The sequence below is a fragment of the Priestia sp. TRN 1309 genome, assembly GCF_050846875.1.
In the GTDB taxonomy this organism is placed as follows: Bacteria; Bacillota; Bacilli; order Bacillales; family Bacillaceae_H; genus Priestia; species Priestia zanthoxyli.
In genome coordinates, this window is sequence record NZ_JBOZGM010000004.1 from 230,686 (window position 1) to 461,371 (window position 230,686).

A 230,686-nucleotide genomic window follows, 5' to 3' on the forward strand; every position below is an offset into this window, starting at 1 on the left:
GAACGGGGATAGTTAGTGCATCAACTGTTTGAGGGACTAAAACTATATTTCCCACATCTTCCATTCCAGGGTGACCTCCCGCTTCAAATCCCACTACAGTTACAGCGTCACATCCTACTCGTTCAGCCGTTTTTGCATATTTCACTCCGGCAACTTTATGAATAACGACTACGTTATTGTCTTTTAATACTTTCATATATGGCTCAGGGCTTCTGCCAGAGGTCTCTACAATACGTATACCTTCTTCTAGTAATACATCTATATAGGCTTCGTTTGGCATCCGCTTCACACTTGGAAATAAGTTAATATTAATGCCAATTGGCTTATCCGTTAATTCTCTTACTTTTCGGATTTCGTGCCGCAGCTCTTTTGCTGTTTCAAAAGTGGCCGATGTAATAATACCGAGCCCGCCAGCTTCTGAAACAGCAGCAGCTAAAGGAGCTCGTCCAATTCTAAATAAACCTCCGCAAATAACCGGATATTGAATATTTAGCAACTCTGTAATACGGGTTTTCATCTTTTACCCTCCTTTTTATAGCCATTTATATTAGGTATATTCAACGTCTTTATGAGAAAATAATTAGTTGATTAAAATGGCGTCGCCTCATAAGACTATGCCATCCTTAGTCGCGAAGGTTTGTCTTGTGCAATAATCGATTGTTTTAGGTTATGAATATTTTATATTTGAATTTTCAGATAAATCATCGTGATCTAAAGCTTTCTTTTTTGCTCCAGATGGTTTGACAAAAAACGCAAATAGTATCCCAAAAACCAAAACGAGAATTGCCATTGAGATAATTGATAAGTTGTAACCTGCAATTTTGTTTGCTCCAGCTAGCCCAACGATATAACCAGTTAAAATGGGAGCGATAATTCCTGCGATATTACCTGAAGAAGTTAAAATACTTGTCATTAATGCACCGCGTTCAGGCCACTCATTAATCATAATAGTTGGTCCAATTGGCAAAATAGCGTAGGTTAAACCTTTGGCTAGACACATAGCGATAACCACCCATAGCGGATTTTGAAAGACTGTAATAGACGCTAATAGTAAAGCTCCTGCTATCATAGCTCCCGCTACTACAAATATCCTTGATATCTGCCAGCTTTCGTTTTTCTTAAACAAATAATCAGACAGCATCGAAACTCCTGTATAAATGAGCACAGAAACAATTCCAATAATCGCGACGCTATACCCCATTTCGCCAGGAGACATTTTTATTGCTTCTACTAGATAAATAGGTAACCAAACTGAAAACCAAACAACTAAAATATATGTTGAAAAATAGGCTAGCGTTGTAAATAAAGCTGAAGGAGACCCAAGGAGTTTTAAAAAATCTTTTACATTTATTTTTTCTAGCTGTGCTTTCTTTTTCTTTTGCACTTTTTGATACCTTTTCACTGGACTCTCTTTGGTAAAGAATTGAAACAAGAAAAACCACACAATACTCGCTAGTCCAAGACAAGCAAAAGCAGCCTTCCATCCTAATAGAGTAATTAGAGAAACAAGAAGCGGTGCGGCAATCATAGCTCCTACAGTTCCGCCAGCAACTACGATAGAATTAGCAAATCCTCTTTGCTTTGGTGGAAACCATTTATCTGCATGGTTATAGGCAACTGGACTAAATGGGCCTTCAAATGCCCCTAATAAAATTCGGTAAATAACTAGTAGTGGTAAAGCAGCAATAGCTAAGACACCAAATTGTAAAAAAGCCCATGTTAACATTAAAAAGCCAAGGACTTTTTTAGCTCCAATCCGATCGGCCCATGCTGCTCCGAAAATACCTGTTATGGGGTAAAGCCAGTAATAACTACTCCCTACAAGCCCCCACTCGGCATAAGATAAGTTCATTTCTTTCATGATAGGAACAGCTGCAAGCCCTATAATTGATTTATCTGCAAAGTTAATAACTGCGCCGAAAAATAGCATTAGAAGAACAAACCATCGCATATGAATCCCTCTTTTCTTCATTTTTATTTTTGAACTTTCAGCTAAAACGTTTATCAAATGGTTCAGTGGTACATTTTTTTCTTTTTTTGAAAAAGGATTTGCAGTATTCCTTCAGCTTGCCATAAATAAATGCAAGTTTTATGCCATTCCAAAAGCCTTAATCTCCCCACTCTTATAAGAGAAATATTTATAAAAAATTCAGTAATGCATTAAGTATGTGACCCGTTCCTTTATCTATTGAAACAAGCCGGTGATTCAAAGAAAAATCATAATTCATATTTAAATCAAACGTTCTTTTATAAATCTTATAAAAAAACGATTGGTATTAACAACTCACCAATCATTTGCTCTTACACTACTATTATTAAAATTTTGGCCCTCCGGCTACGTATAAGATTTGACCGTTGACAAAGGAGGATTCTTTTAATGAAAAAAAGAGTGCCGTATTTGCAATATCTTCGGGTTTTCCAGTACGTTGCATGGGAATTTCCTTTTTCTTTTCTTCGATTAACTCTTCAAATTTAAGGCCTAGTCGTTCTGCGGTAGCTTTAGTCATATCAGTTTCAATGAATCCAGGGGCAATTGCATTGACAGTAATACCAAATTTGCCAAGCTCTATTGCCAAAGTTTTAGTAAACCCCTGTATGCCAGCTTTGGCAGTTGCATAATTAGCTTGTCCCTTGTTTCCTAACGCAGACACTGAAGAAATATTTATAATCCTCCCAAATTGCTGCTGGACCATATATTTTTGAGCAGTTTGGCTACAAAAATAGGTTCCTTTTAAATGAACATTCATAATAAGATCCCAATCATCTTCAGTCATTTTATGAAAAGAATTATCTCTCGTTAATCCTGCATTATTAACAAGGATGTCAATGCTCCCTAATGTACGGACTATTTCTTCCATACTGCTCTCTACTTGCTCTCGTTTCGTTACATCACAGACCAAACCTGTTACGTCCAGTCCTTCCATTTGAAATTCCTCTATCGTTTGATAGAGTTCCTGTTCATTAAGATCTACAATACAAACTTTTGCTCCTTCACGAGAAAACGTCTTGGCGATTGCCTTGCCAATTCCTTTACTTCCCCCAGTGATATACGCTACGTTCTCTTTTAATTGACCCACTGTTATTCTCCTCTTTTCATTTATCTCGAATCAGCTTGAAAGTACCAATCCCTTTTGCAAGAATATTTCCTTGACCATCCTTAATTTCTCCTTCAGTAAAAGCAAGTTTATATCCTTCCTGCAGCACTTTAGCTTCCGCAAAGATTTCTCCTTGAGATATGCTCGAAAGGTAATGAACAGTTAAATTTGTTGTCACTACCTTTGCTTTTGTTACAGATCGAGTAACCATGCCAAGGATATAATCGAGCATTGTCGCATGAACACCGCCATGAAGGGTTCCATTTATATTAAGTAAATGTTCTTTAATATCTAACTTTATATTCACATTTCCTTCTTCAAATCTAACAATCTCAAACCCTATATGCATAAAGAACGGGTTCTCTTCAAATTTTTCGCGGATATCCTCTACTGTAATTGGCAACTCACGCTTCCTCCTTTCTTATTTTCCTTGATACTCAGGTTTCCGTTTTTCTAGAAACGCTGTTGTTCCTTCTCTTTTATCTTCTGATGAAAAGAGAATAGCTTGAGCAAGCTTTTCAATCATTAACCCCGTTTTCATGTCCACGTCGGACCCTAAATTTACAGCAATCTTAGCTAACTTCACAGCTAACGGGCCTTTTGACAGAATTTGATTGGCGACTTCTTCTACTTTTGCTTCAAGTTCTTCCGGCTTAGCAACTTCTGATACAAGGCCGATTCGAAGGGCCTCATCGGCATCAACCATTTTCCCCATTAAAATTAGCTCCAGTGCTTTTCCTTTCCCTACAATTCTGACTAGGCGCTGGGTTCCTCCAGCACTTGGAATAATTGATAAATTTAGTTCTGGTAAACCAAGCTTGGCACTTGTAGAAGCGACTCGTATATCACAGGACATGGCTAATTCACAGCCTCCTCCCAAAGCATAACCATTAATCATAGCAATAGTTGGCTTCTCAAAACCTTCTATAAGATTGTACACATGCTGCATACCGCTTTGGCTTAACGCATCAAGCACTGTTTTTTCACGCAGCTGACCAATATCAGCTCCCGCTGCAAACGATTTATCTCCTTGCCCCGTAAAAACTAAACAAGCTACCGTTTCATCTTTCTTTATTTCTTCTAAGGCTTCTGTTATTTCTTCTAACGTTTCTTTTGTCAATGCATTTCTCTGCTCAGGACGATTAATTACGATATAAGCAAGCTGTCCTTTTTTCAGCACGTCTATATTTGCAAATGTAATCATATTTACGATACCTCCACTATTGATGATTTTATCGTTCAAGTATTAAAGCAATGCCTTGCCCTCCACCGATGCAGGCTGCTACGAGTGCGCGTTTTGCATCCCGTCTTTTCATTTCATACACCAGTTTTGTAATTAACATAGCCCCAGTTGCTGCAATAGGGTGACCATGAGCAATTGCTCCTCCATTTACATTTACTTTTTTCATATTCATAGATAGCTCTCGATTACAAGCAAGTACCTGAGCAGCAAACGCCTCATTAAATTCAATTAAATCTAAATCTTCAAGAGACAAGCCTGCTTTTTGAAGCACTTTTTGAACAGCTGGCACTGGCCCAATCCCCATCATATTTGGATCTACTCCTACAACGGCCCACTCTTTTACTTTCGCTAATACTTCTATGCCCTCTTCGTTTGCACGATTTTCGGACATAAGTACAACTGCTGACGCTCCATCATTAACACCAGAGGAGTTTCCTGCCGTTACACTTCCTTCTTTTTTAAAGGCGGGAGAAAGTTTTGATAAATCTTCTATGGTCGTACTCGGACGAACGTGTTCGTCATGATTAAATAAATAAGATTCTCCTTTTCTATTCGTAATATTAATAGGTACAATTTGTTCTTTAAAGTATCCGCTGTTTATCGCGTTGGTCATTTTTTGCTGACTTTCTAAAGCAAATAAATCTTGTTCTTCTCTCGTTACTTCGTACTTTTCAGCCAAGTTTTCCGCAGTAATCCCCATAGAAGGATCTCCAATATGATTCGGAGAAAGTTTTCGCTTTATAAATTGAGGTGGCATTCGATCGTAAGGTCTGCTTTGTGGTGCAAGTAAGTATGGTGAACGTGACATACTTTCTGTTCCACCCGCAAGAAAGATCTCTCCATTTCCTGCTCGAATTTGATCAGCGGCAAGACCTATACTGTTAATTCCTGAACCGCATTGACGATCAATGGTCATACCAGGAATTGCTAGAGGCAAACCGGCTTCGAGTAACGTTAACCTTGCCATATTTCCTCCTCCAGCCAGACAATTTCCAAAGATGACATCATCAATATCTGTTGATTGAATACAAGCACGTTCGATTGCTTCTTTCATGACAGCAGCGCCGTAAACGGAGGGATCTATATTAGCAAGAGTTCCTCCTTGTTTTGCAATGGCGGTTCGAACCGCTGATACGATAACAGGCTGTTTCATAAAATCCTCTCCTTATTAACATTTAAAGAATGGTTTCAATCATGATTGCCATACCTTGTCCTCCACCTACACAAAGAGTAGCAATTCCATATCTCTCCTGTCTCCGGATCATCTCATGAAGTAAAGTGGTTACTATACGAGCGCCTGTTGCTCCAACAGGATGACCAAGAGCAATTGCCCCTCCGTTGACGTTCACTTTATTTACGTCTAAATTAAGCTCTCGAATAACAGCTAAAGCTTGAGAAGCAAATGCTTCATTCAGCTCAAAAAGCCCAATGTCTTCTACTTTTTTTCCAGTCCTTTGTAATAATTTTTTTACAGCTGGAACAGGACCAATTCCCATAACTTCTGGAGAAACTCCAGCTGCCGCCCAATCGACAATTCTTACTAGAGGTTTAAGCTCTAAGCGCTCAGCTTCTCTTCTTTTCATTAAAACTAATGCAGAAGCTCCGTCATTTCGTCCACAAGTATTACCAGCTGTAACAGTTCCATTTTCTTTAAAAGCAGGCTTTAAATTCGATAGCTGTTCAATTGTCGTTTGAGGGCGAGGGTGTTCGTCTCGATCAACTGTAACAGTGGCTTTTCTTTGTTGGATCTTAACTGGAATGATTTCATCTTTAAATGCCCCATTTTTTATAGCTTTGGCAGCTTTTTGTTGACTTTCTACTGCAAAACCATCCTGATCTTCTTTTGAAATATGGTACCTTTCAGCTACATTTTCCGCTGTAACTCCCATACCTAGATGCTGACCATATATCTCCTGAGGCTGCTGACCATTTTCTGTATTTGAATCTACTAAAGTAGATCTGTCTCCTCCAAAACGTGTATTTCTTAAATAAAGAGGTGCACGACTCATACTTTCTGTTCCGCCTGCCACCACAACTGTTGCTTGATTTGAGTGTAGCTGCTGAACAGCTGAGGCGATTGCCTGCATACCTGATGCACATAATCGATTGATGGTAAAAGCTGGTGCAGTATCGGGTATCCCTGCTCTTAGAGCCGCTACTCTGGCAACATTCGATGCTTCTGTTGATTGTCTTACTTCTCCGAAAATAACTTCACTCACTTGTTCCGCCGCGATATTAGCCCTTTTTACAGACTCTTCGATAACAAGACTTGCTAGATGACCGGAGCTGACTTCTTTCAAAGCACCTCCATAACGCCCAATAGGTGTTCTGGTAGCGCTTACAATAACGATTTCTTCTTGCATTTTTTCTCCTCCTTTACTAACCGTTAACTATATTCTTTTTTTAATTGTCCAGCTATAATATTTTTCTGAATCTCAGATGTTCCTTCATATATTCTGGTGATTCTAGCATCTCGGAAAAAGCGTTCAATTGGATAGTCAGCAATATAGCCAATGCCTCCATGAACTTGTACAGCTTTATCTGCAACGCGATTGTATGCTTCTGAACCAAATAGTTTTAGCATAGCCGCTTCTTTGATTACTTTCATTCCTTCATCAACCATCCATGCTACGCGGTATGTAAATGATCGTAACGACTCAACGTCTACAGCCATTTCAGCAAGCATATGTGATACGGCTTGATGTTCAATAATTGGAACATCAAATTGAATTCGTTCTTGTGCATACGCTGCACTTAGATCAAGCAGCTTCTGGCAGGAACCAAGATTGCGTGCTGCTAATCCAGCACGTCCATTTGCTAAAATTTTTAGAGCGTTAACGTATCCTTGACCTTCTGCTCCCAATACATTTTCAACGGGTACTTCACAATCTTCTAAAATAATTTCAGCTGAATGTGAGCCTCTAAGCCCCATCTTCCTCTCTACAGCTCCAACATGAAAACCGGGAAAATCTTTTTCTATAATAAAAGATGTAATGCCTTTTGCCCCTTTATCTGGATCTGTTATGGCCATTACTGTAAACACATCAGCTTCTGTAGCATTTGTAATGTAGTGCTTTGTCCCATTTAAAATATATTTGTCTCCTTTTTTCACAGCAGTTGTTTTTAAATTCGTAGCGTTTGAACCAGCACTAGGCTCTGTTAACGCAAACGCCCCAATTTTTTCACCTCGAGCCATAGCGGGCAAATATCTTTGTTTTTGTTCGTCGTTGCCCATTTCTACAATACCTACTGTACCAATTCCTGTATGTGCTCCAATTAACGTTGTATATCCATTGTGCGTAGCTCCGATCTCCTCGTATAGTGCACACTTTCCAACCATTCCAATTCCAAGCCCTTCGTACTGCTCTGGAATACTTAGTCCAAATAAGCCTAAATCTTTCGACATGTCGATAATTCGCTGCGGAATTTTATCCTCTTGTTCTATCTGCATCGCTACTGCTTCTACTTCTGTTTGTACAAAGTCCCGCACATTTTTTTTCAAAAACTGAATGTCTTCACTTAGACGAAAGTCCATTCTCAACCCTTCTTTCTATTTTCTAATTCGCTACTTTTCATGATCATATTCATAAAATCCTCTTCCAGTTTTCTTACCTAACCTTCCAGCTTTTACATACTTAGTAAGAATAGGACAAGGACGATATGTCTCACCTAGTGTTTTATAGAGATATTCCATATTACGCAGCCTCGTATCTAACCCGACTAAGTCTGCTAGCTCTAAAGGACCCATTGGATGATTTAAACCTAGCTTCATAGCTTTATCAATATCATTAATACTTCCAACACCTTCCATTACCATTTTCATTGCTTCATTTCCTATTAAACAATTCATTCTACTGACTGCGAAGCCTGGGAACTCGTTAATCCTGACACATTCTTTTTTAATTTTCTCTCCAAATTGAAAGCTTTTAGCTACCGTGTCCTCCGATGTTTCTAATCCGCAGATAACTTCAATTAATTTCATTTTGGGAACGGGGTTAAAAAAGTGAAGAGCAATACATTGAGATGGTCTGCTTGTTTGTGCTCCAATTTCTGTTGGACTCATTGTAGAAGTATTTGTCGCCAGAATAGCATGCTTAGGAGCAAATTTATCAAGTTGTTTAAAGATCTTAATCTTTAATTCCATAATTTCAAGAACAGCTTCAATTACTAAATCTGCTTGCTCAGTTGCTTCTTCGAGACTTGTAGTATATAAAATATTTTCAGAATAAGCGTTTGCCTGTTCAACAGTTAGGAGCTCTTTTTCTGAAGCTTTTTGAAATTGTCCAGCTATATATTCTTTACAGGTCTTTAGCATATGAGGATCAATATCATGTACAGCAATTGAAAGTCCGGCTGCCGCACACGTGTAAGCAATCCCTCGTCCCATCGTTCCAGCGCCAATGACACTTACGTGTTGAACCATTGATATCCTCCTTTCTTTGTCTTAAGACAGTTCTTTTTCGTGAGCTTTCTTATGCTTGAACCTTTGCTTGATTGTAAGTGTAAAATCCTTTTCCAGTTTTCCGGCCCAGTTCTCCTTTATGCACTTTGTCTTGCACAATTTGTGCGGGCTTATCAGCTTCATTACCACTTTCTTGATATCGCTGCATCCGAACAAAATAATTTACATCAATTCCTGTTAAATCCATAAGTGAGAAAGGACCAATAGGGTGATTTAGAGCTTTTGTACAAACCAGATCAATTTCTTCGTGATCAGCATATCCATTTTCTAGTAAGTAAACAGCTTCATCCATTAACTTGCCTAAGATACGATTGGCAATAAAACCTGAAATTTCTTTTTTCAAAAGAACCGGTGTTTTTCCAATATTTCTTACAAATTCTACTGCCAATTGAGCTGTTTCTTTTGACGTATGAGGTCCACGCACTACCTCTACAAGTTCCATCACCAGTGCTGGATTAAAAAAGTGAACGTTACACACTTTTTCTGGCCTGCTTGTTACATCAGCAATTTTTGAACTAACAATAGTTGAACTATTTGTTGCTAAGATTGCGTGCTCCGGGACTATTTTATCTAACTTTGCAAAGAGCTCACGCTTAGCATCTAACCGTTCTACGATAGCTTCAATAACCAAGTTTGTGTGATTCAGCTCCTCCAATGAAGAAGAAAATATCAATCTGCCGAATGCATTATTTACTTCTTCTTCTGTTAATCTACCTTTGCTTATTTTTCTATTCATATGGCCACGCAAAGACTCTTTTGCCTTTGTAAGACTTTCTTCACTAACGTCGTGCAAAATAACAGAGTATCCACCTAAGGCACATACCATAGCAATCTGTGATCCCATTGCGCCAGATCCAACGACCCCTATTTGTTTAATATCTTTAATTTGCATTTTTATGTTCCTCCTTCTCTTGTTCCTCTTGCACCAATAGTCTTTTTAATAACTTGCCAACCGCATTTCGAGGAAGAGACTCCCTTATTTCAAACTCCTTTGGAACTTTATAACGAGTTAGTTTCATATAACAATGTCCTTTTAATTCTTCTAAATCTACTTGACACTCATCCTTTGGAACAATATATGCCTTTATAACCTCTCCGTTCGATTGATCAGGAATACCAACTACAGCTGCTTCTTTTACAGCCGGATGTTCGTACAAAATACTCTCTACTTCCTGAGGGTAAATATTAAATCCCCCTACAATAACCATTTCTTTTTTTCTTCCAACTATGTAAAAGTAACCTTCTTCATCCATAGTGGCTAAATCTCCCGTTAAAAGCCATCCATCCTGCAAAGAGCGAAGCGTTTCCTTTTCATTATTCCAATAACCTTTCATGACTTGGGGTCCTTTTATGAGTAATTCTCCAACACATCTAGGCGGTAATTCTTGCGCATTATCGTCAATAATCATACAATCTGTTCCAGGCATTGGAATTCCAATACTTCCAATCTTTCTTACGCCATTGGTAGGATTTCGATGCGTAGATGGAGATGCTTCAGAAAGTCCGAAACCTTCTCCAATTATCGCTCCTGTTAAATACTCAAAACGTTTAATAATTTCAATTGGAAGAGGTGCTGATCCACAGGAACACAGTTTTAAGCACTCCAGTCCGTAACTTTCTACTTCGGGATGATTCACAAAAGCATTATACATTTTAGGAACACCTGGGAAAAAAGTTGGACGATATGTTTTTATACACTCCAAAACGTTATCTACTTCAAATTTTTTAAATAGTAGCAGCGTTCCTCCAATATATATCCCTAAATTCATCGCACTTGTCATGGCATATACATGATATAGAGGAGTTGCAGTTAAAATAACTTCTTGTCCTAAGAGCATTTTTTCTCCGTACATACAATAACTTTGGACTACGTTTGCAACCAAATTGTAGTGTGTTAGCATCGCTCCTTTCATTTGTCCTGTTGTTCCTCCTGTGTACTGAATAACAGCTACATCTTGATGTACAGACACAACAGCAGGTTTATCTAAGGGATGACTAGAGCGTTTTAAATCTTCTAGGCTATGGAACAAATGACCCTGAGTCTTCTTCTGGTCTTGGGATACAAAAATATGCTTGAATTTATAGCTTTCGTATACTTCGCAAACTGCGTTTAATGCACCTGAATCTGTCACAAGATAAGACATTTTGGAATCGCTTACAATTTGGAAGAGTTCTCTTGGCGTATACATTGGATTTACCTGTACAACAATAAGCCCAAGCGCTTGGGCGGCATAATAAGAAATAATGTAATCCGGATGATTGGACAGCATTAAGCCTATTCGCTGCCCTTTGTAAGCGCCCATATCTCTCCAAGAAGCGGCTAAACAATCTACTTGGTGCTTTAATTCACTATACGTAATTCTCTTATGTTCAAAAATAATTGCCGTTTGCTTCCCGTATTGGTTGGCTGTTTTCTCTAAAATAGCGTACAACGAAATTTCTGGAACTCTTAGTTCTTTTTCCTTTACATAAAATGTAGACCAGGGCCGCGTTATTAGATTGCGCAAAAAGCTTTCACCTTCCTCTATGTTTCAGCTTAATACATGTAGATGTATTCTTTTTTAACACTCTTGTAAAACATTTCTAGCAATAATTAAACGTTGAACTTCATTTGTCCCTTCATAAATTTTTGTAATGCGGGCATCTCTATAAAAGCGCTCGACCGGATAGTCTGACACATATCCCATTCCACCATGAATTTGAACAGCTTTATCTGCTACTCTATTAAACACATCAGATGCAAATAATTTCGCCATTGAAGCTTCCTTAACCACTTTTTTTCCTTCATCAATTTTTTGTGCTGCCATCATAGTCAATGTTCTTGCTGCTTCTGTTTCTGTTGCCATATCGGCTAGCATCCATTGAATTGCTTGATTATCAGCAATAGGCTTACCAAACTGAATACGTTCTTTTGCGTAACTCGCCGATAATTCAATTAATTTATCACATGATCCAACTGCTCTAGCTGCTAAGCCTACACGCCCTTCTCCTAATATTTTAAGAGCAGACATATATCCCATTCCTACTTCGCCAATTACATTTTCCTCTGGAATAATACATTCTTCAAAAATAATTTGAGATGTGTAAGAGCCTCTTAGACCCATCTTTTTATCTTTCTTGCCAATAATTAACCCAGGAAAATCTTTTTCTACTAAAAAAGCTGTAATTCCACCTTTTGCTCCTTTTTCTCTATCGGTTAATGCAAATACTGTAAACACATCGGCAATTGGACCATTTGTAATAAAATGTTTTGTGCCATTCATGACCCAATAGTTACCTTTTTTCTCCGCTCTTGTTGCTAAATTAGTTGCATCAGATCCAGCACCGGGTTCTGATAAGGCAAAAGCTCCAATTTTATTGCCAGCTGCCATGTCAGGTAAATACTTATTTTTTAAATACTCTGATGCCAATTTTACAAGACCCGTGCTTCCAATCCCTGTATGAGCACTGATTAATGAAACAAACCCGTTATGTGTTCTTCCTAATTGTTCTAATACAGTGGCTTTTTCTACTGTGTTTAATCCAATTCCACCATATTGTTCTGGTATACTAATCCCAAACAGCCCTAAATCTTTAGCTTTCTCTACTAAGTGTTCCGGGATTGCGTCTTCTTCTTCAATTTGCTGTGCAAATGGTTCCACCTCTTTTTCCACAAAGTTTCGAATCATGCTTTTCATTTGCTGCATTTCTTCTGTTAATGCTACGGTCATTGATCATCTTCCTCTCTAAAAAAGTTTCACTTATATTATCTGCAAGAAGTATGCCAACTACCACAAGCTCTAGTTAATAAGACTTTTTAACAAATAAAAAAATAGGAACATTCAAATTTGAATCAGAACTACGTGTTGAGGAGGTAAATAGCTGTTTTTTCAATTCAACTATGTATCAATTGATTTATTTTTGAATCAGCTGATTTTTTGTATTAAAAAAGAATCCAAAGAACTAATAAGTATCTTTGAATTCTTCGAATTTAGTACATTTTGTCATTTATATGCTATTCTATTACCTCGAAATGAACGCGCTTTCATTTTTGAGTGGATTATATACGCTACTGCCCTTATTACCTTTATTTTTTGTTTTTACTCTTTTATTTTTAAATGATATTTTTTAAGCTTCCTTACGATAGTAGGCTGACTAGTGTTTAATGCGTCGGCTATTTCATATGTTGTTTTACATGCTTGGACCGCAAGCGACAGAACTTTTTCCTCAGCTAGCTCTACTGCTTCTTTTAACGTCATTAATTCAGCAAACGCTAAGCTCGAATTTTTGGATTCTCTATATTCTAACGGAAGATCTTGTATTTTTATTTCTTGTTCTTGAGTAGTAAGCACGAGTCTTTCAATAAGGTTAGAGAGTTCCCTAACGTTTCCGGGCCAATTGTAGCGATAAAAAAAATCGTTTAGTTTGACATCAATTCTTTTATCTTTTTTATATCTGTGATTTATCTGAGTTAAAAATAACTGAATGAGAGGCCAGATGTCATCTCTTCTTTCTTTTAAAGAGGGAATAGATATAGGGATGACATTTAATCGATAATACAAATCTTCACGAAACTCACCGTTGAGCACCATTTCTTTTAAGTTTCTGTTCGTCGCCGCTATAATACGTACGTTCACTTTTTTCGTTTTAGTTGCCCCGACTCGGCGTATTTCTTTTTCTTGCAGTGTTCTTAAGAGCTTAACCTGCAATTCAAATGATAATTCTCCTACTTCATCGAGAAAAAGTATGCCGTTATCTGCCAGCTCAAACATCCCTGGTTTCCCTTTAGCATTCGCTCCTGTAAACGCTCCGCTTTCATACCCAAATAATTCTGATTCTAACAGGTTAGACGGAATAGCTCCGCAGTTAAGCTTAATAAAATTCCCTTGCTTCGCTCTCGTACTTTTGCTATAAATAAATTTAGCCAATACATCTTTTCCTACACCTGTCTCACCTAGAATCAATACTGTGGCATCTACATCTGCAATACGCTCAGCCATTTCATAAATGAGCTTCATTTGATGATTTGTAATAATAACATCTTCTTCTTTCTTTGTTGAACTCTTTAATTTTTCAATCTCTTGTTTATAACTATTATTTAGCTCATTTGCTTTTTTTAAAGCTGTTTGGAGCTCATTTAATTCAGACAGGTCTCTAATATTTGTGACTACTTTTTCTATTTCCCCCTCATCATTCATGACTGGATTACCAGTAATAAGAGTTTCTTTTCCTGAATAATTGTATTGAATGGTAGAAACAGAACGCTTTTGTTTCAACACTTTATGTGTAACCGAACTTTTTAAAATGCCTCTCTTCATAAGAGCATCTACGTTTTTACCTACATAATATTCTTTTGGAATACCTGTAATCCTTTCAATTGCAGAGTTTGTCTTTAAGGTAACTCCATTTTTATCAGTGATATAGATAACGTCGTACGAGCTCTCAATAATTGCTTCTAATTCACGGTTTAGTGTTTTTAACTTTTTCAGTTCTTGCGTGACTTGTTCTAATTTTGATAACTCGGTGCTCATGCAAATCCCACCCTTTTTATTAGCAACAAAGTTTCGACAAACTTATTAGTATTTCTCCTTATTTCTCCAAAAGTTTTCAAATTCCTGCAGTAAAGAGCTCCTCTTCTTCTACAAACTTGCCTAACACCTTTGGTTCGAAGTGAACTTATTATTTTTTAAAATACGCTTTCCTCATTATGTAATACAGTTTAGAGGTGTCTCTACTAAACATAAATAACGCAAAGCCCATTGTTAAAACCTGAGCTCTACGTTATTGAGACAAATACTATGAAGGAATAAAAATTTGTGGATTGATTTCAATTTCTGGTACTTTATTAGCAATGGCTTTTCCAATTGGAAGGCACGCTGTAGCTGCTGGAGATGGCGCATTGCATACATGAATACTGCGTTTACTTGAGACAATATAAAAATCATCCACTAACGTTCCATCGGACTTAAGTGCCTGCGCTCTTACACCTGAAGAAGCAGGCACAAGATCTTCTCCTTGAATAGACGGAATAAGATCTTGCAGACTTTTGACAAAAGCTTTTTTACTATAAGAGCGCCACATTTCCTTGGCGCCTTCTTGCCAATACTTAGAGGCAAGTTTCCAAAACCCTTTATATTTCATAACTTCGGAAAAGTCCTTCATATTAATATCCGTCTTTTTGTACCCTTCTCTTTTGAAGCTTAGCACAGCGTTCGGGCCAGCTTCTACTCCGCCTCCAATCATTCTTGTAAAATGGACACCTAGAAATGGGAAATCAGGATTAGGAACGGGATATATAAGATTTTTGACAAGATGGTGTTTTTCAGGTTTTAGTTCGTAATATTCTCCTCGGAACGGAATAATCTGCAAATCTATTTCGACCCCAGCTCTTTTTGTTACTCGATCACTATGCAGTCCTGTACAATTCACTACATAGTTTGCAGTAAATGTTTTATTTTCTGTTATAATCTCGACGTTATCATCATGCTCCAGAACTTTTTTGACTTCCGTTTCTAAATTCAGCTCTGCTCCGCGTGTTCTTAAATAATCTACCATCTTTTCACAAACCTGTTTATAATTAATAATCCCGGCTTGTGGTACTTTTATTGCTTTTATTCCTTTAACATACGGTTCTTCTTCCTGTAGTTGTTCTCTGCCTATAGTTGAAATGTCAAGTCCATTTGCTAAGCCGCGTTGAAACAAATTCTCTAGTAGTGGCAACTCCGATTGTTTAGTCGCCACAATTACTTTTCCACATTGATCATAACTCACTCCATGCTCTTGACAAAACTGAATGATTTGACGGCTACCTTCTCTTGCAAATTTCGCCTTTAGGCTCCCGGGTTTATAATAAATTCCTGAATGGATAACGCCGCTGTTATTTCCAGTTTGATGTTTAGCCCAACTACTTTCCTTTTCCAGCACTGCAAGGCGAGCGTGAGGGAAACGTTTACTTAGCGAGAAAGCCGTTGATAACCCCACGATGCCCCCTCCAATAATAACAATGTCTTTCATCCTTTCCCTCCTCATATACGAATCTATTTTAGACTTTTGCAAAGTAGCCTCTTTGTCTTAACAGCTCACGATGTAGATTTGAATTTTTTTCAAATGGTGCTCTTCCATGGAGCCAAAAACGATTGTTAATCATCACTACATCCCCTACTGGAAGGGGCAAGGCAATGGTAGCCGAGCTGTTTTCCATTGAATCAGAAAGATCTTTTAAATACGCTGCTTGTTCTAACGTAGCCGGATAAGCAAATTGGTCAATGAAACAAATACAAGGTTCCCCATTCTGTTCATAGAATGTTTGGTTATAAACATTTTGGCTGACATTTTTACTTGAAGGCGCTCTGTATTCTATACGACAAGTGGCTAATGGGTGGTTTGCAAATTTCCCTAGGTCTTCCCAATCGTCTAAGTGAAGTAATCTTGATTCTCCACCCACTGCATTTTCTTCGGCAAATTTCATCATTAATAACCAGTCCGTTGGCTCATCGACAAATGTACCATCTGTATGCAATGTAAATAAACGATAAGCCTGCCTTAAATATGAATCACTGCTATCCGTATCTTTTACAGTAAATCTTGCGTAGTAGGTGTTAGACATGGCATCAAAATTAACTCCTCCTACTAAATGAGTAAGCGCTGTAGAAAATTTGACGTAATCTTGATCACTCGTAGTTTGATTCTGCATACCAATTGTAAAACCTCCTGATGTTCGATCATGTAAAATAGCGCGTACCTTCTCAACAAACGTTTTGCCCGCTACGTTTTGCAAGCGCTCAGCTAGTACTAATCTCATATAGGGTACATACTCTAACTGCTGTGTATTTACATCTTGATTCTCTTCTAAAAATGCACCTATTACTTCGTTATTCATTTCAATTGAATACAGGCGCTGGTGATGGCAGTGTTCTTTTACCTCAAATGTATCGTATTTTCCTATGAAAGACTTTGTTCCCTCTTGAGTCACATTCATGTTTTCTCCTCCTTTTTAATCAAAGCAATAAAAATAGCCAGTAATATCATCTCTGCGCATACATATGCATAGAGAAATAATATTACTGGCTACGGTCTACTGATGGCTTCTGGTATGAAGTCCGATAGACTTAACAGTTAATTTAAGATGCTAGTAGAATAATAAATTACTGACCACGAAAGGGTAACCTTTCTAGGAGTAATTTGATAGTTCTAGTTTACAAAGTTAATGCTTATTTGTCAATTTAATTTTTGAAAATTCTAATTTTTCATTTAAATTAATTTGATTGTACTGTTTGTAAGCATCTTTTACTGCAGCAACTAATGCAGATTGAGCCTTGCCATAATAATGTTCTTCAATTTCTTTTATAATAGCTTCTAGACCATCTAACAAACTGTGTCCTTTTAGTAATTGGTCCAAAAACTTTTGTGCATGCTCAGTGGCAAGCGTACAGGACGCATTTAAAATGACCCAATACTTTAAATCTGTTTCTAATGTAACTGTTAAAGTCTGATGGATATCACTGGCTGCCATCCCTTGCGGAAGCTTGGCGTGACCAGCTAGCATTACTGTTTTTTTCAAAATGAAACCTCCTTGTTATCCTGTTTAAGCCTGAAATATGTAAGCTGGAACAATTTAATTAATCTATATAAGGATTCTCCATTAGCTTGAAAAGCCCTTTGTCCCTAAGTCTTTTTATTTTTACCATTCGTTTATCGAAGACCTTGGCATCGGCTTTGGATATTCATCATTTTTATAACTTCTTAACGTCAATAAAAAAGTGCTCTTCTCAATGAGAGCACTTTTTTATTTAGATAGTGTTATTAGTAAATAAATATTTAGTAGATGCTTCATATTTCTCACCGGGCTTTAATACACAAGAAGGAAAATGCTTATGATGAATAGCGTCTGGTAAACCTTGTGTTTCCAAGCAAACACCGAGGTATTTCTCTGAGTGAACCCCTCTAATTTCAAATTCTTCGTCTAGATGATTTCCCGTATAGAGAACAACTGAAGGCTGATCCGTTTTGACTTCTATTTTGCGACCGCTTGCTGGATCAAATAATGACATCTGGTTTTCAGTTTCTGCTTCTAAAAGAAATGGATGATCGTATCCTTTACCAACTAATACATTTTGCGGATGTGTAGATTCCACTCCTTCCTTGAGGCTATGTCCTTCTCTAAAATCAAATGGGGTATCTGTGACACTTATCGTTTCTCCAGTAGGTAAAAGATCATCATTCAGCTCTAAGAATTCGTTACTTTTCAGCTTTAAAACATGATCTAAGACCGTTTCCTTTAGATTTCCGCTTAAATTGAAATACGTATGGTTTGTTAAATTAATAAGAGTGTCTTGATCTGTTGTTCCTTCGTAAGAGATATGAAACTCATTTTTATTAGTCAACGTATACGTAACTTTCACTTCAAGATTGCCAGGGTACCCTTCTTCTCCGTCTTTACTTACATATGTAAATTCAACACCTACGTGATCACTTGCCTCGATTGTTTTTGCATGCCATATTTTGTGGCTAAACCCTTCTGAACCGCCATGCAAATGGTTATTTCCTTCATTTTTCTCTAGACGATAGGTTTCATCATTAAGCTGAAACTCCGCTCCCCCTATACGTCCTGCTACGCGTCCGACCACAGCTCCGAAATAAGGAGAATACTTTTGGTATTCTTCTATTGAATCAAATCCCAAGACAACACTTTCAATCTTCCCTTCAGAATCTGGCATTTCAATATTTGATATCACACATCCATAGTCAAGGCAGGTAATTTTAAGCCCTTCATCATTTAATAAGGTATAAGCATGTACAGCTTGATTGTTTAGTTCGCCAAATTTCTCAAAATTCACTTTCATTTTTAATCAGTCCAATCCTCTTTTTATTCGTAAATTGCTTAACGGACCCTACATGTTATACACATGGGATATGTTCTTATAGTTCCCTCTGCAATCCTTCCTGAATCTTCATTATTCTCATTTTATTGTAATCGTGTACATTTCCTAATTCAAGCTTGAATGATAAAGGCTGGCTACTGTTTGTCATTGCTATTTCTTTAGTATTCCTAAGTATTCTTCCCAAGGTCCTACATCTTCTCTGTATCGTTCTGCCATTACTCGAACAATTTGGGCAATATGCGTTAAATCGTGAGCAACCCAAGTCGAGAGCAACTCTCTGACTTTTACTTCCCCAAACTCCGGGTGTTCTCCTCTCACTTCAAGATGCTTTTCAGGCTTAATTAACAGCTTTAGTTGTTGTAAATTCTGCATTCTTATCATGTTGAATTCAAGAAGCTTTTCTTCAATAGAACTAGTAGATTCCTTGTGTAAATGAGCATAGCGATCAAATGGAGGGAAAGCTCCTCCTTTTCCTTCTTGAAGGATGAATTTTAGCCTTGGTATCCAATTGTTTTTTTCTGCTTCTATTAAATGTTCTATTACTTCCGAGGTACTCCAAGTTCCTTCTCCTTCATTACATTGCAGCCACCCTGCAGATAGACCCGACAAAAGTTTTTCAAGCGTCTTAGGCGTACGCTCAAGTATTTCGGTCGCTTCTTTTAAATTAAAATTCATACTCATTCCCCTTTCTCAACGCAATGATGCTGAGCTGTCAGTTATGTAAAAATTCTTGCGATTCTAGTCAATTTTACCACAATTGACTTTTATTAAAGGAAGGAGCTAATCTTCTCCTTCCTTTAATGCTTACTAAATTAAAAACAGAACACGCGTTTGGTTTTTCTGTAGAAATATGATAAAATATATACAGGCTAGAACGCAGTGAGTATCAGTCTGAATGGGTACTGCTCATTCGTAAAATAGATTGCTAGCAACTTTTTCATCTTGAGCTTTTCGTTTGAATTGGAGTGAGACAACAGTGAGTAAAAATCAAAAGCGATGGACAAAAGAAGAAGATAAATTTCTTATCCAACACTATGGCGTTATGACGCTTCAAAAGATGGGTGAGCATTTACATAGAAGCAAGGAATCGGTTAATAAACGGCTTACTCGATTAAATCTTCGAGCTTCAGATACAGCTTTACGTAAAAAGTGGACGCCGAAACAAGATGCTTTTTTACAGCAGAACATTGATATCATGAACAACCGTGAAATGGCAGACTCCTTAGACAGAAGTCCTTCTTCTATTGCTACGCGCATAAAAGTTTTGGGTGTAACTCGAAAAACTGCGATGCGAAGATGGACCGTACAAGAAGACGAATATTTGCTAAGGTATTACGGAATAAAACCCCTTTCGCGCATATCAGCGAAATTGCAGCGAAGTGTGCAGGCACTAGAATCGAGGTTAAGTCGTTTAGAGGTGTATGGAGCTAAATCGCACGTAGGACATATCACAGCGTGTGAGCTAGCAGCCTGCCTCGAAGTAGATGTTCATACAATTTACAAGTGGATTCATAAAGAGAATCTACCGTATAAAATGATCATCGCCAAGACAAGAACATTCATGGGAATTGACATTCAATCTTTTTGGAAGTGGGCTGAACAAAATAAATCGTGCCTTAACTTTTTTAAAATACCTAAAAATACACTTATTCCAGAACCAGCGTGGGTGAATGAACAAAGAAGGCTAGACTATGTAAAGCGCCCTAAATACGAGCATAAAAAGTGGACAGCAGAAGAAGATGCTAGATTGTGGCGTATGTTTTATCAGGAAAAGCGCAATCAGCGAGAAATTGGACAGCTGCTCGGGCGTTCAAGAAATAGCGTGCAGCGACGCTTAGAGCGTTTACGTAAAAAGAAACTAGCTAGTTAAACGATAAAAAGCTTGGAATAAGCTATGCTTATCCCAAGCTTTTTTTATTGATATGACTTTTGGTTAAGCTTTAACTGCTTTTTCCCAATCTGCTGCAAATCTTTCCATTCCTTGGTCAGTTAACGGGTGTTTTGCTAATTGCTCAATAACAGCGTATGGAATTGTGGCAATATGAGCCCCTGCAAGTGCTACGCGCGTTACATGATCCGGGTGTCTTACAGATGCGGCGATAATTTGAGAGTCGATGTTTTGAACGCGGAATAACTCAGCAATTTTAGATACCAGCTGTACTCCGTCTTCTGAAATATCATCAAGACGTCCTAAAAATGGAGAAACATACGTCGCTCCAGCACGAGCTGCTAAAAGCGCTTGGTTTACTGTAAAGATTAGGGTTACATTTGTTTTTACGCCTTTTTTTGCAAGGTAGCGCGTCGCTTCCAAGCCAGCTAATGTCATAGGCAGCTTAATCGTAATGTTTTTATCTCCATCGTTAATTTTAATCAGTTCTTCAGCTTGAGCGATCATGTCTTCAGCAGAAAGTGCGTCAGGCGTTACCTCAGCGGAAACGGATTCAACCTCCGGTACCATTTGAAGAATTTCTTCGATGCGGTCTTCAAATCTTACGCCTTCTTTTGCTACTAAAGATGGATTGGTTGTTACACCTGCTAGAACACCAACTTTATATGCTTTCTTAATATCCTCAAGGTTTGCTGTATCAATAAAAAATTTCATCTCACTATTCCTCCTTATTGTTGTACATCAATCTGCATCTCAACTTGCGTGAACTATCGCCTAGCCAATTTGCTGCAGGGCATATAGATTTTCTATAGAAGCGTTTTCAATCTCTTTTGCAGTTAATACCTTTAATTTTTCTAAAAATTGTATGGCGTCCACTCGGTCTTCAATGTCTTCTTCTGTACGAATATTCTCCGTTTTAATCTGATGGATACATTCGTTGATGACTTCTTTATACGCATTCGTTTGGATAAACCATTCTGCTAATAGCGTTTTTGTTGCTTCTCTTTCTTCTTCACTTTTAACTGCAAACAAACTCTCTGTTTCCGTTTCACTCAGCATAAGGCTGCTAAAATCGTGATTCATACAAAGCCAAAAATAACCTTTTTGGCTATCGTAATACTTTCCTTCTCTTAAAAGAAAATACTTAATTCCAAATTTAATTTTATGAGATTGATTCTCTGAACTTGGCATATGAATTTCTTTTATTTCTACGCTTTCTGATACATCCAGATATGTTTCTAAACCGTACTTTGTATTCACTACTTTCGCATCCAATATGTCCATTCTCATTCTCCTTTTCTCAAGTTCTATTTATTTTTATAAAAAAACAGAGGTCTGATTTTATGTAATAACGAATCCAGTTTTTGTGGATGTTTTTCTTAACCAACCGACACGTTTTACTGTTTACGCTTTCATTATATATCAGATTATTCGAAAAATCATCAAAAACAATCAAATTCATTCAAAAAAAGTCATAAAATCGTAAAAAGTAGTCATAAAAGGTCATCATCTATTAAAAATAGATGAACTTTTATGTTGATTGTGTGCTTCAATGTGTCTTAAGGCAACTATCTCTTCAAAAAAACCGACCTTTATTACATACCCTCTATGCAAAAATATAGCCACTCATTTCACCGTTTTTTCACTTTAACATGATATCCTGTAGTATACTTTTGTTTCACGTGCTAATTCCCATATTTTTTTACTTTTTAAGGTTATTCGTTTTTATTAGTGGGAAAGTTACATAAATACAACACGTTATAGGGGGACTTTAACATGGATAAAAGAATTGAAACATTAAAAGAAAAGCTGCCTGATAATCATAAAGAGGTTGCTGTTCTTACCTCTCATATTTTTGATGCGCTTGATAAATTAACAACTGAACATCGCAGATATGTTGATATTTCGGCAGCAGCCAAAATAAAGCCGAATCCGGATGAAGAGAAAGCTTTTTTTGATACCATCTATGAAGTAAAAACACTCATTATGTCAGAGCTCGAAAAAACCGTTGAAGATATCGAGCACAAAGGTGATAAAAACTGGCATAAGAACTATAAAGACGGAATCGAGTGATAGGTAAATAAGACGTTTAAACGCCTGTGCTTTTTGGAGCACAGGCTTTTTTCCATGAGATTCTCTACATTCTACTGGGGCGATTGGATAGCTCATGGAATTCAATCATTGAAGGTTTAATACCGTTACTTTTTCACGAGTCATGGATTCAATGCTTTTACGAATACCTTGAGCGCCCATACCGGATCCTTTTACGCCGATAAAAGGAAAATGATCAGGGCCGCGTTCTGTGCGGCCGTTGATTTGAACGGAACCGACTTCCATTTTATTTGCAATTGAGAAGGCTTTATTAATATCTTTTGTAAAAACGCTTGCTTGTAAGCCAAATTCTGATTCGTTTGCGATGTCAATGGCTTCTTGGTCAGAAGCGACGCGGATAATTGGTAACACAGGACCAAATGGTTCTTCCCATGCTACGCGCATAGTATCATTCACGTTATCTAAAAGAGTAGGATAGATAAGGTTGCCTTCACGCTTGTTCCCAGTCACAACTTCTGCACCTTTTCCGAGCGCGTCTGCAATTAAAATTTGAATAAAGTCCGCTGCCTTACTATCAATTAATGGAACGATTGTACATCCATCTTCAGGAGAACCAACTGATAGTTTATGTACTTCTTCTTTTAGGATGTCGACCAGCTCGTTTGCCACTTTTTCATGTACAAGTACACGTTTAATAGCTGTACAGCGCTGACCCGAATAAGAAAATGCTCCGCTTATAATATGTTTTGCTGCCTCCTGTAAATCTGCATCTTCACATACAATACCCGGGTCTTTTCCTCCAAGTTCTAGTACAAGAGGAATCATGCCTGCCTTTTTAGCTAACTGAGTACCCGTATTTGTTCCTCCGGTAAACGAAATCATGTTAATGCCTTTATGTTCAACCAAGTAATCACCAATTACAGATCCCCGGCCCGTTACGACGTTTACAAGTCCTTGTGGAATCCCTGCTTGATCAAGAGCTTCAATCATCTTAATACCGCTGATCGCTCCTTGCGTTGCGGGTTTGAAGATAACTGCATTTCCTGAAATAAGAGCAGGCGCAAGCTTAGCAGCAGACAAATTTACTGGATAGTTAAAAGGAGGAATCGCAAGTACCACGCCTAAAGGCACGCGTTCAACAATCGCAACCTTTGACTTAGAACCTCCAGGAAAGCTATCTCCTTTCATGCTTTCTCCGTTCATATGAAGAGCTTCTTCAACTGTATAGCGAATGAAATCTGCCGTGCGTACGACTTCATTCCTTGCATCTTTTAAGCTTTTTCCAACTTCTCTCATAATAATTTCGGCAATTTCACTCTGCATTTTTACCAGCTCATCTGCCCACTTATATAAATATTTGGCACGGTCTTGCAGAGAAGTTTCTGCCCACCCTTGCTGAGCTTTCTGTGCGGCATGTACCGCTTCATCGACTTCTTCTTTTGTGATAGCCTGCACTTTTCCAATCACATCATGACGGTATGGAGAAACAATATCGATCGTCTGCCCTGATTTGCTTTCTTTCCACTCACCGTTAAGATAAAAAGAATAAGTTGATACATTTAAAACCGTTGTTGTCATAAAAAGTCCCCCTTAATAAAAGTGAAATTTATTATCAAAATTTTCAGTCTTTTTTACGAATGAAAACTATGTGAATATTTGAGCAAAAAGAATTCTACTTGTATTCATTTCTATAACTTTTATATTCCGTGTAACTCCTTAATCTTATATTGCTTACTTGTTGCCTTTAAAGCAACAGCTTTTTTCTTTTTAACTTGAAACAAACCCTTGTATAATTTAATGAATATTTCGTATTTTTAATATATATAAATTTCTTTCATTCGTACAATATAAATAAGTTATCTTAATGATTAATAATTTTAATGATTCATGCCCCGAATACGAAGAAATTTTTATGGTTTCCTACTTTTTTAAGTGAAATGTCTGTTTTAAGCTCCCTTGATTGTATTTACTTTGGATGGATATTCAGGCGATGCATACACTCTTTTTATTCTATGTGTTGAGAAAATAAAATAAGGGTATAAAATAAATATAGGAAAATGAAGATGAAAGTAGAATATATATTCTAAAGGGAGGGATTTATTGTGATTGTTACTTTAGGTTTTGTGGCATCAATTATTGCGTTGTTTATGCTTTTTACTAACCGGACGTCCAATATCCCGGAAGAAATAATCCATGAAACAACAAATGCCAATAAAGAAGAGCAGTATATGTATTATATATAAAGCGTCTTAACAGACGCTTTTTTGTTGCGCTTTTTACAAGGTCTATAGCGGTTAGAAACGGCCCTCACCTATCATTTATCTTTATTTGTCAGTGCCTGATAGCCATAAATAGTTAAACAGAAACCAATAAATGAAAAAAAGATATGTTTTGGTTTAAAGTTGACTAACTTAAATAAGTCCAATCCTATGTTAACATGCCTAAATGTAATCTGATTATGTCTATATCCAAAAAACAGGGTAAGCTCTGTTACTCCGTCAGTTATTTACAACCGGTGGAACAATCATAATTAAGACAGAGCGCAGCTTCCAGCAAAACGTTTAAGAGTCAATTCTTTTTAAATGAAAATATCTGAATTCAAAATACGACAGACTTCGACACTATCTATTTGTTACTATATTTTTTAGGTTCTATTTTTAGATTTGAACCGTTTTTACATAAAAAATTCAATAATTTAAACCTTTAAAATGACGTGGCAAGTGGAGGAAACTTAATGTGTTTCAAATGTAGACTACTGCTGATAAAGATAGAATTTATACGAAAAATGATGATGATGATTGCCCTAGAAGAAGGGTTTACAAGTAGTAATACGATTAAAATCAGTCAGGATCTAGATGTATTGTTAAATCGGTTTGAAGCTACTTGTTAAGAAATGCTGGTTGATAACAGAAAAAGGATCTTTCGATAAGATCCTTTTTTACTGTTGACCGACAATTATTTGTTTCAAAAAAATGAAGGCTGATGTTATTTAGTAGTACATTTTGATCGCTCGTTCATATTTTATTTAATCATTCTGTGCTTCAAAAAAATCCCACATTATTTTTGAAGCATTAGGACCTTTTGAATCAGTATCTGATCCATTGTCATTTCCACCTGACCATGCATGCCCCATATCCTCTACCATAATTTTTTTCATCCAGATTTTATTTTCTGCATCTACGTAGTCATAAGTTATGTAACTATAATGATTTTCGTTTTCCCTTGAAGTGTAAGAAGCAGCATTTTCATGTAGGTCGATACCGAAATACTTATATGTATAAATCCACTGCTGAATTAATGTAGACGCATTAATTGGATTAACTGTTGTATCTGATTGGCCATGAACTGTAATGATGGGAACAGGCCGTGCGTAAGGTCCCATTTTCTTATAAGCTTCATCACCGTCAAATTCAGGATTTAGAGATCCATATAGCATAACTTCTCCGGCTGTTATGAGGTCTACAGCATACGCATTACTGCCTGCTGAATGAATGCCTACCGCTTTAAATATATCAGGATAAGCAATAGCCATCACATTCGCCATAAAGCCTCCAGCTGACATGCCAGCAAGGTATATACTAGTAGAATCAATCGCATATTTAGTGATTATGTGATCAATCATATCTTTTATTATGTCTGGCTCTCCATTACCGCGAAACTGGTTATACTCATAAAACCAATTCCAGCACCCGTTGGAATTAGCAAAGTAATTCATTTGGGGATAGAGAACAATAAAACCTTTTTCTTCCGCTAGCTTATTCATTTCCGTACCCGCAGCAAAATCATCTGCGTCTTGTTGACATCCATGAAGCATAACGATTAATGGTACTTTACTTAACCCAGTATATGTACTTGGAACATATACCTTGTAGGTAAAGTAATCATCATAATTATACTCTTTCCAAATAGGGCGAAAGAACGCACTCTGTAATTCTATTAAAAAAGTTGAAGCGCTTAAAACTGGATTCATAAAAAAGGAACATAAAGTATTCACGGAGTTTACCCTCTCTCTATTTCTGATGTATATACTCTCTATTTCGTTATATCACAAAATAATCCTTTTATTATGGCGCTGATCTTTTTTATATGCCTTTAATTATTTTCCTCTTTATGCTTTAATCGTACAAATTCATAATGCAAAACTATAGAAAAAAGAATTCTATAGCAAGAACCGTCACTTAGTGCGTTTAATACAAGTATACGCGCGGAATACTAGAAAAGGACGGGCTATAAAAGCCCGTCCTTTTTTATGTTATCAAACGATTATTTATTTAACCAAAATTAAAAACTGATATTATTTGGCGGTACATTGTCTCCTTTGTCATCTGTCTTGAGCTCGGACTCTATGTATGAATCTTTAGAGGATTCTCCCATACGCCAATAAACAAGAAAGCTGATGGCAATACACCCTGCTACATAGAAGAAGAAAATTGATTCATGGCCAATACTTTTTAGCCATAGTGCGATAAATTCTGCTGTCCCTCCAAATATGGCAACTGTAAGTCCGTACGGTAATCCTACACCAAGAGCTCGAATCTCCGTTGGGAAAAGCTCAGCTTTTACAATTGCGTTAATAGATGTATAACCGGTTACAATGATAAGTCCAACTGTCATTAATAGAAAGGCCATGACTGGGTTATGTGCTTGTTTCATAAAAAGAAACAGCGGTACAGTCAATAATGTTCCTAAAATACCAAAGCTCATTAACAGAGGTCTGCGTCCAATTTTATCAGATAGCATCCCTGCTATTGGCTGAATAACAACAAATACAAGTAGCGCACAGAAATTAATCCAGCTTACGACTCCTTTATCCAGACCTACACTGTTTACCATAAATTTTTGCAAATATGTTGTATACGTATAAAAAGCGACCGTTCCTCCTAAAGTTAAGCCAATAACGGTTAATACTGCTTTAGGATGCTTCATAAGTGCTTTAATAGTCCCTGCGTTTTCACGGCTTTCAGAGTCCATTTTAGAAAATTGTTCTGACTCATCCATTGTACGGCGCAGCCATAAAACGCTTAGCGCTCCGATAGCTCCAATGACAAAAGGAATACGCCAGCCCCATGAAATCATATCTGCTTCACTGAGAACGTTTTGCAGAATAATTTGAACACCTAATGCTACCAGCTGACCAGCAACAAGCGTTACATACTGAAAGCTTGAATAAAATCCTCTTCGCCCGCTGCTTGCCATTTCAGAAAGATAAGTTGCAGACGTTCCGTATTCTCCCCCTAAGGAGATTCCTTGAAGCAAACGTGCGAGTACTAGAATAATAGGAGATAATAATCCTATCGTACTGTAGCTGGGGGTACAAGCGATAATCAAAGAACCGCTCGCCATAATCGTAATAGATAAGGTAAGCGCAGCACGGCGACCATATCGGTCCGCGTAGCGTCCCATTAATAAACTACCGATTGGACGCATTAAGAAACCGACGGCAAAGATTGCCGCTGTGTTAAGCAGCTGACTTGTTGGATCGCCTTCTGGGAAAAATTGCGATGAAAAATAGACGGCAAAAGCAGAGTAAACGTACCAATCGTACCATTCAATTAAATTCCCAACAGATCCTTTAAAAATATTACTTGTAACACGCCTGTTGTTTGCAGCTTCACTGGTATGAGCCATGAGTGATCCCTCTTTTCTTTGAGTGTTTAATGTTGGTTCTCCTGTAACATGAAGTAGTAAGTAATTTACCAGCAAATCTTTTTTAACAGCTAGATTGTATTGCTTTCTATAAAACCTGTTCAACCAATTATTTATATAATGAGAGCGCTTAAAAAAGGTTGAATAATTCATTTTGATATCACCTATAGATACAAAATAAGCGGGTTTAAAAGCGGCTGCTGTCTATTACATATGTAGTGTTAATCCTCCCTTCTATTTATATATTGTACTATTGATTTATTAGAAAATATAATATTTTCTAATTATTTATACAAAAATTTTACAAAGTTTGGTTTTCTAATTTATATGTGAAACAGAAAAAAACCACGTTCTTTAAGTAAGAACATGGTTAAGAAAATACTCTTTTCAACTTGAGAGTGTAAGCTGCTTACATTTACATAATATGTAGAATAAACATAACTTGTACTAAGCTCTAACCTAAATTTAAGATAATTATCGAATTTTAATCTTATCCTCTAATATATATACAGCCATAGATGTTCTATAATTTTGTTACATTGGCAACCTTAATTTGGCTCATTTGATTTTAAATTCACACAAAAAGCGTTCCACTCCGAGATATTTTTCACCTAAACTTGTTATTTGGAAGCCAAAATTAGAATAAAAGTTTACTGCCTCTTTATCTGTCTCAGCAAAAATAGAATGTATATCATAGTTCTTACAAAGAAAGCTAATCATGCTGCTTCCTATTCCTTTCCCTCTCTCTTTTGGTAAAACAGCTATATGTTTTACAACAGCTTCCTTGGCGTTAAGAAATTCAACTCCTATACAGCTAACTGTTTCTCCATTTACTTCAATACTATATAATTTCCGACTTGGCAAACAAGTGTATTTTTTATACTCTCCATCAACCTTCTCTTCTAAAGTTGCATAAGATAACAGCTTTTTTATTGTCGGGTTCACCATAGTTGAAGTGATTTCTTTCATCCTAGCACCTCTTTTCGCTATTATCTTATGAATAATTAGTTTGTTTTTTAGGACCTTGCGGGTTGCTCTTACATGTCGAAGAATAAACTATACAAAGTAATGAATGAGAAGAAATACCCCGAGAACTGGAGCGGCAGCTAACATAAGGTTTATAGAATTTGTTATTCTCCACTTCTTGTCTGCTTTTGATTCTGTGGAAAGGTTAGCTCTCATTCGATCACCGCTTACAGCTGCTCCAGATATGATAAGAGCTAGCCCCACTAATATAATGAAAGCGGTGAAAAGTACTGTTTCTGAATTTACGTTAGCTATTGTACATGCTACTAAAAGTATAAAAGATAAAATGAACCCACCAATAATTGATTTAATCATTTTTGTCCTCCTCCTCCTATCCTTTTTATAAAGTTTCCATATATTAACTATATAATATCATTTTTTCTATATTTTTACTTTTGTTTTTGTTATCCGAACAAGTAAAAGTAATTAAAGCAATTAAAAAAGCGAAACGCTTATGTCTAAGTGCGTTTCGCTCAAGGGAACTACATTTTAACTATCTTTTGTGATGTCTGCCGGACGTATACGAATTACTTTTGATAAGTCACTTAGTGGTAGCTGTATCTGATGACCTACACGCCCGCCTGAAAAGTAAATCGTTTCACAGTCTTCTGCCGTAGAGTCAATGAAGGTTGTGAACTGCTTTTTCATCCCGATAGGAGAACACCCTCCGTGAACATATCCTGTCAGAGGCAACAGCTCTTTTCGAGGAATCATTTCTAAGGACTTTTCACCAGCCGCTTTTGCCGCTTTCTTTAAATCAAGCTCCTTTTCAACCGGTACCATGAAGACATAATGTTCTTTTGATTTCCCTACGGTCACCAGTGTCTTAAAGACTTTAGCAAGGTCCTCTCCGAGCGAAGTAGCTACCTGTACCCCACTCAGCTTTTTAGTGTCATAAGAATAGTAGCTGTACTCAATTTTTTTCTGATCTAAAATTCGCATGACATTCGTCTTATCTGCTTTTTTACCCATAATTATCACCGATACTATCATAACACGTTTTGTTTTTATATCTCCATATATTAGGATAGGTAGGTTAGTAAGGATTAGTCATATCTTTTATTGTGGTACAATCATTGGCGATAAGGCAATAAGCTTTTTTATAGCCTTAACCCCACTGTGTCATAGAAATGTTTTTTCTAAAAGAAAAGGTAAGAATGAATAATTCCTCCTTACCTTTTGCACCACTAGTTCTCGCCTGAAATTTCTTCGTTCTCATCTATCATTTCTTGCGTAGCATCTTTAACTTCGCCTGTTTTTGAATCCACGTAGTAATTTCCGTAGAATTTATTATACCCATTTGGATTATCTGGATCATCTGTTACATATTTATATACACGCACAAAATATATACCGCCGCCTATATCACCATCACAAACCACTGACAAATCTGTGTCAGCCGACAGATTTAAAAATTCTTTTACACGTTGTTCCGCTTCTTCAGGTGTTAAAGTTTGTTCACTCTCAGTAGGAGTATCTTCTCCTTCAGGCTCTTCTGTGTCGCTAGGAGATTGTTCTTCAGCATCTGATGTGTTATCATCGGTACCTTCTTCTTTCCACCAGTCTGTCTCAGGAATATCTCCTTTTTTGTACTTTCCATCATAAAATACCCCTACCCCGCCAGCTCTTGAACAGTCTGTAATGGTTTCAACCTGAATATAACTTTGATGGTTGGTCATTTTTATCATACAACCGCTATCCATTTCATCTGTTGTTTGGGTAGCTACGTTGCCGTTTACTTTTGCAGTTCCCTTTACATCTCCGACGTTTATATATCCTCCACGAGCAGCTTCTGCATTATCAGTGTGAATTGCATTAAGTGCAAATTTAAACGTATCCCCTTTTACTTGTGTAATTGTAATACCGGCACGATCTGTATTAATATCTCTAGTCCAGTCTCCAGCCCATTTATTTTGATTATCAGACTCTTGTATCTCTTTTTCGTCCTTCTCTTCCTTTTCTTTTTGTTTCTGGATATCGTCAAAGTTTATTATTAAAATAGGTACAGATAACTTATCTCCTTTGCGATTTCCTTTTGTAACTGTTAAATTCATTGTTGTGTTTTTTGCTGCTGGCTGTTCCTTAGCTGAGACAGCTACACTTGTTTTATTTTTACTTGCACTCGCCACGCCACTTTGATTAAAGGCTACTTTTAACCCATTTGTGTTAAAGGCTCTCTTCTTTGTTTCAAAACTCTTGGCGTCAAAATATTCCTCATTTACTTTTACATTTTGACTTTCCCCTGTTTTCATTTGAAGTTTAGTTGGATTTACTTTTACTGAAAGGGTTTTTTCGCATTCACCAAACTCAAAATTCTTTTTTAAAAATGTAGCTTCTTGAATCTTCCAATCTATTAACCTCTTAAGTTTCTTTCCAAATCCATCTATCCCCATTACTATGTTTCCGTTACCTACTAACTTTGCTTCAGCACTTCCGCATAAGAAATTTAAATCCTGCTTGGAGATCATACCGGATACTACTTTTCCATCTGCTTCTGCTTTTACAGATGTGTCTACACCAGCTCCAACAATTTTAAAAGCGGTCAGCGCAAATGACATTTTAGGTCCTACAGCAAAACCTGCCGTTCCTACACCTGTGAACTCTGATTCTAATTTACCTTTATTAGAATTAATTTTACTAATCTTTTTATTTTTATAGATCACACCTTTTTTAGCTTCCTGTTTAAATGTAACCTCGTACCTTACTTGACCTTTGTAGTCTATCTGACCCTGTAAGACTATATCTCCTTTGATAAAGAGACCTGGGGTTGGTAAAGGAATAGCAAAAGTACCTAATTTCTTTTCAAAGCTTCCTTTTCCCTTGTTAGAACTTTGAATTTCTTGCACTAGTTCTTTAGTAGAAACACCCTTGGTACCCTTACTACTACTAAGTACAAGTAAATGAGCATCTGTTTTTGCCGTACTGACAAATTCAACTTTTTTAATACCTGTCAGCTTAGCGTCAATATCTACATCCACTTTAGGTGTATATAAGTTTAGTTCTCCAGATAACTTCGCGTTAGATTTACCTATTTTTAAATCATCGATTTCAAGTTCAATACCACTTTTTTCAACATCCATATTGAATATTTTATTTTTATATTCATATTTTTTTTCAGGCGAATTACTTGCAGCGATTTGAGTTTGAGGTTCTATGCTTGTGATAGCTTGGGATTTAACTCCAGAAGCGGGTTTGAAGTTACGTTCTGTTAAGCTATATGTTTTATTAATATCCAGGGTCTCAAATAAATCGAAGAAGTTCGGATCTTCTACGTCTAATGTATAAGTATTAGTCCCACTCTCACTATTTGTTACTTTTACAGCTTGCCCCTCGGGACTATTAGCAGTCTTTAAGACTAAAATGTCTCCCACTTTTATTTTCTCATCGACATCTTTTGAAACTTCTACTCTTGTATTTGAAGCGCTAATGACATATTTTTTATCAATAATTTTTAATTTAGGATTTAACTTTATTTCTTCTTTTTCTTCTCGATCAGTAGCAAAGTTTACTTGATGCGGGTTTTTAACCTTTTCTCCCGTCGTATAGGCAATTCCCTTTTTAAAATGAATTTCATAATAACTGCCGACATTATAACCGCCTCTTGGAGGATTAATAACAATTGTTCGTGCATCTCCACTAAGTTTAATCCTAGAGTCAACTTTTTTTCCATTTTGATCGGAGACATAAATATTACTAGACGTAATCGTACTAGAATCTAGCGGCTTGTAAAAACCAAATTGCCATACCTTATCCGTAGAAGTGTTTAGTTCAGTGTCTACATCATTTTTTAGCTTTATCCCCTTTACCTCTCTCTCTTGTATGTTATTTGTTGGTTTTGATGTTGTTTGTACATCTTTTTTACTAAGTACCTTATAGCCTGCAAAACCTCCTAGGCCTATAATAAGTAGAATGAGAATTGAAAACAATACTTTTTTCATCAAAAAACCCCTTTTTATGTATATTTAATAAACTATTTTACCATTAAAATACAGGTTTATTTTTACTATTTTATATTTATAACCATTTTTTTCGTATTTTTTTGTATATATGGAGTTTTTAACAGATTGATGCATTCAGCAACCATATAAATTTATAACTGGTAATAAAGAAGAAGCGAACTATCCACATCATGAGTAGTTCGCTTTAATATGCTATCCATTTACCTTAGTTATATAATTTTTTCTTTTCCCTATCTAAGTTATTTGTATCTATTTACCTTATACCGATTCAATCTAATAATTGTTTTCCGAGATTTAAGGAATTATTACTAACTAAATAATGCATTTTATAAATTCTTTAATAACGGGGCAATGTAGGCTTTAAAGTTTATGTACTAAACACAAAAACTTTTGTACGACTTTGACCAACTGTTTTCACAAAAAAAAGCCACTAGAGACACTAGTGACTTTTTCATTTCTATGCTTCTGCATCAATACGTATGTTTTCTCTATCGCTACAGATTTTCACCTTAACTATATAGATGACATTTTAATTTATGCTTGCTATCAATCACTGTATCTTCAGGTGTTTCTTTCATGCAGCGGTCAAATGCGAACGGGCATCTTTTATGAAACGCACAGCCTGAAGGTGGATTAAGAGGAGAAGGAATTTCACCTTTAACCTCAATTCTTTCGCGTTTTTCATGTTCATGAATCGCCGGAACAGAGGATAAAAGAAGTTTTGTATAAGGATGACGAGGATTTGAAAAAATCTCATCTGTTGGCCCTTCTTCTACTAATCTGCCTAAATACATTACGCCAACGCGGTCTGCAATATGCCTTACGACGCTTAAATCGTGGGAGATAAAGAGATATGAAAGCTTCATTTCTCTTTGCAAACTGCGCAGCAAGTTTAAGATTTGTGCTTGAATAGATACGTCCAGTGCTGAAACCGGCTCATCACAAATGATAAGCTTTGGGTTTAAAATCAATGAACGCGCAATGCCTATGCGCTGGCGCTGGCCGCCTGAAAATTCGTGCGGATAGCGGTTGTAATCTTCTTCGTTAAACCCAAGCTTTTTTAATAATTCAAGGACAAGCTGCTTTCGTTCGCTTTTGGCGCCTACATTATGAATTGTTAATGTTTCTTGAATGGAAGCCCCAATTTTTTTCCTTGGGTTAAGGGAAGTATGCGGATCTTGGAAAATCATTTGCAAATCTTTACGAATCGTCCGTAAGCGTGATGCTTTAGATTCGAAAATACTTTCTCCATTAAATTGTGCTTCCCCGCCCGTTGGTTCTACTAACTTTAAAAGCGTGCGCCCCGCTGTACTTTTCCCGCACCCAGATTCACCTACTAATCCGTACGTTTCGCCTTCATAAATATCAAAAGATAAATCCTGAACCGCTTTAATTTGGCCCTTTGCTTTTCCTAAAGCTGAACGAACCGGATAGTATTTTTGCAGGTTGCGAACTTCAAGCAAGGGCTTGGCGCTTTGCTTCTTTGCTTCACTAGACATACGCAACCTCTCCTTCTTGAATTTTTTCATAGTGCCAGCATCGAACCCGATGCGTCTCATCGGCATGCTCTAAAACAGGTACTTCTTTATGGCATTTTTCCGTTGCAAACGGGCATCTTGGTGCAAAACGACAGCCGTCTGGCACGTTTGAAAGCGGCGGAACCGTTCCGGGAATGGACGAAAGTTCTTGTGTTCTGTCGCCATCTAAGTGAGGAACCGACTTAATTAAGCCCATTGTATAAGGGTGAAGCGGCTTTGAAAACAGCGTTTTAACGTCCGTTTCTTCCATCACTTGTCCTAAATACATCACGGCTACTTTTGTACAAATATTAGCGACAACGCCTAAGTCATGGGTGATGAACAGCACGCCCATGTTGAGCTTGTCTTTTAAATCCATCATAAGGTCAAGGATTTGCGCTTGAATGGTTACGTCTAAAGCCGTTGTTGGCTCGTCGGCAATAAGAAGCTTCGGCTCACAGGCTAAAGCCATCGCAATCATAATGCGCTGCCTCATTCCTCCCGAGATTTCATGCGGATACTCTTTTGCTCGCTGTTCTGGAGACGGAATGCCAGTTAGTCTCAAAAGCTCTACGACTTTCTTTTGCGATTCTTTTTTAGAGACTTTTTGATGCAGACGAATCACTTCAGCAATTTGTTTTCCAATTGGCATAACGGGATTTAATGACGACATGGGATCCTGGAAAATCATTGAGATTTCGTTTCCTCTTAGCTTTTGAATTTGCTTTGAAGACATGTCTAATAAGTTTTTTCCTTCAAACAAAATCTTACCATCGTAGCTTGTTAGGTCTTCATCTAATAACTGAAGAATAGATTCGGACGTTACGCTTTTTCCAGATCCGGATTCACCGACAATGCCCAATACTTCTCCTTTATTTAATTGAAGAGATACATTGTCAACAGCCGTTACTTCTCCGCTATACGTTGTAAAAGTTACTTGTAAGTCTTCTAATTTTAAAAGGGCGTTACTCAACGTTTTTTCCTCCTTTTCTTCAGCATTACGTTTTTCGGATTTAACCAATCGCGCAGACCGTCACCAAATAAATTAAGGCCAAGTACAATTAAAATGATAAATACACCCGGAAACACGGTCATCCACCACGCGTTGTAAATCGCAAGCTTTCCGTCATACAGCATATTTCCTAAGCTTGGTGTTGGCGCAGGAATTCCGGCTCCTAAAAAGCTTAGCGAAGCCTCTGTTAAAATCGTCACGGCAAACACGTATGTTACTTGAACGATTAAAGGCGATAAGACGTTTGGTGCCATATGAAAACAAATGATTCGAAGTGAGCTTGCTCCTTGAGCTTTTAGCGCTTCAATAAATGTTTTTTCTTTTACAACAAGCGCAGCTGAACGAACAATTCTCGCAATCGAAGGAATAAATACAAGGCTCAGTGCGATAATAACATTGCTTGTTTTAGGTCCTAAAGCAGACATGATGGCAATTGCTAGTAAAATAGACGGGAAAGCAAACAAGCCGTCACAAATTCTCATTAAAATATAATCAAGAATTTTATAATAAGAAGATAAAAGTCCAACGATTAAACCAAGTACAGTAGCAATAATCGTTACTGCGGCTCCAATCATTAACGATATTCTGACGCCGTACATTGTCCGACTAAATACATCTCGCCCAAAGTTATCCGTTCCAAACCAGTGCGTGCTTGACGGCGGTGCTAATCGATTTGCAGGGTCGATTTGTAAACTGCCAAAAGGAGAAATGAGCGGAGCAAAAACAGCAATCAAAATAGATAATAAAATAAGTATCGCTCCTCTTACTAGCAAACGATTTGAGAAGAAACGCGCTGCCGCTGGGTTTCTTTTTTTCTTTGAAGTTACTGAAATGGTCTCTGTATTTTGTTGTGCGTTCACATTCATCACCCTCCTTTAATCATGATAAGAATTGCGTACACGCGGATCGATCACGGCATACAGCAAATCAACAACTAAATTGATGACCACGTAAGCAACCGTAATTAAAAGTACAGCTCCTTGAATAAGCGCGTAATCTCGGCGTTCAATTGATGAAACAATCAGCTGACCTAATCCCGGGATGTTAAATAATGATTCTGTTACTGCCGCTCCGGTCACAAGTCCCGCAAATGATTCTCCGATAACTGTTAAAATCGGTAAAAAACTCACGCGCAGCGTATGCTTAAGCATAATTGTGCGTCCATTTAATCCTTTTGCTTTTGCCGTTTTAACAAAGTTTTCAGAAATGGTATCGAGTAAAGATGAACGCGTCATACGCGTAATTAATGCAGCTTGAATCGCTCCAAGCGTAATCGTTGGTAAAACTAAATACTTTAAGTATTCAAATAATCCGGCATTTAACGGAACGTATCCTGAAACAGGGAAAATTCGAAGCTGTACAGCAAAAAGCAAAATAAGGAATGAACCGAGAAGAAAGCTAGGAATAGAGATACCTAAAAGGCTGGCTCCCATAATGCTTTCATCACGAATCGTTCCTTTATGTTTAGCTGCATATATACCAAATAGTAAAGCAAACACCACGCCAAAAATTTGCGCAAGTATAGCTAGAGAAACCGTAGGACCTACGTTATCCCAAATTGCCCCGAGCACAGGTTTATTTAAAAAGTAGGAATAACCAAAATCTCCGTGAAAGATGTTAGATAGCCAGATAAAGTATTGATTGACAACAGGCTCATCCAATCCCATTTCTTTGCTTAGCGCTGCAATTTGTTCCGGACTTGCGCCTTGTCCTAAAATGATTGCTGCGGGACTCCCAGGCGTTAAGCGTGTAATTAAGAACACAACAATAGATACAATGAATAAAACAGGAATTAGTGCAAAAAGTCTCTTAAGTGTATAAGCTCCCATCGTAAACTCCTTTCTAAAACAGAGAGCATAAGCCCTCTGTTTACTAGAATAATAAGATATTATTTTGTTAAACTCATATTGTAGAAAATTGGACCTAAATTATACTCATAGCCTTTTGAATTGTTAGAAACGGCATTGATGTTCACTTTATGACCAATAAGTGTGAACGGAAGCTCGTCCCATACGTATTGCTGGATGGCATCAATGTCACCGCGAGCTTCTTTAACAGAAGGAGCAGCTTTAATTTTGTTTAAGTAGTCCATTGATTTTTCAACTGATGTACCTTTTGTCGTCCAGAATCCTTGGAAGATGGTAGAACGAGCATTCCAGTCAACAGGATAGATGTCCCATTGGTTTGTATCACTCATTTTATCGCTGAATGTCGCCCAGTCGTATACTTCTAATTTTACATTCATACCAATGTCTTTTAATTCTTGTTGAACCACAACAGCTGTATTGTATTGATCTTGGTAATCACGAGACGCCATTAAGCGAATTTCTTCTCCGTTATAACCAGATTTCTTCAAATATTCTTTTGCTTTTTTCTTATCATGCTGGTTATATTCTTCTTTTCCAGCTGTACTGTAGTAGTTTGGATACTCTTTGTTCACAATGGATGAAGAAAGCTTGTAATAATCTGAGCTTCCGTAAGAACTGTCTAAGATATCTTTTGAGTTAAGAGCTGCGTTAACTGCTTTTCGCGCATTGATGTCTTTAAAGACGCCTTTATCTGCGTTGTAGAAAAGTCCCATAAATCCGCCTGGTGATGTTTCTACTTTTGCATTTTGACTGCCTTCAACTTGTTTGGCATTATCGCTTGATACAGATAGCGCAACGTCAAATTGTCCGGTTGTAATACCAGAAATCCTAGTTGACTCATCGCTTACGAAACTAATCTTAATTTCATCGACGTGAGGAGTTTTCTTAACTTCGCGGCCTTTCGAAGAATAATCTTTAAATTTTTCTAATAAAAGATATTGATTTTTCTTCCACTCTTTTACTTTATATGGACCTGTTCCTATGTAGTCTTTGATCCCTTCATCAGATGCATTGTCAACCACTTCTTTTGGTAAAATAGCTGCTGCGGGGATTGGATCAGCTAATAAAGATAGCGTGTTAACATTTGGTGATGGTAAATGAAGCTCTACCGTATAATCACCGGTTTTTGTCATTTCAGCACCAGAGAAGTTTGTTTTCCCAAGGGATGATAGCTTAATCCAGCGGTTAATAGAAGCGACAACGTCATCTGCAGTCATTTCTTTACCGTTATGGAATTTAACTCCTTTTCTTAATTGGAACGTGTATGTTTTTTTATCATCGCTAATATCTACTTTAGACGCTAAGTCAGGCTTAGGATTTCCTTTGTCGTCTAAAATCATTAACCCTTCATAGATACTGCGCGTTGCATCTTTCACATCTGAGTCCCCAGTGATTTGAGCATCTAGCGTTGCTGGCTCACTTTGAGACGCGACGTTTAGCGTTCCGCCTTCTTTTCCTTCTTTTTCACTTGAAGTATTTTTACTTGCGTTACCACTGCACCCTGCTACCATGAGGACAATGGTTAAAAGAGAGATGAAAAGTAAATAAGTCCTTTTCACTAAAATCACTCCTATTTCCTTGTATAAAATTTTAATCCGACTATAATAAGAAGAATAGTAGGAATGTGAACAATTGTAGCACTACCTTCTACCTTTGGCAATTAGTATTTTTGACACACAGAGGCTATTATACCATTTTCTATTAAATAAATATGGTATATATGTATAATAGTTGAATAAAAGAACCATTTATTTCTTATAAAGCAAGCGATTGAAAACACTTTATCAACGCAGTAAAAAAGAAAAAACATCTTAAGAAATGGTAATTTAACAAAAAAGGAGAAAACAACAGTGGGATTTTTAATTGGTATATCAGGAAGCATTATTGTGGATCAAGGAGGACGCTTTCCAGGCTATAAGCGAGCGTATGTGAATAACGACTATATCGAATCAACAGCGCTAAGCGGCGGAGTTCCTTTTATCTTGCCAGTACTAGAAGATGAAGAAATGATTAAAGCGCAGGCAGAAAGTATAGACGGGTTGATTTTATCAGGTGGACAAGACGTTAATCCCCTTTTATACGGAGAAGAACCGACAACCAAAACAGGTTCCCCTTTTTTAGCACGAGATCAGTCTGAACAGCTATTGTTAAAGCATGTGGTTGATCAAGGAAAGCCGGTATTAGCGATTTGCCGCGGTTTACAAATTTTAAACGTTGCTTACGGCGGCACGCTTTATCAAGACATGTCAGACATTAAAGAGTCATTTATCAAACATGACCAATACGACAATACAAGCGACCCTTCTCATTCCATCATGATTAAAGACGGAACACGCCTACATGACCTTTACGGTAATCAAGCTCTTATTAATTCATTTCACCATCAAGCGATTAAAGACGTAGCGCCAGGCTTTGAAGTTTCCGCATGGGCAAAAGACGGAGTCATTGAAGCCATTGAAAAACAAGGAAATCAATTTGTAGTCGGCGTCCAGTGGCATCCAGAAATGATGGCAAAAGAACATATTTCAATGCTGAACTTGTTTAAACTGTTTATGGAGCATGTGCAGCAGACAGCTACGAAAAAAGTCAGCATTTGACGTTTCAATCTACTTTGTTACCAATATAAAAAAGGCAGGCCATTGCGGCCTGCCTTTTTGTATGAACTGAAGATGCGCAAAGAAATCTAGACAAATCTTCATCTATTAATTAGATAAAATAGTGCAAGTATTTTTGGCTTTTACAGTATTTCAATATACCCTTCTGTTCCATGTACGCGAATTCGCTGACCGTCTTTTATTAGCCGAGTAGCATTCTCTACTCCGACAACCGCTGGCAATCCGTATTCGCGGGCAATGACTGCGCCGTGAGTCATCAGTCCCCCAACTTCCGTAACAAGCCCCTTTATCCCTACGAATAACGGGGTCCAGCTAGGGTCGGTAAAGGAAGTGACTAATATATCTCCATCTGATAGATTAGTCACTTCCATGTTTAAAATGACGCGCGCTCGCCCTTCTATCACTCCGGAAGAAACCGGTAAACCTACAATTGCTTGGGACGGAAGGTTTTCTCGTTTGTACGCACCTGTAATAATTTCACCTTGAGACGTAATCACACGCGGAGGTGTTAGCTTTTCATATAATTTGTACTCTTCTTTTCGTTTACTGATGATTTGGTAATCCAGTTTATGTGTGCGCACAACTTCTTGAAGTTCTTCAAACGTCACATAGTATATATCTTCTGATTCATCAATAACGCCGGCTTTTACTAGCAGAGCGGCTTCTTTCAGGAGAGCCTGCTTATAAACAAAATAACGGTTAATCATCCCGTATTTGGGATATTCACGATAACCGATAAAATTTCGGAGGAGATCAATTCTTTCTTTTGTTTCTTTTGCTTTTTGTTCGCCATCGGGCAATTGCTTTAATCGACTTAATAGCTCTTTCTCTTTTTTAAAGGCTTCCTGCAAACCTTTTTCAAATTTTTGTTTGCTGGCGTTAGCCTCAAAGTTTTTAATATTACCAAGAATCACAGGGATAAGTGCAGCTGGCTTTTCGCTCCACCGAGTTTTCGTAATATCGATTTCGCCGGGACATCGCATTCCGTATTTGCTGAGATAATCATAGATAGCGTCTCGGGTTTCCTGTCCGCCTTCTAACTTAACCAGGTTTTCTAAAAAGTTATCATCTTTTACATGTTTTAAATAATGCATGACTTCTGGATAAGGACGAATTACATCTGCGACATCCAATAGCGCCAGACCCATTTCTGAAGTAATATTGTTTGGGACAGATTGAGAAAGCGTATCTGCTGCGTTTTTTTCACCTAACCATGTCTCCATTTTTTCATTAATCCATGATGAAGCATCCATAGCGGCCATAAACACAGCTGTACTTTGTGGATCAAATAAAATCTTCTTTAATATCCCGATATCTTCTGAAATAAAATCGACTAATTCCGGACCTGACTTCGTTTGGATGGTTTGCTTCAGCTCTTCTATTGATGCTTGATTCTTCTTGATCAAGTCAGAAACGATCGTAAAGTCGTTTTCGATTTGTACCTTAGGCTTCGTAGGCGGCACGCTTTTATTGCTTTTACCGGAACTTTGATCATTAGATAAAGATTTTATGAAATCTCCTCGCTCTATTATGCTTGTAAGTGCGTCTTTCATGAGCGGATCATGCTGTCCCATGGCACCTAACATCATTTTTCTGCTGTCAGGTGAAGCCAGCATAGGGGTGACATCAACAAACAGCCTTCCACCGGCTGTACGCATCGGTGCATTAGTCGTTAACAGAAAAAAAGACAATCCCAGTGGTTTCATGGCATCGGTCATCATTTGTTGGTGTCCAACAGATACATACACGTGATTTTCTTGATCAGCTGCTTCTGGAATTGGATATAAAGTAGTGATTGGACGACTTTGGACAATATAAAATGTATCATCAGCCAAGCACCACTCGATATCTTGAGGACAATCAAAATAAGCTTCAAGCTGTCTTCCAACGCGTTCTAATTGTAAAATTTGAGAGTCAGTGAGCGCTTGCGTTTTTTGCACACCAGAAGGAACTTCCTTCGCTTCTGTTCCGCCTTCTTTTAATCCGTAAATAGCTAACTTTTTAGCTGCTATTTTTTTATCAACGATTTCTCCTTCTTGTACTTTATAGCAATCGGCAGATACCAAACCAGACACCAGCGCTTCTCCAAGTCCGAATCCTGCATCAATGGATAGCAGCTTTCGGTTAGAAGTGACTGGGTCAGCTGTAAATAAAATACCTGAAGCCTGCGGGAAAACCATTCGTTGAACAATAACCGATGCGTGCACTTGACTATGGTCAAATCCATTTTTTATACGGTAGGTTACCGCGCGATTTGTAAACAGGGAAGCCCAGCATTTGCTAATGTGCTCAAGGATGGCTTCTTTGCCTCTGATATTTAAATAGGTGTCATGCTGACCAGCAAAAGAAGCATGTGGCAGATCTTCAGCTGTCGCACTTGAACGAACGGCATAAGCATGCTCTTCCCCAAACTGAGAGAGAGAATGAATAACTGCTTTTACAACGTCAGAAGGAATTTTTATTTCCATAATGGTTTGGCGAATTTTTTCGCTGATTTCACCAATTTGATCTCGATCATCAGCATTTAGCATCGTCAGCTGGTTCAGTAACGCTTGAAATGTTTCATTTTGTTCAAGAGCTTTTTGATACCCGGCCGCTGTCACACAAAATCCTTCCGGTACTTGTATTCCTTGAATTTTTGATAACGCGCCTAAATTTAAAGCTTTTCCTCCAACAAGTGAAAGCTGTGTATCTTTTATTTCTTGAAAGCTAAGAACTAAAGAGTTCATTCAACATCTCTCCTAACCGGTAATGTTTTATTGATTTTACCAGCAGTAAATGAGAATAAACAGTCTATATCGGCATTTTTTTATGTGGTATAATTAAAGTAGGAAGAGAAATACATACCTTTTTGTTTGCGGTTACATATTTAAAAGTTGTAATAAATAGCTTACCTAATTGATTCGTATCCTGTTTAAAGCAGGTAAGTATATGCCTAATAACGCTTCTATTCTTCCCTCCTCGTTTGACTGCAAGAGAATTTTTTTCAATGTTTTTAATCGCTTTATCTTCTCATACAGAATGAATTTCTTTTTACCCCTTCTTTCAGCTAGTCATCTGAAGAGTCTGGCCCATCAAATGACTAACTCTCTTTTTTGCTATTTTGAAACCATAGCGTTACGAATGTATCTCTTCGCTCGCTTTCTAGCAACTGTATAAACAATCATCTGCAGTACAAGCGCCGCAAGGCTTATGAGTACGATTTGCTCAACCGAAGTAACAGGCGAAAAGTATTTTTCCCATTTTGGATCAGGAAGTCTTAACGCGTTATAAAAATATGAAGTACTAAAAGAAACGATATTTCCTAAAATAAGTGACAAATCTGCTCTAATCAGCCCGCTTAGATAAGATAGTACGACTGTAACCATGGCCATGATTATATAGTTTATTTTTGAATCATCTTCAAAATCTTTTCGTATAGATAGATAAACATATGGAATGCAATAAATGGTAAAAATTATAAAAGGAAGTATTCTTCTCATATAGCAATCTCTCCAATATTTAGGATTCGACATAGTTCTCTATTATTATAAATGAACGAAGAGAATTTTTTCCAGTTTTTTGTGCACAGCGAGTGTAGAAATACCCATATGTATCATGATTGTTTGTAAAATCATTTCTTAAGGCAAAGTAAAAAGCACTCTTGTGAGTGCTTTTTTACAGCATATTTATTTAAGCAGCACATGTGTTTATTCAACTATTCTTTGTTTACTAAAGAATAGTGCGTCTTTGTATACTACCTCTTTTATTCTTGACTGTAGCTTTTTTTCTATCCCTGCTTTAGCATTTTCAAAACATACTTTAAAGCGGTAGTTAAAATATAAAAGCACGTTAACTCGGTTCTTCAGCAAGTACCCAAGGGACTTCTATCTCAAAATTCAGTTGAAGTACGGGTCTGGAAAATCCACCAGGGACAAATTCCAAATTTTTAGAAAAGCCAATATGTAAATTATTACTTATTTGGATTGCATCATCTGAATTTATAATTTCAAGAGGCGTTTGAAGAGATACCTTACCTACAAGATGATAACAGCCAATATAGAAGTGTAGCCCATTTTCTTGAGGATCAAAATGTGATAAGTGATTACATTGAGAAGGATTAATACCTAGTTGGTAAAAAAACTGAAGCTCTATCTCTGATCGTGACTTCATAGCTTCATAGAAGTTTAGACAATATAGACAATCGCACAAATCCCACTTCTTCAAATACTGTTTTTGTGTTTCTTCAACATCAATTTCTAAAATCCAATTATTAATCTTTATAGTTTGATACATAGTCTTCACTTCCCATACTTAGGCTATTTAGAAGTTACCTTCAGCTGCAGAATTCTTTAGCTTAATTTATAAGCTGATTAGAAAGATAAATTATAACGAATTAGCAAAAGCATCTAATAATTCTTCACTTTTATCTTCTGAAATCGATTCCTACCATCAGATCCTTCCTTTCTCTACATTCTTTCTAAGCTTAATAGGTACTAAAAAAGAGGACAGCTAGGTAGATATTAAACTACTATCTGTCCTCTTCTGACCGTACTCTTATCAAAATCTTTTAACGAAGCCATAATTAAGTAACATCTTCTACAAACTCTTCTAGAGAATCATACATTTCTAAAGCGTCCCATTCACCCATACCATGTTCAGCTGTAAAAACTGGATAATCTTCATTCGCTATATCAATAAAAAGCGGGTCACCGCCGATTTCTTCATCATACCCTATGACAAACCAGCTTTCTTGCCAATCTCCTTCTTGATTTCCTATAAGGGAATTGGCTTCTAGATCTTCTCTATAGCCTAATTGTCCATCTGAAAACTCGCTTTTAAGATAGATATAATAAGGAGTAGAAAGAATTTCTCCCACTTCATCTTCAAATTCTACTTTCACCGACGTACCTGGAAGTGCTTTAAGAATTTTATAGATTTTCTCTATATCCGGCTTTATCATTTACTTCTCCCCTTTAGTGATCTGTATGATTTATCGTGGCCATTACCGATTCTTCTAAGCTGTCTGCTATTACTTCGCGCTGTTCCCAATCGTGCCAAAAGGTGATAATTTGGGCGACTTTTCCTCCTTCAGCCGGATCCAAGTCTATACAAATATCGTCTCCTCCCCCATTCGTGGCAATCGAAATCCAACGCGGGTTCCACCACAATTCTTTTTTCACTGGTCCAACAGGTTCTACTTCTGGAAAATCTTCAAATTCTCCTCCGTCTAAAAGCTCTTTTAAGGTTTGCCACGTATACAGAATCTCCTCTAGAGGTAATAGAGTATAATTTTCAATAACTCCTATATACTCATCGCTCTGTCCATTATGTATCATTAACCAGTCTTTAAGGTTTTGGGGGAAGGTTAGTCCCATCTTTTGTTCAACCGCTGCAATTTCTGATTCAGCAGCTGCTTCGTTAAGTGTTCCTACTGCTTCTGGACGATTTATTCTCAACCACTGTTCAAATTCATGCCAAACCTGCTTCATTTTAAAGGCCTCCTTATATAACATCACTAAATGAATCTATGAAAAATGATTCTGTACTTTTTAAGCTTATACTAATTATGTATGGAAATCTTATGTAAATAAACTGTTTTATTACTTTCTATTACATGAAACGAATATCAATTAGCTCGCTTAACCTCATTTTATTCGCCTGGTTACCCCCCTCATCTATAAAAACAAATAATCCTCCTAGAGAATCAACGAACTGAATAACTCCTGTTTCTGTTATACACTGCCCATGCTTGTAATACGTCAGGTACACTTTTTTATGTGTATGAAGCGCTTCAATCAAAGTGAAATTAATCTGTTCCATTTGATCTTCTGTTAAAAAAGGTTGTGGTATTTCTGCTTGTTTTTTTATAATTTCCTGTAATCCTTTGTATTGCTCTGGCATAGTGGCGAACGGTCGCCATTTTTTCATTCCTCTGTTCTGCATAGCAGCTTCCTCCTTTATGCTTTATGACCTCCTAGAAGGCCGTTTCGATAACGAGCCGTTGAATGATCGAGATAGCTTGAGGCCCGTAGAACGCTATTCTTTCCGTACCGAAGACGAATGTCATCGATCGTTTTGGCAAGTGCATAGGCTCTTTCACGCTGGTCAATGTCTTCAAATAAACTCATTTGCTCCTCTTCTTGAATGCGTGTGTTCGATAAGGAAATGCCAATGGAACGAATCGGCATTCCACTATCAAACGTATGTAAAATGGTTAAACAGTACGGAAAGATATCTTGGCTTAAATTCGAAGCTCTCCCCATTTTCTTTTGTCTGGAGAAGCCTCCACCTGTTTGTTTGCTGTAACCAATAGATAAATGAACAGTCTGAGCCACTACTTGATGCATGCGTAAACGAAAACATACATCGTCCAATAGCTCTAACAGCAATAACTCCACTTCTTTTCGGTTTGTATAATCATGGAATAGAATTTGACTTTTTCCAAATGAACGAGAGCTAGGAATGTACACATCAGAAATGCGACTGTAATCAATCCCATTCGCATGTTGATGCAACTCTTCACCCAGAATGCCAAATTCTTTTTGTAACATCTCCTTTGAAGAAAGAGCGAGTTCTTTGATGGTGTGAATGCCTAACCGTTGTAAGCGTCTTTCCGTAGCAGACGAGATTCCCCAGAAATCCTTCATCGGATGAATGGACCACAGCTTAAAGGGAATATCCTCATATCGCCAATAAGCAACTCCTGTTGGGCTATTCTTGGCCTCATGATCTAAGCTCACCTTCGCCAGCAAGAGATTGGGACCGATTCCGGCAGTAGCTGTCAGCCGTGTCTTACGGTAAATCTCGTTGATGATTTTATAGGCTAATTCTTCTGGTGTTTTAGCGAATAAATGCAAAGAAGTTGTCGCATCAATAAACAACTCATCAATGCTGTACGCATGAAAATCTTCAGGAGCCACATACTGTAACACCAAACTAGAAATATAGTTCGAAGCTTTGATATACCTCTCCATAGATGGATTCACGACATGGATATCTTTTCTTTTAGGAATATCGAAAAGACGGCTTCCCGTTTTGATTCCTTCTTTCTTTAGTAAGGGTGTGGCAGCTAACACAACCGATCCAGACCGTTTGATATCTCCTACTACCGCAAGCTTTGTTTTTAGCGGATTCAATCCCCGTATGACAGAAGAAACTGAAGCGAAAAATGCCTTCATATCGATACATATAATGACTCTGTTTGGTAGCTGGCCATAATCCATTGAAAGAACTCCTTAAAATAAAGAACGTTTGTTCTCTATTATATACGAACAAACGTTCTTTATCCAATAAAAATTCTAAATTTTTCCCGATTATTGCTATCACTTGCATAGAATTTATTGTTACATTAACAGAAGTAACTACTACATAACGTACGTAATAGTAAGAGTTCAAAAAGACTAAACCCTAAAGGGGGATAAATGTTGAAAAAAGAATATTTTGTGCAATATTCAGACCAAAGTATAATTGATAGTTTTGACTTTCCAGAAGATAAATTTGTATCTATTACTGTAGGGATTAGGGACATTAATCATGATCTGATCATCTCTTTAGTTCGAAAAATGTTTGGTTTACCTGTTTTTTTTGTTTTAGACTCAATGCTCTCTGGACATGAAAAAGAAACATTGATTAAAAATAAAATTCCTTTTTATGAGCATTCATTAGATGGTGCTATTATTAAAGTTGATTCTGAAGAAAAATTGAGCCATGTTAGTGGATTAGCAGAAGAATTAGTTAATAATGGGCTGAGTATATTCATTTTCTACGGAGAAGGTATTGTAGAGCAGAATTTAATTCCTTCGAGACAATGGAATAAACCTATAGAATTTAAAAATGTCGATATAGATAAAGTCGATACATTTGTGGATGTGGAAGAGGTTGGATTTACGATATTCAGTAAGAGTGATCTATTTAACTCACCTGGAAAAGTCCAAAATTATATACCTCGTAGCTACTCACTTGATATTAATAGCAGCGATATTTAACATTTCTAAATTAAAAGGAGGAGGGTTCGTAGTCAATGAAGTATAAAAATAATAAGAGTATACTAAAAATGTTAGCTATCATCCTTCTTTCTATAGATCTATTCTTTTATCTTTTAGCACTAAAGAGCCTATACGTTTTCTCTTCAAAGGTTTCGATATATTTTCTGATATTTGTTCTACACTTTATCTATTTATACATAGTCCTTATAACCGTTAGCAAAACAAAAGAGTCTAAAGTTTTTTGGGGAGTAATTGGGCCGTTTTTGATTGTACCTATAGCAATCGTTGGGTGGTTCACGTTCTTTTATACTAATAAAGTTGACTATTATGATCTAAGTTCCCCTAAGAATACCCAAAAACTTATTATTGGTTATTCTAATTGGAGTCTTGGAGAAACTAATCATTACTATGATTTTTATAAACAAACGGAATTCCCTTTGGTGAAAAAACGAATAAATCAAGAACCTCTTCATGTTATGACACGAAATACGGATATGAGCGATTTAAATGTTTTAGGAGCTCATGATGCACAATGGGGAAATGAACAAACAGTAACTTTTACATCTCCATATCTAAATAAGGAAGTAACCTTGGATTTAAAGTAAGTACTTTTTTCTACTTAAACAACAGAGTTGAGAAAAAGCCTGTATCTAAGGGGGTCAGTCCCCCCCTTATTCGCAGGGCTTTTTTTGTTGTCGTTTTGTAATTCACCTAATTACACACAAAATAACAAAGCTGAAGCAGCAATCTATGAGTTTACTGGGGATTTTCAAAAAGAGGTCGAAACGCTAAATAAATTAAACTAATTATTTCTTCATATTTTGTGGGGAAATTGAAGTACTGAGGCAGTTTTCGCTACAATCATTGACATTAAAATAGCATAGGTGTATATTCAGTTTAATGATTGCACATTTATTCAACTTTGAACAAATGTGCATATAAGGAGGTGTAATTTTGACTTACACGGACGAAGAAGTGCGACTTATGATTAAAATTGCTCATATGTACTATGAAGAAGATATGACACAAAGCCAAATAGCGAAAGAATTGAGCATCAATCGTACTTCCATTAGTAGGATGCTGAAGAAAATGAGAGAAGAAGGTATTGTTAAGGTTAGTATAGATTACAATTTATCTAAAAATTTCGACATCGAACAAGAACTAATGAATAGGTTTGGATTAAAAGAAGTAATTGTGGTTCCTTGTGAAAAAGACAAGTCATTGCAAGCGAAGTTAACATCCCTTGGTAAGAGCGCTGCGCAATTATTAAAGCGTATTATTATGGACAATGATATTGTGGGTTTCTCGTGGGGAAGCTCATTAGCAGCAACTGTTGACCAACTAGGAACAAATAAAGAACAGAATTTGTTATTTGTTCCACTAGTAGGAGGACCTTCTGGAAACTTGGAAAGCAAATATCACGTCAATACAATTGTTTACAAAGCCTCAGAAATATTTAATGCAAAATCAAAATTAATTGATTTTCCTGCTATAACAGAGAATGAGCAAATGGCTGAAGACATTAGAAATTCGGCTCATTTTCAAACGATAAAACAAGACTGGAATTCTGTAACAGTTGCTTTAGTTGGAGTAGGTTCCCCTTCCCTTTCAGGAAGCTCTACGTGGAAAGGTTTTTATGGAGAAGAGTTTTACGAAGAACTCAACTCAGCAAATGTATATGGTGATATCTGTTCTCATTTTTATACATTAAATGGTGAACAAGTACATACAAGTCTTTCGGATCGTACGATTTCTATTGATTTAGAACGTCTAAAAAAAACCAGATACTCAGTAGGCATTGCAGAGTCTCCGGAGAAAGCTTTAGCCATTATCGGTGCACTAAACGGCGGTTATTTAAATGCCTTGGTCACTACAGAAGAAACAGCTGAACTGATGCTTAAACAAATAGATAAAAGAGGGGGAATTTCTACTCTAAATCTTTGATTATATATCTTCAACAGTTTCCTGATAGCATAAAGTCTCTGATATTAGGAAGAGAATCTACTAACATAAAAGATGAAAATATACTATTTTATGGAGGTAATAATGATGAAGGTAGAAATTAATAAGGATACTCAACTTTGTATGTCCCTTGCAGAACGACCTGGAAATTTTGGTACTCGGTTTCATAACTATTTGTACAATGAATTAAACTTGAGCTTTATGTACAAAGCTTTTACAACGAATGATTTGGAAGCAACGATTGGAGGCATCCGTTCATTAGGAATACGTGGATGTGCTATTTCAATGCCTTATAAGGAAGCCTGTATTCCGTTTTTAGATGAATTAGATGAATCAGCAACTGCCATCGATTCTGTGAATACAATTGTTAATAACAACGGGAAACTACGAGCCTATAACACTGACTATATAGCTGTTTCCCAATTGCTTGATCAACACAAAGTCAGTCGCGATTCGGTGTTTGCTTTACGAGGCAGTGGAGGTATGGCTAAAGCTGTATTATGCGCTCTTCATGACGCAGGGTTTCATTCAGGTTTTGTCATTGCGAGAAATGAAGTGGCAGGACGTACCTTAGCACAAAACTATGGCTATGAGTGGAAAGAAGAGTTAGGATCTATACGTGCGGACTTATTGGTGAATGTGACACCAATAGGTATGGAAGGTGGTCCAGAATCCGAAGACCTCTCATTCACACCAGAAGCGATTGATCAGGCTGAGACAGTCTTTGATGTAGTTGCGCTTCCTCCTGAAACTCCTCTTATCCGTTATGCAAATAAAAAGGGGAAGAAAACCATTACTGGTGCAGAAGTTTTCGCTATCCAAGCATTAGAGCAGTTTGTTCTTTACACAGGGGTACGTCCTAATCACAAACAATTTGAACAAGCTGCTGCATATGCACGGAGTGACTCTACTTTAAAATCTGCCTCTACTGTAACCAAATAAGAGGTGTCTAATGAAGTGCCCTCTTATACCTTTAAACTAAAGTCATTTTTATGCAAATAGGAGAAGAAATAGACAAGTAGCCAAGCGTTTTCTAAGAAAGCCTTGGCTTTTTGATATCTCTAGCGTCATATGACAGCTAGAGAAAAATTCCTCCATCCCAAAGTAATTTGTTAGATGGAAAGTAGTACCTTAATTCTTAAATTGTTGTTCATTCTTAAAATTGACAGAGGCAGTAACATCGCCTACCTAGCCGAATATACAGGCGTTGCAGCAATAATTGGTGCATATATAGCAGGTGTCATCAGCGTAACTAAATTTAAGCATGAAGTATTTAAAAAGGTTGATACCATTAGAGTTATTCAATCTTTGTTCCAGTTTTTTTTACGTCTATTGGGGTTACTGCTCAGTTTTCTGGCATTATAGACAATATGGGATTAATCGTTTTTTTAAGCGTTGTTGCTATCTTAACTAAACTAATAGGTGCATCCATCGGAGCAAAACTAGCTGGATTCAATTGGAACAGTTCCTTAGGTATTGGTTCGGCAATGATATCTCGAGGAGAAGTAGCTCTAATCATTGCAGGTACAGGACTTGAATCCAAATTATTGACGCAAGATATGTTTGCAATAATCGTCGTCGTTGTTTTAATTACAACGATTGTTACTCCCCCTATGATGAAATGGTTCTTTAAAAACGATTCTGAAGTAAAAAATATGACATATACAGGTTAAATAAAATGTAATGCTTTCTATAGGTCGAAAAAGCCCATTGATTAATCAATGGGCTTTTTAAAAGGTTCTTATTTTTGTTTCTTTAGCTTTCCAATTCCAAATTCTTTAGCTTCTTTGTTAAGAGCCTTAAGAAGACTAATTGTCATTAAAATCATGACTATTGAAAAAGGAAGAGCAGCAATAATCATGGTGTTTTGTAGTGCCTGTAGTCCTCCAGAATAAAGAAGAACAAGAGCTATAGCTGTAAGTAAAACGCCCCAGATAACCTTTACGCTATTACTTGGATTTTGCGAACCATCCGTTGTCATCATTCCTAAAACATAAGTTCCTGAGTCAGCTGAAGTAATGAAGAAAGTGGCAACAAGGATAATAGCTAAGATTGATAATACTGTTCCCATTGGATAGTTTGCGAACACACCAAAGAGTGATTCTTCCGTTGCTAACTTTGAAATAGAAGCAATCCCATCATGTTCGAGCAGCATTCCTGCACTACCAAACGTAGAGAACCAGATAAAGCCGATAAGAGAAGGAATTAGTAACACGCATACGACGAATTCGCGAATAGTTCTTCCTCTGGATACTCGAGCGATAAAGATTCCTACGAACGGAGACCATGCAATCCACCATGCCCAATAAAAGATGGTCCATCCATTGATCCAGCTGCGATGTTCTTCATTAAGTGGAGCTATACGAAAACTCATATTAATTAAGTTTTGCAGATAAGAGCCAATTGTATCTGTAAATAAATCTAAAGTAAACAGAGTCGGACCTAATATAAACGTTAATAGGAAAAGTACAAATGCAAGGATCATATTAGCATTACTAAGAATTTTAATCCCTTTTCCTAAACCTGTTAATGCTGAAACTATAAATAAAACAGTAACAACTAAAATAATAAGGAATTGACTCGTAAGATTTGAAGGAACGTTAAATAAATAAGATAATCCTCCGTTAATTTGGACAGCACCAAACCCAAGAGTCGTTGCTACACCAATAACTGTTGCAATAACGGCAATAATATCAATTATTTTTCCTACGAATCCCTCTGCATGTTTTCCAATAATCGGTTTTAATGTAGCGCTAATCAAGCTACGTTCGCCTTTTCTAAAGGTAAAGTAAGCTAATGAAAGAGCTATAATCCCATATATCGCCCACGCATGAATGCCCCAATGAAAGAAAGTGAATCTCATCGCATCTTTCATTGCTTGATCTGTCCCAGTTTCCCCTGTTGGAGAGCTAATTGCATAGTGACTAATTGGTTCAGCTGTACCATAGAACACTAATCCAATCCCCATTCCTGCACTAAAGAGCATGGCAAGCCAGGTTGGGCGTGAAAACTCAGGCTTGTCCTCCTGTTTCCCAAGCTTAATCCGACCAATCGGGCTTACTAATAAATACAAACAAACGATAACAAACAACGTTACAATAATTAAGTAGTACCAGCCAAATGCATTCGTAATAGAATTTTGCAGGCTACTCGTTACAGCTTCAAGCTTTGCAGGCATTGTAACTCCCGCAAGAACAAGAAGAGCCAATATGGCTACTGAAATATAAAACACTATTGAAACTTTTTTCATGTTAAATTAAAAACTCCCATCTTTGATTTATTCGCAGAGGGCATTACTTCGATTGGAGAACATTAAAATATGCAAAACCAATTTAAACATTGTACTTTTTTATGAAGCAATAATAACTAACCCTTAAAGATTGCGTTAATAAGATATTTTGACTAAAGTATTTACACTTTACCTAATTCATCATTCGCGCTTGAGAAAACTCTGTAATTAAAAACTCTCGATTTACCAATAAATTCATGAGCGTCTCCAAAGATTTCTTTTCCTTACACTTTAATTAATACTCTTCATGTTCTTTAAAATGTCGTTTGTTTGTTTTTTGTATAGTTGACATGTTGCTCTGGTGCACTTATTTCAGGGGGATTATTAATGGGCTTCAATAGTATAACATTAACCTTACATAAATGTCTTGTTACCTCATGTTTTTATCTTACTGACCTTTTAGATAAAATAAACAAAATAAAAGAGCAACCTCGCCTACCAATGGCGAGGTTGCTCTTTAGTAAGGGTTCATCAATATGGGATGAACAATTATTGGACTTAAAGTGTAACATAATGGGGTTTAAAATGCTATTTTTTGGGTGTGAAGCATATGCATAAAGAGTGCGCTTTTTATGCATCTATTTGTCACTCAGCCCGAGGCCAAACGTTGATAAATCAAGGATGTATAAAAAGCTGCATAACTCATAATTGAGACCTCTTTCGAACCCTTACTCCCAGAAGGGTTCTCTTTTTGCGTGGGTTCCGTTAGAGTGTTTATGTTAACTAAATATGTTTAGGTTTGGAGAACATGGCTTTCATTAGAATGAACGCCATGTCTTCTCTAAAGATTACATGAATAAAAGAAAAAGCAGGTTTAACCCTGCTTTTATAGCCTTTAAGACTGCTTGATACAGTTGAAAAATTTAATAATTTTCATCTTTAAATCTCTTGAAATGCAACAATTTAATACAACCATTTTTAACCTAGATTATGCTGAACAAATGCGTTGTAGATTGTATCGTCTAGATGACTTTATCAACATTCCTTTTATTATTTTTCCTTTTCCACTCTCACTGACCCTAAAAGTCGTCATTAAACATACTATCATTCAAATTAATATAAATGACTAAATCGATGAATTTAATTATTCATTACTTTATAAATGATTTCGCACCTATGTAGTGTTTTTTCCAGTAAGGGTTGTCGAAATGAGCAACCCCTACACCTGCATCGCCCGAGTGGATCATTAAATTGTTACCAATATAAACAGCACTATGGGAAGCTCCTTGTACATTATATGTTCCTTCAAAAAACACCACGTCTCCAACCTGTGGTGACTTTACATGTACACCATTATTTTTCCACATTTCTCTATGAGTTCTTGATAAATCAATTCCAACCTGATCAAATACATAGTTAATAAAACCACTACTATCAAGCCCGTTTTTTGTAGTGCCTCCCCATACATAAGGTGTTCCAATTACACTTTTTGCTGCAGCAACTACATCAGCTCGTTTATCTGTTACTTGTGAAGTAGTTGAAGTAGTTGGCTTTGCTGCAGAATTTGAAGTTGTCCCATTATTTATAGAATTGCTTCCTGTTTGTGATAAAGCTTTAATTGTATCAGCACCCACAATTCCATCCACAGAAATTTTATGATCTGCTTGAAGTTTTCGTACTGCCTGTTCTGTGAGGGAACCAAAAATGCCATCAACTTTATATTTATAATAACCTTTATTACTTAATTTAGATTGTAAATCTTTAACCCGTTCTCCCACATCCCCTTTACGAACTGTAGAAGTGTTAGAGAACGATTGAATGGTCGTATTTGAGACCTTAGAGACATCTTTCTCAACAGCAGGTAAACCTTCGTCTTTAGGGGCCAATTTAGCTGAAGCAAAGGCATTTTGAGTTAATACTGGTGTCATAGCTAAAGATGCTACCAATGCGGAAGAAATGACATACTTTCGCATTGTACGAGTTGTTTTTAACATTAAAAAATCCTCCTATTTTTATCTTAATTTTATAATCACACTCAACTAAGCAATCCTTAATTAGTTACCGTATGATTATGTATCACAATTCTTTATTGTATGGATGAATTGTTAAGGTTTAATTAATTTTGATAGAAAACAATAAGATTTAATAGAAACAAATTACTCTATTAAAAATGAGACCATAATAAATATAATCATAGATTTAGCCAATAGATAATAAAAACCAAAAAGGGATCTAGTTATACCTAGGTCCCTTTTGGTTTTATAAGGATGTTTTTGATTACTAAATTATATGTTCAACAATATTTCAGACTGACGTTAACTTATTTAGGGTATTCTACTCAAAGATATTGTTGTAATTCTAGTGTTAAATCAGTTGTTGTTCATTGACATTTTTATTAAGTGGAAAGCTGATAAAGAACTGATGATAGATTTCATTAGTTTCAAGCCAGACTTTTCCTCCTTGATCTTCCACGAGTTTTTTCACAATAGAAAGACCTAATCCACTACCTCCAGATTCACGATTTCTAGAGGGATCTATTCGATAAAAACGCTCGAATAGTTTTGTTGTCGCTTCTATAGGAATTTTTTGACCTTTACCTTCAACACATAATAAATAATGATTCTTTCTTTTTTGTCCTTTCACTCTAATAACTGTATCTTCTACAGCATATTGAATAGCATTATCCAATAAATTGCTAAGAGCTTGCTTGAGCATGTTTGAGGAAACTAAAAAGTAAGCATCTTCTATGTCTTTTTCAATTCTAATCTTTTCACTTTTACACTTTATGTAATATAAATCTATAACTTCATGAACAATAGCTTCAACATCTACAGCCTTTGTTTTATAATCGTTCATGTAATATCTCCATTTCTTTTCTGAAAGATGATGCAATTGTTCAATCATTCTTTTGAGTCGTTCTGCCTCACTATATAAGGATTGTAAAAGTTTCTTATTAGGTGCTATGACCTCATCTTTTAGTGCTTCTAAATATCCTGTTAAATTAGAAAGAGGAGTTCGAACCTCATGGGCTAAATCAGCTGTCATTTCATTCCTTAAAGTTTCAGCACGTTTTATTTTTTCAAGTAACGTATTAAAATGATTAGTTAATTCTCCTACTTCATTTCGGGCAATAATCTGCATAGATGTAACTTCATTTCCATTACCCATTTCCTTCATTGCAGTGGACAGTGCTTGAATGGGCACAATAATCCTTCTCACCCATATATAATGAATAATAATCCCAAGCAACACTGCTATGACACTTGCACGTAGTAGATAAAAATTCATTGTTTGGTGAAAAAAAGCTTGGCGTTCTCTTCCGGCTATATTTAATTCATTTGCTAAAAAGCATGCAAAGTCCTTTACCGATACACCAGCAACCCAAATTACAATTCCGATGACCACCATATTAAGAATGGTTAACTCCCAGAATAGCCTAGTTCTCCATATATTATTCTTATTCCGTCTCATTTGTAATAACAAATCGATATCCAACTCCTCTAACTGTTTGAACGCTAACTAGTGACTCATCGCCGATTTTTTCCCTAATATGTTTCACATGAACGTCAATTGTCCTCTCATATATGACTTTTTCATTAAGAGGATACAGCGTATACAACAATTGTTCTCTAGATAAAACTTGATCAGGATGCTGCATCAGCTCTTTTAAAATAGCAAACTCTGAAGCTGTTAGATTTAATAAGGTTTCTCCGTTCCAAACCTCATGCTTTCTAGGCTTTAACGTAAGGTTTCCCATTTTTATCTTTTGACAATGGTGATTTGCTCTTCGTAATATAGTCTCTGCGCGTACCACTAATTCTTCTGGACTAAATGGTTTTGTGACGTAGTCGTCTGCGCCCATTTTTAGACCACTAATGCGTTCTCGTTCCTGGACCTTAGCAGTTACCATAATTATAGGTACATCACTTTGGTAAACTTCTCTAATATGATGGCACACTTCTTCTCCAGACATTTCAGGAAGCATTAAATCTAAAACAAGAAAGCAAGGAGATTCTGCCTTAAACTTTTCTAAAGCTTCTTTCCCGGTAGATGATGTTATCACATGAAATCCTGCTTTCTTAAAATATATAGCCATTAAATTTTGTAACATTTGATCATCTTCTGCTATTAATAAGGTTTTTAACATATTTCTCACCTGCTATTGAGCTTTCTTTACTTCGTCTACCATCCAATTATAAGACATTGGACCAACAACATGCCTTCTAATTACTCCTTTGTCATCAATTAAATAGCTTGAGGGAATGGATACAACATTAAATTGATTAGAAATTTCTCCACTCTTATCTAGAGGTACTGGAAACGTAATTCCATATTCGTCGGTAAATCTTTTTATATCCTCTTTATTCTTTTCAGCCGACGTCAAATTAACTGCAATAATTTCTACATTCTTATTCTTATGTTCTTCGTAGAACTTTTGCATGTCTGGCATTTCAGCTTTACACGGTGGACACCAAGTTGCCCAAAAGTTTAAAATAACTGTTTTCCCTTGATAATCCTTCAAATTAAAGGCCTTTCCGTCTAATGTTTCTAGTTGAATATTGGGGACGTTTTGTCCTTCTAGGATCCCCACTTCACCTTTTGGTGCTGATTCGGTAGATGCTTGCTCATTATGAAGTTTATTTCCATTTAAGTAATTAGTTGAATTGGATCCTTTATACTCGTTATATAGAAAGAGGCCAATTCCTGTACATAATACCACAACTAACCCTAGCTTCCAGTTCATCTGCTTCAACCTCTCTAGCTTTAAAATGTAAAAATCGTAAACCGCGAAAAGTACGCACTTATTTTTGTCAGCTGACCTGTAAACATTAAAATACCTAATACAATCATAATAGATCCGTTTAGGATAGAAAGTTTTCCTAAATACTGATTAATAATACGAATAATACGTAGAGACTTTGTCATCATAAAGGAGATGAATAAAAAAGGCACAGCCATCCCTAAAGAGTAGATACTTAGTAGTAACATCCCCTGAATGAACGTACTGCTTGATCCTGCAAGAAGCAGAATTGATGATAACGTTAGTCCTACACATGGGGTCCATCCACTGCCAAATGCAACACCAAGAAATATCGACGATATCCAGTTAGTTGGTTTTTGCAATTGATGATCCCATTTTTTTTCTTTCATCAAAAATGAAAGCTTAAATATACCCAACATTTGAAGACCAAAAAGAATAATTAAACCTCCACTGATGTATTCAATTAGTTGACGATTCATTCGGAATAGTTGTCCTATAAATGTAGCTGAAGCTCCCATTACTATAAATACAAGACTAAATCCAATAACAAATGCTATTGAACCCTGTAATAACAACTTCTGATTAACTTGTAATTTTTGATTTTGAATATTTCCACCAGTTAAATGAGACAGGCAGGCCGGCAAAACAGGAAAAATACAAGGAGAGAAAAAAGAAAATAACCCGGCTCCTAATGCTACCCACAACGGTATTTGATCCATCTTTCCACCTCTTTATTCATCATTAATCTTATTTTGAATGGCGTTTATTAAGATTTAATGAAGATTTTAAAAGAGACCAAATGAATATCTTTATTTAACTTTTATCCCTATATGAATATAAAAGTCCAAAAGGGAAAAGGTGTAAAAAAATCACACCTTTTCAAGGGTTATCATCAAATTAACGTATGTACAGTTTTTAGTGGGAATTTATTGTTCACTTCCTGAAGGGAGTATTCTAAAAGAAGGCATAATTTCAATTGCCTCTTTTACTGATTGAATCATGCCACAATTTTTCATGGTTAAATCAAGGGCTTTCTTTATTTTCACCTCTGATAAATTGGCTCCTTCTACTATGAATTGGATCTTAATTTCTTTAATTCTGTTTGCCTCTTCTAAAACCCGTTTGACCTGAGTTTCCACACTAAGACTTTTAATATATACTCTTTGCTTATCTGTAATTTTTTTAAACGTTAAACTAGCACATCCAACTATAGCTGAAGTTAATACATCTACTGGACGAAATCCCTTTTCTTGATTTGGAGAGATCACTAAATCGTTATAAGCATGTTTTGCAGTTACTATCTCCTCATTTTCAACAATAAATCTCACTATTCTTCACTCCTTTTTTATCCTTTTATTTTCTATCCTTTATGTTAAAGTTTGATGAATTTAGAACTTTTTACTACTTTACTCTTGGAGGTATGTAGATTTATACGTTTATTTATAATATTTTCTTTCAATACTTTATACTTATCTAGTAAATTTATTAACTGCTAAAAAGGTTCTATTCTTAGGATTTTACGACATACACTATAGTAGATTTTAATTCGAATAAGGAGGTAGACATGACATATCCTCAATTTCCAACCTATAGTTATATGAGAGTGGATCCCGTTTTAATTAATGATATTGAAAAAGCTATTAATGGGGAGTATGGTGCTATTATCTGTTACGAGCAACTAGCTAAGATTGCACCCACAAAAAAAGAGCGTGAACGTATTCTGGAGATAAGAAAAGACGAAATCAAGCATTATCAAACATTCTCTACAATTTATGCAAATCTAACAGGTAAACAGTTTGAAGCCAGCGTTTCAGAAAAGTGTCCAAACACTTATAAAGAAGGGCTGCAAGTTGCTATTGAAGATGAACAAGAAACGGTAGACTTCTATCTAGATATTTCAGATAAAGCACAAGATGTGTATACGAAAGAAGCCTTTCGACGGGCTGCAGCAGACGAACAAAATCACGCCGTATGGTTTTTATATTTTTACACTGACCTTTAAATTATGTGCTTAAAGAGATCAACAGTAAGTTGATCTCTTTATTATTTACTTATATAAGAGAATAATGCTCTCCTTCTGTATCCGTATATATTAATATTTGGAAATGAACACACAAGTAGCAGCCTCTATATCAGGAAAATTCCCCTTCTATGCTTCCTTTTCTATTGACCACTTTACCTAAACCCTTTATAATTCTCATTAAATCAATAAGAATTTACGGTATTTCTTAAAGGAGTGGAAATTGATGAGATTATGGGACATTCTTTTAAAGGAACGATGCCCCAAATGCAAGAAGGTATTGAATACAAGGAAATCAAATGCTTTATCTGCTACTGTTATCAAGTCTTGTCCTGATAACCATTACCAAAAAGAATTTCATCCTGCACTTGAGACGTTCATTGAGAGCGATAAAGTGTCTTAAAATAAAAAGGAAAGACCAAAACTCCCCTCTAGATTTTGGTCTTTCCTTTTCTTTTATTATTCTAAATCATATAAGATTTTATTTAGATAACAATTAGCTTCAACTTTACTCAGAGAAGACCTATCCAAATTTTAATAGCTGTAGCCAAAATCAACAGAGCTAATATCCATTGTAAGATCTTTGTATTTACCTTTTGTCCTACCTTTGCTCCTAGTGGAGCAGCCAATAAACTGGCGATAATAAGAATCAAGGCTGGAAGGAAAAGAACCTGACCTGTGGTGATTTTCCCAATAGTTGCCCCAATTGAAGAAATAAATGTAATCGCAAGAGACGAGGCAATGGTTATTCTGGTTGGAATTTTTAATACAACCAGCATGATAGGAACTAAAACAAATGCTCCTCCTGCCCCTAAAACTCCTGCTACTCCCCCAATCACAAAAGCTAAGAAAGAAGCTAACCATTTATTAAACGTCACTTTCTCGCCTGCTACGTCATCTAAACCTTTTTTTGGAATGAACATTAAGACAACCGCAATAAGTGCTAAAATTCCATAAATAAAATTCATGCCTTTTTCAGACATCAAGTGAGATAGATAACTTCCGATTAAGCTACCGATTAGTATACTGCTTCCCATATAAATGATTAAACTTTTGTGTAAGAAACCACTCTTACGATAAGCCCAAACGCCACCAATTGTCGCGAAAAACACTTGTATAGCCCCAATACCTGAAACTTCATGTGCGGTTAATGCCATCGTACCTATTAACGGCGGGATATACAATAACATAGGATAGTTGATAACGGATCCGCCGATACCAATCATTCCAGAGATAAAAGAGCCAAAAAATCCAATGATGAAAAGAGTGATTATAAACGTAATATCCACTAGGGTTTCCTCCTTTCCAAATGAAAAGGGCACCTTTTAAATGGATACCCTTTTCACTCATCATTAATTAGCCTTTTTTAATCCAAAACTTTAATACGTCGCCTTCGTCAGCATGATCTAAAAGCTCGTGACCACCGGACTTAGCCCAAGCTGCTAGGTCATTCTTAGCACCTTTATCTGTCGCATGTATTTCTAACACTTGACCTGATTCTAACTCATTCATAGCTTTCTTTGTTTTTACGATTGGCATTGGACATGCTAATCCTTTTGCGTCTAACATTTTATCTGCGTTCATATTTATCTCTCCTCAGTTTACGTAATATATAAATCATCCAGTTTTATCTCTTTCTTACAGCTTAACGAATAGCACAGCGATTTGGTCCAATTTCCATTTCACGTTGCTTTTCTTCATCTGGCTTTACTTTACCCATGTTTGTTTCACGAATCTCTTGATATGCATTTGGTTGTGGTGGTAAATTATCAGTTACTGCATGTCTAAATTCTGTTTCGTCTTCAATATTTAATCCATGGTTTTTCGCAAATAATGTACCTAATTTTTCAGCTACACTGCCATTGTCATTTAATTCATCGATAATCATAAAGTGAGCTGGCAACACAATTAACTCATCTGATAGGGCTTTATAACGTTGATAAAGCGTCTCTCGTAAATCGCCTACCCAGTCTTCTGCCATACCAGCTAAATCAGGACGTCCAATTGAATCAATGAACAAAATATCACCTGAAAGTAAATACTGGTTATCAACAATGAATGAAGTTGAACCAATGGTATGACCTGGTGAATATAAAGGCTGAATCGAAATCGTTGTATGACCGATGACCACATCATTGCCTTCTTCTAATGGTTGGTAATCAAAAACTACCTCTTCTGCATCCTTTGGTGGTAACCAGTAGGTTGCATTTGTTTTCTCAGCAATCATTCTTCCACCTGAAATGTGATCAGCATGGAGATGCGTATCAAACACGTGGGTAATTTTAGCTCCAATTTCATCCGCAAAGTCTATAAAAATGTCCGTCATACGTGTTGCATCAATAATGGCAGCTTCACCGTTTGATACAACCATATAAGATAAACAACCTTTACCGATACGAACAAATTGATACATTTCCCCGCCATCTTTTAAATCGCCAACTTTAACAGGCTCTAAATGTTCACTCCATGCTTTCATACCACCTTTAAGGTAGGAAACCGTAAGACCAGCTTCTGAAAGCATCTCAGATACCATCACGGATGAACCCTCTTTGGCACAGACAACTAATACTTCTTTATCAGAAGGAATTTTCTCTAAAATATCTTCTACTCCATCTAAAAGATCAAAGTAAGGAACATTTAAATGATCAAAGTAATGACCTTCAATTTTCCAATCACTAAAATCACTTTCGTTACGTACATCTAAAATAAATAATGGTTCTTTATTAAATATCTTTTGTGTAACTTCTTTTGCAGTAAGTGCATGGACAGTCATATTAAAATACCTCCTATAGTATATTTTTCTCTATGTTTATGAATTAAAATTAAAACGTTAAAGATACATTTGCATCTTTGGCAAAGTCTAAAAATGTAACGGCTCCGCCTACTTCAATACCATCTACAAAATCCTCTTTTGTTAAGCCCATCACGTCCATTGTCATTTGACAGCCAATGAATTTAACACCCATTTCTTGCGCCATTTCAACAAGCTCTGGAATAGAAGGGACATTTGCTTTTTGAAAACCTTCGGCGAAGTGTTCTTTCCCTTCAGGCATAGCTAAGTGTTTATGACCTTCTTTATGGATAAGATTTAACCCTTCAAACGTAAAGAAAATTGATACCTCTTGATCGCTTGCTGCTGCCGCAGTGGCAATGTTAAAGACTTTATATGCATCAAATAATCCACCATTTGCTGCGATAATCGCTACTTTTGAACTCATCTCTATTTCCTCCTTAAAATTGTTTGTTATTCTGTTTTTCCTGTCCAGTCACGCATACCAGGAACCACATTGATTAAGTTTTTGAATCCTTGCTTTTTCATCGTTTGTCCTGCCATTTCACTTCTTCTTCCAGAATGGCAGATGATATAAATTTCATCTTCTTTATTTAATTCATCCAAGCGTTTTTCAACTTCACCAAGAGGAATATGGACAACACCTGGAATATGAGCTTCTTCATATTCCTCTACTTCACGCACGTCTAAAATGTGAAGAGATTCATCATTTTCTACTTTTTCTTTAAATTCCTCTAATGAAATTTCAGGAAGAGGCGTTACTTTCTCTTCAGCACCGGTCCCACCCTTACGGAGAAAGTGGTGAAGTACGTCTCCTTCTGTCTCCGTTCCTAGATACTCATGTCCTGTACTTTTAGCCCATGCTTGTAAATCTGCTGTAGAGCCTTTATCCGTTGCTTGAATTTCTAGCACTTGACCTGCTTCTAATTCATTCATTTTTTTCTTTGTTCTGACGATTGGCATTGGACATGCTAATCCTTTTGCATCTAATACAACATTTGCTTCCATCATTTCTTCCTCCTTATAGTTAATACTAATGGGGGTATATCAAAACCCAAAAAAATTATACCGTTGAACCCTTCCACTCCATCATTCCACCATTCATATTGGTTACGTTATACCCGTGTTTTTCAAGAAGGCGGGTTGCCATTGAGCTTCTGCCTCCTGATCGACATACAACAATGTATTCTGTTGATTTGTCTAGCTCATGCATACGGAACTCTAATAAAGGTAGTGGAATATGCAACGCATTTGCAATTTTACCTACTTTAACTTCCTCTACTTCACGTACATCTAATACTTTGACAGGTTTTTCTTTATCTAGTAGTTGTTCTACTTCTTGTGGTGAAATTACTTTCAAAGTACTATGCCTCCTATCGTATTAACGCCAAGTGCTCATGCCACCTTTTATATTAGTGACAGATGTAAACCCTTGTTTCTTCAACATTTTACTTGCCTTCATACTTCTCATTCCACTCTGACAAATAACCAAAACTTCTTTTTCTTTTGATAATTGGTTAGCTTGTTTTGGAAGCTCGGATAAAGGAATGTTTTTGAACCCTTTAATATGCTTGGTCCGATACTCATGAGGTGTCCGTACGTCGACAAATTGTTTCTCTTTTTTCTTTAACTCTGATTTTAGTTCCATAGTAGTAATTTGTTTAATGCCTTTCGCAGGGACAAAACGTCGAACTAAAAACCATAAAACCAATGCAATCATTAAAACGTTGATTAACGTACTGCTATCCATAGTATTTAGTAACCACCCTTCATTTATTTATCCAATTTTTAATAGATCTTAGATAAATAAGTTGACGTTTCCATCCTCGGCGTCTGCTAAATAAGCTGCCACACCTGCGTATTCAATTCCCTCTAACAATTCTTTTTCCTGTAAACCAAGAAGATCCATTGTCATGGTACAGGCTACTAATTTTACATCCTGTTCTTGAGCCATTTCAATTAATTGCGGTAACGATAATGCATTATGCTTCTTCATAACATTTTTAATCATTTTTGGCCCCATACCCGCAAAGTTCATTTTAGATAATCCCATCTTATCTGCACCGCGCGGCATCATTTTTCCAAACATTTTTTCTAAAAACCCTTTTTTAGTAGGAACTAACTCTTCTTTACGTAACGCATTTAATCCCCAAAATGTGTGAAAAATTGTTACTTCATGATCGTAAGCAGCTGCCCCGTTTGCAATAATATAAGCTGCCATTGCTTTATCGTAATCACCACTAAATAATACAATCGTTGTTCGTTTCTTCTGTTCAGTCATGTTGTTCCTCCTTAATATATTACCCTTAGGGGTATATTTAAAACTAAAAAAATAACTTTTTTAATAAATGTCTTATTACTTTTTAACTTTATACCTATAGGGGTATATTACAATACTTAAAAGTATTCGTCAACCTTAATTTGTATGAGTTGCTGGGTACTTTTAGCGACTCTTCACTAATAAAGTAACAGCTTCTTTTACTAAATTATTTGTTTCTTCTCCATTCTGAATGCTTTCACGAACACAATGTTCTAGATTTTCACTTACAACAACGCCCATTGCACGATCAATGGCACTACGTGCAGCAGATAATTGAGTAACAACATCTCTACAATCTTTTCCTTGTTCCATCATACTTAATACACCTTTGATTTGACCTTCAATTCGGCGTAAACGATTTTTAATCTGTTGATTATACTCCATAACCTAACATTCCCTTCTTAGATTTATTTTTACAAGGACATGATGCTAATTCGTAGCTTTGAATGGTAAATCCTCTTTTTCTTAAAAAACGTATTCCTAGGTTTAGCTCTACTCTATCTGCAGCTATTATGTGTATTTTACCTTTTGGAATTTCTAAATAAAAGCGTTTTAGATATGCATACGGAATATTTAATATCTGTATACTACTATCATACGTCGTTTCGTTATAATTACGAATATCTAATACCGTAATATCTTCCTCTTTTATTTCATGTTTATTTATACAAAGAATACCTTTAACAGGATAATAACGTCGATATCCAATAAAGATAACAATTAGCAATAAAATGATGGCTATATAACTAATTTGAAGCACCACCTTATGAATAAAAGTAATTTTGTTTACAAACCAATAATATACCTATAGGGGTATCTAGTCAAGCGTTAAATTTAATTTTTTTATCAGAACATGAATATCCAAACAAGAAGAAAAGATACCCTTTTAGATATCTTTTCTTCTTACGTATTTCTTATTCGACCTTGTGGAAAGACTCATACAGATTGATCAATACAGTTGATTAACCTTTTTTCAATATCTTCTGCTAACGTTTGAAGTTCATGGTTGTTAAGCATACTAATCATGGCCGTTGGCTTAGGCATGCCAATCTTTGTTTCTTCTCCATCTTTATATACAACTATTTTACAAGGTAAGAAATAGCCTACTAAAAGGTTCTCAGAAAGAACACGTTGGGCTTCTTTTGGATTGCACACTTCTAATACAGTAAAAGGTGTATTAAAATCCTGCCCTTTTTCTTGTAGCTTTGCAGTCAAATCAAAATTCCATAATACACCGAATCCTTCACTTTTCAAGCTTTCTTCTAAAGAATGAATAGTTTTTTCGAGGCTTTTCGATGTTTCTACCGTGTAATCAAACATTTAATCTCCTCCTTCTTTACTGGTTTAAATATACCCCTTGAGGTACTTCATAAACCTCTAATACTTAACAAGACGAATACATTCATGTGAAGATTTCTCTTTTCTTATTCTAATCTTTACAATTGTAAGGATAATATTCTGTTAAGCTAGATTAGTGAAAGGAATATTGGAAGAAAAGTTTAGTTGAAGGAACACCCTTAAGTTATAACTCTTTATAAGTGAGGATTTCGCCTTATTTACATTAATAGGTATACTAAAAAGGCACTCTAATTTAGCGTAAGTCTGAAAAATTTATAAGTTTGTTTGAATTAAAGGAGGAAGAAAAATGCCTGAACACATACATCCCCTAAATCCTATTGCCTTCCACTTAGGCCCTATTCCTGTCCATTGGTACGGCATCATCATAGGATTGGGTGCTTTTTTAGGGTTCTTGCTGGCGTCTAGAGAAGGAAAGAAACGAGGTATCTCATCAGAAACAATCTCAGATTTGCTCCTACTAGCTTTACCCATCGCTATACTGACAGCTCGAATTTATTACGTAATTTTTGAATGGAGTTATTATAAAGACAATCCAGGTGAGATTATAGCAATTTGGCACGGTGGCATCGCAATTCACGGTGGTATTATTGGCGCTGTATTGACAGCGATATGGTTTTGTAGAAAAAAGAATCTATCTTTTTGGAAAATGGCCGATGTTTTAGCTCCTAGCTTATTATTGGGACAAGCAATTGGCCGTTGGGGAAATTTTATGAACCAAGAAGCACATGGTGGACCTGTTACTCGTCAATTTTTAGAGTCCATACACTTGCCTCATTTTATTATTAATCAAATGTATATTGATGGAACTTATTATCACCCAACCTTCTTATATGAGTCTGTATGGAATATAGTTGGTGTTATCGTATTAATTGTCTTAAGAAGAACGATTCTAAAAAGAGGAGAAACGTTCCTTTTATATCTGACATGGTATTCAATAGGCAGATTCTTTGTGGAAGGGTTACGTACAGATAGCTTAATGTTAACTTCTCATATTAGAATAGCTCAATTAGTATCTTTGCTTTGTCTGATAGGCAGTTTGTTTTTACTATGGTATAGACGTAAAAGTGGAATAGAAACTAGTAAATACGTGTCTAGCCCATAAAACCACACGCTTTTTTTGTAAAGTAACTCGTACCTTTATCACAATTGGAAGAAGCAAAGAAAAAATCCATTGTAAAGTCAATAAAGACTATCTCTATAGGAACGAGCATATGATAAAAGGTGCGCTTTCTATACATGATTTCTTCATTCACCTCGAAATGACGTTAAATCAAAGATGTGTAAAAAGCTGCATACATTCGAAATCTATCCTATCTTCCCCCCTTGTGGTGCAAGGGGGTCTTTTTGGCGTGTGTTCCGGAAAAAGGCTCTATGTTAACTACGGGTGTATATCTTATATAACTTAAAAAGTGAAAAACCTACTGGACAGAGTTCAGTAGGTTTTTCTGCTCTATTGTAGTAAGGATTTTCGCAGATGCCTCACGGCATCTTGGGTAGTTTGTTCTAGTTGCAGTGTTTTAATTCATATAAAAAGCAAACTACCTACAAATAGAAAAAACCACTGGGACTAGCAGTAGTTTTCTCTAGTGCAAACTATGTTTTTATTGATGACTTTAATCATCATGAATAGTGTGGTTATACTAATGAATTTTATTCCTAGATAATCGATAAGAAAGAAAGCTGCCAGGGAGGGCAGCTTTCTTTCTTACAAGGTTGCAGTGGAAGACGCCGTTCAGACATCTTGAGTAGTTTGCTCAAATGATAAAAAAGTATTCAATTTAGACAAGTTGCCTGATAAAGAATGAAAACATATAGTGTAACCAGAATGCTTTCGGCTCTGAATCCGTATTTTTTATAACCTCCCTGATCTATAAAATTAAAAAGCGCTTAGAATAATTTATTCTAAGCGCTTTTCCGATAAAAACATTCATGACAGCTAGCTAAAGCATATACATATAGTAAGAAATAAATTGACTAAAAAGGTGATTATTATTATTCGGAAAATACCGGTTGTTCTAGTCGGAAGCTTATTGTTAAGTATAGGAATTAATGGATTTTTAGTTCCTCATTATTTGTTAGATGGAGGAACAATTGGGATTGCTCTCATCCTTCACTATTATTTTGAATTTCCTACAGGTGTGATGATTATTATTTTGGGTTTTCCATTATGTTGGTTTGCTTGGGTTTATGAAAGAACTTATTTTTATAATAGTTTTTATGGTTTAGTTATTTCTTCTTTATTGATTGATTGGCTAGAACCTATTAAAGACCAGTTTCAACTGCCTGTTTTTCCTAGTGTAATCCTTGGAGGAGTGTGTATTGGGACAGGGATTGGTCTTATGCTTCGATATGAGACAAGCACTGGAGGAACAGATTTACTAGCACAACTTATATCAAAAGCTTTTTCTTTAAACATAGGGATGGTTATTTTAATTATAGATGGTTTTATCATAACAGCAGGTCTTCCTTTATTAGGACCTAAAACGTTTCTTTTTTCATGTTCAACAATTTTTATAGGTGGAATGACGACTTCGTTAATTACTAAAAAAGAATAATTTGGATTATAAAATTAATATCTTCTATCCTCCATTTTTTGCACTTTCTTGATTTTTATAAATTTAAAAGGCCCTTATAACAATTCTGAGATTGACTAAAGGGTTCTTTTTTATGGTTCGTTCCTAGAGTAGGTTTTATGTTAACTAGAAAAATGAATAGCATATGAAAAGTATTTTGAGCCTTATTTTGTATAGTTATTTGTCTGTTTTACGATAATCTTTAAAATAGTAGATTATAAAAATGGAAATAAAAAAACCGATGAAAAGTCCAATAAGACTTTCTATCTGAACATCTTTATCTCCAATTATTTGACCATAAATTATTCTAAATACAATACCAATAAAAGATAAAACAGAAGCTATTATGGTAATACGTAAAAACTTAATAAAAACCCCACCTTTTCATTGAGTTTATTACCTTTTTTTTACACATACGAAAGACTTACACATGAAAATCAGCATTTTGCATTGCTCACTCTTCCGAAAAAAAACATTATAGCAAATAATACAGCTAATCTTTTTGTTGGTTTTTAATATTTTTATAATACATTTGTATATATGCCATTATAGAAATCCCTGTACTTATTGAAATTTTGAATGTATTACTTAATTTTTCATTGATAATAAGTTCAAGTATGAATGTTAAAATGTAAGCGTAAATTGCAACAGCTACGGTTTTAAGTAATATTTTGTTCTTCAGCACACATCCCTCCCACTAATTTTGTTCTCTAAATATTAAAACAAACGGCCTCTTAAGGAGATTTTTACTAGTGATAATTTGCATTGTGTTAACTAACTACAAGATGCTAAAAAACTAGAATTTTCAGCTTAAATAGGTACTTCCAAATGCAAGGAGACCTATTAATACGATAACTAATATATTAATATACACTCTTTTTTTGTTACTTTTTATCTTTTCTGGTTCATCGTTTACGGACTCTTTAATTAATAAGAGTCTAATTTGTATCACGCAGCTCACAAAAGCTATCATAAGCGTAATTAACACCATAATTTGAAAAGAAGGTAATTTGAACATCTTTTCCCTCCTGATATTTGTAAATATGTTCTATTTTTATACTTACCCTCTATATCTCATTAAAAGCATTATTTATAATCTTCTCTGGTTTCCTGTAATGCTGATTGTATAAATTTAATTCGGGGGAAATGTAATATATATATTGAATAATGTAATGTATATGTTACACTTAAATTAGGAAGGAATTGGTTTATTTTGAAAAATAATGTAAAAATATTTCGTGTACAGGCTGATTTAACTCAGTATCAATTAGCTGAAAAAGTTGGTGTTACTCGTCAAACCATTAGTTTAATTGAAAAAGGAAAATATAATCCTACATTAAAACTTTGCTTAGAAATATGTTATGCAGTCAATAAAACCTTAGATGAGATTTTTTGGATTGATCAGGAGGAGATTTAAATGAAAGTAATAACAGACGAAAGACTTGTTATCAAAAACTTAAAGAATATTCGTTTTGCGTTTGCTTTTCAAACTTTGGCACTTGTGGGAATTGTAATATACGACGGCATTACGAAAGGATTCAATAATATTACCAACAACCCTATATGGCTAGTCTTGATACTTACTAGTGTTATATTAGGGTATTTGAACTTGAGTATTTCTGTTGACTCCTATGAAAATGAGAAAAAAATTAGAAAAATGCCTTATTACTTATTAGTACTATGTTGTGTAGCTGTCGGAGTTATTTTTGGCTTACTAACAAAGGTAACATCTGATAATAGTTTGACTGATAGTATAATAATTGGTTCAGTTATATTTTTATGTTTTTTAGGAACTTTTTCATTTGGTTATTTTTTAATAAAAAAACGCTCTAAAGATGATGAAGAATAAATAATAAACACTTCCTAAATTAACGTTATGATGTTAACTAGAAACATATTGTACTCCGAGGGAAAAAGGTGTTTATTTCCCTTTTCGCTGTATATTATAGGACTATGCGGTGCTAAAAATAGGAGGAAATTAGATGGGGAAATTCTTTAAAAATGCTTTAAAGGTATCAATAGCCTCTTTAGTCATTTCGATAACTTTGTATGTAGTTATAATTGGATTTTTTCTTTTATCAGTTGTCACAGCAAACGCTTTTGGTACTGTAATTAAGATTACTGTGCCTATTTTAACCCTAGTAACAATTTTAGGATTTATTTATTCTTTCTTTATTAGAGGTAAACAAAAAATTCCTTTTTTAACATTGCACTTTGTTTCTTTATGTACTCTTTCATTTGGTATCTATCTCGCTATTAGTTTTCAAGGCTTTGCTCCTTAAGAAAAGTTTACATATACAAAAAGAATCCTTTGCAAATCTGCAAAGGATTTTCAAATTTATTGGAAAAGGGGGAATACGTTATTAGTCTGTCCAGATTTGTAGATTCATATACATATATCTTTGAAAACAAATGTTGTCATTCACTATATTTACAGAAGATGACCTTGTCTCTGTTTCATTGTTTGTTAAGTAAACACTAAATTATTTTATTTATTATTAAGGTTTTACTATTTACTCTAAGTGACGACAAATATGAACTTTTTCTATAATGTATGTAAATAATAAAGCATTTATAACGAACATGCTTTATTATTTAAACATTACTATAGAGTTATCATTAACATTTCTTTTTACAATTTATATACTTATTACAGTGTTATCCTTAGATACTATACGTGAATAAACCTTATTGCCTCCATATTATGTTTGATTTACATGGTCCTGCCTTAAGTTGCCCCCGTAAATTAAAGATAGAATGTTTTTAAATTGACTAGAAAACGGAGATTAGTATTAAAAAGGCAGCTAAACTTGTTTTATTTCTATTTGTTCCCAAAGGAGACTTGAAAGCACTTTTATTTAAGGTGATTCCAAGTCTCTTTTGGGTTTATTTAATTCATTTTTCAGTATATTTAATGCACCTTCCATCTTCATCATATAGTTGTTCTCCACACTAGAGCATTGAAACAAAATATCATTATTCCCACTGTCACTTAGTAATTCTTTTTTTTTAAGGAGATTAGACAACTTTTTTACGGTACCTTTGCTACCACTAATAAGATGAATATGAGAGGGAAGAAATTCCCTTAATATAGGCTCATAATAAGGAAAATGAGTACATTCTAATGCAACTGTACCATATTGATTTAAATCAAACCCTTCTAGCTTTGTTTTGAAATACGTACTTAATTCATCCCAGTTAAAGTTTAAGTCTTCACAGAATTCCACTAATTCTGGAAGGGGAAATAGGTCAACAATTAGTTTCTTATCAATTTTGGTAACTAATTTTCTGTATTTCAATTCTTTTAAGGTTAAGTCTGTACCAAAGACAAGCACTCTTTTATCCAACGAACTACTTAGTTTAATAGCAGGATCTACAGCAGAGTCTATTCCGATAATAGGGATATTATAAGTAGATTTTAATTCATTAAGATGGATACTAGTAGCTGTATTACAAGCAATAACAAGTGCTTTAATTTCTTCTTGAAGAATATTTTCTACTGCAGTTTGGACATGTTTGTATACTTCATCTTTCGTTTTGGTTCCATAAGGGATATTTTGTGTATCAGCATAATACAGAAAATCTTCTGTAGGAAAATGTTTTATTACTTCATTTAATATTGATATTCCGCCTATTCCCCAATCAAAAAAACCAATTCTCATACTATCACCTTGCTATTCAAATATTTTTAATGACATTAATTATTTCTTTAAAATGAATGATTGAATAGGAAAAGGGTCAATTACGTTGAGTAAGTACATCTTCTGTATAGTGACATTATGGTAAATAGACTATATAGCTATAAAAACAGAAAGCGTACAAATTATTTGTAAACCAACTGTCCTGATTTTCTTGATAACAATTTTAGAATTCCTCAACTTTTCAGTATGTTCTGCTTACCTTTTCCACAATAACCTTTGTAATTCTTAAGGGTTACTTCCCCCTCTTATGTTCCTTAAATACCTCCTGTACTGCTGTACGTAACACTTTAGTCTTCAAAGCTGTTCCTCTATAAATGTTCACAGTAACTTGATTGGGAGTTATTTAGCATTCTATAGCTTTTCTTAATGGTATATCTGTGTTTATCTTCTTTTAAGAATTGAAATTGTCCACATTGTTTTTCTTCAATAAAACCCTGGTGTTTTTTGATAAATTAAGCTCTTTTCCAAGTTCTTCATTCTCATACTTGAGCTTAATCATTCTTATTATGGAATGGTCAAGTGCGCTTCCATCTCCTAGAAACGCACTTTGTCGATATTTTTCATATTTGCTTGGCCAACCACATAGCGTATGTGAATCAATAGATAATTCTTTCACAACTTTTTTACAAATAGATGCTCTGTCAGAACAGAATAAACGGCAGTCATTTTAAATTTATCTTCTTTTCAATGAATGATAATATTTGGCTCAAAGTTTTCCTATTTTCATTTCATAACGATTTTAACAGTACTCAGTACTCACACATACACGTTCTCTATGAGTTTGGAAAACTAAACTGAGCAAACGCTATGATTGAAAAAAAGACGTAACTTTATCCCCTGTTACTGAGTTAAAAGATATAGGCTCCCACTTTGGATTATAATCTTTGTCAACAAGTACAGAGCGAATCCCTTCGTAAAAATCATGAGATTTCATAAAATTCATTGCTAGGTTCATTTCCATATCTAAACATTCTTTTAAAGACTTTAGCTTACCCTCTTGGAGTTGATAAAGAGTTACTTTTAAAGATGTTGGCGACTTAGAGAGAATGATATCTACGGTTGCTTGAGCCCACTCATCCCCTTTATGTGATGATTCTTCAAGGGACGCTATAATTTCTTCTAAAGTATTAAAATGAAAATGTTCATCAATTTTCTTCTGTAACATTTTAATACTTGAGGACGGTTCTGGAGTAATGCAACTTTTTTCAAGCATTAAATTTAATTTTTGATGTGCTGATTCTAAATACCAGTTTGTTTCATTGATCTCTTTTATCACACCATCCCATTTTGCATTCTCTAGGTAATAGTCTCCGGCTCCTACATAGAATACATCACCAGCTTTTAAAATGTTAGCTGTTAAAGCCAAATAACGGCCCACATGTCCTGGCATTCGATTCAAGAAATAGCTCGCTCCTACATCAGGAAAAAAGCCAATATTCATCTCAGGCATTGCCCATTTTGTTGTTTCTGTCACGATACGGTGTGATGCTCCTATAGAAAGTCCTACTCCTCCTCCCATAACAATTCCATTCATATAAACGAGGATAGGCTTTGGATAATGGTGAATATTATAATCTAGTTGATATTCGGTGGAAAAGAAACGTTCAGCATAATTTTCAATACCAGTATTCTTTAAATCATATAGTTTGCGCATATCACCACCAGCACAAAACCCTTTACTTCCTTCGCCATGAATACAAATCAATGCAATTTTATTGTCAGTTTGCCATTCTTTTAGTTGTGTGGAAATAGTCTCTACCATCTCCACATTTAGTGAATTTAATGCTTGTGGACGATTCAATTTAATCCATCCCACACCATTCTGTATATCTACTTTTACGCTAGCTTGGGCACCCATATAATCACCACCTGAATTAATGTTAGTCATTATCTCATATAAAAACTTTAATTTCGTATGACATATGAAACTCTTACTGAATATTATTCATTTTTAAATTCTGGCTTGCGCTTTTCCATAAAAGCACTGACGCCCTCTTTTATATCTTTTGTAACAAATAAGTCGGACCAAAGATCTGCTTCAAGGCTTAATCCCTTTTCTAAGGTTGTTTCTATCCCTCTATTAATGGCTTCAATTGTAGCTGAGATAGAAGGTTGACTTTTATTCAGAGCAATCTTCTCGGCAAAAAGTTTTACCTCACTCATTAAATCAGAAAGAGGGACTGACTTATTCACAAGACCCTTTGCTTCTGCTTCTTTACCACTAATGGGTTCTCCAATTAAGATTAGTTCAAGTGCTTGAGATTTATTTAATATACGTGGAAGCCGTTGTGTACCTCCAAATCCAGGAATTAACCCTAAGTTGAGCTCGGGTTGTCCAAGCTTTGCTTCATCTGCTGCAATACGCATATGACAACTCATTGCCAACTCTAATCCACCCCCAAGGCAAGCCCCATTAATAGATGCAATTACAGGTTTTTTAAGATTTTCAATTTTATTGAAAACTACTTGTGCTTTAACAGAAAGATCTCTCCCTTTATCTTTACTATCAAATGCCTGTGCAAACTCTTTAATATCGGCTCCTGCAGCGAAGAATTTACCTTCACCTGTAAGTACAACAACTTTTATTTCTTGTTCTTCTGCTACGTAGTTAAGACATTCGTCTAGCCCTTTTACTGTAGCTCCACTTATGGCATTTACCGGAGGGTTATTCAGAGCAATATAAGCCACATGATTTTCTGTTTTTAAGTTAATATTTGTAAATGATTTTTCAGTTGTCACTTCTATCATCCTCTTTTCCTTAGTGAATTTGTTGAAAAGTAAACTGTTTCTTTTAGTGCTAACTACATTCGTAAGACTAAAATCCCTACTAGAGTGAATTATTCTTTGCAATATGAGAAATTGTTCAATATCCTGCTAACAGATTCCAGAGATGTTACAGAACTTAAGATGATGAATGCTATTGTCTCCTTCGTCTGGTGAGAATATTCTCATCAAATAGTTTAACTTAATTATTCTGACCGGTCAAATTTATTCTGTCTAGTCAGAATAAATTTCTTGAGATTATTTTGTGAATTTTAAGTTTGTTTTTTGTGGTCCTTTTTTTAGGTATAATTAAATCTAGAAAAAGGATGGTGGTTTAAAATGGGTAATAAAGCTGAAAAGCGCCGTAAACAAATATTAAAGGCTGCCTTTAAAGCTGTTTCTGAAAAGGGTTTTCATAACGTTACTTTACAGGATATTGCTGATTATGCTGATGTCAGTAAAGGAGTAGCCAGTTATTACTTCAAAAACAAAGAAGATATTTTGGGAAGTCTACTGGAGGAGATAACTGAAAATATATACATACGCGAACACGCAGCGATTAGCCAAGAAGAAACAGCAACTGGGAAATTACAAGCTTATGTCTACGCTGCTTTTGCTAGTCCAAGAGATAACCGAAAGTTTTATCGAGTATATCTAGAATTTTTAACTCAAGCAAATCATAACGAAAAATTTCGTCAAACAAATGAAAAATTTTACGAAAATTGCTGGTCAATTGGACGTGAAATTATACAACTTGGTCAACAGGAGGGTATATTCTCTGATATAGATGTTAATAAAGCCTCTTATACGATTCGAGCATTAATTGACGGTTCTCTGATCCAATGGCTCATGCGAGACAATGATGATTTACATGATTTCTATCGTGATAATTGCTTTGAGACTCTTTCGAACTATTTGATGAACAAAGGTGCTTAGAAATATTATCTTAAAAACAGCCCTATTTTAATGCATCACTCTCAAATTAAAATAAGAGTATTTGACTTTATATTTCTGAAGGTATACCCTAATTACGATGACTGACATAAATCATCAGCTCTCATTTATTACGTGTAATCTCAAAAACCACTGATGATCGTCAGTGGTTTTTGAATGTATAAATACTACTTTTTGCATGCCCTAGTATGTGTATCAAAGATGTACTGTTTATGCAGATATGTGACTAATGTTCTTCCAAAGAACTTCTTTAAATTAAGAATTTGTGAAAAGTCGCGCACTACGAAAAAAAAGCCGTTATCTGAACCTCTTACTACAAAGACAACTGTTTAAATACTAGTAAAAAGCCAATTCTTAATTATTAAGAATTGGCTTTTTACATAAGGTTTCTAATAACAGTCTCTATCTAAAAGAGAAAGTAACATCCTGTAATATCATAACGTTGGTTAGATACTTGCTATTTATAAAATTTGTAGACTTTCTAAAAATATTTCATATAAAAAAACGTAAATAGGAGCCTGAGCTGATCTCCTATAAATTTAGCTTAGAATTTTTTTTATTTCCTTGTTATAATTACTTCCTTTCCTCATAAGCCCTTACCTTATTGTAAAACGTCGCTTTCTTCATGCCTATTTCCTTCATAAATGCGACAGCCGTAATTGTTCCAGACTTCCTTTCTTTATATAACCTATCCCATTCTTTAGGAAAAGCAATGATGGGACGCCCTAGATGTTTTCCTTTTGCCTTAGCAACGGCTATTCCTTCTCGTTGGCGCTGTAAAATGATTGCTCGTTCCTGTTCCGCCATAGATGTATAAAAACATTTAGGTGGTACTTGGACTATAAAAAATAGCCTGGTTTGAATGGCAGTTGGTATTTTTAGACGTTTATATAGAAAATAAGCCACCTAGGGATATCCAAAGTAGGTGGCTTATACGATAAACTTAATATGGAGCAAGCTGTTAAAAATTAATTTCTGTCAAAAAGAGAGCTGCCAGATATACCTGGGTTCGTCATTTCATAGGGATTTAAAATTAACTCAAGCTCCTCCTCAGTCAATACGTCATATTGCAAACATAGTTCTCGTACCGACTTTCCATTTAAAATAGCCTCTCTAGCAATTCGTGCTGCTACTTCGTATCCGATATGTGGATTTACGGCTGTAATAATCCCTACACTTTTTTCTACATACTCTTTTAAACGTCCCTCATTTGCTTCAATGCCTCTTAGACAATGGTCTGTGAAGACGTGGAATGCGTTATTCATAATACTGATTGACTGAAGCAAGTTAAATACAAGAACAGGCTCCATCACATTTAGTTCAAGCTGACCTGCTTCCGATGCCAGGCAAATTGTATGATCATTACCTATAACTTGAAAAGCTACTTGATTAATCATTTCAGGCATGACAGGATTGACCTTTCCAGGCATAATAGATGAACCAGGTTGACGAGCTGGTAATATAAGTTCAGCTAATCCTGCACGAGGACCCGACGCCATTAATCGGATATCATTCGCAATTTTAGACATATTAATCATGCACACTTTTAAGCTAGCGGAGACTTCTGTATAAGCGTCTGTATTTTGAGTCGCGTCTACAAGATGATTGGCCTTCTTAAGTGGTAAACCACTAATATTTGCTAGATATCTTACAACATTTTCGATATAACGTGGATCTGCATTTAAACCCGTTCCAACTGCAGTTGCTCCCATATTAACCTCATATAAATGTCCATAAGATTGCTTAATACGTTTCATATCGCGCTCAAGAACACGACTATATGATTCAAATTCTTGACCAAGACGGATTGGAACCGCATCCTGTAGGTGAGTACGTCCCATCTTTATAATAGAATCAAATTGTTCTGCCTTTTTCTGAAATACACTGTGCATATAATTCATTGTTTTCAGTAACTTATTTAACAGATTAAGCGTTGCAATATGGATAGCAGTTGGGAATACGTCGTTTGTTGATTGTGACATGTTTACATGACTATTAGGGCTTAAATCGGAATAAGAACCTTTCTTATGACCAAGTAACTCTAAAGCTCTATTTGCAATAACCTCATTTGCATTCATATTCATTGAGGTCCCCGCACCACCCTGTATTGGATCAACAATAAATTGATTGTTTCTTTTCCCTTCAATAACCTCGTCTGCTGCTTCAATAATTGCATTACCCAACCCATCATATAACCTTTTTGTTTCCATGTTAGCAAGAGCAGCAGCCTTTTTAACGATCCCTAATGCTTTAATAAGTTCTGGGTGAATTTGATATCCTGTTATTGGGAAGTTTTCAACTGCACGTAAAGTTTGAATCCCATAGTAAGCATAAGTAGGAACTTCTTTTGTTCCTAGGAAATCTTTTTCAATTCTTACATTTTGTTTTTCTGGTATTTCTATATTTGTCATAACATTGATCTCCTTCTTTACATAAAAAGAAATTTTTTTATGCTACGTCCGATTTTCTAATAGAATCTGTATAATGCTTTGCTTTTTCTTTGTCGAATCCGCCTTCCCACTTAGACATCACAATAGCAGCTAATGCGTTACCTACTACGTTGACAGATGTACGAAGCATATCTAAAATACGATCAATACCAGCAATGAATGCCATACCTTCTAGAGGTAATCCCATTGAGCCCAATGTTGTTAATACAACAACAAATGAGGCGCCCGCAACTCCTGCCATTCCCTTAGAAGTCAACATCAACACAAGTAAAAGTGTAATTTGTTCTACGAAAGATAAATGAATCCCATACATTTGTGCAATGAAAAGGGCAGCAATGGCTTGGTAAATGGATGATCCATCAAGGTTAAAGGTATATCCTGTCGGAATAACAAATGATGTGACAGCTTTCGGACAACCAAAGTTCTCCATTTTAGTCATTAACCTTGGCAATACTGCTTCAGAGCTTGCGGTTGTAAACGCTAAAATTAACTCATCTTTTAAGATTTTTATAAGCACTAAAACATTAGTTCCAGCCATTTTTGCAATAATACCTAATACTACAAAAACAAAGAAAATCATGGTCAGATATATAACGAGTACTAACTTTCCTAAAGGGATTAATGAACCAATTCCAAACTTCGCCACATTCAAACCAATTAAAGCAAATACTCCGAATGGAGCAAATTTCATAACTAAGTTTGTCATCCAAAACATGGATTCCAGTACGCCTTCAAAAAAGTTTAAAACTGGTTTGCCTTTTTCTCCAATTGCTGCAACTCCTAGACCAAATAAGACTGAGAAAAAGATAATCGCTAATAAATTCCCTTCAGTCAATGATTGGAATATATTAGTTGGGATAATATGAACGATTTGAGCTGCTACACCTGTACTCTCAGTTGTTTTAGATGTTTCTTCATACTTGGATATATCACCTTTCTCAAGGTTCCCCATATCTATACCACTACCTGGATGGAATAAATTTGCGGCTAATAATCCCACTGCTAATGCAATCGTAGTAACAATTTCAAAATAAAGAATGGTTTTTCCACCTAGTCTTCCTAGCTTTTTAATATCACCTACACCAGCTATAGATACGATTAGTGCAGATACAACGATAGGAATAACAATCATTTTGATTAGGTGAAGAAAAATATCTCCTAAAGGTTGAAGAATGGCCATCGCTGTATTATTTCCATAAAAAATAGCGCCTATAGCAATCCCGAACGCAAGTCCAATAAATATTTGTGTAGCTAATCCCAATTTCTTCATAGTTGTAACCCCTTTCAATTTATGGTTCATTAAAACACTTAAAGAGAGCCTATGCTTAGGCTAGCGTCTATAAAAAAGACAATGATTAAAAATAAGTCCAATGTGTGAATAATCTTTAAAATAAATGGTAATCATATAATTTGAAATTAACTCCCCCCTTCAGTAAAGCGTTTTCAAAATCTTTATTGTGAAAATCCACTTTTTCGGCTCACCTTATATACCTGAGCATATAGTATCATTTATAAAGAGATTTTCTATTATCCTTTTAACCTTTTGAAATCCTGTTTATTGTCTAACATTCATATAAACCTAGAAGTGACTGTTACTAGATTTATATGAATGTTAGACAAGAGTACCTTAATCTATTATCCCTTCATTTCAGATAAAGAAATATCTTCTTCTTTTATTTAGAGATAAGGAAATCATAACATTAGATATCTCTATAACTTGTTAAAATAATTAAACCCTTTAAATTTTTTCTTCGAACGAAATGATATCGCTTTCAAAAGTCTCGATCGTAGCAACTACATAATAATAAACATGAGCTTCCTGTACATAGGTATTGAATGAAATCAAAAAATGATAATAACGAAAATTATATTTTAAATTTCGTGTTCTCTTTTTGCGTACTTCAGTTACATTATATTTATATACAACAGATAAATCAAGAAGATTATTATTCATTTCGCGTACATTTTATTTAGACAAGCCTCATAGAAGTGAAGAATATTTAAATAACGACGAACTGTTATTTAAATATTAACCTTTCGTAGCGTGAAAGAGCCTATGTTTTTAAGAAATAATAAAAACAAAGTAATTTTAACATACACCTTTTATATAGACCTAATTGTGTTAGTCTAATAAAAGTCAAATAGAAAAGAGTGATCAACCTGGAAGAAATAAAAGAGCAAGAAATCGATCTTGAAAAAGTGTATGACTATGTGGAATTTCCGGATAAGGTTAGTGGCCGTTGCGATAACTGTAACTCAGCTTACTTCAAAAGCTCCGTAAAAGGTGGCGTTTTCTTACGTGAATGTAGAGAATGTGGCATGAAGAAGAGTATATAAATATATGATAACCAGGCCCTTCAGAATTTAAAGAGAACTTTTGTTTATGTTCAATAAGGTTGAGTAATAGATACTTCAGTTTAAGTGAGGAAGCTAATCCCCAACCTATAAAAAGCACAGATTCTAGGGCCGTTTACGCCTTACCTGCTGCAGTAATGAAGCATATCTGCACTTTTCGATAATAATAAGCGACCCTATATACTGTAAACAAAGTTACTAAGGTCGCTTATACTATATTTTGATTTATTGTTTTTTTGTCTGTTTCTTTATAATAAAATATCTGTAATCTCATTAATCTTCTGACAGAATTTCGCTATCATTATTAATTTGATCGAATAAATAAGTAAGATAAGAATCTAGTTCAAATTGATTACCTTCAACAAAATCATATAGCATAGAATTATTTTCTTCTCTCATTTTTAATCACTCCAATTTAAGTTTTTTCAATTTTTATACATGATGACCATGATTCTTTTTTTGACCCATTTTTCTTAAAAGAAAGCTTACAATTAATACTAAAATGATTGATCCAATAATTGCTGGAATGATTGCAAAACCGCCAATGACTGGCCCCCAACTTCCCAAGATAAGGCCGCCCAACCAAGAACCAATAAAGCCAGCGATAATATTACCAATAATACCTCCAGGAACGTCGCGTCCCGTAATTAAACCGGCGAGCCACCCAATAATTCCACCTACAATTAGCATCCATAGAATCTCCATTACTACTTCCCTCCTTTTAAATTATTTAGTTAACTTTACCCCTCACTAAAACTCATTAATCTTGTTATTTTTTTCCTAATCAGAGTTTTTCTCGTATATAACCATCTACGCCTTACTTACTGCAGTAAGAGCTCCTTGTTGTTTTTTGAGTAGACAGGTAAGTTTACTGCAGTAGCTACATCATAGTATCTAAAGAATTAAGACTTGATTACTAATCAGTATCTATTTTAGTACCGTTGCCGCGTTAATACACGTTGTGGCTAGCCACTTTTCCTTTGTTAATCCGGATTACACGTTATCTTTCCATATCTCAATGCATCATAGATAGCTCTCCCATCACTTAAACTCGTTTCTGAATATTCAAAGGGTAAGAGCGAGAAAACAATATAATAAATAGAGAAATAAACAAATTGGTAAGAAAAGAGATTCTTTGAGAGAATACCCAACATAATTAAACCATACACAAGAAGGATAGACGCTACATTAGCTATGGTACCTCCAGCATAAACACAAGCATGAGTAAAACGGTTATCATACTTTAATTTTTCGTAAATACAAAAGGAGTGCAAAAAATAAATAGATTTTATTTTAATTTTCTTCCACCTAAAAATCGTTTTCCCTTGTCCAATGGTAAAATCGACCTTTCCTCCTAAAATAATAGCCATAAGTGAGTGCCCTAGTTGGTGAATAACAGACACAATTGGAATGACAATCAAAAAAGAAAATAATAATTTTGGCATATCACTCCATCCAAACATACCTGTCTCCCTTTCCTCCTAAAATAATCTTACATTTGATATTCCACATTTTCGCTTATCAAAACCGGTAATTTTATGAGGGCTGTATAAGAGAATGATGCTTTTCTATGCTTTGTATTTATGATTTCCATTAGGTTAACTAAATAATGAAACCGGACTTTCTTTACAATAAAAAGAGCTACCTCGAAATAGAAAAACTAACCTGAAGAGACATAAGAATACGAGGAAAGAGCTTATAGTGGTAAATAAACTGAATGGATGAAAAGGAGCCATTGATTTCTTTAAAAATAAAAAACGCTTAGTATGATTGCTTAAGCGTTTTTTATCTTTATTCCAATTCAGTTAATGGCCGATATTGTTTAGAAGTAATTAAATCACCCTCAATAAGAACATAAGGATGTGTTTCCATCAGAATAGTTTTGAGATACTCTGGCATCCTCTCTCCTTTGTATGCACAAATTAATGGGAATGAGAGTTTATTCACCGCGCTATCCACTATTTTTTCAAAATCTTCGATTAGATGTAAAGGATCTTCCATTGTGCTCCATTCTACATGTGCCCATGATCTGAAAGAAATTCTATTTTCTAAGTAGGGCTGAACGCTCTTATTAAAATAATTAAGAATGGCAGGAGGATGATAACTACCACTTGAATAATAGAAATCAAAGTTGTTTATACGATGTATCATTTTCATTTGATCTGTAGTCAATAGTATTTTCAAATGGTCATGAATAAAAGGATAAAAACGGTCATTTTCAATAAGAAGAATGCAATCTCCAGCAAAAATCCCCTCTTGGATATAACTTACAACTTGTCGTATATAATTTTCTTGCTGGTCGTAGGAATACAGTATATGAATACTCTTTTGTTCTGCAAACAACTGATTCATTTTACTTTTCAACACATAATCCCTTCTTTCTTCTCGCTCTCTCATTATACTAGGATTATGTAAACAAAATATAGTGGTAACTTATTGAATTTTCAAACAAATAAATAAAACCACATACAGAAGGTGCGCTTTTTATACACTTTTCTAAGCTCTGTCTCAAAGAGAAACCTTGTTAAATCAACGATGTATAAAAATATGCATAAAGTAAAAAACTCTTCTTCCTGCGACCCCTTTTCTATAGAAGTAACATCTAACGTATTTTATTAAAAATATCGTTAACTATTACACACATTGTAGAAAAAGGTCATATTTGTCGTCACTAAGTGTAAATAATAAAACTTTAATAATAACTAAAATACTTTAATGTTTACTTAACTAATAATAGAACGAAGATGAGGTTATTTTACACTCGGAGATTTAATCACAATATTTATTTTTAAAGCTATATGTATATGAATCTAAAAATCTGGTCAGACTAATAACGTATTCCCCCTATCCCAATAAATCCCTATCGCGATCATATAATTTTTAGATAGATGCCATATCTCGGGGAGGAGAACAATCGTTAAAAACATCATAAGGGTCATAACAGAAGTGGTGATGAGTAGATGTTTAAGTAACGTATTATCCGTTTTTATCATCATTTTCCCCGAATTGGTCTTTCCAGTCCCAATAACTATCATAAACCTCGTCATGTAGCATTAATTCACTATGTTCATCTTCCAATTCTTGTTCAGGTAATAAGTGCTTTGGTTTTATTTGAAGACCTAGCCAGACTCCATCGTTATCAATTTCAATGTCATTCGGATCTGAAACGCCATCTACTAAACACATAAAATCATGAAATAAGCCCATCATATTATCCTTAACTATCTTTTCAATTGCTTTTATTGATGCTGGCGATAAATTTTCGCTACTTAAACTTAGGGCTTCTTCATCTGTTAAGTTTAGTTCCTGCCAAACGAGTTCTTTATTAATATTAGTTAGTTGGTTACCCATTTGCGAATATTCATGTATAAGTTTCTGCATTTCCATCAACATAGCTTTTCTTGAATCCATCGTTATATCTCCATTCTTTTCTTCTTAGTGAAAATTTAATCCCAGTAGTTATAAAGAACTTCCCCTACAGTAATTGGTTTCCGATATGCTATTTGTGCTAATTCTGCATGGTTTAGTTGGTTGTCATTTTTTATTAGAACAGATCCTTTTTTACGCATATATAGTAACCTTTCGTTCAGTGACTCTGCATTTAATAATGTTTTTATTTAAATAAAAGATCTATTTCTTCCCGGTCATAATCTAAAATCCAATGATTATATTCTTCATAAAGAAACTTTATAGATTCTTTATTAGAGGCTAATACATCACAACCTCGATCATCATACAAATGAAAAATGATTTCTTTGGAAAGATTAACAAAATAAATATCATAACCACTTTGTGGGTTGTTTTTAAGTATGCTAGATGGATGATCAAAGTCTTCATAACAAATAGCTTTTAAGAGTTGTACATATTTTAGTTCTGGTTTCTTACAAGAAAGTGCAAATCGATGAGTGACAGATTGATCATCTGCCTCATCAAATACACTAGGTAAAGGATGATGACTTAATTGATATAGCTTTTCCTTATTTTTTATGTATTTTAAATATACGTTTAAAGGTCTTTTTTGGAGGAAGATATCTTTTTTTATGGAGTGTACATCCGTAACAAGAAGAATCTCATCTTCTTCTTCAAATACTGCTTCAAATAATCGGATTGAACGATAAAATGCTTGCTCTAAATGTTCCTTCTTATAATAAGGTATCAAAGGATCCGATATTTCAAAACGAATGCTATTTTTCCATAAATAAAATAGAGAAGGGCCTAATATTAGTCTTTCAAAATGTTTTTCTAAAAATGAGTGTAGAATATCATGGTTCATATATTTTTCTCCGTGGTTTTTGATTTTATTTTAACATTTTTCTAAGTGAATTCTTTATATACGATATAAAAAGCTCTCTTTATAAATTCTGTTCTCAGAACACATTAAAAAGGAAATTTTATGAAACTTCAATACTCAATTTAAAGGTAGAAATGAATAGTAATAAAAAAAACACCTGAATAATAGTTTATTCAAGTATCTCTTGATAATAGTGATTTAATTTTCTTTAATTACACTTGAAGGGTTCTTTTTATTAGGCAAAAAGACAAACTTCGAATCAATAATGAAATGTAGTGCGATAGGGACCCACAAAGAGCCTGTCCCCACAAGAAGAAAAAACATAATGCCACCTAAATAGGAAGTGAATAGTACCCCTTTCCAGCCTTGGTAGAGGTGAACAATTCCAAATAACAGACTTGAAATAATTCCAATTGCAACGGTAGATAAATGAAAAGGGAGGTGGTCGAAATAATGAAACATTGCGCCACGAAAAATAATCTCTTCGCAAACTCCTGCTGTAACTGCTATCAAAAGAAAAAACAGCCTTTCCTTGAAGTTTGATGGCAACAGGAATTGAATACTCTCATCACTTAATCCTTCGGAAATTTTCTCTCTAGCATTTTTGGAAAAGGAAATCATAAAAACAATCATTATAATACTAATTCCTGCCCCCACTCCCGCAGACAGTAAAAAATCTTTATCTAAAGAAAATAAAGGTTTTTTAATAGAAAATAAGTTGTTAAACGTGTGTTTAGTCAAAAACCAATAGACTAGAAATATGATGACCAATATCCATTGAGTAATAACAATTTCCCCGTACATTCTCCATTTGTTTAGTTGATTACTTTTTATTTTCTTTAAATAAAAATAGTCCCATATTGGATACCCTACAATAATTAATAGTAAAAACAGAGTAAGAAATATCATGTTTATCACCTCTTAGTTGTTAAATATTTTCAAACCCATTTTATTATAACATTGTGATTTTTAGTAATTAGAATAAATTATGTTTTATTTTCTAATTGTAAACAATTAATACTGTAACCATTTTTGTATTGAATATTAACAGAAGACAGGTGTTAACACTGAGACAACTGTCTAGGGTTCCTATTTAATGAGAAAAAGAAGCTCCTCCCTCTCCCAAAAGGTAGGTTCTTTTGTTTTTAAGTTCTATTTAAACTTTTTTATACCTCTAGTTTTTATAAACCACGTTATTGGCGCAGATTCAACTATATGGTAAAATGATCCTTTAAAGGATTAATAAAGAAATAGGAGTGTATTTTATTTGTTACATGTAGTAATACCGCTTTTAGTACTAACAACTGTGCTATACTTTTTCATTTTAAGAGCTAGAATAAAAAAGGTAGGTTTTCAACCTAAAGAACTTCTCTCCAGTTTATGTTTTTATATCATATCCATTAATTGTTTTTTATCGATGTGGCTAAATTATAACGGTACAATAAGTTGGGTTGTTAATATGATGTTACTATTACTCGCTGCTTACTTTACAAAGTATTTAAAAGTAAATAAAAATAAAAATACATAAGATATTTGATTTGTAATTAATATAATGAACTTTATTGGTAGTGAAGCTAAATATTAATGACCACATCTGTGATTAGATATGGCCATTATTTATACATAAAAACTATCGATTATGAGTTTATTCTGTTTATGATTGTCGCCCTGTTTGTAGTGAAAAGTATGTAATTTTGCTTCTTAGTTTTAATGAATATTCGATCAGTTGTTCCATATGGAGGACCTATACGGATTGCATCAACTTCTTTGCCTCCATACGTATCGTCTTCCGTAATCTCAATAATATCTTCTAGTGCAATATTAAATTTAGCAAGTTGCCATTTTATGATTAATTCTTTTTCTGTTTTCTTAACGTCAATTCCCACTGTAAACATATAAACATCCCCTTTTTCCTTATAATTACATTTTAACACACTATAAGAGAAGATAAATTAATGAATACAATATGCCGAGTTAATTAACATAAAACCTATTATAAGAACCATAAACATTTGAAATAATTAGATGTTTCTCTTTTTAATTTAGTAAAATTATCTAAGAAGATACAAAGGGGGAAGCAATTCCTCAAACTGAATTGGATTGGAAGCCAGATAAAGAAGCTATGACATGCATAGAGATGGTTCGACATGTCTTAGAGTCAGAATACTATTATCATCTAGCTATTAAAAATAGGGGTATCTTAAAAGAATTTGACTCTCCTTTTGAAAAAAAAACCATTGATTTCTGTAAAAAGTGAATTAGAATTTGCAGAGACATACCCTCAACAATTTCTAGAGATGATAAATAACTTTTCAGATGAGGATTTAACATGTATTCAAATAGATCGTTCAGATGTAGGCTATATTCGTTCTTTAGGTGATATGTTATTGCGTATAGGTTATCATGAGTTCGTACACGCAGGACAACTCTTACAGTATTTAAGAACAATGGGAGTTGATCGTCCTAAAGTCTGGGATTAAACAAGTTAAGCGCTTATGTATATCACATATACAAACCCAGTTAACATAATCAGCATTTCAGATTCTAACTGTTTCGTTAGAATCTCAACTCTGAGATATATAGTAAACTTTTCACTCTACACCGCTTGAAGATATTATAAAGTGTCTTGCTGTCGATAAAAAAGTTCCAATTAATTTGACATTATCCAGTCCCTAGAAACCTAACACGTTTTCTTTTTCAGGTTTCCATCCAATATGCCATATTCGTTTTGAGCAATTCTTTCACTTTCTGCATAACTTATAGATTACAATAAGCAACATCGATTCCCATTAAGTGCCCAAAATAGTGATGTACGATTGTGTTTGACATACCTTTGTTATCCACACTGTAAATTCTTTGATCATGTTAATCAACTCACGAATGTACTTGTTTTTGTGATGATCAAACTGTTTGTACGTTTCCTCTACTTTGCTAAAATCAATCCATTTCTTTAGTTTAAGCATAGGCGGGTTGGTGCTCAAAAAATACGCGAGTTCTTGCAGCTGATTACTGATCCTCAGCCATGTTTCTGCTTTGATTTCCGTCACTTGGGTAGGTTGATACTGTGGTACATACTTACAAATCGTGGTGTAGAAATAAGCAAAAGCTTCATCAGCAAAATAGACCGATTCTTTATTCCAATACTTTGCATTGTACTCACCTGGCTTCACTTCTATATAATAAGCATTTTCCACCTTATCCACATCTGTTATCATTTCAAAAGGAGATTCCATAGTAACACCTCTTCTTTAGATAACGTTAGTATGTCCGTTTTTATTAGTGATTCACCTAAAAATCACTCCAAAGTTAATATCATGTACTTTTATTTTTTTAACCATTTATAAAACATAGGTATGATTGCCCTTCCTTTGAATAGGTTAGTTGTAAAAAAACATATCGCCGAAAGGAAGTAGCAATTATGCATATAGAAATAAATACCTTATTTACTTTAGGTTCTTTAATGGGTTTATTAGTAGGTGGAGGACTTCTTAAATTAGTTAGTCACCTGTCACGAGGTAGAATTCAGTTTATGTATGCGATATGTGGAGGAATCTTATTAGGGTTGTTATTTTTTGATATCCTTCCTTCCACATGGCATCTGTATGATTTAAAAGGCGTTCTATTAGGTATCGTAGCAGGATATATCGTTATGCTATGCATTGACCTCTTTTTGCATAAAACAAATAGTGCAATTTCACCTTTGCAGTCACTTATTTTATTAACGGCTGCAATCTTCTTTCATAATATTATCACAGGTATTACCTTTGGGATAACAGATCTACATCAGTCAGCTTCCGTATTTGTAGCTACCCTCTTACACCAAATTCCAGAGGGGATGGCCCTAATGACCGTTCTCTCCATAGCAAAAATACCTAACGTCTTCTTTTTATTCATTATAGTCCTTCTATCACTATCTTTGGGAGGGAGTTTATTACTTGGAGAAAGTGTACAAGCTTCCTCGCTTAAAATACAAGCCTTATCGACTGGAGGAGCAATTGGTACCCTATCTTTTGTTATTTTTCATGAAATAATAGGAAAGGCTATTAGTCACTTCAGAAACCTACATGTATGGCTATTAATATCGCTAGGAGTACTAATTATTTATATTTATCACTATTCCCTTTCACTATTTCATAGTCATTAAACTTATATAGAAAATTTTAGAGATCTTAATTTATAAGGTCTCTTTTTTATTCTTATAAGATTAATCATATTACATAAGAAATTCAAAAGTCGTGATCCAATTTTTTTCTGATTTGTTAAAAAGAAGTATGAAATTGATTTGGAAACAGCTTTTGAATGACATAAATGATTTTTGATGAAGTTGAAAATACTAAAACAAATGGTCAAATTAAATCTTTAAATGATGAAGCTTCTGTTAGGGTTTCCCAGAACTTAAAAGCACCATCCCATCATAAAAGAATTAACATTCTGTATCTACTGTCTTAAAAGGAATCTTTAGTATATAAGGCTTTCGGGGATTTAAAGATCCACCCATTGAGTTTTTTGAATAAACTACTTTTAGTGAAATCCAGAACAAGAGAAATAACGTTTTTTCAAACAATGATCATGTTTTTGCAGCAAGGAGAGATTTTTATGGGAAACAACCGCAATCACGACCACGGAGATGTATTTCACTCCCATGCTCCGATTGGGAAAATGAAATTAGCATTTTTTCTTACTTTAATTATCCTGGTAGTCGAATTAATTGGAGGATTCATTTCACACAGCTTAGCCCTACTTTCTGATGCTGGACATGTACTTACAGATATTGCAGCCATAGGGCTATCGTGGTTTGCTATGCACCAAGCCCAAAAGCCAGCTTCGGAAAATTTCACTTACGGGTATCACCGTTCAGGGATACTAGCTGCTTTTATTAATGCCATGACGTTAATTGTTATTGCTGTTGTCATACTATACGAAGCGATTGATCGCTTTAAGGATCCCCAACCAGTGGGAAGTACATGGATGTTTATTAGTGCATCTGTTGGTTTAGCCATGAACCTTTACTTAGGTCTTGGCTTAAGGAAGGAAGACAACATCAATGTGAAAAGCGCCGTACTTCATATGATTGGGGACGCAATGGCTTCGGCAGGAGTTATTATCGGAGGACTTATTATCCTATTCACTGGCTGGAATATCGTAGATCCAATCCTAAGTGTTCTTATTGCATTCTTAATTGCTTTGGGCGCATGGAAAATTGTAAAGCAGACAATAGAAATTTTAATGGAAGGTACACCGAAAGGAATCTCTTTAGAAAAAGTAATGGAAACAATTCATGCAGTTAAAGGTGTACTAAATGTCCACGATTTACATGTTTGGAGTATAACTAGTGGGAAAAATGCATTATCCTGTCATGTGGTGTTAAATAATCAAATAAGTTTCCTGGAAAGTCAGGTCATATTAAGAGAAATTGAATCCAAACTTCAACATCAAGAAATTGAGCATGCAACTATCCAGTTAGAAAACGAAGAGCACCCTCATGATGAGTCAGCTATTTGCTCTACCACCAAACGTGAAGGTCATCACTAATACAACTTGGTGTTTTTATATGTGTAAACCCTGAAGAATATTGCTGTCGATAATAAACTAAATGTATAGGTCAACAGACAAAAAAATCATGACTCACTTTTACGAATTATTATTTCCCAGCTCTTTCTTACATTATGAATGAGTTTTTGTGTTTTTAAAAAGATATATTTTCACGAACAAAATATTCAAATCTATTGCAGAGTGTTAAAGAAATTATTATCGTTAATAAAATAAAAAGCCATCTAGTATTTGAAGTAAAGGTGGCTTTTTACTATAATATGCACGTCCAGACATACATACTATATCTTTTCATACAATCACATGTAAAAAAGACTATAAGAATTTAAAGAAAGTATTAATAATAAAAATCACACTTAAAAGTGCAATAAAAACAATCAATTCAATTGTTTCCTCACTATCTTTTATTTTATACTTTAAATCTCTATCTTTAAGCTGTATGTTTTTCTTATATCCTAATTCCATATGATTAATTCCTTCCCTTTATGTATTCGTTTTAATTGGCATGTTTACTATTTGGCTTGTTTCCACATGTAAGTTAGCACCCTCTATACTGTGTTCTTATGCTAATGTATTCTCTACTTTAGCTGTTATATCATGAGCAGCGTCTACTCCCAAGATGGAATTTGCGAGAATGGAGATATCTACTACAGGACTCCATAATGTTTCCTCTCTTTTATCCTAACAAAGCAAGTTCAAGTGGGTCTATAGCAACCTTTTTGAAGGATTCTATAAAAATAAACCCCTATCAAGAAAGTTTCGTTAAGTAAAAAAAGTAACAATCTTAGATTTATCTGTTACATGTTTAATTGAATTTATTCAATATTTCATGGGACGTAGCTTAGATATAGACGATGTTCTACTTAATATGTTTGGAACAGTTATAAGTTATGTGGTTCTTTTAATAAATAAGCAAGCCAGTAAAATTAAAAAGGGCGACTATATAGATAGATGCCCTTTTTGTTCCAATAAGCTGGTTGATGGTAACTAAGTATATAATTTATAAAACAGAACAACCTCCTGTACAGGAGGTTGTTCTGTTGGGAATACGTTATTAGTCTGGCCAGATTTGTAGATTCATATACATATAACTTTAAAAATAAACATTGTGATGACTCTGTTTTTAAAAAGCAACCTTACTTAAGTTTTTTTAGTTAAGTAATTGATAAAGTATTTTATTTATTATTTATTTTTTACTATTTACACTTAGTGACGACAAAATAGTTCTTTTTCTACAAATTTTCCCAACTTGATATTACTAAATACCACTGAATTTAACGCTCATTCCGTTATCTAGATGAAATAAGAAGATACCTTTTCCTCAGAGTCCATTAGAAGAAATATTTTTTTTCATTAAAACCCTCCAACTTATATTTATGGATTTATTTCTCTGAAAAGACAACAACAATAATTTAGTGGATAGCGTAACAACGATGGTTGGTTAAATTTTTGTGATTCTAGCTGTGAACGTCTTCAGCAACACGTTCACCAATATCCAGCACACGCGAGATGTTTTGCACAATTTCAGGAAGCCCAATCACGGCCTCTTGGAACATCCAAATATAAGCTAGGACTGCAAATATGCTCTTCGTGAAATGATTTCTTAATTTATTATTTGAAAGGTTCTTTTTCAGGTAATCCCAATATGTCCGTATTTTTAGGTGTATGCCCTAATAGACGTAACATAACTACAATTTGTCCTTTATGATGTGATTCGTGAGTAATTGAATGGGTAAGCAATTGACGAGGTGTCTTTCTTACAAAACCACTGTTTGCTCTCCAAGCAAGTTCTTTTTCGATAGACTCATCAAATTTATCTGTGAATTGCTCCAATACTTTTTCTACATATCTATCAGCCTGTTGAAAATAATGCTGAATATCGTCTATTTTCATAGTATTAATTACTTCTTTTGTGAATAGTGGTGATGATGTTTCTGAAAGCACAAAAGAACCTAACCAAGCATGGTAGCAACCTGCCACATGAACTAGAGAATCTCTAATATTTTGAAAACCAAATGCAAACTCTTTCGTCAAGTCACCTTCACTCAATTCTCTACACTGCTCTAATAAAGTTTGTCGTGCTTGTTTTACCCATTCATATTCTAGCTTTTCCATAACAATCCCACCTCTCAGACATATAATGAAAAATTATTCTTTACTATACACTCTTTAGAATTATTATTACACCCATTTTTTCATTAATTAGTTAAGTAAATGATAAAGTACTTCGTGTATTAATGACAAATAGATCATTTTTCTACAAAGAATATAAAGTATACAACAAATATGGCCCAGTGACAGGATAGGAATGTTTTGTTTGAAAGGAATTTGTAACTTTTAAATAGAATGATTATGAAAATGGACAGATAATAAAATTTTACACATAAGGAGATAAAACTATGGAAAAAAACAACCTACTAAGAATGGACAATGTCAGCATCGTTGTAGAATCCCTTGATGACACAATTTCTTTCTTTAAGGAGATTGGCTTGAGTCTCGAAGGGCGGGCCACCGTCGAAGGTCAATGGGGTGGCCGCGTAACGGGATTGGGTTCTCAGCGTGTAGAGATTGCGATGATGGTCACCCCGGATGGTCACAGTCGGATTGAACTTTCGCGATTTCTCAGCCCACCTACTATATCAGATCACCGGAATGCTCCTGTAAACGCTCTCGGCTATCTACGCGTCATGTTCACTGTTGAAGACATTGACGAAATGGTGTCCAGACTTACTAGATATGGCGCTCAGCTCGTTGGCGAAGTGGTTCAGTACGAGGACTCGTATCGTCTCTGCTACATTCGTGGAGTAGAAGGACTTTTAATCGGTTTGGCAGAGCAACTCAGTAACAAATAAGTAAGTGACGTTTTATAAAAGTCTTTACTGAAATGTACGTTTAACCTATCTGAATCTTCAATAGATCGAGATTATTTTCAGGTTTTTTCAAACCTTTATTTTACTTTTTTGCCCCCCTATATATACTTAATTATGGAATTTTTGTTTTAATATTCATAAAAAGGGTATTTGTTCTAAGAATCAACTAAAATAGGAGGAGATCAAATGAGAAGAGCGAAACAAGCTGTTGTAGCTTCTGCTGTAGGTTTAGCTATGTTAGCGACGCCATTAGCTCTACCGAATTTAGGAGGTTCTGCTGGCTCCGCAGAAGCTGCAGAAGTTGGAGGAGACGTAGCGATTGATCCAGTAGCCATAGGACAAGCGATTGCAGATGCGGCTAAAACTGCCGACAATCGAAGTGGTTTTGTTAAGGGAGCGATGGAAAAAGCTTTCTTTGAATCGGGTCAGCAGTATAATGTGATAGTAATGAATTTAAGTCAAGGTTATAATTCCGACCAGTTACAAGGTGTACAATATTTTGATACCGTAGATTATGATGGTATCACGTTCGGGGTCTGGATATTTGAAGAAGGAACGTTTATTAATGAAGGTGATGGAGGTTATGATAACTGGGCCTTTAGAGGTTGGTTTGAACGCACGGGGGACGATGAGAAAACGGTCAACTTCCATAGACCTTGATCTAATTAAACAGAACCCTATTTAATTAAATAGGGTTCTGTTTGTTTGCTATAAGAATTTTTCTGTTTAAAGAGATTGCAATAAAAAGTCTAGTATAGCGCTTTAGACAACAGTATCTCAATTAGAAATCTTGTTCCTTCCACAGTAGCCCAATTTTTTGTTTTCTCTGAAAAACCTTTTCTAGATAACGTTCCGTTATTTTACGATCACTGTGGCCAAGCTCCTTTTGAATTAAGACAATATCAGCTCCCTGCTGGCTACTATAAATCGCATAAAATGACCAAAATAATGAAGTGAAATGGATGGGCTTGAAGCTGCCGGGAAAGGCATTTTAAGCTTTTATTAGCTTTCGTTTTCACTATCGCTATCGTTATCAATATCATTATTGTTGTCAGTATTACCATATTTAAAATCAATAATGTTTTTTCTAATTTCTTCTCTGATTTCAGGGTTTTCTTTTAAGAAAACCTTAGCGTTTTCTCGTCCCTGCCCTAAACGTTCCCCATTATAAGAAAACCAAGATCCAGACTTTTGAACAATATCTACTTCAGAACCAATATCTAAGATTTCTCCTTCTCTTGAGATACCTTCTCCATACATAATATCTACTTCAGCAATGCGGAAAGGAGGTGCCATCTTATTTTTGACTACTTTAATTCTTGTTTTGTTACCAACTATGTCATTTCCCAGTTTAAGTTGTTCAGCGCGGCGAACCTCAAGGCGAACGGAAGAATAGAATTTTAGCGCTCTTCCGCCTGGCGTTGTTTCAGGATTTCCAAACATAACGCCTACCTTCTCCCGGATTTGGTTGATGAAGATAGCAATGGTTTTAGACTTATTAATTGCTCCAGATAGTTTACGAAGGGCTTGAGACATCAAACGAGCTTGTAGACCTACGTGAGAATCTCCCATTTCTCCCTCAATTTCTTTTTGAGGAACTAATGCTGCTACTGAGTCAACAACAATAATATCTACAGCACCACTTCTAACTAATGCTTCAGCAATTTCAAGTGCCTGCTCACCAGTATCTGGTTGAGATAACAGTAACTCATCAATATCTACACCTAGTTTTCTTGCGTAAACTGGATCAAGTGCGTGTTCAGCATCAATAAAGGCAGCTCGACCTCCATTTTTTTGTACTTCTGCAATCGCATGTAAGGAAACTGTTGTTTTACCTGAGCTTTCGGGTCCGTACACTTCCATGATTCTTCCTTTTGGATAACCATTAATCCCAAGAGCGATATCTAAAGCTAATGAACCTGAGCTAGATGCCTCAACTTTTGTATGTGTGCCTTCCCCCATCTTAATAATTGATCCTGTACCGAATTGTTTTTCAATTTGTTTTAGAGCCATATCTAGTGCTGCTTGTTTATCATTCATAATTTAAAACCTCCGATTGTTAGTACGTTTACAGTAAACGACAATGTATGTGGATAAATAATAAGGATTGGCTCAAATGTTTTTGCTCCGTGCGAGAAAATTTTGTGTTTAACTGTCTTGGTTTATTCTGTTGTTCCTTTATTTATCTCTAAACCCTTAATGTCGAACAAATGTTCCTGTTGTGTAATCATACAATAAACGCATCTAGTTGTAAAGGAGAAAGTTTTGTACAAACCAGCCAAAGAAATATCTTTTCTGTAAAAAGTAGGTTTATACCTTTAATACTTACAGTTATTGAAACTTCAATCTATAAAATAACCCTTATTATACGAACAAAGAATAATTCATTCTCTTATATACATTATGTTATGTACTTGGACTATCGAATAAGAAAAGGGATAAATTATAATAGATTTATTAGAGAAAATTTCCACCTAATAAATTCAAATGAAATTCGTCGTTAAAAATATGATACATTAAATACGAGACAAGATATGAAAGGAGTTTTTTTAATGAGTAACCATGAAGCACAAAATGAATTGCCACCAAAAACATGTACAATCGATCGACTTGTAACAATGCCGGATGATGTAAATAAAGTAATCAAAGGCAGCAAAACAGCAACTCGCCGAAATGGAAGATATGCTGATGTAGGAGAGATAATGGTTTTAGAAGATCAAAAATTTGTAGTGGAACGAGTTTATTCTCAATCACTAGGTGAATTAACCGATGAAAATGCTCGCCAGGAAGGCTATGCTACAGTAGAGGAATATAAACAATCTATTTTGTCTTATCATCCTGGGATGCCTTGGCTTCCGCAAATGAGGGTATGGGTGCATGAGTTCAGATTAGTTAACGATTGATAGGTAAAAGAAATGGATTTGTTGTACCGTATATTAGTATATATTCATGTTTCTAGTGTCATTTTATCGATTGGTCCTTTCTTTATTCTCTTGCCAATTGTTAAAAAATTACATAGTTCAAGAGAACAAGAAATGAATGCCTATTTGATCACATTTCAATCTGTTGTTAGGCTCGCAAAACATACGGGCCATGTTCTTGTTATCACAGGGATACTCCTCGTTATGTGTGGCCCATGGACGTGGACTACGCCGTGGATTATAATGACACTGATTTTCCTTTTTTGCTCCTTGTTCTTTCTGGCCCGTGCTTTTTCACCAACACTTCGAAAGTACAAGGAGGAAGGACAAAATAAAAAAGAACTGGCAACTAAACTAGAGCGATCTATTTGGATTTATATCATTCTATTAATGACTATGCTTTGGTTTATGGTCGGTAAGCCAACTTTTTGGTGACACCCATCCATTTGTCATCACTAAGAGTAAATAGTTAAACTGATTATTTTCATCAAATACTTTACGTTTTACTTAACATAACTCGTATTTTAGGTATGAAAAAAGATTTTTGCTTGTATATCAGATGCACATTTGGATTAAAAATAAAAAACCCCTATTAACCATATGTTAAAGGGGTTCTTACTTATTGTTTAAACTCCAAGTATGAAGTTCTTATAGAAGAATACACTAAATATCAATATGTTTCAAGTCAACCCGAGTAATTATCTACTTGTTGCTACTATTAATAGGTTGATCTATAGATTGTTGGGTCTCAAATAGAGAGGTCTTAATGCCGATTAAAGACGCTACAATCGTTAGGATGCCTGCTGAAATAAAAATTAAAGAGACGCTAATATATTCAGCTGCAACACCTGCTAACATTCCACTAATCGGTAAAGCCAAAAAAGCTAACATACGAGTTGAACTAATTACTCTTCCCAATAAGGCTGATGGCACAATCTCTTGCCTAAGGGTAAACCAATTAATTGCTAATAATGTTACCGAACCGACAATTACAATTCTACAGACTATTAACAAAATAACTGCAGTGTTTGAAAAAGTAAGGATAGTTTGCCCTAAACCTATTATTACACCACAATAGATAATTATATTTCCCCGTGGTAATTTATTTAGTTTATTTGCAGCATAAATTGCTACAAATGACCCTAAGGTTTGTAGGGAAAATATTAAACCAATATACTGTGCCGATAAATGTAAATTATCTTTTAGATGAAACATAAATAAAGCTTCCATAGCACCATAACCCACATTGATTAAGAATATGAGAATAGTCCCTATCAAAATCTTTTTAGTATTTATAACGTATTTAACTCCTTCAGCTATTGAATTCATTATAGAACTATTAACTGGATTCGGGCTTTTATATTTCTTAGTTATTAAGCCAATGAATATTCCAGAAAGAAAATACGTAAAAAAATTAAAATATAATAAGTTATGAGTTCCAACCAAAGCAATTAAAATGCCTGCTATTGAAGGGCCTGCAAAGGTTGTAATTGTCTCTGATAACTTGAATAAAGAGTTACCCTGTATTAAATTTTCACCTTCTAAAATTTCTGGTATGACTGATTCAAAACTTGGATGATAAAATGCACTCACAGCTGATATTAAAAAAGCTACCACATATACAATCCATATATCTAACACGTTTATTAAAGCTGCAAGAGGTATGATAATAATTAAAATGGCTGATAAAATATCACCTATTAATAAAATGTATTTCTTACTTATACGATCAGCTAAGGCTCCGCCTAACAAACTAAACAATACTTGAGGCGTAATTTCTAAAACAAATGTTAATGCCATTAAACTTGGTGATTTAGTCAAATCATATACTAATAAAGGCAGTGCGATTTGAAAAAAAGACGTGCCCAACTTACTTGTTGTGGCACTTAAAAATAAGCATAAAAAATCTCTGTTCTTTAGTACTTCATAAGATTTCAACATTTACCCCCCCATCATAATTATTTACCTGCTGTTACAGGTGCGGAATGGCAAACTGGACAATCCTCTTTCTTATTCCACTCTGAAATAGGGTAAGTTTGATATGTAAGGAAATTTAATTCCATCATTTTCCCTAATGATGTTGGAGTTTGAATACCTGTTACCAACCCTAAAAATTCATTTACAATAGCACCAGCCAACATAGCTACATTAGGACTAATCGCAGCATTATTTCGTTGAAAATTTATCTGATGCATACTGTCAAGTTGCTTATTAACTATAACATCACTTTCAATTATGGTTTGTTTATGACACTCTACACACCCAGTTTTTCCTGGTAACATAGAATAAAATCTGCCCCTTGTGTTTAGGACTCCACCTGAAACTAACGGCTTTCCTAACTTCACTACTGCTTCATTTACCCAGTCCTGTATATGAAGGGTTGGTTTATCGGCTACACAAATTACATAATCACTACCTTCAATATGTGCCATTACATCTTCAGCACATTCTATACGCTTATTAGTAACGTTTAAATTAACATTAGGATTAAAACGCGATATTCTTTCCTTTGCTAATTCCGTTTTTAACTTATTAATATCTTTTTCAGAATATAACAACTGTCTATTAAAATTGCTTAATTCCAAAGTATCAAAATCCAATGCATTAATGTTATGAAAACCTAATGCAGATAGATGATATAGTATTTGACTACCTAAACCTCCGATTCCGAGCAAAGCAACCTTTGTATTTATGATAGTTTCTTGCACATTGTACTTATTGTCCTCTAAAGACGTAAAAAGCGAAAAATAATTAAGGTTTGCTTTGTATCTTTCGAGTTCATAATCTCCTATAGATTGAGGATTTAAAGAATTATCTTCTAAATATTTCTCTGTATCTAATGCCTTTATCCCTTCCAATACCTCATTTTCTTTTATGTTTGGATACTTTTCTTGGACTAAATGTATTATTTCTTCTATAGAATTTTTTCCATTAATAAGAGAAATTAAATACTTAATACTTCCACTGGGATCTTCAATAACTCCTGCTACTCCATCTTCTTCACCAATATGGATTTCATCATTTATAAAAAATACAGGGATTGTCTCTTTGAACTTAGGTTTCATTTTCTACATTTCACTCCATTTCTCTTAATTATTGAAATAGGGAACTATCATATGATAGTTCCCTATATTTACAGACTTGAAGTTTAAACAATAAGTAAGTAGTTCACATAATGATAACGTTTTAGCCTGGAATACCGTTTAATACCGCAGCTTTATTAGTTGTTTTCTTAACTTTTACCTTCATAACTAACACCTCCATTTCTTAAAAGATATATTTATAATATTGCATTAAAAAGGCATTTTCAACAATTAAATCCAATTTTTATAATATTCAAACAAAAACAGGTAAATTATACTTTTTTTCGTTTATTTTAAACCGACAAATATTCCATTTATAATATTTTTTCTTGCATGTAAAACCAGCATAGATGAGTAATCCAGGTTTCCGCAGTTTTCCATTGAGTAGATATTTTTCTAACTTGTGATTCTGTTAATAATTCGTTATACTGATAAATCTCTCCTACTACTTTACGTATAATTAAATCTCCTGCGGGTAGAATGTCTTGACGTCCTATACCTCTCATTAGTATTGACTCTGCCGTCCATTTTCCTATACCTCTATGTTTCATTAAATAGCTACAACCCCCTTCACGATCTAATAAATATAAGCAACTTAAGTCTAGCTCCTCATCTATAATGGCTTTAGTTATTTCATGAATATATTCAGCTTTCCTTTGACTTAGCTTTAAGTCACGAAGTTGGTTTATATTTAACTTCATCACCTTGTGGGGGCATAAATCTGTATAATATTCACAGTTATTAATTATTATTTTAGCTCCTGTTTTTTCTAACAAACTCTTTTTAATCCTATGAGCAACTTTTGCACTAATTTGTTGACCGATGATTGCCCATATGATGGATTCGTAGACACTTCCTAATAAAACAGGTCTAAACCCTTCGTACATTTTTATTAATTTTCCTATCTTAGATTCATTAGCTATAGACTTTTGAGCTTTGTTTATATCTTGTTCCAGACAAAATATTGTGATAATTTTCTCCTTTACTAGTTGAACCTGATTATTCTTAACTTCTTCACCAATAACTTTAACTTCCAAGTACTTACTACCGATTCCTTCGTCCCTAACTAGTACTAGGTACGTTCTTCCCCCTATTATAAAAGCTCTACAATATGTGTTTTCAATAACCTTCTCGATTACAAAAGAGGGCGAGTTTTTTATGTACCTTAAAATTAAATCAAAATTATATATGCTTGGTTTATTAATTCTAATTATTTTTTGTCTCATAACTTCCTCCTAATTTTTAATAAATCTATATTAACAGGCTTTCTTGAAAAATTAATGATTAATCTAAATAACAGATAATATTTATAAAACCATCCATATTTTTCATTGTAAGACTTTGGATATGTTATATTTATAGTAAAATTAAAGGAGTGAGCGAAAATGGATGCGATGAGTTTTATTTTACTAAACTTTGAAGAAGTGAGACGTCGAAGTATAAAAGTATGGATGTCAATACCTCAAGATAGGTTAGACTGGCGCCCTGATCCAGAAGCAATGTCATGTAGGGAAATGATACATCATGTTCTTGAAGGAGAATACCTCTATCATCAAATGTTAGAAAAACCCCTTAACCTTTCTCTAACAGAGGAGCATAATCCTTATAAGGCAGTAACATTTAGTTCTGTTGAAGAAGCATTAAAGTTTGCTCAACCATATAGGGAAAAATTTATAGAGTTTTTAGGACTCCTTAAAGAAAAGCAGCTAACAGAGATAAAAATAGACCGATCGGAGATGGGGTATATTCGAGAGTTAGGGGACATGTTGTTACGAGTTGCTTATCATGAATCAGTACATACAGGACAACTTTTAGATTATTTAAGAACTGCAAAAGTTAAACGTCCTATAATATGGGATTAAGTTTCTGATTAATCTCCCGTTGTTTTATTTTTCTCTGCTCTAAAGAACGCTCATACGAAGTCATAAAGTTGTTTACTTAAAGGGGGAAGAACCGTTGTGAATAATGAAAAGCAGTTACTTAAATTTCAGACGTTTCAGCAACTTCACAAAAGACCCTATACTTTTGTATTGCCTAATGCTTGGGATGTTATCAGTGCTAAAATTTTTGAGAAAAATGGGTTTCCAGCTATTGCAACAACCAGTGCTGGCATAGCAATGTCTTTAGGATATAATGATGGTGAAAAAATCCCTTTTGAACAAATGTTAGGAGCTGTTAAGAGAATTATTAATTCCGTCAATATTCCTGTCAGTGTAGACCTAGAGTCTGGCTATGGAAGGTCTACTAATGAAGTGGTAGATAATACAAGACAAATTATTTTAGCAGGAGGAATTGGTATAAACCTAGAAGATGGGACGGGAGATTTAGATAGTCCTATTTTAGATGTTTCGTTGCAAGTAGAAAAAATATCTGAAATTAGATTACTATCCAAATCGCTAAAATCCCCATTATTTATTAATGCACGCACTGATTTGTACTGGTTAAATACAGGAAATCCGGATCTAAGACTTCAAGAAGCCATCAATAAGGGAAAAGCATATCAAAAGGCTGGAGCAGATTGTATTTTTATTCCTGGACTATATGACATGGAATCCATTAAAAAAGTTCGACAAGAACTATCGTGTCCGATTAATCTTTTGTCTGGGCCAAACTTGCCTTCTATTAATACATTATCGCAAGTTGGTATTGAAAGATTAAGTACTGGATCCGCCCCTTTTAGAGCAACTGCTACATTATTACAAAGAATTACTGAAGATATCCTTTGTGATAATAATTTTCAACGATTAATGAATGATAATATGAGTTATGATGCGATAACAGAACTAATTGGGACTCCTGAATAGAATTTATCAAATTTAATTTAGCTTTCCTTTATAGAACTGATAGGACTACTGAAATATACAGTAGTTCTTTTGCTGTTTGAACTATATTTATTTAAACAGTTACCATAAAACGTTTTATAGATTGTTGATATAACAACTATTTTCTTTCAGGTGATTGAAGATATGATGTATAAAAAGCTCCCCTTTTATACATGTGCTCGTCATGGAAAAGATAGTCGTTATCGTATAAATATGTTATCATTTATCTAAAGTTATAGAGTTATCTCAAAAAGCAACCTCACTCGAATGCCATTAAAGACTGAGGTTGCTTTTTCTTTTTTAAATAAAATTAAAATAATTGTGTTAACTCAAAAGGTAAGTTAGTTGAATAAAATTATTAATTTACTATCTAAGTAGTAACCGCGTTTTTATTCTACAAGGAGGCCTAGAATGATGAATCTAATCGATAAGAAAGTTACACACAAGCATTTTGGAACAGGTACTATAGTTAAATATAATGATTCTAGTATTGAAATAAATTTCGCATCAGAAAACAAAAAATTTGTTTTCCCCGATGTATTTGGAAAGCACCTAAAACTGCATGATAAAAGTGTTGCTCATTCCCTGGAAAAAATTTTAGAAGAAAAGGAAACGGAACGAAAAGAGGAAGAATGGAAGAAGGAAGAAGAAAAAAAATTACAGCAAAAAAATCAGGAACTTCGCTGGGGACATGAAAAACTTATGAAAAACCATAAACTTCATCCCGAATCACAAATGGTTTTTTGGTGCGACACAGAAGAACAGAATAGTTCTTTTTCAGAGTGGACGGTTTTTTCAGGCGTAATAAAAAGTGGTAATTACAAGGGGAAGCCAACCAAACCCACCCGCCTACATCAAAATAGCGCTGTCTTGTTAACAGCAATAGATTCCAGTATGCCTGAAAAAGACAGACGCATCCTAGGTGTCTATATGGTCAATGAAAATTTTATTGGTAAGCTTTGCGAAGATGGATATATTCCTGCTCATTCAACGTACAGACTCCAACTTACAGAACAAGAATCCAATCAGATGCTTTTCTGGAAATATTATATAAACGAAAAGAACTCCCAAAAAATGGTGTGGAATACAGGTAAATACCGTTATTTTGATAATTCATGGATGGCTCAAATTTTGCTTGATATAGTTTCATTGAAAAGTGACTCAAACGAACGAGAGCAGGCACAGCAATTTTTTGAACATTTTTGCAAAATGAATTTGATAACGGATCAAGAGTTACCAAAGCCTAATGGCGCATTAATGCGTATTTAGACGTTAGCCCACAGGTAATTAATTAAGAATGAAAAAAGACTGACGCACTTTTCTGACCCATTGCTAATGACGAACAGTGCCGGGCTCTGTTTGCCAATAAAAGCGTAAATAAAGAATCTACTGCTACGTGTAAAGTAAAACAAGCAGGCTCTTAATAATTAAGAATCTGCTTGTTCTGCTCTACATAAGGACTATCAGTAAGTTATTTTATTTTTTTCTAAAATAAATGGTGCTGGGGGAGCTTTTTATTTTTGCTACAATTCTTAGAAAGAAGTATTTGATATTATTAAACACGCTAGTTACAGCAATTATAGGAGGTATTCATTTTTTAAACTTTTGTAAAATTATCCACTTGAGAGAAAGCAGACAAAGAAAATATAAATCATATTATACATAGCTTTTCCTTTTCTATTATCTTCCTTACCCTACTCCTAGTTACTGACACCTTCCCTTAAAAAACAAAGAACAGCTAATACTTTTAAATAAGGAGTTTTTAAATGAGTAATTATGAAAAAACTAAGAATAACAAAAATATAATTTTAGGTATTATATATGCTCTGATTGTAATATCTGTATATGCATTTAACTTACATCTACAGATAGCTTTGTCTATACTTACTCTTGTCATAATATTTGAACTTGTAACCTCAATAAAAGAAGATGACAAAGCTAAAAATGTTATAAACATTATTACCATATGTTTATTTATACTTGGAATTGTTTTTCTCTAACTAGTACTTACTAATAGCTAACAATATAAAATTGGAGTACTACACTTGTACAATCATTTCGTACTCCCTGTTCACTGACTAAAACAACTAAAAACACCCTATAAAATAAAAGGAAGTAACTAGTCATCAAACTTTATTTATTTCCTCTATAGTATCTTATTGTTAGTTTAACTGTACCCCGGGTTCCACAGATTCTATCTTGGATGGCTATTGTACTTTCTTAGCTACGCTTTCAACAGACTAGAGCTAGATATCCGCGATTTGACTTCTTTGTTGATATATTTTCACCACTTCCAGTTAAAATCAGTTGAAGCTTGTCCTTAGTGAACCATAAAAAATCCCCACTAAATATAGTGTAACCCTCACTCTCAAGGAGTAATTTCTTTACACTATACTTAGAGGAGATAATACCAAATTTTACTGTTTTTCTTGCATTACTTGAGCTACTTCAGTAAAAATTACACCTAATCCATGTGCACCTGCGTCCGGATAACCAAGGCTTCTTTCTCCAACCGTACCAGCACGCCCCATACGTGCAACAATCTGTTCAGTTGATTTTGCTCCTTCAACAGCAGCTTCTGCTGCTTTGACAAGCGCATGTTTCAAGCTTTCACCTTCAGCAGCACTTGACGTTAACGTATCTGCATAAGGTACTAAGGCATCAATTAAAGTTTTATCTCCCACAACAGCTCCACGTCCAAAAGAACGTTCTCCTGTTGCTTGAATTCCTTTTACAGACGCTTGGATCATTTCAGCAAATTCTGTTAAAGTCAGTTCGGTTTTAGATTCAGTGTTCTTTCCAGCCGCACGAAATGCTGATCCCCAAATAGGCCCTGATGCCCCGCCACAGTGCTCCATGATAACAATGGAACATGCCTCTAAGAAGTTGCCAATATCATTTGATTTATTTTCTAGAATTTCGTGCCATTCAGCTTTCAATTGTTTGAATCCTTTAGCAACACTCATACCAAAGTCTCCGTCACCAGCATGGGAATCTAATTCACAAAACGGTATTTCATTTCTAATAATACATTCACTCATTTGGTCTACCATAAAAATAATATTATTCAACGTCAATCGATTTTCCGTTACTACGGAATATTCTTTGTTGGTTTGCACCTCATAAGACACTTTCGGGGCCTCTACGCTACCGATGATTTCATCATAAGTGACAGCTGGTACTTCACCTTTAAGTTTTAGCGCAGGAGTATCGCACTCTTCAGATAGGAGACTCTTTAAGTTTTCATCTAATTTCATAATCGAAATAGAAGCACCGGCCATATCAATGGCTGTCATATAGTTTCCGACAAACGTTCTTGCAATCGTTACTTTTCTACGTGACAGTTCACGAATGACAGAATGATTTAATAAATACAGTTCTTGAAGAGGTGTGTTTCCAAATCCATTAATTAGGACAGCCACTTCTCCTTTTCCATCTTCTATCCCTATTTCTTTTAATAATGCCGTTACCATGCGCTCTGCAAGTTCGTCTGCTGAAATAATTTTTTCACGACGGATACCAGGTTCTCCATGAATGCCAACGCCAAATTCCATCTCATCTTCTGCAATCTCAAAAGTAGGAGTTCCTTTAGCAGGAACTGTACAAGAAGTTAGTCCAATACCAATGCTTTTAACATTCGCAATAGCATTTTCTGCTGCCTCTTTCACTTTTGGTAGATCATATCCGCGTTCTGCTGCAGCACCTGCTATTTTATGGACAAGAACAGTACCAGCCACTCCACGTCTTCCAACTGTATATAAGCTGTCCTGTACAGCAATATCATCATCTACTTTTACATAATCCACTTGAATTCCATCTTCTTCTGCTAGATAAGCCGCATTCTTGAAATTCATCATGTCACCACTGTAGTTCTTAATCACGAGTAGAGTTCCCTTATCGCTAGCTGTTTCTTTAATGGCTTGATAAATCTGTATTTGAGAAGGTGAGGCAAATACATCTCCACAAACTGCTGCATCTAACATGCCCTTCCCGACATATCCAGCGTGAGCAGGTTCATGTCCACTGCCGCCCCCGCTAATTATGCTTACTTTATTTTTATTAATTTGCTCTTTTTTAATGACTTTATATTTTTCAATTAAATTCAGTTCCGGATGTGCTAGAACCATTCCTTTACACATCTCAAGTACGACATTTTCTGGTTTATTAATAATTTTTTTCATCTTATATTAACCTCTTCTTATAATCATTTCCAATTTGATCTGCTGCAAGGATAGCTGCAGCTACTGACTCTGGAGTAACAGGGAATGGCATAGAATAAATAGATTCCTCTGGAATACAAGCTTTGTTAGCTACTTCCATTAACTCTTCTTGTGTAATTTGTTCTACTCCAATATCAGCAAGACAAACTGGGAGTCCTACTGCTAAACAGAAATCTAACACTTCTTCTATTTCCTCAGTTGGCGCATTTTCCAATACCAATTGTGCTAATGTACCAAAAGCTACTTTTTCACCGTGGAAGTAGTGATGCGCACTTTCTAAAAGAGTAAGCCCATCATGAATGGCATGTGCTCCAGCTAATCCACCACTTTCGAATCCTAACCCTGATAATAAAATATTAGCTTCAATAATGTTTTCTAAGGCCGGAGTAACAACATTATGATCGCTTGCTGCTTTTGCTTTAACCCCGTCCTCTAATAGAGTGTTGTAGCAATGTTCTGCTAAAACTAACGCTGCATTTGTACCTTTTGCTGGTGCACATACGTCCTCACGCACTCCACAAGGTAATCCAGCATTTACATTAGAGAAAGAACGTGCTGTTGCTCTTGCTTCGAAATAAGTGGATAACGCATCCCCCATACCAGATACTAAGAATCTAGTAGGTGCATTAGCAATGACTGTTGTATCAATTAATACAACACTTGGGCTTTGCTTAAAGTATGCGTAATCATCAAAAGCACCCTCTGGTGTGTAGATAACTGCGGAATGACTTGTAGGTGCATCCGTAGCAGCAATTGTTGGGACGATAATTAACCCTTCTCCCTCTGCTACACATTTTGCCGTATCAATTGCCTTACCACCACCTAAACCAATTGTACAATCACAGTTGTTTTCTTTTGCTATTTCCTGCAATCTAGAAATTTCTGGTCTGGAGCACTCGCCATTGAATCCGCCTTCAAAAAATGTAATACCATATTTTTCTGCTGTTGCATCTAATTTGCCTTGTACACGTTTAATATCTTCAGGATGTGCTATTAAAAGTGCAGAGGTACCAAATGTTTTCACAAAATAACCTAAATTTAAAATTTCATCTTCACCTTGAATGTATTTTGAAGGACTAATAAATGCTTTTCTCATAAATAAAACCTCCTAATTAACTTTGTAATCCCTTACAATCGAAATTTTACTATCTTTTGTGTAAGATTACATTAGTCTTAAATGACGAGTTTTTACAACTTTTTATCGTATTTTTTTGCTCTCTTCATTTAATATGGTATTATTATGACATTATTTCAGGTGAAAATACTACTAAGTTCACGTTGAAAAGAGGTTACCTTTATCGCTGAACACTCTTTTATTTTACAAACTCAGGAATAAAATAAAGGTATTCTCAAGTAGGTAATACAAACTACCACACGGGAAGTAGAAGCAAGGGAGATTAAACATCATTGAAAACTACTTACATGAATTTAGATAAAATACTAGATTTAAAGAAATGGCGAAATCTTCAAGATTCACTTGCGCTTGTTACAAAATTAGCGATTGTTACGGTTAACTATAAAGGAGTGCCCATTTCTCAACACAGTGGTGTACGTCCATTTTGTGAGACTATGCGTAAAAATCCTGATACGGCAAAACTTTGTGAAAAGTGCGATGCGCGGGGAGGATTAGAGGCAGTTAGAACCAATGCTCCTTATATCTATTTATGCCACTGGAATATTGTCGATATTGCCATTCCCATTATAATTGATGATAAATATGTAGGCGCTATCATGGCGGGAGAAGTAAAAATTGAGGATGGTGACAAACATCCTCAATTGGAACAAATGCTTACTGTTCCATCAAAGGGATTTGAACAGAAGTTAAATAATAATGAGGAAATACAGCGTCTATATGATTCTATTCCTACTCTATCCTATACAGAAATTAACGAAGCTGCTCAAATGTTATATAGGCTTTGTAACTACATTGTAGAGGAAGCTATGAATAAAAATTTGATTTTAGAAGTATATGAAAAGATGGCTCCAGTAAAAGAAGACGTTTCTACTGAAGATATTTCTTACGGTTATTCTCTAGATAATATTCAAAATATAAAAAAGGAATTAGCCAACACAGTTACTAATGCTTATGTAAAAACGTCTATTAACGATCACTTAGTTTGTAAAAACAAAGTATTACAGCCAGCCTTTGACTACATTTATAAACATAAAAGAGAAAAAATATCTCAGCAAAAGATGGCTGATTTATGTCACATTAGCACAGGTTATTTCAGCCGTATATTTACCAAAGAAACGGGTATGAATTTTTCTGTTTTTATTTCGCTCAAAAAAATAGAGTGGTCCAAGCAATTATTAGAAGAAACGGATTTGTCTATTGCACAGATTAGCGATGAATTAGGTTTTAATGATCCTGGATATTACATCAAGACATTTAAAAAATATGAAAATATAACTCCTAACGTCTATCGGAAATATTATCAAGAAAAGATGTAGAGTTTTCAGTCCTGACGTAAGAAACATATAACTTTTCCATACTGATACTAGTATTCTGAAAAAGGGTGCTTTTCAGTATGGAAAAGCAATGAGACACAGTCATGTGCTGGCCTTTACGCTATAAATAATATATAAATCTCTATTCCGCATGCTTATAAACATTGGGTCTCAGGCCCTCAAATATTGGGATGTTTTTTTGTTGTTCTGTAACTTTCTGTATATGAATTTCTGCTGTTATGATTTCTTCTTTGTCTCTCCCCTCTTTTATAATGTTTCCATTTGGATCGATGACCATTGAATGTCCAGCGTATGTGTTGCCGGCATGATTTTTATGATTCACATTCCCCACGCTGTTACATGCAATGACGTATACACCATTTTCTATAGCTCTTGCTCTCAATAGTGTTTTCCAATGATTTATATTTTTGGTAGTCCATTGTGCAACGTAGAATATGATTTTTGCACCTTGAGAAGCCGGAAAACGTGTGATTTCTGGAAAACGTAAATCATAACATATAATTTGACTAGTTTTGATACCGTTAATTTTGAATATTTCCGGTACTTCATCTCCACCTGTTAAATAATGATGTTCATCTAACATCGGCACAAGATGTATCTTATCTTTTTGATAGAGCAGTTCGCCCGTTTTTGATACTGCAAAGGCTGTATTATAAATATTTCCATTCCTTTTATTCGAAACTGAACCTGCAATGATATTCACTCGATGTTTAGTTGCTAAACTTTGGATAAATGGAAAAGCCCTCTTTAAATCAATGTCTGCTTTTTCTGCTACATTTTTTAAATCATAACCCGTATTCCACATTTCAGGTATTACAACAATTTCCGTATCTATATCCAGCTTTTCTGCAAATAAGGATACAATACGGTTTTCGTTTTGCTTAACTTCTCCTTCAATAATCTCCATTTGAAATAATTGTATTTTCATGTTTTTCCCTCTTATTCATAGATAAATTTATAAATAGAATATAAATCATTGCTGTATTTGACATCTTCGCCATGTGAAGAAGAAATAATAGAGGGTTTAATTTTATCTATAATTCGCCCGCTATAAATATTTTCACCCATATCAACTGTGAACTTTCGAATCGGTGGATGTAAGGATTCAGTATTAGAAAAGAATAAGTCTCCAGTTAGCAGCACATTGTCATCTTTATGATGGTATATGACATGTCCCGGGGTATGGCCGGGTGTTAGATATACGTCTACGGGTAACGTTTTAATGATATTGTCACTTAAACCTTCAACTTGATGTTCTACGCCTGTTGTTTCTTTTTCTGCCTTGTTTGGATACGGTTTTTCGCCATTGATAAAAGGCGTTTCAATTTCGTGTGCGTAAATAGGAATATTTAAATGATCTTTTAAATACTTGGCACCATTAATGTGATCCAAATGGCCATGTGTCAGCAAGATACTCTTGGGAATACCTAAAGATTTTGCTGCATTCAACTGCGCATATGCATAGTCTTCCATTCCGGTATCGATGAGATAAACATCCTCACCATCCACTATGTACCATGTATTGATCTTAACTCGGATACCAACGACGGTTTCATAAGTGAGTCTATAAACATGTTCAGAGATTTGAACAAATTCCAATTCATACACCTTCTTCTGATTTATTTGATATCATAAGTGTAATCAGAAAAAATAGGAGTAACAAGAAGGCACAAATTTGTTACTCCCCATTGAGGTGAGGAAATGTCAGAGTTTAAAAGCGATCAATACGGCCCTTGTACGTTAACTGTAAGGCAAGCCTGTCCAATTGAATTAGCGATGCACATTATGGGCGGTAAATGGAAAGGCATTATTTTGTCTTTGTTATCAAAGTCACCTATGTATTATAATGCAATGCGCCGTGAAATACCGGGTATTACTCAGCGCATCCTTACACTCCAGCTTCGCGATATGGAAAAAGACGGATTAATAGAAAGAGAAGAAACAAATGATAACCCTAAAAGAGTTTTATATTATTTAACAGAGCTTGGAGAAAGTTTTATCCCAATACTTAAATCTTTAGAGAAATGGGGCAATGCTTATATAAGCAAGCAGGAAGAAGGAATAAAAGAGTCTCAATAATTAAGGAGAGTTGGCATTTTTATTTTTGGTAACAGACTCTTTAGAATTTAGCCTATACATGGCTATAAACTCCCAAATTTAGTTTTCTATACATAACATCTATAGCTATTTTAATGAAGATTAAGAAATAGTGATAACGATACAAATACTAAAGTTTCTACTATTTTTTTTAGAATGGCATGATTTTTTTCATTTTCCTTTCGAAAAGGCATATGTTAGTTAATAAAAGATACCTTTATTGTTGAAAGGAAAATTGATCCTATGATTGCGTCAAAGGTTAAATTTGCTGCCTCGTTCTATGCAATAATGTCTATTAGTTTTTGGGGAATTTCCTTTGTCTCTACCAAAGCTGTTTTAGATAAACTAGATCCATACACACTCCTTGTTCTTCGTTTTGGAATTGGGGCACTTTTTTTATTGGTATTATTAGTGCTAAAGAGATATCCATTAAACATTCCGCTTAAGTATATTCCTCATTTGATTGTGTTAGGTATCCTTGGAGTATTCATTCATCAAGTTATTCAGGCAACAGCACTTCTCACAATAAATGCTTCTGCAGCAGGGTGGATTATTTCGTTTTCTCCTGTATTTACGGTCATTCTCTCCGTATTTTTTTTGCATGAAAAGATGACGTTATTAAAAGCATCAGGGATTATTGTAGCTATTATTGGCGTTCTACTGGTGACCACTTCTAGCAATCAGCATTCACTTCAGCTTCCGGTTAATATCGGTTACCTGTTAATGATTTTAAGTACATTAAACTGGGCAATCTATTCTGTCCTATTAAAAAAGCTGGATATCCAACTTCCCTCTCTTGTTGTTACGTTTTATATGTGTTTAATAGGATTTACTCTAACAACTCCTTTTCTCGTAAGAAATAAAGGATGGGAGATCATGCCTTTTTTAACGAGCGTGGAGTGGGCTCATTTATTATTTCTCGGTGTATTCGTTTCAGGTGTTGCCTATTGGTACTGGGCAAAGGCATTAGAGGTTTTAGAGGCGTCCCAGGTATCTGTGTTCCTTTATTTAGAACCAGTAGCGACATTGATAACAGCTGTTTTACTGTTACGGGAAAAGATTATTCCCGTCAGTATATTAGGAGGAGTCATAATTATAGTGGGAGTAATTGTAGCCAATGGAAGACTACTAACTTTTTTAAGGTACTTGCCGTGGAGAAACAAAAAATTGTAGCTATGCAGAAAACCCAAAAATTTGTGCTGCTCATAAGGAGGTAATGCGTGTATGAGCTTAATTGAACAGGTAAAGCATATTTTAGATAACTTGGACTCCCCTACCAAATTGGAACTGAGAGAGGCTCTTTTGGCTTTAGATATAAACTTTAATGATTTAAAACCACTATTGCAGTCGGCAAAAGACAAGCCATACTATAGAAAGCTTCTCTACCAAAATGACGAAGTAGAATTACTTGTTATGAATTGGTCAGAAATAGAGTGTGCTCCTCACGATCACGGTCATTCGCATGGATGGATTCAAGTAGTAAATGGTACAACTATAAATACGGTTTACGAAGTTAAAGAAAACCAAATGCCAGAAGAGCTGTTTTCTCAGCATCAGGGAAAAGGAAAGCTTTTTTTTGCACCCAAGAAAGGTGTGCACAAGATGAAGAGTGCGGAAGGCAGGGGTCTGGTCACTCTTCATCTCTACTCTCCCCCAATCAAGGAGATGATGGTTTATGATTTCAAAATATGCGCTGCTTGCATTGTATCCGATGATTGTGGAGCGTGGTGGCCAGATCATCTTCGTCAAAAGGTAAGAGAGATTCAATTAAAGAAGCAAGAATGATGTTTGTTGACCCTTGGAATGTTTCTCATACAGAAACAAAATAACTGCTTAGTCGAGTTAAAGGACGTGCATCACGAAATTTTCTTGTTTACAGTTAGCTGTCTTAGCAAGAAAACTCCGCTAAACATAATCGATTTTATGCTAAATAAAAAAGACAGAAAGAGTCTACTTCTTCCTGTCTTTTTTGTCATTTAAGCATCAGCAACATGAGTTGCTTGCAGGTGACTTTTCATTCACTCCAACGCTATCCTCAGTCTTATGAACCTCACTATCAGATTTCGTATAAAAAAACTCCCACTCGTTCCCGTCAGGATCTGTTACCCAAAACTTATCTTGCACAGCATAGCAGCAGGTCGTATCTATTTCTTCACGAGCAAAGAACCCCTCTTTTTCTAGTCGTGATTTATGAGAATGAATCTCCTCAGGAGTTTCTACTTGGAAGCCGAAATGATTCACTTGATTACCTTTTACATCGTCACGTACGTTCAAGGTGAAATTTAATCCGGGTTCATCTAACAAGAATTTAGCATAATCTATTTTCGTTTTCACAGGTTGAACGCCAAATACCTTTTGATAAAACTTAATGGACGCCTCTAGATTCGTTACATTAATTCCTACATGAACATATTTCATTTACACTTCCTCCTTCGCATGCTAAATAATATTATTTGGAATGTAGTAAATTAAGAGCATGGGCCGCTTTTACTTGTATCTTTTCTAAACAAGCAGCATAGTTCTTCTGATAAGAGGTGGTTCACCTCTTTATCATTTAAATCATAATAACTCCATGTCCCTTTTGTTTCTTTTGTGATGAGGTTTGCTTCTAATAAAATCTTTAAGTGGTAGGAAAGTTTAGATTGAGACATCCCAAAGAATTCAGTTAGATCACATACGCATGTCTGTCCTCGCTGGCAGAGCTCATACATAATTTCTAATCTCTTTTGATCAGCAAGAGCTTTAAATTTTTGTTCGTACTGTTTAAATGGGTGCTTTCCTTCCTTGACTGTTTCCATTGTCATTCTCCTTCATCAATTTTTTTTGATTTAAAGTTCGAAGCTCTCGGCAGCTTTTTTAAAGTTACTGTATGTAGTTTCCCCTCTTAACGTAGGATCTTGATGAAAAAAACGCTGAAAGATTAGACTTTGTGCTTCCTTATAGTTCATCCCTTGAGTGTTCATAACTAAATGAAAATAGGCTCGAAAGTACGTAACCGATAAGTTTCCAGAGTTGTTGACTCTCACTGCTTTTCCCCTCACTTTTATAAATCAATTTTTTTTGATGTATTCATCATATCTGGAAAATTTAGATAAATCAAGACATTAATCAAATTTTTTTGTTTAATAGTAGTGTATATTTTTGTTGAATGTATAATAAAATACTTATATAATTATATTTGGAAATAAGGAGGTGAGTTGGATTGGATGTAAAAGTACAAATAGAAATGGAGAAAGCAGCACAGATACTGAAGCTGCTTGGCGATAAGACAAGATTATCTATGATGAAACTGCTCCAAAATAACGAGTGCTGTGTTTGTGAGCTAGTTGAAATTTATAAAGCAAGTCAACCGGCTATTAGCCAACACTTGCGTAAATTAAGAGATATCGAACTTGTAAAGGAAAGACGACAAGGACATTGGATTTTCTATTCATTAAATAAAGAAAACGGCTATTATCAGTTTGTCCTTAATATACTTGAATCTTTACCAAGCGAAGATGGACGATTAAAAGAACTAGAAAAGCAAGGATTACGCATTAGTTGTTGCTAATAGTAGGAGGTTTGTAAAGTGGTATCAGTTATAGTAGCCTCCCTCATCTTCTTAGTGACATTGATTTTTGTCATTTGGCAGCCAAAGAACTTGTCTATTGGTTGGTCAGCGTGTGGAGGCGCAGTAATAGCTCTTTTAGCAGGTGTGGTTGATTTCCATGACGTGCTGGATGTAACTCAAATTGTATGGAACGCAACGTTAACGTTTATTGCAGTTATTATTATTTCTTTAATTTTAGATGAAATTGGATTTTTTGAGTGGGCAGCGTTACATATGGCACGAGCTGCAGGAGGTAATGGCGTTCGCATGTTTGTATATGTATCCCTCCTAGGAGCTGTAGTAGCCGCATTATTCGCTAATGATGGGGCAGCCTTAATTTTAACACCTATCGTACTTGCTATGGTGCGGGCACTCAAATTTGAAGATAAAATGGTCTTTCCTTTTATTATCGCCAGTGGATTCATTGCGGATACAACATCGTTACCTCTTGTAGTAAGTAACTTGGTCAACATTGTATCAGCTGATTTCTTTGGTATTCGTTTTTCTGAATTTGCCTCACGCATGATTGTGCCAGATTTATTTTCACTTTTGGCAAGTATTACTGTCTTGTATTTGTATTTTCGTAAAAGCATCCCGAAGAAATACAATCTAGATGATTTACAGAAACCGGTTGAGGCCATTAAAGACATGAAAATGTTCCGTTTATCAGGAATCGTTTTATTTATTTTAGTTCTTGGTTACTTCATTGGTGAGTTCTTCAATGTTCCAGTTTCTATTATCGCAGGTATTATTGCCATTTTATTCTTAGGAATAGCAAGAAAAAGCCCAGCTGTTCACACAAAAAAAGTGTTAGCAGGAGCTCCATGGGCAATTGTTTTCTTTTCCATTGGTATGTATGTTGTTGTGTATGGATTACGCAATGTGGGGCTAACTGAAGTACTAGCAAGCCTTATTCAAACAACCGCTGATCAAGGATTATTTGCAGCAACCATTGGTATGGGATTTATTGCAGCCATTCTCTCATCGATTATGAACAACATGCCAACCGTGATGATTGATGCTTTGGCCATTGATGCAACTTCTGCAACAGGTACGATTAAAGAAGCTCTGATTTATGCAAATGTCATTGGTTCGGATCTAGGACCAAAGATTACACCTATTGGCTCTCTAGCGACGCTCTTATGGCTTCATGTTCTCTCGACAAAAGGAGTTAAGATTTCTTGGGGAACTTATTTTAAAACAGGTATTATCTTAACCATCCCAACATTGTTTATTACACTTGTTGGTTTATATATTTGGTTATCAATTATTTCTTAACACATCATAAAGGAGATTTTACACATGTCTAAAAAAACACTTTATTTCTTATGTACAGGTAACTCTTGCCGTAGCCAAATGGCTGAAGGATGGGCAAAAAAATATCTAAATAACAATGAATGGGATGTACGCAGTGCAGGATTAGAAGCTCATGGATTAAATCCTAACGCTGTAAAAGCAATGAAAGAAGCTGGTGTTGATATTTCAAACCAAACATCTGATATTATTGATCCTGAAATTTTAAATAATGCGGATTTAGTGGTTACATTATGTGGCCATGCAGCTGATCATTGCCCCGTAACACCTCCTCATGTGAAGCGTGAACACTGGGGATTTGATGATCCTGCAAAAGCAGAAGGAACAGATGAAGAGAAATGGGCGTTCTTTCAACGTGTCCGTGATGAAATTGGTGAGCGTATTCAGCGTTTTGCCGAAACAGGTAAATAATTAATCAAGAAGCAGTCTATTTGTGTAGACTGCTTTATTTTTTCTCCACTAATAAGGGGGCTTTTCACTTTTATAGTTCATGAAAATAATAGGCTCTTGTTTAGTACCTGAACGGCTAATAATTAATTATTCGTAATAAATACCACCTCTGATGTAAACCGTAGTTCCGGGTTGAGCTGCTTCACTTGCCTTCCTTAATGTTCTAAAAGGTTTGCTTTTAGTACCTAAGTTTTTGTCGTCCCCTGTAGGAGAAACGTAGATCTCATGATGTATAGGTTCTACTGAAGGCTGATTAGCTGCCTCAACCCTTTGGTTTATACAACACAGTAAAATAAGAAAAATACCAACTGCTTTTTTCATAAGATACTCCTTAAAGTTAATGAGTTTCACTTACAAGATGTTTAAATTATACTATGGCTCTTTTAATAAGTATGTAAAACATCGCACTATGTCTTGTTATTTTTTTAAACTACAGCAACTTTTACATTTAAAACGGAAAGTGCTAAAGTAGTGCTAGAATATGGAGGTTTGAGAAATGAATAAGGAACTTAGGTTACGTCCTTTGGAAAGAGAAGATTTAAAATTTGTCCATGAACTCAATAATGATGCAAATATTATGTCTTATTGGTTTGAAGAGCCTTATGAAGCTTTTGTAGAGCTACAGGACTTATATGATAAACATATTCACGATCAAGGTGAGCGTCGGTTCATACTAGAAAAGGACGGGGATATGCTTGGATTAGTGGAATTGGTCGAAATTGATTATATTCATCGTAGAGCAGAGTTTCAAATTATCATTGACCCTACATATCAAGGTCATGGTTACGCCATGGTTGCCACAAATCTAGCAATGAATTATGCCTTTTCGGTATTGAATATGCATAAACTTTACTTAATTGTAGACAAGGAAAACGAAAAAGCAATTCATATCTATAAGAAGGTCGGTTTTTCTATTGAAGGTGAGTTAAAAGATGAATTTTTTGTCGATGGAAGCTATCATAACGCTATAAGAATGTGTATGTTTCAAAAAGAATATTTACAAACCAAAAGTAAAAACTAAGGTTGAATTAGTATAAGTTTCCTGCTCACTAAAAGAGAAGAAAGAATGAGATCAGGCTTCTGTTAATGCAAAGAGAAAAACTCCTGTTCAGACGCAACAGGAGTTTTTCTCTTTTTAAGCTAAGCTGTAGATGATATACAAATTTCTATTCTGCATGCTTATAAACATCCGGTCTCAGGCTTTCAAATATTAAGAAGAGCCTTTACCATGACGGTAAAGGCTCTATACGATCTTCCCTGATGGGAATCTTGTATTATCTTCATCTCTATTTTTAATTAAGGTCTATGAAAATTGACTGTTTTTTCGTCATCTCCTGTGCGTTCAAACCAGCCTCTAAAGGCCCAGTTATCATAACCTCCGTCACCTTCATTAATAAATGTTCCTTCTTCAAATATCCAGACTCCATACGTAATACCATCATAATCTACGGTATCGCCTAATTGGAAAAAGTTGAGGTAGCTCATTCAATATGATAGTCAACTATTATTTAATAGATTTAGTCGCAATATAACAAGGCATATATTCAGTGATTTCTCCCTTGTGGTGATGATCTTCATAAAGATCTTGTAAGGTGAATCCAGCTTTTAGCTGTCCGCCAATTTGAGTTTCTAATGAATGGCTAAACTGTACACCGCCATTTTTTATAAGTTCTTCATCATTTTCTACGGTGTTTTTAGTTCCATCATAAGGTAATTTATTAACCACTTGTAATGCATTCTCATCTTCTCCAAATAAATAAAGAGCAGGATTTGCAAAGCCAGATAGCAGAACGCCACCTTTTTTTAGAACTCTAAAACATTCTTGCCAAACGTGTTCAACATCTTGAATATAGCAGTTTGATACAGGGTTAAAAATCATATCGAACGTCTCATCTTCAAATGGAAATGTCTTACTCATATCCCCTTTAACTAAGTCAATAGAATAGCCTTCTCTAGTGGACACCATTTTTTCTAATTCTAATTGCTTATCAGAGTAGTCAAAAACCGTAACTTCCGCATGTTGCGCTGCAAAGACTGGGCACTGCTGTCCTCCTCCGCTAGCAAGTCCCAATATTTTTGCTTTTTTAAATGGAATAAACCAGTTATGCGGAACAGGCTTACAAGGTGTCAAGTAGATATCAAAATTACCTTGAGTTGCATCTGCAAAATCTTGATGATTAATAGCTAATGACCATTCTCCTCCAGCTGAAGCCCATTCATCCCACATTTCGGAGTTGATTTTTGTATAATTAGATTTTTGCGCCATAGTTAATCCCCCTTTACCTTTTTACGTTCCATGTTTAATTTTACCATGTCACTAGAAGAATAGTTTAGATGTACTAATTAATTTGTTCTTTTTCAGATAATTAATCTGTACTGGAGAAGTACTTAATAGATATTTTTAAAAATAAAAAACACCCTTTTGAAAAATCAAAAGGGTGTTTGTATCTTAAATATAAAAGCTTGTATATAAACAAGGTACGAGTTTTATTTTTAATGGCTTGTCTCGAAGCTTTCAGCCATCATAAGGTCATTTTTGTAGGCAGCCATTGCGAGTTCATATCGCACCTTTTGGCTCGCTTCTACAAAATCAGCTTCCTTCACAAGGCCTGATAATGAATATTGGTGACCTTTAAAACCTACGTTCAGTTCAGTAATTTGATTGAATTGAAAGCTCTCTATAGGAATTCCATCCACATCTTTCAACAAATATTGACCATATTTGTTGTTACATATTTGTGCTACTTGCTCCATTACTTTGAAGGCATCGTCCGGGTTTTGCCTATAGTTGAGAATAAGACTTTCATTTACCCGGCGTCTTCCTCGGGTTCCGTTCTGAAGTTCCGTGATATTGCTATATGAGACGGTATAGAGGTAGCCGTCATATTGACGAATCTTTAAGTAGCGCATCGTAATTTCTTCTATTTTCCCTTGACGGTTTCCGTTGAGAATAACATAATCTCCGTGGTGGATCTGGCGTTCAAACAAGTAAGTCAGTCCCATTATATAATCACGGATGATATGCTGGAGGATTATTGCCAGGGCACTGGCTAACACTACCGAACTAGTGAGAATCTTTCCGAAGTCAAAGAAATGGCTAAGCACATAAATAAAGAAAAAAGCCAGCCCCAATACTCTTGTGACCTGATTAGAAAAGTGCATGAGCGTCTCTTCTCTTTTTTCATCTAAAAAGCTCGTTTTATCAAAGAAAAGCTTAATGAATTTGCGAATAAAATAAACGATAAGTACAATCAGCAGCCCTACCGTTAAAACCTTTACGGGAAACTGCTGGAAAAATTCAGTGAAAACCAACTTACCCACTCCTTATTTCTAACACTATACCAAAAAAATGTACGGAAAGACAAAAATCTTCTGTTCCTTACAAACCTTAATGATAATAGCACGGTTTCCTCAAAAAAAGAAGCATATTCTATGCTTCTTGAAGGTCGGTCATATTCGGCGACAGCCTTTCAAATTGTCTTCCATCCTTATATATCTTTTGAATGTTGGAGGCTTTCTAATAAAGACATTCCTATATGTTCATCCTTATTTCTACTTAGTCTATAATTAGCTAAAACGACGGAAGCAACTTTCTTTTCTTTATCAATCCCTAAAAATGAGCTGAAGCATCCTGTTCCACCGCCGTGCAATATCACATTATTGTTTTTCTTTAAAAGCAACCATCCAAGACCCATATCAAACTTCTTTGTTCCATTGGCGTATTTTTCATGACAAAAAGACAGATATGGTTTATCTTCATCCATATTTATTTTTGCGTATTTAAGTAAATCATCAGCGGTTGAGGATACTGCGCCCGCAGGTGATATAAAATTCCCCTTGTCCCACTGCCAGTTGCCACAATCATTATTTTTGCGGTCATAGCCATGTAGATTATCGTTTGAAGCGCCTAAACAAGTATCCTTTAGTCCAAGCTCATTAAGAAGAAAGTCATTCATAGTATCCCAATACCCCTTGCCCGATATCATTCCCAACACGTATCCAATAAGGGATATACCGAAATTGGAATACTTCCATGAATAATCTACTTCTTTTAATTTACTTTTTTCGATCAGCATCTTCATTTTGTTAAAATCCATATGTAACGGATTATTTTTATTCAAATCACTTCCGCCAAAAATCAAATTAAAAATTATTTTAAAATATTCCCGTTTATTTAAAGGTAAGCTTCCCGAATATCCAGAAGAGTGAGTAGCGAGGCGGAGCAATGTAGGATAATACGTGTCTTCCTTAAGTTCTTTTATGTACTTTCGTATAGAATCGTTTAGTGTCAACTTGTTTTCAGATATGTATTTTGATAGCAGCGATATAGTGAAAGTCTTAGTAATAGAACCAATTTCATAATGATATTTTTTGGATGAGTCAATTTCACCGCTTTCATTATAAATTTTGATAACATATTGGTTGTCCGTTAAATAGCCAACGGTTAATTTCAAATTCTTTTTTCCTCTACAGGTCTTGTTAATTAATCGTACTGTTTCATCACTGATTTCAAACATAATGAGTGCTCTCCCTTATCCTTTATTTCGAAAATCATTAAAAGGATTGATATGCTTCAAAGTAAAGTAGCCTATCAAATTTATTTTTATAAGTTCTTTTTTATATTATCAATTGCTTGAACTCTTCGACTTTCAAGCTCCCTTATCACTCTCAACTGTAATTCATTGTGATCTTCATCCATTTTGATGTTGCCTTCTTCTTCAAATCCATCATGTCCTTCCCCGTCAAAGCTATAAAGTTTCTTTAAAAGCTTCCACATTATTTCCAACTCTTCGGTTGAAAACTTTTTAAAAAGGTCTTCCAAAAAGAAAATTCCTTTTTCTGAAACAACAAGCAGCGCTTCTTTTCCCTCTTTGGTGATTTTTACGTTAACTGCACGTTTATCTTTACTGCTAGGAACCACGTCAACATACCCCTTCTTTTCCATAATGGTAATTAACTGCTTGACGCTTTGTTTTGTGGTTCCTAATTTTCTAGCAATATTATTTAACGTTGTTTCATCTTCAGGTAAATGAGCAATTGCCACCATCGCCATATGCTGTCTTGATGTTAAGAGCTCAAGAGACTGATCTCCTTTCACCTGGACTTTATTTGCCAGAGAAAATAAGGTAGCGTAAGTTTGCTGCATTAAAAAAAGATCTTTATAAATATCCATATTAACCCTCCATTTTAGACAATATATTGTCTAAAATAATAGTATATTTTGGTAATTAAGTCAATGTACTGTTTATTTTAATTTTGACTATTCTGTTACACTAAAGCAGGCAAAGAAATAGTGGCCTTTCGTAAGCAAAAGTTGTCCTTTCTATATCTAATTAGATATACTAAAAAGGCACTCTAATTTAATATCACTCTAAAAAATGTAAGAAAACCGATACGAAGTAAAGGAGAAAAAACATGAACCAACACACACAACCTTTAAACCCTATCGCCTTCCACCTTGGTCCACTTGAGGTCCATTGGTATGGAATTATTATAGGGATAGGAGCTTTTTTAGGCTTTTTGTTAGCCTCGAAAGAAGGAAAGAAACGAGGTATCTCTTCAGAAACCATCTCTGATTTACTTCTGCTAGCACTACCCATTGCTATCGTTACTGCTCGAATTTACTACGTACTTTTTGAATGGAGTTACTATAAAGACCACCCAGGCGAAATTATAGCAATTTGGCATGGAGGCATAGCTATTCACGGTGGAATTATTGGATCTGTATTAACAGCTATATGGTTTTGCAGAAAAAAGAATCTTTCTTTTTGGAAAATGGCTGATGTTTTAGCTCCTAGCTTATTATTAGGCCAAGCTATTGGCCGGTGGGGAAACTTTATGAATCAAGAAGCACATGGCGGACCTGTTACACGTCAGTTTTTAGAAACTTTACATTTACCTGATTTTATTATTAATCAAATGTATATCAATGGAACTTATTATCATCCTACATTCCTTTATGAATCCCTTTGGAACATAATAGGTGTTCTTGTCTTGATCGTACTAAGAAAATCTTTGTTAAAAAGAGGCGAAGTCTTTCTTACTTACCTACTATGGTATTCGATAGGACGATTTTTTATAGAGGGATTGCGTACAGATAGCTTAATGCTAACTTCTCATATCAGAATAGCTCAGCTCGTTTCTTTCCTTTGCGTGCTAGGCAGTTTGATCCTGCTATGGTATAGACGTAAAAAAGGCTTAGCAACTAGTAAGACTGTATCTCTCTCATAAGCACATATGTTTTTGTATGAATGATTTTTTAAAGAATTAAACGATAAAAACATACAAAAGGAGCAAATTGATTTTCAGTAACTCTGGAGATCAACTTGCTCTTTTTTTGTTTCATTTATTAATATTTTTAATCTTAATAATGATTTATCTGTATTTTACTAATAATAAAGTGTCTTTTATAGTTAAATCATACACTTCTTGTGTGAAGCCGCGCTTGATAAGAATTCATATTGGAGATGAAATGTATGATAAATATAAATAAAGCCCAAAAGCGGACTGTATTCTTACGAACAAATACCCGGACGTCATTTAATATTTCTTTATGGGCTGGAGGAATTGCTTTTACTTTTCTTTTTGCTTTACTTGCTTATGGATTAGCAAAAGTCCCGGGATTTAATCATATCGGTCCACTAGCCTGTTCAATTATAATGGCAGTCATTTATCGTCAAATTTGGGGATACCCTGAAAAAATAAGGTCTGGAATTGAATTTTCTTCTAAAAAGCTGTTACGTTATGCGATTGTTTTATATGGACTAAAGCTTAATATTGATGTTGTTATTCATCAAGGGCTAGGACTGCTACTTCGCGATGTGGGAACGGCTGTATTTGCGATTGTTTTAACAATTCTTCTAGCCAAATGGATGAAGGCTGATCGTGGTTTATCTCTTCTTTTAGGAATAGGAACAGGAATATGCGGTGCGGCAGCTATTGCAGCTGTTTCTCCGATTGTAAAAGCAAAAGAAGAAGATACAGCTATTGGAGCTGGTGTTATCGCTTTAGTGGGAACTCTATTTGCCATTGGATATACCATTTTAAGACCTTATATACATTTAACGAATATCCAATATGGAATTTGGTCAGGCGTTGGTCTCCATGAAATTGCCCATGTAGCTCTAGCTGCAGCACCGGCTGGACGCGACGCCCTAGCTATTGGCCTGTTGGCTAAGTTAGGCAGAGTGCTTTTACTTGTGCCATTAAGCTTTATCTTAATGTACTGGATGAAGCGAACAGGAAAAATGGAAAAGGATACGAAGATTGAATTTCCTTGGTTTTTAATAGGTTTTATCATCATGAGTATTTTTGGGAGTTATGTTGTTGGTAAGCACCTTATCATACCTAAAACGATCATGAATGATATTTCAACTCTAACCACGTTTCTTTTAACAATGGCTATGGTCGGCTTAGGGTTAAATGTAAGTATGAAGGCTCTTCGAACAAAAGCATTAAAGCCGTTGATTGCGATGTTTATTATCTCTATACTCTTATCATTTCTTACGTTTTGGACGATGTAAAGACCAGTAAATTAAAATGATTAAGTAACAGCTAATACTTCGTATACAACTGTTAATGTGAAAAAAGTCTTTTATTTCTCAGGTTTTAAATATCTTTCCAAATTTATGGATTAATTATAGAGAAATCTAAACCTATATTAGATACTAATGGCAGTTCCTCTCCTTAATAAACGGTTTCAATTAAAAAACACCCTTTATTGCAGTAAGTAGTGATGTAATAAAGGGTGTGTTTGTATATACTAGGGGTTGTAGTGCTGAACTTGGTGTTGTTTTAAGAGCATCAAGCGGATAAAAATCCGAAGCATCTCCTACCATGAAATACAGTAAAGCAGAGAAACATTTAGAAAATACATTGACGCCTCTGAATCAGTCATGGTATAAACACAATAGGAGAGTTTAGCACTTAAAAGCATAAAAGCGATAAAGTTTAAAACAGTATTTATATAAATAGAATACATAGGAGGAAACAACTACCATGGGACATAATAGCAAAATTATAGACTGTACCATTCGTGACGGAGGTTTAATTAATAATTGGGATTTTAGCGTTGAATTTGTGCAAGACTTATATAACGGCCTAAGCGCAGCCGGCGTTGAATACATGGAGATCGGTTATAAAAATTCACCTAAGCTTCTTCAAGCAACTGAGCCCAACCCATGGAGATTTCTTGACGATAACTTTCTCAAAGAAATTATTCCTGAGAAAAAGTTCACGAAGCTATCTGCCTTAGTAGATATTGGGCGTGTAGATCCAAATGACATCTTGCCGCGTGAACAAAGTATGTTAGATATGATTCGAGTGGCATGCTATATTCGCGAAGTAGATAAAGGCTTAGAGCTTATAAAAATATTTCACGATTTAGGCTATGAAACTTCACTTAACATCATGGCACTATCTAGCGTACCGGAAAATCAGCTTATTGAAGCATTTGAAATGGTAAAGAAAAGCCCAGTAGATGTTGTATATATTGTTGACTCCTTTGGAAGCCTAGACCCTGCCGATATCGAGCATCAAGTGAAAAAGTTCCAAGCCATGATTCCTAGCAAACAGCTTGGGATCCATACCCATAACAACATGCAACTAGCTTTTGCTAATACATTAACTGCGATGCGTAATGGCGTTACATTCCTTGATTCATCTGTTTATGGTATGGGCCGTGCAGCTGGTAACTGTAACACAGAGCTGCTTGTTAGCTACATACCAAAACCAAGCTATGAGATGAAGCCGATTCTTGGCGTAATTGAAAAGCATATGCTTGAAATGCGTCAAAAGTGGGAATGGGGCTATATCATTCCTTACATGATTTCTGGTGTGCTGAATGAACATCCACGTGTTGCTATGGCTTACCGTGATAGCGAGGATCGTGACAAATTCGTAGATTTTTATGACAAAGTAACGTCTCCAGAAGTTACTACGTCTCCAGCATCAAAATAAGTTAAAATACTAAAAGTACCTCTGTTAACCGGGGTACTTTTTTGTTTTCGTACAAAAAGCCCATGATTGTATAGCATATCCTTAAACTTTGATACCCTCGATCTCGACAATTAACTAAATGTAAACAGTCGTGCTCTTCTTAAACTATTATTTATGTATATAAACCGGCGTTCCAATAGGAACTGCAGAGGAAAGTTCTAGAATATCTTCATTATCCATTCTGACACATCCATGTGACATATCTCTGCCAATAGAAGCTGGATCATTGGTCCCGTGTATTCCATATGTAGGCTTTGACAGTCCCATCCATAAGGGGCCAAATACAGCTGGAGGAGTAGTATCTTTATTAATGATTTTAAATTTTCCAGTTGGAGTTGGAGTAATCATTTTCCCTACAGCAATAGGATATGTCTTTACTAATTTAGCTCCATCATATAGTTTTAATTGATGCTGCTTTATTGAGACATCTATCCTTTTTGCCATAGAAGAACCCCCCACCCTCTTATAATTTACTATACATGAAATTTTCTGGATTGATCCATAATGACTGCTGCTATTTATACCGTTCTAATAGTGAAAAATTTCTTTAAAAGCCAAGGCCCTGGCGTAAATCCAAGTGTTAATTGCCAAGCTCCTATTGCTTGCAAGCCGAATTGACGAACTAACACCATTTTTTCACTCATGCTTCTTACATCTTCAAACCATACTTCATGCATCTGCCCCGCTTGATCTTTATATCGAAAAAATGGGGATTTGTACTCCTTTGAATATTGGATGGGCGACTGATATCTCATCGCTGTTTTAATCGCATTTTGATTTGATATAGCAGATGCTACTGTCCCAGGCCTGTAAGGAATTGACCAGTTATATCCATACAAAGGAACGCCAATGATGAGTTTTCTTCGCGGAACACTTTTTATCGCAAATTCTACTGTTCTCTTTACTTCAGTAATAGGTGCAACAGGACCAGGGTCGCTGCCTGCATGGTGCCAGTCATATGCCATTATGAACATAAAGTTAACAACCGCACCTATTCCTCCGTAATCATATCCTTTTAACCAAGGGATATCTTCGCTTGTCTTGGCTGGAACCGCTATTGTCAGCACATAGTCTGCAGGTTTTAAACGTTCACTCAGTTGACGTAAAAATCCGGTAAAAAGGTCTCTGTCTTCGGTCTTCACACGTTCAAAATCAATATTTACCCCTCCGTATCCTTTTCTAGATACTAAATCAAAGATATTATCGACAAGATTTTTTCGTGCCGGAGGATTATTTAAAACTTGATGGGCAAGATCAGAACTAAATCCTTCAGAAGTTAGATTAGTAATCGTAACTAACGGTGTAACTCGGTTTTTCCAAGTCGTTTCAATCGCTACTAAATCGTTTAAATTATTTATAATATCTCCATTGCTGCCAAAATGATATTCAAAGATAGAAATGGAAGAGGAATACGTTGCAAAATCACTGATTAACTCGCGATCTGCTTCTGGGTTTCGAACGGCATAATATTCTAGTGTCCCTGCAATATAGTCTGATATGTTAGGAATGTTTATTTTCATTCCGACTTGCAAGTAGTTATACGAGACTGAAGGATTGGCCCTTTTCAATTGCTCCAAGGACACGTACGCTTTTTTAGCAATACCTTTCATCGTATCACCAGGTTGAACTGTGTATACATATAGGGCTATGAGCAAGGCTTGACCTGGAACAATATTTGCTTCTTCTAACCCATTCACGCTCCTAAGCTGTGCAACGGAATAACCATATCTTCTGCTTATTGAAGATAACGTATCACCAGGCTGAACTATATGAACAAACATGTTTTCTCCTCCTATGTACTCTTTATCTATTTACGTTTTATTCCGCACCAAGTTTAAAAAAGCCATTCAATAAATGTATATGAGTATTGTTTGTTTATATAACTGAGTTAAGTAAGGGGTAACCTCTTTACACACTCTCCCTCTATTACGTCCCTAATACGGGTAGAAATGTTCCAGAGATGATCTCAAAATCTATGTATCATAAATGTATGTTTTTGGTGTACTTGAAACAGGCTGTTTTTTGTCAGATAGGATTATATTAAGAAATAAAAAGAGCAAGCTCTCTATCATGAGAGCTTGCTCCTTCCATTTAACGATTAAATGGAATTGCTCATAATTTCCCACACCTTTTTCTCATGTTTTTAAGCCTCTTGTGATTACTGCAGAGAAAAATTTTTGTCCTACGGCTAAGAGTTAATAGAGGAGAAGCACATGCTGAAGGCACCAACTCAAGCATGTGAAATATCTTAACCGTATCCTAGAGCAGGATCATCAGGGGATGATATTTTTAGAAGCTATCTCCTATTTAATAAAGGAGTTTTTTGTAAAGAGGAAGTCAGTTCTTTCTTAACCTTTTACCTTGTGTTTCTTTTATTTATTTCTTTTTTTCCATTTTATAACCTCGATGTTAACGCCATGATCTTCTTGAGATGATATGGTGAATTCGTCCATTAATTTTTTTACCCCTGATAAACCAACGCCTAATCCCCCTGACGTTGTATAGCCACTTTCTAGCGCTTGTTGAATATTTTTAATGCCTGGTCCTTTATCTATAGCTATTATTTTGAGTCCTATTTCAAGTTGATTCTCTATTATTTCCATTATAATTTTTCCCGTCGTGGCATATTTATATATATTTCTGGACAATTCTGAAATAGTCGTAATAATTCGGGCTTGATCAAGTGTGCTGAAGCCTAAGCAGTTAGAGAACATCCGTCCTTTCTGACGCGCTTCTACTATATCCACTTCAGTGTGTATCTCAACAGTTAAAGGTTCCTTTCCTTCATCCGATTGAAATAGCATCATTATCACCACTTTCTTTATTTTAATAGGAGGGGAAAAACAATAGGCCAAAAAGAAAGGTTAGATAACCTTTCTTTTTGGCCTACATCTAGTTCAGTGCCTAGCTTATCAGTGCCGTTATGAAGTTGGGTTTAAAATCAGAAGAATTGTACTTTTATCTTTATGAAAATCCCATGCGACTAGTATATCTGTTACCTTTGAATCTAAAATTACTTCTAATGATTGGCTATGCTCATGAAGTAGCCTTTTTTCGAGATTTCTTTTAGCCAATGTAAGGTTTTCTTCAAACCCTAATTGAACTAATTCTTTCTCTACATTTACCATAATACCTTCCCTGATTATAAGGAGTGTTCTCTGATCTAATAAATAAGAAGAAACATCTTGAGGAAGTTTTTCTGCTTTTTGAGTCACTTCCTCAACTTCTTTATGCAGCAATTTCTGATTTTTATAGGAATGGTTGACTATGTTATTTTTATCAGAATGGATCATGATAAACATGCCAGACTGCAGCTCTAAATTCCAATCATAATAAAATTCTTCAATATCTAAATGTATATTTAATTGGATATATCCTTTTATCTCTTCAATTAAAGTCTCCATCAACAAATCACGTGTTTTTTGAACATAGATAACTTGTCCCTTGTCTAGCAAAGCCTTTTCTAAAGGTAATAAAAAGGCTTTAAAATAAACGGTTATAAAAGGAGGAGAAATGACGGTGAATACACCTCCAGGACCTCTTCCAAAATTTTCACGAAGTAACCTTCCCATATAACTACTTAATTCTTTTTCCAGTTTCGTTTTATCCATAGATGGTGCACCTAGTTTCTAGTTTCATAAGGTATACTATTCGTGATGTTTTATGAAAACTCCTTCTTCATCATAAGATCATTTTAGGTAATAAGAATTCACTTTCTATAAAATGTAAACTAGTCATACTAGTACATTTTTAATAGATTGGTTTCTGTTTACCTTTGTATTTTCTATGTTTAAAGATTCTTCTTTTATTTGAAATTCCAATTTTACTTCCGTAGATAATGGTACTTAAAAGTATTATATCCTTGCTAATTTCTTCTTTGTAAAATTCATTGTCATACTTTTTGTAATCCTGCAACAATCGACGAAGCTCTTTTATAAACAATACAATCTCATGATTATCAGCCATACCGACCAAATCCTTTCTGTTGGCACATCCTATTTTCAGATGCTATTTTAGGGGATTATTCCGTTACAAAAGGACTTACTCTTTTGAAACAACAAAAATAAGCCGAAAAAGAAAAGGTATGAGCTTTTCTTCCTCGGCTTATGTTTGGCACAATGTGTCCAATTCATTACTGCCTCATTAATTTTTTGGTTTTAAGATAAGAGTAATAATGCTATTATCCTTTTCAAAATCCCAATCCACAAAAATATCAAGAATGTCTGCATTTAATATCTCATCATAGTCATCGTTTTGTCGTAAGATTCCTTTTTCCAAAGGGCGTTTAGAGATGCGTAAGGTGTCATCAAAACCCAACGAAATTAGCTGCTTTTCAATAGCCACCAGTATTCCTTCTCTTACGATGACCAATGTACGATCACTTAATTTATACGAAGAGATTTTCTCAGGCCCTTTTTGTGCAATTTCACTCATCTTTATAATCCGATCATGAATTGCTTGTTTTCCTGGGTAAGGGTCACCCTCAGTCAAATCGGCTTTCAAATCGTCCAGACAAACTCCCACAAAAATTCCGGAGTGATGATCTAAATTCCAATCATAATATAAGTGCTGGATGTCAAGGTCTGTAATCCCTTTAATTTGACCAGTGATTTGAGGTTCAAGAGTCTTTACCAAAAGCTCTCTTGTAGTCATAACCTGAAGTTCTTCATTCTGGTTTAACAGTACTTGTTCCATCGGCGATACAAAGCCACTGACATAAATAACAACATAAGGTTCATAAATCGTAACATGAACAGCCTCGGGGCCTTTTCCAAAGTTATCTCGTAACAATTTGCCCAAGTTATTCGCCAATTTTGTTTGCTGAGCCTTAATATCCATATTTCTTCATCCTTTATTAAGAAAGAAGCATCATATCTTCTTTCCATCATTTTATTGTACCATTACGAACGAATAATTTAAATATGCAGAATAAATAAAAAATAATTTGTTACTTCATGTTTAACCGAATTATAAACGTTCAAAACCTCTTCTTTCTATTGCTTGGTACGTATTTTGAATGTCACCGAAAAATACGAATCCGTTGGATTCGTACTGATGTTTTCAATGAAGTGAGTTATAGCATGTAGTCAAATTATTGTTGGGGAAATATAGCTTTATCTTTTAATTGATGCATCGCAGGGACATATTAAAAAATAAACAGAGGTGGTGCAGCATGAAAGAGAAAAAAAAGCCACTTATTTTACGCAAGTGGCTCTTTGCTATGTGGATTGAATTCACTTGAACCTCTAATAAATAATGGGAAAACGTAATCTATAATCGATTTAGATTATTCTTTGACTAATTTAACAAGCATATGAGCAAGATGATGTTGTTCTTCCTCGTTTCCAACTTTCCATAACTCATGTAACAAGTATTGCTCTTCATTTTGTGGCTCCTCATGGGTTGCGAGATAGTCAGCTATTTTTTTAGCTGCTAGAGCTAGTTGATTATCATTTAACCCTAGTTTCTCACCTTTTGTGACTTTATCCCCTAAGTAACTTTTAAATTCGTTAAAACTGGAAAGGATGTTGTCTTTCTTCTCTTGACTCATTTCATTTAGTTTATCCTCTACTTTATTCTCAACGGTTTCAGTATTATTGTTCATTTTTCATTCTCCTTCCAATTAGGTATCAATGTTCTTATATGGTAAATCCCCCATTTACAGGTATATAAACATTTCGCAGCCTATTCATATATTAAGTAGAATAATAGTAAACCTTGAATAAAACTCGAGTATTTGTAATAAAGTTTAGTGAAACACCTTTTTGATAACAGGATGTATTTCTTAGGATGTTAACAACCTAGGTTAGTTCCACAAAACTTAACGGGTTATTTAGATGAGGAACGGAGTGAATACAAATGAGTTTAGCTACTTATATAGGTTCGAACGTAGAATTACCTATTAATAAGGAATTAGATAATTTAGTTACTATTGGGAATTGCTTTTCAGATGAAAGAAATCGATTGAACATAAAGAAACACCAATTTACTACCCTTTATGTTTATGAAGTTGCAAGTGACTGGGGAATTGAGATTACGGAATATATGAATAAGAGCAGGCGCAAAGAATCAAAAGAGAAACTAATTGCACTATGCAAATTGATGGACCGCTATCTTAAGTCAGGAGACTTTTTTGAATTGTATAGTTGTTGGGTAGGAGAAGAAGCTGAAGAACCAGAGAGGAAATTAACGTTAAACATCCATTACTTTGACATCGACGACATTGACATGCCAGAAAAAACATTAGTTAGAATTGAAAAATGAGTTTGCCCTATTATTATGGTGAAATTACCCTTATATAGTATACATAAAAACAGAAAAACTCCCCTAATACCTTAAGGGAGTTTTTCTGTTTAGTTAAATATTAAGGGTGTAATTGCTTGTTACTTACATATCATTTAATATTTTTGTAGATATTTATTATAACCTATCAAATGATTTCGGGAAAGCAAAAAATGAAAGCGATTACTTTTAATTCAAAATAATAGATGAAATATAACTGTCTTTTTATGAGATGTATTTTGGTTCTGGAAAAATACAGTGCTTAAGCTTACATGCTCTAAATTTCTCCTCATCTATTAATAGATAAGGGGGAATTTTTATTCTTTATCGTTTCCTGGCACAGCATTAGAAACTATAGAAGTGTCTCCAGTATAATACTTATGGGGATAAGGATCAGAAGGCTTTGTTGCAAACTCTTTCTCAAGATCAGCTAATTCCTCTGATACCTGTTCTAAATCATTTGATTGATTATCACTCATATAAAACTCCTCCTTTTAATTAAACAATGTTCATCGCGCATTAAGGATACGTTTTTTCATAATGTGGATATACATGCTGTTTTTATTCTATACTTTCCTGTGCCTTTTCTTCATTTAGTATATATTTCAAATTAATATTTATTACTTTTTATAGGAAATTTCATTAGTCAATTATCTACCGCACCCATTCTTTTTTGTTTTATACTTTCGCTTCCTCTAGGGTTTCTTACCTATACACTAACTAATCTGCTTCTTCTGATTATCCAGCCAAGTGAACTTATTATTTTTCCTTTTACAACCGGAATATTGGGAATGGGCATAGGCGCTGCTTTTTACATTTTTAACAAGAGATTGTACATTGTTATAAGTGGCGCCACTCTATTAACTGTTGGGATTATTACCTTATTGTACGGTTTCAAATTCCCAATACTAGGTCCTGCGATTCCCAATAATTTTTCTCTTTCTACTACTGGTTTAATTTTTGTATTTACTTTCCTTTATAGTTGGATTTGGGTTGAGCTCAGCTTAGCTTATTTAAAAAAATTAAAAACATTTATTTCCTAGTGAATCTACAGACTAATCTCTTAACAGAGATAACTCGTTAAAATAATGGAGAAATCGCAATCAGCTTTTTAGAAGAACGTCAATTAGGATAATCTCATCTGCATTTTTTAAGGCTCTTTTTATTATATTTTCAAATTCGACTAAACTATTTGCCCGTTCTCCTTTAATTCCAAAGCTAGCTGCCAATTGGACAAAATTTGGGTTTGTAAAAGTTACTCCATAGCTCTTACCAAACTTTTTGTTCATCATTTCCTGCTCTATTTTTAATGTAGAGTCGTTTAAGACAATAATAATGAATGAAAGCCCTAAGCGCTTTGCCGTCTCTATTTCTGCAAAATTCATTAAAGCTCCTCCATCTCCAGTAATACAAATAACTGAATCATTAGGGCAGGCTAGTTTAGCTCCAATTGAGCCTGGTAAAGCAATACCCATGGAAGCTAGACCATTTGATATAATGAACTTGTTAGCGTTTTTGGGTTGATAAGTTCGAGCTATAGATACTTTATGAGCTCCCACATCTGAAATCACAATTGTTTCCTCTGAAGAGAGCTTATCGATACTATGCAAGATATTCTCAATTGTAAAATGAAGTAAATTGCTGTCTATCTTTTTCTCTTCAATATGATAGGATTGCTTAATTTGTTTCTGGAGATTACCAGAAGGAATCCACGGTTTAGAAGGAATATCGAGCTGATTGAATACCCGTAAAGTCTGCTTTATATCTCCAACCAATTCAGCTTCTACTGGATAATATTCATCTATTTCTGCTGGTAAGGTATCTATATGTAAAATTGGTGTTTTTTCCGTGTTCCATTCTTTGGGTAGCTTCTCGACAAAATCAAACCCAATTACAATAAGCAGATCAGCTTCCTTTAAGCCTGCGAGCACTTCATCTTTCTCATTAAATCCAAACGTAAAGAAATTTTGTGGATGATCTTTAGATAACACACCTTTAGCCATATAACTATGGGTAACCGGTGATTGAAGACGTTCAATAAATAGTTGAAGCTCATCCACGGCTTCCTGTCTAACAACGCCGTTACCGATAATAACAAAAGGTCTCTCATACTGCCTAATAAGAGTATTGGCAGCCTGAATTGACTCCATGATAGGTATACTTACGGGTATAGATGTAGGTGAAATAGGTTTGATGGGAACGATTTGAGTTGCTAATTCTTCTGGCAATTCTACTACTATGGGTCCTGGCTTTTCCATTTGTGCAATTTTAAATGCTTTTCGAATAATCTCAGGAAGCGTTTGTGCATCTTTTATTTGAACACGCCACTTCGTTGCTGGTTCTACCATTTTAATAATGTCCATATATTGATGTGACTCTTTATGCTGTCTCCCCAAAACAGCCTGTCCCGTTAATGCTAAAACAGGAGAGTGGTCTAGTTTTGCACTAGATATACCTGTCAATAAATTAGTAGCTCCTGGTCCTAATGTTGATAAACATACCCCTACTTTGTTTGTTAACCTTCCGTATACATCTGCCATGAAAGCAGCTCCTTGTTCATGCCGCACATTCACGAATTGAATCTGTTTAGAGTTGGATAAAGAATCAATAAAATCCAACGTCTCTTTACCAGGTATTCCGAAAATATATTCAACTCCCTCATTTTCTAAACATTGAACAAGTGTATCCGTCACTTTCATATTGTTCGACCTCTCTTTAGATAGTATTCTGACAAGCTTATGTGAAAGAAATAGCTCATTAATTCTTATCTCGTCTTTTCTCGTTTTAACTAACCGAAACCCTAAATATATGGAATGAAATCATACTCACTAACTATTGTTTATAGTGTTACCATTAGGTTCTTATGTTAAATACATTTTTTAGAGAATGTATAAATAATTGGATGAGTCAACCTTTCATCCGTGTGAACTGATTGGGAGTGTGACAATACTCTATAAAGAATTATTATTAGAAAGTAACATTTTAAGGAATGTAAAAAATCCCATATACAAATAATAAGCCGAATACTCGCATAAATTGGAAGGAGCGGCTTTTATGAAAAGATTATTATGGGTAGGATTTATTGTGTTATTTTCGCTAAACATGCTGGTTGAACCAAGTAGTGCTCGTGCTGAAGCACCAGAACATCGTGTTAGTCAATCTCAGGTAACGTTTGAAAATGAATTCAGAAGACTTTGGATGGATCATGTATTGTGGACAAGTAATTATATTACAAGTGCAACAACAGCAGGATCAGAAGACCAAAAACAGGTGTTGGCAAGGTTATTAAAAAATCAGGAAGATATCGGGAATGCTGTGAAGCCGATATACGGAGAAAAAGCTGGGAACAAACTTACGGCTTTGCTTAAGGAACATATTGTGATTGCCGGCAAGATTGTAGATGCAGCTAAAACGGGAAAGAAAGCCTTGGTGAATCAATTAAACAAAGAATGGTATCGAAATGCTGATGATATAGCAGCGTTCCTTAGCCAGGCTAACCCTTATTTAAAAAATGAAGACTTAAAAAAATTACTGTATATGCATCTAAAATTGGTGACAAATGATTTATCTGCAAGCTTAGAAAAAGATTGGGAAGCAAGAATCGTTGCAATTGATGAAGGAATCTCACATATCGTCTTAATGGCAGATACTATATCTGCGGGAGTTGTGAAACAGTTTCCAGAGAAATTTAATAAATAATCTTAATAATCGCCAATAGAATGCTGGAGATTATTTGAAATTCCTTCATAAGAAACTGCACCTGTAAGAACTCTTTTGATTGATGCCTCTAGGAGACCTTATGTTCACTAAAAAGGTACATGTAGATATTCTGCATAAATCGTCATACCAAAAAAAGGTTTATTAAACTTAAACACTGGGTATTATCAAATCAAGACGATGTGTTAAGAGTACCGCCCGTGCATAGGGTGTGTCCTTCTCTATTCTATAAAAAATGGCGCCTCCAACGGCGTCATTTTTTATTTGTAAACAAGTTTAAGGATGCTTCATGCGAAGGTTGGATTTATATCAAAAGGTACATAGATTCTTATCTAATAGAATCTATTTTTACACCACTATTCAAAAAGATTTTGAGTGAACTTCCCTTTCTTTTGGGCAGACGGGTCCCCGTGTGCTCTCTCATCTAATTTAGTTCATATTTATGAATAAAATGCCCATAATGAGTATGTGGGCATTGGTTGATCTTTGACTTCTATCATTTCGATGTTTAGAAGATCACTTATAAATATTTTGAGGTTTTTGCATATGAACCTCATTATGATGTAGATCGTCATACCCCAATCACCTTTTTAGTGAAGTGAGTATTGATAAAGAAAGTTAGAAAGATCACATTAATTTAAGTTTAAGATGTCTCTATTGGGATAATATAATAAATAAGCTAGATTTAATGATAATCTGGTTTATTTTCTACATTCTAGGAGGCAACAAAAAATGGAACACGGTAAAGTGAAATGGTTTAATGCTGACAAAGGTTTTGGATTTATCGAGCGTGAAGGTGGAGAAGATGTATTTGTTCACTTCTCAGCTATTCAAGGTGAAGGCTTTAAATCCTTGGATGAAGGTCAAGAAGTGACTTTTGATATCGAACAGGGGCAACGCGGACCACAAGCGACAAACGTAAATAAAGCATAAAAACCATACTAAAAAGCAGACTCTATTTTCAGAGTCTGTTTTTATTTAAAAAGATTTTTATATCAAAACTTATTTATCAATAATTATAGTTCGTGTTTTTTTAATTCTTCTTCAAAGAAAAAGGTACTTGGATATTTGTCGACTGTATAAGAGTATCTTTTCATGTTTTTTACATAATGATTTTTTAAGATTGTTACTGATTCATTCGATACTCTTATAGTTACTATTTCTCCATTACTAAATATTTTCTCACTCATAGCCCTTATCCTTTTTTGCACCTGTGTAAATTACATACAAAATAATAAGCGTATTAAGAAACCTGCTGTTTTTGTGTATATAAAATTTTTCATAAAATTGATATCTTGGGCATAATACAGGATAGACACTTGGTAGAGGGGCGATTATTTGAGGCTGAAGGATGGAAACTTTTATACAGATAGTAGAACCAATAAGGTATATAGATTAAATGAAGATGACAAGGGAAGCTGGTACCTGAGTACACGTGATGATGAAGATCATCATCAAATGTCAAAAACCTCGGGGCGTAACATGATGAAATTGATAAAGAGTTTTTATACCAAAGTGAACGACAGTTGAAAATTTATCACTCTGCAAAACAACATAAAAAAATAAAGCTAGCTTAACCCAGCTAGCTTTATTTTTAGTTTATAGAGCTAGTTATCATAATGTTTTTTTAGGAATTAAGCAACGATACGAACAAAAATTTTTAACCTGGCCGTTGGCAATCACCTATTATTTAATTTCGATTGCAGAAGCCTTGTTGTCCCAATCCGACGCCATAATACCATTTCTATATTGTTTTTTGAAAAATCATCTATAATTGATATTGTTTTAATCTCATATTGAGATATATAATAAAAATAAGAAAAAAGAAAACGCTCTCTAAATTTAAATACATTGTTACTTTTCAAACTATAAGGAGGATTTAAAATGAGCCAAGTGGAAAGAAATTCTAAAGTGCAGAAATTAGTTGAGTATAAAAAATTCAATGAAGAAGAAGTTTTAAAAATGACAGATCCGCAGGTTGAATATTATCACTGGCTCTATTTTGATGATTCCGCTTATGATTATATGTAACTCAACTATAAAATAAGAAAAAAGCACAAAAACGTTTGGTTCCAACGGGTTTGTGCTTTTTTCGTTTCTTTAATTATACGATTACTCGTTTTCAATACCTTTTCCTGTGACAACAAAGTGAGGGCTGTCTTCCTTTCGGTTGAAAAGTCTCCAGAACTCACTATACTCATCGTCTTCTGACGTATCCGGAAATCCCTCCACTAAATAACCTTGAGATAAAAAGATCTTTAGCCCTCCTACTTCATCCGAGTCAACTCTTTCAACAATCGTGTGTTCGTTTATACCTTCTATAAAAGATTCAATTCGTTCATCGAATCGATTATTTCCCTGGACATCCCATTCAAAGTACTCATTTTCATCATCCAATCCTGTTCTTGGAGAATAGAAATCCCGTGAGGCTACTACAATTTTATTACCTTTGACAATACGCCATGAACATTGAATATGTAAAGCGTATTCAGCTACCTCTTCCGTTTTCCCCCTTCTGGTTACTAAAATTTTTTCTCCAAATCCTAGCCAAAACAAATTTGAGGCTCTCCCCGCGCATCTTACATTTAAGCCCACTAATTTGTCTAATTTTGATATAGTTGCTTTTCTCATGCTTTTCTCCTTTTATTTGCAGCTAAAGCTCACTTTTACTGCTCAAATTAATACCTGGTATATTCATACTAAACATAAGCTACATAAAAAAGCTCTTTGTGAAAACACCGTCTGTTTATTTCTGCTTTTTCCCTTCTCTTACTTCGCTGATTGTCTTTATAAACTCACGCTCAGTTACTCCTAGATAGGAGTCGGAACGACGAACATATACAATCCTAAGGTTTCTATAAGGCCCAGGTATTGAAAAGAGCTGTACTAACCCTTCCCTCTCATATCTCTCCGCTAATGACCGGGCTATAAGTGTCACACCAAGACCAGAAACTACTGTCCCCATAATCGTTTCAAGTGTAGCAAATTCCATAATTTTCGGCGATACGATTTGTTCGTCTTTTAACCATTGCTGTAGTCTTTCTCTATATTGGCAGCCTTCATTAAATAAAATGAATGGTAGGTGCAGTAACTCTCTGGCAGACTGAATCTGCTTCTTCCCTTTTTCATTTGCACTGCATACAAGTACAATTTCTTCATCAAAAGCCGGAATTTGATCAAGCATTGACACATTTACTGGTTCTGCTACAAATGCCCCGTCTAGCTGGAACTTAAGAACTTTCTCTATTAATTGTGTACTTACTCCTGATACTAGAGAAATATCCACATTTTTGTGCTTATTATGATAGGAAGAAATGATTTCAGGAAAGCCTACTACCGTTTCAACTAATCCAATACATAATGATCCAACAAGGTTACGCTCATCTTGAAATGCTTTCTGTATTTCATCCATTAGCCTCATCATTTGTTCTCCGTACGTTAAAAGTTTTCGACCTTCTACATTTAATGTCATTCCGCGTCTGTGACGATGAAACAATGGGTGTCCAATTTTTCGTTCAAGAGATCGAATACGTGCTGTTACATTTGGTTGGACGTAACCTAGCTTATCAGCAGCAAGACTTACACTTCCGTATTCTGCCACAGCTATAAATATACGTATATCTTCTACTTCCATAAACATCCTCCTTTCTACTTACGTTCATTCATTTAGGTATTAATGATAATGATATCTACAATCATTTATCATTATTTTACAAGATATCAAGCTCTAGATAAAATAATGACATCCGAGTGCTACTGCAATTATTTAGTAGCCATTACGTAAAGTTCTTAAAATGAGGTGACTAAAAGGAGGAAATCTGATTGTTTTATTTACTATTGTTTCTTGCCATCATCTCGGAGGTAATCGCAGTATTTTTTCTTAATCTTACAAATGGATTCACAAACTTTGTTCCGACTGTTTTAGCCATACTATTTTATTGTTCTTCGATTGCTGCTTATATGGTCCTTAACGCCAAAGGTGAAGTAGGAGTAGCAAGTGCTTTATATGCAGGAGGAGCAACCGTACTTGTTGTTGTCACAGGTATTATTTTTTTTGATGAAACTATTTCCTTATCTAAAATCTTAGGAGTTTCTCTTATCGTAATTGGTGCAGTTTCTCTTAACATTAAAGGAAGTTCTAAAGAAAGAAGGGCAGCATAATGGGATACGTATTTTTAACGATTGGCTTAGTTTTAGGCATTGCAGGGCAAATGTGTGTAAAACTATCTAAAGGCTTTAAACAAACTTTTCCCACGATAGGTGCATTCTTATTGTTCATTGCTTGTATTTATTTCATTTCTCTAACAACACACTATTTTGAAATGGGTATTGTTTTTGCTATATGGGCAGGGCTAACGATTGCTAGTACAACGCTGTTAGGTATTTATATATTTAAAGAATCAAAAAACAAAAGAAAGATTATCTCCGTTACTCTTATTATTACAGGGGTTATTATACTGAAAGCTTTCTAATAAAAATAAGATAAATAAGGCCCTTACTTAACTTATAAGTAAGGGCACCATAGAAGGAGTTAAAAACAAGGAGGTATTGGTCATCGACCGTCCATTGCTATAGTTGGTTATTGGTAAATAGTAACGGTGTAATGGGTCATTGGATTATTGGTTTTATCACTTGCCATCACAATAGTACTTTGAGTACACTAAACATTCTCCTTCTATGCCTTGAAGGGAGTCTCACCTCTTCAAGGATTAAAAATATTTATCTCCATCAAACTCTAACTCTATTTGATAGTTTTTAGCGTTAATTAAATTCGATAATCTATTTGCTTTCTTTTCAACCTCTAGCCCTCTTAGACGATATTCTTCAGGATCAAATGTAGCCACTTTAATAATGGATACCCCTTCTCCATAGTAAGGATATTCTTCTTTAGACGATGATCCAAACTCTTTGTATTTTCTTGCTTTGGCACGTAATTGAGTGGCATATTCAATCGCTTCTACAATTGTTAGTTTGTGTTCGTTATAAGTAATATTATTTTGAATATTGGCTTGATACATTAATTTATCAAGTAGACGTAAATCCTTTCGAATATCCTCTAAATCCTGTTCAACATGAGCTAGTGATCGAGCCTGAGGAGGAATCTTCTCCCCTTTTTCAATCTCTACAAATGCAACACGGTCCATCTCTTCTTCTAATTCGTGTATTCGTTTTGATAATACACTTTTCAATTTCACAGCCTCTGCTAGAGAAATTTTAGACATAGATCAAAGCTCCTTTATTCATAAACTTAATTTTTACTATTTTATTGTTCTAATACCTTCTCATAACAAGGAGGTGTTGTGCCACTTCCGCCATACCCTGAGACACTGGTGCGATCTACTTTATAAGACATTATATAGCGTCCTTTTTGTTTACCTTTAGTCCAGTTTTCTTCAAACGTCACTAGATAAAACTCGTTATTTAATTTTTTAGCACGAGTTGTTCTTTCGATTTGATACCCTCTAAAAGTTCCTCTCCATGTTCCAACTTTAGCAGGAAATAAATCAATATCTGTTCCTTCACCACTTGCCGCAAACTCTATTGCACCTTCTTGGGTAAATGGCGGAAGGCTAGGTGATAGCGCTTCGAATATACTCCAACTGAGAAGTAAAAGAATAAGAGGTATGATTAGCAATACTTTTGTACTTTTTTCCCTGTCAATTCTTCTTTCTACCCACCAATCTATACATGCATATAACATAGCAGCTGCCATCCCGTAATAAGCCAAATATGTATCTTGAAAAAACAAACCGTTAATTAAACCTAATATGCCATGGAAGAAGACAAATAGCCACCTCATGTTGGGAAGCCATTTCTTTCGAATAGCGTCCAGTATAACTGAGACAAAATTTCCGTATACAGCAATAACTACCCCTACATAAAAAAGATATACAAGGAACCACCCTGCCATGTCATTTCCAGTATGATACGATAGTTCTTCTCCGTTAGTTAGCTGTTGGATCAGACCTGTTACTGTCAAAAGGTACGCTAAAATAAAGCTTGTAGAAAGAGTTGTTATCGTCTTTCTCAAAATCACATAATCTTTTTCACTTTCCATAAAGGGTACCTTTTTCTACTTATTTCTATATATTTTATATTAAACCATATTTCTTCATATAAAGGTGACTTACAAACAAAAAATTGTGATTGAGACTATTTATTTTAGTGGCTTTGTTATAGTAAATTGTTAATCACAGAAGTACATATATTAAACTGATTTGTGTTAGACTGTTAAAAGCGTATGACTTTGAAGAAGAAAGGCTGAAAAACATGACACAAACAAATACAGCATTTCGTGATGCACTTATCAAATCACTCAGAGGTGAAAGAGGTCATCTTCCAACAATTAATGCAATAACCGACATTAATATGGAACTTGCTTCATATAAACAAAAGGAATTACCTTACTCTATTTATCAATTAGTGAAGCATATGAGCTATTGGCAAGACTTTTTACTTGCTCTTGCTAAAGGAGAAAACCCTGAGAGACCGAAAAGTGTAAGTGAAAGCTGGCCTGAACATCCTGCCCCGGTTGATGAGGAAGAATGGGAAAAGACGATCCAGCATTTTTGTGATGGAATTGACGAAGCTTGTCACTTAGCTGAGACATTATCAATCGAAGAACCTCTGGATGCTTGGCCAAGTGAAACCCCAGGGGGATTACTGCGTAATATTGCTTCTCACAACAGCTATCATCTAGGTGAAATTGTCATTATGAGAAGATTAAACGGAGCATGGCCACCGCCAACGGGAGGCTTTCCTGCTTAGATTGAGACATAATGCAGAAATAAAGCTCTAAAAAGCGTCCATTAAACACTTTTAGAGCTTTATTTTAGTTGTGTACTATTACCTTTATAAATAATGTGTCGGACAAAACAAGTCTTACTCTGTATTTCTGACAATTGAAAAGTGTGCAACGTTGTAATGACCATGTAAAGTTTCACTATAATGCTTTATGATTTGTTTAGCACTTAAACCATTACTGTCCGTTGTTGAATGTCCATCACCCACTAATGTCACATCCACCCCATTGATTGTAGCTGTTCTGACTTCACTATCTATACAGTGTTGTGTCTAAATCAATGAGCAACTTAGCGGATTTTCTTGCCCCCTTGGTCTTTTGACCAGCTCCCCTTCACAGTTAGGACAAATATACATCGCACTTTCACTACATTTATCACAGAATGTACATTCATGTGTACAGATATAAGCAACAGAGCTATTATGGAGTTTCTTATTGCACTTTTCGCATGTATTTCTCATTTCTAAAGCCATTAAATCCCTCCTTTTGATATAATTAAATTGTATTGTATAAATTTCTATTTTCACATAGCTATTTTATTGTATTACTAATTAATAGCTTTAATATTGACGGAAAATTCATTATTTTAATTTATAATTTAAAGCGGGGTATGTTTTATGGATGAAATTGATAAAAATATATTACTACATCTACAAGAAAATGCTCGTTTGTCCGTTACACAGTTGGGAAAGCTGGTTGGTTTATCCACCCCTGCTGTTAATGAAAGAGTAAAAAAACTTGAAGAGAAAAACATAATAGATGGATATAGAGCAATAATTAACCCTGAAAATTTCAACAAACCTGTAACTGCTTTTATTTTATTTAGCAATACAAAATGCAAGCAATTCGTAGAATATTGTAAAGAACACCCTGAAGTTATTGAATGTCATCGTTTGGCGGGTCAATACAACTATCTAGTAAAGGTTTTAACTACTTCCGTTCAATCTCTTGAAACATTTATTGATGAATCTATGGCTTTTGGAGAGCCATCTACATTGATTAAACTTTCATCACCAGTTGTCTATAAAGCAATAAAATAGAAAGGGAGAAATATCCAATATGAAAAAGCGGATTTTGAGTTGGAGCATTCTTGTTGGGGTTATTATTATTGTAGCTATTGGCATACCAAGGATAACAGCTAATGAAGCAAGCGCTTTAGGTTCATCAGAAGAAAAAAAGAAAGTAGAAGAACTCGAAGAAAATTTCCGAAAGTGGTCACTTGAACCACTGGATAAGTTTATGGTGCAAAGTCACCAAGCAAAGCCGAATGGACATCAGTGGAATAGTGTGAAACAAAAATCAATTAAAAATTACCGTGTCACATATTACACGTTTTTTGGATTTCGTTACATGGAAGCAGAAGTTAGTTGAGTCTAACATGGAAAGATAAGATTTGCGCAGAATATTATGCCACATGCCCGTTTTTTTATCATGATCCATTCGATGTTACATAGATATAAAAAATAAACGTACAAAAAAAGGTAATGCAACATGCACTACCTTTTTTGTATTGTAATTGTTCTCTAAAACACCTGAAATTATTTTAAAATTATCAATATTATAGATTAAAAGGATTTTATTACCTTTTATGGTATACTCAAACCTAAACTATTCTTAAGGAGTGAACGAATTGGAAGCGAATAACCAAATTTAAATGAGAACAGTTATTGAGTAGATGTCTAATGCAAATACTAATTTTAGAAAAGGTGATGTGTGTAGATGAGTCAAAGATATGTTCAGCATCGTTTATTTCCTTACTTATTGGCCGTGTTTTCCGTATATTTACTTATCAGTAAAAGTAGCTTTATACCATGGTCCATCCTTGCATTTATAGTAGTTAGCACAAGCGTAATAGATAAAAGATATAAGTCTTCAGAAAACACTAAGAGATATATTTTTGCTAATAAGAGACTAGATTTTGTGTACAGACTTTTTTTATCTATCAGTGTTTTATTTATTATGATGAATCTACTTGTCTTAAAATTAGGTACAATATCTGTACTATATGTTCTTCTTCTACTATTTTTGACATCCATATTACTGTTCACTAGTCATATGGAATAATACGCTGTCTGTAGAATAACGAATGGTGGAGTTTTATCAATTAGAGAGGAGCATAAAATTGCAATCAACTTTTCAAATAAGATTTAAAGACATACTACTCATTATTCTAACCTTATTACTTGTCATCTCCGTATTAGTAAATTGCGCTAGTTATTTTAATAGCAAGCAAATCGAAAGCATCAGTTCACAATGTTACGATAAAGGCGGAGAAGTCATACTTGAGATACATAACCCTTTTACCAATGATTATTCTTTTATGTGTAGGTAGGCTTTATCTATCTACTCCAGTGTTTTTTCATAAATGCAGGGACATTTTCATTTTGCATTTTAACGAACGGTCTTTGCAAAAATAAATAAGCGCAGCTGCTTACTTCAGCTACGCTTATTTATTTAAATCTTTATGTTGATATTGACCTATAAACCACTCAATTCTCTACCTATACCTTATCTAGATGAAAATCTCTTCATTATGGTCTGTACATGTCATAGCTCTACTGTTTAGTCTCAAATTAACTCCAACGTTTTTCGAGACGCAATATGATGGTAAACTGCACCAATCATACCTGATTGATTTCCAAAACTAGTAGATCTGATAACAGCACAGAATGCTGGATCAATTTCTAAGATTCTCTGTTTTAATTCGTTTATGAATGTTTTTCTTGAAGTAATCCCTCCCCCAATATAAAAAGTAGGAGGAGCAAACACATAATATAAGTTTAAGATGTTCATTGCCAATCCACTATATAAGTCACTAACCAGAAGCGATGCCACTTCTTCCCCTTGGTCGTAAGCTTCAAAGATTTGTTCACCTGAGACATTTTGAAAAGGTATATTCATACACTCTGCATATTTTTGGCGAATAACCGCCAGCGTAGCTGTTTTGTTAAATTTATGATTTTCTGCACTATCACTCGTAACGTGTTCACTGAACATATGTCCAAACTCACCAGATTGGTTACGTCTCCCTCTATAAAGAGCGTCGTTCAAATAAATTGCGCCTCCAATTCCTGTTCCAATAGTTAGACAAAGAAAGTCAGTCTCTTCTTTTGCACTTCCTTTCCATTTTTCTGCTAGAGCTACACAATTCGCATCGTTTTCTGCACTTATTGCCAAATCAGGAAATTGTTCTTTAAAATATGCAAAGATATTGAACCCATTAAAATCTTCAATAGCACCGCCCATTTCAATAAAACCTGTATTAGGATTAATAAAACCAGGTATGCTTAGAGCTAGCCCTACTACATCAGAATCCATTCGGCTTTCAATTTGAGTAAGAATAGTCTGCCCTTTCCTATTGGCTAGAGGTATTTTTACGGATTCAACAAGATCACCGGAAAGAGAAAATTTCCCCATTTTTAAATCGGTACCACCAATATCACAAGCTAATACAAATTTCATTGTATATCCTACTTTCTTCTTCAAAATATTGACTATAACTTCATTATAAGTGCATAAATAAAGAATTTCCCCCTATAAAAGTATACGGGGGGTAATTCTTTATTTAGTTGTTTTAAGCAATATTACTTTCTGATTGTTTTTTTGCTTCGAGCTCTTCATTGTAAGAAATACTATCTTGCATTCTGACAAAAGGAAGATAAATCATTACTGACATTGCAATGGTTATTATTTGCAATAAAGCCCCTCTCCAGCCGCCAATCAAGAAGCCAGAAACAACCGGCGGTGTGGTCCAAGGAACCTGAAGTGCATTGAAAGGCTCTACCCATCCCCAAATGATAGAGAAGTAAACCATAAATGATGCGATTGCAGGAACAATAATAAAAGGAACAAACATTATTGGGTTAAATACAATTGGCATGCCAAAAATGATTGGTTCGTTTATATTGAATAAGCCAGGAGCTAAAGATAATCGACCGAGCTGCTTTAAGTGCGATGATCGGGCCACTATAAGGGCTGCAATAATAAAACCAATGGTAATACCTGATCCCCCTAGTTTCGTAAATACATCCAAGAATTGAATGGTTACAACTTTAGCATTCTCGCCTACAACAAGCTCTTTACCAGAATCCAATATTGCTTGGTTTTGTAGAGCATTGGCTGTTAGAAGCGGTCCCATTACTCCCATAATAATGGCAGCACCATGAATTCCACACCACCAAAGAAGTGACATTAAGACCATGATAAGAACTGCACCAGTAAGCGTGTCCGTCAAATTTTGCACGGGTACTTGCAGCAGTTTATAAACAATTTCAGTGAATGTCTTATTTGCAAAAGCTTGGCATAATCCAAAGACAATGGCAGCTACTGTAATGATGGCAAACCCAGGAATTAGTGCAGAGAACGAGTTTGCAACGCCTGGCGGAACACCTTCTGGCATTTTAATACGAATATCACGCTTAATAAACTGCGAATACACAAAACCAACAAATAGACCAACTACAATCGAGGCTAGTACACCCTGCCCGCCGGTCCAAACTTTGGGAATAACACCTGTGACGGTTTCTCCGCTTTTTGCCAAGACAGAGGACTGAGTGATAATAAGGAAGGCAACTACACCTAAAATACCAGCTGGCGTACCTTCAATTTTTTCGTTCCGGACGTATGAATAAGCGATTCCAAACACACCAATAAGAGCCAGAATATCAAATGTAGAACCGACAACCTGGGTAAGTGGAAGGTTCCACTGTTCTCCAAATAATTTCACCATAGCCTCTTCCCAGCCTGGAATAGGGGCAGCGAGAATTAATAGAAAGAGAGAGCCGATAATTGTCATCGGCATTGTTAAAATAAACCCATCCTTAATTGCAAGTGTTGGTTTTGCATTTGCAAATCGAAGGAAGAACGGGGTGAACTTTTCAAATACACTTTCTAAGCGACCCATAGGGGTACCTCCTTAAAGTTCTTCTGCGCGTGTAGCGATAATATCCTTGTACCAAAAGAATGATTGCTTTCGTTTTCTTGCAAGATTATTTTTGTGATCGACATAAATGAATCCGTATTGTTTTTTATAACCATTTAACCAGCTAAGCAAATCAATGACAGACCATGCAAAGTATCCTGAGACGTTAATTCCTTCCATGACAGCTTTTTTGACAGCGCTTAAATGATTTTCAATATAGTCGATTCGAGGTTGATCATGAATCTCTTCACCAACGATAGGATCTTCATCTCCTAAACCGTTTTCCGTGATATACATTTTGATGTCCCCGTAGCGTTCTTTAAGCATACGCATCCCTTCTAGAAAAGCATCAGGAGCGATTTCCCATCCCCATTTGGTATATACCTTTTCTTCCATCATGACTGTTTTGTATACACCGTCAAATGAAGGGTTTCCAGGTTTACCTGTTGAGTTCTCACGTCCACCAGACAATACGAGGGCTGAATCGTTTTTCATTACGCGCTGTGGGCAGTAATAGTTTAATCCGATGAAATCATTCATAGGTGCCATTCTATGAAGCAAATCCAGTTCCTCTTCTGTCATTTGCGGGAGTAGCCCTTTAGCTTCGAGCTCTTCTATTACATATTGTGGGTAAGCTCCTTTCAAAATTGGATCATAATACCAATGTGTCGAATATGCATTCGCATGTCTTTCTGCAAATTTGTTCTCTTCGTCTTCATCAATGCTAAACGCCGGGTTAAAAACATGAGTAATGCCAATTTCCCCCTCATAGCTTGACTGTTTGAAAAGTTCAACCGCACGGGCATGAGCCACAAACACATTATGTGTCGCCTGAAAGTATGCTTTCGCATCCCCTTCAATTCCTGGTGGATGAGCACCGGTTAAATAGCCTAACGAACAAAAGATAACCGTTTCGTTAAAGGTAATCCAATTCCGTACTCGATCGCCGAATGCTTTAAAACAAACATCAGCAAACGTGACAAATGCATTGGATGTTTTAGGATTTAGCCAGCCGCCTTCTTCTTCAAGCGTTTGAGGAAGGTCCCAGTGATACAATGTGACGAACGGAACAATTCCGTGTTTTAAACATTCATCAATGACATTATTATAGAATTCCAATCCTTTTTGATTTACTTCACCTGTACCGTTGGGAAGAATACGTGTCCAGGCAATGGAAAACCGATACGATTCCAATCCCATCTCTGCCATAAGTGCGATGTCTTCTTTATATCGGTGATAATGATCAATGGCCACATCACCGTTTGTTCCTTCAAATGTTTTACCGGGAATCTTTGAGAAGACGTCCCAGTTCGAAACCCCTTTACCGTCCTTGTTCCATGCCCCTTCTACTTGATAAGAAGCTGAAGCTGCGCCGAACAAGAAATCTTTTGGCATTTTCAAATCATTCACCCCGTTTATTTATTCGCTAATTTAATCGCGTGTTCAAGTACTTTTGCACCATTCATCATGCCGTAATCCACCGTGTTAATAACATCAATAGCGACACCTTTTGGTTCACAAACAGCTTTTCCTTTGTTTAACAAATACTTCACCTGAGGACCTAATAAAGCAACATCGATATTATCAACATACTTTTCCATCTCTGACTCAGGGTAAGCTGCAATCTCAGCTTCTACACCACGCTCACCAGCAAACGCTTTCATCTTCTCCACTAACATACTTGTAGACATACCTGCTGCACAGAATAATCCAATCTTCACCATATCAATTCATCCCTTTCAATAAGTTAATTTCTTTTTGCATGGTCATCATATGATCCAATAGCTCTTTTACTAAGATCGTATTCATCAAATGGTCTTGGGCATGAACCATCAATACACCAACCCGTGCCGATTTTCCTTGGGCCTCTAGTGTGACAAATTTTGTTTGAATAGCATGTGCTTCGTTTAAAATTGCATTCGCTTTTACTACTTCTGCTTCTGCCTCTTCTACTTTGTTTTCTCTGAGCAGATGTAAAGCAGCGTGATAGCTCGCTTTAGCATCACCTGAAAATGCAATTAATCCAAAGATATCTTCAGAGCTAATCTCAATCGATTCTTCAACCATATATGTACACCCTTTCATAAGTACAAATCTAATTTGTTGGTACAAATTTTATAAATTTATAATAACTCACTCAGATTCATATGTAAACTATTTTTTTTATTTTCAGACAAAAAAAAGAGCCCTGAGCTCTCTTTGCACCTTAACTACCTTTCATATTTGATACTTTTAGCAATTTTACATGTTTGAAGTGATGCACTGACTGTGAGTAATCAAATATTGCACCGTTTATTAAATAAACCGTATTATCTACCACCAAAGCCGGATCATTCTCTTTTAATCCCAATAAATCAGCTTGCTCACACATAAGATAATCGGCACGAATAACACGATCTGCAAAACCAATTGCTAGTTGCTGGTCATTGCGTAAATATGTATAAATCGATTTTTTCACAATATTTTCATCAAGGTATTTAACAAGATTTTTGTTGAAATACGAAGTTTCAATTGAAAATGGATCACTATCAACATATCTTAGCCTTTTTACATAATAAATAGGTGTTCCAATCTTACATCCCATATTTTGGGCTAGTTCCTCATCCGCATTAATTAATTTAAAATCTAGCAGCTTGTTTTCTACAAGGCGGTCACTAAAATCATTGGTAACTCCTTGTAGCTTTTCAAGATTAACGTATCCATTGTTGTGATGATTACGAATAAATGCACCGCTGCCCTGAACTTGATATACATATCCTTTATTTACGAGAATTTCAATTGCTTTTCGTACTGTATTACGGCTCACCTGATACTTTGCTGCATATTCATCTTCAGTCAAAAGTTTATTTGTTTTTTGATAAACATGCTCAGTAATATCAGATTCAATTTGGCCAGCTACTTGCAGATATTTTGGCATCATTCTGTTTTACACCTCTCTATACAAACTAAAAAACTAGGGATTATTATAGCATAAAATACGGAAAGAAGTGCTTTTATGAATATACTTGAAATAAAAAAAAGCTTTATAGCCTTGTTCAATATGAAGATAGCGCTACTACTTATATTACTCCTAAAGTACTGGAATTGACGTATTGTAAAACATCTAAGATTTTGCAAATCATTATACTTACGGATCAAAAATGAAGTTCGATGGCTTTATCTAATTGCTTTTTTAATGCAAGTTAAAGTTAGCTTTAAGTCAAGGTTTCCAAGAATAATTTCCAAAAAAAAAAACGATTTTGCAAATCATAAAAATAAGTCTACACCTTAACCGTACGGACTTAAAATTAAGTTAGTTCATTGTTTTTTTTGGGGGTTTTCTTGATTTCCTGCTTTACTGATTATCGTAAAGGGAACAAAAATAATAAATAAAATAACTAAGTTCGTTTTCACAATCGTTTCAATTAAAAAGTGCGTTAACCCTGCTTGGGTTAACGCACTTGATCGTTAGGCCTGAACCAGCAAAACTCACTTTTGTATAGAATCTAAACATCCTTTCAAATGCTGAAATAGGGATCCATTTTGACGGGAAGAGTAAGGGTAATTAGTAAATTCAGGGTGCGCATTACGCTCAATTACTTTTAAGCCGATGATTTTTCTGATGACTTATTGCCCGGTGCAAACCAACCCAATAGCGCGATACCAACTAATACTCCATAGAAAATCAAGGTCCAAGCGGTGCTATGAGGGAAATGAGAATCTAAGACCCCGATATCTTTATGCGCAAAAGTAATAACCGCAAGTTTCACACCGACCCAGGCAACAATTGCATATGCTGTCGTTTCTAAGGCAGGTCGCTTTTCGAGAAGTTTTACAAACCAGGTTGCTGCAAACTTGATTAAGATAAGACCTGCAACTCCTCCAAGAACTACAACTGCAAACTGTCCTCCATCCATCCCACCGATTTCTCCAAACTGTGAATCCGGAAGCCCAAGAGCTATGGCCACTGCAGCTAAAATAGAATCTATGGCAAAAGCAAGGTCAGCTAACGCAATTTTCCCCACTGTTGGCCAGAACCCCTTTCCAGCAGACTCCTTCTCATCATCATCATGAATATTCTCATTATGTTTCCCAAACCGCGCCTGAATGACATGCTTCAAACCTAGATACAGGAGATAAACGGCTCCTATGGCCTGTATCCACCAGACATTGGCGATAAATGAAATGGCAAAAAGAGCTCCAAATCGAAAAATAAATGCCATCAGAATTCCGTAATTAATCGCTCTTTTTTTCTGATCCTCGGGTAAATGCTTGGCTATAACTGCCAGTACAAGAGCATTGTCAGCTGATAATAATCCTTCTAATCCAATTAGAATCAATAATGCCCATACGTATTCGAGCCAAATAGATTCCATCCGCTTCTCCCCTTTCCAAAATGTAAGCTGCTATGCTAAAGGTTTTGTTTACAATAGAATAACCATATATGCTAAAGGCAACCCTAAAAGATAGGATTTTCATTATTTTAACACTAACCTTCTATAAAATACTTCTTTAAATACAAATAAAAACCAAATTATTAAATTTTTACGTTTTTTATCATATAACGTCGCTTTTTTACATGATTAATGAAAACTTCGGGCCAACATCTCTATAAGTTGGATGGTTAATAGGTAATCGCTATTATTTCAGGCTTTTTTTTACAAAGTGCTTGCGACCAATGAAAAGAACGGCTAAAAAATATTCATCAATATTTTTTAGCCGTTCTTTATTTCTTCTTTGTACCATGCAATAAAACGGGTCAATTAGGACTAATCCCTACCCAAAAAAGATCTACTAGAGCCTGAGCCGTTTTTTCAGGGCCTCCTAATTCAGTTATTAATTCTTTTTTATTCCGAATCATTGTGACCATAGAAAATGTATGCGCAAGCAAGCGAGGGCTTGTTACGACAATTTCACCGTTGTTTGCGGCCTGTTTGAATACGTTCTCTAATGCCTCATGTATCGCTTTCTCTGCTTCACGAATTTCACGAATATGATCTTCTGTAAGCGACGAAGTCGCTTCTTGTAATAATGTTTCAAAATCAATATGCGGCCGCTTTAAATGATCCAATGTTACCTCATATAATCTGTGTTTTAACCCATTGGAGTTTTGCAATAATTTCTCCGTCTGTTTTGTAATACGTTGGAACATGCTTGATACGGAAACTGTAAACAAAGTTGCCTTATTTTTAAAGTAGTAGTAAACGCTGGCCTTGGTCACATCGCTCGCTTCAGCCACTTGCTCCATTGAAACTTTTTCGTACCCGTATGCCATAAATAAATGAGCAGCTGTTTTCAAAATTTGCTCTCTCGTTATATTATTTTCAGTTGTTATTTTAGGTCTGCCAGGCTTTTTTTTCGGTGTCTGATTCGTATTCATAAGGGCCCTCCTTCTAGTTCAAGAAATTGGCACATTTAAACTAGTTGATTAATTAACCTTCTGGTATATATAATTATTGAAGGTTCTATATATATTGTAATAGAAACAAACAGATTTGGAAATGAGGGAGAATTAATGAAAGAATCACCTTTAGCAACATTCAGTCGATATATGACTGGGAAAGTGAGTCGATGGATTGTAATTGCCGTATGGATTTTGGCAACTGTAGTCCTCACGATTGCTTGGCCTGCTGTGAATAAGACGGAAGTAAACAATGCACCAAACTTAAGTGAGAATTCACCTTCCGTAGAAGCTGAAAATCTTATAAAGAAAGAATTCCCTAATTCATCAGGGGTTCCTGCCTTACTTACATGGCACAAAGAATCAGGTTTGAATAATGATGATCTAAAATCTATTCAGCAAATGGCGGCGGATTTAGAAAAGAAACCATTAGAAGCACAAACGTCTACTCCGCCTTTGCATAAATTACCGTTAGCAGCTCTGCAAAAGATGGTTTCGAAAGACGGAACAACTCTTGTACAGCCTATTTTCTTTGAAGAAAACGTTGAAACGGATGTACTAGAAAAAAACCTAGATACGATTAAAAAACAAGTAAAAGAGAATGTTTCATACGATTCGTTTGCGACGGATATCGATGAAAAAGATAAGCTAAGCACGCGCGTTACAGGACCTGTAGGAATTCAAGTAGATGCAACCAGCCTATTTGAAGGAGCAGACGTTTCGTTACTAATTGCGACAGTTTTATTAGTCTTAATTTTACTTCTTGTAATTTATCGTTCCCCAATTTTAGCGATTATTCCTTTGATCGGTGTAGGTTTTGCCTATGGGGTGCTGAGTCCAATTCTCGGTATTTTAGCAGATAAAGGATGGATTACGGTCGATTCACAGTCCATATCCATTATGACGGTCTTGTTATTTGGAGCCGGAACAGACTATTGTTTATTTTTAATTTCTCATTATCGCGATGAGCTTCGCAAAGTAAAAGATAAGAGACAAGCACTTATCAACGCCTTTAAAGGTGCTTCAGGTGCTATAGCGATGAGTGGCTTTACGGTTGTCATCTCTCTTTTAGCTTTAATCGTGGCAAAGTACGGGGCTTACCACCGTTTTGCAATCCCGTTTAGTTTATCTATTCTTATTATGGGATTAGCGAGCTTAACTCTTATTCCTGCCCTGCTTGCAGTTATGGGAAGAGGTTCTTTTTATCCTTTTGTTCCTCGCACTCCTGAAATGGAAGAAGAATTGGCGAAAAAGAAAGGAAAACCGGTGCGTGACCGAAAAGAGAAAAACCGTTTCGGGAATTGGATTGGTAATGTGGTTACGACTAAACCATGGACAATCATTGTAGCTTGTCTAGTCTTTTTTGGAGCTTTATCCATATACTCTAGTCAAATCAAGTACACGTATGATTTATTGTCTTCTTTCCCTGAAGATATGCCTTCTCGTGAAGGATTTACGATTATCTCTGACGCTTACTCTCCTGGTGAACTAGCACCAGCACAAGTAGTAATTGATACAGAAGGAAAATCGGTAGATCTAGAAAAAGAGTTAAAGAAAAACGATCTTATTAGTACCGTTTCTGCACCTCAAAGTGGTAAAAGTAATAAGGATTTAAAGGTATATGACGTCACGTTTAATGTAAATCCATATAGTATAACAGCTATGGAGGCTATTCCAGACTTGAAAGATGCAGCCGAAAAGGCACTGTCACAGTCCGGAGTTCCCTCAGTAAAATCCAAAGTATGGATTGGCGGTCAAACAGCGACGCAATATGACACGATGACTGTTAGTGATAAAGACAACAATATTATTGTCCCGTTAATTATTATTTTTATATCGCTGCTGCTAGTGGCTTACTTGCGTTCTATTGTAGCTATGCTTTATTTAGTGGGAACCGTTATCCTCTCTTACAGTGCAGCTTTAGGCTTAGGCTGGCTCATCATCCACAATATCATGGGAGCAGATGCTATCCAAGGAGCGATTCCTTTATATGCATTTGTATTCTTAGTGGCGCTTGGCGAGGATTATAATATTTTTATGATCTCAAGCATCTGGCAGAAAAAGAAATATATGCCGTTAAAACAAGCGATTAAAGAAGGCGTAAGTGAAACAAGCGGTGTTATCACATCAGCTGGAATTATTTTAGCTGCTACATTCGCGGTTCTAGCAACACTGCCTATTCAAGTTCTGGTTCAGTTCGGAATTATCACGGCTTTAGGTGTTCTGTTAGATACATTTATTGTGCGACCATTCCTTGTACCTGCGATCACTACGGTTTTAGGAAGATTTGCTTTCTGGCCAGGTAAAGCTGAAGTGGTATCAGAAAAAGAGAATTAAGTAGTAAAACAAAGGTGTTTTATAATTGATTTACTATATGGCTTCTATGAATGTAAAACCAAGAAAAAAGCAAAGAGAATATTAATATTCTCTTTGCTTTTTTAATTTACTTCCATCTGTGCTCTTCTTTATCTGTTAGCTTTACGATAAACGGAAATAAACCAATGAGAGATATAGCAACAATCCCACTTAAATAACCTAGTCCCATTAAAGAACCAGCACCTTTAAAGGAGATAAATTGTCTGGTATGGCATTTAGGACACTTCTTTCCTTTCTTAGAAAACCCAAGTAACCATACATTTTTAGCGTTCCATTTGTAATTGCAATGATTGCAACAAGCCATATATACTCTACCTTTCTTGTCTTATGCTTTTATTTGTTTTTATGTAATTTTTGAGCGGAATTATAATGTTAGTTCATATTAGTCTGATGATGATTAAAAGTCATATTTATAATTTCTCCAAGCAACAGTCCTACAGCTGCTACTGGTATAAACACTTTAAACATACTAATAGAAACATCTAAGCCTAAAATCAGTAAAAGAAAATAACCAAATAAGAATCCTGTACAGATAAATGAATATTTTTTTATCAATTTTCTCAAAAAGACACCTCTTTTGCTTGAATACTCCATTCACATCTTTATGTATAAAAGGATCATTCATTCTTAACAAAACGTTTATTTCTTTTTTTAACTTGAACGACTTTATAAATAAACAAACCTAAAGAAACCAATAAAATTAACCAAAAGATTTGAAAAGCTACGTCCGCCCAATTAACACTTGATATATCCATATTATCGCCTCCTATATCTTTTACGAACGAATTTCATAAAAGTTCCATATTTGTATTATTTATTGTGTTTTCTAAGTGATATTCTCACTTGCACTTTAGAACCTCCTATAATCAGTCTTAACTTTAAATGTATTAAAAAGGGGAATACACTTTGTAAAAAGGTGTGATTTTATTAACTTTTTACGTATTACCACAACGGCTGTTGTTCTTTCTTTTTTTGGTGTGATATTCAGAATCATTTACGGCCAAATAATTGGGGGAAAAGATTTTCAATCAGAAAGTCTCATTGGTCTCTTCGTTGGATTTTTTGTGAGTATTTTTTTCATTTATTGTTTTAATGATTAGCGTAAAAAGAAAAAACATAATTAATTCACTAATTAGCAAACGAAGCACTCAATGCAAATTTTAATAATCTAGAATGGCTTTCCGCACAACTTTCATAAAAGCAGCTATTTAGGATAAATTATTACTGAAGAAACATATGCTACTGGAGGTCGTAACTTGTTAATAGGTGAGATTGTTCAAAAGCTAAATAATGGTGCTTCTTATGAAGGTATTGCTTCTTCCATTAAAATTAGTGAAGATATCTTGAAAGATGATTTAAAGAAATTCGGATTTCACTACGATGATAAAGAAAGAAATCTCGTATTTACAGGATACGAATCTGAATATGAAAATACACTTTGTATTTGTTACTCTGATATCAGGAAACTTTCTACTTAACATTTTTGCGTTAAAATGATATTACTTCTATTAAATTATAAAAGCGCGGGCTGCATTCAGTCCGCGCTTTTAACCCTCTTCATTTTAGCTCTCTTTTTAATACTTTACCGAGCTGGTTTTTAGGGAGTTGATCAATAAAATAAACTTCCGGAACTTTGTAACTTGCTAGACGATCACTACAATAGTTTAGAATATCTTCTTTTGTTAAAGAAGAATGAGGATCCTTTACTACATAAGCTCTAGGTTTTTCTCCATAAACAGGATCTTCTACTCCTACTACAGCAGCTTCTATAACCGTACCTATTTGCTCAATGATTTCTTCGACCTGATCGGGATAGATATTATCACCGCCATATACGATAACATCTTTATAGCGTCCCATAATATATAAAAAGCCGTCTTGATCTATCTTTCCAGCGTCCCCCATATAGAACCAGCCGTTTCTAAGAACTTTGTCAGTCACCTCTTGATTATGCCAATAGCCTTTAAAACAATAGGGGCTTTTTATAATAATTTCTCCAACTTCCCCTGTTTTTACTTCTTGTCCTGACTCAGGATCAATGATTTTTACTTCTACACCGGAAAGAGGCTTACCCGCCGATTCAATTTTTTCATTTCCCATATCCGGTGTCCATACACTCACTGTCCATGCTTCTGTACTTCCATACCCTTGGATCATTCTAATGCCTAACTTTTCATACTCCTTAATAAGATAAGCAGGAACTTTGGCCCCTCCTGCAATAGCAACCTTTAGTGAAGAGTTCTTTGACTCTGCATTTTTCACTCTTTCAAGCATTTGCATATACATAGAAGGAAACGCTAGCATCATAGTGATCTCGTGAGTTTCAATCGTTTCCCACATGATTTCTGGTGTAGGATCTGACAACAGAAACAACCCCATTCCGTTGGAAACAGATTTTAAAATATTGTTAATAGAACTCATATGATAAAAAGGATGCGAGGCAAGAAATCGACCATCCTCTTCATAGTCTATTCGTTGACTCGATGGTTGTATATAAGAATACACGTGACCATGCTCAATCATACAGCCCTTTGCATTGCCAGTTGTTCCAGAAGTAAAAAGAAGCATCGCAATGTCATCTTGAGAGACCCGTATATTTGGGTTTAGTATAGAATACGCAGAAAAAATGTCATTATATTCTTCAACTGTCTCCACACTATTTTCTCTTCCTACTTGTAAAGTAATAACGTCATTTAATATTTCAGAATCAAAAGGAATAACCTCATGAAATTTTTGGTCGTAGAAAATAACTTTAGGTTGTGCACTGTCTAAAATATCGATAATTTCGTACTTCGTCAGCTGCCAGCTAATAGGAACCGCTACGGCTCCAATTCTTAACGCAGCTAGCAGAATGGTAGGAAACGGATGATTATTTTGACATAGAATTGCGATTCGATCTCCTTTTTTAACATTATGGCTTAACAGGTAATGAGCCAGCTGATTGACACGTTCATTATATTCTTTAAATGTATGGAAAGATGTACTCCAAATTAAAGCCTCTTTTTCAGCAGATTGTTTAGCTCTTTGCTCTAATAGTTCTCCAAGTGTATACATGATAGCTCTCTCCTTTAATGATAATGACCAGTTTGAATCATATTTAAATGGTGCTTCCTTCTAATTATTTTTAACTCTATAAACTACATTACCCAAACTTAACGTTAACGAAAACGTCAATTATAGACGTTTGAAAAATTCATATCTTTTGAACATATAAAAGATACATATTAGTTATTCAGAAAAGACTATTCAGTATACTTTGAAGCTTATGCTGAGGAGTTCATAACGTTTGATCTTGTAAGGTTCTTTTCTTTTTTTAACTTTAGTCTCCTTTTGTAGCAGCTATTACGTATGTTCTCTTTCTATGCATCGAGTTAATTGCTAGTTGCACTCTCCATGTGAATAACAAAAGTCTTAAGAGTTATATTAATAAAAACGCTAAGATAATATAGAGCTTCTCTTCTTGCTATAGGATCTATAAATGACCATGGAGGAAAATATGAATAAAGTCTTTTTTATTTTTATGATTGTTGGTGTACCTCTTTCAATTATTGGCAGCATGTTTAATTGGAATTATATTTTCATGTTTTTTATTTATTGCGTGACATTAATTAGTTTGGCTAATTACATTAGACGTTCCACTGAAAGCCTTAGCGTTGTAGTAGGTCCAACAGCAGGCGGATTACTGAATGCTACGTTTGGCAACGCTGCAGAAATTATTATTTCATTTTTTGCATTAAGTAAAGGATTAAATACAATCGTCATTTCCTCCATTACGGGAGCAGTTCTTGTTAATCTTCTTTTTGCCAGTGGAATATCCATGATCGTTGGAGGTATTCGATTTAAAAAGCAAAAATTTAGTGTGTTTAAAACACGACATAATACTTCCCTCTTAATGTTTGCTATTATCGTAACTTTTGTATTGCCGTTTATCTTTGCAAAACGCTTGGATGATAAAGATATGCAGGTTCTATCCACTTCTTTTGCTATTGTGATGCTGACCATTTACCTGCTTGCTCTTCTTTTTAAACTTGTCACGCATAAAGGGATTTTCACCGGAAACGCAGAAGAAAATGGAGAGGAACCAGAATGGGGAAAAAAGAAAGCAATCGTTGTGCTTGGACTGGCGACAATTGTACTAGCTTATATTAGTGAGAAACTTGTTGGCACCATTGAGCCAGTAGGTGCTGCTTTAGGCTGGAGTCACGTTTTTATTGGAATTATTGTTGTCGCCATAGTGGGAAGTGCTGCAGAGTACGTGTCAGCAATTGCCATGGCCTATAATAACAGAATGGACGTAATGGTGGAGATCTCCATTGGTTCAACCGTCCAAACGGCCATGTTTGTTGCTCCTATACTTGTTCTGTTCTCATACTTGTATGATTTCTTGCCTCTTGTGTTTAATACAGCGGAAATGATTGCGATGATTCTTGCCGCTCTCATGACGGTGACCGTTGTGAACGATGGTGATTCCAACTGGTTCGAAGGTGTTTTACTTGTTGGTACCTACATTGCGATAGGCTTTAGTTTTTACCTTTTATAGAATTTTTTCAAGAAAAAGATGAAAATTTCAGCTTACATAAAGACAAAGCTTGATCGTCTTTTTAAATCTTGACGAATAATATATACACAAAAATTTGCTTTTCTTTTGCATGGTTTTCAACTTTAAACACAATTAAAGTATTGCTGTATTGATAATATATAATCGTATATGAACAAGAAAAACGAGCTCTTATCTACTAAGAGCTCGTTTTTTATATTTATTTTATCTACCTTACATATAACCGTTTCAAATAAACAAAAGACACCAGTAAACCTAAAATGTATGTACATATTTTGAAGCGAATGACATATTAATAGCTCAAGAGACAGTGTTTACTAATAAAAGTTAGAGGAGATGAGAGTGAGAATGGATAATTTTAATTCACAATCATCCACTGATCATCCAAACCCGCAAGTATGGAATTTTGTTTCAGCTCCTAATTTACATCCCATGAAGGTTACCATTAATACTAATAAGCCTGGAACAGCTCCCGGCCTATTATTTGTTGCACCTTATACGGTATATGGAGCAGCGATGATTGGACAGACTGGCGCACTAATTATGGATCAGACGGGTAATCCAGTGTGGTTTAGACCACTTGCTAGTAGGTATATCCAAAATACAGACTTTCGAGTACAAATATACTGCGGGAACCCTGTTCTTACGATGTGGCAAGGGACAATTTCAGGCACTCAAACTTCAAACCCTAACCTTCCAGTAGGTGAACCTGAGCCTGGTGCTTATTTTCAAATTATCAATCAGCATTATGAGGTCATTAAAAAGTTATTTGCTAAAAAAGGGTTTACTTCTGATTTGCACGAGTTTACAATCACCAAACGGAATACGGCTTTATTTACGGCGGTAAAACAAGTACCTGCAGATTTATCTAAGTATGGAGGACCCTTAAACGGGTATTTTAGTAATTACTCTATTCAAGAAGTAGACATTGAGACGGGAGAGCTTCTTTTCTTTTGGGATGTACTTAAACATATTAATCCAGCTGATTCGATGGTACCTGCTTCATCCGCAACAAGCTCTAACAATATATGGGATTGTTACCACGTAAATTCAGTCGAAGAAGGTCCAAACAATACACTTTTAGTGAGCATGCGTAGTATGTGGGCTATTTATAATATTGACAAAGAAACGGGAAAGGTAATTTGGCAACTTGGTGGAAAGCAAAGTGATTTTAGGCTTGGACCGAACGCTAAATTTTCTTGGCAGCATGATGCGCGCTACAGGTCCGAAAACAGGATAAGCTTGTTTGACAATGCCTGCTGTGCTTCTCCTGATTCTCCACCTCAAGGGCAAGCGCGTGGTTTAATTCTTCACTTAGATTATAAACACAAGGTTGCAAATGTAGATCGAACATATTATCATGACCCTGCTTTATATGTTCCAAGTCAAGGAAATGCGCAAAAGCTTTCCAATGGAAATCAACTCATTGGGTGGGGACAAGAACCGTACCTTTCGGAATTTAGGAACGCTGGCAATACACGGAGAAACCCTTCATTTAATTTGTTATATGATATGCAGTATCCAAATCAGAATCTTTCGTATCGAGCCTTTAAAAATAAGTGGGTAGGTCTCCCACTTTATCCGCCTAGCATAACTGTAGACTTATTGCGCGACGGTGAAGCTACAGTTTACGCATCATGGAATGGTTCAACAGAAACAGTCGCTTGGCAGGTGCTGGCGGGACCAACACCTTTTAAATTGTCAGTAGTGGTATTTAGTACCCCTCGTACTGGATTTGAAACAGATATTCATGCTGAGGCAGGTGGTCCCTATTTTCAAGTCAAAGCATTAGATTCATGCAGGAACGTCATTGGTACATCACCCACTACTTACGTAAAAATAAGACGAAATAGACGGAAGTGAGCATTAATAATCCTCTATTAGATTTTTAAAAATGTTCGTATAGTGCCCCTACTCTGAAGACCTGGGGGAATACTTGATATAGATGAGTATGGGGTACTTTTTCTCTCGAATTACTTACCTTTTAAAACAACATCTTCTGATTTGTCATTCCATTTAACAGTTAAAATCAAATGTTTAGATTTCGTTATACCTTCACTAGCGTCAACCTTTACTTTCTCTTTAAAATTCCCTTCTTCATTTAACCTTGCGTCTCTCACTGCAATTCCATTTTGATTATTTGAAGTGTCTAAATTAATTCCAAAATCCCCTACGTTTTCTACCTTACTACCTAGATAATTTAAGTTAATTTGAGCTGTTTCTTTACTATTTTCAACGGGATATAACGTAATAGTAGCTGACCAGCTTTGAGTTTCACCTGAAAACTCTAAAGGATCCTCAACTTTACTTTGACATCCAACTAATGAAACAAAAAAGAAAAGACTAAATAAAGCAATACAAAACTTTCTCATCCTCGTCCTCCATGTAAACAGTATAATGTCATTTTTACTAACTTATATTGTATTAAACTATATATTTTTAGTTAACGCCGCATAGAATATTATCTAGTAAAGAACATATGTAAGATCTTTTTTAAAAACTGATCGTAGATTTTGAAAGATGCGCTAAATGCGGAACGTTTCTTTTCACTTTCCATTATAATTTTATCCCCTTTTATCCTCAGGCATATTCTATACAAAACAAATTGCCGTTAGTTTAAACAATGAAAGGTCTCCCAGAAATAATTCTGAGAGACTAGTAAAAAAATTAACCTGTGAAAAAACTTACAACACCTATCAGCACAAAAAATATGAGAATTGCAGATAGAATGAGTACAACTGTAAAGATAGGTTTATACTTTGCTCTATTTTCTTGATTACTTATCTTATTATGTAAATCATCTAATTTTCTTTCAATTTCATCCAGACGTTTTTCAGTGTTAATATCCATCACCTCCTACCTTTTATACGAATTACTCCTCTAAAAGTTTCCTAATTACTGTATTTTAAAGAATATATATGTAAAAAACACTTTAAATTGTATGTATAGTTAGTTACCAAAATCTTCTTTTCCCCTAGTAAACGTTCATTAAAAAACAAAAATCTTAATCTAAATCAAAAGTGAAAGGGACTTACTTGTTTGATAATAAACGAAATAATAAACGAAACAGCAATTGTTGCCGCTAGCTGCTTTGGAGTTTCGTAAAAGACTACGCATAAAACAGCATACATAATGAATTCTTCAATATAGTTTACATGTATATAAAATATTCCAACCGCTAAAGAAAGACTTAACAATAACCCCATAGGCAAAGCTGGTAATATCCAAGCCAGACGTAAATTATTTTTAGCCATCCATACAATAGCTGCTAGAAACGGAGACGCTAGTGCGATACTTCCCCACAGTAAAAAATAACTAGTTGGAAAAAATCCAAATAAAAAAGCGGAATATATATAATAGCCTGTTAGCATTCCTATAAAGAACATGAATGTATTAAGAGCCGCACTAATTTTGGTTTTACTATACGCAGCTATAAGGGTAGCAATCAGTACCCAAATCCCTGTCCTCGAACACAAACCTCCAAAATATGGAAGGATGTTCATCCGCCAACTTCCATCAACACCTGCAACAGTATCTAAATATTTGGTTGCTATCCCCAAAGCTGTACCGAAGACTAAATAGATAATAGAAAATGCAAGTTTGTTTGTAGACTTAACTATTCCAATAGTAAACTCCCCCTAACCAAAGAAAATCTATTAAAATGTTTTAACTCTTTCGTCCAAAAGCTTTTGTATCAATATTTTTGTCATCTAGGAAACTCTCTATCTTTATCTGCTCTCTTCCATTTACACTTTTATTTTTATTCATAAGTGACTCAATTTCTGTTTCAGAAAAATCTCCTTCACTCATATGCTCAACCATGTCATCGATTGCTTGATCCAGTTCATCCAAAATTTGATTGGAACCCTTAATAAAACGGCTAATTCTCTCTGACTCTTTTTTATATCCTTCTGGTAGAGTATTGTGCGAGATATAGGTGGAAAAGTTACGATCATTTTCTCTGACCAGATCGTTTAGTTGTTCGAGTTTTTTCGCTTCAGCTTTAGTTAGCTGTTGATCAGAATCCATAATTTCTTCAAATTGGTCACTGATATTGGATAAATCTTCGCTAGTATCTAAGTATGTCTTTATACTTTCTTTCATTTCCTTTTCATCAATTAAGGCATTATTTTTCGATGAACTAAATATGGAAGTTGGTAATACAATTTTTCCACTAGCTTCTTTTGTACTTTCCTGATAAGAACAAGCGCCTAATAAAAAAATAATTATTAAGCTAAAACAAAGTTTTTTCAATTCAAACGCTCCCTTTAACAATGTATTTTTTCCATTAATTTACACAGAAAATTTTAACATTAAAATCCTCTTAGGACTATACATCTAGAGGCGTATATTGGAAAAGTCCCCCCACCTAATTAAATATAGCAAAAAATGTTAAGAACAAAGATTTGTTTGCTGTTATAGTGAACGTAAGGTAGGTGAATGTAAATGAATTATGTAACTTGTATACAGAGAACGCTGGATTACATTGAGGAGAATTTGGAGACACAAATCACTTTAGAAAAGTTAGCAGAAATTGCCTGTTTTTCTCCTTTTCATTATCACCGTGTCTTCCAAGCCATGGTTGGAGAATCAGTGATGGATTATGTGAGGAAACGAAGACTTACGCGCGCAGCAGAACGCTTATTTTTCACAGATGAAAAAGTCATTGATATCGCACTTGATGTTGGTTTCCACTATCAGGAGTCTTTTAACAGAGCGTTCAAAAAATTTTATGATGTTTCACCCAAACAATACCGTAACGCAAGAAGAATATCTGGACCTCTGCGAGGAAAAGCCTACCTAAATACCACAATTTTGTCAGGAGGAAATAAGATGGAACCAAAACTAGTCACTAAACCTGCTTTTTATGTCATTGGATATGAGCTAAAAACAAAGAACGAGGGTAGCCAGAATAATAAAGACATTCCTGAATTTTGGCAACAGTACATGCAAAATGGATTAGGCTCTAGAATACCCCATCCCATAAACAAAAACGTTGAGCTTGGTATTTGCACTGACTTTAATCCTGAAACGGGTGAGTTTGTTTATGTAATTGGTATGGAAGTTGAGAAAGACACTCCAGCACCTGAAGGAACAGTTTACAGAAGCTTCCCTGAACTAGAATATGCCGTATTTACTACACCAAAATCAAATGAAGAATCTTTTACTTCTTCCATTCAGTCCACGTGGAATTATGTTTTTACAGAATGGTTCCCTGAATCGGGTTATGAGCACTACGGATCAATGGAATTTGAACTGTACGACAAAAGATGTTATGGCTCAGAAAATAAAGAGATTGACATCTACATTCCTGTAAAAAAACAGACTGTTAAGGCATAGAAGAGAAAAGCATTCCAAGTAGAAATTCACTTATAATGCTGAACATATTCCTATACAAAAGCCCAATCTCTAAGCACTTATATTTAAGAGAGGGCTTTTTATTCTTTTGCATTGGGAATTTTGGAATCAACCAATTTGAATATTCACTTCATTTTTAGTTATCATAATGTACGATATCGGCAATAAAAACATCAGATATACAGAGAAATACGATGTGCTTTTCTCTCCAATTACTTAATTCTTAAAACAATATCTTCTGATCTGTCACTGGGTATAAAGTAATACTAGCATTTTATTTTGTGTATTTTCCTCACGTACATATTTTTTACATTTTATAGGAATGATAACGTTACTCGTTGTATAACAAATATTCACTCATATAAAAGGTGGTAAAACGTGCGACAAAGATATCTTCTGAAAAGCCCTAATAAAAAAAAGACAACAGCTTGTTCAGCAACTCCCTTATATGATGATGTAAATAAAAATATAGAGAGGCTATTGAACGAATTAGGAAATAGTTCTGATGTGTCGTTTCGAATGGTTGAGTCTCCGCATCAAAACACGTTAAAAGCAGCCGTTATTCACCTTGACGGATTAGCAGATGAAAACATTATAAATGAGAATATCATGACTCCTCTTATTCAGTGGTTTAAAGAAAGTAATCAAGTAGTAACCGTCGAAGAGATAGAAGAACAAATACCTCAGATGTTGACTGTATCTCAATTGACTATAAAAGAGAATTGGCATGAATTTGTGTCAGCAGTTTTAACTGGTGATACGGTCATACTAATGAATGGAAGTTCTAAAATTTTCATTGGCAATACAAAAAAACTTCAGTCCCGCGCAGTAACAGAACCAACCAGTCAAACGGTTGTTAGGGGACCTAAAGATAGTTTCACAGAGAATTTAAGGACGAATACTTCTTTAATACGAGCTAGAATTCAGGATTCTAATTTACGTTTAGACAGCATGAAAATTGGAAGCGTAACTCACACAGATATAGGAATCATGTATATTCAAGGAAATGCAGATGAACGTATTGTAGAAGAAATCAAAGAACGTTTAAAAGGGATTGAGGTAGATGGGATCCTTGAGTCGAACTATATTGAAGAATTTATCCGGGATGATAGGACCACTATTTTTCCACTTCTATTAAATACAGAACGACCTGATGCCGTTGTAGGAAATTTATTAGAGGGACGAATTGCTATTATTGTACAAGGAACACCTTTTGTTTTAATTGCACCCGCTATTTTTTCTCAATTTTTTCAGTCTCCCGAAGATTATTATCAAAATTATTATATTGCTTCCTTTTTAAGGATCTTGAGATTTGGTTCTTTTTTTCTTTCTATGTATGCGTCTGCTATCTATTTAGCATTGATTACGCATCATCAGGGACTTATTCCAAACACATTAATGGTCAGCTTAATGGCTCAAAGAGAACGAGTTCCTTTTCCAGCAATTGTAGAAATATTAGTGATGGAACTAGCTTTTGAGATGTTGCGAGAGGCAGGAATCCGAATGCCTAGAGCAATCGGACCAGCAGTCTCCATTGTAGGAGCACTGATTTTAGGACAAGCAGCTGTAGAAGCAGGTTTTGTATCAGCGGCTGTTGTGATCATTGTTGCTATTTCTGCCATCAGCAATTTTACACTGCCATCTACTAGCATTGTCAATGCGGCCCGGGGCTTTCGATTTATCTTGATTCTAATTTCAGCATTTATTGGCTTATATGGAATTTTGCTTATGACCTTATGTATATGGCTTCATATAAGTAGTCTAAGATCTTTCGGTGTCCCCTACTTTTCACCTTTTGCCCCCTTTGATTTTAAAGAGCAAAAGGATACTTTAGCTCGATTCTCTTTACCATCTCTTTTAAGAAAACAACAAAATAAATAGAAGCCACATAAAGATGAATGAGGATGAAAAATGAAAAGTTACCTTTCACTTTTATGGATCACTGCCCTTTGTTTATGTGTTTCAGGGTGTTCGAATTATCGAGAATTGAACCAAATAGGAGTCATTATAGGACTGGGAATTGATGAGAATAAAAATTCGGAAGAACCCTATAAAGTAACCTATCAGATTATTAACCCAAGTGGTTTGTCACAAGGCAGTTCGTCGGGAGGACAGGGTCTTCCTGTCATTAACTACACAGTAACTGCCAAATCGTTAGTGGAAGCATTAAAAAAAGCCTCTGTCGTCATTCCAAGAGAACATATTACTTCTCATCTTTCGCTTATCGTCGTAGGTGAAAAGTTAGCAAGAAATGGTCTTAGCTTATTATTTGATGCCTTGGATCGAGGCAAACAAGCTCGTACAAGTATTCCAGTTTTTATTGCGCGTGATGGAACTGCTGAGAAATTGCTTGGTGTGATTGAACCTTTTGAGGTTACTCCAGTCAAAAGTATCCTAAGTACAACCCAGAACAATCAAAAAATGTATGGAATAGTTAGTAATGTACAAGCATATGAAGTTATTTCTATGCTTTTGAGTGAGGGAAAAGATCTATCTCTTCCTGGAATCAATATTAACAAACCCTCTCAGCAGTCAGAAGAAGCAGGCAATTTAGAGAATACCAGCCCAAGTGCTATGCAGGTAAAAGGATTAGCTATGTTTAGAAAAGGAAAATTAGTTCGATGGCTGGATGGGGATGAAGCTCGATCTGTTCAACTTGTTACGTCTGAAGTGAAGAGCACAGCTCTTGTTTTCCCTTGTAATATAAATGAGAATATCACAGTTACAGCGACTGGAATAAAAAGTGAAATAAAAACAAAAATCCGCCGTGGACAACCTTTTATTCATACAGATCTGAATGTGATGGGAGAAATTACGGAAACATCATGCCAAAAAGATTTAAGCAACCCTAAGGTATTAAAAGAGTTGGAAAAAGAAATCCAAAATGAACTACAAAAGGAAATTAGAAAAACTATTAGCATCGCACAAAAAGAAAAGGCAGATATATTTGGCTTTGGTGATAGCTTATCTCGAACCAACCCTAGTTATTGGCGTCAGCATAAACAGAATTGGGAGAGTCTATTTTCAAGTGCGAAGGTATCGATGAATGTGAACGTCACTATCGTAAATACCGGAATGCGTACAAATCCTTATGAGGTAAATTAGATGAGGAGCTGAAAAAGCATTGACTAAAATAAAAATCGATGGGTTTCAATTATTTTGTATGATGTTTATCTTTATATTAGGCAGTACGTTGCTTTTAGATATAGGAAAGGCTGCTAAGCAAGATGCATGGATCGTTCCCTTTTTGGCTACTATTTTTGGATGTGCACTGTATTTAGTCTATATCTCCCTATATAAGAGATACCCTAATATGCCTTTAACCGGCTATCTTATTAAAATCTGGGGTAAATACGTAGGCAGTGCTATCAGCTTTTGTTATATTATATATTTTGTTTATATTGCTTCTAGAGTACTACGTGATTTTGAAGAATTACTAATTAGCTCTTCTTACTATGTTACATCGATTATTACGCTCGGCATATGCATGACCTTTGTGTTAATTTATAGTATTCACTTGGGAATAGAAGCATTCGCACGAGTTACATGCTTATGTTTTGTTGTTATTTTACTGACTCTTTTTATATTAAATGTTTTGTATGTAGTAGGAGGTTATATCAAAGTGGAAAACCTTCAACCCGTATTAGCAAATGGATGGGGAAACATAGGGAAAGAGTTAGTCCCTCTTGGCATTACTGTCCCTTTCGGAGAATTGATTACCTTTACTATGCTTCTTCCTTATTTGAATAAAAAAAGTCAGGCTGCAACAATTGGACTATCCGCCATTATAATAGGAGGGATTGTCTTAACCATTAATTCAATTATTCTTTTATGTGTACTCGGACCAGAGACTGTTTTAAGATCTTCTTTCCCAGCTCTTACAGCTGTGAGTTACATTAACATAGCCAGTTTTATTCAAAGGCTGGATACCTTTATTCTTATTCTCATGGTCATTTTAGGTTTTGTTAAAATATCCATCTATTTCTTTTGTGCCGTGATTGGGGCAACTGATTTGTTTCGTATGAAACCTTCTGTTACAAACATTTATCTAATTGGTGGTGTTATTTTTTTCTCCTCACTGATGATTGCTCCTAGCTACCAAGCTCATATAAATGAAGGGCTCAAAGTTGTTCCTTATTTATTACACCTCCCTTTTCATATAGCAATTCCTATCCTATTGCTGATTACAGCATATATTAAGCAAAAAATAAAGCCTACCCTTTCATGACAAGGGAGGCTATTGTTTTTTTAAAACAGGAAAAATGCTAACAGTAACGAACAACAAAGCAAATAAAACAATCAAAAAATAATCTTCTCCACGTGCAATTACAAAATATTGTTTTAGGTTATAAAACGATTGAAACATATAGTTTCCCTGAAAAACGTCGATGAATACAATAAGAGCATAAGCCCCCAGCAAAATACATAAGGATGAAATTATTTTAGCCATTATATCAGCCTCACCTTTTTCTTTTAAATTGCGGTAAATAATATAAAAATATACAAGGCGTCCATGAGATTTAATACTATTTATTAAATAATGGAAAATAATTGATCTTCTGCAAAGCAATCTGTTATAAAAAATTTAACGTAACAAGAATTTTAAAAATTCATCTACAAGGAGCTTTATTTATTTTAATGTACGGCTCTATTTTTATAGATTCTCACGAAGTAGTACAAGCCAAGCAGAAGTAATCCTACATTTGTATAAACATAAAAAATAGACCCATACCAAAAGTTCTTTTGAGCCAATGAATCAAAAAAATAATGCAAAAAGTGGTATAGCGCTACATAGATTAAACAAAGACTCCAGAAAACATTTTCTTCTCTAGAATAAATCTCTCTTAGTAATAAAAGAATGATCCACCAAAACACAAGTATTGATAATGTACTGAGTAAGTTAATTGGATAAGTCTTATAGTAAAAAGAATACGCGCTGCTATAAAATAAAAGCATCGATAGTAACAACATGAATAGTGGCTTTCTAGAGTGCTTATTGGTGATAAAAAAGTACAAGCCAATTAAAATGGCCATAAAAAAATAAATGTAATTCAACAAATTCCCCATCTCAAACCTCAACATTTTTATAATTTAATACTATGATATTTACGTTTCTCATAAAATCTTTTATGTAGTGGGTCAAAAACACAGCATCTTATGCTTCCTTGCCTCTTTTATGTGTACAATACCCAAAGATAGCAATTCCAAAAGAAACTCCAAAAGCGGTTGAAAATGCTGTTAAAAGATCAAAATTAGAGGTAAACAGCATATTAATTATTACGTTTCCTCCAAAGAAAATTAAAAAATATACCAAGAATTTCAAAATAACTTTTTTCAAGAACTACCCTACTTTCATAGATGTCGTTTAGATTGACTGCTGATTCAACACAGAATTTAAAAATCACGAAATTATAAATATAGCCAATATATGATTATATTACCATATATTTTTACTGACCATAAAAAAGAACCTCTTTAAAATAGAGGTTCTTTTTATAACAGAGAAGATATTTAGTTAGGGTAATGACAAGAATTAAAATGTCATTTGTGAGCTTTAATAAATATAGTTCTCGTACTACTTATAGCTTCTCTACCAATTCATCAACACGGACACAAGTGAATCCTTTCGTTTTCACTGTTTTTAACACATCTCTTAACGCATTAATTGTATTTCTTGGAGCTTCAGATTCCGCCCCTAGCGTATCACCGCAGTCGTGCAACAAAATCACGTCCCCGCCTTTTATATTTGCTAGGCGCTGTCTAATCTTTTCGCTTCCGCCAGAGGTTCGCCAATCTTCCGCCATGATTGACCATAGAATAATCTTATATTTACCTCTTTTGATAAAATCGAAAAGATTAAGCATTCCCCAAGGCGGGCGATAATATCTAGGCTCGACTCCCGTGATAGCTTCAATCACCTTGGCTGTATCCTTCAGTCCTTTTTGAACTTTCCAAGGCGACATAAACCAGTTGGAGTGATGTACGTAGTTATGAATTCCGATTAAGTGGCCTTCATTATGCATTCGCTGAATCAGTTCAGGGTACTTTTCTGCTTTGGTACCGACCACAAAAAAGGTTGCCTTCACCTCATTTTTCTTCAATAAATCAAGAAGTATCGGCGTATAAATAGGGTTCGGACCATCATCAAACGTAAAAGCAATTTTCGATAAATCCCTTCCCCTTTTAACTACGTTTACTCCTAGACCACGTGATAGGAAATACGGAATAACGGTGTATAATAAAATTAAAAAAATAATAGCAGGAATCATGAACTCCATATTATATACTCACCTCTATCTCCTTTTGCTTTTGTATTGTTCTATCATTTACGTTGAGTAATGGACTACGTCTTGCTGCTTCGACAATGACATGGAGAGCGTCTATGGATGACGTTTTAGTTTGGTATTTTTTTATTCTTTGTTTCATCCATTTTAAAGGTGCTGAATCATGAACCAGATTTTCGACCCGCGCAACCAACTCTTCTTCTGTTTTTACAGAAAGTGCGAATCCTGAACGACATAAATACTCTGCATTGTCTTCTTCTTGTCCCGGTAACGAATGGTAAATTAATATGGGTAAATCCATCGCCATTGCCTCAGACGTTGTCACTCCCCCCGGCTTGCTGATCATTAAATCTGAAATAGCCATTAATTCTTCAACCTTTTCACAATATCCCAAAATTCTCACGTCATGCTTCGAGTCTTTTAATTCCGACTCTAATTGTGTTTTTAACTTCTTGTTTTTACCGCATACTATAAAAAGTTGCATCGGTGTAGAAATGGATTCTAAGGCCTTAAAGGTTGAAAGTCCTTTCCCAAAAAATCCGTCGCCCCCTCCCATGATGAGCAGGGTGAATATATTGGGATCAATCATATATTTTTCTAAGAGAAGATCCTTTGGAAGAACATCCATAAATCTTTTCCGTACAGGTATTCCAGTGTTTTTAATTTTATCTGCCTCTACCCCTAACGCAATTAATTGATCACGCAATCGAGCAGACCCTACCACATATTGATCTGTAGAGGAATGAATCCAATAAGAATGATCCGTATAATCTGTGATGATGGTTACCGCTGGAATATCAATTAACCCTTGCTCTTTTAATTTGGATATAATTCCCGCGGCAAATGGGTAGGTACTAACCACTACTTTCGGCTTTATTTCCTGTATGATTTTAAGCACGGTTTCCATACCCGATAAAAAGATCGAATTTAACTTAACAGAAAAAGAATTTTTCACACGAGTTTTTTCATACAAAAAGCTATACACTTGTGGAAACTTCTTAATTCCTTTTTTATAAATATAATGGCTGATTGGATAAAGGTTGGGATGAACCCACTCCATGATATCAATGGTAATAGGTTCAGCATCAGCAACCACATTACTTACTGCTTCACTTATCGCATTTGCCACTTGTTTATGTCCTTCTCCAAACGTAGCGGAAAGAATTAAGTATTTATCCCGTTCACGGTTATTCATGACTTTTCCCTCCTTGTAGTTTGTATGCTTTTGCTGTGGGGTAAAACTTAGACTTTTCAGCACATCTTTTTGTTCTTTTGTTTAGGCGATTAAAGAATTGCTCTGCTGATAAAAAAGTAATAATGGGTAGTTCCCCTTTTTAATCGATTTGTAGGGTATATCTTTTCTTCTTTTTCGTTACATAGATTGGTTAAGAACTCCTTACACTATTTATTAGAAAAAAAAACAGTCTTAAGTTGAGCTTTCAAATAGCACATTTTCAGTCTACGTTTTGTAATTAAAAATAGGCTAAAAATAACATTAAAAATTAATGAAAAATCCAGTTTTTTTAATAAATAGTGCTACATTAAAAGAAATACAAAGGTGAAATTAATCTTTTCACCTTTGTATTTCAATCGCATGTAAGCATATTCGCCTTACCGACTGTGCTTTAGATACATACATACTATGAAAGAAGGACAAACCATGGATTTTATCACATCTTATATAAATCAATACGGATATATCGTGCTGTTTCTAGCATTGATGCTGGAACTTCTTGCACTTCCTCTTCCAGGGGAGCTGCTCATGGGCTACGCTGGGGTTCTTGCTTTTCAAGGACATTTGAGCTGGGTGGGAAGTATCTTGGTGGCTGGTATGGGGAGTATGGTTGGAATGACCATAGCCTACGGGGTAGGTTATAGGTTAGGGACTCCCTTTTTTGATAAATACGGAAAAACCCTTCATATGGGGCCAGAGCGAATTGAAAGAATGTCAAAATGGTTTGGTGTACATGGAAACAAGCTGTTGATTATTGCTTATTTCCTCCCGGTTATTAGACATATTACAGGATATTTTTCAGGAATTACTCGGCTTCCCTTTCGTACGTATGCACTGTATGCCTATAGTGGATCATTTCTTTGGGTTACCACATTTATTACTTTAGGAAAGTTATTAGGACCTCAGTGGGAACAGTTTCATCATTCTATTAAGAAGTATTTTGTCATTGGGCTGATTGTAGCTGTAAGTTTGTTCGTAGCTATTTACATTTATAAAAAGTTCAAAGTAACGATTAAAAAGATAGCAATTAATTGCCTCAAGTGGATAGTAAACTCATTTCATACGCGGAAACGGGCGGGTCTTGTTTTTATATTTACAGCATTAGTTACATTAGGGTTTATTCTGCTTATGATTGGAATGACGCAAGACTTTATCGCAAACGAGTTTGGAGATTTTAACAAAATAACGAGTTTATTAATAACAGCTCTTTTTAATAAAGATTGGAATGTACCAATGCGGGTGTTTTTCATACTGGGATCCAGGCAGGTTCTGGTAACATTGATTTTCTTTACACTTGTATGGATTTTATGGAAAGGCAGAGATAAAAAAATTGAATTATTATCTCTGGTAGTTGTTGCAGGCGGCGGAGAGCTATACGAAGAAAGCCTGAGACGAATGTTCCATCATTTCTCCCCTATTAGAAAGTCGTTGATAGAACAGCTTTCATACACCTTTCCAAGCGAGCAGTCTTTAATGGCTTTTGTTATTTATGGGTTTGCTGTATTTATGCTGGTTCGACACTCTAAAAGATTGTGGGTTCCTACAGTAGCACCAATAGTGGGCATTCTTATTTTATTGCTTATTGCCATTAGTCGTTTGTATCTGAGCATACAATACCCCAGTGACATTGCAGCAGGATATGTATTTGGAGGAGTATGGCTAGGGTTAAACGTTTTGCTTCTTGAAACCTTCCGTCTTATGAAAGGTATTAATCTATAAGTGATACTGTCAAAAAACTTATTTCTGATGTTTCCCATGAGAAAAAACACCTCCAAGTGATTGCTCGGTACCCCATACCCAGTTATCAGCTTGAAGGTGTTTTTTATTTATATAAAATCAGAGCCTGTCCAAATTATTAGCAATTACGTTTTCTTAATCTGCGAACGCTGATACTTTCTAAACTAGTCGTATTTCTATTACCTGAATTATCTTCCCATACTAAAAATCCGCCTTCTGCTCGAATAAACGTACCATTTCCATCAAGCTGTCTTCCAGCAGAAAAAACTTGAATTTTATCTCCTCTTCGAAAATTATCTACTATAGAACGAGATTGAGATTGAGATGTACGACGATCTCCACTACGACGTCCTGGCATAACTCCACCTCCTTATACACTTATAGTACATACTATGAAGAAAGCAAAAATTGGTATAAGCAAAACGCGTAAAAGTATAAAAATATTTTATAAAATAAAAATTTGGCTATACCTGTCTTTAGTATTTCTGCAAGGTTTCTTACATTTATCCACAGTCCCATGAGACCCCTGAATCTCTTTCATCTTGTAACGTGACCTAGATTCAGTGAGTATAAAATACATAAGGGATGTTTAAGGTGTTTGATGTATATAGTCTGAGAAGTCTTCTTTTAGACATAAAAAAAGAATCCTCCATGAAAAAGAGGATTCAACAGGGTAAGTAAGAAAAAGAAATATACATGCATGTTCCTGGGGGGGCTACGCTTGTATAATCAACTTATACCCGCTATTCACTGATTGAAACAGCTAAAAACATTTTATAAAAAAATTGATAGTTAACCTATTAAATTAGCCCTATAGATTCTTGAACTACTCCCCCACGGATGATAACCATCGCCTATATATGAAAAGTCATACTTTTCATAGTATCCAACGTAGTCGGTGCATAAATAAAGATTATCAAATCCGGCATTTTTCGTATCTTCTTTCAGCTTTAAAAGAAGTTGCTCACCTAAGGATTTACCTCGATAACTTTCTTCAATGTAAAGAGAACACACCCAGGGCCATAAATCCATTCGACTTATAAAATCGTTGGTGATAAGCCCTGGGCAGCCGATAATTCCTCCTTCGTCTTCTAACAGGTACCAGACTGGAAGACAACTATTTGTGTTTAAGCTATGTATAATACAGTCTTCGTAAAGCTTTAAATTCTCTTTACTCGCCCACTTACGCTGAGTATATTCAATAGCTTTGTCTTTGTACTCTACCTATTCTCTAATATTAATAATTCGCATGACAAGGGCTCCTCTATTAAAATTAAATCCATTCTTTTGTATGTTCATAAATGAATTTGATATCGTTTTGATAATGCTCAAGATGCCCTTTGTCTATCATTTTTTGAAACGCAATATCACCTTCACTAGCTTTTCTTGTAATTGTTTTACATAACCCCTCTAATCGCAGCAATACCATTTCCAAATAACCTTCTTGTAATTCTTCGCCATAAGATTCAAAAAATAATTTCACTCTTCGCTTTCTATCTTGAGCATGCTGTGATGAATTATAATGAATTTTCTCACCTGTTTCAGAAAGATAAAATCTACTCAAAGGGACGCACGTATAAAGAGTATAAGCAATGTCCCAAAGTCTTGGCCCAGGTGCAGCAACATCAAAATCAATAATTCCTATTGGTCTCTCATCATTAAAAATAATGTTGTATATAGCAAAATCATTATGACATAGTATTTCAAATGGTTTAGGCGTGTTATCTATTGATTTCCAGCTGTCATCAAATGAAAAATCACTCACTGAATCATGATAAAGACGGAGCATTTTCCCTATTTCTATCAAAACAGCATCGGACCACATATATTTCTTCAAGGGATAATTACCAGCTTCACCTTCAATAAATGACAAGACCTCTCTCCCTTTTTCGTCAATGCCTAAAAATTTTGGTGCATAAGTAAACCCCTTGTTTTCTAAATGCTTTAATAGCTTATGAAATTTATGACTATCTGATTTTAATTCTCGTCGTACGGTATTTCCCGAGCGGTAAACGTTAGAAACATTCCCTCCTGTTAGTACTTCTTCGTCCTTAAAGCCTGACATATAAATATTCCCCCTGAATATACCCGATTTGTCGTTAATAAGTGAAAGTGATAAAACATTTACCATAATGTTCACCATCTATTTAGAACAGCCCGTACTTTTCCCTTCATAGCCCATTAATGTTACTTTACATTATAAAAAAAGAATCTTCATTCGAAGATCTTTTTGACTGCTTATTTCATACAAAAATCCGCTAAAAAAGCGGGAGACCGCTACTATGTTAAATCACCAAAAGCCACCGTCTGAGTGGATAATTTGTCCGGTAATCCATTCTGCTTCTTCGCTTGCTAAAAAAACAACTAATTTTGCGGCATCCCGGGGCTCACCAAGTCGACCCATTGGGAACTTCGGCAGTAAATCTTCCTTCAACTTACTGCTCATCCACCCAGTATTAGTTGGTCCAGGATCTACAGCATTAACAGTAATTTTAAGAGGTGCTAATTCAATAGCAACTGATTTAGTAAATGTAGAAACGGCACCTTTGGTGGCAACATAAGCCAAATTGCCAGGCTCAGGTGACTTATCTTGACCTGATACCATATTAATAATTCGACCGCCATGCTTGCCTTCGATTAGACGTGCAAACTCAACAGTTAAAAGACATGTTCCTCTAACATTCACGTTATAATGAGCGTCGAGAACATCAGCATCTATCGAACGAAAATCTACGTCTACAGAATGTGTTGCATTATTTACAAGGATTGATGGAGAACCCAGTTTGGTTTGAACTGTATCAAGCAGTTTTCTTGATGCATCGGGCTGTGATAAATCCAATTCCATCGATTCACATCGTACTCCCAGACTGCGTATCTCCTCAATCAGATGCTTCGACCAATTAAAATCATCCTCATTACAATAATCCATTAAACGATCATAATTTGACCAATGAGTGAAAAAAATATCTGCGCCTTCTTTAGCTAACTCCCTGCATATTTCAGTACCAATACCTTTTGCCCGACTAGCACCAGTAACAATCGCAATTTTATTTATTAATCGCTTCATAAAGCATCTCCTCATGGGAACGCTGAATTTATATGCTCACCAATAGCACACGATTTCAGCAATCCTGTATATGTATATTAATCTATCAAGTTGTAATGAATGAAAAAGGTAATCAAAGTTTAAATGGTATTACAATGTCTATATTCTGCACTCATAGACAGAGAATGACATGCCTTCTCCGTAGCCATCTTTTACTTCATGAACAGTAAGATTGTTAAATCCATTAGAGCTAAGGATACGTTCAAACTCTTCTGAGCCATAAAGTCGAAGAGGGAAATCCATTATCTCCACCTTTTTTGTCTGATTTCCTTGAAGTAGCTCATATTTTATCTTAGTATTCAAAGAGCTCGCTTTTCTATCGTAGAAGCTTTTTTTGTAAACGACGATGATTTCTTTATTAAAAGATACTCTATTTGTTTCAGTCCAATCTACTAGTTCTTCAATTTCACTTTTTTTCTTTATAATCGTTAAAAGTATTTTTCCGCCGTCTTTTAAAACTGCTTTCATATTTTGAAGACTCTTAGTGACAATATCATCAGCTAACAGCGAAAAAGAGCCAAAGGGTATTATAATAAGATCATACTTTTTACTATTTTGAAAATTCTCGATATCTTGGTACCATACATTTGGTTTAATGCTTATTCTTTCAGCCTTTTCTACACATGCTTCAAGCATTTCTTTAGAAATATCGAACCCTTCAATATCAATTCCGTTTTGCATAAATGGAATAAGCATTCTACCGCTCCCGCACATCGGTTCTAATACTTTCATATTTTGGTCTTTTACAAAGGAAAGATAAAACTCCAGCTCTTTTCTCTTTGCAACGGATTTATCAACTTCGTATAACCTTGTGCAAAGCTCTCCATAGTAATCATCCATTCTTATTTCACCTCACATAAGTAGTTTTCCATACGTACATTCAACTTTCCTGCTCTATTCTAGTCAATAAGGTAACAGACGGAACAATCGATTACCTAAATAAAATTCAAAAAGGAAATATTCTCATTTTAGAGAAGTGAATAAAGGGCTGCTTTTCATTTTTCTAACACTTAAAAGGAGGTACACAAATGAATGAACAAATACTAAAAATAGATAAAGTAGAGATTTGCACAGAAAGTTTTGGGAACCCTAAAAATCCGGCTATTCTTTTAATAATGGGAGCAATGTCCTCGTTAGATTGGTGGGATGAAGACTTCTGTCTTCGCCTCGCTGAAAGGGAGAGATTTGTTATTCGTTACGACCATCGTGATTTAGGCCGCTCTACCACTTATCCACCCGGTACTTCTAACTATACAATAACGGATATGGCTGATGACGCAATTGGCGTTTTAGATGCTTATTCTATAGAAAAAGCTCATATTGTTGGAATGTCGTTGGGCGGGATGATAGGTCAGATTCTTGCTCTTAGATATCCAAAACGCATAGATTCCCTTACTTTAATTGCATCAAGCATTTTTGGAACTGAGGCGGAAAAATTGCCTCCAATGGACCAGCGTATACTTGATTATCATACAAAAAGTACTTCCATAGACTGGTCAAATCAAGAGGCAACCGTTCACTACCTTGCAGGTGGATGGAAAACGTTAAGTGGAACAAAACCTTATGAAAAGGAAAGAATGTATAAGCTAGCAAAAAGAGAAGCTGCCCGCGCCAAACAGTTGCCGAGTAGATTTAATCATGCTTTACTTCAAGGAGGAGGCCAATATTATGACAGATTGAGTGAAATTAGCACACCTACGCTGATTATTCATGGAACAAAAGATCCGGCACTTCCTTATGAACATGGACTTGCTCTTGCAAAAGCTATTTCTCATGCTAAATTAATAGCTCTTGAGGGTACAGGGCATGAAGTTCATAGTGAGGACTGGGACCAAATTATCGAAGCAATTGTAGGGATTAGCTCTTAAAAGTAAAAAAAGAGAAATGAAGACTTCAAAGCGCTTTTTCAAGAAAGCTTTGGGGTCTTTTCATATTTCAAAATTCCTTTCTTCTACTAGCAGTTGACAAAAACGTTTTCTATAGCAAAGGGTATTTTGTACAAAAGGACCTACACCTTTTCAAGACAGCCTATTTACGATAAACTAATAATTCATGAAATATCCTCATAAGGGTATTAAAGTAAGAAAATGGAGGCTTTTTATGAAATATTTTAAGGTATTTTTTTGTTTAATCTTATTACTCCTAGTAGGCATAACCGGCTGTTCTCAAAAAGAAGAAGTTACAAGCATTAATACTGTTGATGTAAAAAAGCTTAAAGAGCGTAGCGAAACTTATGTTGGAAATAATTCTAACGTGGTAGCTATCGTAAGGGACTTGCCTGGAGGAGAAACATTTAAAGAAATTGATTTACATAATAAAACGCTAAAAATAACGTATGGTACTAAAGCGGGCTCTCTTTCAGAAGATGAAACGTTAAAATATTGGTTTGACGGTAAGAATACATTGGAGAAAAACTTTCTTTACAATGCTATTTATTTAGCAATATTAGTGCCTAATGCTCAAGGTTACAGTTTTAAAGTAGACAATCAAAAATTCTCAGTATCTAGAGAAGAAATGGAAGAGTTTATTTCTGGCAACATTAAAACTTTACCGGATAGTAATAAATTATTTGATAAAGAAAAAGCACAGCAATTTATAGATGATAATAAAGAAAAGATAAATAAAACAGTTAAATCGGCAGCTATTCGAGAACATTTTTTTAAGAATGTTCCGATAGTAAAGGAATAACAACAAATAAAGAGCCGTAAATAGGGCTCTTTATTCGTACTCTATTTACCTTTGTGCTTAGCTTTCGCCTTTAGTTTCTTCATCAAATATTTTTGTTCCTTTAGTTCTTTACGGTATTGCTTAGATTTCTTTTTTCTACTTTTTTTCTTTTCTTCGTACTCTTGTTTCATAGCCTCTTGAGCTTTAGTAGAAATACCAATTTTATTTACTTCTTTTGCTACTTGGCGCTGTAAACGTTTTGGGTTGACCTTTTTATTAGATTTTATTTTCACATCAAGACCTGAATGAATCGATTGATTAATCAGATTTAACAATTTGTGATGAATAAAGTCTAATATCTCTGTATCTTTTGGTTCTGCTCCAAATACATAACGAAATGCTTTTAATTTACCGCCTTCTACAACTTCAATAATTCCTATCCAAAACTGACCATCATGGTAAATCGTTAATGACATAACGATTCCCTCCTCTAAACATACTATGAAATGATGGACATCCCGAGGAGGGGAAGGTTACTGACATTGATACATATCAATGCATCCGGACTACCAACCGAATTGTGTTTTTACATTCCATATACAAATTTTAACATACAAATATTCAATATAAGTGCTTTTTCTTTTATTTTTCACCGAAATTAATCGTGAAAAATAAAGGTCTCTCCATAATAAATACTGGAATTACTACAAAAGAAATCAAACTAAAATATTTTGCGTTCCTTTTTAATTATTATCCTTTAACATAAGGTAATTAATCAGTAGAAAAAAAGTTTAGGTGAATCACTCCAAGCTCTTTTTCCTATAAAGAAAGAACCCTATTATCGCCCCCAGTACAGCTATCACAATACTAAAGCGAATTAGATGAATAATAAAATCATCAAGGTTTAAATAAGTTGTTTCTATTACACCATCACCGACTGATTCAACTTCTTTATATGGAATCACAAAGAAACCTAATGATCCTCCTAAAATAAGGCCGTAGAAAAAACCTTTTTCTATAAATTTCAACAAGAAACTCTCCTCCTTTCAAAAGTGCTCATCTAATGAGTTATAGCACTCTCTATAACTCATTAGATGAGCATTTATTTATCTTCCACAAAAATTATTTAATTATGAATTTTATTACATATAATCTATATATTAACATATACACAAGTTAAAAGGGAGACTAACGTATAGTCTCCCTTTCTATAAAAGTTTAATAACTTTTAAAAATTATATTTAGTTAAACAGTCTTTCAAATTAAATAAAAGCTCCAGAAAGTCACGAAGCAAGAAAGCTTTTCACAGCAGTTAAAAAAGCGGATAAGTTTCCTGCGTGCACCTCATGTCCAGCCCCTTTTATCGTTACTAATTTACAATTTGGAATGCGCTTAGAAACTTCCTGCAATTTATCTTGAGGGATATGGCTGGATCCTCCTCCTATGATGAGAGTAGGTGCAATTATCTCTGTAAGACTTCCCCACCATTTAGGATTGGGGTTGTTTAACTGTTGAAGAATTGAAGGTACAACCTCCCAGTCAAACGGTAAAGAACCAGGAGGTTTGGCAGGAATTTCGAACTTCTCTCCTGTAAAAGGTGGAGGAGTGTCTTCAACAATCAATTGATCTACCCTTTCTGGAAATGTTTCAGAAAAAAGATAGGACACCGTACCGCCCATAGAATGCCCAATCAACGTAAAGCGCTCCAAATTCATGGCATTTACGAACTGAAGTAAGTCATCACACATAAGTTCAAACGTATAGGTGCCGGTTCTTTCACTTCCACCGTGTCCTCGCTGGTCTAAAGCTAAAAATCGATATTCCTTCCCTAATACAGCTGCTACTTCATCCCACGACTCTGCACTCATTCCCAAAGCGTGAAGTGCAATAATGGCGGGTGCCGAAGCTTCGCCCAACTCTCGATATTGAAATGTTAAACCATTCAGTTCAATTTGATTTACTCCCATTTTCAAATTAGATCAACTCCTAACTCAGATTTCACCAATTAAAATCTAGTTTATTAAGGTTCATCTATATATTAGTGAGGGAATAAAGATTTCCTTCACCTCTTATCTTATTAGGAAAGATATGAGATTATTTTATGGATCCTGTGTAATTCTTTAGTCAGCATAATGTACCTAGAGATTCTTACTTTCAATCCCCTTATACTTTAACCCAAAAGTACTACAAGCCAATTGAATAAAAGATTGTAAAGGAAGAGACATAAATTTATCTTTATGCCAAAACATTTGTGTATAAAGAGGCGTATCAACTTTAGTACAAGCCAATTCTTTTAATATGCCTTTCTCTAGCTCTCCTCTTACTACTACTTCGGGCAATATGGCAATACCTAAATCTAGCATAACGCATTGCTTAATAGCTTCTACGCTTACAAATTCAAATTTAGTTGATGTACAAATACCCGCCTCACGAAACAAGTTTTCCAATACTACACGATATGAACATCCTGATTCGGTATACAAAAGAGTCTCATTCTCAAGATCTTCTAAGTAGATTTCCGCTTTATCAGCTAAAGGATGCTGAGGAGAAGCAATAATTTTTAAGTTTTCTGCAACAAGACATTGCGTATGTAGATTTGCATCATGATGCTGAATAGGCTCCATTGTGAAGGCGATATCAAGAGTTCCGTCTAGCAGCTGCGCTCTTGTTTGTGCTTGAGAGTAAATGGGCTTAAAAATCATTTTAACCTTTGGAAATTGATCCTTAAACTCTTTTAATATTGGAGGCAATCTATACGTGCACTGACTTTCAGAAGACCCAATAATAAGTGTACCGGCAGGTTCCTCCACTCCACTTACAGCATTTTTTGCTTCCTTAGTCAGTTGAATCATTTTGTCGGCGTACCTTTTAAATTCTCTGCCTGCCTCTGTTAAAACCAAGCGCTTTCCGAGACGTTCAAATAAAGGCGTTTCAAGTTCATTTTCAAGAGCTTTTATTTGAGCGGTAACGCTTGATTGAGCAAAGTTTAAAATTTTAGCCGTATAGGTGAAATTTAAATTTTCTGCAGCTGTTTTAAATGTAATCAGTTGTTTTATTTCGATTTTCCTCACCTCTATATAATCGGGTATTCCGATTGATTCAATCGTAATGTTCATCTGTAACGATCGTTAATTTCATTATAAAATATGGTAAATCAAACCACAACATACTAAATATAAAGAGATAAGGGGAAATCATAATGACCATAAAAAAAGAAAATACAAAAGAATCAATTAGCCTAACGCAAAAAGAAACAAGTGAAAAAAACTTCAAATACTACTGGAATGAAATTATTCGAGCGCTTATCGTAACTAAATAAGTAAGGCTAATCAATTTTATTTTTGGGAAAAGTAAATCCACATACAAGCGTATAAATATAAAAACAATAGCTCGCTAACGCTGACGATATACAGAGTTAGAGAGCTATTAACCTATTCAAGCCAATAATCATGTTTATTGGCTTGAATCCAATCTAAATTCGGCAATATCCTTGTCGTCTTGAGAGATAATGAGTGTGCCTTTTAATGCATTAGCCTGTAGCTTTTTTAGCTTTTCTTCAGCTGGCAAAAGAGGTAATTCATTGTTTTTTTCCTTTGCTCCTAACGTATAATTAAGAGTGAATTTACTTGTTCCTTTAGATGGAATTTCTCCTATACTCATGCCAACCCCTAACTTATTGTTATCCATCTTATAAATATTTGAACCAATTGCTTCTTTTACAGCTGATACTAACTCCTTATCTGGTTCTATGCGAATGTTTGTTTTAACAGGATCAGAGAGAGCCATACTATTATTAGACTTATTTTCCATCGTGAATGTATAGTATAACTCCGTTGGAACGATACGTTTACTCTTATTCTTTTTATCAGGTACTATCATTTCCCCAACGATTTTTTTATCATCGGTTAACATTACTTCCGCTTTTTGTAGTTTTAAGTAATCAACATTGTTTACATATTCCGTTTTTGAACAAGCGGAAATGATAGACACCAAACAAATAACAAACAATCCAAGATAGAACTTTTTCATATTTCTCCCCCAAACATTTTTTATCCCACAACAATAAACATATGTTATCATATTTGCTATATTTTGTATTTTGTAATTGTTATATGATATATTGTTAAACGTAAAAACACCAAGGTGCTTTATGTTTCCTTGGTGTCTTTTATTAGTTCTTAAGCGTTTAGTTAAAAAATTAGATTTGGAGGAGGAAAAGATGATACAAAATTTATTTGTTTTTGTATCTAGTAATTTTCTTCTACAAAACGTATCGCTTTGTTTAATTCTGAAGTTCTTAAAACGACTTCTTTATCATTAAAAATAATAAAGAATGGACTGTCTTCTATCTTTAAGTCTGGATATTGATTCTTTGCTTCTTCCAAAGAAGAAAAATATCGAACCTGCTTTAAGCCGCTTATTTCCTCAAAATGGTCGATGTCTTCTCCTACTGCCAAAATAGAATATTCTTCTCCATCTGACAATAACTCTTTAGGTGGAGAATCCGCATATTGTTTCTTCCAAGTTAAACTTGAGCATGCTGCACATAGAATAATCAAAAATAGAATAAAAGATAAGCATAACCCTTTTTTCATAACATCCCTCCTTTTATTCTAGCTATATTTCAAAAGAAAAATGATACAATATCTTTATTGACGAGAATACAAAAACCACGCAGGCATCTCTGTGTTTTCAATTAGCAGTACATGTTTATGCTTAGGATCACCTTTAATAGCATAAACAAAATCACCATTTTGTGTTTTGCCAAAGGCTCTAAAATATTTCTTAGAGTCATACTTTGTTTGATCAGCCATCTCCATACATTTATAATTTCCATATGTATCACTTAAAAGCTTTGTGTCAAACATATTCTCCTCTTTTGTTACATAAAACTTATCGTAAGAAAAGAACAAAATATATACACTTAACGCCCCTATAATTGTTATACAACTAGCTAAACTACATCGAATTTTTTTATTCACTTTCGACCTCTTAAAATTTTATTTGCTTTACTATAAAAGTCTATTACGCGAACTTTCCAGGCTCCTCCACATAAAAATCCACATAACCGCAGCTTGAACAAACATAAGGTATTAACTCACTGTAATTGTAATTGTTATTTAATACGCTGCTCGGTGTTTTATTTACACCTACTGTACCAGGTGATGATTGAATACGAGCTTTGGTTAGAGTTGAATCACATTTAGAGCACTTTTGGCTTTGCATACATATCACCTCTCTATTTCATAACATCATTTCTATTTTCTACAGTACATGTTTGTTAGCTTTAAAATTGAAAATCAGCCATATAACTTGAAGAATCAAAGGAAAAATAAATACAATCAGCAACACTATAAATGCGAACAATTTCAGCTCTAGTGTTTGGGTAACACCCGCTCCATCCACTTCTCTTGTCCAGACAACAGCTGTTCCTACGACGAAAAGTATGATCCAAATTATATTAGCTATCCACCAGGAAATCCATCGTCTTTTCACATCATCACTCCTTTCAATTTAAGCTGCATCTTTCTTTATTAATTCCCAGATAAGAGCAATGGTAGAAATAGCTCCACCTACCGCAAAGAGATAAGAAGAAAACGGTATTGTTTCATGCATGAATAAACCTCTTATTCTATAAAAACATAGGATAATAGTGCCGATTAAACCAATCATAAGCCGAATATTTTTATTGATTGTTTTCTCCCCCTTTAGGCTTCTCTTTGCACCTGATCCTTTATCATAAGTCCAAATATAGCGAAGAAGTTTAATACAACCAGCAATCCATAATAAAAGCCAAGCCCTTCAAAAAATAAAGAAAGAATGGGAAATATTATAGTTTCAAAGCCAAACAACATAATAATAAGTCCAATTCCTTTAGCGAGCTGCTTTTCATCCTTAGGTGTAAATATCTTTCCATATCCAGCAATAAAATTAGTACTACCTTTTTTCCATACACGTTTCCCAATATAAATAATTAAACAGCTTACTAGACTTATAAATAATAATTTCAACACCAGACATTACACCTTCTTTACATACTTTAATTTAACATATATAGTACATTTTACCATAATAAATAAACAAATATTATGTATTAAAGGTGGACTCACAAAATACAACACTGTAAAATATATACATACTAATTTGGGAGGTTTTTGTTTGTTAAACTTATGCTTAGAGCTGGGTGAGTAAGCTTCCTTAATGAATGTGTGCATAAAGGAAGCCCCATTTATGGAGTATAAAAAGCGGTAATTTAGCAAGTTGATAGGAGACTCTAAATGGATATCTTAATTAAACAAGAACTCACTGAAGAATATAATGAAACTGAAAAAGTTGTGAAAAGCGCCTTTTTAAATGAAGAATACAGCGATAAGAAAGAACATTTACTTGTGAAACGAATTAGGAAGTCAGATGAATTTATTCCTGAACTTTCACTAGTCGCATTAAATCCGAATGCAGTAGATATTATAGGCCATATTCTTCTATCTAAAATAACAATTATAGATGGTGATAACGCTACCGTTTCTTTAGCACTTGCTCCAGTTTCAGTTGCACCTCAGTATCAAAAACAAGGAGCTGGGAGCCAACTAATACACGCTGCTTTAAAACGCGCAAAAGAGCTTGGTTATCATTCAGTAATTGTTTTAGGGCACAAAGATTACTATCCTAAGTTTGGATTTAAACCAGCTAGCTCATGGAATATATATGCTCCATTTGACGTGCCTGAAGAATTTTTTATGGCCATAGAGTTAACAGAAGGATCTCTAAAAAATGTGCAAGGTGTTGTACATTACTCAAAATCTTTTTCAGAGTAAGGCACTAAATGATTAATTAGGTTTTACGTAAAGGCTGCCTGGAAAATAATTTTATAGTATTTTCTATGGGCAGCCTCTTTTTTATTTACCTGATATTATTAAAGCGGTGGATTTTCCACACCTAAATGAACCCAATCTTCTTTTGGAGGCCCATAAACTCCAGCAGGTTTTAGGCCTGCTTGACGCATAAGAATGGTAATTTGACCTCGGTGATGAACAATATGTTTGATTAGTCCCATTAAGATTGTGGCATTTGATTGGGTTCTTCCAAACGCTTCTTGCGTATGTTCTAAAGATTCATCTGTCCATTGCTGTTCGATAATTTTAGCAGCATGAGAACTTACATTTTTAAAGGTTATAGCGATTTCCTGTGCTGAAGATGGAACGCTTGCTGTACTTTCAATTCTGTCTATACTTAATCCGAATTCAGTTAGGTAATCTGGAATATTTGTTGTAAAATGCCAAGCAATTCTCCCTAACGTACGCCCTTCAGGATACACTTGTTGTTTCAACGAATCATCTGTCAAGCTATCTAAAACTTTTTGAGTCAGCATGGCTTCGTTGTTCCATTCTTTGATAAAATCTGAAATGGTATTATACATATAAAAGACCTCCCAATATAAATCTAATCTAAATCAATAACTAAATAATATCATAGAAGAAAAATAAGTTGGCTTATTTACTAAAGGAAGGAGACTTTATGTTATTTAAAGCTACCGCTCAAAAAACTGTTGTTTATCCTTTATTACTTTTAAATACTTTATTACTCATTCAAGCAGTTCAACATAAAGAACTTGCCTTTTTAAACCTTTTGGCTATCCTTTGCTTGTTTCTTTCCCTTTTTCTCCGATATGAATTTCAGATAGACAGAGATACTTTAACCTATAGAATATATATATTATGGTTTAAAGTATATGCAAAAACCGTTAAACCCAGGGACATTAAAAGAATTGTATTTAAACGGTTAAGTTGGAAATCAAAATTAGCAGTAGTAAAAGTAGAAAACGGGTGGAATATGAGAATAGCATTATTTAATCCACCAAATGTTTTTAAGGAATTAGAAACATTTGCACATGAATATGATGTAGATATTCAAAAAACAGCAGATTATTAAATTCTAGAGAAAACATCTTGAATGCCACCGCGTTTTGGATACATTAAACTCCATGTAAGTTAGGCCGTATAATCAGCGTTATTCATTTCTAATCAAGCTGCTTTTGGACCTCTCTAGCGCTACAAAGCATTAGTAAAGAGGTCCTTTCCTAAACACCTCCAAGTTAAACACTTTGTCCTCCTTCCTCACATCAACCCCAAGCCCTACATAAAAATAGGCTTCAAGGGCATTCTTTTTAACATTATTTGGATATATAATTCGTATATAACGCTTTTTAAGAGGTGATGATTCTGTATATATCAAAAAAGGTTGGCATTTTAAGCTGGTTTGCTACTTGCTTGTATTTTTTAGTTGAACCTTTCTTTATTTTGACTTCAACTGCTCCCTACAGTTTTTTACATCACGCAATGAGTGATCTTGGTGTAACTTCTTGTGGAAACTACACCTATTCAATTGCACCTCATGAAATTTGCTCTCCTCACCATTTCTGGATGAACGTATTGTTTATTATAAACGGATTGACACTTTCAATTGGTGTTTTGTACATTTCACAAAACCTAAAGAAAACGAGAAAAAGCCAACTAGCAACAGCTTTTATTCTTATATTAGCTTTAGGTAATATTGTTTCAGGCTTTATACCGGCTGATATTAATTTATTTTGGCATTCAATACTTGCTCAGCTTGGCATGGTTACTGTTTTAGCTGGTCTTTGGATGTATGCATCATCTTTAAGCAGCGGCAAGTATTGGACTTATGGCTGCTTAATTTCCCTACTAATCATTCTCCTACTCATTATGCTTGTATTTTTTGTTCCTATGCCTACCGGTCTGCTGCAAAGGTTATTCTATTTAGTAATCTTTATATGGGGCACCGTGCTTTCCTTTATGTTAAACAAATAATCCATTATCATTCCGTTTCATATGAGCTTACAAGACTATGTTAAACTAGCCGGAATTTCAAATAGCAAAAAGTCCATAGAGGCATTCCCTATGGACTTTTTGCTATTTTGTTAAATAAATTCTCTTAATAATTCTTTAGATTTCTTTCCGCTAAAACCAAAATAATTGCCAATAAGTTTGACGTATTCTGTGTAAGTAACTTTTCTATTTAAAGCAGTTTCCCACCATCTCTGTGGATTATAATAACGACTTCCACTAGAACAATAGGTTAATTGTATTTGGGTATCCTCAAATTCTTTATTAAAGTTTTTTTCTACCCTTTTCATATGATAGTTTGAAGAAACAACGATAGCAGATTGAAAGTGATAGTTCATCATTAGCTTTTTTGTAAATTTAGCATTTTCCGTAGTACTTGTAGCGTGATTTTCTAATATAATTGAATCCTCAGGTATTCCAGAGTCTTTGGCTTGATGATAAAAATTATTCTCTTGACCATTCGAAAGGATCAAATGAGACGCATATCCTTTTTTATATAATTCAATTCCTTTCTCCAGTCGATCATTATCACCACTTAACACAATAATCACGTCAGATTTTACAGGCTTTTCGTTCACTACAAGCTCTTTCCCGGCAAACAGGAAAAAAATCATCCCTAATCCCAGCATGAATATACTGATCTTTACTCTTTTACCTTTAATTTTTTGCATATAGACCCTCATTTAAAAAGTTCACTTCATATCGTATCATAAAGCTCAATATTCATAAAAATAAAAAGGTAATCTTCAAAAAAATTTTGCGCGCTGCAAGTAATCACAGCTTTTATATAAAAGTTAGAAGGTAAAACTTTAACAAACATTCTTTCTAAATATTTTCGTTATGATAGCTGTTCAAGTATTTGTAAACCTTGGAGCTGTCACGGGCCTTCTTCCTATTACCGGTGTCCCCCTAACTTTTATAAGCTTTGGAGGTTCTTCGCTGACATTGTTAATGCTTGCTGCAGGAATACTTACCAATGTTTCGATGTTTACCACATACACTCAAACCTATCAAAGCCACTCAATGGAACAAGCTTATATAAGGAATGTTTAACGTTTGAATGGCTAACTGGTGGCTATAATAAAAAGTCCTGACTATATATCAGGACTTTTTACTTTATTTACATAAATAATAATCAAGCAGCTGCTTAGAATTGCTGTGTTTTTTACTAGTAATCTATTAGAGGATAGATTTACTTCCTAAATAACGAGGTGCCCAGTAAGAATTGCTTAACGATGCAATAGTTACACCAGTTGAACTTCCAGCATGAATAAACTGCCCGTTTCCAATATAAATTCCAGCGTGTGAAGGACCTCCAGTAGTATCGAAGAATACGATATCTCCAATATTCGGAGTAGATGTACTTTTTCCTGACTGATACAAGGTGGCTACTGTTCGCGGTACAGTTACTCCACCTCCATTTTTAAATACATAATAAATGAAACCACTGCAATCGAAACCATTTGGAGAAGTTCCGCCCCAAACATATGGCACCCCTATGAATTTTTTAGAATAAGCCACAATATCACTAGCTGTCGCTTGCGTTGAACTATTAACAGTTGAAGAACCAGTGGCGCTAGTAGATGCGTTATTTAAGGCATTTAAAGTAGCTGGACCTACTATTCCATCCACAGCTAAGCCATGATCCCGTTGGAAATTCATAACGGCAGTTTGAGTAATTGTGCCAAAATAGCCTGTTGGTGTGGCGTTAAAGTAACCTTTTTCCTTTAACAGCTGCTGTACTTTTTCAACTTCATTACTAGTCATTCCATATTTCAGAAGTGTACTGCTTGTAACCGCACTTGTTGAATTAGCTATTAACGCTTGATATGTATTAGGTCCCACCATTCCATCAGCGGTTAAACTATGAGAACGCTGAAAGCTTAGAACTGAATCTTTTGTAATTGAACCAAAATAGCCAGTCGAAGTAGCTGAAAATATGCCCTTCTGTCTTAAAACATCCTGTAATTCTTTTACGTCTGGATCTGTCATACCTTCTTTTAATAGCTTGTCCCCTAAAGCTGCATGGCTTATTGTTGGTAAAACAATCAATGATGAGCATAAAGCTAATGAAGAAATTATCTTTTTCACTAAGTATATCCCCCGATGTTATATTTTTCTTGTTCTTGACTATAAAATTTTAGCAGGGAGAAATAGAAAAGAAACAACCCATTTATGAATTTTTTGTGACAATTATAAAAATCACTTGATTTATTAGGAGGTAATTATTTGTTTTGTCATATAAAGTATAAATATACTTATAATGGTTAAAGTTACTATTCTTTGACCTTACTGTTTTACATATATACCGCTAAATCTTTCATACAATAAAGCACCTTTTTATAATTGTGAACATAAAAAAGAAAAATAGAGGCTGCATGGTAAAGGATAGGGGGAATAATGTGAGCAAAATAGCGGGTTTGAAGCGCCGGTTTAAATACTTACTTATTAAACTATTACGATTAAAAGATCATTCACATAAAGTTGCGCTAGGTTTTAGTCTAGGTTCTGTTGTGAACTTTGTTCCTACCTTTGGATTTGGCATTATACTATCCGTAGGTTTAGCTAAATTATGTAAAGGAAACAGCATAGCAGGACTCATTGGTGGAATGTTTTTTATGTGGGCCTTTCCGTTGATGTTTTACTTGAATACAGTAGTTGGAGGATATATATTCCCAATCGATCTTGATCAAACTTTACTTCAGAATACAGATGAAGATTTAGATAATCGACTAGAACTAGGAGCAAAAGTAGGAAAGAATTTTTTAACAGGCATGATTCTTAACAGCTTCTTATTTGGAAGTATACTCTATATTGCTAGCTACTATATTATAAATCAGTACAGAGGCTTTCTCTTACACTACATCTCTAAAAAGTGGATAGTAAAAAAACCGTACTAAACAAATGGATTATTAGCTTGATTTCAACCTTTATTTCTAATTGTAAATCAATATAATTTATATAAAAAAACCATTAACCTGAACATTTTTTCAAAAGGCATAGAGGTACCTTAGCCCATAATTGATACCTATGGTTATCAATTATGGGCTAAGGTACAATCTTTGTTTCTGTTTTAAGATAAATATGGAGGAAATACATTGAAAGAGAGCTCTGTCTATTTTTTTTCTTGAATATCAATTTGCTGCATGTGTTCTAATGTACTCCTTTCAATTGTATATATCATTTACCATTTTTTATCATAACGATCGATAGTAAACCTAATATATTTTTTTCTTTGTAAGAGTACATTCAGTTTAAAAACTTAAAAACAGTAAAACAGCTCCACGTAAAAATAAGTAGCCATACTATGATAATAATTGAACCCACAACCCAATTTTTAGGTTTTTCATTTTGAATGAGCTCTTCTGCTTTTATTGTGCAGTCCTCTATTACATTTTTAGGTATCATCTTTAAAGCAAGCATAATTCCTAAAGGAACAATGATTATATCGTCAATATAGCCTAAAACCGGTATAAAATCAGGAATTAAATCGATTGGACTGAAGGCATATGCAACCACACAAGCAGTAAATACTTTGGTATACCAAGATACTCGGTTATCTTTATAAGCTAAGTATAAGATAAATAGCTGCTTTTTTAACTTTTTAGCCCACAACTTTAATTGGTTAAGCATGTTTCCTATTCTCCTTATGGACGGTTTAATATAATATGAAAATCGGTTTTATTTTTTGTTTAAATGCATGTTTCTTTTATGAGTAAATTCAAAACTATACGAATAACTGATTAATGCAGTCATCTTGATTTGCAGCTAGTTTAGGAACAGCTCCAACAGGAACCCAATAATAGAAAAAGATTAATCCTGCATCTTCCCCTTCAGAATTCACCTTATATTCCCACCGTTCTGCCGTTTCTTCTTGAACTTCTAAATGAAAAACATGTCGTTCATGATACTGACTTTTACTTTCATGATGATAGACGTATGTTTTTATTTTGTTCACCGATAAAAACTCCACTAATCCAGATTCTTCTTTGACCTCCCTATATAAAGCTTCTTCAATTGTTTCTCCCTCTTCTACAGTACCTGCTGGAACTTGAACTCCTGCTTCTGGATAATCTCTATGTTCGCAAACTAGTAACTCTGTATAGGGATCATTGAATCTAGTTATGTAAGCCATAACTTTTGTTATCATCGTTTTACCCTGCATGCTTGCTTCCTCCTATATATAGATACTAACCGTGCAAATTTCTTCATCAGCAAACAAACTTCTTTAGCTCTCAAGAATAAATCAGGCATATTTTATTACATCCATTTTAATTGCAAAAGAATTAGTCTCAGTGTTGTCATAATAAGCTGCTTTTACGGAAGGTTAACTGGTATGGGAATTGGAATAGTTAGTTTTGCTATTCTGATAAGATTTGTAATCATCATATCAGTAAGTGAAGTAATAGGAAAAGGCAAGAATCAGATTGATTCTTGCCTTTTCTGTCTTTATTTTCTTTCAAGAGAAGGTTCTGATACATTTTCGTATTCTGTAATTTTACAGATGCGATTTTCATGACGCCCCCCAACAAATTGAGTTGATAACCACGTCTTCGCGATTTCGCGGGCTAAACCTGGCCCAATTACTCGTTCCCCCATGGCTAAAATGTTCGTATCGTTGTGTTCACGTGTCATCTTAGCTGAAAAAACGTCATGAACGAGTGCGCAACGAATTCCTTTTACTTTGTTAGCGGCAATACTCATCCCAATCCCTGTACCGCAGATTAAAATTCCAAAATCGGCTTCTCCATTCGCTATTCTTTTGGCAACTGGAATCGCATAGTCCGGATAATCGACTGAACTGCTGCATTCGCAGCCTAAATCTTCATATATTATGGACATTTCATCTAGCAGATTGATAATCTCTTTACGAATGTTTATTCCGCCATGATCTGAAGCAATTATAACTTTCATAAGATTACTCTCCTCATTCATCTATAGTCTTAATTAAAATTCTAATGATTTTTGAGTCTCTTTTCCTGATACGTTATTTCCTAGAACAATCCTCAGAACACTTCCCGTACCATGTTTTAACCCCTTCAGAGTTGTCTACATTCTCAATAACTTTCCCACATACTTGACAAACGATAGTTCCCTGTTTTACATTAACCTGCTTATTCATAGCTATTTCCTCCTTTTTATTAGAAAAATTCGTTTGTATTCAAATACATTTCTTTAAAGACAAATTCGTTTTATCTTTAGTTTGATAAACCATTGTATGATAGAAAAGATGTGCTTAAGCTAGAATGGTATCCAGTAAGCTGTATTTATCATCATTACTAGATAACTTCGAATGAACTTTTTCAATATCTACATTGATTAAGTCATTTTCTTTAATTCCTACGGCCCTACCAGAATACCCTTTAAGTAATAGTTCTACTGCTGTAATCCCCATTTTACTTGCTAAGATACGATCAAATGCGGATGGCTGCCCTCCTCTTTGGATGAAACCTAATATACTCGTCCTTACGCTGATATCTAATTGATCCTCAACATATTTTTTCAGGTCTTGAATATCGTATATGTTTTCAGTAATTAGAACTAGGTTATCTTTTTTGCCACTTTTGATTTTCTTGTTCAGCTTGGAACATATCTCTTCAAAACTTAATTTTCTTTCCGGTGTCGAGATAATTTCTCCAGCTCCCGCTAAAGCAGAGTACAGGGCTAAATCTCCGCAATATCTTCCCATAACTTCTACAATCGTAGTCTTTTCATGAGATAAATCTGTATCCTTAATTTTACCAAGACATTCTAATATCGTATTTAATGTAGTATCAAATCCAAGTGAATAATCTGTGTAAGATAAATCATTATCAATCGTTGCCGGTATACCAATGACATTTACACCTAACTGATGTAATTTTTGTGTTCCTTTAAAAGAGCCTTCACCGCCGATTACTACTAAATGATTAATTCCATAATCTTTTAATATACTTAAAGCTTTTATTCTCCCCGACTCTTTCATAAATTCTGGGCACCGGGAGGTTTTTAAAAATGTCCCTCCTTTATCCGCAATATAGTCTACATCCGTAGAGGTTAATCTATAAAGTTTACCTTCTATTAAACCTTGGTAACCACCCTCGATTCCCATTACCTCCATGTTGTGATAAACAGCTGTTTTTACTACTGCTCGAATAGCAGCATTCATTCCTGGAGCGTCTCCGCCACTTGTTAAAACTCCTAGCTTCATCATTGTCATACACCCCTGTTATTCTTATCCATGTAAGAAAGTTGACCGACAGTCTTAGAAACTAATTGCCGGCCACTTCTAGTACTACACATTTCTTTCAAACAAGAATCAACTAGTTTTTTCTAATCGATCGACTGTGGTTTTTTTAATAGCTCTTCCTGACTGTTTTAGTAAAAAGGCTACGATAAAGGACGCTACAAACATGCTAATACCTAAAAATGTCATACTAGCATTAAAAGATCCTGTTAGATCTTTAATGTATCCCACAATATACGGTCCGAAGAAACCGCCTAGATTACCAATACTATTGATAAGAGCAATAGCACCTGCAGCAGCAGCTTCTGTTAAGAAAGATGGTGGAATTGCCCAAAACGGAGAATATGCTCCGAACGCTCCGCAAAGACTGATCGTCAAGAATACAAACGATAAAACAATGTTCGTATTTGCAACGTAGCTACTGATAATTAATGCCACGCCACTTGTTACTAAACAAGCAACGACGTGAAAACGTCTTTCATTTTTTTTGTCAGAGTGGTTACTAACCAACATCATGGTTACCATTGCACAAACATACATTAACCCTAAAATCCAGCCCATCGCATGTGTACTAAGAGAAGTCGTTTTAGATAAACCTTCTGAAATTGTCGGTAAAAACATGACGATGCCATAGTAGCCAACCATCCAGAAAAAGTATCCTAGGGATAAGGTTAAGACGTCACGATCTTTTAAGGCCTGAGCAAATGTATAGTGTTTGGCTTCCTGTTTTTCTAACTTCTCTTTTGTTGTAACGTCGATTAACCATTTCTTCTCCTCGTTCGTCAGCCATTTGACATCCTCAAGCTTATCGTCAAGATAGAAGAAACATATCACACCTAAGATCAAAGCTGGAATCGCTTCCAAAACGAAAAGCCATTGCCATCCAGCCATGTTTAACCAGTCAATGCCTAATAAGTAAGTAGAGAGAGGAGATCCTATTGCATTAGCACCAGGGATCGCAATCATAAATCCGGCAATTGCTTTTGCATGATGTTTTGTTTGATAAAAACCACTTAGATAAAAGACCATACAAGGATAAAAGCTAGCTTCAGCAACTCCTAAAAGAAATCTTGCTGTATAAAACTGCCATGGTGTTTGGATAAAAGCCATTAAAATAGCAATAACTGCCCATGTAATCATGATTCTACTAATCCATCTTCTAGCCCCGACCTTTGTCATCATAGCACTGCCAGGTACCTCTAAAAGGAAATAGCCAAGAAAGAAAATTCCTGCTCCTAATCCAAAAACAGCATTAGAAAAACCTAAATCTTCATTCATTTGTAATGCAGCAAACCCAATATTTACTCGGTCAAGTATAGATATGGTAAAACATAAAAATAGAAATGGAATGAGCCTCAACGTTACTTTTTTGGTAGTTGAACGTTCTAAGTTAATTGAATCCAAAATAATTCCTCCCCTGGGTTATCATCTTTCTCCTCTTCGTGTTCTTTGGTCTTTGACCCGAGTATTTACCCTAGGCTAATTGACAGAAAGAATTAGTGGTTGATATAAAAGATGATTAATCTATTTCTAAGTCTAAGTAAATCTAGCTCCTACTTCTGTAATCCCTTTCATATGGGGATGTAAAAAATGAAAAAGCGAAGTATCCCCTGTATTATTTATCATTTAAAAAAGTAAGAACTATTAGAAAATATCGTACAACAAAACCTTACTAGCGATATAAAAGCATTATAAATCTACTTTCTATACTAATAATCCAAAATATTTGTAATGCACAGTAACGATAAAAAACGCTTACATTTTTGAGCCCCTCTGCTAATCTCTTCAAAAAATATCAAGCTTAAAAATAATGAATTTTAAGATTCACATTACCTCCGTTTTATTAATTTAGCTACTTGTATACTAAGTTACCTTATATAAACAGTGTACTTACATACCTAACAATTGTCAATATAATTATTAAATTAAACATTTTCTGAATTTTATTAGAAGAGAAGAAGAATGCGTATTTTGACATTATAGAAAAGTGCTTGCTTTATGCGGTTTTTTTAACACAAAAAAGGCAGCTGCACTTTAGCTGCCTTTTAACTTCATATTTAATATGCTTTTGATAGAAAGTCAGTTGGAATTAGGCTTTCCAATAACGATCATATAAATTTCGCATGTGAAAATTCATAATTCTCACAGCTTCTTCTTCATTATGCTGTTCAATTGCATTAATAAGTAATTTATGCTCATTAAAATTAACTTCTCTATAGTCAGGTTTCGTTACTGTTCGATCTCTTATAAACTTCCACATTTCCTGCTGCTTCATTGCATTGCTGATAGCTGCCATAATGCTAATAAATAAATCATTATGCGAGGCCTTGGCTATGCCGTTATGTAGGGCTTCATCCGTTTCTGGTACATACACGCCTGCGTTCGTTTCTTCCTCCATCTTATTAATTGTTGCACGCAGTTCCTTAATGTCTTCTTCTGTAGCTCTCAAAGCTGCAAAGCGTACAATAAGAGGTTCTATGTTCATTCTTGCTTCAACAATGTCTTCAGGGGAGGCAGATTCCATCAAAAATGTGGATTGAGAATTTCCAGCTTCTGTTTGAGATTCTTTAACGTATACACCTTCTCCTTGACGAGAATAAATAAAACCGTTCAATTCTAGTGCGCTAAGGGCTTGTCTAACAGGCACTCGACTTACACCGAATTGTTCACACAGCTCCCTTTCAGCAGGGAGTTTATCTCCCACTTGGAACGCGCCAGATTGAATTTCAGAAAGAATTTGATTATAAATTTGAATATATAATTTATTATTGGAAACTGGATTAAAACTAATGGAAATCACTTCTCTCTATAATTATTAACTCATTTTATTCATAATTAAGTAGACATAATTATTATATACTGTTCTATTTTTAGGGGCAACAAGCCTAGCATCTTCTAACAAAAAAATCCTTATTTATGTAGTGAGTTTTTCATTTTGCTAATGATTTTATCAATAAACAGCTATACAGGCATACCATAATGGCATGCCTGTATAACGAACTTGAATATTAATCCATATGTGAGCCACCGTTTATATCAATTTCTTCTCCTGTAATATACGAAGCTTCTTCTGAAGCTAAAAAGGCAATTGTAGCCGCGATTTCTTTCACTTCACCTGGTCTACCCATAGGAATACTATCAATCACAGACTTTGCATCTTCTTCAGGGAGAGACTTCCAAATTTCTGTATTAACGAGTCCGGGAGCTACACAGTTAACCGTAATGCCATCTAAAGCTACCTCGCGCGCTAAGTTTTTTGAAAAACCTAATACTGCTGCCTTAGATGCCGAATAGTGAGGTCCCCCAAACACTCCTCCACCTCTTTTAGCCGAAACAGAAGACAGGCTTATAATTCGACCATACTTTTGATCTTTCATTGTTTCTAATACTGCTTGCGTACATAGAAACAACCCAAACATATTGACGTTAAACACTTTTGTAATGTCTTCAAGCGTCATATCTTGAACGGTAACCTTTTGAGAAATCCCTGCATTATTAATTAAAATATCAATTCTGCCGAATTCTTCAAGTGTTTGTTTAACCATCGCATCGCAAGAATCCTTACTTGTTACATTTAGCTCTATTCCCAAGGCTTTGCCACCGGCTTCTTTTATTTCGTTGACTGTATCCTGTACACCATCAAAATTGATATCTGCTATAACAACAGCCGCTCCTTGCTCTGCAAGTGTCAGGGCGATTGTACGTCCAATTCCTTTTTTGGAACCGCTACCAGTAATAATTGCTACTCTCTCTTTTAAATCAAACATATTATATTTCCCCCATCTTGTTAGCTTCTTCTATTTAATTTAGTTAGTCTTAAATCAGTTCTTTAGCTGTTTTGATAATATTTTCTACAGTAATTCCATTTAACTCTAATAGTTTTTCATAAGGCGCAGATTGCCCAAATTGATCCTGTACACCAATTCTTCGAACTGTACCTTTTCCTTCTTCCGCAACTACTTCACATACGGCACTGCCAAGGCCATTTAAAATATTGTGATCTTCAACCGTAATGATTTTTCCAATATTTAAGCAGTCAACCACTGCTTCTCGATCTAAAGGCTTAATCGTATGCATGTCTAGTAATTTCACAGATATGCCTTGTTTCTCTAATTCTTTCGTTGCCTCTAAAGCGAGTCGTACTGTATCGCCGTTGGCAATAATAGCGATATCGCTTCCCTCTTTAATTTTCTTGGCTTTTCCAATTGTAAACTCTTCATTTTCATCGTAAATCATGGGAACCGTATCGCGAGTAAAACGAAGATATACAGGTCCGTATATTTTCGCAGCTTGTTCTACTAGCTTTCTAGTAGAATAATAGTCAGCTCCCATAATGACGGTCATATTTGGAACCGATCTTAATACACCCATATCTTCTATAGCCTGATGACTTCCGCCATCGTTAGCTGGCGTTAGACCACCGTGTGAACAAGCAATCTTTACATTTAAGTTAGGGTAGCAGACTTCTTGTCTAATTTGTTCAAGCATTCTTAACGAACCAAAAACCGCGTAAGTGCTTACAAAAGGGATTTTACCAGTCGTAGCAAGTCCAGCTGCTAACCCAGCTGCATTTTGCTCTGCAATACCGACATTAATATGCTGGTCGGGTAATTGTTTGATAAAGTTTACTGTTTTACACGACTTTGCAATGTCGACATCAATGACATAAATATTTTTATTTTCTTTCCCTAATTTTACGATTTCATCTCCAAAGGCTTCTCTCGTAGCTTTTTTTACTGTAAGATCTTTTTCTAGTATGCTCATTATCTTAAACCTCCTGCTACTTCTTCCATTGCTTGATGATATTGTTCTTCATTAGGAGCAACTCCGTGCCAATCAGCTACATCCTCCATGAACGAAACTCCTTTACCTTTTACCGTGTCACAGATGATACATTTTGGTCTTCCATTCTTCGCTACTCTTACTTCATCCAATGTTTCTACAATCTCTTCCATGGAGTGTCCATTAATTCGCTTTGTTTCAAAACCAAACGCATCAAATTTTTTCTCTAAATCTTGTAATGGCATAATTTCATCACAAAATCCATCAATTTGAAGTCTGTTATTATCTACAAATACAATTAAATTATCTAATTGGTACTTAACTGCTGTTTGAGCAGCTTCCCAAATTTGTCCTTCTTGACATTCTCCGTCTCCTACTAAAGAAAAAACTCGGTAGTCTTTAAAATCTCGTTTCCCTGCAATTGCCATGCCTACGCCACACGAAAGTCCTTGTCCTAGTGAGCCTGTTGAAATATCAATACCTTTACACTTTTTCATATCTGGATGCCCTTGAAACGGAGAACCGTATTCTCTTAGCGTGTATATCGTTTCATAGGGAACGAATCCTCGTAAAGCTAAAGCGGAATATTGAATGGGACAAACGTGACCTTTAGAAAGAACAAATCTATCACGATCTTCCCAGTTAGGATTGTGCGGATCAACATTCATTTCTTTGAAATAAAGCGCTGCCATAATATCAGCTGCAGAAAGTGAACCTCCTGGATGGCCAGATTGTGCTCCATAAATCATTGTAAGAGCTGTTTTTCTTAATTGAATGGCTTTTCCTTTTAATTCTTCAATACTAATTTCTTTCATTTTAGTCACCTCATTAATTTATGACTTGCTGTTTTCTAAACGATATATCCATTAACATATAATTTAGTACACTTAGGTAACTTGTATACTAAGTAGCTTTGTGACTTAAGTGTACATCTGAAATGCGAGTTCGTCAATAACAAGATTGAATTATTAGAATTTTTTTATTTGAAACAAGTCGGTTTGTAAATTCGTGTGTTGTTTTTTCTAAGGTTTTTAAGCAAAAAAAGTACTGCTCCTATTTTAGAAGCAGTACTTTTTTTATTGATTAATTAGTAAATCGCATATATAACCAAAAGCTTTATCAAAAAACAACTATGCTTTTGCACTGGAATTATTGCTGCTTATCATGTCTTGGCTACCAGATTTAATGTTTTTAGCTACTAGTATACCTACTACCCCCGATAACCCTAAAATAATGAAGATGGAGTTGTAGCTTGTAACAAGAGCAATAAGCGTGGACGAAATAATACTTCCGAAATAACGAAACGTTGAATAAATGCCAGAGGCTGTACCAGATTGCTCTTTGCTTACCGAGTCTAGCGAGGCAACCTGCATGCTTGTTAAACCTATTCCGGTCGAAAAACCTCCAATAATTAAAGCCACTATAAGAAAAAGAATAGATCCAACGTTCTCTAAAGATAGAAAAAGAATAGTAGAGACAATGATCATAGCAAAAGAAAATCCAATCACTTTTTTAGAACTAAACTTATTGTTTAACAATCCTCCTATCCAGCCGCTTAAAGACATTGAAATCGAAAAAACCGATAAAACAATACCCGTTTGTGCTGTAGATAAGTGAAATTGAGCCTTCATTAACAGCGGCATAATTAATAAAATCACATACATAACAAAATTGCTAAGCATAATAGACAAATTAGCGCTTGTAAAGGTGGCATTTTTAAACAAAGAAAAATTGATAATCGGGTTTTCTGCCGTATTTTCTCTTTTGATAAACAAGAATGAAGATAAAACAAATACTAATCCCATTATTAAAGCCTTAGTAATTTCCATACCGTGTGTTAATAAAATCAATAAGGAAATACTAATGGCTAAATAGATGGAACCTTGAATATCTAAAGTACTTGCTTGTTTTTTTACATTAGATTTAGGAATCATAACTATGCCACTGATTAAAGCTAAGAAAAGAAAAGGCACATTCACCCAGAATATAGCTTCCAAGTTGAAGTTTTCAAGCAATACAGACCCTAGCAATGGTCCAATTGCAGCACCCAATCCCATTCCCATTCCAAATACACCTAAAACTTTAGGAAGCCGCTCTTTTGGCACCACATATCTAATGATGGCTATCGTGTTAGGGGTGAGTAAAGCTCCTCCTACTGCCTGCAGTGATCGAAAAATAATAAGGGAAATGAGATTAGTTGAAAATATACATCCTAAAGATGCTATAAGAAAGAACACTACGCCCCATAAATAGATATTTCTGTTTCCGTACAAATCTCCTAGCTTTCCAGCGATAGGCTGAGTAACAGCCATTACAATCAAATAAATAGTTACTACCCACGAAATATTTGCAAGTGGTTCATTAAAATGAGCTGATATAGTTGATAGAGCAACGGCAATCATGGTTGAATTAATTGGTACAAGAAATGTCCCAATTAGCAATGAAATAATCAAGATAAGCTCTTTATGTTTACCCAAACATTAATGCCTCCTTTTAGTGGAGAGAAATTCCCTTTATAAACGTGTTTATACTGTTTTTTATCATATCTTGATAATCCGCATGTAAGGCTTTGTCTCCAAAATTTAGTTTATACATAAAATATCCCCAATACGTACTTAGGAAAATCTCTGCTTGTGTGCAGCAATCTAATTCTTTGATATATCCTTTCCTTTGCATTTCTTCAAAGTATTCTTTTAATATTTTTTTCGTATCATTAATTTTTTTTATAATTTCCTCGTGCGCCTGTGAGAAAATTAAAGGGTCTTTTAAAGCAATTGAAATCATGTCTCGGTTATTATCAAAGTCTTTTAGTAACAGGTAACCGAAATTCGTCAAATCTTTTTCAAGCTCCCATTCAATTGATTTATCAAAAATCTCAAGTGAAAAGCTTTTTGTTTTGACAATAGCTTGAATAATGCCTTCTTTATTGCCAAAGTGGCGAAAAACCGTCAATTCATTAACGCCAGCTTGTTCTGCAATTTCTCTAGTGGTAGTACCTTTATAGCCTTTTTCTTTAAGCAGTTCTATTGTAGCTTTTGTTATCTTCTTTTTTGTTTCATCTTTTTTCATGTTAATCATCCTTTATGCTTCCTGAATGTAAGTATTTACTTTCCATTAGGCAGTATATAAAGGAAAAAGAGCTGTTGTCAAATAGAAGCGAAGAGAATCACTTAGTCATTTAAAAGCGTGACAATTCCATTCGTACCATCGACCATAACCATATCGCCATCTTTTAGCTTATCCGTACTTATTTTCGTACCAACTACTGCAGGAATTTCATATTCACGTGCAATTATTGCCGAGTGAGAAAGAATACCTCCAGCGTCGGTGATAACAGCTCCCGCAGTCTGAAATAAAGTAGTCCAAAGTGGAGTAGTGGTCTTACATACTAAAACATCACCTTTTTCCAGTTTAGAAAAGTCTTTCGTATTTGAAATGACTGTTACTTTTCCGGTATAGATTCCTGAAGAAGAGGCTAATCCTTTGATAGAATGTTCGCTGTTCGCGTCATCTTCCTCAATAGCTCCCATATATTTCTCAGCTTCTTTCAGCTGAGCTGCTTCAGGGACGCCGAAGTATCTAGGTAAATTAGACGTTTGCTCATGTTCTGCGTGTTCTTTTTTCCGTTTCTCGATTAATTTTGTCATGTCTGCTGGATTTTCTAAAAGAGACTCTAGCTCATCAAGATATAAGAAGAAAATATCTTCTTTCACTAGAAAAACGTGATGATGTACTAGTAAATTACCTAGCTTAAGTAGGAACAAACGAGCTTTTGCATCCAACATTGCATCGATATAAAAATGATGATCATCTCTTATAACGGACGCATCTAATGCCCACTGATAATATTTTTTAAATTCTTCTTTGTGTTTGCTATCCGCTATCTGTTCCAGGAATTCATTATAGTTCTGTTCACGTTTTTTGACCGTTTGTTTGAAATTCTCATCAAAGTTGTAATTGTCTTTAACATACCCTTGAATAATTGATAATGCGTGAAGAGGATTCTCTAGCCAAGTTTCTCCTACAAAATCATGACTTACAACGTTTCGATATCCATACTGTTTTAGAAAAGTATTTAATTCAGCCATAAAGCTTTTTCCTGCTTCACTTTCCTCTAACTTTTTCACTAAAGTTTCTGTACATTCTTCTTCGAAGATCTTAGTAAGTTCCGCATTGCCTTTAACTGTTAAAGCAAGTCTAGAAAGCTCCTGATCAGTTTCCAACGATTTGTTCATTTTCCCCGTCAATAGCTCATAAACATCGTGTCCGGATTTTTTATTTGTAAGGTTTTTATAGTACTCTTCAACTATAGTATTTAAAGACATTTGAGGCATAACAATATCAAAATGCAGATCATATGCCGTTTTATAAAAATCAGTCAAACTTTGAAGAATCTCTTTTCCTCTCTGAAGGTTGAAATTTTCCCAAGTAGAGCTATCTAATTTGTCATAGTAAGATAAAAATTGTTCCTTAATAATTTGATTCATTCGTTTTGTTAAGGCTGGATAAATACTTTCCATTAATTCTTTATGTTCTTGGCTTCTCTTATTGAAATCTCCTTTAAAGGGCTCCGTTCTTGTATAGATATGACCTTTATAAACTTTTAAGTTAAGTCTATCAAATATAAAGCTTAACTTTTGAAAACTAGCAGCTGTTCCTTCAGAAAATGCCGGAATAATAAATGAAGCGTACAAAGGACTAACAGCATGAGAAAAACTTGTGTCATTTAAAATCCAAAACTCTTCCATATCGTCGAAACTTAAAGATATATCTTTTTGGAAAGGAGTTAATTCTTTGGCCTCTGTTAATGTGGTAATAGCTCTTGCCTGTAATAGATATACTTGATTGTCTTGAACCCCAAACTCTATGTCTACGGGATGTTGGTAAAGAGCTTCTACTTCTTTTGTTATTTCGGCCAATTCAATGATTTTCTCGTCTGTTAAACAAAACCTTTGCTGCTCATCTTCCGTTGTTTTGATTTCTTCAACTCCTTCAACAAGTGGAATTATTTTTACTTCTTTTAGCCCCTTTTCTTTCTCTATTTTAAAAGTTTGCTTATTAACTAGGTAAACATCAGGTGTTACTAAGCCTGATACGATTGCTTCTCCTAGTCCATAGCTGGCATTAATCATCATTTCTTTTGTATTATGAGTGACAGGATTTTGACTGAATATCACTCCCGATACTTCGGACTCAATTAACCCTTGAACAACAACTGCCATTGAAACTTCGTCAAAATTAGCATACATATTTTGAGTATATTGTTCGACTCTTTCAGTAAAAAATGAGGCCCAGCACGCTTTCACTTTACTCAAAAAATCCTCGGTACTTTTCACATTAAGATAGGTTTCATACTGGCCAGCAAAAGATGCACCTTCTAAATCTTCAGCACTAGATGATGAACGAACAGCTACCGATGTATAAGAGCACTTTAGGTTTCGAAATGCCTCTATGAGATCTGATTCAATTTCAATAGGAATTTCCCCGTGTAAAATTCTCTCGTGTATATTATTCGTTTGACGATCAATCCCGTTCCATTCGATATATCGCTTTAAAGCTTCCATTTGAATAACAAACCCATCTGGAATCGGTAAATTTTTTCTTTTCATTTTTATAAGGTTTAAAGCTTTTGCTCCAACTCGTTCATTCGCCTCGTCCACCTTTTGAAAACTTAAGCTATACATTAAAAATATTCATCCTCCCACAAACTAATTTTAAAAATGTAAGTAATTACTTACTTTATATTTATTTTAATTCTTTTAAATTTTTATGGTCAATAAAAAATGGTAAAACATTTAAAAAATGCATATTTAGTTGTGCTTTATTTTAATTTCACTTAAATAATATTCCTCTTTTTTATTACATTTTTTAACTTTTGTTAGTCTTTTTTATTATAAAGTCTAAATAGTTAATCAATTAAAAGGTTACTAAAAGAAATGCAAAAAACCCCATCTAAATTAAGATGGAGGTTTTCCTCTTTTATAGTTGGGTTAACCATTATCTCTGAGTGCTTACAAGCTTCCACTGGCTGAGTGTCAATTTTATCTTATATCCTCTAATATATAAGTGAGCGCTATCAGATTTACGAGTCATATGCGAAGTCATGATCAAAAATCTCCTTTCTCATAGAATTATTTTTAATATAAAACTATTTTGGAAATCTTAACCTAAGCATAGCTCAGTATTGTAAACCATTTATTAATGACAAGAAAAGATTATGTAAACATTTTAAATTGCAGGGGAACCGCTCATTACTTATGTTTCAACTTCAGTAGATTTAAGTCTATATATGTGTGAGTTCATTGACGGAGCAGAAACTGCAGTGAAGATTTAAAAAATCAAGTGGATTCCAATACTGTAAGGTAAACGAAAAGGATAGCCCTTTAAAGACCTATCCTTTTACATGCATATAAAAAATTTATTTTCTTAATAAAATTGAGACATTCACCATCTATAATGGTTATGTACGAGGATCAGTCTATTAAACTGACAAGCTACTATTTATGTTAGATACAATCCTTTTTAACTCCATTAAATCATCTATTACCACATCAGCCTGCGCAAGCTCAGCTTCTTGAGCAAAATCAAAATTGCACCCCACCGCCATTAAACCATTATCCTTTGCAGCATTGATATCCGATAGACGGTCTCCCACTACTGCTGCGTGCTTTACATCGTATTTCTTTATAATCGTTTTGACTAAATCTCCTTTATCGAGCGTTTGGATTTGTTGAATACTAAATGTTTCTGTTACCCACTTATCCAAATCGTAATGGTCTACAATCGCTTCTAAATATTCCTTCAAACCGTTACTTGCTATGTAAATGGAGCAATTATTTTCTTTTAAATAGCTAAAGACCTCTTTTACATTAGGGTATAAAGCGCCTTTGCCTTTTTTTATATTCTCAACTAAGCTTTTCAAAAAATAGTCATTCATATACTTTCTTATTTCACCTGAATGAGTAGGTAATAAAGCTTCCCATACTTTGGGTAACGGTACACCCATGATTTCACGATACTTATCAACAGGAGTACTAGTATTCCACTGGTTGAGTGTACGCAAATGGTTAAAGGTATCATCAAGTGATAATTCTAAAATTTTATCTGTTTGAAACAGCGTTCCATCCATATCAAAGATTAGTGATTGCAACATTAAGTATCTCCCTCTTTCAACAGTATTTAATACGTATCTATATACAATACCATAAAAAGGAATATGTAATTTATTAAAAATAGTAATCACTGTTCTCAGCACAAAAAGAGCACCTACTTATTTATAGGTACTCTTCTTAACTTTACATACTTTGTTTGAAATAATAAATGAAAAAGTGGCCGCTATAATCGAACTTAAAAATGGATAATTAACAGAAAAAATACTGACCGTTGAGCTACTCAAGTGCTGTGAAGTCTCAGGTACATATGTAAGTGTAAGAAATAGACCAGAAACAATTTGAAAAGCAAATAGCAACAATATAAAACTACCAATAAACACTGCATAGTTTTTCAAAAAAGCGCCTCCAGTACTCTTAATTTATAAACCTGATATTATTTTAAAAATAGTGACGCAATGATAAAACCTATAATCATTACAGTAATAAGTACACCAAGACCCTTCCATCCTAAGCTGCCTGCTAAACCAGATAAGTTTCCAGCTTCATTTCTATTAAATGCATCGTTCATATTCCCAGCTGGATTTCTTTTTACCTCTTCGTGTTTTAATCTCTCTCTTCTTCTTTCAGGTGTTTCTTTATCTTCGCTCATTGTCACACCACCATTTTTAAAACATTATAACATATTATGGTTAAAATATAAAATAATGGTTTTTTAGAAACAAAGAAAGAAACCTATAGTGACAGATCTCTTTTCCTCAACTAACTGTACACATTTCTTTTTTTAATAAGTATGAAACAACGCTTTTTAATGAAAAAGTATACAGCTCTAGTTAATATAATTACTATTACAAACACCTACATCAAAGAGATCCTCTTTATTTAAGGGGATCTCTTTAATAGCCTTATACTAGATACACATTCTTGAAGTTTTTTTGTGTAAGCTTATTTATTTAAAACCTCTTCTTTTATAATTGCTTTTTCATAGATCAATGGTTTGGTTCCTGCTTCTGGTAAAAGATAAATAAAAACAGTAAACATAAGTTGGAGGATTGAAACGACGGTCAAAAATAGAAAAAGACGTTCCTTATTCTTAAACCATATTACTAAACATAAAACTACAGATATTAACGACAAAAACAAAAAAAGAAAAAAGCTGTATAAATAAGAAACACCGTAACGATACGAAATATTTAAAAAGAAGAATACTATGTAGAGAAGTATAAAAGTTGACGGTACTACTTTAATAAAGTTGCTCAATAGAAAAATCCTTTCCCTTTATTTGTTGTAGATTGGTCGCCCTAACACTCAATTTACATAAAAGAGCAAATATTGAAAGTTACAGCAAACATGATTATATTTATTTACTTCAATTTTTATCTCTCATTTTCTTTCTTTGAAAAATGAAACTAGCTATAAACAAAAAGCCCAATAACATCGTTAAATAAAAGGTTACAGAATCACCTGAACGATTAAATTCATCTACAATGATGCCTTCTTGAAACAATAAGGCTGCTGCAATTATTAAAAAGAAAAAAGAATTGACGATTACATAACTACTTGCTTTGACTTTATTTCTCAAGAAAATTATATACACCAAATTGCATACTGAAAAAACTGCGATCAGGTAATAAATAGGCCTTAATAATGTAAATGTTTCCCCAAGCATCAGCATATTCTCCTCTATTACTATTATTTGAAATTTACTAGTCAATATATTTCATTTTGCAAATAAATGATCATTACTCATCTTAATTATTTAATTTTTGAACCAAAACCCCTCCAACTTTGTCCTTATCATCTAAAGAAAACTCAATATTGAGTTTATGAGTTTTATCAAAATACCCTATTATTGTTGCTCCGGTATCTTCTCTTTCGTAATAATTTTCACCATATGCCCTAACGACACTTTGTTTGCTGTCACCAGTATGTATTCCCTTCTCTGTAGCATACTTGTTACTAATCAAGTCATATCTGCTGACTTGATTATCTACAATTTTAAATTCAACATCATACTTTTCTGTACTTTTTCCGTAAATGTAGGTAGTATACGGAGGCTGCTCTGTAACCTCTATAAATTTTGGTTTCTTCTTCAAACCAATTGCTACGTCATATTTAGAACTGCCTATTGATACTGATTTAACGTTTTCTAATTCAAGGTTTGTGCTTTTGGTGCTTGAATAGTATTTTTCTTTAGGCGTAAAAGATGGATCACAGCTAGCTACTAATAGTAAAATGAGTGGAAAGATAAACAAAAAATAATTCTTAATGCGCACTGTTAGACTCCTTTATATCGTTTGTTTTTACTCTGACTCTCGGCATTTTTAATCTATTAACTATTTTTCTTTTGCATATATAAGTCAATCGAATAGAAAACACTAACTGCAAAGTAATACATGGCAAGTATAGCTAACGTCTCATAGACAGATTCCGCAGCGCTATTTTTCACAAAAGAAAAAACAGTACGCACTACAAAGAAAACGATAGGATAGATGATAAATAGAGAATTAAATTTACGATTCATAACAACACAAAGTTCCTTTATTTGGATATTTATGATTATTATAACATATAATTCTCTCGTTTATTTCTTTACTACATATTCAGTAAGTTTTTCGTTTACATAACACCGTTTATCAATAGTACTAAGTCAAAAGAAACTCTTATTAGTAGGTCTTATTTTGATTATCTGTTCTTTTTGACTTCTTATCTACGATGAATTTTAAATGGCTAATAAAAATCAACAAGCCACAGATAACCATTAACCAGCGCGTAATCCCTTGATGTAAAGGGTCAAAAAGGTTTAATAAAGCTATTCCCAATCCTGATAACATAGCTAGATAACGTAAGATCAAGTATAATCCCCCATTCCAAGAGTGAAGAGGATCTCTTAAGCAAAAGATACCTCTTCATTTCTTAGTTCATAGCTCCGCACCACACCATGGACAAAATGAAATCCCAATAGTGGATGAGCCACCATCATGGATAATTAAACCGTATTCCTTGTTCGTTTTATCAAATAAGATAAGATTATCTGGACACTCAAATGGATCACTATGAATATCACACGTAAAGTTCACATAATAATTCATATAATCGCAGCAATGCTTTTTCATTCGTTTTCTCCTTACTATATCGTCATTATTGCTTTTCTCGGTAAGCTGAACAGTGGTCATCTGAAATACGATAATTTTCCTTACCGGTTGGGGCTGCTACCTCAACTAATTTATGTCCCAACCAGTTCCACACAGCTACTGTATGCAAAGATACCCATTTCAGATCTCCTCTAGCAAGACGAAAAGAATCATACCAGTTTTCAGTCGTTACTAATAGATTTTTATAAGTAAGTTCCTTTTTCCTTAAGTGTTTGATTTCCAACATGAAATCTAACATATTTTCTTCCTTAGGCACTTGAATAATTCGCGCTATAAATGTTCCGTTAGGATTTTTTTTCGTTTTATAAACTTTTTCCCTTTCTATTTCTAACTCTGGACGACCCCTCATCTTCCTTCCCCCTGTCTGCTAACACATAATCTCTATGCTAAAAGGTTATAGCTGTTTCAGTAATTCTTCTAACTTTTCTTCAATATCTGTTTCTAAATGATTTTTTGACAAATCATACAAAGCACCTGTCCCTTTAAAATACCCACCAAAGTAATACCATAATTGAAGGTAATGAACGTATGCATCTTCTTCATCTGTAAATCCATCAAAGTTTATCGCAACTTGGGAACGATATTCTTTTTCTAGACACTGCTCCGAACTTAGATTTGGTAGTTGGTCGCCATCAATATCTCGACACACCCATATTTTTAAGTTCTGCTTACCATCATGTTCAAATTTATTTCTATATTTGTGCTGAAGACTTTCGCTGTATGCCTCTCCTACTTCTTCCAACTTCACTATCTCTCTTTTTAAATTCTCATTTATTTCACTCTCAGGGACTAGAATGTATTTGTCATCTGCTTCCTGACCCTGTTTATCCATAAATAGCTTTTTCAATTTATCAAACAAGCTTTTCCCACCTATCTAAAAAAAGAATATAAGCATGTTAAATTCGACTAAAGAAAGCTCATTTCCTTCTCTGAACTGCGTTTAGTCGTCATAACTAATATGATATCAGCTACTTCCTTACGTGTGGAATCTTTTACGAGAGTGCTGATTTTCTGACATACTTGTAATTCGATATTTTTTACAGTGAATACATATGTTAAAGTGTAAAGTAGTGGAATGAAAGGAGTAACGACAACATGGCTCAACGAATCGTCAATATGTTTTTATCTGTTTTAGCTGCTTATGGAACGTTAATTCTAACGAAACACATGAGTATTGCAGATAATATTTTTGTGACACAGATTGTTCGTCTGATCATTTGTATTGTGGCTGTTATCATTGTGACAGGAATTACTACATACATTTTCAGAAATAAATCTTCTAATAAATAAAAAGGCAGCTATTTAGATAGCCGCCCTTTTTGTTTTCCTTAATTCTCATTTTATTTCACCCTAAAGAAATGGGGATGTCTCAAACACTCATGAGACATCCCCATTAAGGCTATACATACTTTTACGCGTTTAAAGCACGCACAAATTCTTTTGCTAGGCTGATTGTAGACTGCGGATTTTGTCCTGTTAAAAGCTTTCCGTCTACTTCAATATGATCGCTCCAATTATCTTTTGCAATAAACTCGGCGCCTAGCTCACGAAGCTTTGTTTCAAGAAGAAACGGCATGTATTTATCTAACGTTGTATCTTTCTCTTCTGAATCAGTAAACGCTGTAATACGTTTTCCTTTTACAATCGGCTCACCATTTTTAAGCTTTCCGCCTACAAGAGCTGCCGGTCCGTGGCATACCGCTGCAATTAGCTTGTCGTCTTCAGCAAATTCTGTTAGCAAACGATGTAAGTGCGTATCGTCTGGAAAGTCAAACATTGTTCCGTGCCCTCCAGGTACAAACATACCTGCAAATTCTTGTGAACTTACTTCAGCTAATGATTTTGTATTCTCTAAAAGTTTTCCTGCTTCTTTGTCTTCGTCCGTCACATCATCTGTTAAGCTGTTAGGATCCACAGGTGATTTTCCGCCTTTTGGACTTGCTACGACTACTTCGTATCCTTCTTTTTTAAATTCTAAATATGCTTCAGAGAATTCTGTAAGCCAAATTCCAGCAAGCTCTCCATTTTCCATCGTATGTCCATTTGTAACAACCATTAAAACTTTTGAATTTCCTGCCATGATTTACTCATTCCTTTTTCATTTATTATTTACATACATGTATCATTAATAATTCATTTATCTCTTTGAATATGTTCCCCGGTATTATTTGATGAAAACATGGTAACTTTTTCTTACTAATAAAAAGAACAGGTGAAAATAATAGTTGAATTATATAGAGAAGCAGGATCTTTTTTACACTTTAAAGATTAGACGGAGCCGATTTTTTATATGCAGTGTGACAAGTCTTCACTTTAAATATTTTTTTGACATGTACACCCAATTCGATTAATATCAAATTAGATGTATATCGAATTAGAGGGAGAAGGTATTAAGCTATGCAATTAGATAAGTTGGTTAATTATCATAAAGCCGTTGGTGATCCTACGAGGATTAGAATTATTTCACTATTAAAAAAAGGGCCTCTTCACGGGCAAGCAATTGCTTATAAGCTGGGGTTGCAACCTTCAACTATTACTCATCATATTTCAAAGCTAAGAGATGTAGGAATTGTTTATCAAAGAAGACAAGGAAACATTATTTATTTTTATCTAGACCTTGAAAGACTTGAATATAACTCGAAGGCTATTTTAAGTATTGGAGAGGATTCGATGGAAAATCAAGACAACCATTTACAGGATAAAGACAAATTATCTATTGTTAAAAACTTTATAAATAGTGACGGTACTTTAAAAATTATTCCAAGTCAAAGAAAGAAAAAGAACGTAATATTAGCCTATTTAATACGTGATTTACAGCACGGAAAAACGTATCCAGAAAAAGAATTAAATGAACATATTAAAAAATATCATGAAGATTATGCAACGATTCGCAGAGAGTTAATTATGCAGCATTTTATGTATAGGCAAAATGGAGAATACGAGTTAAATCCGAAAGAGATGTGGCCCGTTATTTATTAAAGTGGACGTAAAAACGTTCATTTTTTAAGCCTTCTAATTCGATATATGTCTAATTAGTTTGTGTTGTTTCAAATAGAATTAAAGTAAAAATGTAATTTCCAAAATGAAAGAAGGCAACATTTTGGTAAGCATGTGACATTAATTTTATTCTCCTATGTGTTGGCACAGCAACCATATTAGTTTGCTTACTGCTTCCCCTAAAAGCATCTGCTTTGAAAAAAAGCATAAAGTCTCTGTATGCAATAAGGATTATCCTCTATCAGTTAAATTAGTGAATAATCCTTATTTTTTAAAACTATAAAAAAAGTGTTTTAACCATGATGAGATCTATTTGTTCTTCGTCTCCCATATAAAATGAGTGAGATCCAATTTGAACAAATCCCTGTTTCTTGTAAAAAGCAATCGCATTTTTATTTTTTTCCCATACGCCTAACCAAATTTTCTTTTTATTAAATGTCGTTGCTATCTCTACTGCTTTATTAAATAAATGTTTACCAAGTCCTTGTTTTTGAAAGCTGTTACCTATATAAATTCTTTCAATTTCAAGCGCTTCTTCCCCCATCTCTTCAGACTGAGCGTCATTCATATTAACCTTTAAATAACCTGCAATTTCATGATTAACATACATAAAAAAGAATTGCGAGGACGTATTGGATAGTTCTTTTTCTAGCTGTTCGATTGTAAATGCTTTTTCTAAATAAGCTGTCATATTTTCTTGTGAATTCTGATCTTTAAATGTCTCATAAAACGTTTTATAGCTAACGTCTTGAAGATCATATACATCTTCAAGAATACACTTTTTTATATGCATCATCACTGACATGCGCCTCTCCTTTATATCATCAATAATTTCTCTTGTTTCCTTTTTTGACAAACTCCCAGTCTGTTTCGATATTTTTTCTTACTCTTTGAACTAGCTTAAGAATGGTATCTGCTTCTTCCTGGGTAAAACCTTCTAATGCCACTTTATCCGAATAATCATTTTCTCTTTTTATAAACGGGTATACGTTCTTCCCTTTTTCAGTAGGAAAAAGGTTTTTATTTTTTTTATTATGGAGATCATCTTTCTTTTCAATAAAACCATTCATTTCAAGCTTTTTTATAGCCCGAGCCGCTGTTGTGCGATCTACTTTTATCATTTCAGCTAACTTTTCCTGAATGATTCCTGGATTTTCACATATTCGCACCAAATACAAATACTGCCCTTTTGTCAGGTCATATTCTTTAAATTCTATATTACTAATTGAATCCAATGCTCTTGCTATCATTCCAATTTCACGCAGAATTTCACTCATAAAATATCTCCTTTATACATATTTTTGTTGCAAATACAATAAAAATAATCTACATTTAATGTATCTTAAAATAGTTGCATTTGCAACAAAAAATAACAAAAAGGATGATGACAGTGAAGTATGTTGTTTATGCAGGAGGAATTTTACTATTAACTCTTGGAATTGCTTTGACGATACAATCTAACCTAGGAGCTTCACCTTTTGATGCACTGTTGGTTGGACTGTCACTAAACGTAGGTTTTAGCGTTGGAAGCTGGGAGATTATACTTGCCTGTATTTTAATTTGTGGTAATTCTCTTTTAAGCAAACAAAAGCCAGAAATACTGGGACTGTTAACGGCATTCATAACAGGTCTTGGTATCGATATATGGCTTTTTTTCTTAAAGAATTGGATTACGTTCGAAAGTTGGTACAGCAAAGTATGTTGTTTCGGAATCGGTTTAATCATTATAGGAGTAGGAACCTCAGCCTATTTACATACAAATTTTGCACCTATTCCAATTGACCGCTTAACATTAATCATACAAAAACTAGCTAAAACCAATTTATTTCTTTCAAGAACATTTATTTACCTCACATTCTTACTAGCTGCAATATTTTTAAACGGACCAATTGGTGTTGGAACGTTATTAACCGTGTGTTTAGGCGGCGTGCTGCTTAATTTCTTTATGCCCATTATTCAAAAAGCAGTAGACTGCATATTACCAACATCTCATACATTAAAAAATCATATTAAAGATCATAAACGTTCCATTACGTAACTAATTCTGTCTATATCATGGTTTTCATGCACAATCATCATTGATGCACAAAAAGCGGATCTCCAGTTAGAGATCCGCCTTCTGTGTGTGATTACTCTATTTTTTTGCCTCAGCTTTAATAATAAAACGATGTTGTTCTACGTCGAAAAACCCTTGAGACTGTATAATTTGATGGATATTATACAATCCGCCAATATGTGTTTCTATATCAAAATTAGGAACTTGCCAAGGAATTGCATTTAGATAAAAAACTAGCGCCCCGATATCATAAAATCTCTGCACAGGAAACTCTTCCTTGCAAAAGATGATGTTAAAAGAACTTTGTTGGAGCTCTTCTATTGCTTTCTTTAAATTCCAATTACAAAACTCTTTATTTATTGGAACCCCTATACATTCATTGATTCGTGAACAGTCTAACCCTCCCACTTGCTGAGTGAAAAACGTGCCTCCCTTAGACAAAATCCTTCTCACTTCAGAAGCACAAAAAGCTTCGTGCTGGTTCAAAATTAAATCAAATATACCATCTTTAAACGGTAGATTCTCGTTTTCAGTTCGTTCAACAACTGTGACACCAAATGGCTCTAACCGTTTTTTAGCGATTGGAACGTTAGGTTTGTATCCTTCGGTAGCATACATAACGCGAGGAAAAGGTTGTAACAAAGATAAAAACTCTCCTCCTCCTGTTCCCATATCTAAAGTAGCATTAGAGTTTTGAATAAGGCGAAAAGCTTCACTTCCGTATGACCACGAAAGCATATCGCTATCCATACGACCAGTACGAGTAATAATAGAAAAATCCCATCCAGTAAAATCAACATTTGTATTGTTTACAGCATTTAAAAAATGTTTGTCCGTTATCATGTTAAAATCCTCCTTTTAATAGTCAGTCAGCATTAATCATCTATCCTAAACTAGTAAAAGGCGGGCCACGAACATACAGGCAGCGTTGTTATGTTTCATATGCTAACTTATTCAAAATAACCGCTCCTTCATCCGAATTACGTATTTTTCATTTATTTGTCCATTCATATGTAATATCGGGTAGTTTCTCTTCGTTTTCACCTCCTCTTTTTATAATACTGAAGCCGTGTTTTTCGTAAAATCGCTGTGCGTTTTTATTTTGTTCAAATGTACGTAATGTTAATTTTCCATTTGATTCTGCTTTGGCTCTTTCAAGCAATCGCTGTCCGATTCCTCCTCCTTGATAATCTATATGAATGTACAGCTGGTTAATTTCATCAGCGTTATAGGCGACCATTCCTACTATTTGTTCATCTATTAACGCTAATTCAACTTTATAGTGTGCTGACAATATATGATCTAAAAAATAAATATGACGGTCAAAACTGTGCATTTCCTTTTGTCCAATCGCTTTTTCTTTACTATCTCTCCACATTTTTACCGTTGCCTCAGCAAATTGTGGATGATAGTGAACAATATCAACATTAAAATGGGCCATACATTTTCCCCTTATCTGTCATTGTGCTATTCGTATTTTTAATAACGATGTCTAGATATTCTCTTCATGTGGTTGAAGCCTGTCAAAATCTTGTTTTAATAAAGAGTACATGTACACATTATCAAATTTTCCACACGTAAATTCATAGCTTCTTAATAGGCCTTCTTTTATAAAACCGTGCTTTTTTATTAATTTTTGTGAAGCAGCATTAGCAGGCTCTATCAAAGCTTCGATTCTCCGTAAGTTAAAATGTGTAAAACCATATTTTATGACCGCGCCCAATGTCTCATTAGCAATTCCATTTCCCCAGTAGTCTCTGGCTAATTCATAACCAATTTCCGTACGGTAATGGTCATGAACTCGATTAAGAAACCCGCAGCTGCCAATAATGTCGTCTTGTTCTTTAAGAGTAATGCCCCATCTTATTCCAGATCTTTTGTTTAAGATTGATTTATACCACGCAATCTCATTTAAAGCATCTTCAACCGTTGTAAAAGGCTCTTGACCGTAGTGTTTCATTACTTCTTTGTCGGATAGGTATTTTAAAATATTGCTTGCGTCTTCTGCTACAATTTCCCTTAGTACAAGTCTTTTTGTTTTAATTATGGGAAAATGATGTGACACCTGTAATTCCCTCCTCTTATCCATTCATTAACTGGACGGATCTTTTCTCACAGCTTTATCTAATTTAAATAACGTTTAGTAAAAAAGTTCTTTTATTATTAGTGAATTCCTTTTTTAGTCATAAATATTTGTCGAAAAACAAGCAAAAAAGCACGCAATTCTTCATTTCTAAATCAGAACCGTCATTTATTTTGTATTTGTTCGTTTTAAAATTAAAGGAATAAAAGATAGAAATGAAGAATTCTTCTCCAACTAGTCTAAATGTAAAAAGTAAGGAGAACGATATGAAACTGTACGGGGATTTTGAAAAAGAAGATTGGCTAAACGTATTAAAGCTATCAGAAAAAGAGCTGCCTAATGCATTTATTATTCATGGTGAGTGGGGATTCCAAGATAATCTAAGCTTATGGAAAGAGATTTTATCTACCAATGTTCATATGCCTAAATGGAACACGGTGGTAGGTAAGTTCAAAAACAGAAATATAGGGTTTGCGAATGTGTACGGCAGTCCAATGGCATCAAACATCGTACATCAATTTGCCGCCAGCGGAACCGACCTATTTATTCAAACGGGATATTTTGGAGGCTTATCTTCGACTATACAATATGGAGATATCTTAATTGTATCTGCAGCACAAATGCAAGACGGCGTATCGCACTGGTATTTACCAGACCAAACGCTTGTAGAAGCTGACAAAGAGCTAGTGGAAGCCGCCTGCAGATATTGTGAACAAAAAGGCTACAGCTATATTAAAGGACATGTGGTCAGTATGGGTGCCATGCTTATGGAGACGCATAATATGGTAAAAGAATGGTCACTTGCAGATTTTCTCGGCGTGGATATGGAAACAGCTACCACTTTAGCTATTGCTCATAAATTCAACAAGCGGGCCGTGGGCTTATTAAATTTATCAGACCACCTTCTTCACGGCGATACTCTTTATTCGTATACAAAGGACAGAGAGTTAATAGAAAGTGAAACTGATAAAGCCATTCGCGATGTGGCTCTTTATTTAAGCAGTACATACTAAAATAGAACAAATAAAAGAAGATAACTATTCAGTTATCTTCTTTTATTTGTTTCGCAGTTTTTAACACCTTTATAGTTTGTTTATAAACAGGATTCTCTGTTGTCAGCATTTAAATTTTTATTTGTTTATTGTTTAAACCAGCTTCCAACGTATCATACAGGGCAAGTTTATAATTAATTCGTTCTAGGTGGAGGTAAGTTTGCGACATATCTGCTTCTACTTTCTTTTTATGCTGAAGCATCATGTTTCTACGTTCGCTGATTGTACTTTCGCCTTTTTTATATGACTCTACATATTGCTTGATTTCAGCAAGAGGCATCCCAGTTGCGCGTAAAGCTAAAATAAACTTAACCCACTCAATATTCTGATCAGTATATAGGCGCTGGTCATGTTCGTTTCGTTCAACAAAGGGTAAAATACCTTCCTTTTCGTAGTAGCGCAATGTAGGAGCAGACAGCCCCGTTTTTTCTTGCATGTCTCTCATTGTATAAGACATGTGATTTCACTCCTATTTTCTTCATATGCGTATCAATGGTACAAATAGAAAAAGCTGTCCAAAGAGTGAGGTTACTCTCTGGACAACTTTTGACTTAATAGGATCCTCAAATTACCATTCTTGATGTACAGGACGAATGATCATTTCGTTTACTGCCACACCAGCTGGCTCTTCGATCGCAAACGCAATCGCGCGTGCAATGCTTTCTACTTCAATCGCACCTTTATAGAATTCATCGATACCTGATTTTAAATCTGTATCCGTGATTGTTTCTTTTAGTTCTGTTGCAATCGCTCCTGGAGAAATGTTCGTTGCACGAATGTTGCTTCCGCCAGCTGATTCTTCTAGACGAAGACCTTCTGTGATCGCTTTAACCGCAAATTTGGTTGCACTGTACACGGCACTTCCAGCACCTACTGCGTGTCCAGCTACTGAAGACAAGTTAATCACATGTCCGTCTTTTTGTTCTCTCATCGCTGGAAGAACTGCTGAGATTCCGTAAAGAACACCTTTAATGTTCACATCAATCATTGTATTCCACTCATCTACTTTTTGGTTGCGTAGAAGAGATAATGGCATAAGACCAGCGTTGTTCACAAGCACATCAATACGTCCAAATGCTGAAAGCGCATCTTGTGCTAGCTCTTGCATTTGTTCGTGAGACGTTACGTCTACTACTTTGTAGATCGCTTCTCCGCCGTTTGCTTTAATATCTTCTTGTAATGCTTTCAAACGATCCTCACGGCGAGCTGCTAAAACAAGCTTTGCTCCTTTTGCTGAAAGCTCTTTTGCTGTTGCTTCGCCGATTCCGCTAGAAGCACCTGTAATAATGACAACTTTACCTTTTGTGTTAGACATAATAAACATTCATCCTTTCTGTTTTAACTGATTTCTACCTTTAGTGAGAAAGCAAGTCTATGACCTGCTGTTTTTCGCTGTGTTAGCTGGTACAGTAATAGCTTATCTCCTAAAGTCAGCTTTAACGCAAGGATTTTATAAAACTTTTTCTTATTTATTATGTAAAAATGCTGCTATTAGTATCTATAGAGCCTTTTCAAGAACTGTTTTTTTTCTGTAATTCTCTTTTCGTTTTCCTTTAATTTGTATTTACTTAATCATTTTCCTTTGTATCCCCCGCTATACATTAAAGTAAGCTTTACCTGTTACATTCTTTTTAAGGATTTATATCGGGAATAACCACATAATATATGTCTTATACTACAGATACACGCTTGTGTGCTGAAACTTACTTATTCAAAGCCAATTAAGAAGCATGCAGCACCTTCTGCTCCTTTTTTCCTTTTTCTTTAATTAGTAAGACACCTAACAACCCCATCATTGAAAACAAAATGGGAATCATAAAAGCATAATGATAGCCCACGTGCAGCGAGCGTTCAGGGAATAAATCAAGGACATTTCCGAAAATACTAGGTAATAATACGGCGCTTAAAAAGCCTCCCATATTAGCAAAACCTGATACAACTCCTACTTCTTTTACTGAAAAAGATTGACGTACTACGGCAAATGTCAAAGCGCTTGCGCCGTTTCCAAATCCGATGATAAAAAGTAAAATAACGACTAGCATGAATGAAGGTTTCACTCCCGTTAATAATAATCCTGTCCAGCTAAGCACCACAATAAGATGGACGAGTGAATAGATTTTTTTAATGGAGTTTAACCTGCTTGATATCCAGCTAATTAAAGGTCCGCCAATCATAGCGCCAAACAAACCATACATAATAAGCTGACTTGCATCAGCGCGAGATAAATGAAACACATTCATGCCATAAGGAACTCCCCAAGAGCCAATAAAACCTATATATGTACCTACTACACCAAAATGACAAAGAAATGTTGCCCATGCTTGACGAGTCGTCATTACCCTTTTTAGGATCGCCCATACGCTTTCTTGAGTCTTAACAGAGGCTTTATTTGCTTTAGCATCATCTACAAATAATCGTTTAGGTTTTATAACTAAAACGACATAAAGCAAATAAGATACCGCGATTAAAACTAGACCTATACTAAGAAAAGGAACTCTCCAGCCTGAAAAGGAGATCCACATAGATAAAGGCACGGTAGCTGATAATGACCCCACACTTCCTACCAGCCCAATTAAACCTAAAAGCTTTACAAACTCATTTCCCTTGAACCACTGACTTAAAATTAACACTAAATTGACAAAAATCATGGAGTCTCCGGTACCGACTAGCAAACGAGAGAAAATTAACACATATTCGTTGGGAGATGTGCTGTAGATAAGGCTTCCTATTCCGGTTAAAAGCGATCCGATGATAAGAAATCGATTTGGACCGTACCGGTCAGAAAGTAAACCAACAGGAATCTGAAGGCCTGCATAGGCTAAAAATTGTATACTCGTCATCAATCCTATAACGGATGCTGAAACGTGAAAATCTTTCATTAACTGCTCGGTAATAAGTCCGGGGGCTGTTCGTTGACTGACAATCAAATAATACGCTAATAAAGCGGTTCCAAAAACCACCCATCTATAACTACTTTCCTGCTTGTTCATTTTGATAGATCCTCTCATGTATAATTTTTTCTGCGTAGAAATGCTGGTGGAAAACGTTTAAGAGATGAAGATATTGATAGAATGAAGGTCTGTTTGATAAATAGGTCGCTATTGCGGACAGCTCTTCTTTTTATCCTTGTTTTTCCTTTCTATGATAATTTTAAGTTTTTAAAGGTTATTTTTCAATGAGGTATGGACTTTTAAAATATATCCTTTACTATTTCCCTTTCACTATTAGGCATCCAAGTTAGAGTTCTTCTTGTCATTTTTGGTTATAAAGCAATTCAATAAGAACCCATAAAGAACCTATATCACCCGTGTTTTTTTCAAAAGACCTCTTCTTTCACAGCTTTTCAGCTGTTTAATAAGTTGGTATAAAACTTGCATGTTCATCTATGAACACTTACTAAAGGAGGAGAACTTTATGAAAAAAGTTAAACGTAAGAAAAGTATTAAAAAGCAGGTCATTACTGGTGCTGTTCTCGCAGCATCTCTTTTACTGCCCATTTCAGCTTCTGCTGCATCTGCACCTTATACACTTTATCAAGTCGGAAGTACTGCAGACAAAGCGACTAGTACAAGCTTTGGACAAGTCTATATGGGTGGAAGCATCGATGTAGATGAAGCGTTCAAATGGATGATTCAAAAGGCAAACGGCGGAGATTTCTTAGTTATAAGAGCGACGGGTACTGATGCCTATAACTCTTATATCTATGACCTAGCAAAAAGCATAGGTAAGCCTCTTAACTCTGTTAGCACAATTGTCGTCGATGATTTAATAAGAGCAGGTTCAGACTCTTCTTTAATAGATAAGATTAACAAAGCAGAAGGCATCTTTTTTGCTGGAGGCAATCAAGCTGATTATGTAGATTTTTTAGAAGGGTCTCCCGCTCTTACAGCATTAAATAATCGTATTAATCAAGGCATTCCTTTTGGAGGAACAAGTGCTGGTACTATGATTCAAGGGGATCACATTTACGACTCTATCTCAGCAGGCTCTACAACTTTAGATTCTAAAACAGCGCTAAACAATCCTTATAGTTCTCTTATTTCCTTTACAGATTATTTGATTCAAACACCTCATAACAACAACATTCAAACAGACACCCATTTTGAACAACGAGATAGAATGGGACGCTTTTTAACCTTTCTTGCACGTAATATTAAAGATGGAGAAGAAACTGGAACAAGCGCAAAAGGGATTGCTGTTAATGAACAGTCAGCACTGTTGGTAGAAAAAGATGGTTCAGCTAAGGTCGTAACACAGCCGGGCTCTACAAATGCAGCTGTTTATCTAGCTAAAACGAATATGGCTCCTACCACTTGTGCAAACGGTCAGCCGCTGACGTTTAATAATATTTCTATCTATAAACTATTTAATGGCAGCACTTTTAATCTTTCCACTTGGACAGGTTCTGGAGGATTAGCTTATACTTTAAACGTAAACAGCGGTGTTATTACTTCTTCTACAGGAAAAGTTTACGGCGGAAATCAGCCGTAAACGGTAATTGAATAAGAAAAGGGAAGCTTGATCAGTAAAGTTTCCCTTCCTTACGCACATCAAGGATTGATTAAATGCTGTTTTGTTTTTAAATGATATAGATAATGCAGTCCTTTTTCTGTTATTTTCGTTCCGGCTCTGCCTCTGCGCTTTATAATATACTCTTTTTCTTCTAGTACATCCAAACGATTTCTCACCTGCTGTTCTGTAAGCGTAAAGCCTTTTAAATGCTGGGTGATCCACTTTCTGCTTGCTGCTTTTCCTGTATCATTACACTGTTTTATCGTTTCTAACAGGGCACGATTTTCTTGAAGTTCGATTAAGTCAACCGATTCATTTTCAACTTCATACAAAGAATGATCTTCTTTTTGACTACTAAGCCTATACTCTACGTCTTTTGCTTTCACTTCGTTGTCATCGCAGACGGTAAGTAAATACTCAATTACGCCTTTTAATTCTCTTATATTTCCTAACCATTCATGTTCGATAAGCAGCTTCATCGCTTCTGGATGGATATGCGTCCACGTTTTCGATTTGGACATAAAATGATGAATCAGTAAAGGAATATCGGTTCTTCTATATCTTAAAGGAGGAATCGTTAAAGATAATACATGTAAACGATAGTACAGATCTTCTCGAAACAGACCTTCTTTCATTTTATGTAGTAAATTGTTGTGAGTGGCTGCTATGATTCTTACATTAATCGGAATGACTCTTGTACCTCCTACCCGCCTAATTTCTTTTTCTTGAAGCACCCTTAAAAGCTGAGTTTGTAAACGCGGGCTGATATCACCAATTTCATCTAGAAAGATTGTACCTTTATCAGCGCTCTCAAACAGCCCTTTTTTGCCGCCTTTCTGCGCTCCTGTAAAGCTGGCTTCTTCGTACCCAAACAGCTCACTTTCTAGTAATGTATCGGTCATGGCACTGCAATTCACGGCAAGAAACGGTCCGTTTTTACGTGTAGAATGATTGTGGATAGCCTGAGCAAACAGCTCTTTTCCTGTACCGGTTTCTCCTTGAATCAAAATAGGATACTCAGTGGCAGCCATTTTCCGGGAAATTTCAATCGTTTTAAGCAAAGCTGGGTGTTCTCCTATAATATCTTGATAGTTATACTTAGCAGAAAATCCGTTTTTTCTAAGTTCTGACTGCGCTTTTCCTTCTATTTCAACAGCTTGATTAACACTTTTAAACGTTGCTACAGTAGTATTGCTTTTCTCAATCATCGACTTATAGATAACCATTTCGTACCCATTTATGTTAAAGTACTGACTTTTCTCATCGGACGATATAATAAACTCCACAAGGCCTTTGTTAGAAATTACGCTTTGAATCTCATGATCTATAGCATCGGAAGAAGCTAGCTGGAACAGTGATTCTAACCTTTTATTGAATAACGTAATTTTTCTATTAAAATCCACGGCAAGAATACCATCTTCTACTACGTTTACAATACTCTTTACATGAAGGTGAAGTTCTTTCATTTTCCCTTCTGCTTCTATTAGTTTTTTTTGCAGCACAATGATGTTTCGCAAATAGCGATCCCAAATAATTGAATGATTAGACTGATTAAAACCGAATGATTTTATAAGTTCAAAAATGGTCGCCATGTCAAAAAGTCTAACGCCTATATCAATTACATGCTTTACGTATGGGGGACACAAGTGAACCTCACCTGGAGAAACTGCAATTTCAACACCTTCGTAATAGGTCTTTTGCTTTTTAAAAGGGATAAACTGAACATGATTAATGCCTACTTGATAAAGAGATTCTATTAATTTAAGAGTTTCTTTATCGTCATCATTTACAATTAATACTTTTGTATGGGCAGGGATTTTCAGTAATTCATTTATATGCTTATGATGAATTGTTCTATTTCCTACAATTTCATGTGCATGCTGAACGTCTAATCTGTTCTTCATTTCATGATATATACTCTCTGATGAATAAAGAACAACATCTCCATCAATTTTTCTTGGTAATTCTTCATCAATCGCAAAGCATTCAATAAAAATATAATCGCCTAGCAACTCTTTTAATTGATTGTGTAAAATGATTCTAGTTTGCTTGCTTCCTGTTATTAAAACTAATTTCTTTTTCATCGTATGGACACCTTTCTACAGGCCTTTAACTTGACTTGCCTTCAGAGATTAGTCTTGGAATACTATACCTATCATTTTATACTTTGCTGTGCATTTCATCTAGCGGACGTTTGTCCCTTTTGTAAATAAAAATAAGTAGAAAAAAGCGCCTCCACTTTAATGGGTGGAGGCACGATATGCTAAAGTGCTAGATGCATTGAATTACTTTTTTCTCATTTAATGTCTACGTTTATTGGTTTGATATCTAAGGCTACTTTCACAATAGAGTAATCGTCTTTTTGACCGTCGGTATAAGCCCAATAGCCATTGCTTTCAGGGCTTTTTCTGAAGGTAAGCTCAAAACCTTTGCCTTGGTTAAACGCATAGCTCTTTATTTCTTTGCTCTGAGCGTCATCGATAAGATCGTAAGCTAAAAATTTCCTTAATACACCGTGCGGAGAGAAAAGACCCGTGTTTGGCCCAACCTTTTCACTGTAGTATTCATTTTTTCTAGTAGATGTTTTAGCTGGGTTTATGACGATTTCTTTTGTTGTGATATTTACTTTATCACCTGGCGTAATACAAGAGATAAGAATATTTTTGTAATCACTCGGAAATTTGTCATTTGCCTGTACCTTTGCTAAGTCAACTAGCGTAATACCGCCTCTTCCAACAACTTCTATTTGTTTTTCTTTATTGTTTACCACCATAGCAGTATCTTCATCGATGCCGTAAGAAAGCTGATTTTTATTTCCTTTTTCATATGCTGTTGCAATAAGGCGTCCTAGTCTTGCTTTGTTGTCAAAATGCTGATCTACAAGACCGTATTGGAAAAAGCCGAGCCCTTTTTCTAAATAAGCAGGACCGCCTTCTTGCTGAGCCATATCATCGTACGTGTCTGTAAATCCGTATGAAAGCGCTCCGTAGCTATCTCCGCCAGCCAGCATAGTATTACTCATAATTGCCGCTCCGGCACTCGTACCGCCAAGTACTGCCCCGTTTTTATACGTATGCCATATGGCTTGTAAAACTTTTGAGTCCGAACCATTTTCATTACGCAAGGAGCCCGTAATCAAGGTTTGATCTCCTCCTACAAACCAAATGCCTGTTAGCCCTTTAACTTTTTGGGCTAGTTTATCACTGTTCATATTTGTTTTCCAAGTCAACTCATCTTCAGAAGTTCCTTTAAAGTCGTGGTTTGAAATAGGTAAAATCTCTATATTTTCTGCCTTCACTCCGTATTTAACTAAATCACTTTTAAACTGATTAGAGGAGTCGAACTTAGTACTTGCTGCAGGAACAATCCCTATTTTGGCCTGCTTTCCTCCTGCAAGAGTAATAAACTTGTCATACACGCTTGAATTACTGCTTCCAAGCGCTCCTCCTGCAATTAAGAGATTACCTTTAATCTCGTCGTATGCAGGACTTTCAGATGAAGAAAAAGTAGGTTTTTTATACGTTAAACTAGTTTTTTTATCCGGTTGAAATTTGACGGTTTTAGGTGTAATGTCCATTCTTACATTGACAATGGAATAATCATCTTTTTGTCCATCAGTATACCGCCAGTAGCCGTTTGTGTCATTATCCTTTTGGAAAGCAATTTCGTATCCAGACCCTTTACTGTCATAAACATAGCTGTTAGCAGATTTCATTGATTTATTATCAACGAAAGAATATGATAAATAAGCCTTTAATCTTCCATACGGTGTAAAAACACCCGTAGCAGGCAGTGCGTTAAAGGAATAATATTCAAACCCCTTTGTTTCTACTTTATCTTTTGGAAATTCAAATGACTTTAAATGAAAGTTAATTTTATCTCCAGGAGATAAGTAACTGACTTTTATGTTCTCTAAGCCTGAACGCACTTTTTGCTTAGATATAAGCTTAGCTTTGCTCATATCTAATACAGCTAATCCGCTTCTTCCAACGACTTCAACCTTTTGATCTTTATTGTTAACGACCATAGCAGTATCTTCGTCTACACCGTATGCAAAGTTTTTTTCTTTGTCACGTTCAGCATTATACGCAGCTACTGCCAGTCGCCCAAGTCGTGCTCGTTCATCCATATGCTGATCAATTATGCCGTGTTGGAAAAATCCCAGCCCTTTTTGAACTGATAGAGGCTCGTATTCTTTCTTATTGTGTTGGTTTTTGTTTACATGTTTATTTTCCTTGTTTCCTATACTTTCTTTTAAAGCTCCTAGACTGTCTCCTCCTGTAATCATGACGTCACTCATAATTGCAGCTCCTGCACTTGTACCTCCGATAACTGCTCCCTTACGATATATATCCCAGATAGCTTTTAACGCTTCAGAATCGTTTCCATTATTTTCACGAAGGGAATCCACAATTTTTGTTTGGTCTCCTCCAACAAACCAAACTGCCGTTAGTCCTTTAATCGTACGGGATAACTTCTTGTCGTTCACTTGATTCTTCCAAGTCGATTCATCTTTTTGTGTGTCAGAAAAATCGTGATTGGAAACGGGAAGAATTTGAATAGAATCTGAGTTTACTCCGTATTTCACGAGGTCTTCCTTAAACTTTTCAGAAGACTGCAGCGTTGTGCTAGCAGCTGGAATAATCCCTACTTTGGCTTTTTCTTTTCCCCCAGCAAGCAAGAGAAATTTTTCATATATATCGTGATTGGATGTTCCTACACCTCCGCCGGCAATAACAAGGCTGCCTTTAATGCCCTCAGTATTTTCTTGTGCTTTTGCAAGCAGGGGTGTACTCAACGAAGAAAGTAATGTAAAGCTGATGAGACATGAAACCAGTTTCTTTTTCATTTGAAAGATCCTTTCCACGCAAATTTTAATACCCTTCTCTAATTAGCTCGTATCCTTTCCGCGATACTTTCGATAAATGATATCTAAACCCTGTTATTCAAACGTTCCTTTCACAACAGGGACACCGTCTTTTACCATTACTTTACCTTGAGCAAAAACCGTTTTAATTGTTAGCGTCTCTTTGTCTAAAAGGACTAAATCTGCATCTTTTCCGGGTTGAATATGCCCTTTATTGGACAGTTTTAATACTTTGGCAGGATTAGAAGTAATGACTTGAAGAGCTGTTTCTAACGGTACTGATTCCTCTAATACTGCATCTCGTACTTCTTGAAATAAAGAAGACACTTTTCCAACTTGAAGACCTTTATAATCTCCGTTATCATCAAAAAACGGCAGGCTCGCGTTTCCATCGGATGAAAACGTAATGCTGTCAATCGCCACTTTCTCTTCCAGCATGATGCGTAACCCTTTGCTGCACTTAACTTCGCCTTCTTCTAAAAAGTGAGGGATCGTACTAGTCGTAAAATCTACGTAGCCGCCTCGCTTTGCAAATTGAATTCCTTCTTTAAACAGCTCTTCATTTCTATTAATATGTGTAGGGTGAAACTGACGAATTGGCAGGTCTGTTTTATCTGCGATTTGATTCAATAAAGATAATTTTCGTTCTCCGTCTCCTACGTGAATCTCTAATATTCCGGCTTTCCCTGATAAAATCCCTCCATTGCGGGCAGCGGAAGCCACCTTCACCAGTTCTTCAAATGTCGGTTCAGAAGAACGGTGGTCGGAAATGGCAATTTCACCTACTCCGATAATTTTATCAATTAAAATAAGATCTTCTTCAATGCTATTAGTTAACGTTTTTACCGGTATTTGATAGGAACCTGTGTGAATGAAGCAGCTGATCCCTTCTTCTTCTAACCCTCTTGCTTTGGCCAGAAGGTTTTCCATTCTTCTTGTTGTACCGTCTGTTCCAAGTACACCTACAATAGTTGTAACACCGGCAGTCGTTGCATCGGTTAACATTAGTTCAGGAGTGCGTGTTTTATATCCACCTTCTCCTCCTCCGCCAATAATATGAACATGTGAGTCAATGAAGCCTGGAGCTATAATGTGATTAGCGGCATCTACAACATCAATAGGAATGGACGTATTTACATGATCAATACAATCTTTTATAAGGATGATTTTGCTGTCTGCAAGCAATATATCTTTTTTTCCTAAGTGCTGTGGTGCATATACTTCTGCGTTTTTGATTAAGGTTAACAACTTCTATTCCTCCTAGTAAGCTCAACTTACAAATTACATTTTTCTATCTCTTAAAATGGCCCGTAATTGATAAAATAAGCAATCACAACGGCTATTAGACCAATCACATATTGAATAAGGACTAACGGCAACACCCATTTTGCCCACTTTGTCCATGAAATTCCCGCAATTGCTAAGCCAGCCATTAATGTTCCAGCCGTCGGGAAAATAATGTTTCCGATGCCGTCTGCAAAAGAAAAAGATAATACTGCCGTTTGTCGCGTAATATCAAGCAAATCTGCAAGAGGCGTCATGATTGGCATCGTCAGCATCGCATGACCCGTTCCAGATGCTAAAATAAGATGAATCAGCGCTTGGAAGTTGTAGATTCCGATGACGCTTAAATATCCCGGAATATGTTGAATCGCTCCAGATACTTGATGAAGCATAGGGTCTACAATATGACCTTCATTTAAAACAACAAGAACTGCGCGAGAAACTCCGATAACAAGCGCTCCTCCAACCAGTGCTGCTGCCCCGTTTGTAAACGACTTAACCGTATTTTCAACAGAGAGTCTTCCAATAATCCCAATCACAACTGTCAAAATCACAAACAGAGAAGCAATTTCAGTAATGTACCACTTATACTTAATAACGCCAAAAGCAAGAATTACATAGTTAACAAGAAATGCTGCCATAATCCATTTATGCTTTCTAGTTAACTTGGCATCGGAGTTTAAAAGTTTATTTGCATTAGTTATGCTGTATTTTCCGTATGTTCCAATCGAAGGACTTTTTTTCACTTTCATCGCATATCGATAGACAAACCATACTGAAACAGCGTAAACAACTACGAATAAGACAAGGCGAAAGCCCATTCCAGAAAACATAGGAAGTTCTGCTACTCCTTGTGCAACACCCACTGTAAACGGATTCATAACTGCCGTAGTAAAACCAGCTGATGCTCCAATTAAAACAATGGCAGTTCCCGTTAATGCGTCGAACCCAAGAGCAAGTGCCAGCGGAATTAAAAGAGGAATATAGGCTAGAGTTTCTTCCGCCATCCCCATTAAAGAACCGCCTACCGCAAAAAATAGCATCATAACAGGAATTAATAATTTTTCTCTAGTAGCAAGCTTTTTAGCCATCGTTGTAATCAATACATCTACTGTCCCCGTAGCGCTTAGTACACCAAAGAAACCGCCGATAATT

244 protein-coding genes and 4 pseudogenes (2 of these 248 running past the window's edge) are annotated in these 230,686 nt (G+C 35.2%); 71 read left to right on the top strand and 177 right to left on the bottom strand.

What is annotated here, in order from left to right; translation table 11 throughout:
• The 18 genes from ACRPLQ_RS17385 to ACRPLQ_RS17470 form a co-directional block, all read right to left on the bottom strand.
• Nucleotides 1-517: the 5' portion of an NAD(P)H-dependent flavin oxidoreductase gene (locus tag ACRPLQ_RS17385; protein WP_034264623.1), read on the bottom strand. Its footprint begins 467 nt before the window's first position; 517 of the gene's 984 nt are visible here — the first part of the coding sequence; the start codon lies at nucleotides 515-517; the stop codon falls past the left edge of the window.
• A 150-nt stretch (nucleotides 518-667) separates the two neighbouring features.
• A complete protein-coding gene (locus tag ACRPLQ_RS17390; RefSeq protein WP_051137088.1) occupies nucleotides 668-1,951 on the bottom strand; it encodes an MFS transporter in 1,284 nt (427 codons plus the stop codon).
• A 364-nt stretch (nucleotides 1,952-2,315) separates the two neighbouring features.
• Complete coding sequence (fabG, locus tag ACRPLQ_RS17395; RefSeq protein ID WP_108674613.1) at nucleotides 2,316-3,077, bottom strand: 3-oxoacyl-ACP reductase FabG; 762 nt, start codon at nucleotides 3,075-3,077, stop codon at nucleotides 2,316-2,318.
• A gap of 16 nt (nucleotides 3,078-3,093) precedes the next feature.
• Nucleotides 3,094-3,498, bottom strand: coding sequence for a PaaI family thioesterase (locus ACRPLQ_RS17400; protein WP_028413725.1), 405 nt, complete (start codon nucleotides 3,496-3,498; stop codon nucleotides 3,094-3,096).
• A gap of 18 nt (nucleotides 3,499-3,516) precedes the next feature.
• Nucleotides 3,517-4,299 (bottom strand): enoyl-CoA hydratase/isomerase family protein, encoded by a 783-nt coding sequence (locus tag ACRPLQ_RS17405; protein ID WP_051137089.1) that lies wholly within the window; start codon nucleotides 4,297-4,299, stop codon nucleotides 3,517-3,519.
• A 28-nt stretch (nucleotides 4,300-4,327) separates the two neighbouring features.
• Nucleotides 4,328-5,491, bottom strand: a complete 1,164-nt coding sequence (locus ACRPLQ_RS17410) for a thiolase family protein (protein ID WP_311265309.1) — start codon at nucleotides 5,489-5,491, stop codon at nucleotides 4,328-4,330.
• A gap of 22 nt (nucleotides 5,492-5,513) precedes the next feature.
• Nucleotides 5,514-6,701 (bottom strand): thiolase family protein, encoded by a 1,188-nt coding sequence (locus ACRPLQ_RS17415; protein ID WP_028413728.1) that lies wholly within the window; start codon nucleotides 6,699-6,701, stop codon nucleotides 5,514-5,516.
• A 23-nt stretch (nucleotides 6,702-6,724) separates the two neighbouring features.
• Nucleotides 6,725-7,873, bottom strand: coding sequence for an acyl-CoA dehydrogenase family protein (locus tag ACRPLQ_RS17420; RefSeq protein ID WP_028413729.1), 1,149 nt, complete (start codon nucleotides 7,871-7,873; stop codon nucleotides 6,725-6,727).
• A 30-nt stretch (nucleotides 7,874-7,903) separates the two neighbouring features.
• Entirely contained in the window at nucleotides 7,904-8,761 is an 858-nt protein-coding gene (locus tag ACRPLQ_RS17425) for a 3-hydroxyacyl-CoA dehydrogenase family protein (RefSeq protein WP_028413730.1), read from the bottom strand.
• Between the two features lie 49 nt (nucleotides 8,762-8,810).
• On the bottom strand, nucleotides 8,811-9,692 hold the full coding sequence (locus ACRPLQ_RS17430) for a 3-hydroxyacyl-CoA dehydrogenase family protein (protein ID WP_034264632.1): 882 nt from the start codon (nucleotides 9,690-9,692) through the stop codon (nucleotides 8,811-8,813).
• Complete coding sequence (locus ACRPLQ_RS17435) at nucleotides 9,682-11,307, bottom strand: long-chain-fatty-acid--CoA ligase (protein ID WP_432236190.1); 1,626 nt, start codon at nucleotides 11,305-11,307, stop codon at nucleotides 9,682-9,684. Before ACRPLQ_RS17435 ends, ACRPLQ_RS17430 begins: the two co-directional genes overlap by 11 nt.
• A 54-nt stretch (nucleotides 11,308-11,361) precedes the next feature.
• Entirely contained in the window at nucleotides 11,362-12,510 is a 1,149-nt protein-coding gene (locus ACRPLQ_RS17440; protein WP_028413733.1) for an acyl-CoA dehydrogenase family protein, read from the bottom strand.
• A gap of 369 nt (nucleotides 12,511-12,879) precedes the next feature.
• A complete protein-coding gene (locus ACRPLQ_RS17445; RefSeq protein WP_432236191.1) occupies nucleotides 12,880-14,310 on the bottom strand; it encodes a sigma-54 interaction domain-containing protein in 1,431 nt (476 codons plus the stop codon).
• Nucleotides 14,311-14,575: 265 nt separating this feature from the next.
• Nucleotides 14,576-15,793, bottom strand: a complete 1,218-nt coding sequence (gene lhgO / locus ACRPLQ_RS17450; protein ID WP_034264638.1) for an L-2-hydroxyglutarate oxidase — start codon at nucleotides 15,791-15,793, stop codon at nucleotides 14,576-14,578.
• A gap of 28 nt (nucleotides 15,794-15,821) precedes the next feature.
• Nucleotides 15,822-16,757 carry a glutarate dioxygenase GlaH gene (glaH, locus tag ACRPLQ_RS17455; RefSeq protein ID WP_325076992.1) on the bottom strand — a complete coding sequence of 312 codons (936 nt, stop codon included), beginning with the start codon at nucleotides 16,755-16,757 and terminating at the stop codon, nucleotides 15,822-15,824.
• A gap of 225 nt (nucleotides 16,758-16,982) precedes the next feature.
• The gene (locus ACRPLQ_RS17460) at nucleotides 16,983-17,324 is read right to left on the bottom strand and encodes a DUF3870 domain-containing protein (RefSeq protein WP_098112817.1); all 342 of its coding nucleotides are present in this window, start codon (nucleotides 17,322-17,324) and stop codon (nucleotides 16,983-16,985) included.
• Between the two features lie 244 nt (nucleotides 17,325-17,568).
• Nucleotides 17,569-18,621, bottom strand: coding sequence for an aldose epimerase family protein (locus ACRPLQ_RS17465; protein WP_034264641.1), 1,053 nt, complete (start codon nucleotides 18,619-18,621; stop codon nucleotides 17,569-17,571).
• A 189-nt stretch (nucleotides 18,622-18,810) separates the two neighbouring features.
• Nucleotides 18,811-19,335, bottom strand: coding sequence for a DinB family protein (locus ACRPLQ_RS17470; protein ID WP_028413738.1), 525 nt, complete (start codon nucleotides 19,333-19,335; stop codon nucleotides 18,811-18,813).
• A 301-nt stretch (nucleotides 19,336-19,636) separates the two neighbouring features.
• Here ACRPLQ_RS17470 and ACRPLQ_RS17475 point away from each other — a divergent pair, with 301 nt between their 5' ends.
• Nucleotides 19,637-20,530 carry a sigma-70 family RNA polymerase sigma factor gene (locus tag ACRPLQ_RS17475; protein WP_165635840.1) on the top strand — a complete coding sequence of 298 codons (894 nt, stop codon included), beginning with the start codon at nucleotides 19,637-19,639 and terminating at the stop codon, nucleotides 20,528-20,530.
• Between the two features lie 63 nt (nucleotides 20,531-20,593).
• Here ACRPLQ_RS17475 and fsa read toward each other — a convergent pair whose 3' ends face one another.
• Nucleotides 20,594-21,262: a fructose-6-phosphate aldolase gene (gene fsa / locus ACRPLQ_RS17480; RefSeq protein ID WP_165635839.1), complete on the bottom strand. Its 669-nt coding sequence runs from the start codon at nucleotides 21,260-21,262 to the stop codon at nucleotides 20,594-20,596.
• Nucleotides 21,263-21,322: 60 nt separating this feature from the next.
• Entirely contained in the window at nucleotides 21,323-21,832 is a 510-nt protein-coding gene (locus tag ACRPLQ_RS17485; RefSeq protein ID WP_025749002.1) for a hypothetical protein, read from the bottom strand.
• Between the two features lie 492 nt (nucleotides 21,833-22,324).
• Between ACRPLQ_RS17485 and ACRPLQ_RS17490 the strand changes: the two genes are divergently transcribed.
• A complete protein-coding gene (locus ACRPLQ_RS17490; protein WP_028413740.1) occupies nucleotides 22,325-22,621 on the top strand; it encodes a hypothetical protein in 297 nt (98 codons plus the stop codon).
• A gap of 105 nt (nucleotides 22,622-22,726) precedes the next feature.
• Here the strand turns inward: ACRPLQ_RS17490 and ACRPLQ_RS17495 are convergent, their stop codons facing one another.
• Nucleotides 22,727-24,178: an NADP-dependent glyceraldehyde-3-phosphate dehydrogenase gene (locus ACRPLQ_RS17495; protein ID WP_165635838.1), complete on the bottom strand. Its 1,452-nt coding sequence runs from the start codon at nucleotides 24,176-24,178 to the stop codon at nucleotides 22,727-22,729.
• Nucleotides 24,179-24,702: 524 nt separating this feature from the next.
• Here ACRPLQ_RS17495 and ACRPLQ_RS17500 point away from each other — a divergent pair.
• Together ACRPLQ_RS17500 and ACRPLQ_RS17505 are read left to right on the top strand one after the other, a co-directional pair.
• Nucleotides 24,703-24,843 carry a hypothetical protein gene (locus ACRPLQ_RS17500; RefSeq protein WP_165573386.1) on the top strand — a complete coding sequence of 47 codons (141 nt, stop codon included), beginning with the start codon at nucleotides 24,703-24,705 and terminating at the stop codon, nucleotides 24,841-24,843.
• Nucleotides 24,844-25,334: 491 nt separating this feature from the next.
• Nucleotides 25,335-25,490, top strand: a complete 156-nt coding sequence (locus ACRPLQ_RS17505) for an aspartyl-phosphate phosphatase Spo0E family protein (RefSeq protein ID WP_016763750.1) — start codon at nucleotides 25,335-25,337, stop codon at nucleotides 25,488-25,490.
• A 135-nt stretch (nucleotides 25,491-25,625) separates the two neighbouring features.
• Here ACRPLQ_RS17505 and ACRPLQ_RS17510 read toward each other — a convergent pair whose 3' ends face one another.
• The 11 genes from ACRPLQ_RS17510 to ACRPLQ_RS17560 all read right to left on the bottom strand — a co-directional run bounded on the left by ACRPLQ_RS17510 (nucleotide 25,626) and on the right by ACRPLQ_RS17560 (nucleotide 39,187).
• Entirely contained in the window at nucleotides 25,626-26,594 is a 969-nt protein-coding gene (locus ACRPLQ_RS17510; protein ID WP_325076989.1) for an extracellular catalytic domain type 1 short-chain-length polyhydroxyalkanoate depolymerase, read from the bottom strand.
• A gap of 287 nt (nucleotides 26,595-26,881) precedes the next feature.
• Entirely contained in the window at nucleotides 26,882-28,228 is a 1,347-nt protein-coding gene (locus ACRPLQ_RS17515) for an MFS transporter (protein WP_014460571.1), read from the bottom strand.
• A 576-nt stretch (nucleotides 28,229-28,804) separates the two neighbouring features.
• Nucleotides 28,805-29,215 carry a GNAT family N-acetyltransferase gene (locus ACRPLQ_RS17520; protein ID WP_108674604.1) on the bottom strand — a complete coding sequence of 137 codons (411 nt, stop codon included), beginning with the start codon at nucleotides 29,213-29,215 and terminating at the stop codon, nucleotides 28,805-28,807.
• An 87-nt stretch (nucleotides 29,216-29,302) separates the two neighbouring features.
• Nucleotides 29,303-29,587, bottom strand: a complete 285-nt coding sequence (locus ACRPLQ_RS17525; RefSeq protein WP_028413748.1) for a DUF5316 family protein — start codon at nucleotides 29,585-29,587, stop codon at nucleotides 29,303-29,305.
• A 174-nt stretch (nucleotides 29,588-29,761) separates the two neighbouring features.
• Complete coding sequence (gene ybaK / locus ACRPLQ_RS17530; protein ID WP_432236192.1) at nucleotides 29,762-30,244, bottom strand: Cys-tRNA(Pro) deacylase; 483 nt, start codon at nucleotides 30,242-30,244, stop codon at nucleotides 29,762-29,764.
• Between the two features lie 215 nt (nucleotides 30,245-30,459).
• Nucleotides 30,460-33,210 (bottom strand): hypothetical protein, encoded by a 2,751-nt coding sequence (locus ACRPLQ_RS17535; protein ID WP_432236193.1) that lies wholly within the window; start codon nucleotides 33,208-33,210, stop codon nucleotides 30,460-30,462.
• Nucleotides 33,211-33,740: 530 nt separating this feature from the next.
• Nucleotides 33,741-34,730 carry an ABC transporter ATP-binding protein gene (locus ACRPLQ_RS17540; RefSeq protein WP_165635829.1) on the bottom strand — a complete coding sequence of 330 codons (990 nt, stop codon included), beginning with the start codon at nucleotides 34,728-34,730 and terminating at the stop codon, nucleotides 33,741-33,743.
• Entirely contained in the window at nucleotides 34,723-35,721 is a 999-nt protein-coding gene (locus ACRPLQ_RS17545; RefSeq protein WP_098626723.1) for an ABC transporter ATP-binding protein, read from the bottom strand. The genes ACRPLQ_RS17540 and ACRPLQ_RS17545 overlap by 8 nt, the downstream gene beginning before the upstream one ends.
• Complete coding sequence (locus tag ACRPLQ_RS17550) at nucleotides 35,718-36,626, bottom strand: ABC transporter permease (protein WP_034264721.1); 909 nt, start codon at nucleotides 36,624-36,626, stop codon at nucleotides 35,718-35,720. Before ACRPLQ_RS17550 ends, ACRPLQ_RS17545 begins: the two co-directional genes overlap by 4 nt.
• A gap of 9 nt (nucleotides 36,627-36,635) precedes the next feature.
• Nucleotides 36,636-37,589: an ABC transporter permease gene (locus ACRPLQ_RS17555; protein ID WP_165635828.1), complete on the bottom strand. Its 954-nt coding sequence runs from the start codon at nucleotides 37,587-37,589 to the stop codon at nucleotides 36,636-36,638.
• Nucleotides 37,590-37,648: 59 nt separating this feature from the next.
• A complete protein-coding gene (locus ACRPLQ_RS17560) occupies nucleotides 37,649-39,187 on the bottom strand; it encodes an ABC transporter substrate-binding protein (protein WP_033578690.1) in 1,539 nt (512 codons plus the stop codon).
• Between the two features lie 291 nt (nucleotides 39,188-39,478).
• On the opposite strand from ACRPLQ_RS17560, the gene ACRPLQ_RS17565 reads away from it, so the two are divergent.
• On the top strand, nucleotides 39,479-40,225 hold the full coding sequence (locus ACRPLQ_RS17565; RefSeq protein WP_165635827.1) for a gamma-glutamyl-gamma-aminobutyrate hydrolase family protein: 747 nt from the start codon (nucleotides 39,479-39,481) through the stop codon (nucleotides 40,223-40,225).
• 140 nt (nucleotides 40,226-40,365) lie between these two features.
• On the opposite strand, the gene ppsA is transcribed toward ACRPLQ_RS17565, so the two are convergent.
• From ppsA to ACRPLQ_RS17600, 7 genes are all read right to left on the bottom strand, one after another.
• The gene (ppsA, locus tag ACRPLQ_RS17570; RefSeq protein WP_432236194.1) at nucleotides 40,366-42,972 is read right to left on the bottom strand and encodes a phosphoenolpyruvate synthase; all 2,607 of its coding nucleotides are present in this window, start codon (nucleotides 42,970-42,972) and stop codon (nucleotides 40,366-40,368) included.
• 369 nt (nucleotides 42,973-43,341) lie between these two features.
• Entirely contained in the window at nucleotides 43,342-43,725 is a 384-nt protein-coding gene (locus tag ACRPLQ_RS17575; RefSeq protein WP_033578688.1) for a hypothetical protein, read from the bottom strand.
• Nucleotides 43,726-44,074: 349 nt separating this feature from the next.
• Entirely contained in the window at nucleotides 44,075-44,518 is a 444-nt protein-coding gene (locus ACRPLQ_RS17580) for a hypothetical protein (protein WP_165635445.1), read from the bottom strand.
• A gap of 289 nt (nucleotides 44,519-44,807) precedes the next feature.
• Nucleotides 44,808-45,185 carry an SMI1/KNR4 family protein gene (locus ACRPLQ_RS17585; RefSeq protein WP_165635825.1) on the bottom strand — a complete coding sequence of 126 codons (378 nt, stop codon included), beginning with the start codon at nucleotides 45,183-45,185 and terminating at the stop codon, nucleotides 44,808-44,810.
• 13 nt (nucleotides 45,186-45,198) lie between these two features.
• Nucleotides 45,199-45,714, bottom strand: coding sequence for an SMI1/KNR4 family protein (locus ACRPLQ_RS17590; RefSeq protein WP_165635824.1), 516 nt, complete (start codon nucleotides 45,712-45,714; stop codon nucleotides 45,199-45,201).
• Nucleotides 45,715-45,835: 121 nt separating this feature from the next.
• Nucleotides 45,836-46,168: a YolD-like family protein gene (locus ACRPLQ_RS17595; protein WP_048021435.1), complete on the bottom strand. Its 333-nt coding sequence runs from the start codon at nucleotides 46,166-46,168 to the stop codon at nucleotides 45,836-45,838.
• Between the two features lie 14 nt (nucleotides 46,169-46,182).
• A complete protein-coding gene (locus ACRPLQ_RS17600; protein WP_165635823.1) occupies nucleotides 46,183-47,448 on the bottom strand; it encodes a DNA polymerase thumb domain-containing protein in 1,266 nt (421 codons plus the stop codon).
• A 198-nt stretch (nucleotides 47,449-47,646) separates the two neighbouring features.
• Between ACRPLQ_RS17600 and ACRPLQ_RS17605 the strand changes: the two genes are divergently transcribed.
• The 5 genes and pseudogenes from ACRPLQ_RS17605 to ACRPLQ_RS17625 form a co-directional block, all read left to right on the top strand.
• Nucleotides 47,647-48,210, top strand: coding sequence for a hypothetical protein (locus ACRPLQ_RS17605; protein ID WP_244303066.1), 564 nt, complete (start codon nucleotides 47,647-47,649; stop codon nucleotides 48,208-48,210).
• A 35-nt stretch (nucleotides 48,211-48,245) separates the two neighbouring features.
• On the top strand, nucleotides 48,246-48,815 hold the full coding sequence (locus ACRPLQ_RS17610; protein WP_165635822.1) for a hypothetical protein: 570 nt from the start codon (nucleotides 48,246-48,248) through the stop codon (nucleotides 48,813-48,815).
• A gap of 349 nt (nucleotides 48,816-49,164) precedes the next feature.
• Complete coding sequence (locus ACRPLQ_RS17615) at nucleotides 49,165-50,154, top strand: sugar-binding transcriptional regulator (RefSeq protein ID WP_338131421.1); 990 nt, start codon at nucleotides 49,165-49,167, stop codon at nucleotides 50,152-50,154.
• 105 nt (nucleotides 50,155-50,259) lie between these two features.
• Entirely contained in the window at nucleotides 50,260-51,114 is an 855-nt protein-coding gene (locus tag ACRPLQ_RS17620; protein ID WP_165635821.1) for a shikimate 5-dehydrogenase, read from the top strand.
• A gap of 240 nt (nucleotides 51,115-51,354) precedes the next feature.
• Nucleotides 51,355-51,845, top strand: a pseudogene (locus tag ACRPLQ_RS17625) (cation:proton antiporter); the annotation flags it as partial.
• A 68-nt stretch (nucleotides 51,846-51,913) separates the two neighbouring features.
• Here the strand turns inward: ACRPLQ_RS17625 and ACRPLQ_RS17630 are convergent.
• From ACRPLQ_RS17630 to ACRPLQ_RS17660, 7 genes are all read right to left on the bottom strand, one after another.
• Nucleotides 51,914-53,422 (bottom strand): glycine betaine uptake BCCT transporter, encoded by a 1,509-nt coding sequence (locus ACRPLQ_RS17630; RefSeq protein ID WP_165635820.1) that lies wholly within the window; start codon nucleotides 53,420-53,422, stop codon nucleotides 51,914-51,916.
• A 1,130-nt stretch (nucleotides 53,423-54,552) separates the two neighbouring features.
• Nucleotides 54,553-55,395 (bottom strand): NlpC/P60 family protein, encoded by an 843-nt coding sequence (locus ACRPLQ_RS17635; RefSeq protein WP_165635819.1) that lies wholly within the window; start codon nucleotides 55,393-55,395, stop codon nucleotides 54,553-54,555.
• Nucleotides 55,396-55,765: 370 nt separating this feature from the next.
• On the bottom strand, nucleotides 55,766-56,809 hold the full coding sequence (locus tag ACRPLQ_RS17640; RefSeq protein WP_165635818.1) for a sensor histidine kinase: 1,044 nt from the start codon (nucleotides 56,807-56,809) through the stop codon (nucleotides 55,766-55,768).
• A gap of 49 nt (nucleotides 56,810-56,858) precedes the next feature.
• Entirely contained in the window at nucleotides 56,859-57,548 is a 690-nt protein-coding gene (locus tag ACRPLQ_RS17645; RefSeq protein ID WP_165635817.1) for a response regulator transcription factor, read from the bottom strand.
• A 12-nt stretch (nucleotides 57,549-57,560) separates the two neighbouring features.
• Entirely contained in the window at nucleotides 57,561-58,145 is a 585-nt protein-coding gene (locus tag ACRPLQ_RS17650; protein ID WP_165635816.1) for a TlpA disulfide reductase family protein, read from the bottom strand.
• Between the two features lie 20 nt (nucleotides 58,146-58,165).
• Nucleotides 58,166-58,882 (bottom strand): cytochrome c biogenesis protein CcdA, encoded by a 717-nt coding sequence (locus ACRPLQ_RS17655; RefSeq protein WP_165635815.1) that lies wholly within the window; start codon nucleotides 58,880-58,882, stop codon nucleotides 58,166-58,168.
• A 207-nt stretch (nucleotides 58,883-59,089) separates the two neighbouring features.
• Nucleotides 59,090-59,491: an OsmC family protein gene (locus ACRPLQ_RS17660; protein ID WP_165635814.1), complete on the bottom strand. Its 402-nt coding sequence runs from the start codon at nucleotides 59,489-59,491 to the stop codon at nucleotides 59,090-59,092.
• A 236-nt stretch (nucleotides 59,492-59,727) separates the two neighbouring features.
• Between ACRPLQ_RS17660 and ACRPLQ_RS17665 the strand changes: the two genes are divergently transcribed.
• Entirely contained in the window at nucleotides 59,728-60,165 is a 438-nt protein-coding gene (locus ACRPLQ_RS17665; protein ID WP_165635813.1) for a ferritin-like domain-containing protein, read from the top strand.
• Between the two features lie 530 nt (nucleotides 60,166-60,695).
• On the opposite strand, the gene ACRPLQ_RS17670 is transcribed toward ACRPLQ_RS17665, so the two are convergent.
• From ACRPLQ_RS17670 to ACRPLQ_RS17720, 11 genes are all read right to left on the bottom strand, one after another.
• Nucleotides 60,696-61,472, bottom strand: a complete 777-nt coding sequence (locus ACRPLQ_RS17670; RefSeq protein ID WP_165635812.1) for a sulfite exporter TauE/SafE family protein — start codon at nucleotides 61,470-61,472, stop codon at nucleotides 60,696-60,698.
• A gap of 67 nt (nucleotides 61,473-61,539) precedes the next feature.
• Nucleotides 61,540-61,767 carry a sulfurtransferase TusA family protein gene (locus tag ACRPLQ_RS17675; RefSeq protein ID WP_047934454.1) on the bottom strand — a complete coding sequence of 76 codons (228 nt, stop codon included), beginning with the start codon at nucleotides 61,765-61,767 and terminating at the stop codon, nucleotides 61,540-61,542.
• 61 nt (nucleotides 61,768-61,828) lie between these two features.
• Complete coding sequence (locus tag ACRPLQ_RS17680) at nucleotides 61,829-62,956, bottom strand: MBL fold metallo-hydrolase (protein WP_432236195.1); 1,128 nt, start codon at nucleotides 62,954-62,956, stop codon at nucleotides 61,829-61,831.
• Between the two features lie 49 nt (nucleotides 62,957-63,005).
• A complete protein-coding gene (locus ACRPLQ_RS17685; RefSeq protein WP_165635810.1) occupies nucleotides 63,006-63,401 on the bottom strand; it encodes a DsrE/DsrF/DrsH-like family protein in 396 nt (131 codons plus the stop codon).
• Nucleotides 63,402-63,427: 26 nt separating this feature from the next.
• Nucleotides 63,428-63,985 (bottom strand): sulfurtransferase TusA family protein, encoded by a 558-nt coding sequence (locus ACRPLQ_RS17690; RefSeq protein WP_165635809.1) that lies wholly within the window; start codon nucleotides 63,983-63,985, stop codon nucleotides 63,428-63,430.
• A 52-nt stretch (nucleotides 63,986-64,037) separates the two neighbouring features.
• Nucleotides 64,038-64,334, bottom strand: coding sequence for a rhodanese-like domain-containing protein (locus tag ACRPLQ_RS17695; protein WP_165635808.1), 297 nt, complete (start codon nucleotides 64,332-64,334; stop codon nucleotides 64,038-64,040).
• A 21-nt stretch (nucleotides 64,335-64,355) separates the two neighbouring features.
• On the bottom strand, nucleotides 64,356-64,724 hold the full coding sequence (locus tag ACRPLQ_RS17700; RefSeq protein ID WP_165635807.1) for a rhodanese-like domain-containing protein: 369 nt from the start codon (nucleotides 64,722-64,724) through the stop codon (nucleotides 64,356-64,358).
• A gap of 48 nt (nucleotides 64,725-64,772) precedes the next feature.
• The gene (locus ACRPLQ_RS17705; RefSeq protein ID WP_047934468.1) at nucleotides 64,773-65,255 is read right to left on the bottom strand and encodes a DsrE/DsrF/DrsH-like family protein; all 483 of its coding nucleotides are present in this window, start codon (nucleotides 65,253-65,255) and stop codon (nucleotides 64,773-64,775) included.
• 162 nt (nucleotides 65,256-65,417) lie between these two features.
• On the bottom strand, nucleotides 65,418-65,678 hold the full coding sequence (locus ACRPLQ_RS17710; RefSeq protein ID WP_165635806.1) for a metal-sensitive transcriptional regulator: 261 nt from the start codon (nucleotides 65,676-65,678) through the stop codon (nucleotides 65,418-65,420).
• Complete coding sequence (locus ACRPLQ_RS17715) at nucleotides 65,668-66,015, bottom strand: sulfurtransferase (RefSeq protein ID WP_430078748.1); 348 nt, start codon at nucleotides 66,013-66,015, stop codon at nucleotides 65,668-65,670. Before ACRPLQ_RS17715 ends, ACRPLQ_RS17710 begins: the two co-directional genes overlap by 11 nt.
• A 215-nt stretch (nucleotides 66,016-66,230) precedes the next feature.
• Entirely contained in the window at nucleotides 66,231-66,614 is a 384-nt protein-coding gene (locus tag ACRPLQ_RS17720) for a DUF302 domain-containing protein (RefSeq protein ID WP_165635805.1), read from the bottom strand.
• A 325-nt stretch (nucleotides 66,615-66,939) separates the two neighbouring features.
• Between ACRPLQ_RS17720 and lgt (ACRPLQ_RS17725) the strand changes: the two genes are divergently transcribed.
• Together lgt (ACRPLQ_RS17725) and ACRPLQ_RS17730 are read left to right on the top strand one after the other, a co-directional pair.
• The gene (gene lgt, locus ACRPLQ_RS17725; RefSeq protein WP_165635804.1) at nucleotides 66,940-67,755 is read left to right on the top strand and encodes a prolipoprotein diacylglyceryl transferase; all 816 of its coding nucleotides are present in this window, start codon (nucleotides 66,940-66,942) and stop codon (nucleotides 67,753-67,755) included.
• Between the two features lie 868 nt (nucleotides 67,756-68,623).
• A complete protein-coding gene (locus ACRPLQ_RS17730; RefSeq protein ID WP_165635803.1) occupies nucleotides 68,624-69,208 on the top strand; it encodes a YitT family protein in 585 nt (194 codons plus the stop codon).
• An 823-nt stretch (nucleotides 69,209-70,031) separates the two neighbouring features.
• Here ACRPLQ_RS17730 and ACRPLQ_RS17735 read toward each other — a convergent pair.
• A complete protein-coding gene (locus ACRPLQ_RS17735) occupies nucleotides 70,032-70,244 on the bottom strand; it encodes a hypothetical protein (RefSeq protein ID WP_165635802.1) in 213 nt (70 codons plus the stop codon).
• Between the two features lie 195 nt (nucleotides 70,245-70,439).
• Between ACRPLQ_RS17735 and ACRPLQ_RS17740 the strand changes: the two genes are divergently transcribed.
• The 3 genes from ACRPLQ_RS17740 (at nucleotide 70,440) to ACRPLQ_RS17750 (ending at nucleotide 71,508) form a co-directional block, all read left to right on the top strand.
• Nucleotides 70,440-70,643, top strand: coding sequence for a helix-turn-helix transcriptional regulator (locus ACRPLQ_RS17740; RefSeq protein ID WP_165635801.1), 204 nt, complete (start codon nucleotides 70,440-70,442; stop codon nucleotides 70,641-70,643).
• Nucleotides 70,644-71,075: a branched-chain amino acid ABC transporter substrate-binding protein gene (locus tag ACRPLQ_RS17745; protein WP_165635800.1), complete on the top strand. Its 432-nt coding sequence runs from the start codon at nucleotides 70,644-70,646 to the stop codon at nucleotides 71,073-71,075.
• 133 nt (nucleotides 71,076-71,208) lie between these two features.
• A complete protein-coding gene (locus ACRPLQ_RS17750) occupies nucleotides 71,209-71,508 on the top strand; it encodes a hypothetical protein (protein ID WP_165635799.1) in 300 nt (99 codons plus the stop codon).
• A gap of 576 nt (nucleotides 71,509-72,084) precedes the next feature.
• On the opposite strand, the gene murI is transcribed toward ACRPLQ_RS17750, so the two are convergent.
• The 3 genes from murI to ACRPLQ_RS17765 all read right to left on the bottom strand — a co-directional run bounded on the left by murI (nucleotide 72,085) and on the right by ACRPLQ_RS17765 (nucleotide 75,666).
• Complete coding sequence (murI, locus tag ACRPLQ_RS17755) at nucleotides 72,085-72,888, bottom strand: glutamate racemase (protein WP_165635798.1); 804 nt, start codon at nucleotides 72,886-72,888, stop codon at nucleotides 72,085-72,087.
• A gap of 844 nt (nucleotides 72,889-73,732) precedes the next feature.
• Nucleotides 73,733-74,785: an enoyl-CoA hydratase/isomerase family protein gene (locus ACRPLQ_RS17760; protein WP_432236196.1), complete on the bottom strand. Its 1,053-nt coding sequence runs from the start codon at nucleotides 74,783-74,785 to the stop codon at nucleotides 73,733-73,735.
• A gap of 83 nt (nucleotides 74,786-74,868) precedes the next feature.
• Nucleotides 74,869-75,666, bottom strand: a complete 798-nt coding sequence (locus tag ACRPLQ_RS17765) for an enoyl-CoA hydratase (RefSeq protein ID WP_321201902.1) — start codon at nucleotides 75,664-75,666, stop codon at nucleotides 74,869-74,871.
• 363 nt (nucleotides 75,667-76,029) lie between these two features.
• Between ACRPLQ_RS17765 and ACRPLQ_RS17770 the strand changes: the two genes are divergently transcribed.
• On the top strand, nucleotides 76,030-76,626 hold the full coding sequence (locus tag ACRPLQ_RS17770) for a TetR/AcrR family transcriptional regulator (protein WP_165635795.1): 597 nt from the start codon (nucleotides 76,030-76,032) through the stop codon (nucleotides 76,624-76,626).
• Nucleotides 76,627-77,217: 591 nt separating this feature from the next.
• Here the strand turns inward: ACRPLQ_RS17770 and ACRPLQ_RS17775 are convergent.
• The 3 genes from ACRPLQ_RS17775 to ACRPLQ_RS17785 all read right to left on the bottom strand — a co-directional run bounded on the left by ACRPLQ_RS17775 (nucleotide 77,218) and on the right by ACRPLQ_RS17785 (nucleotide 80,364).
• Nucleotides 77,218-77,550: a hypothetical protein gene (locus tag ACRPLQ_RS17775; RefSeq protein WP_321201901.1), complete on the bottom strand. Its 333-nt coding sequence runs from the start codon at nucleotides 77,548-77,550 to the stop codon at nucleotides 77,218-77,220.
• Between the two features lie 62 nt (nucleotides 77,551-77,612).
• Entirely contained in the window at nucleotides 77,613-79,055 is a 1,443-nt protein-coding gene (gene aspA / locus ACRPLQ_RS17780) for an aspartate ammonia-lyase (protein WP_063247028.1), read from the bottom strand.
• Nucleotides 79,056-79,092: 37 nt separating this feature from the next.
• The gene (locus ACRPLQ_RS17785) at nucleotides 79,093-80,364 is read right to left on the bottom strand and encodes a cation:dicarboxylate symporter family transporter (protein WP_165635794.1); all 1,272 of its coding nucleotides are present in this window, start codon (nucleotides 80,362-80,364) and stop codon (nucleotides 79,093-79,095) included.
• A gap of 881 nt (nucleotides 80,365-81,245) precedes the next feature.
• On the opposite strand from ACRPLQ_RS17785, the gene ACRPLQ_RS17790 reads away from it, so the two are divergent.
• Entirely contained in the window at nucleotides 81,246-81,431 is a 186-nt protein-coding gene (locus tag ACRPLQ_RS17790; protein ID WP_075420359.1) for a hypothetical protein, read from the top strand.
• 291 nt (nucleotides 81,432-81,722) lie between these two features.
• Here the strand turns inward: ACRPLQ_RS17790 and ACRPLQ_RS17795 are convergent, their stop codons facing one another.
• The 8 genes from ACRPLQ_RS17795 to ACRPLQ_RS17830 form a co-directional block, all read right to left on the bottom strand.
• Nucleotides 81,723-81,848, bottom strand: coding sequence for a hypothetical protein (locus ACRPLQ_RS17795; RefSeq protein WP_255219823.1), 126 nt, complete (start codon nucleotides 81,846-81,848; stop codon nucleotides 81,723-81,725).
• A gap of 33 nt (nucleotides 81,849-81,881) precedes the next feature.
• Complete coding sequence (locus ACRPLQ_RS17800) at nucleotides 81,882-82,154, bottom strand: GlsB/YeaQ/YmgE family stress response membrane protein (RefSeq protein WP_028408939.1); 273 nt, start codon at nucleotides 82,152-82,154, stop codon at nucleotides 81,882-81,884.
• Nucleotides 82,155-82,432: 278 nt separating this feature from the next.
• A complete protein-coding gene (locus tag ACRPLQ_RS17805) occupies nucleotides 82,433-82,912 on the bottom strand; it encodes a site-2 protease family protein (protein ID WP_165635793.1) in 480 nt (159 codons plus the stop codon).
• A gap of 328 nt (nucleotides 82,913-83,240) precedes the next feature.
• A complete protein-coding gene (locus ACRPLQ_RS17810; protein WP_081356431.1) occupies nucleotides 83,241-83,816 on the bottom strand; it encodes an MEDS domain-containing protein in 576 nt (191 codons plus the stop codon).
• Between the two features lie 609 nt (nucleotides 83,817-84,425).
• Entirely contained in the window at nucleotides 84,426-84,860 is a 435-nt protein-coding gene (locus ACRPLQ_RS17815) for a hypothetical protein (protein WP_028413785.1), read from the bottom strand.
• A gap of 202 nt (nucleotides 84,861-85,062) precedes the next feature.
• Nucleotides 85,063-85,722, bottom strand: a complete 660-nt coding sequence (locus tag ACRPLQ_RS17820; RefSeq protein WP_165635792.1) for a DUF3885 domain-containing protein — start codon at nucleotides 85,720-85,722, stop codon at nucleotides 85,063-85,065.
• Between the two features lie 216 nt (nucleotides 85,723-85,938).
• A complete protein-coding gene (locus tag ACRPLQ_RS17825; protein WP_432236197.1) occupies nucleotides 85,939-86,649 on the bottom strand; it encodes a CPBP family glutamic-type intramembrane protease in 711 nt (236 codons plus the stop codon).
• 728 nt (nucleotides 86,650-87,377) lie between these two features.
• The gene (locus tag ACRPLQ_RS17830; protein ID WP_028413788.1) at nucleotides 87,378-87,635 is read right to left on the bottom strand and encodes a hypothetical protein; all 258 of its coding nucleotides are present in this window, start codon (nucleotides 87,633-87,635) and stop codon (nucleotides 87,378-87,380) included.
• A 179-nt stretch (nucleotides 87,636-87,814) separates the two neighbouring features.
• On the opposite strand from ACRPLQ_RS17830, the pseudogene ACRPLQ_RS17835 reads away from it, so the two are divergent.
• Nucleotides 87,815-88,220: pseudogene (locus ACRPLQ_RS17835) on the top strand (DinB family protein); the annotation flags it as partial.
• A 309-nt stretch (nucleotides 88,221-88,529) separates the two neighbouring features.
• Here ACRPLQ_RS17835 and ACRPLQ_RS17840 read toward each other — a convergent pair.
• Entirely contained in the window at nucleotides 88,530-88,973 is a 444-nt protein-coding gene (locus tag ACRPLQ_RS17840) for a hypothetical protein (RefSeq protein ID WP_165635790.1), read from the bottom strand.
• 185 nt (nucleotides 88,974-89,158) lie between these two features.
• Between ACRPLQ_RS17840 and ACRPLQ_RS17845 the strand changes: the two genes are divergently transcribed.
• Both ACRPLQ_RS17845 and ACRPLQ_RS17850 read left to right on the top strand, forming a co-directional pair.
• On the top strand, nucleotides 89,159-89,884 hold the full coding sequence (locus tag ACRPLQ_RS17845) for a hypothetical protein (RefSeq protein WP_221818208.1): 726 nt from the start codon (nucleotides 89,159-89,161) through the stop codon (nucleotides 89,882-89,884).
• A gap of 452 nt (nucleotides 89,885-90,336) precedes the next feature.
• Complete coding sequence (locus ACRPLQ_RS17850; RefSeq protein ID WP_165635789.1) at nucleotides 90,337-91,272, top strand: cation diffusion facilitator family transporter; 936 nt, start codon at nucleotides 90,337-90,339, stop codon at nucleotides 91,270-91,272.
• Between the two features lie 333 nt (nucleotides 91,273-91,605).
• Here ACRPLQ_RS17850 and ACRPLQ_RS17855 read toward each other — a convergent pair whose 3' ends face one another.
• Nucleotides 91,606-91,755: a hypothetical protein gene (locus ACRPLQ_RS17855; protein ID WP_155017187.1), complete on the bottom strand. Its 150-nt coding sequence runs from the start codon at nucleotides 91,753-91,755 to the stop codon at nucleotides 91,606-91,608.
• A 316-nt stretch (nucleotides 91,756-92,071) separates the two neighbouring features.
• On the opposite strand from ACRPLQ_RS17855, the gene ACRPLQ_RS17860 reads away from it, so the two are divergent.
• A complete protein-coding gene (locus ACRPLQ_RS17860; protein WP_081732881.1) occupies nucleotides 92,072-92,281 on the top strand; it encodes a VanZ family protein in 210 nt (69 codons plus the stop codon).
• A 620-nt stretch (nucleotides 92,282-92,901) separates the two neighbouring features.
• Here ACRPLQ_RS17860 and ACRPLQ_RS17865 read toward each other — a convergent pair.
• Nucleotides 92,902-93,405, bottom strand: a complete 504-nt coding sequence (locus ACRPLQ_RS17865) for a DinB family protein (RefSeq protein ID WP_028413792.1) — start codon at nucleotides 93,403-93,405, stop codon at nucleotides 92,902-92,904.
• 284 nt (nucleotides 93,406-93,689) lie between these two features.
• Between ACRPLQ_RS17865 and ACRPLQ_RS17870 the strand changes: the two genes are divergently transcribed.
• Together ACRPLQ_RS17870 and ACRPLQ_RS17875 are read left to right on the top strand one after the other, a co-directional pair.
• Entirely contained in the window at nucleotides 93,690-94,142 is a 453-nt protein-coding gene (locus ACRPLQ_RS17870) for a VOC family protein (RefSeq protein ID WP_165635788.1), read from the top strand.
• Nucleotides 94,143-94,346: 204 nt separating this feature from the next.
• Entirely contained in the window at nucleotides 94,347-94,820 is a 474-nt protein-coding gene (locus ACRPLQ_RS17875) for a hypothetical protein (RefSeq protein ID WP_028413794.1), read from the top strand.
• A 342-nt stretch (nucleotides 94,821-95,162) separates the two neighbouring features.
• On the opposite strand, the gene recA is transcribed toward ACRPLQ_RS17875, so the two are convergent.
• The gene (recA, locus tag ACRPLQ_RS17880) at nucleotides 95,163-96,200 is read right to left on the bottom strand and encodes a recombinase RecA (protein WP_165635786.1); all 1,038 of its coding nucleotides are present in this window, start codon (nucleotides 96,198-96,200) and stop codon (nucleotides 95,163-95,165) included.
• Nucleotides 96,201-96,712: 512 nt separating this feature from the next.
• Between recA and ACRPLQ_RS17885 the strand changes: the two genes are divergently transcribed.
• Both ACRPLQ_RS17885 and ACRPLQ_RS17890 read left to right on the top strand, forming a co-directional pair.
• Nucleotides 96,713-97,063, top strand: a complete 351-nt coding sequence (locus tag ACRPLQ_RS17885; RefSeq protein WP_033579502.1) for an ASCH domain-containing protein — start codon at nucleotides 96,713-96,715, stop codon at nucleotides 97,061-97,063.
• 18 nt (nucleotides 97,064-97,081) lie between these two features.
• Nucleotides 97,082-97,516 (top strand): DUF2269 family protein, encoded by a 435-nt coding sequence (locus ACRPLQ_RS17890; protein WP_028413797.1) that lies wholly within the window; start codon nucleotides 97,082-97,084, stop codon nucleotides 97,514-97,516.
• A 267-nt stretch (nucleotides 97,517-97,783) separates the two neighbouring features.
• Here ACRPLQ_RS17890 and ACRPLQ_RS17895 read toward each other — a convergent pair whose 3' ends face one another.
• The 3 genes from ACRPLQ_RS17895 to ACRPLQ_RS17905 all read right to left on the bottom strand — a co-directional run bounded on the left by ACRPLQ_RS17895 (nucleotide 97,784) and on the right by ACRPLQ_RS17905 (nucleotide 101,390).
• Complete coding sequence (locus ACRPLQ_RS17895) at nucleotides 97,784-99,019, bottom strand: MFS transporter (RefSeq protein ID WP_430078688.1); 1,236 nt, start codon at nucleotides 99,017-99,019, stop codon at nucleotides 97,784-97,786.
• 20 nt (nucleotides 99,020-99,039) lie between these two features.
• Nucleotides 99,040-100,146: a HesA/MoeB/ThiF family protein gene (locus tag ACRPLQ_RS17900; protein ID WP_098113348.1), complete on the bottom strand. Its 1,107-nt coding sequence runs from the start codon at nucleotides 100,144-100,146 to the stop codon at nucleotides 99,040-99,042.
• 332 nt (nucleotides 100,147-100,478) lie between these two features.
• Nucleotides 100,479-101,390, bottom strand: coding sequence for a DNA-3-methyladenine glycosylase 2 family protein (locus ACRPLQ_RS17905; protein ID WP_165635784.1), 912 nt, complete (start codon nucleotides 101,388-101,390; stop codon nucleotides 100,479-100,481).
• A gap of 159 nt (nucleotides 101,391-101,549) precedes the next feature.
• Between ACRPLQ_RS17905 and ACRPLQ_RS17910 the strand changes: the two genes are divergently transcribed.
• The 4 genes from ACRPLQ_RS17910 to ACRPLQ_RS17925 all read left to right on the top strand — a co-directional run bounded on the left by ACRPLQ_RS17910 (nucleotide 101,550) and on the right by ACRPLQ_RS17925 (nucleotide 104,986).
• Entirely contained in the window at nucleotides 101,550-102,026 is a 477-nt protein-coding gene (locus tag ACRPLQ_RS17910; protein WP_028413801.1) for a DinB family protein, read from the top strand.
• Nucleotides 102,027-102,122: 96 nt separating this feature from the next.
• Nucleotides 102,123-102,968 (top strand): isocitrate lyase/PEP mutase family protein, encoded by an 846-nt coding sequence (locus ACRPLQ_RS17915; protein WP_367078348.1) that lies wholly within the window; start codon nucleotides 102,123-102,125, stop codon nucleotides 102,966-102,968.
• Nucleotides 102,969-103,400: 432 nt separating this feature from the next.
• Entirely contained in the window at nucleotides 103,401-104,255 is an 855-nt protein-coding gene (locus tag ACRPLQ_RS17920) for a malate synthase (RefSeq protein ID WP_165635898.1), read from the top strand.
• Between the two features lie 497 nt (nucleotides 104,256-104,752).
• A complete protein-coding gene (locus ACRPLQ_RS17925; protein WP_028413804.1) occupies nucleotides 104,753-104,986 on the top strand; it encodes a hypothetical protein in 234 nt (77 codons plus the stop codon).
• A 417-nt stretch (nucleotides 104,987-105,403) separates the two neighbouring features.
• Here ACRPLQ_RS17925 and dhaK read toward each other — a convergent pair whose 3' ends face one another.
• The gene (gene dhaK / locus ACRPLQ_RS17930; RefSeq protein ID WP_165635782.1) at nucleotides 105,404-107,167 is read right to left on the bottom strand and encodes a dihydroxyacetone kinase subunit DhaK; all 1,764 of its coding nucleotides are present in this window, start codon (nucleotides 107,165-107,167) and stop codon (nucleotides 105,404-105,406) included.
• Nucleotide 107,168: 1 nt separating this feature from the next.
• Nucleotides 107,169-108,302 (bottom strand): glycerol dehydrogenase, encoded by a 1,134-nt coding sequence (locus ACRPLQ_RS17935; protein WP_028413806.1) that lies wholly within the window; start codon nucleotides 108,300-108,302, stop codon nucleotides 107,169-107,171.
• A gap of 311 nt (nucleotides 108,303-108,613) precedes the next feature.
• Between ACRPLQ_RS17935 and ACRPLQ_RS17940 the strand changes: the two genes are divergently transcribed.
• Nucleotides 108,614-109,657, top strand: coding sequence for a PocR ligand-binding domain-containing protein (locus ACRPLQ_RS17940; protein ID WP_098999930.1), 1,044 nt, complete (start codon nucleotides 108,614-108,616; stop codon nucleotides 109,655-109,657).
• A 139-nt stretch (nucleotides 109,658-109,796) separates the two neighbouring features.
• Here the strand turns inward: ACRPLQ_RS17940 and ACRPLQ_RS17945 are convergent, their stop codons facing one another.
• Entirely contained in the window at nucleotides 109,797-110,603 is an 807-nt protein-coding gene (locus ACRPLQ_RS17945; RefSeq protein ID WP_165635781.1) for a carbon-nitrogen family hydrolase, read from the bottom strand.
• 11 nt (nucleotides 110,604-110,614) lie between these two features.
• Complete coding sequence (locus tag ACRPLQ_RS17950) at nucleotides 110,615-111,274, bottom strand: MBL fold metallo-hydrolase (protein ID WP_165635780.1); 660 nt, start codon at nucleotides 111,272-111,274, stop codon at nucleotides 110,615-110,617.
• 102 nt (nucleotides 111,275-111,376) lie between these two features.
• Between ACRPLQ_RS17950 and ACRPLQ_RS17955 the strand changes: the two genes are divergently transcribed.
• From ACRPLQ_RS17955 to ACRPLQ_RS17965, 3 genes are all read left to right on the top strand, one after another.
• Nucleotides 111,377-111,754: a winged helix-turn-helix transcriptional regulator gene (locus ACRPLQ_RS17955; RefSeq protein WP_432236198.1), complete on the top strand. Its 378-nt coding sequence runs from the start codon at nucleotides 111,377-111,379 to the stop codon at nucleotides 111,752-111,754.
• Between the two features lie 261 nt (nucleotides 111,755-112,015).
• Nucleotides 112,016-112,945, top strand: coding sequence for a DMT family transporter (locus ACRPLQ_RS17960; protein WP_033578633.1), 930 nt, complete (start codon nucleotides 112,016-112,018; stop codon nucleotides 112,943-112,945).
• A 51-nt stretch (nucleotides 112,946-112,996) separates the two neighbouring features.
• A complete protein-coding gene (locus ACRPLQ_RS17965; RefSeq protein WP_165635778.1) occupies nucleotides 112,997-113,557 on the top strand; it encodes a cysteine dioxygenase in 561 nt (186 codons plus the stop codon).
• Nucleotides 113,558-113,755: 198 nt separating this feature from the next.
• Here ACRPLQ_RS17965 and ACRPLQ_RS17970 read toward each other — a convergent pair whose 3' ends face one another.
• Nucleotides 113,756-114,190 carry an ArsI/CadI family heavy metal resistance metalloenzyme gene (locus ACRPLQ_RS17970; RefSeq protein ID WP_033578632.1) on the bottom strand — a complete coding sequence of 145 codons (435 nt, stop codon included), beginning with the start codon at nucleotides 114,188-114,190 and terminating at the stop codon, nucleotides 113,756-113,758.
• A gap of 50 nt (nucleotides 114,191-114,240) precedes the next feature.
• Complete coding sequence (locus ACRPLQ_RS17975; protein ID WP_033578631.1) at nucleotides 114,241-114,570, bottom strand: ArsR/SmtB family transcription factor; 330 nt, start codon at nucleotides 114,568-114,570, stop codon at nucleotides 114,241-114,243.
• Nucleotides 114,571-114,974: 404 nt separating this feature from the next.
• Here ACRPLQ_RS17975 and ACRPLQ_RS17980 point away from each other — a divergent pair, with 404 nt between their 5' ends.
• Genes ACRPLQ_RS17980 through arsC form a run of 3 tightly spaced genes read left to right on the top strand, consistent with a single transcriptional unit; the run spans nucleotide 114,975 to nucleotide 117,086 of the window.
• On the top strand, nucleotides 114,975-115,322 hold the full coding sequence (locus tag ACRPLQ_RS17980; protein WP_014460639.1) for an ArsR/SmtB family transcription factor: 348 nt from the start codon (nucleotides 114,975-114,977) through the stop codon (nucleotides 115,320-115,322).
• Nucleotides 115,323-115,340: 18 nt separating this feature from the next.
• Nucleotides 115,341-116,639, top strand: a complete 1,299-nt coding sequence (locus ACRPLQ_RS17985; protein WP_165635777.1) for an arsenic transporter — start codon at nucleotides 115,341-115,343, stop codon at nucleotides 116,637-116,639.
• 24 nt (nucleotides 116,640-116,663) lie between these two features.
• Complete coding sequence (gene arsC, locus ACRPLQ_RS17990) at nucleotides 116,664-117,086, top strand: arsenate reductase (thioredoxin) (protein WP_049163975.1); 423 nt, start codon at nucleotides 116,664-116,666, stop codon at nucleotides 117,084-117,086.
• A 126-nt stretch (nucleotides 117,087-117,212) separates the two neighbouring features.
• Here arsC and ACRPLQ_RS17995 read toward each other — a convergent pair whose 3' ends face one another.
• Complete coding sequence (locus ACRPLQ_RS17995) at nucleotides 117,213-117,446, bottom strand: DUF1565 domain-containing protein (RefSeq protein WP_224980019.1); 234 nt, start codon at nucleotides 117,444-117,446, stop codon at nucleotides 117,213-117,215.
• 175 nt (nucleotides 117,447-117,621) lie between these two features.
• On the opposite strand from ACRPLQ_RS17995, the gene speG reads away from it, so the two are divergent.
• Complete coding sequence (gene speG / locus ACRPLQ_RS18000) at nucleotides 117,622-118,146, top strand: spermidine N1-acetyltransferase (RefSeq protein ID WP_367078352.1); 525 nt, start codon at nucleotides 117,622-117,624, stop codon at nucleotides 118,144-118,146.
• Between the two features lie 275 nt (nucleotides 118,147-118,421).
• Here the strand turns inward: speG and ACRPLQ_RS18005 are convergent.
• The 5 genes and pseudogenes from ACRPLQ_RS18005 to ACRPLQ_RS18025 all read right to left on the bottom strand — a co-directional run.
• A pseudogene (locus ACRPLQ_RS18005) lies at nucleotides 118,422-118,604 on the bottom strand (stress protein); the annotation flags it as partial.
• Nucleotides 118,605-118,629: 25 nt separating this feature from the next.
• Nucleotides 118,630-119,391: a class I SAM-dependent methyltransferase gene (locus tag ACRPLQ_RS18010; protein WP_154972796.1), complete on the bottom strand. Its 762-nt coding sequence runs from the start codon at nucleotides 119,389-119,391 to the stop codon at nucleotides 118,630-118,632.
• A gap of 227 nt (nucleotides 119,392-119,618) precedes the next feature.
• Nucleotides 119,619-120,437: a mechanosensitive ion channel family protein gene (locus ACRPLQ_RS18015; protein WP_099330840.1), complete on the bottom strand. Its 819-nt coding sequence runs from the start codon at nucleotides 120,435-120,437 to the stop codon at nucleotides 119,619-119,621.
• A gap of 176 nt (nucleotides 120,438-120,613) precedes the next feature.
• Nucleotides 120,614-121,642 carry a serine hydrolase domain-containing protein gene (locus ACRPLQ_RS18020; protein ID WP_367077324.1) on the bottom strand — a complete coding sequence of 343 codons (1,029 nt, stop codon included), beginning with the start codon at nucleotides 121,640-121,642 and terminating at the stop codon, nucleotides 120,614-120,616.
• 86 nt (nucleotides 121,643-121,728) lie between these two features.
• On the bottom strand, nucleotides 121,729-122,298 hold the full coding sequence (locus ACRPLQ_RS18025) for a MarR family winged helix-turn-helix transcriptional regulator (RefSeq protein ID WP_165635775.1): 570 nt from the start codon (nucleotides 122,296-122,298) through the stop codon (nucleotides 121,729-121,731).
• Nucleotides 122,299-122,540: 242 nt separating this feature from the next.
• Between ACRPLQ_RS18025 and lgt (ACRPLQ_RS18030) the strand changes: the two genes are divergently transcribed.
• From lgt (ACRPLQ_RS18030) to ACRPLQ_RS18040, 3 genes are all read left to right on the top strand, one after another.
• Nucleotides 122,541-123,356: a prolipoprotein diacylglyceryl transferase gene (gene lgt, locus ACRPLQ_RS18030; RefSeq protein WP_098627278.1), complete on the top strand. Its 816-nt coding sequence runs from the start codon at nucleotides 122,541-122,543 to the stop codon at nucleotides 123,354-123,356.
• A gap of 245 nt (nucleotides 123,357-123,601) precedes the next feature.
• Nucleotides 123,602-124,648: a YeiH family protein gene (locus ACRPLQ_RS18035; protein WP_432236199.1), complete on the top strand. Its 1,047-nt coding sequence runs from the start codon at nucleotides 123,602-123,604 to the stop codon at nucleotides 124,646-124,648.
• 475 nt (nucleotides 124,649-125,123) lie between these two features.
• Complete coding sequence (locus tag ACRPLQ_RS18040) at nucleotides 125,124-126,083, top strand: aldolase catalytic domain-containing protein (protein ID WP_165635772.1); 960 nt, start codon at nucleotides 125,124-125,126, stop codon at nucleotides 126,081-126,083.
• Between the two features lie 147 nt (nucleotides 126,084-126,230).
• On the opposite strand, the gene ACRPLQ_RS18045 is transcribed toward ACRPLQ_RS18040, so the two are convergent.
• The 7 genes from ACRPLQ_RS18045 to ACRPLQ_RS18075 form a co-directional block, all read right to left on the bottom strand.
• Entirely contained in the window at nucleotides 126,231-126,566 is a 336-nt protein-coding gene (locus ACRPLQ_RS18045; RefSeq protein ID WP_013056432.1) for a L,D-transpeptidase, read from the bottom strand.
• Nucleotides 126,567-126,640: 74 nt separating this feature from the next.
• Nucleotides 126,641-127,903 carry a glycosyl hydrolase family 18 protein gene (locus ACRPLQ_RS18050; RefSeq protein WP_165635771.1) on the bottom strand — a complete coding sequence of 421 codons (1,263 nt, stop codon included), beginning with the start codon at nucleotides 127,901-127,903 and terminating at the stop codon, nucleotides 126,641-126,643.
• A gap of 591 nt (nucleotides 127,904-128,494) precedes the next feature.
• Nucleotides 128,495-128,926: an ATP-binding protein gene (locus tag ACRPLQ_RS18055; RefSeq protein WP_033578618.1), complete on the bottom strand. Its 432-nt coding sequence runs from the start codon at nucleotides 128,924-128,926 to the stop codon at nucleotides 128,495-128,497.
• Nucleotides 128,927-129,043: 117 nt separating this feature from the next.
• Nucleotides 129,044-129,733, bottom strand: coding sequence for a Na-translocating system protein MpsC family protein (locus ACRPLQ_RS18060; protein WP_033578617.1), 690 nt, complete (start codon nucleotides 129,731-129,733; stop codon nucleotides 129,044-129,046).
• Between the two features lie 139 nt (nucleotides 129,734-129,872).
• A complete protein-coding gene (locus tag ACRPLQ_RS18065; protein WP_098999935.1) occupies nucleotides 129,873-130,088 on the bottom strand; it encodes a hypothetical protein in 216 nt (71 codons plus the stop codon).
• Nucleotides 130,089-130,265: 177 nt separating this feature from the next.
• The gene (locus tag ACRPLQ_RS18070) at nucleotides 130,266-130,961 is read right to left on the bottom strand and encodes a Na-translocating system protein MpsC family protein (protein WP_014460656.1); all 696 of its coding nucleotides are present in this window, start codon (nucleotides 130,959-130,961) and stop codon (nucleotides 130,266-130,268) included.
• A gap of 448 nt (nucleotides 130,962-131,409) precedes the next feature.
• Complete coding sequence (locus tag ACRPLQ_RS18075) at nucleotides 131,410-131,727, bottom strand: DUF3243 domain-containing protein (protein WP_014460657.1); 318 nt, start codon at nucleotides 131,725-131,727, stop codon at nucleotides 131,410-131,412.
• 254 nt (nucleotides 131,728-131,981) lie between these two features.
• On the opposite strand from ACRPLQ_RS18075, the gene ACRPLQ_RS18080 reads away from it, so the two are divergent.
• Nucleotides 131,982-132,386: a hypothetical protein gene (locus ACRPLQ_RS18080; protein WP_098113362.1), complete on the top strand. Its 405-nt coding sequence runs from the start codon at nucleotides 131,982-131,984 to the stop codon at nucleotides 132,384-132,386.
• 335 nt (nucleotides 132,387-132,721) lie between these two features.
• Here ACRPLQ_RS18080 and ACRPLQ_RS18085 read toward each other — a convergent pair whose 3' ends face one another.
• A complete protein-coding gene (locus ACRPLQ_RS18085; RefSeq protein WP_165635770.1) occupies nucleotides 132,722-132,883 on the bottom strand; it encodes a hypothetical protein in 162 nt (53 codons plus the stop codon).
• A 624-nt stretch (nucleotides 132,884-133,507) separates the two neighbouring features.
• A complete protein-coding gene (locus ACRPLQ_RS18090; RefSeq protein WP_432236200.1) occupies nucleotides 133,508-135,103 on the bottom strand; it encodes an acetolactate synthase large subunit in 1,596 nt (531 codons plus the stop codon).
• Nucleotides 135,104-135,458: 355 nt separating this feature from the next.
• Between ACRPLQ_RS18090 and ACRPLQ_RS18095 the strand changes: the two genes are divergently transcribed.
• From ACRPLQ_RS18095 to ACRPLQ_RS18105, 3 genes are all read left to right on the top strand, one after another.
• Nucleotides 135,459-136,103 (top strand): glycosyltransferase, encoded by a 645-nt coding sequence (locus tag ACRPLQ_RS18095; protein ID WP_108674578.1) that lies wholly within the window; start codon nucleotides 135,459-135,461, stop codon nucleotides 136,101-136,103.
• 750 nt (nucleotides 136,104-136,853) lie between these two features.
• Complete coding sequence (locus ACRPLQ_RS18100) at nucleotides 136,854-137,054, top strand: cold-shock protein (RefSeq protein WP_013056409.1); 201 nt, start codon at nucleotides 136,854-136,856, stop codon at nucleotides 137,052-137,054.
• A 951-nt stretch (nucleotides 137,055-138,005) separates the two neighbouring features.
• Nucleotides 138,006-138,152 carry a BH0509 family protein gene (locus ACRPLQ_RS18105; RefSeq protein WP_014460666.1) on the top strand — a complete coding sequence of 49 codons (147 nt, stop codon included), beginning with the start codon at nucleotides 138,006-138,008 and terminating at the stop codon, nucleotides 138,150-138,152.
• Nucleotides 138,153-138,233: 81 nt separating this feature from the next.
• On the opposite strand, the gene ACRPLQ_RS18110 is transcribed toward ACRPLQ_RS18105, so the two are convergent.
• Both ACRPLQ_RS18110 and ACRPLQ_RS18115 read right to left on the bottom strand, forming a co-directional pair.
• Entirely contained in the window at nucleotides 138,234-138,752 is a 519-nt protein-coding gene (locus tag ACRPLQ_RS18110; RefSeq protein ID WP_033578610.1) for a hypothetical protein, read from the bottom strand.
• A 115-nt stretch (nucleotides 138,753-138,867) separates the two neighbouring features.
• Nucleotides 138,868-139,755 (bottom strand): LysR family transcriptional regulator, encoded by an 888-nt coding sequence (locus ACRPLQ_RS18115; RefSeq protein ID WP_154972789.1) that lies wholly within the window; start codon nucleotides 139,753-139,755, stop codon nucleotides 138,868-138,870.
• 188 nt (nucleotides 139,756-139,943) lie between these two features.
• Between ACRPLQ_RS18115 and ACRPLQ_RS18120 the strand changes: the two genes are divergently transcribed.
• Together ACRPLQ_RS18120 and ACRPLQ_RS18125 are read left to right on the top strand one after the other, a co-directional pair.
• Nucleotides 139,944-140,282 carry a DMT family transporter gene (locus tag ACRPLQ_RS18120; protein WP_325077862.1) on the top strand — a complete coding sequence of 113 codons (339 nt, stop codon included), beginning with the start codon at nucleotides 139,944-139,946 and terminating at the stop codon, nucleotides 140,280-140,282.
• Nucleotides 140,282-140,593, top strand: a complete 312-nt coding sequence (locus ACRPLQ_RS18125; protein ID WP_048018655.1) for a DMT family transporter — start codon at nucleotides 140,282-140,284, stop codon at nucleotides 140,591-140,593. Before ACRPLQ_RS18120 ends, ACRPLQ_RS18125 begins: the two co-directional genes overlap by 1 nt.
• 237 nt (nucleotides 140,594-140,830) lie before the next feature.
• On the opposite strand, the gene ACRPLQ_RS18130 is transcribed toward ACRPLQ_RS18125, so the two are convergent.
• A complete protein-coding gene (locus ACRPLQ_RS18130; protein ID WP_034264971.1) occupies nucleotides 140,831-141,343 on the bottom strand; it encodes a DIP1984 family protein in 513 nt (170 codons plus the stop codon).
• Nucleotides 141,344-141,384: 41 nt separating this feature from the next.
• The gene (locus ACRPLQ_RS18135) at nucleotides 141,385-142,179 is read right to left on the bottom strand and encodes a hypothetical protein (RefSeq protein ID WP_432236201.1); all 795 of its coding nucleotides are present in this window, start codon (nucleotides 142,177-142,179) and stop codon (nucleotides 141,385-141,387) included.
• A 212-nt stretch (nucleotides 142,180-142,391) separates the two neighbouring features.
• Between ACRPLQ_RS18135 and ACRPLQ_RS18140 the strand changes: the two genes are divergently transcribed.
• Nucleotides 142,392-142,889 (top strand): DinB family protein, encoded by a 498-nt coding sequence (locus tag ACRPLQ_RS18140; protein WP_098627285.1) that lies wholly within the window; start codon nucleotides 142,392-142,394, stop codon nucleotides 142,887-142,889.
• A gap of 114 nt (nucleotides 142,890-143,003) precedes the next feature.
• Here the strand turns inward: ACRPLQ_RS18140 and ACRPLQ_RS18145 are convergent.
• A pseudogene (locus ACRPLQ_RS18145) lies at nucleotides 143,004-143,195 on the bottom strand (cysteine hydrolase); the annotation flags it as partial.
• Nucleotides 143,196-143,396, bottom strand: coding sequence for a DUF1272 domain-containing protein (locus ACRPLQ_RS18150; protein ID WP_028413848.1), 201 nt, complete (start codon nucleotides 143,394-143,396; stop codon nucleotides 143,196-143,198).
• A gap of 144 nt (nucleotides 143,397-143,540) precedes the next feature.
• Between ACRPLQ_RS18150 and ACRPLQ_RS18155 the strand changes: the two genes are divergently transcribed.
• On the top strand, nucleotides 143,541-143,963 hold the full coding sequence (locus ACRPLQ_RS18155) for an Lrp/AsnC family transcriptional regulator (RefSeq protein ID WP_176344278.1): 423 nt from the start codon (nucleotides 143,541-143,543) through the stop codon (nucleotides 143,961-143,963).
• Nucleotides 143,964-143,982: 19 nt separating this feature from the next.
• Nucleotides 143,983-144,294, top strand: coding sequence for a hypothetical protein (locus tag ACRPLQ_RS18160; protein WP_034264981.1), 312 nt, complete (start codon nucleotides 143,983-143,985; stop codon nucleotides 144,292-144,294).
• Between the two features lie 1,197 nt (nucleotides 144,295-145,491).
• Here ACRPLQ_RS18160 and ACRPLQ_RS18165 read toward each other — a convergent pair.
• The 8 genes from ACRPLQ_RS18165 to ACRPLQ_RS18200 all read right to left on the bottom strand — a co-directional run bounded on the left by ACRPLQ_RS18165 (nucleotide 145,492) and on the right by ACRPLQ_RS18200 (nucleotide 153,203).
• On the bottom strand, nucleotides 145,492-146,385 hold the full coding sequence (locus ACRPLQ_RS18165; protein WP_098627287.1) for an ROK family protein: 894 nt from the start codon (nucleotides 146,383-146,385) through the stop codon (nucleotides 145,492-145,494).
• A gap of 112 nt (nucleotides 146,386-146,497) precedes the next feature.
• Nucleotides 146,498-147,826 carry a PTS sugar transporter subunit IIC gene (locus ACRPLQ_RS18170; protein WP_432236202.1) on the bottom strand — a complete coding sequence of 443 codons (1,329 nt, stop codon included), beginning with the start codon at nucleotides 147,824-147,826 and terminating at the stop codon, nucleotides 146,498-146,500.
• 12 nt (nucleotides 147,827-147,838) lie between these two features.
• Nucleotides 147,839-149,245 carry a GH1 family beta-glucosidase gene (locus ACRPLQ_RS18175; RefSeq protein WP_432236203.1) on the bottom strand — a complete coding sequence of 469 codons (1,407 nt, stop codon included), beginning with the start codon at nucleotides 149,243-149,245 and terminating at the stop codon, nucleotides 147,839-147,841.
• Nucleotides 149,246-149,259: 14 nt separating this feature from the next.
• Nucleotides 149,260-149,568 carry a PTS sugar transporter subunit IIB gene (locus ACRPLQ_RS18180; protein WP_014460687.1) on the bottom strand — a complete coding sequence of 103 codons (309 nt, stop codon included), beginning with the start codon at nucleotides 149,566-149,568 and terminating at the stop codon, nucleotides 149,260-149,262.
• Between the two features lies 1 nt (nucleotide 149,569).
• Nucleotides 149,570-149,911: a PTS lactose/cellobiose transporter subunit IIA gene (locus tag ACRPLQ_RS18185; protein WP_033578591.1), complete on the bottom strand. Its 342-nt coding sequence runs from the start codon at nucleotides 149,909-149,911 to the stop codon at nucleotides 149,570-149,572.
• Nucleotides 149,912-150,050: 139 nt separating this feature from the next.
• Nucleotides 150,051-150,764, bottom strand: a complete 714-nt coding sequence (locus ACRPLQ_RS18190; protein WP_014460689.1) for a GntR family transcriptional regulator — start codon at nucleotides 150,762-150,764, stop codon at nucleotides 150,051-150,053.
• A gap of 661 nt (nucleotides 150,765-151,425) precedes the next feature.
• The gene (locus ACRPLQ_RS18195; RefSeq protein ID WP_033578590.1) at nucleotides 151,426-152,199 is read right to left on the bottom strand and encodes a TerC family protein; all 774 of its coding nucleotides are present in this window, start codon (nucleotides 152,197-152,199) and stop codon (nucleotides 151,426-151,428) included.
• A 383-nt stretch (nucleotides 152,200-152,582) separates the two neighbouring features.
• The gene (locus ACRPLQ_RS18200) at nucleotides 152,583-153,203 is read right to left on the bottom strand and encodes a TetR/AcrR family transcriptional regulator (RefSeq protein WP_165635764.1); all 621 of its coding nucleotides are present in this window, start codon (nucleotides 153,201-153,203) and stop codon (nucleotides 152,583-152,585) included.
• 135 nt (nucleotides 153,204-153,338) lie between these two features.
• Here ACRPLQ_RS18200 and ACRPLQ_RS18205 point away from each other — a divergent pair, with 135 nt between their 5' ends.
• Entirely contained in the window at nucleotides 153,339-155,561 is a 2,223-nt protein-coding gene (locus ACRPLQ_RS18205) for an MMPL family transporter (RefSeq protein ID WP_432236204.1), read from the top strand.
• Between the two features lie 106 nt (nucleotides 155,562-155,667).
• On the opposite strand, the gene ACRPLQ_RS18210 is transcribed toward ACRPLQ_RS18205, so the two are convergent.
• From ACRPLQ_RS18210 to ACRPLQ_RS18220, 3 genes are all read right to left on the bottom strand, one after another.
• Nucleotides 155,668-155,904, bottom strand: coding sequence for a hypothetical protein (locus tag ACRPLQ_RS18210; RefSeq protein WP_154991487.1), 237 nt, complete (start codon nucleotides 155,902-155,904; stop codon nucleotides 155,668-155,670).
• Nucleotides 155,905-155,972: 68 nt separating this feature from the next.
• The gene (locus tag ACRPLQ_RS18215) at nucleotides 155,973-156,164 is read right to left on the bottom strand and encodes a hypothetical protein (protein WP_033578587.1); all 192 of its coding nucleotides are present in this window, start codon (nucleotides 156,162-156,164) and stop codon (nucleotides 155,973-155,975) included.
• 53 nt (nucleotides 156,165-156,217) lie between these two features.
• Nucleotides 156,218-156,355: a hypothetical protein gene (locus tag ACRPLQ_RS18220; protein ID WP_165635762.1), complete on the bottom strand. Its 138-nt coding sequence runs from the start codon at nucleotides 156,353-156,355 to the stop codon at nucleotides 156,218-156,220.
• A 501-nt stretch (nucleotides 156,356-156,856) separates the two neighbouring features.
• Between ACRPLQ_RS18220 and ACRPLQ_RS18225 the strand changes: the two genes are divergently transcribed.
• Nucleotides 156,857-157,078, top strand: coding sequence for a hypothetical protein (locus tag ACRPLQ_RS18225; protein ID WP_165635761.1), 222 nt, complete (start codon nucleotides 156,857-156,859; stop codon nucleotides 157,076-157,078).
• Nucleotides 157,079-157,157: 79 nt separating this feature from the next.
• Here ACRPLQ_RS18225 and ACRPLQ_RS18230 read toward each other — a convergent pair whose 3' ends face one another.
• Nucleotides 157,158-158,654 (bottom strand): class I adenylate-forming enzyme family protein, encoded by a 1,497-nt coding sequence (locus ACRPLQ_RS18230; RefSeq protein ID WP_432236205.1) that lies wholly within the window; start codon nucleotides 158,652-158,654, stop codon nucleotides 157,158-157,160.
• 442 nt (nucleotides 158,655-159,096) lie between these two features.
• Here ACRPLQ_RS18230 and cax point away from each other — a divergent pair, with 442 nt between their 5' ends.
• Both cax and ACRPLQ_RS18240 read left to right on the top strand, forming a co-directional pair.
• Entirely contained in the window at nucleotides 159,097-160,140 is a 1,044-nt protein-coding gene (gene cax / locus ACRPLQ_RS18235) for a calcium/proton exchanger (protein WP_432236206.1), read from the top strand.
• A gap of 366 nt (nucleotides 160,141-160,506) precedes the next feature.
• Nucleotides 160,507-162,021 (top strand): arylsulfotransferase family protein, encoded by a 1,515-nt coding sequence (locus ACRPLQ_RS18240; protein WP_221818227.1) that lies wholly within the window; start codon nucleotides 160,507-160,509, stop codon nucleotides 162,019-162,021.
• A gap of 110 nt (nucleotides 162,022-162,131) precedes the next feature.
• On the opposite strand, the gene ACRPLQ_RS18245 is transcribed toward ACRPLQ_RS18240, so the two are convergent.
• The 4 genes from ACRPLQ_RS18245 to ACRPLQ_RS18260 form a co-directional block, all read right to left on the bottom strand.
• Entirely contained in the window at nucleotides 162,132-162,530 is a 399-nt protein-coding gene (locus tag ACRPLQ_RS18245; protein WP_154991491.1) for a hypothetical protein, read from the bottom strand.
• A gap of 295 nt (nucleotides 162,531-162,825) precedes the next feature.
• Nucleotides 162,826-163,008: a hypothetical protein gene (locus tag ACRPLQ_RS18250; protein ID WP_014460704.1), complete on the bottom strand. Its 183-nt coding sequence runs from the start codon at nucleotides 163,006-163,008 to the stop codon at nucleotides 162,826-162,828.
• 164 nt (nucleotides 163,009-163,172) lie between these two features.
• On the bottom strand, nucleotides 163,173-163,661 hold the full coding sequence (locus ACRPLQ_RS18255) for a DUF6518 family protein (RefSeq protein ID WP_182030646.1): 489 nt from the start codon (nucleotides 163,659-163,661) through the stop codon (nucleotides 163,173-163,175).
• Nucleotides 163,662-163,824: 163 nt separating this feature from the next.
• Nucleotides 163,825-164,412, bottom strand: coding sequence for an NDxxF motif lipoprotein (locus ACRPLQ_RS18260; RefSeq protein ID WP_221818228.1), 588 nt, complete (start codon nucleotides 164,410-164,412; stop codon nucleotides 163,825-163,827).
• A 192-nt stretch (nucleotides 164,413-164,604) separates the two neighbouring features.
• Here ACRPLQ_RS18260 and ACRPLQ_RS18265 point away from each other — a divergent pair, with 192 nt between their 5' ends.
• From ACRPLQ_RS18265 to ACRPLQ_RS18280, 4 genes are all read left to right on the top strand, one after another.
• Nucleotides 164,605-165,498, top strand: coding sequence for an AraC family transcriptional regulator (locus ACRPLQ_RS18265; protein WP_033578579.1), 894 nt, complete (start codon nucleotides 164,605-164,607; stop codon nucleotides 165,496-165,498).
• Between the two features lie 396 nt (nucleotides 165,499-165,894).
• Complete coding sequence (locus tag ACRPLQ_RS18270; protein WP_034265040.1) at nucleotides 165,895-167,397, top strand: spore germination protein; 1,503 nt, start codon at nucleotides 165,895-165,897, stop codon at nucleotides 167,395-167,397.
• A 30-nt stretch (nucleotides 167,398-167,427) separates the two neighbouring features.
• Entirely contained in the window at nucleotides 167,428-168,621 is a 1,194-nt protein-coding gene (locus ACRPLQ_RS18275) for a Ger(x)C family spore germination protein (RefSeq protein ID WP_432236207.1), read from the top strand.
• 19 nt (nucleotides 168,622-168,640) lie between these two features.
• Complete coding sequence (locus tag ACRPLQ_RS18280) at nucleotides 168,641-169,744, top strand: GerAB/ArcD/ProY family transporter (RefSeq protein WP_033578576.1); 1,104 nt, start codon at nucleotides 168,641-168,643, stop codon at nucleotides 169,742-169,744.
• 9 nt (nucleotides 169,745-169,753) lie between these two features.
• On the opposite strand, the gene ACRPLQ_RS18285 is transcribed toward ACRPLQ_RS18280, so the two are convergent.
• From ACRPLQ_RS18285 to ACRPLQ_RS18300, 4 genes are all read right to left on the bottom strand, one after another.
• Nucleotides 169,754-169,966: a hypothetical protein gene (locus tag ACRPLQ_RS18285; RefSeq protein ID WP_226313283.1), complete on the bottom strand. Its 213-nt coding sequence runs from the start codon at nucleotides 169,964-169,966 to the stop codon at nucleotides 169,754-169,756.
• Between the two features lie 705 nt (nucleotides 169,967-170,671).
• A complete protein-coding gene (locus ACRPLQ_RS18290) occupies nucleotides 170,672-170,854 on the bottom strand; it encodes a hypothetical protein (protein ID WP_154991493.1) in 183 nt (60 codons plus the stop codon).
• Nucleotides 170,855-171,095: 241 nt separating this feature from the next.
• Nucleotides 171,096-171,794: a polysaccharide deacetylase family protein gene (locus tag ACRPLQ_RS18295; protein WP_432236208.1), complete on the bottom strand. Its 699-nt coding sequence runs from the start codon at nucleotides 171,792-171,794 to the stop codon at nucleotides 171,096-171,098.
• A 1-nt stretch (nucleotide 171,795) separates the two neighbouring features.
• Nucleotides 171,796-172,995: an MGDG synthase family glycosyltransferase gene (locus ACRPLQ_RS18300; RefSeq protein ID WP_098627300.1), complete on the bottom strand. Its 1,200-nt coding sequence runs from the start codon at nucleotides 172,993-172,995 to the stop codon at nucleotides 171,796-171,798.
• Nucleotides 172,996-173,460: 465 nt separating this feature from the next.
• Here ACRPLQ_RS18300 and ACRPLQ_RS18305 point away from each other — a divergent pair, with 465 nt between their 5' ends.
• Entirely contained in the window at nucleotides 173,461-174,753 is a 1,293-nt protein-coding gene (locus ACRPLQ_RS18305) for a VTT domain-containing protein (protein ID WP_432236209.1), read from the top strand.
• 136 nt (nucleotides 174,754-174,889) lie between these two features.
• Here the strand turns inward: ACRPLQ_RS18305 and ACRPLQ_RS18310 are convergent, their stop codons facing one another.
• The 5 genes from ACRPLQ_RS18310 to ACRPLQ_RS18330 form a co-directional block, all read right to left on the bottom strand.
• On the bottom strand, nucleotides 174,890-175,129 hold the full coding sequence (locus ACRPLQ_RS18310) for a hypothetical protein (protein ID WP_048018629.1): 240 nt from the start codon (nucleotides 175,127-175,129) through the stop codon (nucleotides 174,890-174,892).
• A gap of 434 nt (nucleotides 175,130-175,563) precedes the next feature.
• Nucleotides 175,564-175,974 (bottom strand): GNAT family N-acetyltransferase, encoded by a 411-nt coding sequence (locus ACRPLQ_RS18315; protein WP_432236245.1) that lies wholly within the window; start codon nucleotides 175,972-175,974, stop codon nucleotides 175,564-175,566.
• Nucleotides 175,975-176,044: 70 nt separating this feature from the next.
• Nucleotides 176,045-176,836, bottom strand: coding sequence for a phosphotransferase (locus ACRPLQ_RS18320; protein ID WP_409405091.1), 792 nt, complete (start codon nucleotides 176,834-176,836; stop codon nucleotides 176,045-176,047).
• A gap of 225 nt (nucleotides 176,837-177,061) precedes the next feature.
• The gene (locus tag ACRPLQ_RS18325; RefSeq protein ID WP_033578569.1) at nucleotides 177,062-177,838 is read right to left on the bottom strand and encodes an SDR family oxidoreductase; all 777 of its coding nucleotides are present in this window, start codon (nucleotides 177,836-177,838) and stop codon (nucleotides 177,062-177,064) included.
• Nucleotides 177,839-177,976: 138 nt separating this feature from the next.
• Nucleotides 177,977-178,717, bottom strand: coding sequence for a class I SAM-dependent methyltransferase (locus ACRPLQ_RS18330; protein ID WP_033578568.1), 741 nt, complete (start codon nucleotides 178,715-178,717; stop codon nucleotides 177,977-177,979).
• Between the two features lie 188 nt (nucleotides 178,718-178,905).
• Between ACRPLQ_RS18330 and ACRPLQ_RS18335 the strand changes: the two genes are divergently transcribed.
• Both ACRPLQ_RS18335 and ACRPLQ_RS18340 read left to right on the top strand, forming a co-directional pair.
• Complete coding sequence (locus tag ACRPLQ_RS18335) at nucleotides 178,906-179,745, top strand: alpha/beta fold hydrolase (protein ID WP_048018626.1); 840 nt, start codon at nucleotides 178,906-178,908, stop codon at nucleotides 179,743-179,745.
• A gap of 232 nt (nucleotides 179,746-179,977) precedes the next feature.
• A complete protein-coding gene (locus ACRPLQ_RS18340) occupies nucleotides 179,978-180,565 on the top strand; it encodes a DUF4825 domain-containing protein (RefSeq protein WP_432236210.1) in 588 nt (195 codons plus the stop codon).
• A 41-nt stretch (nucleotides 180,566-180,606) separates the two neighbouring features.
• Here the strand turns inward: ACRPLQ_RS18340 and ACRPLQ_RS18345 are convergent, their stop codons facing one another.
• The 10 genes from ACRPLQ_RS18345 to ACRPLQ_RS18390 form a co-directional block, all read right to left on the bottom strand.
• Nucleotides 180,607-181,020 carry a YjdF family protein gene (locus ACRPLQ_RS18345; RefSeq protein ID WP_409405089.1) on the bottom strand — a complete coding sequence of 138 codons (414 nt, stop codon included), beginning with the start codon at nucleotides 181,018-181,020 and terminating at the stop codon, nucleotides 180,607-180,609.
• 324 nt (nucleotides 181,021-181,344) lie between these two features.
• Complete coding sequence (locus tag ACRPLQ_RS18350; RefSeq protein WP_034265079.1) at nucleotides 181,345-181,575, bottom strand: hypothetical protein; 231 nt, start codon at nucleotides 181,573-181,575, stop codon at nucleotides 181,345-181,347.
• Between the two features lie 252 nt (nucleotides 181,576-181,827).
• Nucleotides 181,828-182,517 carry an alpha/beta fold hydrolase gene (locus ACRPLQ_RS18355; protein ID WP_409405088.1) on the bottom strand — a complete coding sequence of 230 codons (690 nt, stop codon included), beginning with the start codon at nucleotides 182,515-182,517 and terminating at the stop codon, nucleotides 181,828-181,830.
• Nucleotides 182,518-182,682: 165 nt separating this feature from the next.
• Nucleotides 182,683-183,606, bottom strand: a complete 924-nt coding sequence (locus tag ACRPLQ_RS18360; protein ID WP_034265115.1) for a LysR family transcriptional regulator — start codon at nucleotides 183,604-183,606, stop codon at nucleotides 182,683-182,685.
• 391 nt (nucleotides 183,607-183,997) lie between these two features.
• Complete coding sequence (locus ACRPLQ_RS18365; RefSeq protein ID WP_432236211.1) at nucleotides 183,998-184,573, bottom strand: hypothetical protein; 576 nt, start codon at nucleotides 184,571-184,573, stop codon at nucleotides 183,998-184,000.
• A gap of 218 nt (nucleotides 184,574-184,791) precedes the next feature.
• Nucleotides 184,792-185,139 carry a hypothetical protein gene (locus ACRPLQ_RS18370; RefSeq protein WP_165635753.1) on the bottom strand — a complete coding sequence of 116 codons (348 nt, stop codon included), beginning with the start codon at nucleotides 185,137-185,139 and terminating at the stop codon, nucleotides 184,792-184,794.
• A 54-nt stretch (nucleotides 185,140-185,193) separates the two neighbouring features.
• The gene (locus ACRPLQ_RS18375) at nucleotides 185,194-185,526 is read right to left on the bottom strand and encodes a hypothetical protein (RefSeq protein WP_432236212.1); all 333 of its coding nucleotides are present in this window, start codon (nucleotides 185,524-185,526) and stop codon (nucleotides 185,194-185,196) included.
• A gap of 43 nt (nucleotides 185,527-185,569) precedes the next feature.
• Nucleotides 185,570-185,770: a hypothetical protein gene (locus tag ACRPLQ_RS18380; protein ID WP_156830698.1), complete on the bottom strand. Its 201-nt coding sequence runs from the start codon at nucleotides 185,768-185,770 to the stop codon at nucleotides 185,570-185,572.
• Between the two features lie 39 nt (nucleotides 185,771-185,809).
• Entirely contained in the window at nucleotides 185,810-186,040 is a 231-nt protein-coding gene (locus ACRPLQ_RS18385; RefSeq protein ID WP_432236213.1) for a DUF3923 family protein, read from the bottom strand.
• A gap of 212 nt (nucleotides 186,041-186,252) precedes the next feature.
• Complete coding sequence (locus tag ACRPLQ_RS18390) at nucleotides 186,253-186,558, bottom strand: hypothetical protein (RefSeq protein ID WP_099330809.1); 306 nt, start codon at nucleotides 186,556-186,558, stop codon at nucleotides 186,253-186,255.
• A gap of 264 nt (nucleotides 186,559-186,822) precedes the next feature.
• Between ACRPLQ_RS18390 and ACRPLQ_RS18395 the strand changes: the two genes are divergently transcribed.
• Nucleotides 186,823-187,359 carry a GNAT family N-acetyltransferase gene (locus tag ACRPLQ_RS18395; protein WP_099330808.1) on the top strand — a complete coding sequence of 179 codons (537 nt, stop codon included), beginning with the start codon at nucleotides 186,823-186,825 and terminating at the stop codon, nucleotides 187,357-187,359.
• Nucleotides 187,360-187,457: 98 nt separating this feature from the next.
• On the opposite strand, the gene ACRPLQ_RS18400 is transcribed toward ACRPLQ_RS18395, so the two are convergent.
• A complete protein-coding gene (locus ACRPLQ_RS18400; protein ID WP_028413883.1) occupies nucleotides 187,458-187,961 on the bottom strand; it encodes a DinB family protein in 504 nt (167 codons plus the stop codon).
• Between the two features lie 98 nt (nucleotides 187,962-188,059).
• Here ACRPLQ_RS18400 and ACRPLQ_RS18405 point away from each other — a divergent pair, with 98 nt between their 5' ends.
• Entirely contained in the window at nucleotides 188,060-188,473 is a 414-nt protein-coding gene (locus ACRPLQ_RS18405) for a hypothetical protein (protein ID WP_034265100.1), read from the top strand.
• A 284-nt stretch (nucleotides 188,474-188,757) separates the two neighbouring features.
• The gene (locus ACRPLQ_RS18410; RefSeq protein WP_121944808.1) at nucleotides 188,758-189,372 is read left to right on the top strand and encodes a DUF998 domain-containing protein; all 615 of its coding nucleotides are present in this window, start codon (nucleotides 188,758-188,760) and stop codon (nucleotides 189,370-189,372) included.
• A 110-nt stretch (nucleotides 189,373-189,482) separates the two neighbouring features.
• Here the strand turns inward: ACRPLQ_RS18410 and ACRPLQ_RS18415 are convergent, their stop codons facing one another.
• Nucleotides 189,483-190,079 (bottom strand): YdcF family protein, encoded by a 597-nt coding sequence (locus ACRPLQ_RS18415; protein ID WP_028413886.1) that lies wholly within the window; start codon nucleotides 190,077-190,079, stop codon nucleotides 189,483-189,485.
• A 160-nt stretch (nucleotides 190,080-190,239) separates the two neighbouring features.
• Between ACRPLQ_RS18415 and ACRPLQ_RS18420 the strand changes: the two genes are divergently transcribed.
• A complete protein-coding gene (locus ACRPLQ_RS18420; RefSeq protein ID WP_335577401.1) occupies nucleotides 190,240-190,461 on the top strand; it encodes an FtsW/RodA/SpoVE family cell cycle protein in 222 nt (73 codons plus the stop codon).
• A 126-nt stretch (nucleotides 190,462-190,587) separates the two neighbouring features.
• On the opposite strand, the gene ACRPLQ_RS18425 is transcribed toward ACRPLQ_RS18420, so the two are convergent.
• Nucleotides 190,588-191,499, bottom strand: coding sequence for a peptidoglycan-binding protein (locus ACRPLQ_RS18425; protein WP_033578555.1), 912 nt, complete (start codon nucleotides 191,497-191,499; stop codon nucleotides 190,588-190,590).
• Between the two features lie 311 nt (nucleotides 191,500-191,810).
• Here ACRPLQ_RS18425 and ACRPLQ_RS18430 point away from each other — a divergent pair, with 311 nt between their 5' ends.
• The gene (locus ACRPLQ_RS18430) at nucleotides 191,811-192,308 is read left to right on the top strand and encodes a DUF2062 domain-containing protein (RefSeq protein ID WP_099330803.1); all 498 of its coding nucleotides are present in this window, start codon (nucleotides 191,811-191,813) and stop codon (nucleotides 192,306-192,308) included.
• Nucleotides 192,309-192,657: 349 nt separating this feature from the next.
• Here ACRPLQ_RS18430 and ACRPLQ_RS18435 read toward each other — a convergent pair whose 3' ends face one another.
• From ACRPLQ_RS18435 to ACRPLQ_RS18530, 20 genes are all read right to left on the bottom strand, one after another.
• A complete protein-coding gene (locus ACRPLQ_RS18435) occupies nucleotides 192,658-193,041 on the bottom strand; it encodes a YkvA family protein (protein WP_028413889.1) in 384 nt (127 codons plus the stop codon).
• Nucleotides 193,042-193,135: 94 nt separating this feature from the next.
• Nucleotides 193,136-193,573: an NUDIX hydrolase gene (locus tag ACRPLQ_RS18440; RefSeq protein WP_063246960.1), complete on the bottom strand. Its 438-nt coding sequence runs from the start codon at nucleotides 193,571-193,573 to the stop codon at nucleotides 193,136-193,138.
• Nucleotides 193,574-193,857: 284 nt separating this feature from the next.
• Nucleotides 193,858-194,322, bottom strand: coding sequence for a ribose 5-phosphate isomerase B (rpiB, locus tag ACRPLQ_RS18445; protein WP_099330801.1), 465 nt, complete (start codon nucleotides 194,320-194,322; stop codon nucleotides 193,858-193,860).
• A gap of 73 nt (nucleotides 194,323-194,395) precedes the next feature.
• Nucleotides 194,396-194,530 carry a GapA-binding peptide SR1P gene (locus ACRPLQ_RS18450; RefSeq protein ID WP_107917869.1) on the bottom strand — a complete coding sequence of 45 codons (135 nt, stop codon included), beginning with the start codon at nucleotides 194,528-194,530 and terminating at the stop codon, nucleotides 194,396-194,398.
• Nucleotides 194,531-194,644: 114 nt separating this feature from the next.
• Entirely contained in the window at nucleotides 194,645-195,601 is a 957-nt protein-coding gene (gene pfkA, locus ACRPLQ_RS18455) for a 6-phosphofructokinase (protein ID WP_165635750.1), read from the bottom strand.
• A gap of 105 nt (nucleotides 195,602-195,706) precedes the next feature.
• Nucleotides 195,707-197,038 (bottom strand): MFS transporter, encoded by a 1,332-nt coding sequence (locus ACRPLQ_RS18460; RefSeq protein WP_221817559.1) that lies wholly within the window; start codon nucleotides 197,036-197,038, stop codon nucleotides 195,707-195,709.
• Nucleotides 197,039-197,723: 685 nt separating this feature from the next.
• Nucleotides 197,724-198,434 carry a FadR/GntR family transcriptional regulator gene (locus ACRPLQ_RS18465; protein WP_432236214.1) on the bottom strand — a complete coding sequence of 237 codons (711 nt, stop codon included), beginning with the start codon at nucleotides 198,432-198,434 and terminating at the stop codon, nucleotides 197,724-197,726.
• Nucleotides 198,435-198,642: 208 nt separating this feature from the next.
• Nucleotides 198,643-199,401 carry an SDR family NAD(P)-dependent oxidoreductase gene (locus ACRPLQ_RS18470; protein ID WP_034265135.1) on the bottom strand — a complete coding sequence of 253 codons (759 nt, stop codon included), beginning with the start codon at nucleotides 199,399-199,401 and terminating at the stop codon, nucleotides 198,643-198,645.
• Nucleotides 199,402-199,450: 49 nt separating this feature from the next.
• Complete coding sequence (locus ACRPLQ_RS18475; protein ID WP_048018606.1) at nucleotides 199,451-200,398, bottom strand: transketolase family protein; 948 nt, start codon at nucleotides 200,396-200,398, stop codon at nucleotides 199,451-199,453.
• Nucleotides 200,398-201,249 carry a transketolase gene (locus ACRPLQ_RS18480; RefSeq protein ID WP_051137098.1) on the bottom strand — a complete coding sequence of 284 codons (852 nt, stop codon included), beginning with the start codon at nucleotides 201,247-201,249 and terminating at the stop codon, nucleotides 200,398-200,400. Before ACRPLQ_RS18480 ends, ACRPLQ_RS18475 begins: the two co-directional genes overlap by 1 nt.
• Before the next feature lie 297 nt (nucleotides 201,250-201,546).
• Nucleotides 201,547-202,893 (bottom strand): MFS transporter, encoded by a 1,347-nt coding sequence (locus ACRPLQ_RS18485; RefSeq protein ID WP_047751287.1) that lies wholly within the window; start codon nucleotides 202,891-202,893, stop codon nucleotides 201,547-201,549.
• A gap of 16 nt (nucleotides 202,894-202,909) precedes the next feature.
• Nucleotides 202,910-203,485 (bottom strand): TetR/AcrR family transcriptional regulator, encoded by a 576-nt coding sequence (locus tag ACRPLQ_RS18490; RefSeq protein ID WP_432236215.1) that lies wholly within the window; start codon nucleotides 203,483-203,485, stop codon nucleotides 202,910-202,912.
• A 101-nt stretch (nucleotides 203,486-203,586) separates the two neighbouring features.
• Nucleotides 203,587-206,100 carry a PEP/pyruvate-binding domain-containing protein gene (locus ACRPLQ_RS18495; protein ID WP_432236216.1) on the bottom strand — a complete coding sequence of 838 codons (2,514 nt, stop codon included), beginning with the start codon at nucleotides 206,098-206,100 and terminating at the stop codon, nucleotides 203,587-203,589.
• A gap of 797 nt (nucleotides 206,101-206,897) precedes the next feature.
• The gene (locus ACRPLQ_RS18500) at nucleotides 206,898-207,569 is read right to left on the bottom strand and encodes an HAD hydrolase-like protein (RefSeq protein ID WP_325075765.1); all 672 of its coding nucleotides are present in this window, start codon (nucleotides 207,567-207,569) and stop codon (nucleotides 206,898-206,900) included.
• A 392-nt stretch (nucleotides 207,570-207,961) separates the two neighbouring features.
• Nucleotides 207,962-208,177 carry a DUF6366 family protein gene (locus ACRPLQ_RS18505; RefSeq protein WP_034265158.1) on the bottom strand — a complete coding sequence of 72 codons (216 nt, stop codon included), beginning with the start codon at nucleotides 208,175-208,177 and terminating at the stop codon, nucleotides 207,962-207,964.
• 717 nt (nucleotides 208,178-208,894) lie between these two features.
• Entirely contained in the window at nucleotides 208,895-209,194 is a 300-nt protein-coding gene (locus tag ACRPLQ_RS18510) for a hypothetical protein (RefSeq protein ID WP_028413899.1), read from the bottom strand.
• An 82-nt stretch (nucleotides 209,195-209,276) separates the two neighbouring features.
• Nucleotides 209,277-209,801 carry a hypothetical protein gene (locus tag ACRPLQ_RS18515; RefSeq protein WP_432236217.1) on the bottom strand — a complete coding sequence of 175 codons (525 nt, stop codon included), beginning with the start codon at nucleotides 209,799-209,801 and terminating at the stop codon, nucleotides 209,277-209,279.
• A 645-nt stretch (nucleotides 209,802-210,446) separates the two neighbouring features.
• Nucleotides 210,447-210,641, bottom strand: a complete 195-nt coding sequence (locus tag ACRPLQ_RS18520) for a DUF6980 family protein (protein WP_432236218.1) — start codon at nucleotides 210,639-210,641, stop codon at nucleotides 210,447-210,449.
• A 25-nt stretch (nucleotides 210,642-210,666) separates the two neighbouring features.
• A complete protein-coding gene (locus ACRPLQ_RS18525) occupies nucleotides 210,667-211,029 on the bottom strand; it encodes a hypothetical protein (protein ID WP_432236219.1) in 363 nt (120 codons plus the stop codon).
• 45 nt (nucleotides 211,030-211,074) lie between these two features.
• Nucleotides 211,075-211,539 (bottom strand): hypothetical protein, encoded by a 465-nt coding sequence (locus tag ACRPLQ_RS18530; protein WP_033578541.1) that lies wholly within the window; start codon nucleotides 211,537-211,539, stop codon nucleotides 211,075-211,077.
• Between the two features lie 236 nt (nucleotides 211,540-211,775).
• On the opposite strand from ACRPLQ_RS18530, the gene ACRPLQ_RS18535 reads away from it, so the two are divergent.
• Entirely contained in the window at nucleotides 211,776-211,970 is a 195-nt protein-coding gene (locus ACRPLQ_RS18535) for a hypothetical protein (RefSeq protein ID WP_013056341.1), read from the top strand.
• A 121-nt stretch (nucleotides 211,971-212,091) separates the two neighbouring features.
• Here ACRPLQ_RS18535 and ACRPLQ_RS18540 read toward each other — a convergent pair whose 3' ends face one another.
• Nucleotides 212,092-212,760: a type 1 glutamine amidotransferase domain-containing protein gene (locus ACRPLQ_RS18540; protein WP_028413906.1), complete on the bottom strand. Its 669-nt coding sequence runs from the start codon at nucleotides 212,758-212,760 to the stop codon at nucleotides 212,092-212,094.
• A 317-nt stretch (nucleotides 212,761-213,077) separates the two neighbouring features.
• Here ACRPLQ_RS18540 and ACRPLQ_RS18545 point away from each other — a divergent pair, with 317 nt between their 5' ends.
• Entirely contained in the window at nucleotides 213,078-213,659 is a 582-nt protein-coding gene (locus tag ACRPLQ_RS18545) for a metalloregulator ArsR/SmtB family transcription factor (protein ID WP_028413907.1), read from the top strand.
• Between the two features lie 295 nt (nucleotides 213,660-213,954).
• On the opposite strand, the gene ACRPLQ_RS18550 is transcribed toward ACRPLQ_RS18545, so the two are convergent.
• Together ACRPLQ_RS18550 and ACRPLQ_RS18555 are read right to left on the bottom strand one after the other, a co-directional pair.
• A complete protein-coding gene (locus tag ACRPLQ_RS18550; RefSeq protein WP_033578540.1) occupies nucleotides 213,955-214,482 on the bottom strand; it encodes a GNAT family N-acetyltransferase in 528 nt (175 codons plus the stop codon).
• Nucleotides 214,483-214,501: 19 nt separating this feature from the next.
• Nucleotides 214,502-214,954 (bottom strand): MarR family winged helix-turn-helix transcriptional regulator, encoded by a 453-nt coding sequence (locus ACRPLQ_RS18555; RefSeq protein WP_013056339.1) that lies wholly within the window; start codon nucleotides 214,952-214,954, stop codon nucleotides 214,502-214,504.
• 113 nt (nucleotides 214,955-215,067) lie between these two features.
• Between ACRPLQ_RS18555 and ACRPLQ_RS18560 the strand changes: the two genes are divergently transcribed.
• Complete coding sequence (locus tag ACRPLQ_RS18560) at nucleotides 215,068-215,715, top strand: YczE/YyaS/YitT family protein (protein ID WP_033578539.1); 648 nt, start codon at nucleotides 215,068-215,070, stop codon at nucleotides 215,713-215,715.
• A 96-nt stretch (nucleotides 215,716-215,811) separates the two neighbouring features.
• On the opposite strand, the gene ACRPLQ_RS18565 is transcribed toward ACRPLQ_RS18560, so the two are convergent.
• From ACRPLQ_RS18565 to ACRPLQ_RS18575, 3 genes are all read right to left on the bottom strand, one after another.
• Nucleotides 215,812-216,576 (bottom strand): class I SAM-dependent methyltransferase, encoded by a 765-nt coding sequence (locus ACRPLQ_RS18565; RefSeq protein ID WP_221817556.1) that lies wholly within the window; start codon nucleotides 216,574-216,576, stop codon nucleotides 215,812-215,814.
• Nucleotides 216,577-216,724: 148 nt separating this feature from the next.
• Nucleotides 216,725-217,174 carry a GNAT family N-acetyltransferase gene (locus ACRPLQ_RS18570; protein ID WP_034265173.1) on the bottom strand — a complete coding sequence of 150 codons (450 nt, stop codon included), beginning with the start codon at nucleotides 217,172-217,174 and terminating at the stop codon, nucleotides 216,725-216,727.
• A 51-nt stretch (nucleotides 217,175-217,225) separates the two neighbouring features.
• On the bottom strand, nucleotides 217,226-217,798 hold the full coding sequence (locus ACRPLQ_RS18575; protein ID WP_432236220.1) for a GNAT family N-acetyltransferase: 573 nt from the start codon (nucleotides 217,796-217,798) through the stop codon (nucleotides 217,226-217,228).
• 284 nt (nucleotides 217,799-218,082) lie between these two features.
• On the opposite strand from ACRPLQ_RS18575, the gene ACRPLQ_RS18580 reads away from it, so the two are divergent.
• Entirely contained in the window at nucleotides 218,083-218,829 is a 747-nt protein-coding gene (locus ACRPLQ_RS18580; RefSeq protein ID WP_328153312.1) for a uridine phosphorylase, read from the top strand.
• Nucleotides 218,830-218,938: 109 nt separating this feature from the next.
• On the opposite strand, the gene ACRPLQ_RS18585 is transcribed toward ACRPLQ_RS18580, so the two are convergent.
• The 3 genes from ACRPLQ_RS18585 to ACRPLQ_RS18595 all read right to left on the bottom strand — a co-directional run bounded on the left by ACRPLQ_RS18585 (nucleotide 218,939) and on the right by ACRPLQ_RS18595 (nucleotide 221,858).
• The gene (locus ACRPLQ_RS18585; protein ID WP_033578534.1) at nucleotides 218,939-219,325 is read right to left on the bottom strand and encodes a MerR family transcriptional regulator; all 387 of its coding nucleotides are present in this window, start codon (nucleotides 219,323-219,325) and stop codon (nucleotides 218,939-218,941) included.
• A 111-nt stretch (nucleotides 219,326-219,436) separates the two neighbouring features.
• The gene (locus ACRPLQ_RS18590) at nucleotides 219,437-220,183 is read right to left on the bottom strand and encodes an SDR family oxidoreductase (RefSeq protein ID WP_098113404.1); all 747 of its coding nucleotides are present in this window, start codon (nucleotides 220,181-220,183) and stop codon (nucleotides 219,437-219,439) included.
• Nucleotides 220,184-220,589: 406 nt separating this feature from the next.
• The gene (locus ACRPLQ_RS18595; RefSeq protein WP_033578532.1) at nucleotides 220,590-221,858 is read right to left on the bottom strand and encodes an MFS transporter; all 1,269 of its coding nucleotides are present in this window, start codon (nucleotides 221,856-221,858) and stop codon (nucleotides 220,590-220,592) included.
• 424 nt (nucleotides 221,859-222,282) lie between these two features.
• On the opposite strand from ACRPLQ_RS18595, the gene ACRPLQ_RS18600 reads away from it, so the two are divergent.
• Nucleotides 222,283-223,359: a cyanophycinase gene (locus ACRPLQ_RS18600; RefSeq protein ID WP_033578531.1), complete on the top strand. Its 1,077-nt coding sequence runs from the start codon at nucleotides 222,283-222,285 to the stop codon at nucleotides 223,357-223,359.
• Between the two features lie 59 nt (nucleotides 223,360-223,418).
• Here the strand turns inward: ACRPLQ_RS18600 and ACRPLQ_RS18605 are convergent, their stop codons facing one another.
• The 4 genes from ACRPLQ_RS18605 to ACRPLQ_RS18620 form a co-directional block, all read right to left on the bottom strand.
• Nucleotides 223,419-225,464: a sigma 54-interacting transcriptional regulator gene (locus ACRPLQ_RS18605; RefSeq protein ID WP_047751300.1), complete on the bottom strand. Its 2,046-nt coding sequence runs from the start codon at nucleotides 225,462-225,464 to the stop codon at nucleotides 223,419-223,421.
• Nucleotides 225,465-225,676: 212 nt separating this feature from the next.
• Nucleotides 225,677-228,229, bottom strand: coding sequence for a cyanophycinase (locus ACRPLQ_RS18610; protein ID WP_367078377.1), 2,553 nt, complete (start codon nucleotides 228,227-228,229; stop codon nucleotides 225,677-225,679).
• 93 nt (nucleotides 228,230-228,322) lie between these two features.
• A complete protein-coding gene (gene iadA, locus ACRPLQ_RS18615; protein WP_028413918.1) occupies nucleotides 228,323-229,495 on the bottom strand; it encodes a beta-aspartyl-peptidase in 1,173 nt (390 codons plus the stop codon).
• A gap of 50 nt (nucleotides 229,496-229,545) precedes the next feature.
• On the bottom strand, nucleotides 229,546-230,686 hold the 3' portion of the coding sequence (locus tag ACRPLQ_RS18620) for a YfcC family protein (protein ID WP_098113409.1). Its footprint extends 281 nt past the window's final position; the window shows 1,141 of its 1,422 coding nt (coding positions 282-1,422); its start codon lies beyond the right edge, outside the window; it ends in the stop codon at nucleotides 229,546-229,548.

What these genes read in the sequence shown, in the direction of transcription:
- ACRPLQ_RS18170 (WP_432236202.1), bottom strand. Translation starts at nt 147,826, where the DNA reads ATGGGTCGCTTAGAAAGTGTATTTGAAAAGTTCACCCCGTTCTTCCTT.
- ACRPLQ_RS18020 (WP_367077324.1), bottom strand. Translation starts at nt 121,642, where the DNA reads ATGTTTGAAATCAGTGATGAAACAGTACGATTAATTAACAAGACCTGT.
- ACRPLQ_RS18335 (WP_048018626.1), top strand. Translation starts at nt 178,906, where the DNA reads ATGAATGAACAAATACTAAAAATAGATAAAGTAGAGATTTGCACAGAA.
- ACRPLQ_RS18490 (WP_432236215.1), bottom strand. Translation starts at nt 203,485, where the DNA reads ATGAAAAAAGATGAAACAAAAAAGAAGATAACAAAAGCTACAATAGAA.
- arsC (WP_049163975.1), top strand. Translation starts at nt 116,664, where the DNA reads ATGTCTAAAAAAACACTTTATTTCTTATGTACAGGTAACTCTTGCCGT.
- ACRPLQ_RS17550 (WP_034264721.1), bottom strand. Translation starts at nt 36,626, where the DNA reads ATGAATGTGAACGCACAACAAAATACAGAGACCATTTCAGTAACTTCA.
- ACRPLQ_RS17960 (WP_033578633.1), top strand. Translation starts at nt 112,016, where the DNA reads ATGATTGCGTCAAAGGTTAAATTTGCTGCCTCGTTCTATGCAATAATG.
- cax (WP_432236206.1), top strand. Translation starts at nt 159,097, where the DNA reads ATGAATAAAGTCTTTTTTATTTTTATGATTGTTGGTGTACCTCTTTCA.
- ACRPLQ_RS18205 (WP_432236204.1), top strand. Translation starts at nt 153,339, where the DNA reads ATGAAAGAATCACCTTTAGCAACATTCAGTCGATATATGACTGGGAAA.
- ACRPLQ_RS17795 (WP_255219823.1), bottom strand. Translation starts at nt 81,848, where the DNA reads ATGAGAGAAGAAAATAATTCTATGCTATATGATTTTGTTGAAGGTAAT.
- lhgO (WP_034264638.1), bottom strand. Translation starts at nt 15,793, where the DNA reads ATGAAAGACATTGTTATTATTGGAGGGGGCATCGTGGGGTTATCAACG.
- ACRPLQ_RS18320 (WP_409405091.1), bottom strand. Translation starts at nt 176,836, where the DNA reads ATGTCAGGCTTTAAGGACGAAGAAGTACTAACAGGAGGGAATGTTTCT.
- aspA (WP_063247028.1), bottom strand. Translation starts at nt 79,055, where the DNA reads ATGACAAATATAGAAATACCAGAAAAACAAAATGTAAGAATTGAAAAA.
- ACRPLQ_RS18435 (WP_028413889.1), bottom strand. Translation starts at nt 193,041, where the DNA reads ATGCTTAACCAATTAAAGTTGTGGGCTAAAAAGTTAAAAAAGCAGCTA.
- ACRPLQ_RS17865 (WP_028413792.1), bottom strand. Translation starts at nt 93,405, where the DNA reads ATGGAAAAGCTAGAATATGAATGGGTAAAACAAGCACGACAAACTTTA.
- ACRPLQ_RS17490 (WP_028413740.1), top strand. Translation starts at nt 22,325, where the DNA reads ATGGATAAAAGAATTGAAACATTAAAAGAAAAGCTGCCTGATAATCAT.
- ACRPLQ_RS17770 (WP_165635795.1), top strand. Translation starts at nt 76,030, where the DNA reads ATGGGTAATAAAGCTGAAAAGCGCCGTAAACAAATATTAAAGGCTGCC.
- ACRPLQ_RS18070 (WP_014460656.1), bottom strand. Translation starts at nt 130,961, where the DNA reads ATGGATATTAAGGCTCAGCAAACAAAATTGGCGAATAACTTGGGCAAA.
- ACRPLQ_RS18255 (WP_182030646.1), bottom strand. Translation starts at nt 163,661, where the DNA reads ATGAACATCCTTCCATATTTTGGAGGTTTGTGTTCGAGGACAGGGATT.
- ACRPLQ_RS18605 (WP_047751300.1), bottom strand. Translation starts at nt 225,464, where the DNA reads ATGAAAAAGAAATTAGTTTTAATAACAGGAAGCAAGCAAACTAGAATC.
- ACRPLQ_RS18370 (WP_165635753.1), bottom strand. Translation starts at nt 185,139, where the DNA reads ATGAAAAAAGGGTTATGCTTATCTTTTATTCTATTTTTGATTATTCTA.
- ACRPLQ_RS17805 (WP_165635793.1), bottom strand. Translation starts at nt 82,912, where the DNA reads ATGTTTGGATGGAGTGATATGCCAAAATTATTATTTTCTTTTTTGATT.
- ACRPLQ_RS18305 (WP_432236209.1), top strand. Translation starts at nt 173,461, where the DNA reads ATGGATTTTATCACATCTTATATAAATCAATACGGATATATCGTGCTG.
- ACRPLQ_RS18405 (WP_034265100.1), top strand. Translation starts at nt 188,060, where the DNA reads ATGTTATTTAAAGCTACCGCTCAAAAAACTGTTGTTTATCCTTTATTA.
- ACRPLQ_RS18115 (WP_154972789.1), bottom strand. Translation starts at nt 139,755, where the DNA reads ATGGAAGTAGAAGATATACGTATATTTATAGCTGTGGCAGAATACGGA.
- ACRPLQ_RS17525 (WP_028413748.1), bottom strand. Translation starts at nt 29,587, where the DNA reads ATGATTAAATCAATTATTGGTGGGTTCATTTTATCTTTTATACTTTTA.
- ACRPLQ_RS18130 (WP_034264971.1), bottom strand. Translation starts at nt 141,343, where the DNA reads ATGTCTAAAATTTCTCTAGCAGAGGCTGTGAAATTGAAAAGTGTATTA.
- ACRPLQ_RS17430 (WP_034264632.1), bottom strand. Translation starts at nt 9,692, where the DNA reads ATGCAAATTAAAGATATTAAACAAATAGGGGTCGTTGGATCTGGCGCA.
- glaH (WP_325076992.1), bottom strand. Translation starts at nt 16,757, where the DNA reads ATGAATGTGACTCAAGAGGGAACAAAGTCTTTCATAGGAAAATACGAT.
- ACRPLQ_RS17620 (WP_165635821.1), top strand. Translation starts at nt 50,260, where the DNA reads ATGAAGGTAGAAATTAATAAGGATACTCAACTTTGTATGTCCCTTGCA.
- ACRPLQ_RS18505 (WP_034265158.1), bottom strand. Translation starts at nt 208,177, where the DNA reads ATGAGCGAAGATAAAGAAACACCTGAAAGAAGAAGAGAGAGATTAAAA.
- ACRPLQ_RS17600 (WP_165635823.1), bottom strand. Translation starts at nt 47,448, where the DNA reads ATGGATTATGGCCAGCTACCAAACAGAGTCATTATATGTATCGATATG.
- ACRPLQ_RS17410 (WP_311265309.1), bottom strand. Translation starts at nt 5,491, where the DNA reads ATGAAACAGCCTGTTATCGTATCAGCGGTTCGAACCGCCATTGCAAAA.
- ACRPLQ_RS17905 (WP_165635784.1), bottom strand. Translation starts at nt 101,390, where the DNA reads ATGAGACAAAAAATAATTAGAATTAATAAACCAAGCATATATAATTTT.
- ACRPLQ_RS17635 (WP_165635819.1), bottom strand. Translation starts at nt 55,395, where the DNA reads ATGTTAAAAACAACTCGTACAATGCGAAAGTATGTCATTTCTTCCGCA.
- ACRPLQ_RS18220 (WP_165635762.1), bottom strand. Translation starts at nt 156,355, where the DNA reads ATGGATATATCAAGTGTTAATTGGGCGGACGTAGCTTTTCAAATCTTT.
- ACRPLQ_RS17840 (WP_165635790.1), bottom strand. Translation starts at nt 88,973, where the DNA reads ATGGAATCTCCTTTTGAAATGATAACAGATGTGGATAAGGTGGAAAAT.
- ACRPLQ_RS18080 (WP_098113362.1), top strand. Translation starts at nt 131,982, where the DNA reads ATGAGTTTAGCTACTTATATAGGTTCGAACGTAGAATTACCTATTAAT.
- ACRPLQ_RS18100 (WP_013056409.1), top strand. Translation starts at nt 136,854, where the DNA reads ATGGAACACGGTAAAGTGAAATGGTTTAATGCTGACAAAGGTTTTGGA.
- ACRPLQ_RS17700 (WP_165635807.1), bottom strand. Translation starts at nt 64,724, where the DNA reads ATGGATAGCAGTACGTTAATCAACGTTTTAATGATTGCATTGGTTTTA.
- ACRPLQ_RS17850 (WP_165635789.1), top strand. Translation starts at nt 90,337, where the DNA reads ATGGGAAACAACCGCAATCACGACCACGGAGATGTATTTCACTCCCAT.
- ACRPLQ_RS17655 (WP_165635815.1), bottom strand. Translation starts at nt 58,882, where the DNA reads ATGGATCAAATACCGTTGTGGGTAGCATTAGGAGCCGGGTTATTTTCT.
- ACRPLQ_RS18410 (WP_121944808.1), top strand. Translation starts at nt 188,758, where the DNA reads ATGATTCTGTATATATCAAAAAAGGTTGGCATTTTAAGCTGGTTTGCT.
- ACRPLQ_RS18545 (WP_028413907.1), top strand. Translation starts at nt 213,078, where the DNA reads ATGCAATTAGATAAGTTGGTTAATTATCATAAAGCCGTTGGTGATCCT.
- ACRPLQ_RS18540 (WP_028413906.1), bottom strand. Translation starts at nt 212,760, where the DNA reads ATGGCAGGAAATTCAAAAGTTTTAATGGTTGTTACAAATGGACATACG.
- ACRPLQ_RS17920 (WP_165635898.1), top strand. Translation starts at nt 103,401, where the DNA reads ATGAATCTAATCGATAAGAAAGTTACACACAAGCATTTTGGAACAGGT.
- ACRPLQ_RS18050 (WP_165635771.1), bottom strand. Translation starts at nt 127,903, where the DNA reads ATGTTTGTTCATATAGTTCAGCCTGGTGATACGTTATCTTCAATAAGC.
- ACRPLQ_RS18250 (WP_014460704.1), bottom strand. Translation starts at nt 163,008, where the DNA reads ATGGATATTAACACTGAAAAACGTCTGGATGAAATTGAAAGAAAATTA.
- ACRPLQ_RS17745 (WP_165635800.1), top strand. Translation starts at nt 70,644, where the DNA reads ATGAAAGTAATAACAGACGAAAGACTTGTTATCAAAAACTTAAAGAAT.
- ACRPLQ_RS18055 (WP_033578618.1), bottom strand. Translation starts at nt 128,926, where the DNA reads ATGCTATTTCAATCGGATGAAGGAAAGGAACCTTTAACTGTTGAGATA.
- ACRPLQ_RS17425 (WP_028413730.1), bottom strand. Translation starts at nt 8,761, where the DNA reads ATGGTTCAACACGTAAGTGTCATTGGCGCTGGAACGATGGGACGAGGG.
- ACRPLQ_RS17945 (WP_165635781.1), bottom strand. Translation starts at nt 110,603, where the DNA reads ATGAAAATACAATTATTTCAAATGGAGATTATTGAAGGAGAAGTTAAG.
- ACRPLQ_RS18190 (WP_014460689.1), bottom strand. Translation starts at nt 150,764, where the DNA reads ATGATGCCAAAATATCTGCAAGTAGCTGGCCAAATTGAATCTGATATT.
- recA (WP_165635786.1), bottom strand. Translation starts at nt 96,200, where the DNA reads ATGAATGATAAACAAGCAGCACTAGATATGGCTCTAAAACAAATTGAA.
- ACRPLQ_RS18595 (WP_033578532.1), bottom strand. Translation starts at nt 221,858, where the DNA reads ATGAACAAGCAGGAAAGTAGTTATAGATGGGTGGTTTTTGGAACCGCT.
- ACRPLQ_RS17760 (WP_432236196.1), bottom strand. Translation starts at nt 74,785, where the DNA reads ATGGGTGCCCAAGCTAGCGTAAAAGTAGATATACAGAATGGTGTGGGA.
- ACRPLQ_RS17875 (WP_028413794.1), top strand. Translation starts at nt 94,347, where the DNA reads ATGAGAAGAGCGAAACAAGCTGTTGTAGCTTCTGCTGTAGGTTTAGCT.
- ACRPLQ_RS18275 (WP_432236207.1), top strand. Translation starts at nt 167,428, where the DNA reads ATGAAAAGTTACCTTTCACTTTTATGGATCACTGCCCTTTGTTTATGT.
- ACRPLQ_RS17910 (WP_028413801.1), top strand. Translation starts at nt 101,550, where the DNA reads ATGGATGCGATGAGTTTTATTTTACTAAACTTTGAAGAAGTGAGACGT.
- ACRPLQ_RS17585 (WP_165635825.1), bottom strand. Translation starts at nt 45,185, where the DNA reads ATGATAAAGCCGGATATAGAGAAAATCTATAAAATTCTTAAAGCACTT.
- ACRPLQ_RS18500 (WP_325075765.1), bottom strand. Translation starts at nt 207,569, where the DNA reads ATGTTGCAATCACTAATCTTTGATATGGATGGAACGCTGTTTCAAACA.
- ACRPLQ_RS18495 (WP_432236216.1), bottom strand. Translation starts at nt 206,100, where the DNA reads ATGTATAGCTTAAGTTTTCAAAAGGTGGACGAGGCGAATGAACGAGTT.
- ACRPLQ_RS17675 (WP_047934454.1), bottom strand. Translation starts at nt 61,767, where the DNA reads ATGAACGCAGATAAAATGTTAGACGCAAAAGGATTAGCATGTCCAATG.
- ACRPLQ_RS17505 (WP_016763750.1), top strand. Translation starts at nt 25,335, where the DNA reads ATGTGTTTCAAATGTAGACTACTGCTGATAAAGATAGAATTTATACGA.
- ACRPLQ_RS18245 (WP_154991491.1), bottom strand. Translation starts at nt 162,530, where the DNA reads ATGAGAAAGTTTTGTATTGCTTTATTTAGTCTTTTCTTTTTTGTTTCA.
- ACRPLQ_RS18395 (WP_099330808.1), top strand. Translation starts at nt 186,823, where the DNA reads ATGGATATCTTAATTAAACAAGAACTCACTGAAGAATATAATGAAACT.
- ACRPLQ_RS17735 (WP_165635802.1), bottom strand. Translation starts at nt 70,244, where the DNA reads ATGTTCAAATTACCTTCTTTTCAAATTATGGTGTTAATTACGCTTATG.
- ACRPLQ_RS17540 (WP_165635829.1), bottom strand. Translation starts at nt 34,730, where the DNA reads ATGTCTAGTGAAGCAAAGAAGCAAAGCGCCAAGCCCTTGCTTGAAGTT.
- ACRPLQ_RS17590 (WP_165635824.1), bottom strand. Translation starts at nt 45,714, where the DNA reads ATGAAGCAGGTTTGGCATGAATTTGAACAGTGGTTGAGAATAAATCGT.
- rpiB (WP_099330801.1), bottom strand. Translation starts at nt 194,322, where the DNA reads ATGAAAGTTATAATTGCTTCAGATCATGGCGGAATAAACATTCGTAAA.
- ACRPLQ_RS17650 (WP_165635816.1), bottom strand. Translation starts at nt 58,145, where the DNA reads ATGAACTGGAAGCTAGGGTTAGTTGTGGTATTATGTACAGGAATTGGC.
- fsa (WP_165635839.1), bottom strand. Translation starts at nt 21,262, where the DNA reads ATGAAATTTTTTATTGATACAGCAAACCTTGAGGATATTAAGAAAGCA.
- ACRPLQ_RS17575 (WP_033578688.1), bottom strand. Translation starts at nt 43,725, where the DNA reads ATGAGAAGAATACTTCCTTTTATAATTTTTACCATTTATTGCATTCCA.
- ACRPLQ_RS18440 (WP_063246960.1), bottom strand. Translation starts at nt 193,573, where the DNA reads ATGCAGGGTAAAACGATGATAACAAAAGTTATGGCTTACATAACTAGA.
- ACRPLQ_RS17605 (WP_244303066.1), top strand. Translation starts at nt 47,647, where the DNA reads ATGTTGAAAAAAGAATATTTTGTGCAATATTCAGACCAAAGTATAATT.
- lgt (WP_098627278.1), top strand. Translation starts at nt 122,541, where the DNA reads ATGAACCAACACACACAACCTTTAAACCCTATCGCCTTCCACCTTGGT.
- ACRPLQ_RS18340 (WP_432236210.1), top strand. Translation starts at nt 179,978, where the DNA reads ATGAAATATTTTAAGGTATTTTTTTGTTTAATCTTATTACTCCTAGTA.
- ACRPLQ_RS18155 (WP_176344278.1), top strand. Translation starts at nt 143,541, where the DNA reads ATGGATGAAATTGATAAAAATATATTACTACATCTACAAGAAAATGCT.
- ACRPLQ_RS17815 (WP_028413785.1), bottom strand. Translation starts at nt 84,860, where the DNA reads ATGGATTCAAGAAAAGCTATGTTGATGGAAATGCAGAAACTTATACAT.
- ACRPLQ_RS18010 (WP_154972796.1), bottom strand. Translation starts at nt 119,391, where the DNA reads ATGGCGCAAAAATCTAATTATACAAAAATCAACTCCGAAATGTGGGAT.
- ACRPLQ_RS17440 (WP_028413733.1), bottom strand. Translation starts at nt 12,510, where the DNA reads ATGACCGTAGCATTAACAGAAGAAATGCAGCAAATGAAAAGCATGATT.
- ACRPLQ_RS18325 (WP_033578569.1), bottom strand. Translation starts at nt 177,838, where the DNA reads ATGAAGCGATTAATAAATAAAATTGCGATTGTTACTGGTGCTAGTCGG.
- ACRPLQ_RS18580 (WP_328153312.1), top strand. Translation starts at nt 218,083, where the DNA reads ATGAAACTGTACGGGGATTTTGAAAAAGAAGATTGGCTAAACGTATTA.
- ACRPLQ_RS18330 (WP_033578568.1), bottom strand. Translation starts at nt 178,717, where the DNA reads ATGGATGATTACTATGGAGAGCTTTGCACAAGGTTATACGAAGTTGAT.
- ACRPLQ_RS18240 (WP_221818227.1), top strand. Translation starts at nt 160,507, where the DNA reads ATGGATAATTTTAATTCACAATCATCCACTGATCATCCAAACCCGCAA.
- ACRPLQ_RS18285 (WP_226313283.1), bottom strand. Translation starts at nt 169,966, where the DNA reads ATGGCTAAAATAATTTCATCCTTATGTATTTTGCTGGGGGCTTATGCT.
- ACRPLQ_RS18140 (WP_098627285.1), top strand. Translation starts at nt 142,392, where the DNA reads ATGACACAAACAAATACAGCATTTCGTGATGCACTTATCAAATCACTC.
- ACRPLQ_RS18200 (WP_165635764.1), bottom strand. Translation starts at nt 153,203, where the DNA reads ATGAATACGAATCAGACACCGAAAAAAAAGCCTGGCAGACCTAAAATA.
- ACRPLQ_RS17935 (WP_028413806.1), bottom strand. Translation starts at nt 108,302, where the DNA reads ATGAGAAAAGCATTTATTAGTCCTTCAAAATACATTCAAGGTGAAGAT.
- ACRPLQ_RS17710 (WP_165635806.1), bottom strand. Translation starts at nt 65,678, where the DNA reads ATGGAGTATAATCAACAGATTAAAAATCGTTTACGCCGAATTGAAGGT.
- ACRPLQ_RS17965 (WP_165635778.1), top strand. Translation starts at nt 112,997, where the DNA reads ATGAGCTTAATTGAACAGGTAAAGCATATTTTAGATAACTTGGACTCC.
- ACRPLQ_RS18470 (WP_034265135.1), bottom strand. Translation starts at nt 199,401, where the DNA reads ATGTTTGATTTAAAAGAGAGAGTAGCAATTATTACTGGTAGCGGTTCC.
- ACRPLQ_RS17800 (WP_028408939.1), bottom strand. Translation starts at nt 82,154, where the DNA reads ATGGAGATTCTATGGATGCTAATTGTAGGTGGAATTATTGGGTGGCTC.
- ACRPLQ_RS18610 (WP_367078377.1), bottom strand. Translation starts at nt 228,229, where the DNA reads ATGAAAAAGAAACTGGTTTCATGTCTCATCAGCTTTACATTACTTTCT.
- ACRPLQ_RS17665 (WP_165635813.1), top strand. Translation starts at nt 59,728, where the DNA reads ATGACATATCCTCAATTTCCAACCTATAGTTATATGAGAGTGGATCCC.
- pfkA (WP_165635750.1), bottom strand. Translation starts at nt 195,601, where the DNA reads ATGATGAAGCTAGGAGTTTTAACAAGTGGCGGAGACGCTCCAGGAATG.
- ACRPLQ_RS18550 (WP_033578540.1), bottom strand. Translation starts at nt 214,482, where the DNA reads ATGTCAGTGATGATGCATATAAAAAAGTGTATTCTTGAAGATGTATAT.
- ACRPLQ_RS18230 (WP_432236205.1), bottom strand. Translation starts at nt 158,654, where the DNA reads ATGTATACACTTGGAGAACTATTAGAGCAAAGAGCTAAACAATCTGCT.
- ACRPLQ_RS18165 (WP_098627287.1), bottom strand. Translation starts at nt 146,385, where the DNA reads ATGAAATTTGTATTAGCTTGTGATATTGGTGGTACCGATTTAAAAATG.
- ACRPLQ_RS18520 (WP_432236218.1), bottom strand. Translation starts at nt 210,641, where the DNA reads ATGAAAAAGCATTGCTGCGATTATATGAATTATTATGTGAACTTTACG.
- ACRPLQ_RS17925 (WP_028413804.1), top strand. Translation starts at nt 104,753, where the DNA reads ATGAGTAATTATGAAAAAACTAAGAATAACAAAAATATAATTTTAGGT.
- ACRPLQ_RS17685 (WP_165635810.1), bottom strand. Translation starts at nt 63,401, where the DNA reads ATGAGTTCAAAAGTAGCGATTATCGCAGCAAATGGTGGATTATTTGAT.
- ACRPLQ_RS17445 (WP_432236191.1), bottom strand. Translation starts at nt 14,310, where the DNA reads ATGAGCACCGAGTTATCAAAATTAGAACAAGTCACGCAAGAACTGAAA.
- ACRPLQ_RS18035 (WP_432236199.1), top strand. Translation starts at nt 123,602, where the DNA reads ATGATAAATATAAATAAAGCCCAAAAGCGGACTGTATTCTTACGAACA.
- ACRPLQ_RS17645 (WP_165635817.1), bottom strand. Translation starts at nt 57,548, where the DNA reads ATGTTAAAAACCTTATTAATAGCAGAAGATGATCAAATGTTACAAAAT.
- ACRPLQ_RS17995 (WP_224980019.1), bottom strand. Translation starts at nt 117,446, where the DNA reads ATGAAAAAAGCAGTTGGTATTTTTCTTATTTTACTGTGTTGTATAAAC.
- ACRPLQ_RS18510 (WP_028413899.1), bottom strand. Translation starts at nt 209,194, where the DNA reads ATGCTTGGGGAAACATTTACATTATTAAGGCCTATTTATTACCTGATC.
- ACRPLQ_RS18450 (WP_107917869.1), bottom strand. Translation starts at nt 194,530, where the DNA reads ATGAATAAGCAGGTTAATGTAAAACAGGGAACTATCGTTTGTCAAGTA.
- ACRPLQ_RS18265 (WP_033578579.1), top strand. Translation starts at nt 164,605, where the DNA reads ATGAATTATGTAACTTGTATACAGAGAACGCTGGATTACATTGAGGAG.
- ACRPLQ_RS18525 (WP_432236219.1), bottom strand. Translation starts at nt 211,029, where the DNA reads ATGAGGGGTCGTCCAGAGTTAGAAATAGAAAGGGAAAAAGTTTATAAA.
- ACRPLQ_RS17465 (WP_034264641.1), bottom strand. Translation starts at nt 18,621, where the DNA reads ATGAAAGTGAATTTTGAGAAATTTGGCGAACTAAACAATCAAGCTGTA.
- ACRPLQ_RS18160 (WP_034264981.1), top strand. Translation starts at nt 143,983, where the DNA reads ATGAAAAAGCGGATTTTGAGTTGGAGCATTCTTGTTGGGGTTATTATT.
- dhaK (WP_165635782.1), bottom strand. Translation starts at nt 107,167, where the DNA reads ATGAAAAAAATTATTAATAAACCAGAAAATGTCGTACTTGAGATGTGT.
- ACRPLQ_RS17820 (WP_165635792.1), bottom strand. Translation starts at nt 85,722, where the DNA reads ATGAACCATGATATTCTACACTCATTTTTAGAAAAACATTTTGAAAGA.
- ACRPLQ_RS18535 (WP_013056341.1), top strand. Translation starts at nt 211,776, where the DNA reads ATGGCTCAACGAATCGTCAATATGTTTTTATCTGTTTTAGCTGCTTAT.
- ACRPLQ_RS18300 (WP_098627300.1), bottom strand. Translation starts at nt 172,995, where the DNA reads ATGAATAACCGTGAACGGGATAAATACTTAATTCTTTCCGCTACGTTT.
- ACRPLQ_RS18345 (WP_409405089.1), bottom strand. Translation starts at nt 181,020, where the DNA reads ATGTCATTAACGATTTACCATGATGGTCAGTTTTGGATAGGAATTATT.
- ACRPLQ_RS17680 (WP_432236195.1), bottom strand. Translation starts at nt 62,956, where the DNA reads ATGACTGTCCATGCACTTACTGCAAAAGAAGTTACACAAAAGATATTT.
- ACRPLQ_RS17460 (WP_098112817.1), bottom strand. Translation starts at nt 17,324, where the DNA reads ATGCTAGCTGGTCACGCCAAGCTTCCGCAAGGGATGGCAGCCAGTGAT.
- ACRPLQ_RS17580 (WP_165635445.1), bottom strand. Translation starts at nt 44,518, where the DNA reads ATGTATCAAACTATAAAGATTAATAATTGGATTTTAGAAATTGATGTT.
- ACRPLQ_RS17825 (WP_432236197.1), bottom strand. Translation starts at nt 86,649, where the DNA reads ATGATATTTCTTACTCTGTTTTTACTATTAATTATTGTAGGGTATCCA.
- ACRPLQ_RS18555 (WP_013056339.1), bottom strand. Translation starts at nt 214,954, where the DNA reads ATGAGTGAAATTCTGCGTGAAATTGGAATGATAGCAAGAGCATTGGAT.
- ACRPLQ_RS18040 (WP_165635772.1), top strand. Translation starts at nt 125,124, where the DNA reads ATGGGACATAATAGCAAAATTATAGACTGTACCATTCGTGACGGAGGT.
- ACRPLQ_RS17705 (WP_047934468.1), bottom strand. Translation starts at nt 65,255, where the DNA reads ATGACTGAACAGAAGAAACGAACAACGATTGTATTATTTAGTGGTGAT.
- ACRPLQ_RS17900 (WP_098113348.1), bottom strand. Translation starts at nt 100,146, where the DNA reads ATGAAACCTAAGTTCAAAGAGACAATCCCTGTATTTTTTATAAATGAT.
- ACRPLQ_RS18475 (WP_048018606.1), bottom strand. Translation starts at nt 200,398, where the DNA reads ATGAGCATACTAGAAAAAGATCTTACAGTAAAAAAAGCTACGAGAGAA.
- ACRPLQ_RS18415 (WP_028413886.1), bottom strand. Translation starts at nt 190,079, where the DNA reads ATGCAAAAAATTAAAGGTAAAAGAGTAAAGATCAGTATATTCATGCTG.
- murI (WP_165635798.1), bottom strand. Translation starts at nt 72,888, where the DNA reads ATGAGAATTGGTTTTTTTGATTGGGGAATAGGCGGAATATCAATATTA.
- ACRPLQ_RS17845 (WP_221818208.1), top strand. Translation starts at nt 89,159, where the DNA reads ATGCATATAGAAATAAATACCTTATTTACTTTAGGTTCTTTAATGGGT.
- ACRPLQ_RS17420 (WP_028413729.1), bottom strand. Translation starts at nt 7,873, where the DNA reads ATGGACTTTCGTCTAAGTGAAGACATTCAGTTTTTGAAAAAAAATGTG.
- ACRPLQ_RS18570 (WP_034265173.1), bottom strand. Translation starts at nt 217,174, where the DNA reads ATGGCCCATTTTAATGTTGATATTGTTCACTATCATCCACAATTTGCT.
- ACRPLQ_RS18310 (WP_048018629.1), bottom strand. Translation starts at nt 175,129, where the DNA reads ATGCCAGGACGTCGTAGTGGAGATCGTCGTACATCTCAATCTCAATCT.
- ACRPLQ_RS18045 (WP_013056432.1), bottom strand. Translation starts at nt 126,566, where the DNA reads ATGGCAAAAAGGATAGATGTCTCAATAAAGCAGCATCAATTAAAACTA.
- ACRPLQ_RS17405 (WP_051137089.1), bottom strand. Translation starts at nt 4,299, where the DNA reads ATGATTACATTTGCAAATATAGACGTGCTGAAAAAAGGACAGCTTGCT.
- ACRPLQ_RS17830 (WP_028413788.1), bottom strand. Translation starts at nt 87,635, where the DNA reads ATGTTTACAGTGGGAATTGACGTTAAGAAAACAGAAAAAGAATTAATC.
- ACRPLQ_RS17595 (WP_048021435.1), bottom strand. Translation starts at nt 46,168, where the DNA reads ATGCAGAACAGAGGAATGAAAAAATGGCGACCGTTCGCCACTATGCCA.
- ACRPLQ_RS18180 (WP_014460687.1), bottom strand. Translation starts at nt 149,568, where the DNA reads ATGGTGAAGATTGGATTATTCTGTGCAGCAGGTATGTCTACAAGTATG.
- ACRPLQ_RS18590 (WP_098113404.1), bottom strand. Translation starts at nt 220,183, where the DNA reads ATGTCTAACACAAAAGGTAAAGTTGTCATTATTACAGGTGCTTCTAGC.
- ppsA (WP_432236194.1), bottom strand. Translation starts at nt 42,972, where the DNA reads ATGAACTCTTTAGTTCTTAGCTTTCAAGAAATAAAAGATACACAGCTT.
- ACRPLQ_RS18065 (WP_098999935.1), bottom strand. Translation starts at nt 130,088, where the DNA reads ATGGCTGATAATCATGAGATTGTATTGTTTATAAAAGAGCTTCGTCGA.
- ACRPLQ_RS17630 (WP_165635820.1), bottom strand. Translation starts at nt 53,422, where the DNA reads ATGAAAAAAGTTTCAATAGTGTTTTATATTTCAGTAGCCATATTGGCT.
- ACRPLQ_RS17970 (WP_033578632.1), bottom strand. Translation starts at nt 114,190, where the DNA reads ATGAAATATGTTCATGTAGGAATTAATGTAACGAATCTAGAGGCGTCC.
- ACRPLQ_RS18295 (WP_432236208.1), bottom strand. Translation starts at nt 171,794, where the DNA reads ATGGAGTTCATGATTCCTGCTATTATTTTTTTAATTTTATTATACACC.
- speG (WP_367078352.1), top strand. Translation starts at nt 117,622, where the DNA reads ATGAATAAGGAACTTAGGTTACGTCCTTTGGAAAGAGAAGATTTAAAA.
- ACRPLQ_RS17515 (WP_014460571.1), bottom strand. Translation starts at nt 28,228, where the DNA reads ATGGCTCATACCAGTGAAGCTGCAAACAACAGGCGTGTTACAAGTAAT.
- ACRPLQ_RS17885 (WP_033579502.1), top strand. Translation starts at nt 96,713, where the DNA reads ATGAGTAACCATGAAGCACAAAATGAATTGCCACCAAAAACATGTACA.
- ACRPLQ_RS17955 (WP_432236198.1), top strand. Translation starts at nt 111,377, where the DNA reads ATGTCAGAGTTTAAAAGCGATCAATACGGCCCTTGTACGTTAACTGTA.
- ACRPLQ_RS18075 (WP_014460657.1), bottom strand. Translation starts at nt 131,727, where the DNA reads ATGAACAATAATACTGAAACCGTTGAGAATAAAGTAGAGGATAAACTA.
- ACRPLQ_RS18105 (WP_014460666.1), top strand. Translation starts at nt 138,006, where the DNA reads ATGAGCCAAGTGGAAAGAAATTCTAAAGTGCAGAAATTAGTTGAGTAT.
- ACRPLQ_RS17610 (WP_165635822.1), top strand. Translation starts at nt 48,246, where the DNA reads ATGAAGTATAAAAATAATAAGAGTATACTAAAAATGTTAGCTATCATC.
- ACRPLQ_RS18365 (WP_432236211.1), bottom strand. Translation starts at nt 184,573, where the DNA reads ATGAAAAAGTTCTATCTTGGATTGTTTGTTATTTGTTTGGTGTCTATC.
- ACRPLQ_RS18090 (WP_432236200.1), bottom strand. Translation starts at nt 135,103, where the DNA reads ATGAAAGTGACGGATACACTTGTTCAATGTTTAGAAAATGAGGGAGTT.
- ACRPLQ_RS17855 (WP_155017187.1), bottom strand. Translation starts at nt 91,755, where the DNA reads ATGGAATTAGGATATAAGAAAAACATACAGCTTAAAGATAGAGATTTA.
- ACRPLQ_RS18025 (WP_165635775.1), bottom strand. Translation starts at nt 122,298, where the DNA reads ATGGATATTTATAAAGATCTTTTTTTAATGCAGCAAACTTACGCTACC.
- ACRPLQ_RS18125 (WP_048018655.1), top strand. Translation starts at nt 140,282, where the DNA reads ATGGGATACGTATTTTTAACGATTGGCTTAGTTTTAGGCATTGCAGGG.
- ACRPLQ_RS17640 (WP_165635818.1), bottom strand. Translation starts at nt 56,809, where the DNA reads ATGGTGGTCATCGGAATTGTAATTTGGGTTGCTGGTGTATCGGTAAAG.
- ACRPLQ_RS18210 (WP_154991487.1), bottom strand. Translation starts at nt 155,904, where the DNA reads ATGGCTTGTTGCAATCATTGCAATTACAAATGGAACGCTAAAAATGTA.
- ACRPLQ_RS17390 (WP_051137088.1), bottom strand. Translation starts at nt 1,951, where the DNA reads ATGCGATGGTTTGTTCTTCTAATGCTATTTTTCGGCGCAGTTATTAAC.
- ACRPLQ_RS18185 (WP_033578591.1), bottom strand. Translation starts at nt 149,911, where the DNA reads ATGGTTGAAGAATCGATTGAGATTAGCTCTGAAGATATCTTTGGATTA.
- ACRPLQ_RS18600 (WP_033578531.1), top strand. Translation starts at nt 222,283, where the DNA reads ATGAAAAAAGTTAAACGTAAGAAAAGTATTAAAAAGCAGGTCATTACT.
- ACRPLQ_RS18380 (WP_156830698.1), bottom strand. Translation starts at nt 185,770, where the DNA reads ATGCAAAGCCAAAAGTGCTCTAAATGTGATTCAACTCTAACCAAAGCT.
- ACRPLQ_RS18585 (WP_033578534.1), bottom strand. Translation starts at nt 219,325, where the DNA reads ATGTCTTATACAATGAGAGACATGCAAGAAAAAACGGGGCTGTCTGCT.
- ybaK (WP_432236192.1), bottom strand. Translation starts at nt 30,244, where the DNA reads ATGGGTAAAAAAGCAGATAAGACGAATGTCATGCGAATTTTAGATCAG.
- ACRPLQ_RS17520 (WP_108674604.1), bottom strand. Translation starts at nt 29,215, where the DNA reads ATGAAAGAAATCACTTCAACTATGGTGAACCCGACAATAAAAAAGCTG.
- ACRPLQ_RS18060 (WP_033578617.1), bottom strand. Translation starts at nt 129,733, where the DNA reads ATGGATAAAACGAAACTGGAAAAAGAATTAAGTAGTTATATGGGAAGG.
- ACRPLQ_RS18565 (WP_221817556.1), bottom strand. Translation starts at nt 216,576, where the DNA reads ATGATAACGGACAAACATTTTTTAAATGCTGTAAACAATACAAATGTT.
- ACRPLQ_RS17470 (WP_028413738.1), bottom strand. Translation starts at nt 19,335, where the DNA reads ATGAATTTTAATTTAAAAGAAGCGACCGAAATACTTGAGCGTACGCCT.
- ACRPLQ_RS17720 (WP_165635805.1), bottom strand. Translation starts at nt 66,614, where the DNA reads ATGTTTGATTACACGGTAGAAACATCGAAAAGCCTCGAAAAAACTATT.
- ACRPLQ_RS17415 (WP_028413728.1), bottom strand. Translation starts at nt 6,701, where the DNA reads ATGCAAGAAGAAATCGTTATTGTAAGCGCTACCAGAACACCTATTGGG.
- ACRPLQ_RS18135 (WP_432236201.1), bottom strand. Translation starts at nt 142,179, where the DNA reads ATGGAAAGTGAAAAAGATTATGTGATTTTGAGAAAGACGATAACAACT.
- ACRPLQ_RS17535 (WP_432236193.1), bottom strand. Translation starts at nt 33,210, where the DNA reads ATGAAAAAAGTATTGTTTTCAATTCTCATTCTACTTATTATAGGCCTA.
- ACRPLQ_RS17485 (WP_025749002.1), bottom strand. Translation starts at nt 21,832, where the DNA reads ATGGACATATTGGATGCGAAAGTAGTGAATACAAAGTACGGTTTAGAA.
- ACRPLQ_RS17750 (WP_165635799.1), top strand. Translation starts at nt 71,209, where the DNA reads ATGGGGAAATTCTTTAAAAATGCTTTAAAGGTATCAATAGCCTCTTTA.
- ACRPLQ_RS18085 (WP_165635770.1), bottom strand. Translation starts at nt 132,883, where the DNA reads ATGAGTGATAATCAATCAAATGATTTAGAACAGGTATCAGAGGAATTA.
- ACRPLQ_RS17690 (WP_165635809.1), bottom strand. Translation starts at nt 63,985, where the DNA reads ATGATGGAAGCAAATGTTGTATTAGATGCAAAAGGATTAGCATGTCCA.
- ACRPLQ_RS17555 (WP_165635828.1), bottom strand. Translation starts at nt 37,589, where the DNA reads ATGGGAGCTTATACACTTAAGAGACTTTTTGCACTAATTCCTGTTTTA.
- ACRPLQ_RS18400 (WP_028413883.1), bottom strand. Translation starts at nt 187,961, where the DNA reads ATGTATAATACCATTTCAGATTTTATCAAAGAATGGAACAACGAAGCC.
- ACRPLQ_RS17975 (WP_033578631.1), bottom strand. Translation starts at nt 114,570, where the DNA reads ATGGAAACAGTCAAGGAAGGAAAGCACCCATTTAAACAGTACGAACAA.
- ACRPLQ_RS17495 (WP_165635838.1), bottom strand. Translation starts at nt 24,178, where the DNA reads ATGACAACAACGGTTTTAAATGTATCAACTTATTCTTTTTATCTTAAC.
- ACRPLQ_RS18195 (WP_033578590.1), bottom strand. Translation starts at nt 152,199, where the DNA reads ATGGAATCTATTTGGCTCGAATACGTATGGGCATTATTGATTCTAATT.
- ACRPLQ_RS17870 (WP_165635788.1), top strand. Translation starts at nt 93,690, where the DNA reads ATGGAAAAAAACAACCTACTAAGAATGGACAATGTCAGCATCGTTGTA.
- ACRPLQ_RS18095 (WP_108674578.1), top strand. Translation starts at nt 135,459, where the DNA reads ATGAAAAGATTATTATGGGTAGGATTTATTGTGTTATTTTCGCTAAAC.
- ACRPLQ_RS18110 (WP_033578610.1), bottom strand. Translation starts at nt 138,752, where the DNA reads ATGAGAAAAGCAACTATATCAAAATTAGACAAATTAGTGGGCTTAAAT.
- lgt (WP_165635804.1), top strand. Translation starts at nt 66,940, where the DNA reads ATGCCTGAACACATACATCCCCTAAATCCTATTGCCTTCCACTTAGGC.
- ACRPLQ_RS17785 (WP_165635794.1), bottom strand. Translation starts at nt 80,364, where the DNA reads ATGAAGAAATTGGGATTAGCTACACAAATATTTATTGGACTTGCGTTC.
- ACRPLQ_RS18150 (WP_028413848.1), bottom strand. Translation starts at nt 143,396, where the DNA reads ATGGCTTTAGAAATGAGAAATACATGCGAAAAGTGCAATAAGAAACTC.